The 178,832-nt window shown below is 73.7% G+C and carries 152 protein-coding genes, 4 tRNA genes, 2 rRNA genes, 1 other RNA gene and 4 pseudogenes (2 of these 163 cut by a window edge); 60 read left to right on the forward strand and 103 right to left on the reverse strand.

Annotated features, from left to right (window positions below):
- Window positions 1-77, reverse strand: partial view of a LacI family DNA-binding transcriptional regulator gene (locus tag RLT57_RS08895; RefSeq protein ID WP_311300639.1) — the 5' end (the start) only. 946 nt of this gene lie to the left of the window's left edge; 77 of the gene's 1,023 nt are visible here — the first part of the coding sequence; the start codon lies at window positions 75-77; its stop codon lies beyond the left edge, outside the window.
- 380 nt (window positions 78-457) lie between these two features.
- On the opposite strand from RLT57_RS08895, the gene RLT57_RS08900 reads away from it, so the two are divergent.
- The 4 genes from RLT57_RS08900 to RLT57_RS08915 all read left to right on the forward strand — a co-directional run bounded on the left by RLT57_RS08900 (window position 458) and on the right by RLT57_RS08915 (window position 5,457).
- Window positions 458-1,807, forward strand: coding sequence for an ABC transporter substrate-binding protein (locus RLT57_RS08900; protein WP_311296828.1), 1,350 nt, complete (start codon window positions 458-460; stop codon window positions 1,805-1,807).
- 207 nt (window positions 1,808-2,014) lie between these two features.
- Window positions 2,015-2,962, forward strand: a complete 948-nt coding sequence (locus RLT57_RS08905; RefSeq protein WP_311296829.1) for a carbohydrate ABC transporter permease — start codon at window positions 2,015-2,017, stop codon at window positions 2,960-2,962.
- Window positions 2,963-2,965: 3 nt separating this feature from the next.
- Window positions 2,966-3,889 (forward strand): carbohydrate ABC transporter permease, encoded by a 924-nt coding sequence (locus tag RLT57_RS08910; protein WP_311296830.1) that lies wholly within the window; start codon window positions 2,966-2,968, stop codon window positions 3,887-3,889.
- Between the two features lie 71 nt (window positions 3,890-3,960).
- Complete coding sequence (locus tag RLT57_RS08915; RefSeq protein WP_311296831.1) at window positions 3,961-5,457, forward strand: glycoside hydrolase family 1 protein; 1,497 nt, start codon at window positions 3,961-3,963, stop codon at window positions 5,455-5,457.
- Between the two features lie 461 nt (window positions 5,458-5,918).
- Here RLT57_RS08915 and RLT57_RS08920 read toward each other — a convergent pair whose 3' ends face one another.
- Window positions 5,919-6,662 carry a class F sortase gene (locus RLT57_RS08920; protein ID WP_311296832.1) on the reverse strand — a complete coding sequence of 248 codons (744 nt, stop codon included), beginning with the start codon at window positions 6,660-6,662 and terminating at the stop codon, window positions 5,919-5,921.
- A gap of 485 nt (window positions 6,663-7,147) precedes the next feature.
- A complete protein-coding gene (locus tag RLT57_RS08925) occupies window positions 7,148-7,579 on the reverse strand; it encodes a hypothetical protein (RefSeq protein WP_311296833.1) in 432 nt (143 codons plus the stop codon).
- A 326-nt stretch (window positions 7,580-7,905) separates the two neighbouring features.
- On the opposite strand from RLT57_RS08925, the gene RLT57_RS08930 reads away from it, so the two are divergent.
- The gene (locus tag RLT57_RS08930; RefSeq protein ID WP_311296834.1) at window positions 7,906-9,141 is read left to right on the forward strand and encodes a multicopper oxidase domain-containing protein; all 1,236 of its coding nucleotides are present in this window, start codon (window positions 7,906-7,908) and stop codon (window positions 9,139-9,141) included.
- Window positions 9,142-9,259: 118 nt separating this feature from the next.
- Here RLT57_RS08930 and RLT57_RS08935 read toward each other — a convergent pair whose 3' ends face one another.
- A complete protein-coding gene (locus RLT57_RS08935) occupies window positions 9,260-10,876 on the reverse strand; it encodes an FAD-dependent oxidoreductase (protein ID WP_311296835.1) in 1,617 nt (538 codons plus the stop codon).
- Window positions 10,877-11,061: 185 nt separating this feature from the next.
- Between RLT57_RS08935 and RLT57_RS08940 the strand changes: the two genes are divergently transcribed.
- The 7 genes from RLT57_RS08940 to RLT57_RS08970 all read left to right on the forward strand — a co-directional run bounded on the left by RLT57_RS08940 (window position 11,062) and on the right by RLT57_RS08970 (window position 16,540).
- A complete protein-coding gene (locus tag RLT57_RS08940; protein ID WP_311296836.1) occupies window positions 11,062-12,303 on the forward strand; it encodes a SchA/CurD-like domain-containing protein in 1,242 nt (413 codons plus the stop codon).
- Window positions 12,304-12,359: 56 nt separating this feature from the next.
- Complete coding sequence (locus RLT57_RS08945) at window positions 12,360-12,800, forward strand: cupin domain-containing protein (protein WP_311296837.1); 441 nt, start codon at window positions 12,360-12,362, stop codon at window positions 12,798-12,800.
- Entirely contained in the window at window positions 12,797-14,065 is a 1,269-nt protein-coding gene (locus RLT57_RS08950; protein ID WP_311296838.1) for a beta-ketoacyl-[acyl-carrier-protein] synthase family protein, read from the forward strand. The genes RLT57_RS08945 and RLT57_RS08950 overlap by 4 nt, the downstream gene beginning before the upstream one ends.
- Window positions 14,066-14,199: 134 nt before the next feature.
- On the forward strand, window positions 14,200-15,417 hold the full coding sequence (locus RLT57_RS08955) for a beta-ketoacyl synthase N-terminal-like domain-containing protein (RefSeq protein ID WP_311296839.1): 1,218 nt from the start codon (window positions 14,200-14,202) through the stop codon (window positions 15,415-15,417).
- 66 nt (window positions 15,418-15,483) lie between these two features.
- Window positions 15,484-15,741, forward strand: coding sequence for an acyl carrier protein (locus tag RLT57_RS08960; protein WP_311296840.1), 258 nt, complete (start codon window positions 15,484-15,486; stop codon window positions 15,739-15,741).
- Between the two features lie 3 nt (window positions 15,742-15,744).
- Complete coding sequence (locus RLT57_RS08965; protein WP_311296841.1) at window positions 15,745-16,215, forward strand: SRPBCC family protein; 471 nt, start codon at window positions 15,745-15,747, stop codon at window positions 16,213-16,215.
- A gap of 4 nt (window positions 16,216-16,219) precedes the next feature.
- The gene (locus RLT57_RS08970; RefSeq protein ID WP_311296842.1) at window positions 16,220-16,540 is read left to right on the forward strand and encodes a TcmI family type II polyketide cyclase; all 321 of its coding nucleotides are present in this window, start codon (window positions 16,220-16,222) and stop codon (window positions 16,538-16,540) included.
- Between the two features lie 84 nt (window positions 16,541-16,624).
- Here the strand turns inward: RLT57_RS08970 and RLT57_RS08975 are convergent, their stop codons facing one another.
- From RLT57_RS08975 to RLT57_RS08990, 4 genes are all read right to left on the reverse strand, one after another.
- Window positions 16,625-17,707: a methyltransferase gene (locus RLT57_RS08975; RefSeq protein WP_311296843.1), complete on the reverse strand. Its 1,083-nt coding sequence runs from the start codon at window positions 17,705-17,707 to the stop codon at window positions 16,625-16,627.
- 73 nt (window positions 17,708-17,780) lie between these two features.
- On the reverse strand, window positions 17,781-18,857 hold the full coding sequence (locus RLT57_RS08980) for a right-handed parallel beta-helix repeat-containing protein (protein WP_311296844.1): 1,077 nt from the start codon (window positions 18,855-18,857) through the stop codon (window positions 17,781-17,783).
- A 224-nt stretch (window positions 18,858-19,081) separates the two neighbouring features.
- A complete protein-coding gene (locus RLT57_RS08985) occupies window positions 19,082-20,485 on the reverse strand; it encodes a sensor histidine kinase (RefSeq protein ID WP_311296845.1) in 1,404 nt (467 codons plus the stop codon).
- Window positions 20,482-21,174, reverse strand: a complete 693-nt coding sequence (locus RLT57_RS08990; protein WP_311296846.1) for a response regulator transcription factor — start codon at window positions 21,172-21,174, stop codon at window positions 20,482-20,484. The genes RLT57_RS08985 and RLT57_RS08990 overlap by 4 nt, the downstream gene beginning before the upstream one ends.
- A gap of 153 nt (window positions 21,175-21,327) precedes the next feature.
- Between RLT57_RS08990 and RLT57_RS08995 the strand changes: the two genes are divergently transcribed.
- The gene (locus RLT57_RS08995; protein ID WP_311296847.1) at window positions 21,328-21,834 is read left to right on the forward strand and encodes a hypothetical protein; all 507 of its coding nucleotides are present in this window, start codon (window positions 21,328-21,330) and stop codon (window positions 21,832-21,834) included.
- 323 nt (window positions 21,835-22,157) lie between these two features.
- Here RLT57_RS08995 and RLT57_RS09000 read toward each other — a convergent pair whose 3' ends face one another.
- The 6 genes from RLT57_RS09000 to RLT57_RS09025 all read right to left on the reverse strand — a co-directional run bounded on the left by RLT57_RS09000 (window position 22,158) and on the right by RLT57_RS09025 (window position 26,121).
- Window positions 22,158-23,009: a spermidine synthase gene (locus RLT57_RS09000; RefSeq protein WP_311296848.1), complete on the reverse strand. Its 852-nt coding sequence runs from the start codon at window positions 23,007-23,009 to the stop codon at window positions 22,158-22,160.
- Window positions 23,010-23,065: 56 nt separating this feature from the next.
- On the reverse strand, window positions 23,066-23,608 hold the full coding sequence (locus RLT57_RS33295; RefSeq protein ID WP_399128315.1) for a hypothetical protein: 543 nt from the start codon (window positions 23,606-23,608) through the stop codon (window positions 23,066-23,068).
- Window positions 23,609-23,853: 245 nt separating this feature from the next.
- Window positions 23,854-24,390, reverse strand: a complete 537-nt coding sequence (locus RLT57_RS09010; protein ID WP_311296849.1) for an alpha/beta hydrolase — start codon at window positions 24,388-24,390, stop codon at window positions 23,854-23,856.
- Between the two features lie 12 nt (window positions 24,391-24,402).
- Window positions 24,403-24,591, reverse strand: a complete 189-nt coding sequence (locus RLT57_RS09015; RefSeq protein WP_311296850.1) for a hypothetical protein — start codon at window positions 24,589-24,591, stop codon at window positions 24,403-24,405.
- Window positions 24,592-24,722: 131 nt separating this feature from the next.
- The gene (locus RLT57_RS09020; protein WP_311296852.1) at window positions 24,723-25,316 is read right to left on the reverse strand and encodes a histidine phosphatase family protein; all 594 of its coding nucleotides are present in this window, start codon (window positions 25,314-25,316) and stop codon (window positions 24,723-24,725) included.
- Between the two features lie 130 nt (window positions 25,317-25,446).
- Window positions 25,447-26,121: a TetR/AcrR family transcriptional regulator gene (locus RLT57_RS09025; protein WP_311296853.1), complete on the reverse strand. Its 675-nt coding sequence runs from the start codon at window positions 26,119-26,121 to the stop codon at window positions 25,447-25,449.
- Window positions 26,122-26,426: 305 nt separating this feature from the next.
- Here RLT57_RS09025 and RLT57_RS09030 point away from each other — a divergent pair, with 305 nt between their 5' ends.
- From RLT57_RS09030 to RLT57_RS09045, 4 genes are read left to right on the forward strand one after another with little or no spacing between them, the layout of a single operon-like run.
- Window positions 26,427-27,725 carry a phosphatase PAP2 family protein gene (locus RLT57_RS09030; RefSeq protein WP_311296854.1) on the forward strand — a complete coding sequence of 433 codons (1,299 nt, stop codon included), beginning with the start codon at window positions 26,427-26,429 and terminating at the stop codon, window positions 27,723-27,725.
- A 21-nt stretch (window positions 27,726-27,746) separates the two neighbouring features.
- On the forward strand, window positions 27,747-28,871 hold the full coding sequence (locus tag RLT57_RS09035) for a hypothetical protein (protein WP_311296855.1): 1,125 nt from the start codon (window positions 27,747-27,749) through the stop codon (window positions 28,869-28,871).
- Window positions 28,871-30,541 (forward strand): hypothetical protein, encoded by a 1,671-nt coding sequence (locus tag RLT57_RS09040; RefSeq protein ID WP_311296856.1) that lies wholly within the window; start codon window positions 28,871-28,873, stop codon window positions 30,539-30,541. The genes RLT57_RS09035 and RLT57_RS09040 overlap by 1 nt, the downstream gene beginning before the upstream one ends.
- A 5-nt stretch (window positions 30,542-30,546) precedes the next feature.
- A complete protein-coding gene (locus RLT57_RS09045) occupies window positions 30,547-31,923 on the forward strand; it encodes an AAA family ATPase (RefSeq protein WP_311300640.1) in 1,377 nt (458 codons plus the stop codon).
- A gap of 175 nt (window positions 31,924-32,098) precedes the next feature.
- Here RLT57_RS09045 and RLT57_RS09050 read toward each other — a convergent pair whose 3' ends face one another.
- Complete coding sequence (locus RLT57_RS09050) at window positions 32,099-33,937, reverse strand: eCIS core domain-containing protein (RefSeq protein WP_311296857.1); 1,839 nt, start codon at window positions 33,935-33,937, stop codon at window positions 32,099-32,101.
- A gap of 309 nt (window positions 33,938-34,246) precedes the next feature.
- On the opposite strand from RLT57_RS09050, the gene RLT57_RS09055 reads away from it, so the two are divergent.
- The 4 genes from RLT57_RS09055 (at window position 34,247) to RLT57_RS09070 (ending at window position 37,250) form a co-directional block, all read left to right on the forward strand.
- The gene (locus tag RLT57_RS09055; RefSeq protein ID WP_311296858.1) at window positions 34,247-34,624 is read left to right on the forward strand and encodes a hypothetical protein; all 378 of its coding nucleotides are present in this window, start codon (window positions 34,247-34,249) and stop codon (window positions 34,622-34,624) included.
- Between the two features lie 383 nt (window positions 34,625-35,007).
- Window positions 35,008-35,733, forward strand: coding sequence for a hypothetical protein (locus RLT57_RS09060; RefSeq protein ID WP_311296859.1), 726 nt, complete (start codon window positions 35,008-35,010; stop codon window positions 35,731-35,733).
- A gap of 129 nt (window positions 35,734-35,862) precedes the next feature.
- Window positions 35,863-35,936 (forward strand) — tRNA-Lys (locus tag RLT57_RS09065).
- A gap of 57 nt (window positions 35,937-35,993) precedes the next feature.
- Window positions 35,994-37,250 (forward strand): phosphatidylglycerol lysyltransferase domain-containing protein, encoded by a 1,257-nt coding sequence (locus tag RLT57_RS09070; protein ID WP_311296860.1) that lies wholly within the window; start codon window positions 35,994-35,996, stop codon window positions 37,248-37,250.
- Between the two features lie 46 nt (window positions 37,251-37,296).
- On the opposite strand, the gene RLT57_RS09075 is transcribed toward RLT57_RS09070, so the two are convergent.
- Window positions 37,297-38,775, reverse strand: a complete 1,479-nt coding sequence (locus tag RLT57_RS09075) for an alpha/beta hydrolase (protein WP_311296861.1) — start codon at window positions 38,773-38,775, stop codon at window positions 37,297-37,299.
- 329 nt (window positions 38,776-39,104) lie between these two features.
- Between RLT57_RS09075 and RLT57_RS09080 the strand changes: the two genes are divergently transcribed.
- Complete coding sequence (locus RLT57_RS09080) at window positions 39,105-39,533, forward strand: OsmC family peroxiredoxin (protein ID WP_311296862.1); 429 nt, start codon at window positions 39,105-39,107, stop codon at window positions 39,531-39,533.
- 20 nt (window positions 39,534-39,553) lie between these two features.
- Here the strand turns inward: RLT57_RS09080 and RLT57_RS09085 are convergent, their stop codons facing one another.
- Window positions 39,554-40,798: a M6 family metalloprotease domain-containing protein gene (locus RLT57_RS09085; RefSeq protein ID WP_311296863.1), complete on the reverse strand. Its 1,245-nt coding sequence runs from the start codon at window positions 40,796-40,798 to the stop codon at window positions 39,554-39,556.
- Between the two features lie 4 nt (window positions 40,799-40,802).
- Entirely contained in the window at window positions 40,803-41,993 is a 1,191-nt protein-coding gene (locus RLT57_RS09090) for a M6 family metalloprotease domain-containing protein (protein WP_399128321.1), read from the reverse strand.
- Window positions 41,994-43,001: 1,008 nt separating this feature from the next.
- Between RLT57_RS09090 and RLT57_RS09095 the strand changes: the two genes are divergently transcribed.
- Window positions 43,002-44,642, forward strand: a complete 1,641-nt coding sequence (locus RLT57_RS09095) for a putative bifunctional diguanylate cyclase/phosphodiesterase (protein ID WP_399129802.1) — start codon at window positions 43,002-43,004, stop codon at window positions 44,640-44,642.
- Between the two features lie 113 nt (window positions 44,643-44,755).
- On the opposite strand, the gene RLT57_RS09100 is transcribed toward RLT57_RS09095, so the two are convergent.
- Together RLT57_RS09100 and RLT57_RS09105 are read right to left on the reverse strand one after the other, a co-directional pair.
- Complete coding sequence (locus RLT57_RS09100) at window positions 44,756-46,528, reverse strand: glycosyl hydrolase family 18 protein (protein ID WP_311296865.1); 1,773 nt, start codon at window positions 46,526-46,528, stop codon at window positions 44,756-44,758.
- A 248-nt stretch (window positions 46,529-46,776) separates the two neighbouring features.
- Window positions 46,777-47,934: an LLM class flavin-dependent oxidoreductase gene (locus RLT57_RS09105; protein WP_311296866.1), complete on the reverse strand. Its 1,158-nt coding sequence runs from the start codon at window positions 47,932-47,934 to the stop codon at window positions 46,777-46,779.
- 289 nt (window positions 47,935-48,223) lie between these two features.
- Here RLT57_RS09105 and RLT57_RS09110 point away from each other — a divergent pair, with 289 nt between their 5' ends.
- Together RLT57_RS09110 and RLT57_RS09115 are read left to right on the forward strand one after the other, a co-directional pair.
- Entirely contained in the window at window positions 48,224-48,979 is a 756-nt protein-coding gene (locus RLT57_RS09110) for an IclR family transcriptional regulator (protein WP_311296867.1), read from the forward strand.
- A gap of 57 nt (window positions 48,980-49,036) precedes the next feature.
- Window positions 49,037-49,110 (forward strand) — tRNA-Lys (locus RLT57_RS09115).
- 89 nt (window positions 49,111-49,199) lie between these two features.
- Here the strand turns inward: RLT57_RS09115 and RLT57_RS09120 are convergent.
- Complete coding sequence (locus RLT57_RS09120; protein ID WP_399128324.1) at window positions 49,200-50,051, reverse strand: pentapeptide repeat-containing protein; 852 nt, start codon at window positions 50,049-50,051, stop codon at window positions 49,200-49,202.
- Between the two features lie 115 nt (window positions 50,052-50,166).
- Between RLT57_RS09120 and RLT57_RS09125 the strand changes: the two genes are divergently transcribed.
- The gene (locus RLT57_RS09125) at window positions 50,167-51,300 is read left to right on the forward strand and encodes a PP2C family protein-serine/threonine phosphatase (RefSeq protein WP_311296869.1); all 1,134 of its coding nucleotides are present in this window, start codon (window positions 50,167-50,169) and stop codon (window positions 51,298-51,300) included.
- A gap of 64 nt (window positions 51,301-51,364) precedes the next feature.
- Window positions 51,365-51,559 (forward strand): hypothetical protein, encoded by a 195-nt coding sequence (locus RLT57_RS09130; RefSeq protein WP_311296870.1) that lies wholly within the window; start codon window positions 51,365-51,367, stop codon window positions 51,557-51,559.
- A 15-nt stretch (window positions 51,560-51,574) separates the two neighbouring features.
- Here the strand turns inward: RLT57_RS09130 and RLT57_RS09135 are convergent.
- The 3 genes and pseudogenes from RLT57_RS09135 to RLT57_RS09145 form a co-directional block, all read right to left on the reverse strand.
- Window positions 51,575-52,715 (reverse strand): annotated as a pseudogene (locus RLT57_RS09135) (FAD-binding oxidoreductase); the annotation flags it as partial.
- Window positions 52,716-52,786: 71 nt separating this feature from the next.
- Window positions 52,787-53,458, reverse strand: a complete 672-nt coding sequence (locus RLT57_RS09140) for a class F sortase (protein ID WP_311296871.1) — start codon at window positions 53,456-53,458, stop codon at window positions 52,787-52,789.
- A 5-nt stretch (window positions 53,459-53,463) separates the two neighbouring features.
- On the reverse strand, window positions 53,464-54,090 hold the full coding sequence (locus RLT57_RS09145; RefSeq protein WP_311296872.1) for a hypothetical protein: 627 nt from the start codon (window positions 54,088-54,090) through the stop codon (window positions 53,464-53,466).
- Window positions 54,091-54,368: 278 nt separating this feature from the next.
- Between RLT57_RS09145 and RLT57_RS09150 the strand changes: the two genes are divergently transcribed.
- The 3 genes from RLT57_RS09150 to RLT57_RS09160 all read left to right on the forward strand — a co-directional run bounded on the left by RLT57_RS09150 (window position 54,369) and on the right by RLT57_RS09160 (window position 57,008).
- Window positions 54,369-55,148, forward strand: a complete 780-nt coding sequence (locus RLT57_RS09150; RefSeq protein ID WP_311296873.1) for an HAD-IIA family hydrolase — start codon at window positions 54,369-54,371, stop codon at window positions 55,146-55,148.
- Between the two features lie 262 nt (window positions 55,149-55,410).
- Window positions 55,411-56,517, forward strand: a complete 1,107-nt coding sequence (locus RLT57_RS09155) for a Gfo/Idh/MocA family oxidoreductase (protein ID WP_311296874.1) — start codon at window positions 55,411-55,413, stop codon at window positions 56,515-56,517.
- A complete protein-coding gene (locus RLT57_RS09160; RefSeq protein WP_311296875.1) occupies window positions 56,514-57,008 on the forward strand; it encodes a heme-degrading domain-containing protein in 495 nt (164 codons plus the stop codon). The genes RLT57_RS09155 and RLT57_RS09160 overlap by 4 nt, the downstream gene beginning before the upstream one ends.
- Before the next feature lie 55 nt (window positions 57,009-57,063).
- Here RLT57_RS09160 and RLT57_RS09165 read toward each other — a convergent pair whose 3' ends face one another.
- Together RLT57_RS09165 and RLT57_RS09170 are read right to left on the reverse strand one after the other, a co-directional pair.
- A complete protein-coding gene (locus tag RLT57_RS09165; protein ID WP_311296876.1) occupies window positions 57,064-57,918 on the reverse strand; it encodes a fumarylacetoacetate hydrolase family protein in 855 nt (284 codons plus the stop codon).
- A 190-nt stretch (window positions 57,919-58,108) separates the two neighbouring features.
- Window positions 58,109-59,413 (reverse strand): DUF445 domain-containing protein, encoded by a 1,305-nt coding sequence (locus RLT57_RS09170; RefSeq protein ID WP_399128328.1) that lies wholly within the window; start codon window positions 59,411-59,413, stop codon window positions 58,109-58,111.
- Window positions 59,414-59,912: 499 nt separating this feature from the next.
- On the opposite strand from RLT57_RS09170, the gene RLT57_RS09175 reads away from it, so the two are divergent.
- From RLT57_RS09175 to RLT57_RS09185, 3 genes are all read left to right on the forward strand, one after another.
- Complete coding sequence (locus RLT57_RS09175; protein WP_311300643.1) at window positions 59,913-61,058, forward strand: UDP-N-acetylglucosamine--N-acetylmuramyl-(pentapeptide) pyrophosphoryl-undecaprenol N-acetylglucosamine transferase; 1,146 nt, start codon at window positions 59,913-59,915, stop codon at window positions 61,056-61,058.
- Window positions 61,059-61,191: 133 nt separating this feature from the next.
- Window positions 61,192-61,686 carry a hypothetical protein gene (locus RLT57_RS09180; RefSeq protein ID WP_311296877.1) on the forward strand — a complete coding sequence of 165 codons (495 nt, stop codon included), beginning with the start codon at window positions 61,192-61,194 and terminating at the stop codon, window positions 61,684-61,686.
- 244 nt (window positions 61,687-61,930) lie between these two features.
- The gene (locus RLT57_RS09185; RefSeq protein ID WP_311295896.1) at window positions 61,931-62,722 is read left to right on the forward strand and encodes an IS5 family transposase; all 792 of its coding nucleotides are present in this window, start codon (window positions 61,931-61,933) and stop codon (window positions 62,720-62,722) included.
- On the opposite strand, the gene RLT57_RS09190 is transcribed toward RLT57_RS09185, so the two are convergent.
- The 4 genes and pseudogenes from RLT57_RS09190 to RLT57_RS09205 form a co-directional block, all read right to left on the reverse strand.
- Window positions 62,679-63,215 (reverse strand): hypothetical protein, encoded by a 537-nt coding sequence (locus RLT57_RS09190; RefSeq protein ID WP_311295897.1) that lies wholly within the window; start codon window positions 63,213-63,215, stop codon window positions 62,679-62,681. The genes RLT57_RS09185 and RLT57_RS09190 overlap by 44 nt on opposite strands.
- A gap of 340 nt (window positions 63,216-63,555) precedes the next feature.
- On the reverse strand, window positions 63,556-64,017 hold the full coding sequence (locus RLT57_RS09195) for a dTMP kinase (protein ID WP_311296878.1): 462 nt from the start codon (window positions 64,015-64,017) through the stop codon (window positions 63,556-63,558).
- 156 nt (window positions 64,018-64,173) lie between these two features.
- A complete protein-coding gene (locus RLT57_RS09200; protein WP_311300644.1) occupies window positions 64,174-64,545 on the reverse strand; it encodes an exonuclease domain-containing protein in 372 nt (123 codons plus the stop codon).
- Window positions 64,522-64,889: pseudogene (locus RLT57_RS09205) on the reverse strand (ABC-2 family transporter protein); the annotation flags it as partial. The pseudogene RLT57_RS09205 and the gene RLT57_RS09200, both read right to left, overlap by 24 nt.
- A gap of 295 nt (window positions 64,890-65,184) precedes the next feature.
- Between RLT57_RS09205 and RLT57_RS09210 the strand changes: the two are divergent.
- The gene (locus RLT57_RS09210) at window positions 65,185-67,545 is read left to right on the forward strand and encodes a transglycosylase domain-containing protein (protein ID WP_311296880.1); all 2,361 of its coding nucleotides are present in this window, start codon (window positions 65,185-65,187) and stop codon (window positions 67,543-67,545) included.
- Between the two features lie 228 nt (window positions 67,546-67,773).
- Here RLT57_RS09210 and RLT57_RS09215 read toward each other — a convergent pair whose 3' ends face one another.
- Both RLT57_RS09215 and RLT57_RS09220 read right to left on the reverse strand, forming a co-directional pair.
- A complete protein-coding gene (locus RLT57_RS09215) occupies window positions 67,774-68,076 on the reverse strand; it encodes a GroES family chaperonin (RefSeq protein ID WP_399129805.1) in 303 nt (100 codons plus the stop codon).
- Between the two features lie 49 nt (window positions 68,077-68,125).
- A complete protein-coding gene (locus tag RLT57_RS09220; protein WP_311296882.1) occupies window positions 68,126-68,452 on the reverse strand; it encodes a DUF3618 domain-containing protein in 327 nt (108 codons plus the stop codon).
- Between the two features lie 100 nt (window positions 68,453-68,552).
- Here RLT57_RS09220 and bcp point away from each other — a divergent pair, with 100 nt between their 5' ends.
- Both bcp and RLT57_RS09230 read left to right on the forward strand, forming a co-directional pair.
- Window positions 68,553-69,020 (forward strand): thioredoxin-dependent thiol peroxidase, encoded by a 468-nt coding sequence (bcp, locus tag RLT57_RS09225; RefSeq protein ID WP_311296883.1) that lies wholly within the window; start codon window positions 68,553-68,555, stop codon window positions 69,018-69,020.
- 78 nt (window positions 69,021-69,098) lie between these two features.
- Window positions 69,099-69,182: transfer RNA gene (locus RLT57_RS09230), tRNA-Leu, on the forward strand.
- Window positions 69,183-69,250: 68 nt separating this feature from the next.
- On the opposite strand, the gene rdgB is transcribed toward RLT57_RS09230, so the two are convergent.
- The 10 genes from rdgB to clpS form a co-directional block, all read right to left on the reverse strand.
- Complete coding sequence (gene rdgB / locus RLT57_RS09235) at window positions 69,251-69,865, reverse strand: RdgB/HAM1 family non-canonical purine NTP pyrophosphatase (protein WP_311296884.1); 615 nt, start codon at window positions 69,863-69,865, stop codon at window positions 69,251-69,253.
- Window positions 69,862-70,605, reverse strand: coding sequence for a ribonuclease PH (gene rph / locus RLT57_RS09240; RefSeq protein ID WP_311296885.1), 744 nt, complete (start codon window positions 70,603-70,605; stop codon window positions 69,862-69,864). Before rph ends, rdgB begins: the two co-directional genes overlap by 4 nt.
- A gap of 54 nt (window positions 70,606-70,659) precedes the next feature.
- Entirely contained in the window at window positions 70,660-70,893 is a 234-nt protein-coding gene (locus RLT57_RS09245) for a PTS glucose/sucrose transporter subunit IIB (RefSeq protein ID WP_311296886.1), read from the reverse strand.
- A gap of 237 nt (window positions 70,894-71,130) precedes the next feature.
- Entirely contained in the window at window positions 71,131-71,883 is a 753-nt protein-coding gene (locus RLT57_RS09250; RefSeq protein WP_311296887.1) for an MBL fold metallo-hydrolase, read from the reverse strand.
- A gap of 307 nt (window positions 71,884-72,190) precedes the next feature.
- A complete protein-coding gene (locus RLT57_RS09255; RefSeq protein WP_311296889.1) occupies window positions 72,191-73,141 on the reverse strand; it encodes a PLP-dependent cysteine synthase family protein in 951 nt (316 codons plus the stop codon).
- Window positions 73,141-73,419, reverse strand: coding sequence for a MoaD/ThiS family protein (locus RLT57_RS09260; protein ID WP_311296890.1), 279 nt, complete (start codon window positions 73,417-73,419; stop codon window positions 73,141-73,143). The genes RLT57_RS09255 and RLT57_RS09260 overlap by 1 nt, the downstream gene beginning before the upstream one ends.
- Window positions 73,420-73,604: 185 nt before the next feature.
- Window positions 73,605-74,015 carry a M67 family metallopeptidase gene (locus tag RLT57_RS09265; protein ID WP_311296891.1) on the reverse strand — a complete coding sequence of 137 codons (411 nt, stop codon included), beginning with the start codon at window positions 74,013-74,015 and terminating at the stop codon, window positions 73,605-73,607.
- A 27-nt stretch (window positions 74,016-74,042) separates the two neighbouring features.
- Window positions 74,043-75,527 (reverse strand): amino acid permease, encoded by a 1,485-nt coding sequence (locus RLT57_RS09270; protein ID WP_399128333.1) that lies wholly within the window; start codon window positions 75,525-75,527, stop codon window positions 74,043-74,045.
- A gap of 129 nt (window positions 75,528-75,656) precedes the next feature.
- A complete protein-coding gene (locus RLT57_RS09275) occupies window positions 75,657-76,229 on the reverse strand; it encodes a DUF2017 domain-containing protein (RefSeq protein ID WP_311296892.1) in 573 nt (190 codons plus the stop codon).
- The gene (gene clpS, locus RLT57_RS09280; protein ID WP_311296893.1) at window positions 76,229-76,540 is read right to left on the reverse strand and encodes an ATP-dependent Clp protease adapter ClpS; all 312 of its coding nucleotides are present in this window, start codon (window positions 76,538-76,540) and stop codon (window positions 76,229-76,231) included. The genes RLT57_RS09275 and clpS overlap by 1 nt, the downstream gene beginning before the upstream one ends.
- 127 nt (window positions 76,541-76,667) lie before the next feature.
- On the opposite strand from clpS, the gene RLT57_RS09285 reads away from it, so the two are divergent.
- The gene (locus tag RLT57_RS09285; RefSeq protein WP_311296894.1) at window positions 76,668-77,996 is read left to right on the forward strand and encodes a nicotinate phosphoribosyltransferase; all 1,329 of its coding nucleotides are present in this window, start codon (window positions 76,668-76,670) and stop codon (window positions 77,994-77,996) included.
- A gap of 80 nt (window positions 77,997-78,076) precedes the next feature.
- Entirely contained in the window at window positions 78,077-78,664 is a 588-nt protein-coding gene (locus tag RLT57_RS09290) for a nicotinamidase (protein ID WP_311296895.1), read from the forward strand.
- Between the two features lie 110 nt (window positions 78,665-78,774).
- Here RLT57_RS09290 and RLT57_RS09295 read toward each other — a convergent pair whose 3' ends face one another.
- Both RLT57_RS09295 and RLT57_RS09300 read right to left on the reverse strand, forming a co-directional pair.
- Window positions 78,775-79,089 (reverse strand): hypothetical protein, encoded by a 315-nt coding sequence (locus RLT57_RS09295; RefSeq protein WP_311296896.1) that lies wholly within the window; start codon window positions 79,087-79,089, stop codon window positions 78,775-78,777.
- Window positions 79,090-79,200: 111 nt separating this feature from the next.
- Window positions 79,201-81,615: an immune inhibitor A domain-containing protein gene (locus tag RLT57_RS09300; protein ID WP_311296897.1), complete on the reverse strand. Its 2,415-nt coding sequence runs from the start codon at window positions 81,613-81,615 to the stop codon at window positions 79,201-79,203.
- A 383-nt stretch (window positions 81,616-81,998) separates the two neighbouring features.
- Here RLT57_RS09300 and RLT57_RS09305 point away from each other — a divergent pair, with 383 nt between their 5' ends.
- Window positions 81,999-82,283, forward strand: coding sequence for a hypothetical protein (locus RLT57_RS09305; RefSeq protein ID WP_311296898.1), 285 nt, complete (start codon window positions 81,999-82,001; stop codon window positions 82,281-82,283).
- Window positions 82,284-82,556: 273 nt separating this feature from the next.
- On the opposite strand, the gene RLT57_RS09310 is transcribed toward RLT57_RS09305, so the two are convergent.
- The 3 genes from RLT57_RS09310 to RLT57_RS09320 all read right to left on the reverse strand — a co-directional run bounded on the left by RLT57_RS09310 (window position 82,557) and on the right by RLT57_RS09320 (window position 85,739).
- Window positions 82,557-83,027 carry an RDD family protein gene (locus RLT57_RS09310; protein ID WP_311296899.1) on the reverse strand — a complete coding sequence of 157 codons (471 nt, stop codon included), beginning with the start codon at window positions 83,025-83,027 and terminating at the stop codon, window positions 82,557-82,559.
- A gap of 414 nt (window positions 83,028-83,441) precedes the next feature.
- Entirely contained in the window at window positions 83,442-84,203 is a 762-nt protein-coding gene (locus RLT57_RS09315) for an RDD family protein (RefSeq protein WP_311296900.1), read from the reverse strand.
- Between the two features lie 174 nt (window positions 84,204-84,377).
- Window positions 84,378-85,739, reverse strand: a complete 1,362-nt coding sequence (locus tag RLT57_RS09320) for an RDD family protein (protein ID WP_311296901.1) — start codon at window positions 85,737-85,739, stop codon at window positions 84,378-84,380.
- Window positions 85,740-85,984: 245 nt separating this feature from the next.
- Here RLT57_RS09320 and RLT57_RS09325 point away from each other — a divergent pair, with 245 nt between their 5' ends.
- Window positions 85,985-86,464, forward strand: a complete 480-nt coding sequence (locus RLT57_RS09325) for an SsgA family sporulation/cell division regulator (protein ID WP_311296902.1) — start codon at window positions 85,985-85,987, stop codon at window positions 86,462-86,464.
- 57 nt (window positions 86,465-86,521) lie between these two features.
- On the opposite strand, the gene RLT57_RS09330 is transcribed toward RLT57_RS09325, so the two are convergent.
- Window positions 86,522-87,889 carry an FAD-binding oxidoreductase gene (locus tag RLT57_RS09330; protein WP_311296903.1) on the reverse strand — a complete coding sequence of 456 codons (1,368 nt, stop codon included), beginning with the start codon at window positions 87,887-87,889 and terminating at the stop codon, window positions 86,522-86,524.
- Window positions 87,890-87,984: 95 nt separating this feature from the next.
- Window positions 87,985-89,100: a 4-hydroxyphenylpyruvate dioxygenase gene (hppD, locus tag RLT57_RS09335; protein ID WP_311296904.1), complete on the reverse strand. Its 1,116-nt coding sequence runs from the start codon at window positions 89,098-89,100 to the stop codon at window positions 87,985-87,987.
- 124 nt (window positions 89,101-89,224) lie between these two features.
- On the opposite strand from hppD, the gene RLT57_RS09340 reads away from it, so the two are divergent.
- Window positions 89,225-89,695 carry an Lrp/AsnC family transcriptional regulator gene (locus RLT57_RS09340; RefSeq protein WP_311296905.1) on the forward strand — a complete coding sequence of 157 codons (471 nt, stop codon included), beginning with the start codon at window positions 89,225-89,227 and terminating at the stop codon, window positions 89,693-89,695.
- 205 nt (window positions 89,696-89,900) lie between these two features.
- Here the strand turns inward: RLT57_RS09340 and RLT57_RS09345 are convergent, their stop codons facing one another.
- The 4 genes from RLT57_RS09345 to RLT57_RS09365 all read right to left on the reverse strand — a co-directional run bounded on the left by RLT57_RS09345 (window position 89,901) and on the right by RLT57_RS09365 (window position 95,405).
- The gene (locus tag RLT57_RS09345) at window positions 89,901-90,689 is read right to left on the reverse strand and encodes a hypothetical protein (protein WP_311296906.1); all 789 of its coding nucleotides are present in this window, start codon (window positions 90,687-90,689) and stop codon (window positions 89,901-89,903) included.
- A gap of 145 nt (window positions 90,690-90,834) precedes the next feature.
- Window positions 90,835-91,623, reverse strand: coding sequence for an IclR family transcriptional regulator (locus tag RLT57_RS33300; RefSeq protein WP_399128340.1), 789 nt, complete (start codon window positions 91,621-91,623; stop codon window positions 90,835-90,837).
- 255 nt (window positions 91,624-91,878) lie between these two features.
- The gene (locus RLT57_RS09360; RefSeq protein ID WP_311296907.1) at window positions 91,879-93,669 is read right to left on the reverse strand and encodes a DEAD/DEAH box helicase; all 1,791 of its coding nucleotides are present in this window, start codon (window positions 93,667-93,669) and stop codon (window positions 91,879-91,881) included.
- A 143-nt stretch (window positions 93,670-93,812) separates the two neighbouring features.
- A complete protein-coding gene (locus tag RLT57_RS09365; protein ID WP_399128343.1) occupies window positions 93,813-95,405 on the reverse strand; it encodes an MFS transporter in 1,593 nt (530 codons plus the stop codon).
- Between the two features lie 195 nt (window positions 95,406-95,600).
- Between RLT57_RS09365 and RLT57_RS09370 the strand changes: the two genes are divergently transcribed.
- Window positions 95,601-95,675, forward strand: a tRNA-Cys gene (locus RLT57_RS09370).
- 83 nt (window positions 95,676-95,758) lie between these two features.
- Here the strand turns inward: RLT57_RS09370 and RLT57_RS09375 are convergent.
- The 17 genes and pseudogenes from RLT57_RS09375 to RLT57_RS09455 all read right to left on the reverse strand — a co-directional run bounded on the left by RLT57_RS09375 (window position 95,759) and on the right by RLT57_RS09455 (window position 107,329).
- Window positions 95,759-97,033: a tyrosine-type recombinase/integrase gene (locus RLT57_RS09375; protein WP_311296908.1), complete on the reverse strand. Its 1,275-nt coding sequence runs from the start codon at window positions 97,031-97,033 to the stop codon at window positions 95,759-95,761.
- An 85-nt stretch (window positions 97,034-97,118) separates the two neighbouring features.
- A complete protein-coding gene (locus RLT57_RS09380) occupies window positions 97,119-97,355 on the reverse strand; it encodes an excisionase family DNA-binding protein (protein WP_311296909.1) in 237 nt (78 codons plus the stop codon).
- A 146-nt stretch (window positions 97,356-97,501) separates the two neighbouring features.
- On the reverse strand, window positions 97,502-98,734 hold the full coding sequence (locus RLT57_RS09385; RefSeq protein WP_311296910.1) for a DUF3631 domain-containing protein: 1,233 nt from the start codon (window positions 98,732-98,734) through the stop codon (window positions 97,502-97,504).
- A gap of 364 nt (window positions 98,735-99,098) precedes the next feature.
- Window positions 99,099-99,989: a bifunctional DNA primase/polymerase gene (locus tag RLT57_RS09390; protein ID WP_311296911.1), complete on the reverse strand. Its 891-nt coding sequence runs from the start codon at window positions 99,987-99,989 to the stop codon at window positions 99,099-99,101.
- The gene (locus tag RLT57_RS09395) at window positions 99,986-100,711 is read right to left on the reverse strand and encodes a DNA methylase (protein WP_311300647.1); all 726 of its coding nucleotides are present in this window, start codon (window positions 100,709-100,711) and stop codon (window positions 99,986-99,988) included. Before RLT57_RS09395 ends, RLT57_RS09390 begins: the two co-directional genes overlap by 4 nt.
- Before the next feature lie 78 nt (window positions 100,712-100,789).
- A pseudogene (locus RLT57_RS09400) lies at window positions 100,790-101,062 on the reverse strand (RRQRL motif-containing zinc-binding protein); the annotation flags it as partial.
- A gap of 41 nt (window positions 101,063-101,103) precedes the next feature.
- Complete coding sequence (locus RLT57_RS09405) at window positions 101,104-101,274, reverse strand: hypothetical protein (RefSeq protein ID WP_311296912.1); 171 nt, start codon at window positions 101,272-101,274, stop codon at window positions 101,104-101,106.
- A 235-nt stretch (window positions 101,275-101,509) separates the two neighbouring features.
- Entirely contained in the window at window positions 101,510-103,708 is a 2,199-nt protein-coding gene (locus tag RLT57_RS09410) for an FtsK/SpoIIIE domain-containing protein (RefSeq protein WP_311296913.1), read from the reverse strand.
- Between the two features lie 103 nt (window positions 103,709-103,811).
- Window positions 103,812-104,000 (reverse strand): hypothetical protein, encoded by a 189-nt coding sequence (locus RLT57_RS09415; RefSeq protein ID WP_311296914.1) that lies wholly within the window; start codon window positions 103,998-104,000, stop codon window positions 103,812-103,814.
- A 91-nt stretch (window positions 104,001-104,091) separates the two neighbouring features.
- Window positions 104,092-104,991, reverse strand: a complete 900-nt coding sequence (locus tag RLT57_RS09420; RefSeq protein ID WP_311296915.1) for a protein spdB — start codon at window positions 104,989-104,991, stop codon at window positions 104,092-104,094.
- On the reverse strand, window positions 104,988-105,221 hold the full coding sequence (locus RLT57_RS09425; RefSeq protein WP_311296916.1) for a hypothetical protein: 234 nt from the start codon (window positions 105,219-105,221) through the stop codon (window positions 104,988-104,990). The genes RLT57_RS09420 and RLT57_RS09425 overlap by 4 nt, the downstream gene beginning before the upstream one ends.
- On the reverse strand, window positions 105,218-105,538 hold the full coding sequence (locus RLT57_RS09430) for a hypothetical protein (protein WP_311296917.1): 321 nt from the start codon (window positions 105,536-105,538) through the stop codon (window positions 105,218-105,220). The genes RLT57_RS09425 and RLT57_RS09430 overlap by 4 nt, the downstream gene beginning before the upstream one ends.
- Window positions 105,535-105,837: a hypothetical protein gene (locus RLT57_RS09435; protein ID WP_311296918.1), complete on the reverse strand. Its 303-nt coding sequence runs from the start codon at window positions 105,835-105,837 to the stop codon at window positions 105,535-105,537. The genes RLT57_RS09430 and RLT57_RS09435 overlap by 4 nt, the downstream gene beginning before the upstream one ends.
- Window positions 105,838-105,952: 115 nt before the next feature.
- Window positions 105,953-106,231, reverse strand: coding sequence for a hypothetical protein (locus tag RLT57_RS09440; RefSeq protein WP_311296919.1), 279 nt, complete (start codon window positions 106,229-106,231; stop codon window positions 105,953-105,955).
- A 131-nt stretch (window positions 106,232-106,362) separates the two neighbouring features.
- The gene (locus tag RLT57_RS09445; RefSeq protein ID WP_311296920.1) at window positions 106,363-106,815 is read right to left on the reverse strand and encodes a transcriptional regulator; all 453 of its coding nucleotides are present in this window, start codon (window positions 106,813-106,815) and stop codon (window positions 106,363-106,365) included.
- A complete protein-coding gene (locus tag RLT57_RS09450) occupies window positions 106,812-107,156 on the reverse strand; it encodes a hypothetical protein (protein ID WP_311296921.1) in 345 nt (114 codons plus the stop codon). The genes RLT57_RS09445 and RLT57_RS09450 overlap by 4 nt, the downstream gene beginning before the upstream one ends.
- Window positions 107,153-107,329: a hypothetical protein gene (locus RLT57_RS09455; RefSeq protein ID WP_311296922.1), complete on the reverse strand. Its 177-nt coding sequence runs from the start codon at window positions 107,327-107,329 to the stop codon at window positions 107,153-107,155. Before RLT57_RS09455 ends, RLT57_RS09450 begins: the two co-directional genes overlap by 4 nt.
- A gap of 514 nt (window positions 107,330-107,843) precedes the next feature.
- Here RLT57_RS09455 and RLT57_RS09460 point away from each other — a divergent pair.
- From RLT57_RS09460 to RLT57_RS09475, 4 genes are all read left to right on the forward strand, one after another.
- Window positions 107,844-108,710: a GntR family transcriptional regulator gene (locus RLT57_RS09460; protein ID WP_311296923.1), complete on the forward strand. Its 867-nt coding sequence runs from the start codon at window positions 107,844-107,846 to the stop codon at window positions 108,708-108,710.
- Complete coding sequence (locus tag RLT57_RS09465; protein WP_311296924.1) at window positions 108,700-109,392, forward strand: HAD family hydrolase; 693 nt, start codon at window positions 108,700-108,702, stop codon at window positions 109,390-109,392. Before RLT57_RS09460 ends, RLT57_RS09465 begins: the two co-directional genes overlap by 11 nt.
- 857 nt (window positions 109,393-110,249) lie before the next feature.
- Window positions 110,250-110,798, forward strand: coding sequence for an AAA family ATPase (locus RLT57_RS09470; RefSeq protein WP_311296925.1), 549 nt, complete (start codon window positions 110,250-110,252; stop codon window positions 110,796-110,798).
- 245 nt (window positions 110,799-111,043) lie between these two features.
- Window positions 111,044-111,772 carry an isocitrate lyase/PEP mutase family protein gene (locus RLT57_RS09475; protein ID WP_311296926.1) on the forward strand — a complete coding sequence of 243 codons (729 nt, stop codon included), beginning with the start codon at window positions 111,044-111,046 and terminating at the stop codon, window positions 111,770-111,772.
- Window positions 111,773-111,974: 202 nt separating this feature from the next.
- Here the strand turns inward: RLT57_RS09475 and RLT57_RS09480 are convergent, their stop codons facing one another.
- The 7 genes from RLT57_RS09480 to RLT57_RS09510 form a co-directional block, all read right to left on the reverse strand.
- On the reverse strand, window positions 111,975-114,317 hold the full coding sequence (locus RLT57_RS09480; protein ID WP_399128350.1) for a xanthine dehydrogenase family protein molybdopterin-binding subunit: 2,343 nt from the start codon (window positions 114,315-114,317) through the stop codon (window positions 111,975-111,977).
- Window positions 114,314-115,864: a (2Fe-2S)-binding protein gene (locus tag RLT57_RS09485; RefSeq protein WP_311296927.1), complete on the reverse strand. Its 1,551-nt coding sequence runs from the start codon at window positions 115,862-115,864 to the stop codon at window positions 114,314-114,316. The genes RLT57_RS09480 and RLT57_RS09485 overlap by 4 nt, the downstream gene beginning before the upstream one ends.
- Window positions 115,861-116,733 (reverse strand): FAD binding domain-containing protein, encoded by an 873-nt coding sequence (locus RLT57_RS09490; protein ID WP_311296928.1) that lies wholly within the window; start codon window positions 116,731-116,733, stop codon window positions 115,861-115,863. The genes RLT57_RS09485 and RLT57_RS09490 overlap by 4 nt, the downstream gene beginning before the upstream one ends.
- Window positions 116,734-116,998: 265 nt before the next feature.
- Window positions 116,999-118,639: a beta-N-acetylhexosaminidase gene (locus RLT57_RS09495; RefSeq protein WP_311296929.1), complete on the reverse strand. Its 1,641-nt coding sequence runs from the start codon at window positions 118,637-118,639 to the stop codon at window positions 116,999-117,001.
- A gap of 223 nt (window positions 118,640-118,862) precedes the next feature.
- Window positions 118,863-120,176 carry a hypothetical protein gene (locus RLT57_RS09500; protein ID WP_311296930.1) on the reverse strand — a complete coding sequence of 438 codons (1,314 nt, stop codon included), beginning with the start codon at window positions 120,174-120,176 and terminating at the stop codon, window positions 118,863-118,865.
- Window positions 120,139-120,438 (reverse strand): DUF3039 domain-containing protein, encoded by a 300-nt coding sequence (locus RLT57_RS09505; RefSeq protein ID WP_311296931.1) that lies wholly within the window; start codon window positions 120,436-120,438, stop codon window positions 120,139-120,141. Before RLT57_RS09505 ends, RLT57_RS09500 begins: the two co-directional genes overlap by 38 nt.
- An 11-nt stretch (window positions 120,439-120,449) precedes the next feature.
- Complete coding sequence (locus tag RLT57_RS09510) at window positions 120,450-121,028, reverse strand: YqgE/AlgH family protein (RefSeq protein ID WP_311296932.1); 579 nt, start codon at window positions 121,026-121,028, stop codon at window positions 120,450-120,452.
- Between the two features lie 251 nt (window positions 121,029-121,279).
- Between RLT57_RS09510 and murA the strand changes: the two genes are divergently transcribed.
- Window positions 121,280-122,629, forward strand: a complete 1,350-nt coding sequence (murA, locus tag RLT57_RS09515; RefSeq protein ID WP_311296934.1) for a UDP-N-acetylglucosamine 1-carboxyvinyltransferase — start codon at window positions 121,280-121,282, stop codon at window positions 122,627-122,629.
- A gap of 112 nt (window positions 122,630-122,741) precedes the next feature.
- On the opposite strand, the gene RLT57_RS09520 is transcribed toward murA, so the two are convergent.
- From RLT57_RS09520 to RLT57_RS09535, 4 genes are all read right to left on the reverse strand, one after another.
- Window positions 122,742-123,023 (reverse strand): HU family DNA-binding protein, encoded by a 282-nt coding sequence (locus tag RLT57_RS09520; RefSeq protein WP_311296935.1) that lies wholly within the window; start codon window positions 123,021-123,023, stop codon window positions 122,742-122,744.
- A 215-nt stretch (window positions 123,024-123,238) separates the two neighbouring features.
- The gene (locus RLT57_RS09525; protein WP_311296936.1) at window positions 123,239-124,687 is read right to left on the reverse strand and encodes an NAD-dependent malic enzyme; all 1,449 of its coding nucleotides are present in this window, start codon (window positions 124,685-124,687) and stop codon (window positions 123,239-123,241) included.
- A 420-nt stretch (window positions 124,688-125,107) separates the two neighbouring features.
- Window positions 125,108-127,363 carry a HelD family protein gene (locus RLT57_RS09530; protein WP_311296937.1) on the reverse strand — a complete coding sequence of 752 codons (2,256 nt, stop codon included), beginning with the start codon at window positions 127,361-127,363 and terminating at the stop codon, window positions 125,108-125,110.
- Window positions 127,364-127,884: 521 nt separating this feature from the next.
- Complete coding sequence (locus tag RLT57_RS09535; protein WP_311296939.1) at window positions 127,885-129,051, reverse strand: uroporphyrinogen-III synthase; 1,167 nt, start codon at window positions 129,049-129,051, stop codon at window positions 127,885-127,887.
- Window positions 129,052-129,373: 322 nt separating this feature from the next.
- Here RLT57_RS09535 and RLT57_RS09540 point away from each other — a divergent pair, with 322 nt between their 5' ends.
- Together RLT57_RS09540 and RLT57_RS09545 are read left to right on the forward strand one after the other, a co-directional pair.
- The gene (locus tag RLT57_RS09540) at window positions 129,374-130,105 is read left to right on the forward strand and encodes an HAD family hydrolase (protein WP_311296940.1); all 732 of its coding nucleotides are present in this window, start codon (window positions 129,374-129,376) and stop codon (window positions 130,103-130,105) included.
- Between the two features lie 171 nt (window positions 130,106-130,276).
- The gene (locus RLT57_RS09545; protein WP_311296941.1) at window positions 130,277-130,567 is read left to right on the forward strand and encodes a hypothetical protein; all 291 of its coding nucleotides are present in this window, start codon (window positions 130,277-130,279) and stop codon (window positions 130,565-130,567) included.
- A 544-nt stretch (window positions 130,568-131,111) separates the two neighbouring features.
- On the opposite strand, the gene ssrA is transcribed toward RLT57_RS09545, so the two are convergent.
- From ssrA to ftsE, 5 genes are all read right to left on the reverse strand, one after another.
- Window positions 131,112-131,481, reverse strand: a transfer-messenger RNA (tmRNA) gene (ssrA, locus tag RLT57_RS09550).
- A gap of 256 nt (window positions 131,482-131,737) precedes the next feature.
- A complete protein-coding gene (gene smpB, locus RLT57_RS09555) occupies window positions 131,738-132,217 on the reverse strand; it encodes an SsrA-binding protein SmpB (protein ID WP_311296942.1) in 480 nt (159 codons plus the stop codon).
- A gap of 18 nt (window positions 132,218-132,235) precedes the next feature.
- On the reverse strand, window positions 132,236-133,519 hold the full coding sequence (locus tag RLT57_RS09560; RefSeq protein WP_311296943.1) for a S41 family peptidase: 1,284 nt from the start codon (window positions 133,517-133,519) through the stop codon (window positions 132,236-132,238).
- A gap of 186 nt (window positions 133,520-133,705) precedes the next feature.
- Entirely contained in the window at window positions 133,706-134,623 is a 918-nt protein-coding gene (ftsX, locus tag RLT57_RS09565) for a permease-like cell division protein FtsX (protein WP_311296944.1), read from the reverse strand.
- A 43-nt stretch (window positions 134,624-134,666) separates the two neighbouring features.
- Window positions 134,667-135,356, reverse strand: a complete 690-nt coding sequence (ftsE, locus tag RLT57_RS09570; RefSeq protein ID WP_311296945.1) for a cell division ATP-binding protein FtsE — start codon at window positions 135,354-135,356, stop codon at window positions 134,667-134,669.
- Window positions 135,357-135,777: 421 nt separating this feature from the next.
- On the opposite strand from ftsE, the gene RLT57_RS09575 reads away from it, so the two are divergent.
- Window positions 135,778-135,969, forward strand: a complete 192-nt coding sequence (locus tag RLT57_RS09575; RefSeq protein WP_311296946.1) for a hypothetical protein — start codon at window positions 135,778-135,780, stop codon at window positions 135,967-135,969.
- Window positions 135,970-136,114: 145 nt separating this feature from the next.
- On the opposite strand, the gene RLT57_RS09580 is transcribed toward RLT57_RS09575, so the two are convergent.
- From RLT57_RS09580 to RLT57_RS09595, 4 genes and pseudogenes are all read right to left on the reverse strand, one after another.
- Window positions 136,115-136,960, reverse strand: coding sequence for a hypothetical protein (locus RLT57_RS09580; protein ID WP_311296947.1), 846 nt, complete (start codon window positions 136,958-136,960; stop codon window positions 136,115-136,117).
- A gap of 326 nt (window positions 136,961-137,286) precedes the next feature.
- Window positions 137,287-138,405 (reverse strand): peptide chain release factor 2, encoded by a 1,119-nt coding sequence (gene prfB / locus RLT57_RS09585; protein ID WP_311296949.1) that lies wholly within the window; start codon window positions 138,403-138,405, stop codon window positions 137,287-137,289.
- A 1,207-nt stretch (window positions 138,406-139,612) separates the two neighbouring features.
- Window positions 139,613-140,911, reverse strand: a pseudogene (locus RLT57_RS09590) (serine/threonine-protein kinase); the annotation flags it as partial.
- Window positions 140,912-141,312: 401 nt separating this feature from the next.
- A complete protein-coding gene (locus RLT57_RS09595; protein ID WP_311296950.1) occupies window positions 141,313-143,058 on the reverse strand; it encodes a serine/threonine-protein kinase in 1,746 nt (581 codons plus the stop codon).
- 616 nt (window positions 143,059-143,674) lie between these two features.
- Between RLT57_RS09595 and RLT57_RS09600 the strand changes: the two genes are divergently transcribed.
- From RLT57_RS09600 to RLT57_RS09625, 6 genes are all read left to right on the forward strand, one after another.
- Entirely contained in the window at window positions 143,675-147,193 is a 3,519-nt protein-coding gene (locus tag RLT57_RS09600) for an FtsK/SpoIIIE domain-containing protein (protein ID WP_311296951.1), read from the forward strand.
- A 157-nt stretch (window positions 147,194-147,350) separates the two neighbouring features.
- Window positions 147,351-148,766 (forward strand): ABC transporter substrate-binding protein, encoded by a 1,416-nt coding sequence (locus tag RLT57_RS09605; protein ID WP_311300649.1) that lies wholly within the window; start codon window positions 147,351-147,353, stop codon window positions 148,764-148,766.
- A gap of 6 nt (window positions 148,767-148,772) precedes the next feature.
- Window positions 148,773-150,182 carry a carbohydrate ABC transporter permease gene (locus RLT57_RS09610; RefSeq protein WP_311296952.1) on the forward strand — a complete coding sequence of 470 codons (1,410 nt, stop codon included), beginning with the start codon at window positions 148,773-148,775 and terminating at the stop codon, window positions 150,180-150,182.
- Window positions 150,179-151,051, forward strand: coding sequence for a carbohydrate ABC transporter permease (locus RLT57_RS09615; RefSeq protein WP_311296953.1), 873 nt, complete (start codon window positions 150,179-150,181; stop codon window positions 151,049-151,051). The genes RLT57_RS09610 and RLT57_RS09615 overlap by 4 nt, the downstream gene beginning before the upstream one ends.
- A gap of 435 nt (window positions 151,052-151,486) precedes the next feature.
- The gene (locus RLT57_RS09620) at window positions 151,487-153,556 is read left to right on the forward strand and encodes a hypothetical protein (protein WP_311296954.1); all 2,070 of its coding nucleotides are present in this window, start codon (window positions 151,487-151,489) and stop codon (window positions 153,554-153,556) included.
- A 13-nt stretch (window positions 153,557-153,569) separates the two neighbouring features.
- Window positions 153,570-155,144, forward strand: a complete 1,575-nt coding sequence (locus RLT57_RS09625; RefSeq protein WP_311296955.1) for a hypothetical protein — start codon at window positions 153,570-153,572, stop codon at window positions 155,142-155,144.
- On the opposite strand, the gene RLT57_RS09630 is transcribed toward RLT57_RS09625, so the two are convergent.
- The 3 genes from RLT57_RS09630 to RLT57_RS09640 form a co-directional block, all read right to left on the reverse strand.
- Window positions 155,141-160,132, reverse strand: coding sequence for an NAD-glutamate dehydrogenase (locus RLT57_RS09630; protein ID WP_311296956.1), 4,992 nt, complete (start codon window positions 160,130-160,132; stop codon window positions 155,141-155,143). The genes RLT57_RS09625 and RLT57_RS09630 overlap by 4 nt on opposite strands.
- A gap of 266 nt (window positions 160,133-160,398) precedes the next feature.
- On the reverse strand, window positions 160,399-161,052 hold the full coding sequence (locus RLT57_RS09635; protein ID WP_311296957.1) for an HAD family hydrolase: 654 nt from the start codon (window positions 161,050-161,052) through the stop codon (window positions 160,399-160,401).
- Window positions 161,053-161,265: 213 nt separating this feature from the next.
- Window positions 161,266-161,772 carry a DUF6912 family protein gene (locus RLT57_RS09640; RefSeq protein WP_311296958.1) on the reverse strand — a complete coding sequence of 169 codons (507 nt, stop codon included), beginning with the start codon at window positions 161,770-161,772 and terminating at the stop codon, window positions 161,266-161,268.
- Between the two features lie 140 nt (window positions 161,773-161,912).
- Between RLT57_RS09640 and RLT57_RS09645 the strand changes: the two genes are divergently transcribed.
- Entirely contained in the window at window positions 161,913-162,452 is a 540-nt protein-coding gene (locus RLT57_RS09645; protein ID WP_311296959.1) for an Rv3235 family protein, read from the forward strand.
- Between the two features lie 185 nt (window positions 162,453-162,637).
- Here RLT57_RS09645 and secA read toward each other — a convergent pair whose 3' ends face one another.
- On the reverse strand, window positions 162,638-165,442 hold the full coding sequence (gene secA, locus RLT57_RS09650; RefSeq protein ID WP_311296960.1) for a preprotein translocase subunit SecA: 2,805 nt from the start codon (window positions 165,440-165,442) through the stop codon (window positions 162,638-162,640).
- A 239-nt stretch (window positions 165,443-165,681) separates the two neighbouring features.
- Between secA and RLT57_RS09655 the strand changes: the two genes are divergently transcribed.
- Window positions 165,682-166,266 carry a GNAT family N-acetyltransferase gene (locus tag RLT57_RS09655; RefSeq protein WP_311296961.1) on the forward strand — a complete coding sequence of 195 codons (585 nt, stop codon included), beginning with the start codon at window positions 165,682-165,684 and terminating at the stop codon, window positions 166,264-166,266.
- Window positions 166,267-166,417: 151 nt separating this feature from the next.
- Entirely contained in the window at window positions 166,418-167,605 is a 1,188-nt protein-coding gene (locus RLT57_RS09660; RefSeq protein WP_311296962.1) for a winged helix-turn-helix domain-containing protein, read from the forward strand.
- A gap of 45 nt (window positions 167,606-167,650) precedes the next feature.
- Here the strand turns inward: RLT57_RS09660 and RLT57_RS09665 are convergent, their stop codons facing one another.
- From RLT57_RS09665 to mtnA, 7 genes are all read right to left on the reverse strand, one after another.
- Window positions 167,651-168,391, reverse strand: a complete 741-nt coding sequence (locus RLT57_RS09665; RefSeq protein ID WP_399128362.1) for a response regulator — start codon at window positions 168,389-168,391, stop codon at window positions 167,651-167,653.
- 110 nt (window positions 168,392-168,501) lie between these two features.
- Window positions 168,502-169,191 carry a ribosome hibernation-promoting factor, HPF/YfiA family gene (gene hpf, locus RLT57_RS09670; protein WP_311296964.1) on the reverse strand — a complete coding sequence of 230 codons (690 nt, stop codon included), beginning with the start codon at window positions 169,189-169,191 and terminating at the stop codon, window positions 168,502-168,504.
- Window positions 169,192-169,446: 255 nt separating this feature from the next.
- Window positions 169,447-170,211, reverse strand: coding sequence for a ComF family protein (locus RLT57_RS09675; protein ID WP_311296965.1), 765 nt, complete (start codon window positions 170,209-170,211; stop codon window positions 169,447-169,449).
- A 105-nt stretch (window positions 170,212-170,316) separates the two neighbouring features.
- Complete coding sequence (locus RLT57_RS09680; RefSeq protein WP_311296966.1) at window positions 170,317-172,155, reverse strand: LpqB family beta-propeller domain-containing protein; 1,839 nt, start codon at window positions 172,153-172,155, stop codon at window positions 170,317-170,319.
- The gene (mtrB, locus tag RLT57_RS09685; RefSeq protein WP_311300650.1) at window positions 172,155-174,074 is read right to left on the reverse strand and encodes an MtrAB system histidine kinase MtrB; all 1,920 of its coding nucleotides are present in this window, start codon (window positions 174,072-174,074) and stop codon (window positions 172,155-172,157) included. The genes RLT57_RS09680 and mtrB overlap by 1 nt, the downstream gene beginning before the upstream one ends.
- Before the next feature lie 52 nt (window positions 174,075-174,126).
- Window positions 174,127-174,816: an MtrAB system response regulator MtrA gene (gene mtrA, locus RLT57_RS09690; RefSeq protein ID WP_311300651.1), complete on the reverse strand. Its 690-nt coding sequence runs from the start codon at window positions 174,814-174,816 to the stop codon at window positions 174,127-174,129.
- Between the two features lie 198 nt (window positions 174,817-175,014).
- Window positions 175,015-176,064 (reverse strand): S-methyl-5-thioribose-1-phosphate isomerase, encoded by a 1,050-nt coding sequence (gene mtnA / locus RLT57_RS09695; protein ID WP_311296967.1) that lies wholly within the window; start codon window positions 176,062-176,064, stop codon window positions 175,015-175,017.
- Window positions 176,065-176,495: 431 nt separating this feature from the next.
- Between mtnA and RLT57_RS09700 the strand changes: the two genes are divergently transcribed.
- Complete coding sequence (locus RLT57_RS09700; RefSeq protein ID WP_311296968.1) at window positions 176,496-177,428, forward strand: glycerophosphoryl diester phosphodiesterase membrane domain-containing protein; 933 nt, start codon at window positions 176,496-176,498, stop codon at window positions 177,426-177,428.
- A 144-nt stretch (window positions 177,429-177,572) separates the two neighbouring features.
- On the opposite strand, the gene rrf is transcribed toward RLT57_RS09700, so the two are convergent.
- A 5S ribosomal RNA gene (gene rrf, locus RLT57_RS09705) occupies window positions 177,573-177,689 on the reverse strand.
- A 99-nt stretch (window positions 177,690-177,788) separates the two neighbouring features.
- A 23S ribosomal RNA gene (locus RLT57_RS09710) occupies window positions 177,789-178,832 on the reverse strand (it continues 2,083 nt past the right edge of the window).

Below are 178,832 nucleotides of genomic sequence, written 5' to 3' on the forward strand. Positions count from 1 at the left end.
GAGACCGTACCGCGCCCCACCCCGGCGCGTACGGCCACCTCTTCCAGAGTGGGCCGTCCACTGTGCCGCCCGTTCATGGCCACTTCCGCCTCCTGCTGGCTCTGTCGCGCCACCTTAGCGCCCGCCGCGTACGCTTCCGAGGGCGCTTGAGAGCGCTCCCACGATACAAGGCCCAGGCAACCGGGCCGGTCAGCGGTACGACGCGCCGCACATCTGAACCGGGCGCCCGGCGCGGTACCGGAGAGTACTTGTGTTCAAGAAGTGATCCCTGGTCAGCGCCGGACACGTTCCGGCAACGAAATCGACTTCATGTCTTGACACTGCCCCCCCTGAGGCGTGACTGTTCCGGAAAGCGCAATGGGAGCGCTCCCACAGCTCCCATGCCGGTGCACCACCCGATTCACCCGGCTCACCCAGCAGCACCCGCACGCCGACCCACCCTGACAAGGAGAGTGGAATGCGCACTTCCGGCAGAACCCGCAAGACCGCCGTCATCGCGGTCGCGGGTCTCGCAGCCTGCGCGACCCTGATCACCGGATGCAGCAGCGACAGCAAGGACTCCGGCAGCGGCGGTGGCAAGGCCGCCGCGAACGAGAAGATCACGCTGCACATCGGTGACTTCGGCTCGTTCGGCTATGACGACAAGACGGGCGCCAAGCTCTTCTCCGAGTACCACGCGCTGCACCCCAACATCACCGTGATCGAGGACAACGTCTCGGACAGCGGGGCGTACTGGAACTCCCTGAAGCTGCACCTGACCCAGAACAGCGGGCTCGACGACATCCAGGCGCTGGAGATCGGCTTCATCGCCAACGCGACCCAGCCGCAGTACGCGTCGAAGTTCGTGGACTTCAATACGGTCAAGGGGTTCGACGCGGGCGCCTGGCTGGACTACAAGGAGAAGGAGGCCACCACCTCCGACGGCAAGGTCATCGGTGTGGGCACGGACGTCGGCCCGACCGCGATCTGCTACCGCAAGGACCTGTTCCAGCAGGCCGGGCTGCCGACCGACCGGGACGCGGTGGCGGCGCTGTGGGCGGGCGACTGGGGCAAGTTCGTCACCGCCGGGAAGCAGTTCAAGGCGCACGCGCCGGCCGGGGTGGCCTTCACCGACTCCGCCAGCGGCCTGTTCAACGCGGTGCTGTCCAGCCAGCCCGACCAGTATTCGGACGGCTCGGGGAACCTGGTCTACGACACCAGCCCGGGGGTGAAGACGGCCTGGGACATCGCGTCCACCGCGGTGCAGGACGGACTGACCGCCAAGCTCCAGCAGTTCGACGCGAACAACACCTGGACCGCGGCCTTCAAGACCAACAAGTTCGCCACCGTGGCCTGCCCGAGCTGGATGATCGGCCTGGTCGCCACCAACTCCGGTCCGGCCAACCAGGGCAAGTGGGACATCGCGCAGCCGCCGCAAGCCGGCAACTGGGGCGGGTCCTTCCTGGCGGTGCCCAAGTCCGGCAAGCACGTGGCCGAGGCGACCGCGCTGGCGCAGTGGCTGACCGCCGCGGCGCAGGAGGTCAAGGTCTTCCAGAAGTTCGGCAACATCCCGTCGAACAAGGCCGCGCTGAGTGACCCGGCGGTGCTGAACACCACCAACGCGTACTTCCCCGGCACCCCGGTCGGCAAGATCTTCACCGCGACCGCGAACGACATCAAGCCGGCCCCGATCGGCCCGAACGACGGCGTGGTGAAGGACACCATCACGCAGAACGGCCTGCTCGACATGGAGCAGCGCGGCACCTCCAAGGACAAGGCCTGGTCCAACGTCCAGGCCCAGGTCAAGGACAAGGTCGGCGACCAGTAACCCCCCGGCCGCGGGCCGCCCGGCGGTGTTCCTCCGCTCCGCCGGGCGGCCCCGGGCCGCCGTCCGCCCCCGCACCGGCCGCCGCCGCGCGGCGCGCCGCGCGGACCGTTACCGCGCGGATCCCCGCCCCGCAGACCCCTCCCGAGACCGGAAGACCCCCGCCCCCTCGACACCCTCGCCCGCTCCCCTACCGGAAGGACGCCACTCGTGGCCACCTCCGTGAGGGCGACGTCGGACGGCGACTCCACCGGCTGGCGCAGCAAGCTGTACCGGCTGGACACCAAGGCGTCGCCGTACGCGTACATCGCCCCCTTCTTCCTCTGCTTCGCCGCCTTCGGACTCTTCCCACTGATCTACACCGGCTGGCTCTCCCTCAACCAGGTGGAACTCGGCACCGGTGCCCAGTGGGTCGGCTTCCACAACTACGCCGAGCTGTGGGACAACCAGTTCTTCTGGAACGCGCTGCGCAACACCTTCACGCTGGGCCTGATCTCCACCGTGCCGCAGCTGCTGATGGCGCTGGGCCTGGCGCACCTGCTCAACTACAAACTGCGCGCCCGCGGCTTCTTCCGGGTGGCGGTGCTGGCGCCGTACGCGACCTCGATCGCGGCGGCGTCGCTGGTGTTCGTCCAGCTGTTCAACCCCGACTACGGGATGATCAACCAGCTGCTCGGGCACCTCGGCGTCGACCCGGTGCAGTGGTCGTCGTCCAAGTGGCCGGCGCAGATCGCGATCTCCTCCATCGTGACCTGGCGCTGGACCGGCTACAACGCGCTCATCTACCTGGCCGCCATGCAGGCGGTCTCCGGCGACCTGTACGAGGCGGCGGCGCTGGACGGCGCCTCCCGGTGGCGGCAGTTCGTCAGTGTGACGATCCCGTCGATCCGGCCGACGATCTTCTTCACGATCATCGTCTCCACCATCGGCGCCACCCAGCTGTTCGGCGAGCCGCTGATCTACGGCGGCAACAGCGGCTCGGGCGGCTCGGCACACCAGTACCAGACACTGAGCCTGTACATGTACGACAAGGGCTGGCAGGTCGGCGAGCTGGGGCAGGCGTCCGCGGTGGCCTGGGTCATGCTGCTGATCCTGCTGCTCATCGGCGCCGTCCAGCTGTTCGTGTTGCGGAACAACCGCCGGAAGCTGGGAGGCTGACCGATGGCACAACTCACCCAGCCGGTGGCGCCCGCGGGGTCCCGGCCGTCCACCGCCGCCAGGCCGGCCCGCCGCCGGTTCCGGCCGCGCGCGGGCGGCGCGGGCAAGCAGCAGAGCGGCGGCCCGGTCGCGTACCTGTTCCTGATCGTCGCCACGCTGCTGTCGCTGTTCCCGCTGTACTGGACGGTGGTCGCGGCCTCGCACACCGACACCGACATCGTCACCCCGCCGACGCCGCTGCTGCCCGGCAGCCATCTGATCTCGAACCTCAGAATCGTCTGGGACCAGGTCGACATGACCACCGCCCTGGTCAACTCCACCATCGTGGCCGGGTGCGTGGCCTTCAGCACCGTGCTGTTCGCGACGCTGGCCGGATTCGCCTTCGCCAAGCTGGAGTTCAGGGGGCGCAACGCCCTGCTGACCGTCGTGGTGGCGACCATGACCATCCCGCCACAGCTCACCGTGATCCCGCTGTACCAGATCATCACCGACGTCGGCTGGGTCGGGCACATCCAGTCGGTGATCCTGCCGTCGCTGGTGGCCGCGTTCGGGGTGTTCTTCATGCGGCAGTTCCTCAGCGAGGCACTGCCGGTGGAGCTGGTCGAGGCGGCCCGGGTGGACGGGGCGCACAGCATGCGGATCATCTGGCACGTGGTGTTCCCGGTCGCCCGGCCGGCCATGGCGGTGCTCGGCATGCTGGTGTTCGTGCAGGCCTGGAACGACTTCTTCTGGCCGTTCATCGCGCTGAACCAGCAGAACCCGACGGTCCAGGTCGCCCTGGCCGGGCTGGGCTCCGGCGACCACACCATCGACCACGCGGTGGTGGTGACCGGCGCGCTGGTGGCGACGCTGCCACTGCTGCTGGTCTTCGCCGTGCTCGGCCGGCAGATCGTCGGCGGTATCACCGCCGGCGCGGTCAAGAACTGAGCCTCCCGGTGCCGCCCCGGCCCGCGGCCCCTTCCTCCGACGACCCCCTGATTCCCCTGGAGTCCCCCGCCATGACAGCTGTCCGTTCCGAGAGCGCCGAAAGCGCCGAGACCGCCACCGGTGCGGCCCCGGCCCCGCTCCGTTTTCCCCCCGGTTTCATCTGGGGGGCGGCCACCGCCGCCTACCAGATCGAGGGCGCCGCGGCCGAGGACGGTCGCACCCCTTCCATCTGGGACACCTTCAGCCACACCCCCGGCCGGGTGCTCAACGGCGACACCGGCGACATCGCGGCCGACCACTACCACCGGTTCCGCGACGACGTGGCGCTGATGTCCGGCCTGCACCTGGGCGCGTACCGCTTCTCGGTCTCCTGGTCGCGGGTGCAGCCGACCGGCCGCGGCCCGGCCGTGCAACGCGGCCTGGACTTCTACCGGCAGCTGGTCGACGAGCTGCTGGGCCGGGGCATCACCCCGGTCGCCACCCTCTACCACTGGGACCTGCCGCAGGAGCTGGAGAACGTCGGCGGCTGGACGGTACGGGACACCGCCGAGCGGTTCGCCGAGTACGCGGGCATCGTGGGCGGCGCGCTCGGCGACCGGGTGCCGTACTTCACCACGCTCAACGAGCCCTGGTGCTCTGCCTTCCTCGGCTACGGCTCCGGGGTGCACGCGCCGGGCCGCACCGACCCGGAGGCGGCGCTGAAGGCCGCGCACCACCTCAACCTCGCGCACGGCAGGGCGGTCGGGGCGCTGCGCGCCACGCTGCCCGCCGCCGCGCAGACCTCGATCACCCTCAACCTGCACCAGATCAGGCCGCTTTCCGCGACGCCGGCCGACCTGGACGCGGCCCGCCGGATCGACGCGGTCGGCAACCGGGTCTTCCTCGACCCGATCCTGTCCGGCAACTACCCGGCCGACCTGCTCGCGGACACCGCGCACCTGGTGGACTGGGAGGCGCTGGTCCGGGACGGCGACCTCGCCGAGATCTCCCGGCCCATCGACCTGCTGGGCGTCAACTACTACACGCCGACGCTGGTCTCGGACGGCCGTACGCACGCCGAGGGCACCGACCTGGCCCGCAACGACGGCCACGGCGCCAGCGCCTACTCGCCGTGGCCGGGCTCCGAGCACGTCGCCTTCCACCTGGCGCCCGGCGAGACCACCGCCATGCGCTGGTCGGTGGACGCGACCGGCCTGTACGACCTGCTGATGCGGATCAGCCGGGAACACCCCGAGCTGCCGACGATGGTCACCGAGAACGGCGCCGCCTACGACGACTACCTGTCGCCCGAGGGCGCGGTCAACGACCCGCAGCGCATTGCCTACGTGCACGGCCATCTCGCCGCCGTGCACCGGGCGCTGGCCGACGGCGCGGACGTCCGCGGCTACTTCCTGTGGTCGCTGATGGACAACTTCGAGTGGGCGTACGGCTACAGCAAGCGGTTCGGCGCGGTGTACGTGGACTTCTCCACCCAGCGGCGGATCCCGAAGCGGAGCGCGCACTGGTACGCCGCGGTGGCGCGCGACAACGTCCTGCCGGATGTGCCGGAGGAGGCCGGGACGTCCTGAAGGGACGGGTGCGGCGGGGCGGTTCGAGGGTGCCGTCCCCCGCACCGCACACGGCACGGGCGGCTCCTCTCCCATGGGGGAAGGAGAGGAACTGCCCGCGGGTCCCGGGGTGGACGCCCCGGGGCGGCGGTCAGCCGGTGCGTGCGGCCGCAGGACCGGGGAGGAAGGCGACGCGGTGTGTCGCCGACCGGCGGGAACGCGGCAGGTGTGCGGGCCGGGGCCCGCGACGCCGCGGGGATCCAAACGAAGACCCTGGCCACCGGGCGACGGACAGGAGCCGGGTTGACGGCGGTGGGGCGGATTCTTATGGCGGGTTCAAGGAAGCGGAAGGCGTGGCTCAACGGAGCCGGGCCCACCGGCCCCACCGGGCCCGGGCAGCCTCATCCCGCCGGGCCCCGGGCAGCCTCATCCCGCCGGGCAGGGCGGCGCGGCCCGGCGGTGGTCATTACGGCGGGCGGCGGTCAGTCCTGCCGACCGGAGTCCAGGTGGGCGAAGACCACCACGTTGTCCTTGTAGTCCTGTTTGGCGTGGTCGAAGGTGCCGCCGCAGGTGATGATCCGCAGCTCGGCGTCCGGGGTGTCGCCGTAGACCCGCTGGTCCGGGAAGTCGTTCTTGGCGAAGGTCGCCAGCGAGTCGACGGTGAAGTGCGCGACGCTGTTGTCGGCCCGGGTGACGTCGACGCCGCTGCCGGGCTTGAGCAGCGACAGCAGGAGGAACACCGCGGGTCCGGTCTTGGTGTCCACGTGGCCGGCGACGATCGCGGCCCCGCGCTCGCCGGGCGTCGGACCGTCGCCGTACCAGCCGACCAGGTTGGGGTCGTCCTCCGGCGGGGGCTGGAGCCGGCCGTCGGAGCCGAGGGACAGCTCGGTGAAGGGCGCGTTCACCCCGATGGCGGGGATCGACAGCAGCGTCGGCGCGGACCGCTCCATCGCCGGTCCCCCGGTGGGCGCGGGGGTGCCCGGCTGCGGCGCGGCGGAGGCGGTCGGGTCGTCCGGCGCGCCCGGGTCGTCCGGCACGCCCGGGGCGGTCGGGGCGGTCGGGGCCGCGAACACCCCGGTGCCGATGGCGGATTCGCCTTCGGCGTGGGTCAGCGAGTTGTACATCAGGATCCCGCCGAACAGAACCGCGGCGGTGGCCCAGCGCAGCAGCCGCGGCCGGCTCTCACGAGCCGGCGCGGCGCCCTGCTGGGGGGACTGCACGACCATGGGGCGATGCCTTTCGACGGCTGCGGGAATCCGGGGCGGTGAGGGCGGTGACGGCGGTGGGGGCGGTGACGGCGGCGCCCGTCCGCCAGGGGTCCGCGCCGACCCGCGGGCGCCCTCGGCCGCCGCGGGCGGCGCCGCCCGCGGCGGCGGTCGTCCCGGGCGGGACGGCGAGGAGGCCGGCCCCTGTCAGGGTGGGGGCGGCCTCCGGGCCGGGAGCCACGGACCGGACCGCCGAACGGACCGCGGGGCGGGCCATGAGACGGACCGGGCCGCGGGCCGCGGCCAGACCGTGGAACAGACCGGGCTGAGCCGCGGAACGGGACCGGACGGCGGACCGGACGGCCGACCGCGGGGCGGGACGGCGGGTGGCGGGACGGGCCGGGTGGCGGGGTCCGGGGAGGGTGCCGGAGGGCCCGCCACCGGGGTGGCGGCGAAACCGGGTCGCCCGGAAGGGTGGCGGACCCGGCTCGCCGCCGCCGGCGGCGTTACGCGGTGGTCGGGCCGCCCGCCGCGGCGTTGCGGCGGCGCAGCGCCCACGCGCCGGCGCCGAGGCCGCCGACCAGCAGGACGGAGCCGGCCGCCAGACCGCTGCCGCCGGTGCCGGCGAGGCCGCCGCCACCGGTGTGCATGCCGCCGTGCGGCTTGTGCCAGCCGCCGTCGTCGCCGGCCCGGTCTCCGTCGCCCTTCTCGAAGCCGCCCTCGCCGGAGTCACGGCCGGACTCCTGGCCGGACTCCTGGCCGTCGGCCCTGCCCTTCTCGAAGCCGCCCTGGCCCGACTCGCGGCCGGCACCGGAGGAGGCGGCGGGTCCGCTCGGGTCGTAGGCGTCGACGGCACCCGTGGCGTGGGCGGCCGGGGCGGCGATGGCGAGAGCTGCGGTGAGGGCGGCACCGGCCAGCAGGGAGCGCGCAGTACGCATGGGGACGTTCCTTCCGTCGCGACGTACGCCGGTCGGCTTCGTACCGGCCCTGGAAAGCGCAGTGGCGACGTGCTCACCGTCCGTGGCTTCCCACGGGCGCGCCACCGGGGAGGGCCGGCAGGGGGACGGGGTGCGCCCACCGGGTGAGGGGAGTCCCCTGAACGGCAGTCGACCAAGGCCTTTGGCCCGGCGGACCGGTGTCCGGCCGGTCCCGGCGTCACCCGCTCGGCCCGGACGGACGGCGCGGCGTCCCGGATGGCGCCCACAGTGGTGACCACGAGCAGTGCGGCCCCTCGCCTCCCCCTCCCTTTCCCCGAAAGGACGCCATGGCTCCGAACCCGGTACCGGCCTCCCCTTCCGGCAGCGGTCGCCGGACCCTGCTGCGCGCGCTGACCGGTGGCGGCGCCCTGGCCGCGCTGACGCTGCCGGGCGGCGTGCCCGCGGCGGCGGCGGGTCCGCGCGCCGCGGATCCCGACCCGTTCGCCGAGGACCGGTTCCGGCCCAGCGGGCGGATCCGCGAGTACTGGGTCCGGGCCGACTCGTTCGTCCACGACGTGGCGCCGAACGGCCGCGACGCCATGACCGGCATGACGTTCACCGCCGACCGGACCTCGTACCCCGCGATCGGCTACCGCGCCTGCACCCCCGGCTGGGAGCGGCCGTTGGACGGCGACCTCGGCCCGTACGGGGTCGGCGTCAACACCGGCATCCCGGGACCGGTCATCCGCGGCGAGGTCGGCGACGTCATCAAGGTGCACTTCAAGAACAACGACGCGCACTACGGGTGGCCGCACAGCATGCACCCGCACGGGGTCCGCTACGGCGGCGACAGCGACGGCAGTTGGATGGCCGACGACCCCAACCGGCCGGGTACGGCGGTGCCGTTCGGCGGTACGTACACCTACACCTGGCTCTGCACGCCCGGCTCGGTGGGGAGTTGGCCGTACCACGACCACGCGGCCCCGCAGAGCGCCGCACACGGCGCGGCCACGGGATCGGGCACCGGCACCGGCACCGGCACCGGCACCGGCACCGGATCGGGATCGGGCATGGACGGGGGCAACGGCACGACCACGGCGGCGGGTTCGGGGCCGGCCATGGACATGGCGGCCGTGCGCGGCGGCGGTCCGGTGATGGAGATCGGCGCGGAGCTCGGCCTGTTCGGCATGATCGCCGTGACCGACGAGCACACCCCGGCGGTGGACCGGGAGTTCGTGCTGTTCTTCCACGACCTGTCCGCCGCCGACGCGCCCCCGCTCGCGCAGGACGTGTCCCTGTGCAACGGCGGCGCCTTCGTGGACAACGCGCCCACCTTCACCGCGCGGCCGGGCGACCGGGTGCGCTGGCGGGTCGGCACGCTGGGCAACACCTTCCACGTCTTCCACGTCCACGGGCACCGCTGGCGCGCCGGCGGCGGCTGGACGGACGCCCAGGTGCTCGGTCCCGCCACCACGCTGACCGTGGAGTACCGGGAGGACAACCCGGGCGACTGGCTCTACCACTGCCATGTGCCCGGCCACATGATGCGCGGCATGTGCGGGCGCTACCGGGTGACCGGCTGACCCCGGGGACGGACGAGCCGCCGGGCCGTACGCGACGTCCGTAGGGCCCGGCGGCTCCCCTGGCCGGCGGACCCCCCGCCAGCCACTCCCCGCCCGGTCGGGTGAGCCGCCCCGCGGGTCAGACCCGCCGCAGCACCCGGTCCAGCACCTCCCCGAGGGTCCGTTCCGGGTCGGCGTCCGCGCCCTCGGAGCACCACGCGGTGAACCCGTCGGGACGGACCAGCACCGCGCCCTCGTCGCTGACGGCGTGCAGCCGCGCCCACGCCGATCCGTCCTCGGGGTGCAGGTCGTGCCCGATGCCGTAGCACACCAGCGGGATGCCGGTGCGCTCGGCGATCCGCCGGCCCGCGGCGCGCCAGGCGCCGCCCGCCGGGCCGCTGAGCAGCACCGGGGTGCGCTCGTAGAGGTCCAGCGTGGACAGCCGTTCGCCGCCGCGCCGCACCCACTGGTGCGGGGCCCGGCCGCCCGGCCGGCCCACCGGGCTGAACTCCTCCGGGAGGGCGGCGGCGTCCGCGGGGACGCCTTCGACGGCGCCGGCCGGGTAGCGGTAGGCGAGTACCACCGCGAGCATCCCGGCCTGCCGGCCGACGGCCGGGCCGACGTCGTACCCCGGATGGCGGTGTTCGGCGGATCGGGCCGAGGCCCGCGCCGCGGTGGCCTCCGCGACCGGGCGGCGCTCGGCGTCGTAGGTCTCCAGCAGACCGGGTCCGGCCCAGCCGGCCAGCACGGCGGCGAGTTTCCAGGCGAGGTTGTGGGCGTCCTGGATGCCGGTGTTGGAGCCGAACGCGCCGGTCGGCGACATCTCGTGGGCGGAGTCGCCGGCCAGCAGCACCCGGCCCCGTCCGTAGCGCTCGGCCACCCGCTCCGCGGCGTGCCAGGGGGCCTTCCCGGTGATCTCGACCTCCAGGCCGGGCACGCCCGTCGCGGTGCGGATCAGCTCGGCGCACCGCTCGTCGGTGAAGTCCTCCAGGGTCTCGCCGTCGTCGGGCCGCCACGGCGCGTGGAAGACCCAGTCCTGCTCGTTGTCCACCGGGAGCAGCGCGCCGGGGCCGGCCGGGTTGGTCAGGTAGCAGACGATGAACCGCCGGTCGCCGACCGCGTCGGCCAGCCGCTTGGCGCGGAAGGTGATGCTCACGTTGTGGAACAGGTCGCCGGGGCCGGTCATGGCGATGCCGAGCCGCTCGCGTACCGGGCTGCGCGGTCCGTCGGCGGCGATCAGGTAGTCGGCCCGGACGGTACGGTCCCGGCCGGTCTCGCGGGACCGGATGACGGCCGTCACCCCGTCGGCGTCCTGCTCGCAGGAGATCAGCTCGGTGCCGAAGCGGATGTCGCCGGTGAGCGAGCGGGCGTTGCGCAGCAGCACCGGCTCCAGGTCGTTCTGGCTGCACAGGCACCAGCCGGAGGGGCTGATCCGGTCCAGCGTGCCGCCCGGGTCGATCTGTCTGAAGAGCCACTCCTGGTCGGCGCCCGTCAGGGTGTCGGCCTGCAGGATGCCGTGGTTGCCGGCCAGCACCGAGGCGGCGGCCCGGATCTGCGGCTCCACCCCGGCGGCCCGGAACAGCTCCATCGTGCGGACGTTGTTGCCGCGCCCCCGGGGGTGGCGGGAGGTGCGCGAGTGCCGCTCCACCAGCAGGTGCTCGACGCCGAGGCGTCCCAGGAACAGCGACGCGGACAGCCCCACCAGGGAGCCGCCGGCGATCAGGACGGGCACACGCTCGTCGGTTGTGAGGGTCATGGGCTGTCTCTTCCCTGCCGGCCGCCTCCGGGGCGCGCAACGGCGGGGTCTTCACCCGCTCGCGTCACGCGCCGTGCGCACCGGGCGGCTTCACGTGAGCATGACGGTAGCCGGGCAGCTCGCCGCATATGCGCGAGGCATGCGTCCGGCGCTGTGCCGATCCCGTATCCGAGAGGACCCTTCCCGTGACGACCCTTGACGACCGGCACACCCCGCCGGCCACCGCGCCCCCCCTCACCCGGCTGCGGGTCATATTGCAGCTGGACGTCCTCGACGGTCAGGACCAGGCGTTCCTGGCCGCGTACGAGAAGATCCGCCACCAGGTCGCGGCCGTGCCGGGCCACGTCAGCGACCAGCTGTGCCAGTCGCTGGGCAACTCCTCCCAGTGGCTCATCACCAGCGAGTGGGAGGACAGCGCGTCCTTCCTGGAGTGGGTGGAGAGCGCCGCCCACCGCGCGATGGTCGAGCCGCTGCACGACTGCGTACGGGACACCACCTCGCTGCGGTACGTCGTGGTCGCCGAGACGCCGGAGGGCGGGGCGCGTCCGGCGGGCGCCACCGCCGCGGCGGCGCGGGGCACCTCGGCGGCGAAGACACCGGCGGTCGACCCGCTCCCCGCGCCGCCGCTGTGCTCCGGCGGGGTGGTCCGGCACGCGATCACCTTCACCGTCAGACCGGGCAGCGAGCCGGAGGTGGCCCGCATCCTGGCCGGCTACCGGTCGCCGCAGGCCCAGGTGGACGACGCCACACGGCTGTTGCGGACCTCGCTGTTCATGGACGGCAACCGGGTGGTGCGGGCCGTCGAGGTGACCGGCGACCTCGGCAACGCGCTCCGGCACGTGGCCGCCCAGCCCGAGGTCAAAGCGGTGGAGGAGGCGATCAACCCGTATCTGGAGGAACGGCGGGACCTGACCGACGGCGCGTCGGCGCGGGCCTTCTTCGCACGGGCGGCGCTGCCTGCCGTCGAACACGTGCCGGCCTTTGGCCCGGCCGCACATCCCGCCGCACATCCCGCCGCACATCCGGACGCGGGCCCGGACGCGGGCCCGGACGCGGGCCCGGACGCGGGCCCGGACGCGGGCCCGGACGCGCACCCGGCCCGGCGGTCGGCCGCCGGTACCGGCGCCGCCGGCGACCGGACCGCGGGCGGCCACCGGCCCTCCGACGTGGTCAGGCACGCCTTCGTCCACCCCGTCGACGGCTCCCAGGGACCGGCCGAGGCGCGCCGGCTGGCCGCCCTCGACGCGGAGGCCGCGGCCGACCCCGGTCAGCCGATCGTGGCGAGCACCGTCTTCCAGCGCGGTGACGTGCTGGTCCGGGTGGTGGACGTACGGGCCGGCGCCGGCGCCGGCGCGGTGGCGCGCGGTGGCCGGGCGATGTCGCCGATCACCGACCGCACCTCCGCCCCGGCCTCCGCCCTCGCCTGACCCCGTCCCCGGAACGACCGGCGCCCAGCGCCTCGCACCCCCCAGGAGCAGCAGCCATGACCGAACGGCAACCCCTCATCGTCCACCTGGACGACACCACTCCCAACCGCCGCCGCGGCGGTGATCTGCGGGCCATGCTCACTCCGGCGACGGTCGGAGCGACCAGCGGGTTCATGGGGATGGCGCTGATCCGGCCCGGGGAGCGGATCGGGGAGCACTACCACCCGTACTCCGAGGAGTTCGTGTACGTCGTCAGCGGGCACCTGGAGGTGGACCTCGACGGGGTGAGCCACCCGCTGCGCCCGGACCAGGGCCTGCTGATCCCGGTGGACCAGCGGCACCGGTTCCGCAACGTCGGCGACACCGAGGCACGGATGGTCTTCCACCTGGGGCCGCTGGCGCCCCGGCCGGAACTCGGGCACGTGGACACGGAGCTCACCGAAGCGGCCGAGGCGGGGGCGGGAGCGCCCCCCGACCCGGCCGGGGCCCGCGCGTGAACCGGCGGGTGGCGGTCACCGGGCTGGGGGTGGTCGCCCCCGGCGGCATCGGTGTGCCGGCCTTCTGGGACCTGCTCACCGCCGGCCGGACCGCGACCCGGGGCATCACCCTCTTCGACCCGGCGGGCTTCCGGTCCCGGATCGCCGCCGAGTGCGACTTCGACGCCCCGGCGGCGGGGCCCGGCCCGGAGCGGGCCGAACCGGCCGACCGCTACATCCGGTTCGCGCTGGCCGCGGCCCGCGAGGCGGTCGCCGACAGCGGCCTGGACCTGGCGGCGGCCGACCCGTGGCGGGTCGGCACCTCGCTCGGCTCGGCGGTGGGCGGCACCACCCGGCTGGAGCGCGACTATGTGGCGGTCAGCGGCGGCGGCAGCCGCTGGGACGTGGACCACACCCGGGCGGGACCGCATCTGCACCGGGCCTTCCAGCCCAGTGCGCTCGCCTCCGAGGTGGCCGAGGACCTGGGCGTGTTCGGACCGGTGCAGACCGTCTCCACCGGCTGCACCTCGGGTCTGGACGCGGTGGGCCACGCCTTCCACCTGATCCAGGAGGGCAAGGCCGACGTGATCGTGGCGGGCGCCGCCGACTCCCCGATCTCCCCGATCACGGTGGCCTGCTTCGACGCGATCAAGGCCACCTCGACCCGCAACGACGACCCGGCGCACGCCTCCCGTCCCTTCGACGCCGAACGGGACGGCTTCGTACTCGGCGAGGGCGGCGCGGTGCTGCTGCTGGAGGAGTGGGAGCACGCCCGCCGCCGGGGCGCCCGGATCCACTGCGAACTGCGCGGCTTCGCCACCTTCGGCAACGCCCACCACATGACGGGGCTGACCACCGAGGGACTGGAGATGTCCCGGGCGATCGACCACGCGCTGGCCGACGCCCGGCTCGACCCGACCGGTGTCGACTACGTCAACGCGCACGGCTCCGGCACCAAGCAGAACGACCGGCACGAGACCGCGGCCGTCAAACGGTCGCTGGGCGAGCACGCCCACGCGGTGCCGATGAGTTCGATCAAGTCGATGGTCGGGCACTCGCTCGGCGCCATCGGCGCGATCGAACTCGCCGCCTGCGCGCTGGCGCTGGCCAACGGCGTGATCCCGCCCACCGCGAACTACGAGACGCCGGACCCGGAGTGCGACCTGGACTACGTGCCGCGGACCGCGCGGCAGGCCCGGCTGCGGTCGGTGCTGTCGGTGGGCAGCGGGTTCGGCGGCTTCCAGTCCGCGGTGGTGCTCGCCCGGCCGGAGAGGAGCAGGGTATGAACGGGGCCGTCCCGCAGGGGAGTTCTGCCGGGTCACCGGGGGCACCGGACTCGGCCGGTTCGCCGGGGTCACCGGGGTCACGCGGCTCGCGCGGCTCGCGCGGCTCACGCGGCTCACGCGGTCCGCGCCGGGCGGTGGTCACCGGGCTCGGCGTGATCGCGCCCAACGGCATCGGTACCGACGCCTTCTGGAAGGCGGTCCAGATGGGCACCGCGGTGCTCGGACCCGTCACCCGGGAGGGCTGCGCCGACCTGCCGCTGCGGGTGGCCGGCGAGGTGGCCGGCTTCGACCCGGAGGCGGTGGTGGAAAGCCGCTTCCTCGTCCAGACCGACCGCTTCACCCACTTCGCCATGGCCGCCGCCGAACTGGCCCTGGCCGACGCCCGGCTGGCGGCCGACCCGGACCGCCCCTACGCGGTGGGCGTGGTCACCGCGGCGGGCTCCGGCGGCGGCGCCTTCGGGCAGGCCGAGTTGCAGCAGCTGTGGGGCCAGGGGCCGTCGTTCGTCGGCCCTTACCAGTCCATCGCCTGGTTCTACGCGGCCAGCACCGGCCAGATCTCCATCCGGGGCGGCTTCCGCGGCCCCTGCGGAGTGCTGGCCGACGACGAACCCGGCGGCCTGGACGCCTTCGCGCACGCCTGCCGCACCATCCGGCGCGGTACGGACGCGATGGTGGTGGGCGCCACCGAGGCGCCGCTGGCCCCGTACTCGGTGGTGTGCCAGCTCGGCTATCGCGAGCTCAGCCTGTCCGCGGACCCGCGCCGGGCCTATCTGCCGTTCACCGCCGACGCCTGCGGCTTCGCGCCTGCCGAGGGCGGCGCGATGTTCGTGGTGGAGGACGAGGAGGCGGCGGCGCGGCGCGGCGCCAAGGCCCGCGCGGTGGTCGCCGGGCACGCCTCGACCTTCACCGGCACCGGCGGCTGGGACCGGTCCCGGCAGGGCCTGGCGCGGGCGATCGACGGCGCGCTGGCGGAGGCGGGGTGCCGGCCCGAGGAGGTGGACGTGGTGTTCGCCGACGCGCTGGCGGTGCCCGACGCCGACCGGGCCGAGGCGCTGGCCATCGCCGACGCGCTCGGCCCGCGGGCCGCGACCGTGCCCGTCACCGCGCCCAAGTCCGGTTTCGGCCGGGCCTACTGCGCCGCCGGGGCGCTCGACGTGGCCGCCGCGGTGCTGGCCCTCGAACACGGGGTGGTGCCGCCGACGCCCAATGTCGCCGAGGTACGGCACGACCTCGACATCGTCACCGGCGAAGCCCGTACCGCGCCCCTGCGCACCGCGCTCGTCCTCAGCCGCGGGCTGATGGGCGGCAACTCGGCGCTGGTGCTGCGGCGCGGGCACGGCGACGAGCGCTGACCCCCGGGCCGCCGCGTCCCCGGCGGCCCGGGCCCCCGAGCCCCACCCCAGAAGGAGAGGCAACCGATGAACGCACCCGTCACGTACGAGGAACTCGCCGCCCTGATGAAGGGTCGCGCCGGAGTCTCGGTGGACCCGCAGGACATGGCGGGCCGGCCCGACGCGACCTTCGAGGAGTTCGAACTGGACTCGCTCGGCCTGCTCGGCATCGTCGCCGAGCTGGAGAAGCGCTACGAGCGCCCGATCGGCGAGGACGCGGAGACCTGCAAGACCCCGCGTGCCTTCCTGGAAAACGTCAACGCCCAGCTGACCGCAGGAGTCTGAACCATGACCGGACGCACTGACAACCGCATCCTGATCGCCGCCCCCCGCGAGCTGACCTGGGAGCTGACCAACGACCTGGAGAAGTGGCCGGAGCTGTTCAGCGAGTACGCCTCCGTGGAGATCCTCGAACGCCACGGCGACACGGTGACCTTCCGGCTCACCATGCATCCCGACGAGAACGGCACCGTGTGGAGCTGGGTCTCCGAGCGGGAGGCGGACCGCGAGTCGTGGACGGTGGAGGCCCGCCGGGTCGAGACCGGCCCCTTCGCGCACATGAACATCCGCTGGGAGTACGAGGAGGTGCCCGGCGGCACCTCCCTGCGCTGGCTGCAGGACTTCGCGATGAAGCCCGACGCCCCGGTGGACGACGCCGGCATGACCGCGCACATCAACCGCAACTCGGCCGTCCAGATGGAACGCATCCGCCGGCAGGTGGAGCAGCACGCGGCCACCGTGGCCGCCGGCGGGAGGTGACCGCATGCACCGCTCACTCATCGTCGCCCGCATGAAGCCGGGCTCCGCGACGGACATCGCGGCCACCTTCGCCGCTTCCGACGAGGGCGAACTGCCGGGCCTGATCGGGGTGACCGGCCGCAGCCTGTTCCAGTTCGGCGACCTGTACCTGCACCTGATCGAGGCGGAACGGCCGCCGGGGCCGGAGGTGGCCCGGCTGAAGGACCACCCGGAGTTCCGCGGCATCAGCGACAACCTGACCGCGTACATCGAGGCGTACGACCCGCGGACCTGGCGCGGGCCGCAGGACGCGATGGCCCAGGAGTTCTACCGCTGGCAGCGCTGACCGGCCGGCGGCGTCGAACGAGGTCCGCCCGTACCCCCCTTCGCGGGGGTACGGGCGGACCGCTGTGTGCCGGCCGCCGGCCGGTCAGCCGGCGACCACGGCCTCGAAGGCGTGCAGATAGCCGTTGACCGGGCGGACCTCCTCGACGGCGAGGCCGGCGTCGGTCAGCAGCGCGGTCAGGCTCGCCTCGGAGTGCTTGGCGCCGCCGACGTTGAGCAGCAGCAGCAGGTCCATGGCGGTGGTGAAGCGCATGGAGGGGCTGTCGTCCACCAGGTTCTCGATCACCAGGACCCGGGCGCCGGGGGCCGCGGCGGTCACCACGTTGCGCAGCGTCGCGCGGGTGCTGTCGTCGTCCCACTCCAGGATGTTCTTGATGACGTAGAGGTCGGCCTCGACCGGGATCGCCGCCCGGCAGTCGCCCGGCACCAGCCGGACCCGGTCGGCCAGCGAACCGCCCTCGCGCAGCCGGGGGTCGGCGTTCGCCACGACCGCGGGCAGGTCGAGCAGCGTGCCGTGCAGCCCCGGGTCGCGCTCCAGCAGCCCGGCCAGCACGAAGCCCTGGCCGCCGCCGATGTCGGCGACGCTGGTCACGCCGGTGAGGTCGACGTACGCGGCCAGGTCCTGGGCGGCCTGCCGGCTGGAGGAGGTCATCGCCCGGTCGAACACCCGGGCGGACTCGCCGCCTTCGCTGTGCAGGTAGTCGAAGAAGCTCTTGCCGAAGGCGTCCTCGAAGACGCCGGTACCGGTCCTGACCGCGTCGGCCAGTCGCGGCCAGACCTGCCAGGTCCACGGTTCGGTGCACCACAGGGCGATGTGGCGCAGGCTGCCGGGCGAGTCCTCGCGCAGCAGCAGCGACGTCTCGGTGTGGGCGAAGCGGCCGTCGCCGGTCTCGGCGAAGACCTGGTGGCTGGTCAGGGCGCCGAGCAGCCGGCGCAGCGGCGCGGCCTGGACGTCCAGTCGGCGGGCCAGTTCGGCCGCGGTCGCCGGGGTGCCGGGGTCCAGCGCGTCGGCGAGGCCGAGGGTGGCCGCGGCGCGCACCGCGGCGGCCGCAGCGGCGCCGAAGACGATCTCGCGCAGGCGCATGGCCGGCTGGGGCGAGGAGGGCGCGGCCGGTTCGCCTGCGGGCTGCGCGGTCGCGGTCGGGGACTTGGCGGGCGCGGTCGTCATCGGGCCGCCTTTCTCTTCGGGGTGTGGACGGGGTGGGGTGTCGCGTCGCCGGGTGCCGCCCGGGTGGGGCCGGTCAGCACCGGCCGGCGGGCAGCGAGACCCGGCAGACGTTGCCGGTGACGCTGTTGCCGGTCCCGGCGTCCCAGCCGGCGATGTCCGCCGGGCCGTTGGACGCCAGCACGTTGTCCCGGACGGTGTTGTCGGTGTTGGGCACGCCGACGAAGCTGCGGAAGAACACCACTCCGCCGGACATCGTGGAGTCCCCGGTGTTGCCGGCGACGGTGTTGCGCTCGACCGTCGTGTCCTCCACGCCGGTCAGCACGATGCCGGCGCCCTGGACGTACGGCAGGCGGCTGCCGGCGGGGCAGTAGCGGGTGTTGTCGGTCACCGAGTTGTCCCGTACGGACAGGTGGCCGGCGCGTGGCAGCCCTTCGTCGCCGACGACGAACATCCCGGCGCAGTTGCCGCTCGCCGCGTTGGCCTGGACGGTCAGGTTGCGGACCCGCCGGAGCACGACCCCGGTCTTGTTCCCGGTCAGCGCGTTGCCGCTCACCACGGCGCCCTGCGTGTCGAGGGCGCCGCCCTCCTCGTCGACGGTGTTGGCCAGGAAGATGCCGGCTTCGCCGTTGTCCCGGGCGGCGTTGCCCACCAGCCGGCCGCGTACGGACTTCTGCTGCCCGATCCCGTACTGGCCGTTGCCGTCGGCGCGCACCCCCTGCACGGTCATCGCGTCGGTCCCGGTGCCCGCGATGCCGTACCTCGCGAAGCCGGTGACGGTCAGCGCCTCGATCCGCACCCCGGTCAGGGGGCGGTCCTGCGTACCCGCCACGCAGATCCCGACGTCGGCGCAGGCGTCGGCCGCCTTGGCCGCCGGGCTCGGCGCGGCCGGCGGCTCCAGCACCACCTGGTCGGCGCCGGCGCCGCGGACCGTCAGGTCCGGCGTGGTGATCCTCAGGTTCTCCCGGTAGGTGCCGGCGGCGACCGTGATCGTGTCCCCCGGCCCGGCCGCGTCGATCGCCGCCTGGATCGACTCCCCCGCGGCGACCGTCCGCTCCGCCCCCGCGGCCGGGCTCGCCCCGGCCAGTGCGAACACCGCGGCCAGACCCGCCGCCGTCCCCACCGCCCGCCGCCATCGCCGTAGCTCGCGCATCAGCAGACCCGCTTCCCTTTTCTCATGGCGTCCTTCTCGTGACGTTTCGCGTGACGTCTGGTCATGCCGTTTCCGGTGGCGTGCCAGGGCGTACCGGACGGGCCCGCCGCTTCGAAGCTACGAGCGGACCGGACACCTCGCCACAATTGACCCTCCAACCGGGCCGTGCGGGCGCCGCCGGCGGATCCCGGCGGCGGACCGCCGTCCCGCGGCGCCCGGCGGGGTCAGCGGTGGCGGCGCCTGAGGGGGATACGGCGGTGGCCGGAGGAGGGCGGCAGGGGGGCGCCGGCGGCGCGGGGCTCGCGGAGGTCGCGGGGCTCGCGGAGGTCGCGGGCCAGCCGGACCCGGATCTCGGCGCCGCCGAGCACGCTGCGGCCGATCGCCACGTCGCCGCCGGTGGACTCGGCGACCCGGCGGACGATGTCGAGGCCGAGGCCGGTGGAGCCCCGGCCGCCGTCCCCGTGGCCGCGGCGGACGGCGGCGGCGGGGTCGGCGACACCGGGGCCGGCGTCGGAGACCAGGACGACGACGGTCTCGTCGGAGCTGTGGACGTCGACCGCGAAGGCGGTGCCGACGGGGGTGTGCCGGAAAACGTTGCCGAGCATGGCGTCGAGGGCGGCGGTGAGTTCGGCGCGGGCCACCGGGACGCGGACCGGCCGGTCGGCGCCGGCGGTCCTGGCCTCGCGGTCCTCGTCCTCCGCGAGCGCGGACCAGAAGGCCATCCGTTCCAGCACGACCTCGGCGGCGTCGCAGCCGGGCGACAGTGCGGCGGGGGTGCGGTGTTCGCGGGCCGTACGGATGATCTGGTCCACCTCGCCCTCCAGTTGGTCGACGGCGGCCCGGGTCTGGTCGGCGGCCGGGCCGTCCCCGAGGGAGGCGGCGTTGAGCCGGAGCACGGTCAGCGGGGTCCGCAGCCGGTGGCTCAGGTCCGCCGCCAACTCACGCTCGGCGGCGAGCAGTCGTACGACCTGGTCGGCCATCGCGTTGAAGGCCGCGGCGGCGGCCCGCAGTTCGGCCGGTCCCGCCTCCGGGACCCGGACCCCGAGGTCGCCCTCCCCCAGCCGGCGGGCGGCGCCCGCCAGCCGCACCGCGGGCCGGACCGTCCGGCTGCCCAGCCGGTCCGCGACGGCCACCGAGGCGACGACCAGGCCGAGCCCCACGCCGGCCAGGATCAGCCAGGCGGCGGCGACACCGTGGGTGAGGTCACCGTCGGGCACGTAGACCTCGACGACGGCGATCCGGCCCGAGCTGACGGCGGTCGGCCGCAGCAGGGCCAGCCCGCCGGGGACCCGGACGGTCGCCGCCTCGCCCCGCGCGGAGACGCTCTCCAGCACGGCCCGGCCGACCCGGTGCGGGCCGAGGTCCACCGCGGCGGCGGACGCGGCGGCCGGCACCAGCAGGGCGATCCGGCGCTCGGCGCCCGCCTGCGTGGTGGCCAGCGCCAGCTCCAACCGGCCGCGGTCGGTGGTGATCGCCAGCGCGGGCGCGACCGCGGCGGCCTGCCGTTCGGCGTTGGTGAGCGCCCGGTCCCTGGCCAGTTCCCTGACGACCAGGCCCAGCGGGACCGCGAAGGCGATGACCACCATCGCGGTGACGGCGAGGCAGACCCGCACCAGTGCCCATCTCATACCGGGGGCTCCAGCTTCACGCCCACCCCGCGCAGCGTGTGCAGATAGCGGGGCCGCGCCGCCGTCTCGCCCAACTTCCGCCGCAGCCACGACAGATGGACGTCGATCGTCTGGTCGTCGCCGTAGGTCTGCTGCCACACCTCGGCGAGCAGCTCCCGCCGGGCCACCACCTCGCCGGGCCGCGCGGCGAGGAACGCCAGCAGGTCGAACTCCTTGCGGGTCAGGTCGAGTCCGGCGCCGTCGAGGGTCGCCAGCCGGCGCCGCACGTCGATCTCCAGGCCGCCGACCCGGATCGGCGCGCCCACCGCTGCCGCGGAGCCGCCCCGCGCGTGCGCCCGCCGCAGCACCGCGGCCAGCCGCGCCGACAGGTGCTCGACGGAGAACGGCTTGACCAGGTAGTCGTCGGCGCCGGCGTTCAGCAGCCGCACCACCTCCGCCTCGTCGTCCCGGGCGGTGGCGACGATGACCGGTACGTCGCTGAGCCCGCGCAGCATCTTCAGCGCCTCCGACCCGTCCAGGTCCGGCAGCCCCAGGTCCAGGATCACCACGTCGAACCCCACCTGCGCGACGTCGCGCAGCGCCTCCAGCGCCGTCCCCACACCCCGCACGGCGTGCGCCGCCTCCGTCAGATGCCGGATCAGCGCCGACCGCACGAACGGGTCGTCCTCCACGACGAGCACACTTGCCATGCCCGGCAACCTAGCGCGTCCGCTCCGCGGCGTCCGCCGGCGTCCGGGACGCGGCCCCGGAGCCCCCGGGACGCCGCGGTGCGCGCCGCCAGGTCCCGCCCCCGGGGGACGGTGGCGTTCCGGGCGCGCGGGCCGGAGCTCGGCGGTGGCACTATGAGGCGGGTGTACCGAGGACTGCTTCACGGCGTCGCCTGGGTGGTGGCCACCGCCGGGGCGGCCACGTTGTCGTGGGTCGGCGTGCACTCCGTGCTGCGGAGCACCGCGTACGACCTGCCGCGGGCGCTGCCGGTCAGCACGACACCGCCGGCCGCCGCCACCGCGCCGCCGGCCGCCTCCTCCACCCACAGCCCGCGCCCCGCCATTCCCCCGCCGCCGGCCACGACGACCGCCGCCGCTCCGCGTCCCCCGAAGACCCACCCGGCCGCCGCCATCGGCGACGTGCGGGGCTACACCGTCCGGGGCGGCCGGGTCGTCCTCTCGCTCACCCGCGGCGCCGCCTCCCTCGTCACCGCCGTCCCGGCCGCCGGCTGGCGCATGCAGGTCTGGACCGAGTCCGGCTGGCTCCGCGTGACCTTCACCTCTGCGGACAACTCGGCGGCCGGCTCCCTCTTCTGCACCTGGAACGGCCACCCGCCGTCGGTTCAGACGTACGAGAACTAGGGCCTGCCGTTCGGGTCTCCGCGGATCGGGGAGCCGGGGTCCGGCGCGTTGCGGCCGCACGGCCGGGAGGAAGGCGACGCCGTGCGTCGGCGACCGGCGGGAGCGCGGCAGGCGCGCGGGCCGGGGCCCGCGACACCGCGCAGGCCCGAACGGCAGGCCCTGGCGCCGCCCGGCCGGGCCACGCGCCGCGAAGGGCGCCGCCCGGTCACGGCCGGCCGGACGGACCGCCGAGGCGCCGGCCGTACCCGGTCCGGCACCGGCCACCCGGCCACCCGGCCACCCGGCCACCCGGCAGCATGGGCGGCGTCCGTGCCGGCCGGGCCCTACCCGAAGGTGTCCCTCGGGGGCTTCGGGGACGCGGCGGCCGTCGCGTCGGTGACCGCGGGGGCGCCCGCGGTGAAGTCGGCCAGCGCGGGGCCGTGTTCGGTACGGGACTGGTGCGGGTCGGTCGCCAGCAGCCGGGTGAAGGCGGCCAGCGGCAGCGGAAGGGCCGCGGCCCACAGGATGAGGTTGCCGAAGCGCTTGCCGCGCAGCACGGCGGGCTCGACGGCGAGCACCACTTCGGGGAACACGGCCCGAGCGGTGGCGACCTGGCCGCGGGCGAAGGCGAGGGCGCCGCCGTCGGTGAGGTTGGCCGCGTAGTGGCCGCCGGGGCGCAGCACCCGGCGGACCTCGTGCAGGAACTCCAGAGTGGTCAGATGGGCCGGGGTGCGGGCGCCCGCGAACGCGTCGGCGATCACCAGGTCCGCCGAGGCGTCGGGCAGTTTCGCCAGCCCGGCCCGAGCGTCGCCGCCGCGCACCCTGATCCGCCAGCCGCGGTCCCAGGGCAGCTCGCGCCGCACCAGCTCGGTCAGCTCGGTGTCGACCTCGATCACGGTCTGGGCCGAGCGCGGGCGGGTGGCGGCGGTGTAGCGGGCCAGCGTCAGCGCCCCACCGCCCAGGTGCACGACCCGCACCGGCCGCCCCGGGGGCGCGACCAGGTCCACCACGTGCCCGAGCCTGCGCTGGTAGGAGAACCCGAGGTGGGAGGGGTCGGCCAGGTCGACGTACGACTGCGGCGCGCCGTCCACCAGCAGCATCCACCCCGCCGGACGGTCCGGATCCCCGCGCAGCTCGGCCTGGCCGCCGCCCACGGCGGCGGTGCGGCTCTCGGGGGCACGACGCGCTCTGGCCATACCCGATTATCAGCCCGCGGCGCCCCGCCGGATGACCCGCGCGGGCGGGCCCGGGCTCATGTCCCCGGGTCGGGGCGCGGCCCGGAACCGGACGCGCCCGGGGACGGGGGCGCGGCCCCGGGCGCGGAGGCGGACGTGGCGGGGGAAGGGGCAGGGGAAGGCTCCCCGGGCGTGGCAGGTGGCTCGGAGCCGGACCCGGAAGCGGCCTCCGCCGGCGGTTCCCGGTGGAACCCGTCGACCAGCCGCAGCATCCGGGCCGCCTCGCCGAGCGCCGCCCGCAGCACCGCCGGGTCGGTGACCGCGGTGTCGGTGTGCGGCGGTACGAGCCAGCCCGCGCCCGACGACGCCTCGCCCTCCGCCGTGCGACACGCACAGGAGCTGCCGGGCACGTCCCAGACGTCCGCGGTGCCGGGCGGCACCAGGAACGAGAGGCTGTCGCCCGTACGGTCGTGCAGTACCGGCCCCACCCCGCCGGGGCTGAGGCGGAGCAGGTCCACGGCCTCCAGGCCCTGCCGGGACGGCACCCTCACCAGATCGCAGTTCGGGGAGACCTCGGTGCCCGGTTCCGAACTGTGCGGGACCTCTGCTTCTGCGTCCACCACGGCGGACCCTCCTCACCATCACCTACGGCGCCCCGTCGTGTGGTCAGGCGCCTCACCCCATACAACGCCTTCCGGCGCCGACGGCTACGCCGCTTCGGCACCTCAAGGGGTGGCGTTTGCTGGCGAATCGCCCGGCGGGGCGGCGCCAGGGCCCGCGGGACCGCCGTCCGGGGGTTGTTCGGCCCCCGGCGGTCCCACTCCGGCCCCCGGCGGCCCGGCCCCGGGGGACGGTGGGCCCGGCCTCAGGCCACGCTCGCCAGCGCCCGCTGGATGACGTCGGTGACCGCGTCGGGCTGGGAGATCATGACCACGCGGGAGGCGTCGATCTCGGTGATGTCGGCGCCCGCGCGTTCGGCCATGGACCGTACGGCGTCCGCGCCGGCCGCGGTGTCGGCGGTGCCGACCGCCGCCGAGGCGGGGAGGTCCTTCCAGGCCGCCGGGCCGCTCTTGTCGCCGAACGCGGAGGCGGCGACGGGCCGCTGGGACAGCGCCAGCACATCGGACTGGAGCCGGGGCAGGTCGGCGGTGAACACGTCGTGGAACGTCGCCGGGTCGATGAGCAGCTCCGTCGCGGTCTCGGTGCCGTCCCCGGTCGGGTACCGGAGCTGCTGGAGCGCGGGGGTCAGCACGCTGTCCTTCGAGCCGGCCGCGATGTCGCCGAGCACCTCGCCCTCGTCGGGGGCGAAGGCCGCGACGTAGACGAGGCCGAGCACGTTGTTCGTCTGCGGAACCGCGTTGGTGATGACCGCGCCGCCGTAGGAGTGTCCGACGGCGAGCACCGGACCGGGCGTCTATTCGATCACGTCGGCCACGTAGGCGGAGCCGGCGGCGATCCCGCGGAGCGGATCGACGATCGCCCGTACCGGTGTCCCGGCGGCGACCAGCCGTTCCGTGACACCGGCCCAGCTGCCGGCGTCGGCGAAGGCGCCGTGGACGAGAACGACGGTGGACCCGCCGGTGGAAGGCTTGGCTTCGGTCATGGCGTTCTCCTTCACAGAAGCCGTGCGTCCGTTCGACCTCTTTTAGTACCATATGACACACGCCGCGCTGTGCGCCCGCCGCGGGGCTCCGGGCGGCGGGGCTCCGGGGTCCCCGCGGCCCGGAGCCCCGCTCAGCCCATGTGCCCCGTGTCGTTCCACCGCTCCAGCGCCGGCTCGCCGTAGGCCCACCCCAGGATGGACAGCGAGGCGGGGTCGAGCCGCAGGGCCGCCGCGAAGGAGGGGGGCAGGCCGAGCCAGCGGGCGCCGAGCACGCGCAGGAAGTGGCCGTGCGCGAAGACCAGCACGTCGTGGGCGCCGCCCCGGGCCCAGGCGACGACCTCGTCGGCGCGGGCGGCCACCGCGGCGAGCGGCTCGCCGCCCGGCACCCCGTCCCGCCAGATGAAGAACCCGGGCCGCAGCTCCTGGAGTTGGGCCGGGGTGAGGCCCTCGTAGTCGCCGTAGTCCCACTCCGTCAGCGCGTCCCACTCCTTGGCACGCGGGCCGAAGCCGGCCAGCTCCGCGGTCTCGGCGGCCCGCAGCAGCGGGCTGGTGCGTACCTCGACGCCGGGCAGCCCGTCCCAGGGGGCGGCGGCGAACCGCTGCCCCAGCAGCCGGGCGGTACGGCGCCCCTCCTCGGTCAGCGGGATGTCGGTGCGGCCGGTGTGCCGTCCGGACAGCGACCACTGCGTCTGCCCGTGGCGGACCATGAGGATGCGCGGAGCCATGCAGGGGCCCTTCGTACGAGAGGGGTGACGGAAGGCATCCATCATGACCCACCCCCGGCCCGCCGGGCCCGCTGCCCCTGCCGCACCCGCCCCGCGGGACCCGCTGCCCCCGCCCGGCCCGCCCCGCCGCCTACGGCAGCAGGCCCCGCAGCATCGCGTCGAGCCCCGTCTCGTACTGGGCGGCGCCCTCGCCCTGCGCGCACACCAGCTCCGGCGCCAGCGCGACCAGCGCGGGGTAGCGCTCGGCGGGCAGCGCGTCGAGCTTGGCGCGCAGCCGGCCCCTGGCGCCCTCCTCGCACAGCACCCGCTCGCGCCGGGTGCTCCACAGCGCGGAGCCGACGGTGTACTGCATCAGGGCGACATGGGCGCGGGCCGCCTCGTCGGGGCCCAGCCCGGAGCGGCGCAGCAGTCCCAGCATGCGGTCGATGACGGTGATCGCGTCGTCGCCGCGGACCGGCCGCAGCGTCAGCAGCTGCAGCGCGGAGGGGTGCTCGGTGAACAGCCGGTAGACCCCGCGGCACACCTCGCGCAGTTCGCCGCCGGGGTCGGGGGAGCCGCCGGGCGGCAGCTCGATCGTCTCCAGCAGGTGCTGCGCCACCGCGTCGCCGATCTCGTCCTTTCCCTTGAAGTAGGAGTAGACGGCCATGGTGCCGACACCGAGCTGCCCGGCAAGCGCGCGCATGGTGAACGCCTCGGGGCCGTCCCGGTCGAGCAGGGTGATGGCGGCGTCGAGGATACGATCCGGGTTGAGCGAGTTGCGGGGTGCGCGCCGCCGCGGCGGACGGACCGGTTGACTGACGGACATCGGATTCTCTTGTTTTCTCGTCCTGCGAACGGTCCGGTGGATCGAACCCGCGGGCGGACCGGGGAACGGAGCTCGGGGCAGGCAACCCGGCCGAGCGGGGCGCGCGTCCTCCTGCTTGCGTGCGGCGTGCTGCTGCGTGCATACCCTGCCACCGGGACGTTGAACACCGTACGAATCGTGGACGGCCCCGGAATTTCCAGGGCGGTGGCGGTACGGTCTACCGTACGTCGTACGGTAGAGGCTACGCCACAAGTCCGTGACCGCCGCCTGCGGCCTTCGTACGGAGAACCTGGAGAGACGTCCGCATGACGATCACCGCCACCGCGCCGCGGGCCGCCACGTACCGGGGCAAGCTGCGCTGGTGGACCGAGCTGCCGCTCATCGCGGTGATTTACGCCCTCTACTCCGCCGCCCGGCTCGTGGTCCGCGGCGACGTGGACGACGCGGTACGGCACGGCGCGGACATCCTGCACTTCGAGCAGCTGACACACCTGGACCCGGAGCGGTTCTTCAACCGGCTCTTCACCCACCACGCCTTCCTCGGGGTGCCGGCCGACTTCGCGTACGCCTCGCTCCACTACGTCATCACGCCGTCGATCCTGGTCTGGCTGTGGCTGCGGCGGCCCACCCACTACCGGCTGGCCCGCACCTGGCTGCTGATGTCCACGCTGATCGGGCTGGTCGGGTTCACCACGGTGCCGACCGCGCCGCCCCGGCTGCTGCCCGGGGCGCACGGCTTCATCGACACGATGGCGCAGTACGGGTCGTACGGCTGGTGGGGCACCGACGCGAGCGCGCCGCGGGGCCTGGGCCACCTCACCAACCAGTACGCGGCCATGCCGAGCCTGCACGTCGGGTGGTCGCTGTGGTGCGGGATCATCCTGTGGCGGTACGGCCGCCACCGCGTGGTGCGCGCGCTCGGGGTGCTCTACCCGATGGTCACCGCGCTGGTCGTGATGGGCACCGCCAACCACTACCTGATGGACGCCGCCGCCGGGGTGGCCACCATGGCGCTCGGCTTCCTGCTGGCCGGGCCCGCGCTGCGGCTGACGGACAAGGCGCAGGCCCGGGTGCTGCGCGCCCTCGGGCGCGCCCCGCGGCGGCTGCCGGAGGCGGAGCGGAGCACGGTGGTGGCGGCGTCCTCCGACGTGGCCGCCGCGGAACACGTGCCCGGCGGCGGACACGCCCTCGGCACCGAGCGCTCGGGCACCGTGGAACACCTGCCCGCGGCGGGACACGTACCCGCCGCGGAGGCGGTGCGGGCCGGACCGGGCCCGGCGGACCCGGCGGCCGGGGCCGGACCGTCCGCGGCGGCGGGAACCCCGGCGCAGGCCGCCGCGGACGGGGCCGCGGGGACCGGGGCAGGCACCACCGGCGCGGGGGCCTCGGGTGCGGGGGCCGCCGCCGGGACCACCGGCGGGAGCGCCGCGGAGAGCGCGCCGGAGGCCGCGGCCGCGGCGCCCGGACCCGCGGCGGAGCAGCCCGGGGCCGCCGTCGCGCAGCCCGTCCCGCACCCTGTCCCGGTGCCCGCCGGCCGTACCGACGTCCCCGGCGGCTCCCCGGTCGCCGGCGGGGAACACGCCGGTCGCAGCCGGATGTCGTAGGCAGGTGCCAGACTTTCGCGGGTGAGCACTCCGCACGACCCTTCCCTGCGCGAGCGGTTGGCCGCGCTGCGCGGTCCCGGCACCGAGGCCCGGCCGCTGGACGCGCGGGCCCTGGCCGCGCTCGCCGCCAACCCCGGCTGCCGGCGCCGCGCGCTGCTGGACGCCGCCGGGATCGACAAGGGCGCCGTCGCCGAGACGCTGGGGGCGCCCGCCCGGTTCGGCCAGTCCCGGTTCGCCTTTTCCCGCGGCCACGCCTTCGAGGCGCGGGTCAAACGGGACGGCTGCGCCGAACTGCTCCGGCTGCTCGGCGTCGCGGCCGAGGAGGACGGCGGCGCCGCGGTGCTGCCCGACCTCGGCGCCCCCGGGCCCGCGGGCCGGGTCGCCCGGACCCGGATGGCACTGGCCGAGGCGGCGCCCGGGGTCTGGACGCTGCTGGACCACCCCCTGCTCACCCTGGACGTGGCGGGCTCCACCGCCTACCTGGAGCCGGACGCGGTGGCGATAGCGCCGGACGGCCGCTGGACGGTGGTCGAGATCAAGTCCTTCCCGATCCTGGACGGCGGCGCCGACGCGATGAAGGTCGGCGCGGCGGCCCGGCAGGCGGCGGTCTACGTGCTCGCGCTCGACGCCGTCGAGCCCGCCCGCACCGGCACCGACGTGCTGCTGGTGTGCCCGAAGGACTTCTCCAACCTGCCCACCGCCGAGCGGGTCGACGTCCGCAGGCAGCTCGCCGTCACCCGGCGGCAGCTGGCCCGGCTGACCCGGATCGAGGAGATCGCCGCCGCGCTCCCCGAGGGCACCACCTTCGACCTCGGGTACGCCGCCGACGGCCGTACGGTGACGCGCCCGCGGGCCGAACTGTCCGCCGCCGTGGACACCGTGCCGGCCGCGTACGCCCCGGAGTGCCTGTCCGCCTGCGAGCTGGCCTTCCACTGCCGGGACCGCTCCCGGGACGACGGCCGGGTGGACGCGCTGGGCCGCGGGCTGCGCGCCGAGCTGGGCGAGCTGACGACGGTGGAGTCCGTGCTGGCGGCGGCGGCCGGCCTGGCCGGGGACCCGGACGACCCGGCGGTCGCGGCGCTGCGCCGGGCGGCGGAGCTGCGAGCCGAGGCGCTGGCCGAGGCGGCGAAGGAAGGGGCCGCCTGATGTCGGTGCTGGGAACGCTGGCCCGCGCCGAGGCGGTCGCCGGCGGACGGGCGGTCGCCGCCGCGACCGTACGGCACCGGCATGTCGCCGACCGGCCGCTGGTGTTTGTGCCGCTGACCACGGCCGGCGAGGCGGGGGCGCCGCTGGGCGCGATGATCGGCACCGACCGGGACGCGCCCGAGCTCCTGGTCGTACCCCAGCCGCTGGACCGGGAGCTGCGGTTCGCCTTCTTCGCCGGGCTGGCCGAGGTGCTGCTGCCGCTGCTGGACGCGTACGGCGACGACGTCGAGACCGAGCCCGCCACCCGCAACCGCGAGGAGGCCGAGGTGTGCGCGGACGCGCTGCAGATCGTCGTGCCCAACGGCGCGGCGGTGGAGTTCGTCCGGCTGGTCGGCCGCTCCACCCGCTTCCTGCGGACCGTCGAGGACCCGGAGGCGCCGCACCCGGTGCCGGTCCCGGTGCCGCTCTTCGGCCGCTGGCTCTCCCACTACGCGGAGCGGGCCCGCACCCCGGGCAGCGGGCTGCTGGTCGCGATGACCGACCTGCTGGCCCGGCACTGGGCCTCCGGGCAGAGCGCGATGGAGGACCGGCACCTGGGCGCGCTGCTCGGCTGGATCGCCCCGCCGCCCGGACTCGGCGGGCTCGCCGCCGCCACCCGCGCGCAGACCGGGCGCGGCTCCGACGGCCTGCTGGTCAGCCCGCCGGCCGGACCCGCGACCGACCCGGTGTTCGACAACCGCGTGCTGGCACCGGCCATGAGCCGCTACGACGAGGCCCGTACGGCGGGTGACGGACCGGCGGTGGCGAGGGCGGCCGCGTCGGTGGAGCGGCTCGTCGCGTCCCAGTTGCGGCCGACCTGGGACGACGTGTGGCGCGGCATCGACCTGCTGCGGGAGCTCCCCGAGGGGGCGCACGTCGCGGAGCGGTGGAAGCGGGACCGGTGGTCCTTCACCGGGCACCGGGACCGGGTCCGCGCCGGGGAGCCGCCGCAGCCCCGGCGGGACGACGCGATCACCGCCGCGCAGAAACTCGCCGGGCGGGAGACCGCGCAGGCCAGGCTGTTCGCGCAGGAGGCGCTGGACGACCCGCTGGTCATGGCGGACCGGCGGCTGGCCGGGGAGGCGTTCAGCGGCGAGGTGGCCGCCGTCGAGATGACGTACTCCGAGGGGCGCCGCCCGATGCCCCGGCCGCTGGTCACCGTCGCCACCGGGGACGTACCGCAGGCGGAACCGGGTGCGAAGGCGTACCGGGCGGTGCCGGGCGGGAAGGCGGCGCAGAGCGCGGAACTGGTCGCCGTCGAGGAGGTGGGCCGGGACCGGTACGTCACCGTCCGGCTCACCGGCGGCATGGGCAGCGGGCGCACCCCCAAGGAGGGGTCGGTCCCCGAGGCGGGGGACCGGGTCTGCTTCACGTTCTTCGAGCACGAGCCGCGCTCCGGTCCGGCCCTCCCCGCGCCGGAGGCGACCCCCTGGACCCACGGCGGCCCCCCGGGCGCGACCCCGCCCCCCGCCGCCCCGGCCGGGGGCGGGCCCGCCCCCGTGTCCGGACCCGCCGCCGGCGCCCCGGCCCCGCCCCCCACCGCCGCCGGCTCCCGGGTGCCCGCGGGCGGCCGCGCCCTTCCCGTGCCCGGGGAGACCCCCGACCCCGTGACCGCCGAGGACTACCTGTGACCCCCCTGACGGACGGCCCCCAGACGTCCCCCGCACCCGCGGCGCTCTCCGCCGCCCGCCCCTTCGACCCCGCCGCCGAAGCCGCCGCGGCGACCGCCGCCATCCTGCACAGCACCCTGCACACCCCCGCCCGCGGTGTCGTCGTCGACTCGCCCCCGGGCGCCGGCAAGTCCACTCTGGTGGTCCGCGCCGCCCGCGAACTCGCCGCCGCGGGCGAGTCGCTGATGATCGTCGCGCAGACCAACGCCCAGGTGGACGACCTCGCCGACCGCCTCGCCACCGCCGACCCCGAGCTGCCCGTGGGGCGGCTGCACGGCGTCGACTCGCCGCCCGACCCGGCGCTCGACCGGCACCCCGCACTGGCCAGGTCCACGTCCGTCGCCGACCTCCGGGACCGCGCCGTGGTCATCGCGACCGCCGCGAAGTGGGCGTACGTCAAGGACGTCGAGCCGTGGCGGCACGCCATCGTGGACGAGGCGTACCAGATGCGTTCCGACGCGCTCCTGCAGGTCGCGGGCCTGTTCGAGAAGGCGCTGTTCGTGGGCGACCCCGGGCAGCTCGACCCGTTCAGCGTGGTGGCCGCCGACCAGTGGGCCGGGCTGAGCTACGACCCCTCGGCCAGCGCCGTCGTCACCCTGCTCGCCCACAACCCGGGCCTGCCGCAGCACCGGCTGCCCGTCTCCTGGCGGCTGCCCGCCTCCGCGGCGCCGCTGGTCTCCCGTGCCTTCTACCCGTACACCCCGTTCCGCAGCGGCACCGGCCCCGGCGACCGGCGGCTCGCGTTCGGCGTGCCCGGCGACGGCTCGGGTCCCGACCGGGTGCTGGACGAGGCCGCCGCCACCGGCTGGGGCCTGCTGGAACTGCCCGCCCGCCACACCCCGCGCACCGACCCGGAGGCGGTACGGGCGCTCGCCCTGGTCGTACGGCGGCTGCTGGATCGCGGCGGCCTCACCTACGACGCCCCGGACCCCGGCCCCTCACCGCTGACCGCCGACCGGATCGCCGTCGGCACCGCCCACCGCGACCAGGCCGCCGCGGTGCGCGGCGCGCTGGCCGCCCTCGGCGTGGCCGGCGTGGCCGTCGACACCGCGAACCGGCTCCAGGGCCGGGAGTTCGACGTCACCGTCGTCCTGCACCCGCTCTCCGGCCGCCCCGACGCCACCGCCTTCCACCTCGAGACCGGCCGCCTGTGCGTGCTCGCCTCGCGCCACCGCCACGCCTGCATCGTCGTCTGCCGCGCCGGCGTCGCCGAACTCCTCGACGAACACCCCTCCTCCGAGCCCGTCCGCCTCGGCGTCACCGTGAAGTTCCCCGACGGCTGGGAGGCCAACCACGCGGTCCTCGCCCACCTGTCGGAGCACCGCACCACCTGGCGGCCGTGACCCGCGGTCCGCGGAGCGCCACCGGCCTGACGGTCCACGCGGCGACCGCTCCGAGGCGCACGGGGATCCGGCCCGACACCCCGGACGACGGCACACCCGCGATTCGGCTCGACGACGCGGCCGGAGACCTCGTCATCCGGTCGTGGAAGGCCGGTGGGGCAGCCGTTCGTGCGGGTCAGGTGAGGGGGAGGGCCTCGAACCGGGACAGGGTGTAGGCCACCGCGATGCGGTTGCGGGGGGCGGTCGGGCCTGTCGGGTCGTTGGCGGCTCGCAGGGAGGCCAGCCAGGGGTCGACCAGGTCGCGGCGGGTGGGCTTGCCGGTGTCGGCGCGGCGCATCGCGTAGGCCAGTCCGCGCAGCACCGCCTGGAGTTGGGCCAGGGGTGCGTCGGTCGCGGCGGCGGCCGGGTGGGCGCTCTGCAGCTGCGCGTCGGTCTGGTCCTTGAACCGGCCGCTGAGGAAGGCGTAGTAGCCCCGGCCCGCGATGGCCACCGGCAGGGTCAGCGGGTTGGTGAACGTCTTCGTCCCGTTGCGCACCGGCCGGTGGGTCGCACCGGGTGCGACCGCCGCGTCCGCGACCACGACGGCGCGTACCGGCGCCGCCGCCCAGGCACCGTGGAAGGTGTGGGCCGGCGGGGCCGCCGGGGCGGTGTCGTACATCTGGAAGTAGTAGCCGATCCGGGGCCGGAGAGCGCCGTCGGCGACCTCGTGGGTCCTGGCGTAGTTCTCCAGCGTGATCACGTCGGCGCCGTCCCGGGCCACCACCCCGGCGTAGTGGGCGTTCCAGATCCGGGACCTCTCCAGCACCGGGTCACCGGCCCGGGACACGTCGGTGCTCACCTCGGAGTTCATCGCGCTGACGCCGACCGGCACGTGCAGCAGCGAGCAGATGGTGAATCCCTCGCCGACCTCGGGGGACGCGTACTGGTTGACGCCGAAGTGCTGCGCCGCCGAGGCGCCTTTGACCGCCCGCAGCGTGCCGGCCCGCAGCGCCGCGCCGTAGGCCGCCGCGATGACCCGCATGGTGGCGGCCTGCGCGACGCTCTGCGGCTGCCCGCCCACCGCGGCCGGCGCCGGCGCGACCAGGAAACGGGCCACCTCGTACTCCGGCGCGGCGCTGGGCAGTTCGCCGAGGTCGGCGGCCAGGCGCGGCGTCAGCTCGCCGACGCCGAGCGCCGCGGCGATCACGTTGTCGCAGTTCTGCGGTCCCACCGCGTCGAACCAGCGGCCGCCGAAGGCGCGCAGCGTCACCCGGAACAGCACCTGCCCGCCCACGGTGACGGTCTGGGCGCCCGGCCCGGTGTCGGCGGCGAGCAGCACCTCGGAACCGACAGCCTGGCGCCAGGCGTTGCTCTCCGCGATGACGTCCGGGTGCGCGTAGAACACCTTCGGCTGGCGGAGCGCGAGGTCGCAGTCCTCGACGGCCATCCGGCCGCCCGCCGAGACCCGCAGGGTGACGCCGGTCGGGTCGGCCGAGACGAGGTTGAGGTTGTTGGCGGGTGTCAGGAAGGACACGCCGGGGTTGGCCGCGCCGAGGGGTGCGGCGGCGTTGGCGTTGTTCTGGCCGACGAAGGCGTCCTGCGAGGCGGTCGGGTTCGACCAGATGCCGGCGCCGACGGTGACCCCGGCGCCGGCCCGGCCGGGGGGCGCGACGACCGTGTAGTACTGGACGGTCGGGCGGGCCGCGCCGCTCCCGGCGGCTATCCGCACCGGCCGCCCGTGCGCGAACCGCTCCCCCGCCGCGTCCGCCTCCGCCTCCAGCGCCCAGCGGCCGGCGCCGCGGCCGGTCCGGCCGGTCCGCTGCTGCAGGACGTGGGCCACCTCGTGCCCCAGCACCTTTCGCCCGTACGGGTCCTCGGGCCGGAACGCGCCGGGCGCGAAGTGCATGTCCGCGCCCAGCGTCCAGGCCACCGCCGCCCCGGCGGCACCCCGGTGCACCCGCACCCTCCCCAACTCCGCGCCGAACAGGCTCTCCAGCTCGCGCCGTACGTCTGCGGGTAACGCTGACGATCCCATCGAGACCCCCTCCCGGCGGAGGCGCCGCCCCCCATCGGGCACGCCTTCCGCTGACTTGCCGTCAGTTTAGGCGCCTTGCGGTGATGTGGGGGCCAAACGTCGGTGATGCCCTGATCGGCACCCCGGGAAAGCGTCGGGAACCAGCCGGATCCCCGAGGGCGCGACCCGCGGCTCTTTGGCGCGGCCGCGCCGCCGCCCGGCGCGGCCGGCGGTGGCGACGCCGACCGCCCGTCGGCCGCTCCGCCCCGGGGGCGGGACTTGCGGCGGGCGGGAGAATGGGGGGGTGGACCGACGCACGGAGGTAGTCCTATGAACGAGCCGCAGCCGGCTCAGCGGCCTCAGGAGCCCCGCGGGGCGCGGGAGGGGAAGCCGAAGCGGCCTGTCTCGTTGCTGTTCGAGCCGGGGGCGCCGGTGGAGGAGGACGGCGACCGGTTCTTCGACCTGGAGTCGATGGAGGACCCCGGGCAGCTGCTCCTGCGGGCGACCGAGCTGGCGCTGGCGTTCCGGGCGGCGGCCGAGCGGGCCACGGACTTCCAGGCGATCGCCGCCGCGCAGCTGACGGATCCCCGGCGGTTCGACCGACTGACGTACCCGGTGCTGGCCGAGCGGGCGGGCTGGACCGAGGAGTACGCCCGGCGGATGGCCGAATACGGGGAGGGACTGCTCAAGGAGGGCGGGCCGGCCTAGGGTCTGTCGTGGGGATCTTTGTGGGTGGCGGAGCGGGGTCCGGTGCGTGCGGCCGCGAGGCCGGGGAGGGAGGCGACGTGGTGTGCCGCCGACCGACGAAAACGCGGCAGGTGTGCGGGCCGGGACCCGCGACACCGCGGAGATCCACCCGGCAGACCCCAGGGCCCGCCGTCTGGATCTCCACGGCCCGTACCGGCCGCGCGCCGACGCCCGGCAGGGGCGCGTTCGCGGGGCCGGGGGCGCGGGAGGGCGCTCACGGGGTGACTGCGGAGTGTGCCGACGCGGTCACCGTGCGCGCCACCGTACTCCGCACCGGAGGTCTCCGTCCCCGGTTCGGGGGATCCGGGCGGCGGCGGCGCGGCCGGCCGGTACCTGTTGTCGGCATGGACGAACAGCGTGTCGTGGACGTCGCCGGTGAAGCCCGGCGGCCGGAGCACTCCGGCGGTGCGACCGCCGAGGGAGCCGCCTGGCTCACGTCGGCCGCCGCCCGGCCGGGCGGCGCCGCGGCGGCGTGGCCGCCCCGGCCCACCGCGCCCGGTGTACTGCGGTGCGGGACGGTCTTCGACGTGGTGAACCTGCCCGCGCTGTTCGGGCGGCGGGTGCTGGCGCAGTTGTGGGCGGCCGGGTCCGGCTGCGGGCCGGTGGCCGTGCACCGCGGCCGGGTGCTGCTGCTCGTCGCCCCTGGCACGGCCCAGCGGCTGCCGTCGCTGCTGAGCTGGGAGGAGTGGGGGGACAGGGTGCCGCCGATGCTGTGCCACGGCGTGGGCGACGCGGTGACCCTGCCGCCGCTGCGCGCCCCCGCGCCGGACCGGCGCCGCCCGCCCGAACCGCACCGCGCGGACCCGCACCGCCCCGAACCGTCGCATGACGCCTCCGGGCCGGACCCGCACCACCCGCCGGAACCGCGACACCCCCCGGCGGACCCGCACCACCCGCCGGAACCGGAAAGGGCGGCGGAAAGGACAGGAGAAGCGCAGCCGTGTCCGGACGGCTCCGGCTCGCGCTGGGTGGTGGCGCCCGACCGCCGCCATCCCTGGCTGCCGGGCGCCGAGCACGTGCTGTGGGCCTGCGTGCGGGCCGCCCGCGGCCTCCGTGGACAGAACAGCTAGCGCCGCGCGGCCTCCCGCGGCAGAGCGCTCCCGCGCAGGTCACCGCGGCCGGCGGCGCCCGGCCACGGGTCGCCGGCCATGGATTTTCCTCCGCCCGCGACCGGGTGCTAAGGTCTACGACGTCAGCAGGCGCCGCTAGCTCAGTTGGTTAGAGCAGCTGACTCTTAATCAGCGGGTCCGGGGTTCGAGTCCCTGGCGGCGCACCTGGTCACGAAGGCCCTCCGCTTGCGAGCGGGGGGCTTTCGTCGTGCCCTTGACCCATGGGGCACTGGCTGGGTGACGCGTACCGTGTGCGCGTCGTGGACACCGGCCGTGAACCCCTCTTCCTGCTTCTGCCGGGCCTGCTCGGCTCGTTCCTCTTCATCCGGATCAGCGCGCGGATGATCCGGCGCGGCGCGAAGTGGTGGCCCGGCAACGTCCGGCCCGGCGGGACGCACATCCACCATGTCGTGTTCGGCCAGGTGATGATGCCGGCCGGCGGGGTCGGCGCGTTCGCGGTACGCGGCGGCGGACGGGTGGCGTACGACCTGCTGGCGGTGCTGTTCGGGCTCGGCTGCGGGCTGGTGCTGGACGAGTACGCGCTGGTGCTGCACCTGGAGGACGTGTACTGGAAGGAGGAGGGGCGGCAGTCCGTCGACGCGGTGATCCTCGCGGTGGCGGTGATCGGGCTGCTGCTGGTCGGGCAGGCGCCGCTGGGCGGGTACGTGGGCGGCCGGTCGTACCGCTCGTACCCGGTGGCCGCGGTGCTGGTGGCGTTCGTGGTGCTCTGCCTGATGACGGGCAAGGTGTGGACCGGCCTGCTCGGCGTCATGGTGCCGCTGCTCGCGGTGGTGGGGGCGCTGCGGCTGACCCGGCCGGCGAGTCCGTGGGCGCGCTGGCGGTACGCGGCCGGGCCCCGGCGGATGGCGCGGGCCGAGCGGCGCGAGGACGGCATCCACCGGCGGTTCACGGCGGCGATGACCGCCGCCGGGTACTCCGTGGTGGTGCGGCGGGAGAGGGGTGTCGGCGCGGCGGAGTGGGGGCGGCTCGCCGCGCTGGCGGACGCCTGGCGTCGGTGGCGCGGCGGGGTGGAGCCCGGGCGGGTGGGGGACGCCGGGGACGGGGAGTGCGTGGTCGCCCAGTGCCCGGACCCGCGCGGGCGGGCCCGCGCGGTGCTGGCGTTCGTGCCGTGGGGGCCGGACGGGCTGGCGCTGGACCTGGTCTGGCGGGACCGGGAGTCGGGGCGGGCGCCGGTGGACTTCCTGCTGACCGAGGTGCTGCTGCGGGCGAACGCCGGGACTCCGCCGCTCGACGGGGTGCGCCGGGTGTCCTTCAACCTGGTCCGGCGGCCGTCCGAGCCGTACGGCCCGCGCCGCCAGGAGCGCTACCTGCTGTTCGAGCGCCGGGCCGAACTCCCCCGGGTGCTGGCCGCGGGCGCCCTCGCCGAGGGCCTCCGCGCCAAACGCCGCCTCCTGCCGCCCCCGCCGACACCCCCGCCGACACCCCCCGCCGCGCGCCCGGCCGAACACGGCCGCTGAGCGGCGGCGGTGCGCGGCGCACCGGCCCGCGGCCGGGGATCCCGCGTCAGCAGGCCGCGCCGTCGGGTGGCAGCGCGCCCTCCAGCAGGTAGGCGTCCACCGCCTCGCGTACGCAGGCGCTGTGGGCGAAGTACGCGCCGTGGCCCTCGCCGCGGTAGGTGAGGACGTGGCTGCCGTTGCCGAGGGCCTTGGCCATGCCGCGGGCGCCGGGGTACGGCGTGGCGGGGTCGCCGGTCGTGCCGACCATCAGCATCTGGGGGGCGTGCGGCGCGGCCACGTGCCGGGTGGCGTCGCCGCCGCGGGGCCACCCCGTACAGGCCAGCAGCGTGGCCTCTATGCCGCGGCCGAAGACCGGGGAGGCGGCGGCGAAGCGGGCGTCGAGGGCGCGCAGCTGCGCCGCGGTGCGGCGTTCGGAGGTGTCGCGGCAGTCGATGGCGAGCTTGGCGGTCTCGGTGTTGTCCTGCGGCTCGCCCGCCCAGTCGCCGACGGCCTCCGCGCCGGACGCCTGCGGGTACGCCAGCCGCATCATCGAATCGCCGTCGCCGCCGCGGACCGCGCCGAGGGCCTGGCGGAGGTAGGGCCAGCTGTCCTTGGAGTACAGGGCGTTCTGCACGCCCCGGAGGTAGTCCGCGTGGTCCAGGTCGCCGATGTCGGTGGGGAGGGTGCCGCCGTCCAGCCGCCGGGCGTCCGCCGTGATGCCGGCCAGGACCTCGGCGGCGTCGCGGCCGGGCAGCGGGCAGTCGGCGGCGGCGCAGTCCGCGGCGAAGGCGGTGAGCGCCTTCTGGAAGGCGCGGGCCTGGCCGAGCGCGGTGGCGGCGGTGTCGAGCGCCGGGTCGGGGACGCCGTCGAGCACGATACGGCCCGCGCGGGCCGGGAACTGGTGCGCGTAGACCGCGCCGAGCCGGGCGCCGTAGGAGAAGCCGAGGTAGGCCAGGCGGTCGTCGCCGACCGCCTGGCGTATGACGTCCAGGTCGCGGGCCGCGTCGGGGGTGCCGAGCCAGGGCAGCAGCCAGCCGGAGAAGTGCGTGCACGCCTCGGCCAGCCGGGCGGGGGTGGTGACGCCGCTGAGGTCGCCGCAGTTCACCGGCGCCGAGCGGGCGACACCGCGCGGGTCGAAGCCGATCAGGTCGTAGCGCCGGTTGAGGCCGGCCAGGTCCTCGGCGCGGGCGTCGAGTTCGGTGACGCCGGAGACGCCGGGCCCGCCGAAGTTCACCGCGAGCGCCCCGAGCCGCAGCCCCGGCCCGGTGGCGGGCAGCCGGCTGACGGCGACGTCGAGGGTCATGCCCTTGGGGTGCCGGTAGTCCAGCGGCACCTCCACGGTGCCGCACTCGGCCCTGGCGGGCGCCTCCGCCTCGGGGCAGGCGCCCCAGTCGACGCTCTGCCGGTAGAACCCGCGCAGCCCGGCCGCCGCGCCGGCGGCCCCGGTCACGGGGGTGAGCGCGGCGGCCCCGGTGACCGGGGTGACGCCGATCAGCCCTCCCACCAGCGCGGCGGTCAGCCGCCGCAGCCCACGTGATACGGCCATGCGCCCAACGTAAGCGGCCCGGACCCGGCCCGCACCTCGCGGGCCCCGCGGCGTCCCCGGCGTATACCCGCTGCGTACAGTTCCCTGGCAGCCCGCTTCGCGCGGGTTGGGCCACCACGACAGGGGGATCTCCCGCGTCATGCCCGCGGCTACACCTTCGTGACGGTCTCCCAGCTGCCGGCGCCCGGCGGGCCGCGGCGGGCGCGGTCTACAAGTGACGCGAGGGGACGGCGGGTACGGCCAGGCGGGGCGCCCTGTCACCGCGCCGGGTCCCGCGGCGGGGTAGCGTTCAGCCGCAGGCACGGTACGTACCTCTTGGAGGCTTCATCATGGCAACCACCCGCACCGCGACCACCCAGTGGAAGGGCCCGCTGATCGGCGGCGCCGGCACCGTCTCGCTGGACACGTCCGGCGTCGGCACGTACGAGGTCTCCTGGCCCTCGCGCGCCGAGGCCGCGAACGGGAAGACCAGCCCCGAGGAGCTGATCGCCGCGGCCCACTCGTCCTGCTACTCGATGGCGCTGTCCAACGGCCTGGCCGGTGCCGGCAACCCGCCGGAGACCATCCAGACGGTGGCGAACGTGACGTTCCAGCCCGGCGAGGGCATCACCGGCATCACCCTCTCGGTGAAGGCCCGGGTGCCCGGACTGGACGCCGAGGGCTTCGAGGCCGCGGCGCAGGACGCCAAGGCCAACTGCCCGGTCAGCAAGGCGCTCGCGGGCGTGAACATCACCCTTGAGGCCGAGCTGCTCAGCTGACGGCTCCGGCCGGCCGGTCCTCAGCGGCGGGTGACGCGGACCTCCCACTCACCCGCCGCGCTGTGCGCGAGCACCCGGAAGGACGCCCCCGAGTCGGCGTCCTTCCAGCTCTCCCCCACCCCGAAGGGCGCGTCGTTCAGCGAGTTGAAGGCGCCGCTGCTGAAGTCGCAGGCGGAGGTGAGCGGATGGGCGTCGGTGACGGTCACCGGCCCCTGCCCGGAGTCCACGTCGGTGCGCACCCGGTACGCCAGCACCCCCTCCCGGCAGGCGTCCACGTCGTTGCCGGCCGCCGCCCGCACCTCCAGCACGTACGCGCGGGCGGGCCCGTAGGGGATGATCACCGCCTTGCGCCCGCCGGGTACCTCGATCGGGCGGAGCGTGTACGTGGCCTGGCCGCTGCCGGTGTCGCAGGCGATCTGGCCGTCGGTGAGCCAGCCGAGCCGCCACTTGTGCCAGGCGAACACGTCCCCCTGCAGGCCCCAGTCCAGCGACATGGTGTCCCACTGCCCGGCCAGCACGTCCGTGCGGGCGAAGTCGTCGGCCGCGTAGAGGTCGGGCAGCCCGAAGGTGTGGCCGTTCTCGTGGCTGAGGACGCGTGAACCCGACTGGTCGTGCCCGTAGATGAGCGACACCTTGTCCAGGTGGGCGCCCTCGTCGGTGGTGACGGCCGAGGCGCCGGTCCAGGTCACCGAGAGCACCGCCTCGTCGGCGGGCGGCCCGGCGTTGGGCGTGACCAGGACGTTGAGGATGTCGTAGCCGCGGAAGTCGATGCCGCGGTCCGCGGCCTTGAGCAGGTCGCGCATCATCGCGGTGTGCGCGTCCCAGCCGTAGCCACGGCCGATCCGGTACGCCGTGAACGGCCGCGGCATGCGTATCCAGCGCAGTACCGGGGTGGACTCGTAGTCCAGCCGGCCGAACGAGGCGCGGGCGTACCACTGCCTGACCGCGGGGAAGAACTCGCCGTAGCGCTCCCGGGCGCCGTAGGGGGCTCTGGCGTCGGGGAAGTCGATCATCACGGTGAGCGCCCGGACGGTCCCGGTGGAGGGCGCGAACTCCGCTCCCGGCCCGCGCGCCGCCTGGTCGGGGAAGCCCTCGGACATCGCGACCCCGGGAACGGCCCGCAGCGCGCAGGGGCGGCCCGCGGGCGGCGGCGAGGCGTGCACGGCGGGGCCGTGCGGACCCGCCGAGACGGCGGAGCCGACGGCGAGCAGACCGACCGCGGTCAGGGCCAGCAGCCGCAGCCCGGTGCGCAGCACCGCCGCCACGGGCCTAGACCCCGCTTCCGGAGCGGCTGCCCGGCAGGCCTTCGGTGACGCGGACCGTCCAGGTGCCGGCGGCGGCGCGGGCCGTGACCGTGACCCGGGTCGAGCCGTCGGGCAGTGCGTAGGACTCCCCCACCCCGAGCGGCGCGTCGGCCAGCGGCGGGTACACCGAGGTGGCGGGGCACGCCGAGCTGCCGGGGTGGCCGTCGACCACGTCGATCGGGCCGTCGCCCGACTCCCGGTCGGAGCGCACCCGGTAGAGCAGCACGCCCGCGCGGCAGGCGTAGCGGTCGTTGCCGGTGCGGTCGCGGGCCTCGACGGCGAGCGCGGTGTCGGCGCCGGTCCGGACGACCAGCAGCTTGGTGCCGCCGCCGGTCTCGTCGGGGCTCAGGTCGTAGTACGCGGTGCCGGTGCGCGACACGCAGCCGACCTGGTCGCGGCCGAGCCAGCCGAGCTTCCACTTGTGCCAGGCGAACGGGTCGGGCGCCAGCCCGAACTGGCTGCCCATCAGGTCCCAGTCGCCGACGTGGGTGTCCCAGTCGGCGTTGCTGCCGGCGGGCGGCCGGAAGTACAGGTCGGGCAGGTCGAAGACATGACCGGTCTCGTGGGCCAGCACGTTGTGGTCCGGCGGGTGGTGCTCGAAGACGGTGACGAGCCGGCGCAGCGGGGTGCCGTCCACGGTGAGGGGCGTGGCGAGGTTGACGACCTTGGTGGCGTCGGAGTCCACGCCGGGCGCGTCCGGGTCGGCGATTAGGTACACCACGTCGTAGCCGTGGAAGTCGGTGACCGGGTCGGCGGCGGCGATCGCGTCCCGCAGGTAGGCGGTGCGCTCGGTGGCGTCCCAGTCGCGGCTGATCAGGTAGTCCGTCGACGGGTGCGGCATCCGCAGCCAGCGGGTCTGCGGGTGGACGTGCAGCCGGAACCTCCCGAACGAGGCCCGGTCGAAGAACCGGGCGGTGCCCGGGAAGTGGTCGGCGGCGACCTCGGCCGGGGTCAGCCGCGGCTCGCCGTCGGGGAACGACAGGAAGACCATCAGCGCCCTGACGTCCCCGGCGGGGTGCGCGTAGTCGCTCTCCCAGCCGTCCACCCCTTCCGAGTGGTGCGCGGCGGTCCGCGGCAGCAGGCACAGGCTCCCGGCCGCGTGGGCGGCCGGGCCGGTCATCAGCGTCCAGGCGACCAGGCCGGCGAAGCCGGCCACCGCCGCGGCGGCCGACCGCAGCGCCCGCCGGTGCCGCGGCGCCGCCCGGCCGGCGGCGGCGCGGCGCGTGACGGGAGGGGCCGCGGGCGGGGCGGCGGGCCGGCCCGGGGCGCCGCGGTGCCGCTCTCCTGACGGATCGCCTGCTGCGCTGCCTGACCGCCGCACTGTGACCTCCGGAGGACGAGCGCCCCCTTTCGGAGCACCTCCATCACCTTGCTATGGAATAGGGAGGTTTGCGGTGTTCGGCTGGTCCGTGCGGGTGGCACCCGGCGGGTCCGGCCGGCGGGGCTCCCGGCGGCCCGGCGCACACTCCCGCACCACCCCGGCGCCGGAGTCACACCACCCCGCCCGGCTACCCTCCGTAACGGTGTACGGATGGCGATCAGGTGATCGAGCCGGAGACACCCGGACGGACAGTCCACCGGTACGCGTGCCGAGAATCATCATGCCGACGCTGGAACACCGACTCCGCCAGCCCATATGATCGCCAGGGAGACGAGCGCGAACAGGGAGCAGGCCATGGGCGGACCTTCGGGCGGCCCCGGCGTCGAACCCGAAAGCACCGAAAGCACGGCACACGTCATCACGCAGAGTAATGCCTTGCCCTCGACTGCCCGGGTCGACGAACCGCGGGAGAGCACTGTGCGCGCGGCGGCGTCCGGGAACGCCGAGCGGTGCGGCGCCGTGCCGCACGACGCGGACGCCGGGGGCGGCGGCACGCCGCGGGCCGGGACCGGCGGTGCGCCGGACGCCGGGCCCCGGGCGGCGGGCGGCCCGGAGACCGACCCGCGGGAAGCCGGCGCCCGCGAACCGGGCGCCGCCGATACCGGCGTCCTAGAAGCCGGCGCCTCCGCGACCGGCCCGCGCCCCGCAGGCCCCCGCCCCGCCGGACCGCGCGAGCCGGCCGACCGGCGGACCGCCCCGCGCGACGGCACCGACCGGGAGCCCGGTCCCGGCGAGGCCGAACCGCGCGACTACCGCGCCGCCTTCGCCGTCGCCCCGTCCGCCATGGCCCTGCTCGGCCCGGACGGCACCGTCCTCGCCGCCAACGCCGCGCTCGCCACGCTGCTGCGTACTTCACCCGAACGGATGACATCGGTCGGGGCCGGACCGCTGCTCGGCCTGACCGGCGACTCGCACACCGGGGCCGCCTTCCACGACGTGCTGACCGGCCGCCGCGACCGGCTGCGCTGCACCCGGCGGATCGCCCGCCCGGACGGCAGCAGCCTGCGCGCCGAGATCACGCTGGCGCACACCGGCTCCCGGCCGCTGCTGCTGACCGTCGAGGACGTCGGCGAACGCGACACGCTGCGCGAGCAGTTGCGGCACCTGCGGATGCACGACCCGGTGACCCGGCTGCCGAACCGGGCGCTGTTCTTCGAACGGCTGGCCGCCGCCTGCGAGGACGCCCCCCGCCGGCGGCACCGCGGCGCCGCCGGCGCCACCGGCCGGATCGGCCTGTGCTACCTGGACCTGGACGGCTTCAAGGCGGTCAACGACACGCTCGGGCACCACGTCGGCGACGAACTCCTCACCGCGGTGGCCGCCCGGCTGCTGGTCTGCGCCAGGCCCGGCGGGCATCTGGTCGCGCGGCTCGGCGGCGACGAGTTCGCCCTGCTGCTGCGGGACTCCACCGGGACCGGGCAGGCCACCGCACTCGCCGCGGCGGTGCTCGCCGCGCTCCAGCACCCGTTCGACATCGCGGGGCACCGGCTCGCGGTGTCGGCCAGTATCGGGGTGGTGGAGCGCGAGGCGGCCGGCGCCTCCGCGACCGGGCTGATGCAGGCCGCCGACACCACGCTGTACTGGGCCAAGACCGACGGCAAGGCGCGCTGGACGCTCTTCGACCCCGAGCGCAACGAGCACCGGATGACCCGGCAGGCGCTGTCGCGTACCCTCCGGCAGGCCGTCGTCCGCGGTGAGTTCGTCCTGGAGTACCAGCCGCTGGTGGCGCTCGACACCGGCGAGCTGCGGGGCGTGGAGGCCCTGGTGCGCTGGGAGCACCCGCACTTCGGCCGGCTGGCGCCCAACCGCTTCATCGGGCTGGCCGAGGAGGACGGCTCGATCGTGCAGCTGGGCCGCTGGGTGCTCGCCGAGTCGTGCCGGCAGGCCCGGAGCTGGCAGCAGGCGTACCCGGCGACGCCGCTGGTGGTCAGCGTGAACGTGGCCGTCCGGCAGATGTGGGACTCCGACCTGGTGGCCGACGTCGGCGCGATCCTGCGGGAGACCGGGCTGCCGGCCCGGCTGCTCCAGCTGGAGCTGACCGAGTCCGCGGTGATGGGCTCGGCCGGCCGGCCGCTCCAGGCGCTGCACGCGCTGCACGAGATGGGGGTGCGGATCGCCATCGACGACTTCGGCACCGGCTACTCCAACCTCGCCTACATGAGCCGGCTGCCGGTCTCCGCGCTCAAGCTGGACGGCTCCTTCGTACAGGGCTTCCGCTCCGCGGAGCACCCCAACCCCGCCGACGAGACGATCGTGGAGGCCCTGGTGGACCTGGCCCACCGGCTCGGCCTGACGGTCACCGCGGAGTGCGTGGAGAACGCCGAGCAGGCCGAGCGGCTGCGCCGGATCGGCTGCGACACCGGCCAGGGCTGGCACTACTCCCGGCCGGTGCCGGCCGCGGCGATCTCCGAGCTGCTGCGCTGAAGGGCCCGCGTCCTCGGGGGGAGTGAGGACGCGGGCCCGGTACAGGGCGCTCAGCGGCGCTCGGCTGGCGGGACGGACGGGTTACGTGTCCGGTGCGGCAGCGGCGTCAGCCCTCAGCAGGGGCCGTTGTCCTGCCAGACGCCCCACTGCCCGGTGGTGCCGGGGACCTCGTTGGTGGTCCACCACTTCGCCAGCCACTTGTGGCCGGCGTAGGAGACCTGGTCGCCGCCGACGTAGATCGCGGTGGCGCTCCAGGCGGGCAGGCTGCCGCAGGCGGCCGGCGGGGTGGTCGGCGGCGTGGTGGGCGGCGTGGTCGGCGGCGTCGTGGGCGGCGTGGTCGGCGGCGTGGTCGGCGGCGTCGTGGGCGGCGTGGTCGGCGGCGTCGTGGTGGTGGAGCAGCCGGTTGCCGAGCCGTTGGTGGCGGTGACGATCTTGTTGAAGAGCGTCGCCGACGCGTCCAGGTCGAGCAGCGAGTACATCATCGAGCCGCCGAGGCCGTGGCAGTGCGCGTAGTCCGCCTTGGCCTGGATGGACTGGGCGCCGAGCCCGGTCCAGAACTCGGTGCCGTTGTAGAAGTAGTTCGTCTGGCTCGCCGTGTCGTAGAAGGTGTCCGCGGCGTTGTCGACGAACCCGGTGAGCTCCTTGTAGTACGCGGTGCCCGCGGTGGCGCTGAGGCTGCGTGCCGCGGCCGGGCCGGTGGCCGAGGAGTACAGGCCGTGATTGCTGCCCGCCGGCACCCCGGTCCAGCCGCGGTAGTAGAGCGGGTAGCCCATGGTGATCTTGTCGGCCGGGAAGCCGCCGGCGATACCGTAGGCGGCGTCACCGGTGGTCCACGCCGTGATCGCCGCGTCGGTGCTGTACTTCTCGGTGCCGGGCGCGATCGGCGACGACGGGTCGCTCGGCGACTGGTACAGCGGGTCCTGGAAGTTGGTGGGCCCGGTGGTCTCGAAGGCGCCGTGCATGTCGTACGTCATGATGTTCGCGTAGTCGAGGTAGGCGCTGATCTTGTTGGTCTCGACGTTGGCGATCTTGTCCTGGCCGGCCGGCAGGGCCGCGGTGAGCAGCATGTGCTTGCCGCCGTTGGCCGCGCCGTAGGCGTCCAGCTCGGTGCGGAACTCGGCCAGCAGCGCGGTGAAGTTCGCCTTGTCCGCGGTGCTGTAGTGGTTGCCGGTGTGGCCGTTGGGCGAGCCGGGGTACTCCCAGTCGATGTCGAAGCCGTCGAAGATGCCGGCCGCGGTGCCCGCACCGCCGTAGCCGCCCTGCACCGGCAGGTTGCCCTTGATGAACATGTCGATGCAGGAGCTGACCAGCTTCTTCCGGCTGGCGTCGGTCTTGGCCGCGTCGGAGAAGTACTTGGAGTACGTCCAGCCGCCGATCGAGGCGACGATCTTCAGCTGCGGGTGCTTGGCCTTCAGCTTCTTCAGCTGGTTGAAGTTGCCGACGATGGGCTGGTCCCAGACGTCGCCCACACCGTCGACGCTGTCGGCGGCGCCGAACGACTTCTGGTAGTCGGCGAAGGCGTCGCCCGCGCCGTCACCGGCGTTGGGGTTGCTCTCGTTGCTGGCGTCGGACGCCTTGGTGGCCTCGAAACAGGTCAGGTTGGTCGGATCGATGTTCTCGAACGAGTAGTTGAGGATGTCCAGCTTGCCCGCGACGCCCGAGGTGTCGAGCTGCTTCGGGTAGTACGCGTTGCCGTACACGCTCCACTGGTCGTAGTACGCGATCTTGACGCCGCCGCTGCTCGCCGCGGCGGCGGCGGGCTTGGCCGCGGCCGGCGCGGGGGCTGCCTGGGCGGAGCCCACACCGGTGACGAGCGCGGTGAGCGCTCCGACGGCGAGGGCGGCGCTGGTGGCGGCGGCGACCAGCGCTCTCTTCCTGGACTGCACGAGTACCTCCGGGGGGAGAGGGAGGAACAACAGGGGGCTGTTGAATGGATAACCCCTCGTCAAGTGCGCGTCAATGGTCTGAACCAGACTTGGACTAGACCAATCCGGAGCCGCAGGACCGGCCGCGGATCGTTCACGACCTGAGCAAAGCCGCTCGTCAACCGGGTGACGAGCGGCTTTAACGCTGGGTTAAGGCAGGCCCCACACTCTGTTCCGGCATTGGACCACCGGAGCCCGGAAATCGGTCCTTAACCTGCCGCGGACTCCCCCGTCACGTGCCCGCCGGCCTTCACCGTGGCGTCCTTCGGGAAGCCGTAGACGTCGGCGATCAGCTCGTACGAGCGCAGCCGCGCCGCGGGGGTGTGCGTGTTGGCGGTGATCACCAGCTCGTCCGCGCCGGTCCTGGCGACCAGCTCGTCCAGGCCGGTACGGACCGTCTCCGGGTCGCCGTGGACGACGTCCCCCACCCAGGAGTCGACGAAGTCCAGCTCGGCCTGGCTGAAGGCGTACGCCTCCGCCTCCTGCGGCGTCGGCAGCAGACCGGGCCGGCCGGTCCGCAGCCGGAGCATGCCCAGCGCGCCGCTCAGCACCTGGCGGCGCGCCTCGGCCGGGTCCTCGGCGGCCAGCGCGCCCACCCCGATCGAGGCGTAGGGCCGGTCCAGCACCTCCGAGGGCCGGAACGACTCGCGGTAGAGGGCCAGCGCCGGAATGGTGTTGGCCGACGAGAAGTGGTGCGCGAAGGAGAACGGCAGCCCGAGCGCCCCGGCCAGCCGCGCGCTGAAGCCGGAGGAGCCCAGCAGCCACACGCTCGGCCGGCCCGCCGACTGCACGCCGCCCTCGGCGCTGCCCTGCACCGGGCCGGGGATGGCGTGGATACGGGTGTAGGGGTGGCCGTCGGGGAAGTCGTCGTCCAGGAAGCGGGTCAGCTCGGCCAGCTGCCGGGGGAACTCGTCGCCGGCCTCGCGCAGCGAGTCGGTCCGGCGCAGCGCCGCCGCGGTGGCCCCGTCGGTGCCGGGCGCCCGGCCCAGACCCAGGTCGATCCGGCCGGGGGCCAGCGCCTCCAGGGTGCCGAACTGCTCGGCGATGACCAGCGGCGCGTGGTTGGGCAGCATCACCCCGCCCGAGCCCAGCCGCAGGATCCGGGTGTAGGCGGCCAGGTGGGCCAGGATGACGGCTGGCGAGGAGCTGGCCACGCCGGGCATCGAGTGGTGCTCGGCGACCCACATCCGGTGGTAGCCGCGGGTCTCGGCCACCTTGGCGATCTCCACGCTGTTGCGCAGCGAGTCGCCGGCGGTCAGGCCCTCGCCGACGGTGGCCAGGTCCAGTACCGACAGCGGTACGGGCGCGGAGCCGCGGGCCGTGCCCCGGATGCCGTACCGGTCGCTGCCCTGTCGTTGCTCACCCACAGCGGGCGCCTCCTGATGGTCGTCGTGCCGTTGTCGTCTCGCTGCCGAACAGCGGGGTGCCGGGGTGCCGGGTCCGCCGTCGGCGACAACCGGAGCCGCCGTCCGGTTGTTCCCGGCGGCGGCGTGCGCCCGATCACCGAGGGCAGCGCCAGGGGTATATGCCAGAGTGACCAGGTGCTGCACACACGCCCGCCGGGCGCCGGAGCGCCGCCCCGACCGCCCTTACCGTAAAGGCTATTGGGGCTATCGTGGAGAACGCGAAGCGGCCAGACCTTTCAGGGGAGCCACCGTGGCGTCAGACCACCGAACGTCGAGTCCGGTGCACGCGGTCCGGTACGCGCTCCGCGTACTGGAGTCCGTCGGCACGCACCGGCACGGCGTGACCGCGGAACAGCTCGCCCGCGAGGTCGGGGTGCCGCCCGACTACCTCGGCCAGGTGCTGGCGACCCTGCACCGGGAGAGGTACCTGGGCCTGCTGCCCGGCGGCGGATACGTGATCGGGGAGTCCGCGGTGGCGCTGGGCGCCGCGGGCCGGGAGGGCGCGGCGGCCGAGCGGCTCCAGGCGGTCCTGGCGGAGCTGCGGGACGAGATCGGCGCGGCGGTCTACTTCGGCCGCTACGAGGACGGCGAGATCCGCGTCGTCGACGTGGCCGACGGCCCGGGCACGCCGCGGGTCAACGAGTGGGTGGACTTCCGCTCCTCCGGGCACGCCAGCGCGATCGGAAAATGCCTGCTGGCCCAGCTGGACCACAACGCCCGGGTGGACCACTTCGCCCGGCACCGCCCGGCCCGGCTGACCTCCCGCACCGAGGTCGACGAGCAGGTCCTGCTCGGCCGGCTGGAGCGGCAGCCGGCGACCGTGCCCACCCTCGACCTCCAGGAGTACGCGGTCGGCACGGTGTGCGCGGCCGTCCCGGTCACCCTCGGCCGGACCGCCGCCTGCCTGGCGCTGTCCATGCCCGCCACCAGCGCGCACCGGCTGCGGGCCGCCGCCGACGTGCTGCACGGGCGAGCCGCGCCGGTCCTGCTCTCGGTGAGCCTGTGAGCCGCCGCCGGTTTGGGTTACGCCCTGGCCATCGGGTACGATCTTCCTTGTCAGCAGGCGCCGCTAGCTCAGTTGGTTAGAGCAGCTGACTCTTAATCAGCGGGTCCGGGGTTCGAGTCCCTGGCGGCGCACCTGAGATGCCGAAGGCCCTCCGCTTGCGAGCGGGGGGCCTTCGGCGTAGCCGGGCGGCGGGTCGTACGACGGGGGTACGCGCCGGGCGCTACGCCCAGTGCGCAGGGCGGTCCAGGGCCGGTGGGAACACGGTACGGGTGTCGCCGCGGGCCGCGTTCAGCTGGGACTGGGTGAGGAAGAGCGCGCCGGTCAGGTCGGCGCCGCGCAGATCGGTGTCCCTCAGGTCCGCGCCCAGGAGGTCGGCCAGCCGCAGGTCTGCCGCGCGCAGATCGGCGCCGATCAGCAGGGCGCCGCGCAGGCCCGCGCCGCGCAGCGCGGCGCCGCGGAGCCGGGCGCCGACCAGGTCCGCGCCCCGGTGGTCGGCGCGGCGGCCCGGCACCCGGGCCCGTACCGTCTCGCTGACCCGCAGCAGCAGCTCCCCGACCGCGGCCCGCTCGGCCGCCGGGTCCACCGCGGCCAGCTCGGCGGGGGCCAGCCGGGTCAGCGTGTCGACCCGGTGCCAGGCCCGCTCGGTCTCCTCCCGGGCGACGCCGTGGTCGCGGGCCTCGCCGAGGTACCAGAGCAATTCGTGCAGCTGCCGCAGCAGCGGCAGCGCGGCGAACATCGCCCGCCCGCCGTCCGCGGCGGCCCGCCAGTCCTGTCCGCCGAAGGTCACCTGCGACAGGTGCTGCCCGGCCCCGAAGCAGTCGTAGACCGTGCACCCCTTGTACCCGCTGCCGCGCAGCCCGGCGTGGATCCCGCACCGGTGCGCCCGGTCCAGGTTCCGGCACGCCTCGCCGGCCTTCTTGTCCGCCGCGAAGTCCGCCGACCTGCTGAACGCCAGCGCGACGCAGCACAGCCCGAAGCACTCCCCGCAGTCCGCCCGCAACCGCTCCCGCACCGCACGTCCCGCTTTCCCCGCCACGGATCCCGGCGGCCCGGTGGGTCCGCCGCCGCCCATGGTGCCCTATCGGGCGGCGGCGGACCGCGCGGGCGCCGCGGCCCTGCGGTTGCGCGGCCGGGCGGAGGTGGAACGCTTGACCTGATGCCGTCCGATCGCCAGATGGGTAGCCCGTGTGAAGCGTGCCTGGTCGAGGTTCATCGGAGTCCTGCAGCGGATGGAGGGCCTCTACCTCTCGCGTATGGGGATCTCGCTGCCGCTCGCGGTGATCGGCCTGGTGGTGCTCTCGGACCTGCTGGCCGGCCGCGACCACTACCTGACGCCCGGCATCGTGGTCGCGCCCTCGCTCGCCGCGATCACCGTCAAGTGGCGCGGCACCCTGCTGGTCTGCCTGCTCGGCGCCGGCGTCCAGGGCGCGCTGGCCCCCTACGACGGCGCCGTCGACATCCCGGACCACGACGTGATCTTCGGCCAGCTCTTCGCCTACGGCATCGTCTCCGTCTTCAGTGTCTACATCTCCTGGCGCCGCGAGACCGGCGCCCGCGCGTTCACCGCGATCACCTCGGTCGCGGAGGCCGCCCAGCAGGCGCTGATGCAGACGCCCGCCCCCCGGGTCGGCTCGGTACGGCTCGCCGTCCGCTACGTGTCGGCCGCCGACGCCGCCCAGATCGGCGGCGACCTGTACTCCGTGCTGGAGACCCCGCACGGGGTGCGGGCGCTGATCGGCGACGTCCGCGGCAAGGGCCTGGCCGCGGTGCAGACCTCGGCGGTGGTGCTGGGCGCGTTCCGGGAGGCCGCGTACGACGAGGGCGGGCTGGACTGCGTCGCCGAGCGGATCGACCTCAGCGTGCGCCGGCACGTGACCACCGGCGACTTCATCACCGCGCTGTTCGCCCAGTTCGACCGGCCGGACAGCGTGGAGCTGCTGCACTACGGCCATGTGGCGCCGCTGCGGGTGTCCCCCGACGGCTCGGTGGAGACGCTGGACCCGGCCGACCCGTGGGTGCCGCTGGGCCTGGCCGACATGGTGGCCGGCGGGCCGACGTCCTGGCGGGCGCCGCTGCTGCCCGGCGACGTGCTGGTGCTGTGCACCGACGGCGTGATCGAGGCGCGCAGCCCCGTGGACCACAGCTTCTACCCGCTGGCCGAGCGGGTCGGGCCGCTGGTCGCCGGCTCCGCGCCCGAGCTGGACGCCGCGGTCGAGCGGGTCTACGCGGACCTGCTCCGGCACGCGGGCGGGTCGCTGTCCGACGACGTGGTCCTGCTGCTGCTCGCGCCGGTCCCGCACCGGCTGGTCGGCGCCGCGTAGCGCCGGGTGCGATCCCCGGCCGCCGCCCCGCCCCGGCCCCGCCCCGCCCCGCCCCGGTCAGCGGGTGGCCCGCTCCAGCGCGACCAGCACCGACGCGTACGGCTCCCCGGTGGCGTTCTCCATGCCCAGCTCGCACATCCGGTTCGCCGACTGGTACACCTCGTACCCGCGGGCGGCGACCTCCTCGGCCTCCCGGCGGGTCGCGGCGGCGGTCAGCTGCGCGTGCGCCGTGCCGCGGTTGGCGCACGCCGGGTGGTAGACGGCCGCCGCGCCCCGCCGCCGGCCCGATCAGACCGAGGTCGTCGCAGATCCGGCGGGCGGCCCGTTCGTACGCGGCCAGTCCGGCGTCGTCCGCGGCCCGGAACTCCACCAGCAGCGCGGCGCACCGCGCCGGTACGCCGGGCAGGCCGGTGGCCCGCAGCACCCGCTCGTCCGTCAGCTCGACGGCCTCGGCGCCGGCCCGGGTGAACAGCGGGACGGCCGCGGCGGCGGCCAGCGAGGGGAAGAAGAGCAGCCCGGCGGCGACCGCGGGGCGCAGCGGCAAGGGTCGTGTAGACCGCCTCGGCGACGGAGCCGAGCGTGCCCTGCGAACCGATCATCAGGCCGCGCAGGATCTGCGCCGGGGTCTCGCCGTCGAGGAAGGCGTCCAGCCGGTAGCCGCCGGTGTTCCTGATCGCGTGCCTGGCCCGGATCCATGCCGTCGGCTCCGGGTCCGCCTCGATCCCGTCCCGCAGGTCCAGCAGCCCCTGGCACAGCTTCGGCTCGGCCGCCGCCGGCGCGGTGTCGGCCTCCGGGTCGCCGGTGTCCACCACCGTGCCCGACGGCAGGACCACGGTGAGCGAGGCGACCGTGCGGCAGGAGTCGCGGCTGACGCCCGCCGCCGGCCCGGACGCGTTGCCGGCCAGCACCCCGCCCACGGTGGCCGCCGCCGCGCTGTCCGGGTCCGGGCCCAGCACCCGGCCGTGCCGGGCCAGCGCCGTGTCCACCCGGGCCAGCACCGTCCCGGGCAGGATCCGCGCCCGCACGCCCCCGTCGGCGCCCGCCTCCACCGCGACCCCGCCGAAGTGCCGGCGTACGTCCACCAGGATGTCCTCGCCCTGCGCCTGCCCGCGCAGGCTCGTCCCCGCCGCCCGGAACACCAGGTGCCGCCGCTGCCGGCGGGCGTACCCCATCAGCTCGACCACGTCCCGCACGCTCCCGGGGGGCCACCACCACCTGCGGCACGAACCGGTACGGGCTCGCGTCCGAGGCGTACCGGACCAGGTCGGCACCCGCCCCAGCACCTTCTTGGCCCCCAGCAGCTCCGCCAGCTCCCGTGCCAGCCCGGCCGGCGCCCCCGCCGCCCGCGCCTCCTGCACCCGGTCGCCCGCGCCCTCGGCGAACAACGGCCCCTCGTTGTCCTCCTGCACGGGCATCCGGACCTCCACGACGGGGATCGCACTGCGGACCCCGACATAAGCGGGCCCGCGGGCCGCCGCCCGTCGCGCTACGCCGGGCGGGAGCCGGTGAGCACGGCGTACACGACGACGTTGGCGGAGTAGGTCCGGGCGGTCCGGTCGAAGGTGCCGCCGCAGGTGATCAGGCGCAGTTCCGGGCGGCCGGTGGAGCCGTAGACACGGGTGGCGTCGAAGCGGGCCTTCTGCACCACCTCGACGGCTTCGACGGAGAACTCGGCGACCGTGCCGTCGGCGCGGGTGACGTCGACCTCGGCGCCGGCCCTGACGGTGCTCAGGCCGTAGAAGACGGCGGGGCCGGTCCTGGTGTCGACGTGGCCGACGACCAGCGCCGCGCCGGCGGCGCCGGGGGCGGGACCGTCGCGGTACCAGCCGGCCACGCCCGGTGTGTCGTACGGCGGCGGCTCGACGGCGCCGTCCCGCAGCCCGCGCCCGACCAGGTCCGCGTGCACGGCGATCGAGGCGATGTCGAGGTGTTCGGGGAGCGCGGCGGGCAGCGGCCCGTGCGGCGCGTACAGCCGCGGGGGGTGGTCGCCGGCCGCGGCGGCGAGGGCGCGCGGGGCGGTGCCGGTCGCGGCGCCGGCCGCGGCGCCGCCTTTGTGGTGGCCGGCCAGCCAGACCGCCGACAGGAGCAGTCCGGCCGCGAGGGCCGTCCACTTCCGGCCGGCCGGCCCGGTACCGGGCCCGTCCGCCCCTTCGGTCATCCCGGTCAGCCGCGGGCCGCGCTGCGGCGCCGGCGGACGAGCAGCCCGGCCAGGCCCGCCGCCGCGAAGCCGCCGGTGGCCAGCAGCGCGCCGGTGCTGGTGCCCGCCGCGGCCGGACCGGCCGCGAGCTGGGCGGTGCCACCGCCTCCAGCGGGCACCGGCCGGTCCGGCGTCGGCGGCCGGTCCGGTACACCGCCGCCGGCCGCGGTGACCGTGACGGACGCCGCCGCGGAGCTGGTCACGCCGTCGCAGTCCACCGCGATCGCGTACGAGCCGTCGGCCGCGTCGGACCTGATGAACGCGCTGCCCTCCAGCCCCCTGCCGTCGCCGGCCGGGCCGAGGGCCACGCTGTCCACGAAGACGTCGGCGCTGGCGCGGGCCTGCTGCCCGGCCGTGCAGGAGGTCGCCAGGCGCAGCGCCACCACCCCGCCGGGGGCGACGGTCCGCGGCGTCACGTCCATCGGCGCGGCCGAGCCCGACGACAAACCGCTCGGACTGCTGCTGGTGCCGGTGCCGCCCGACTCCGCACCGCCCTCGTCGGCGACGGCCTGTCTGGAGGTGGACATCCCGCCGACGGCGAGCGCGATCGCGACGCCCACGGCGGCGACGGCGGGGACTTTCGGACCGGACATGGGCGACCTCCGCTCAGCCGGGGGCAGGGCCGCACCCGGTGCTTCGAACATCCCGTCGGCCCCCCGCGCCCGCACCCCGGGCGGCGGATCGCTGGCCCATCAGGGTGAGCGGGGCGCTACGCGGTGTCACGGGCACGGCCGGGGCCGCGCCGCCGGGCGCGGCGGCGCGCGACGCGGTCGGTACGGGACCGCCGGCCGCCGCGGGCCGGGCCGCGGACGGGGTGTGGCATGCTCGCGGAGTCACCTCGTGAGCCCGCGCACGGCAGGAGTCCGCACCCATGACAGAGCGCAAGCCCGTCGCATCGTGGCTGACCGACATGGACGGTGTGCTCATCCATGAAGGCGTCCCGGTCCCCGGGGCCGACGCCTTCCTCAGGCGGCTGCGCGAGTCGGGACGGCCGTTCCTGGTCCTGACCAACAACTCCATCTACACCCCGCGCGACCTGCACGCCCGGCTGACCCGGATGGGCCTGGACGTCCCCGTGGACCGGATCTGGACCTCCGCGCTGGCCACCGCGAAGTTCCTGGACGACCAGCGGCCGGGCGGCACCGCCTACGTGATCGGCGAGGCGGGACTGACCACCGCGCTGCACGACGCCGGCTACGTCCTGACCGACTCCGACCCGGACTTCGTCGTCCTCGGCGAGACCAGGACGTACTCCTTCGAGGCGCTGACCAAGGCGATCCGGCTGATCAACGGCGGTGCCCGGTTCATCGCCACCAACCCGGACAACACCGGCCCGTCCCCCGAGGGCGCGCTGCCGGCCACCGGTTCCGTCGCCGCGCTGATCACCAAGGCCACCGGCAAGGACCCGTACTTCGTCGGCAAGCCGAACCCGCTGATGATGCGGACCGGGCTGAACGCCATAGGGGCGCACTCGGAGACCTCCGCGATGATCGGCGACCGGATGGACACCGACGTGCTGGCCGGGCTGGAGGCGGGCATGGAGACGTTCCTCGTCCTCACCGGGCTGACGGCCAGGGCGGACATCGACCGCTACCCGTTCCGGCCGACGAACGTGGTCGACTCCATCGCGGACATCGTCGAACTGGTCTGACCCCGGGACCCGCCCCGGCGTCGGCCCCGCCGTCCGCCTCGGGGGCCCCGCCACCCGGTGCGGCGCCCCCTCTCGCGGCCGCACGGGCCCGCGCCCCCGCCCCGGCACCGGCACCGGCACCGGCACCGGCCGCCCGGAGGCCGCCGGCCCCGCGCACGGCGCCCGCGGCGCCGCCGCCGGAACCGCCGCGACCGGCCCCACCACCGCCGGCGCCCCCGGATCCGGCGGCACGCGGCGCACCCCGGCGTGCGAAAGTAGGCCCATGAGCACTTCCGGCAGCACCGCCCCGGGCCCTGGAACCGGTCCCGGAGCCCGCCGCGCGCCCTTCCGCGTCGCCCTCGTCGGCTACGGCCCGGCCGGCTCCTTCTTCCACGCCCCGCTGATCGCCGCCACCCCCGGCCTGGTCCTGGACACGGTCGTCACCGGCAGCCCGGAGCGCCGCGAGCAGGCGCGGGCCGAGCACCCCGACGTCCGCTTCGCCGGCACCGCCGCCGAGCTGTGGGCGCGGGCCGGCGTGCTGGACCTGGTGGTGCTGGCGTCCCCCAACCGGACCCATGTCGAGCTGGCCACCGCCGCGTTGGAGGCGGGTCTGCCGGTCGTGGTGGACAAGCCGCTGGCCGGGACCGCCGCCGAGGCCCGGGAGCTGGCCGCACTCGCCGCCTCCCGGGGCCTGCTGCTCACCGTCTTCCACAACCGCCGCTGGGACAGCGACTTCCTGACCCTGCGCGGGCTCGTCGACAAGCGCGAACTGGGCGAGGTCCAGCGCTTCGAGTCCCGCTTCGAGCGCTGGCGCCCGCAGCCCAAGGGCGGCTGGCGCGAGTCCGGCGACCCGGCCGAGATCGGCGGCCTGCTCTACGACCTCGGCAGCCACCTGGTCGACCAGGCGCTGACCCTCTTCGGGCCGGCCGCGCTGGTCTACGCCGAGTCCGACGTCCAGCGGCCGGGCGCCGCGGCCGACGACGACGACTTCATCGCGATCACCCACGCGGGCGGCGTCCGCTCCCACCTGTGGATGAGCGCCACCACCGCCCGCCTCGGCCCCCGCTTCCGGGTGCTGGGCAGCACCGCCGGCTACGTCACCTACGGCCTCGACCCGCAGGAGGGCGCGCTGCGGGAGGGGCTGCGGCCCGGTCAGGGCACCGGCTGGGGCGCAGAGCCCGAGTCCTCCTGGGGCACCCTCGGCACCGACGGCAACGCCCGGCCGGTCCCCTCCGCCCCCGGCGACTACCCCGCCTTCTACCGGGGTGTGGAAGCGGCGCTGCGCGACGGCGGACCGCCCCCGGTGACCGCGCTGGAGGCCGCCGCCACCCTGGAGGTCATCGAGGCGGCCCGTCTCTCGGCCCGCACCGGACAGGCGGTCCGGCTGTGAGCGCCGGCGCCCCGGACCGCCTGGCCGAACTCGCCGACCAGGAACGGATTCTGGTGCTGCCCCGCTTCACCCACGACGACGCCTGGCGGCTCGGCTGCCTGCTGGTGGAACTGGCCCGGGAACGCCAGGCCGCCGTCACCGTCTCCGTCCGCCGCGGCGGCCAGCGGCTCTTCCACTGCGCCCTGGAGGGCACCACCGCCGACAACGACGCCTGGCTGGAGCGCAAGGCCCGGGTCGTGGAGCGCTACGCGGCCAGTTCGCTGCTGGTCGGCGAGCGCTTCCGGGCCAGGGGCACCACCTTCGAGGAGTCCTCCCGGCTGGACCCCGGGCTGTTCGCCGCGCACGGCGGCGCGTTCCCGCTGCGGGTGACCGGCGTCGGCGTGGTGGGCGTGGCCGGTGTCTCCGGCCTCCCGCAGGCCGAGGACCACGCGCTGGTGGTGACCGGTCTGACCCGTTTCCTGGAGGACCTCAGGACGTCCTGGGCGACCTGAGCGCAGCGGCCGCCGGCGCCCGCACGGCACCGACGGCCCGCACCCCGCCCCGCCGTCAGGCCGACGCGAACTCCTGCCGCTGCCGGCCCAGTCCCTCGATGGCCAGTTCCACGACGTCGCCCGCCCGCAGGAACGGCTTCGGGTCCGGCTGCCCGAGCGCGACCCCGGCGGGCGTACCGGTGTTGATCACGTCCCCCGGGTACAGCGTCATGAACTGGCTGAGGTAGCGCACCACTTCGGCGACCGGGAAGATCTGGTCGGCGGTGCTGCCGTCCTGCTTCAGCTCGCCGTTGACCCACAGCTTCAGCGACAGCGCCTGCGGATCGGCGATCTCGTCGGCGGTCACCAGCCACGGCCCGAGCGGGTTGAACGTCTCGCAGTTCTTGCCCTTGTCCCACTGCCCGCCGCGCTCGATCTGGAACTCCCGCTCGGACACGTCGTGCGCCACCGCGTACCCGGCGACCGCCGCCAGCGCCTCCTCGTGCGAGGCCGCGTACCGCAGCTCCCGCCCGATGACGACGGCCAGCTCCACCTCCCAGTCGGTCTTCTCGCTCCCCCGCGGCACCAGCACGGTGTCCTCCGGGCCGACCACCGTGTCCGGCGCCTTCATGAAGACCACCGGCTCGCCAGGCGGCTCGGCACCGGTCTCGGCGGCGTGGTCGTGGTAGTTGAGCCCGATACAGACGATCTTCCCGATCCGCGCCAGCGGCGCCCCGACCCGCAGCGCCGCCTCCAGCACGGGCAGCGTCCCCGCCGCCCCGGCCGCCGCGATCCGCTCCAGGGCCTGCCCGTCGGCGAGCAGCGCCCCGTCGATGTCGCCCACAAGGCCGCTCAGGTCCCGCAGCACGCCCTCGCGGTCCAGCAGTGCGGGGCGCTCCGCCCCGGCGGGTCCGACACGCAGCAGCTTCACAGTGTCACTCCGTAATGAGTCGGGCTCTTCGAACGCACGCGGCCGGCGGCGGTGGCACCGCCCGTCGCCGCACACCCGGCCGGCGGACCAGTCATCGGATGTCTGTCCGATCCTCCGATCCCACCCCGTCCCGACGCAAGCCCTTGCCCAGCCCGTGGACGAACCGCCCACCGGCTGGGCCCGGCAGGGCTCAGCCGCCCACCGCCCTGGACACCGTGTAGATCACCAGCCCGGCCAGCGCCCCCACCACGGTCCCGTTGATCCGGATGAACTGGAGATCCCGCCCGACGTGCGCCTCGATCTTCTCCGAGGTCTGGTCCGCGTCCCAGCCCGCCACCGTGTCGCTGATCAACGAGGTGATCTCGTCGCGGTAGGTGGTCACCACGTAGGTGGCCGCGTCCTCCAGCCAGCTGTCCATCTTCGCCCGCAGCCCCTCGTCCGTGGCCAGCCGGGCCCCCAGCGACAGCAGCGAGGCCCGGGTACGCCGCCGCAGCTCACTCTGCTCGTCCTCGGCGGCGGCCACCACCATCCCGCGGACCGCGCCCCACACCGAGGCGATCAGCTCCTGCACCTCGGGCCGCTCCAGCAGGTCCTTCTTCAGCCGCTCCACCCGCTCCCGGGTGTCCGGGTCGGTCTGCAGCTCCGTCGCGAAGTCGCCGAGGAAACGATCCACCGCCCCACGCGCCGGATGCTCGGGCGAGTCCCGCATCTCGGTCACGAACCGCAGCAGCTCCTTGTAGACCCGCTCGCCGACCTTCCGGTCCACGAAGCGCGGCGTCCACCCCGGCGCGCCGTCCTGGACCGCGCTCATCACCGAGTCGCCGTGCTCCACCAGCCAGTCGCGGGCCCGTACGCACACCAGGTCCACCATCCGGCGATGCCCGCCGTCCGCCACCACCCGCTCCAGCATCGTCCCCAGGCCGGGCCCGACCTCCTGCGCCTCCGCCCGCCGGGTGACCGCCTCGCCGACCACGGCCTGCACGTCCGCGTCCCGCAGCACCGTGAGCACCCCGCGCAGCGCGGCGGCGGCCTGCTCCGTCACCCGGCCCGCGTTCGCCGGCTCGGCCAGCCATCCCCCCAGCCGCGACCCGATCCCCACCGCCCGCAGCCGGGTCCGCACCACCGCCGCCGACAGGAAGTTCTCCCCGACGAAGTCCCCCAGGCTCTCCCCCAGCGCGTCCTTCTTCGTCTTGATGATCGCCGTGTGCGGAATCGGCACCCCGAGCGGATGCCGGAACAACGCGGTCACCGCGAACCAGTCGGCCAGCGCGCCCACCATCCCCGCTTCCGCCGCCGCGGCCACATACCCGGCCCACCCGCCCGACCCCAGCCACTTCGCCAGCACGTACACCACCGTCGCGACCGCCAGAAACCCGGTCGCGATCCCCTTCATCCGCCGCACCCCCCGCCGCCTCACCGCGTCCGCGTCCGCCACCTCCCCCGGCGGATCAGCCGGCCCCAGCCCATTCCCACGCCCCGCATCCATTCGCTCCACCCCCGCATTCTCACCGCCCACCCCCCTTCCCGCCCCCCTTTCCCCCGCCCCCACCCAGACCAGGAAGAACGCGTCCGCCCCCGCGGACCACCCACCGGCCCAGCCCGGGGGAGCCCGGAAGCAGCCCCGCGGGCCGCCCGTCGACGCAGGCCGGGACCCCCGACCACAGCACCCGCACCACAGCACCCGCACGCCACTCCCCGCACCCACCGCCCCGCACCGGACACCCCCCAAACGTCCCGCCCGCTTCTTGCCGCCCCCCGCTCCCGCCCGCCCGGCGCCCGGCCCGGCAGGCGTCCGAAAGACGCGGGGCCGTGCGCGGGTGCCTGCTATCGTCCGCGATGTTCGACTACCCCATGGCCCGGGTCGCGGCCCGGCGCCCCTGGCCTGGGTCACGGCCCGGCGCAGCGAGATTGGTGGCTTCCACGTGAGCAGTGGCACCGTGAACCCACTCCCGCCGGTTCCGCAGCGGCCTCCCGAGCCGCAGCCGGCCTTCCGGTTGATCGTCACAGGGGGCGGGAGCGGCGGGCACACCTACCCCGCGCTGACCGCCGTACGCACGCTGCGCTCCCGGCTCACGGCGGTCGGCCGGCCGCTGGACGTGCTGTGGGTCGGAGCGGCCGACAGCCTGGAGTCGCGGGTCGCGGAGGGCGAGGGCATCCGGTTCGCCTCGGTCGTCACCGGCAGGATCCGCCGGACCGGCAATCCGCTGAAGACGGTCTCGCCGGCCAACGTGAAGGACATGAGCCGGGTGCCGCTCGGCATCGCCCAGGCCCGCAGGATCGTCGCCGACTTCCACCCCGACGTCGTGCTGGCGACCGGCGGCCAGGTCGCGGTCCCGGTGGGCCTGGCGGCCCGGCTGTGCCGGCGCCCGCTGGTGGTGCACGAGCAGACGGTACGGCTGGATCTCGCCAACCGCTCGCTCGCCCACCGGGCGACCCGCGTGGCGGTGTCGTCCGAGGAGACCCTGCCGCTGCTGGCGGCGTCCGCGCGGGCGACGGCCGAGGTCACGGGCAACCCGGTACGGCCGGAGATCCTGTCCGGGCAGGCCGACAAGGCGGTGCTGTCCCTGGGGCTCCAGGACTTCGTCCGGCGGCTGCCGACCGTCTACGTCACCGGCGGCGCCCAGGGGTCACCGCAGCTCAACGAGCTGGTACGGGACGTCCTCCCGTGGCTGCTGTGCCACGCCAACGTCGTCCACCAGTGCGGTCCCGAGCACGTGGCCGAGCTGCGGCAGCACGCCGCCACCGCGCTCACCGGCGACCTCGCGGTCCGCTACCACGCGGTCGGCTACGTGGGGCCGGAACTGCCCGACGTGCTCGCCCTGGCCGACGTGGTGGTCTCCCGCAGCGGCGCCGGCACGGTCGCCGAGCTGACCGCCCTCGGCAAGGCGGCCGTGCTGGTCCCGCTCGCCTCCTCCGCGGGCGACGAGCAGTCCGAGAACGCCCGCCGCCTGCACAAGGCCGGCGCCGCGGTGGCGCTGCTGGGCGAGGTGTCGCCGGACCGGCTGCGGGACACCGTCGGCCCGCTGCTGGTCGACTCCGCCCGGCGCACCGCCATGGCCGCGCGGTCCCGCGCCCAGGGCCACCCGGATGCCGCCGACCGCCTGGTGGACGTCACCCTGTCCGCCGCCGACGGCTGGTAGGGCCCGCCCGGCTCCCGCCGCGGCCGGCCGGCGTCCCCCCGCACCGGCCCGGCACCCGCACCGGCCCCGTACTCCGCGCCCGCCCCCGCGCCCGCGAAGCCCCACCGCCTCGCGGGCGCCCCCGTCTCCACGGGTGTGTGAGACAGGGAGTAACCAAAGGGGCATCTTTCAGCAGCTCAAGCTCGGAAGCACGGCGCAGACCCGTAAAGAGAACGAGCGCCGTCTGCCCGTCCACCCCGCGCACTTCGACCGGATCGGCGAGGACCTGGGCGGGTCCATCTATCTGCAGAGCGGCTACGGAGCGGACTTCGGGGTCCCGGACAGCCGGCTGGCGCCCCCGGTCGGCGGGTTCCGCAGCCGGGCCGAGCTGGTCGCGCAGTGCGAGGTGATCCTGCTGGCCAAGCCGCTGCACGAGGACCCGGCGGAGCTGCGGGAGGGCCAGGTGCTGTGGGGCTGGCCGCACTGCGTGCAGGACGCGAAGGTGACGCAGAGCGCGATCGACCGGCGTCTGACCCTGATCGCGTTCGAGGCGATGAACCGCTGGACCAGGAGCGGCTCCTTCAACCACCGCCACCGGCCCGACCGGTTCTTTGGCGCGTCTCAGTCGCTGTTGTCGTTCCGGTCCTGAGAGATGCGTGTCGAACGGGAGTCCCGATTGGGTGGTCTCGGAGGCTTGGGCGCATAGAGGTGGGGCCTCCTGAACAGCTCGTTGGTGTCGAATCACCGAGCAACATCAGGAGGCCCCGGTGCCGCAGTGTTCCGTCTCGACGGCAGCACAGTCCAGTTGGGTCGCCCGGGAGTGTGACTGTCTGGCTCACCGGTTCGGAAACGCCGCCGACAACGGAACGCGTCAGCAGTGTTATCCGTCGGACATGACGGACGCCGAGTGGGCTGCTGTTCGGCCACTGCTGCCGGTACCGGGCTGGATGCGCGGGCGGGGCGGGCAGCCGGAGGCGTACTGCCACCGGGCAATACTGGACGCGGTCCGCTATCTGGTCGACAACGGAATCAAGTGGCGTGCGATGCCGGCTGATTTCCCGCCGTGGGACCGGGTCTACGCGTTCTTCCGCCGCTGGCGCGACCATGGCCTGGCCCGGGAGTTCCACGACCGGCTGCGCGGGCAGGTCCGTACCCGTGTCGGCCGGGACAGCGAGCCGACGGCCGGGGTGATCGACTCACAGTCGGTCAAGGCCGATGCCGTCGTCGGCACCGACAGCCGCGGCTTCGACGGCGGCAAGCTGATCAACGGCCGAAAGCGGCACATCGTCGTCGACACGCTCGGCCTGCTGCTTGGCGTGATGGTCACCGCCGCGGATATCGGCGATCGCACCGCCGCGACGGTCCTGCTCCAGCGGGTGGCCGACGCGCACCACCGCCTGGCCCTGGTCTGGGCCGACAGCGGCTACACCGGAAGCCTCGTCGAGCACTGCCTGGCCGTACTCGCCCTGGTCCTGCAGGTCGTCAAACGCAGCGACAACCAGAAGGGCTTCGTGGTGCTGCCCAAACGGTGGATTGTGGAGCGCACGAACGCCTGGCTGATGCGCACCCGCCGGCTGGCCCGCGACTACGAGCGCCGCACCACCACCGCCGAGGCGATGGTCTACTGGTCGATGACCCTGCTCATGACCCGCCGCCTGGCCCGGACACACCCGCAGCAGGCGTGAACCGGCCCGGGCCGGGCTCGGCCAGCCAGCCACGGGCGACCAGGCGTTTCGCCTTCGCCCGCAAGCCCTCCACCCGCGCCGGCACCGCGTCCATACCGAACGATGCGGCCATCTCCTGGCAGGTCAGCGGCCCTTGATGAAGCCGGACACGGTCCGCGAGGAGCTGCACGATGCGCTGGTAGTCCACCGACAGAACCGACCAGCCGAGGCCCTCACGCCACACCGGCACCTGCGATCCCGGCTTCACCGCATCCGCCGGCACCGCCGGCACGTGCTCGCCCGGCGGATCCGGGGTGGTCTTCGTGCTGATGGTCTCGGCGCTGCCGGGTGCCAGCACCGTATCGACGCGCCTGCGGGCGACCGTCCACTCCTGCCATTCCAGCTCGGCCGCGGCCAGCTCGGCCTGGATCCGGTCGGCCTCCTCCCGCAGCCGGCCAACGCGACGACGAGCAGCGAGCTCGTGCTGTTCCAGCAGTCCGACAACCGACGGCATCCCGGCCTCCCCGGCGAGTAACAACCCGACAGGCCACAACTCCCACGAAATCACCGAACCCATGCCTGACCAGTGAAAACGCCGCCCTCAAGTTCGGAACGACAACAGCGACTCAGCGCGCAGGGACGCGCTCAGCGAGGGCGACCCGCTGGCACGGGAAGGCACAGCCACACGGCACACACAGCACACACAGCACACACAGCACACACAGCACACACAGCACACACAGCACACAAGCCGTAGTCGTCGGTGTGCTCGTTCACGACCACCGTGGCAAGCGCGTTGAGTCCATCGCGCTCTACGGCCGGGCCCTCGGGAGCAGTCGTCGCAGCCATGCCGACTACGTCTCGCTCGGAGCGAAGAAGCTCAGGAGACGGTCACGGATGAACGCGGCCGACTTCTGGGGCGGCCCCTGGTCGCAGTCCACCCGCAGCACGTCGAAGCCCGCTTGCACCAACCGCTCCGTGGCCTGCCGGTAGAAGCGCGCTTCGGCGTGGCTGCTGCCCGGCGAGAGCTGGAAGCGGTTATGCGCACCCCGGTCGTGCAGCCGTTCTGAGATGACCTCGGGGTCGGCTTCGAGGATGACCGCGAGGTCGGGACGTTCCACCTCGGCGTTGAGGTTCCAGAGAAACGCCGGGTCTACCCCGTCGCACCGCTGCATGACCAACGCGGACGGAAGGTAGCGGTCACTGATGACCGTCGGCCCCGCCTCGGTGTGCTTGCGGACTTCCGTCTCCACGTGGTGGTAGCGGTCGGCCGCGTACAAGCATGCCAGCGCATGACCGGTGACGGTCTCGGTCAACTCCCGGCAGAGCTGCCCGGTAGGCCAGTGGACGGCTCCGCGGTTACGTGTACCTGCTCGCCCGCTGCCACGAGCATCCGGGCCAGGTGGTCGACAATGGTGCTCTTGCCCGCGCCGCTGGGGCCGTCCACGCTGATGAACATGCCTCGGTCGTGGTCAGAAAAGGGCCTGAGCTTCATCGGTACCCCCGTCCGGCGGTAGACCGCGCAGCTCTTCCAGCGAGCCGGCCGCCGTGGCGAGCCGGACGAAGAGACGGGCCGCAACCAAGGCGTCGTAGCCCGCCTGGTGAGGGCGCATGTCATGTGGCAGCCCCTCGGCAGGCTGGAACGCCTCGACCAACGAACCGAGCCGGAAACCCATCTGGTCCGGCACGAACCGTCGGGCGAGCTTGAGCGTGTCGAACACCTCGGGGCACGTCCAGCCGGGCATCTTGCGCCGAAGAACGTTGGCGTCCACGTGCGCGTTGTGCGCCACGAAGGCCGAGGCGTCCAGCGCCTTGAGCACGTCGTCCTTGATGTCCGCGAACACCGGGGCCTCGGCCAGCGTGCCGTCGCGTACCCGCCGGCCGAGCCGCTTATGGACCCCGTCAGCAGGTCGGCCAGCCCGAAGGAGGTGCTGGTGGTGCCGTGCAGGAAGGCGACCTCGGGGAGGGTGAAGCCTCCCAGGACGGTGATGTGCGAGAACATCAGCACGATGGTGACGAAGTCCAGGCAGGTGGCGGCGAGGTTGCCGAGCGCGGTGAGCAGGAAGGACGTGCGGTAGGCCAGGGTGGAGCGGACCCACATGGCGACGATCAGCCGGTAGGTGCGCAGCGACTCGGCGGTGTGCCGCCAGGGCCCCCCGGGCCCGGTGTCCACGGCCGGCTCAGCCACCCTGGACCACCACCCGGCGGGTCGCGACCCGCCGGAGCAGCCGCCCGGCGCAAGCGGCCGAGCGTAGTGCCCACCTGCCCGGCGCCACCAACGGTTTTCGCCCGTCCGGGTGGGGACCGTGCGCCGGACGCCTGTCACAGCCCTGTCACGGACGCACGCCGCCGGCCGCGGCCGGACAGATGATGCGACAGTGTTGGGTGGAGACTTATTGGGTGTACGGGAGCGTACGTAACGATTGGTCCATCATGTTCCGCCACGGACCAACCCCGGCGGCGGCGGAAGGGTCCCACCAGACATGAGTGATGTGCCGAGCACGCGCACGTATCAGGGCTGGGCCCCCCGGCCGGCGGCGGCGCCGCGGGGCGGCCGGCCGCCCCGCGGCGGGCTGCTGCGGGTCCTGCCGTCCTTCCGGAAGTCCCTGGCCCTGGTGCTGTCGGCCGCCGCGCTGCTGATCGGCGCGTTCTTCGCCGGGTACGCTCTGGTGTCGATCCCGGACGCGAACGCGGCGGCGGTGGCCCAGAACAACGTCTACCTGTACGCCGACGGCGAGACCGAGCTGTCCACGGACGGGGCGGTCAACCGGCAGAACGTACCGCTGGCCGAGGTCTCCGCGACCGCCCGGCGGGCCGTGCTGTCGGCGGAGGACCGGAGCTTCTACCACGAGTCGGCGGTCAGCCCCAAGGCCATGGTCCGCGCCGCCTGGAACACGCTGACCGGCAAGGGCCGCCAGTCCGGCTCCACGATCACCCAGCAGTACGTGAAGAACTACTACCTGAACCAGAACCAGACCGCGACGCGGAAGGTGAAGGAGTTCTTCATCGCGATCAAGCTGGACCGCAACCAGTCCAAGGACCGGATCCTGGAGGGCTACCTCAACACCAGCTACTACGGGCGCAACGCGTACGGCATCCAGGCGGCGGCGCAGGCGTACTTCGACAAGGACGCGGCCGACCTCAGCACCGCCGAGGGCGCCTACCTGGCGGCGCTGCTCAACGCGCCCAGCGAGTACGACCTGGCCGCGCACCCGGAGAACGCGCCGGCCGCCAAGGCCCGCTGGAACTACGTCCTGGACGGCATGGTCAAGGAGAACTGGCTGAGCCCGGCCCAGCGCGCCGCCACCGCCTTCCCGGCCATCGGCAAGCCCAAGCCGATCGCGAGCAAGGCCGGGCAGCGCGGCTACGTCATCGAGGCGGTCAACCGCTACCTCACCGACCACCACGTCCTGGACAGCGACGAGCTGGCGGCCGGCGGCTACCGGATCGTGACCACCGTCCAGAAGCCCAAGGAGGACGCGCTCGTCCGGGCCGCCGAGGACAACGTCTACGACCGGCGCGGCAACCGGAAGGCCGACCGGTACGTACGGGCCGGCGGGGTCTCGATCGACCCGGCGACCGGTGACGTCGTCGCGCTCTACGGCGGCATCGACTACACCAGGCAGTACGTGAGCAGCGCCACCAACGACACCTACCAGCCGGGGTCGACCTTCAAGCCGGTGGTCCTCGCCGCCGCCCTCCAGTACGGTTCGCACACCCAGGACGGCGTGCGGATCACCCCGCACACCGTCTACGACGGCAACAACAGGCGCGAGGTGATCGGCCCGAAGGGCCCCACCGGCTACCGGCCGCCCAACGAGGACGACACGGCGTACGGCGACATCAGCGTCACCCGGGCGATGGACAAGTCGGTGAACGCGGTTTTCGCGCAGATGGCGCAGGACGTCGGCACGTCCAAGGTGATCGACACCGCGCACGACCTGGGCATGCCGAAGTCGGTGGACATCCCCACCACACCCGCGATGGCGCTCGGCGCGTTCGGCGACCCCAGCGCGAGCCCGCTGGACATGGCGCAGGTCTACGCGACGCTGGCCAACCACGGCAAGGAGATCCCGTACTCCCTGGTGGCGAAGGTCAGCAAGGACGGCGACGACCTCAAGCTGCCGGACCGCCGCCCGGTCCAGTCGGTGCCGCGGCGGGCCGCCGACACCACCACGTCGGTACTGGAGAGCGTCGTCGACAGCCCCGGGGCGACGGCCGTGGCCGCACAGGCGTCGGGCTGGCCGTCGGCGGCCAAGACCGGTACCGCGGACGACGACAAGGCGGCCTGGTTCGCCGGGTACACGCCCAAGCTGGCCACGGTCGTCGCGGTGCTCGGCATGGACCCGGACACGGGCGCCCAGAAACCGCTGACCGGCGCGCTGGGCGGCGGCCGGATGAACGGCGGCGGCCCGCCCGGCCAGGTGTGGGCGCAGTACACGGCCGACGCGCTGCGCGGGGTGCCGGAGCAGGGCTTCGACCTCCGGTTGCAGAGCGGCGCGCACACCGACGAGCCCGGCGCGGAGCCGACGGACGCCGCGACCACCGAGCCGCCGGCCGACTCCGGGCCGCCGCGAACGACGCAGCCGCCGCGGACCAGTGAGCCGCCGAGCGCTCCGCCGACGGGCGGCGCGACCGGGCCGGAGCCGACGGACACCGCGACGGCGCCGCCGACACCGACGGACACCCACACGTTCGACCCGGTGGGCGGCCTGACCGGCGGCACGGACGGCGGCACCGGTACCGGCGGGGTCGGCGGCGGGGGTCCGGGCGGCGGACCCGGCGGCGGCGACGGAGGGGCCGGCCCGGCCGGCGTGGACGGGAGCGAGCCGGACGGCGGCTGAGCGTCCCGCGCGGCGCGGCCTTCCGGTCCCCGGCGGCGGCCCGGGGCAGGCCGCGCCGGGCAGGCCGCTCGCGACGCGCCGGGAGCGCGGGAGGCGGAAGCAGGCGATCGGCGCCGGGGCGGGGGGACACCGGGTGTCCCGCCCGCCCCGGCGGACACGGGCGGCGGGCGCGGACGGCCGCGGGAGGGCCGAGAGCCCGCGGAGGTTGCGGACTGCCACGGACGGCGGTTACAGGTAGAGCCCGGTGGAGTCGCCGCCGCCCTCCAGCCGCTCGGCGGCGACCGCGTGCAGGTCCCGTTCGCGCATCAGCACGTAGGCGACGCCCTGCACCTCGACCTCGGCCCGGTCCTCCGGGTCGTACAGCACCCGGTCGCCGGCCTCGACGGTCCGTACGTTCTGGCCGACCGCGACGACCTCGGCCCAGGCCAGCCGCTTGCCGACGGCCGCGGTCGCCGGGATCAGAATGCCGCCGCCGCTGCGGCGCTCGCCCTCCGCGCTGTCCTGCCGCACCAGGACCCGGTCGTGCAGCATGCGGATCGGCAGCTTGTCCTGCTCAGTGTTCGAACTCACAGCGACGACGTTACCGGCGTCGCCGGCGGTACGAGAGACCGGCCACCACCGCGACGACCGCCACGGCGGCCAGCGCGGCCGGCACGATCCGCTCCGGGCGCGGGGCGCCGTCCTCGGTCACGAACTCGGCCCTGGCCCGCGCCAGCGCGCGGTTGGCCGCGACGTACGCCTGGCCGACGGTACGGTCCAGCGCGGAGACCGCCTTGGCCTTGCTGTCCCGCGCGATCGTCACCGGGTGGACCCGTACCGCGAGCTCGTCGAGCGTCGCGGCGAGCTCCTGCCGGCGGCGGGTGATCTCCGCCTCGATCTGCGCGGGCGTCCTGGCAACCTCCGACACGCACTGCCTCCCTCACCGAATCCGTTAGCGTTCGGACAGTCTGTCAGTACGGCGGGGCCCGCGCCTCGTCGGCACCCCGCACGCCGAAGGAGCCGTCCCCATGTCCGAGCGTCTCGTCCCCGGTGACCCCGCGCCCGCCTTCACCCTGCCCGACGCCGACGGCAAGCCCGTCTCGCTGGCCGACCACCGCGGGCGCAAGGTCATCGTCTACTTCTACCCGGCGGCGCTCACCCCGGGCTGCACCAAGCAGGCGTGTGACTTCACCGACAACCTCGACCTGCTGGCCGGCGCGGGCTACGACGTGATCGGCGTCTCCCCCGACAAGCCGGAGAAGCTGGCGAGGTTCCGCGACCAGGAGTCGCTGCGGGTCACCCTGGCCGCCGACCCGGACAAGGCCGTCCTGACCGCGTACGGCGCCTTCGGCGAGAAGACCATGTACGGCAGGACGGTGACCGGGGTGATCCGCTCGACGGTCGTGGTGGACGAGAACGGCGACGTGGAGCAGGCGTTCTACAACGTGAAGGCCACCGGTCACGTGGCCAAGCTCATCCGCGACCTGAAGGTCTGAGCCCGCCCGGCCCGCGCCGGGGGGATCCGGAAGCGGCCGTACAGCCGGGGCCCGGGATCGCTAGCATGGAGGTGCCACGCGGCCGTGTCGTAACTGGCAGCCGAGCTGGGTTTAGGTCCCAGTGGGGGAGACCCCGTGTGGGTTCGAGTCCCACCGGCCGCACGCGTACCGGGCCCGCCCCGCCGTTCTCCGCGGCCGGGCGGGCCCCGCCCCCCTCCGGGGCGGTCCGGTCAGGGCAGCAGGCCGGGGAGTTCGGCGGCCAGCGCGCGGAAGGCCCTGCCACGGTGGCTGATCGCGTTCTTCTCGTCCGGGGTGAGCTGCGCGCAGGTGACGGTGTGTCCGTCGGGCTGGAGGACCGGGTCGTAGCCGAAGCCGTGGGTGCCGGCGGGCGTGTGCCGCAGCGTGCCGCGCAGCTGCCCCTCGGTGACGTGCTCGGTGCCGTCCGGCAGCGCGAGGGCCGCCGCGCAGGTGAAGTGCGCGCCCCGGTGCGGGGCGTCGATGTCGCCGAGTTGGGCGAGCAGCAGCGCCAGGTTCGCCGCGTCGTCGCCGTGCCGTCCGGCCCAGCGCGCCGAGAAGACGCCGGGGGCGCCGCCGAGCACGTCCACGCACAGCCCCGAGTCGTCGGCGACCGCAGGCAGCCCGGTGGCCTGCGCCAGCGTCCGCGCCTTGAGCAGCGCGTTCTCCGCGAAGGTGACGCCGGTCTCCTTGACGTCCGGGATCGCGGGATACGCGTCGGCGCCGACGAGTTCGACGTCGAGCCCGGTCCCGGCGAGGATCACCCGCAGCTCGGCGAGCTTGTGGGCGTTGCGGGTGGCCAGGACGAGGCGGCGGGTCACGGCGGTCACCTCCGGCCGGCGGGGGCCGCCGCCAGAGCGAGTTCCTGAGCCGCCGTCAGGCCGGTGCAGCCGGCGACCGCGAGGCCGAGGAGCGCGTCGAGTTCGGCGCGGTCGAAGGGCGCGCCCTCGGCGGTGCCCTGGACCTCGACGAAGCGGCCGTCGCCGGTGCAGACCACGTTCATGTCGGTCTCGGCCTTGACGTCCTCCTCGTAGGCGAGGTCCAGCAGCGGGACGCCGCCGACGATGCCGACGCTGACCGCGGCGACACTGCCGGTGATCGGCTGCGCCTTGGCCTTGAAGAAGTGGTTGGCCTGCATGTACGCGACCGCGTCGACCAGGGCGACGTAGGCGCCGGTGATCGCGGCGGTGCGGGTGCCGCCGTCGGCCTGCAGCACGTCGCAGTCCAGCACCACGGTGTTCTCGCCGAGCGCCTTGTAGTCGATGACGGCCCGCAGCGAGCGGCCGATCAGCCGGGAGATCTCGTGGGTGCGGCCGCCGATCCTGCCCCGCACGGACTCCCGGTCCCCGCGGGTGTTCGTGGCCCGCGGCAGCATCGAGTACTCCGCGGTCACCCACCCTTCCCCGCTGCCCTTGCGCCACCGCGGGACGCCCTGGGTGGCGCTCGCCGTGCACAGCACCCGGGTGTCCCCGAACGAGACCAGAACAGAGCCTTCCGCGTGCTTGCTCCACCCCCGCTCGATGGTGACGGGACGAAGCTCTTCCGGCATGCGGCCGTCGAATCGTGACATGCGCTGAGCCTATCCGGGTGACCGGCCCGCCCGTTGGCCGCCCGGTCAGGGGCCCTACAACATGCTTTCGATGTCCGCCGCGATCGGGTCGGCGTCGGTGCCGGTGACGACCTGGACGGCGGTGCCCATGGTGACGACGCCGTGGACGCCGGCGGCCTTCAAAGCGGCCTCGTCGACCAGCCCGGGGTCCTTGACCTCGGTACGGAGCCGGGTGATGCAGCCCTCGATCTCCTCGATGTTGCCGAGGCCGCCGAGCCCGGCGACGATCTTCTCAGCCTTGCTGGCCATCTGTGCCTCCTGGTTCGCGGGCCCACCGGCGGGTCCGTGATCTCACGGTAACGCACGGTTGGCCCACCTTCGCGGGCGCTCGGCCGCCGTGTGGATCAGCATGGCGGTCATGGGCGCCGACCGGGTACGGCCGGCTCCGGCGCCCCCTTCGCGGCGGGCGGGTACGGGGGCCGGGGCGGCGGGGGGGGCAGCGGGGGGAGCGGCGGCAGGGCGGTGGGAGTGGCGGGGCGGCGCCGCCTACAGCTCGTAGGTCGCGCCCGCCTTGGCCAGCTCCACCGGTCCCTCGAACGCGGCCTGCGCGTCACGGAGGTTGACCGCCGGGTTGGTCCACGGCGGGATGTGCGTCAGCACCAGCCGCTCCGCACCGGCCCGGTTCGCCACCTGCCCGGCCTCGCGGCCGTTGAGGTGCAGCTCGGGGATGTCCTCCTTGCCGTGCGTGAAGGACGCCTCGCACAGGAAGAGGTCCGCGCCCTCGGCCAGCCCCTCCAGGGCGTCGCACGGGCCGGTGTCACCGGAGTACGCCAGGGTGCTGCCGTCGTGCTCGATCCGGAAGCCGTACGCCTCCACGGGGTGGCTGACCAGGTCGGCGGTGACGGTGAACGGGCCGAGCCGGAAGGAGCCGGGTTCCAGGGTGCGGAAGTCGAAGACCTCGCTCATACACTTCTCGTCCGGCACGTCGCCGTAGGCGATGTTCAGCCGCCGCTCGGTGCCGGCGGGGCCGTAGACCGGGATGGCCGAGGCGGGGCCGCCGTCGTGCCGGTAGTAGCGGGCGACGAAGTAGCCGCACATGTCGATGCAGTGGTCGGCGTGCAGGTGGCTGAGGAGCACCGCGTCCAGGTCGTAGAGCCCGCAGTGGCGCTGCAGTTCGCCGAGGGCGCCGTTGCCCATGTCGATCAGCAGCCGGAAGCCGTCGGCCTCGACGAGGTAGCTGGAGCAGGCCGAATCCGCGGACGGGAACGACCCCGAGCAGCCGACGACGGTGAGCAACATTTCGGGAAACACCTCCGTGGGCGCGCCGCATCGCCCCAGACCGGCTCGGGTGGGGGGTGGCGGGACGGCCCGCCGTTCTTCGAAGGGTAAGCGCGGTGCGCTGCGCGTGCTCGGTTGCGGCGCCCCGTTGTGGGCGGAATCACCAGCACGGGTCCGCTGCCGCTGGGCTCGGCGGTGCCGGGGCGGCGGCGGGCGCCCTCCTCCCCTCTCAAGCGCCGGGCGGGCTCCCCCCGGTGACCGCCGATCGCCTCCCCGCCCCCGAACGCCGGGCGCAGGCGGCAGGCGGTGGGGGGGACGGGCGGGGCCGTCAGGCCCAGAGTTGGCCCTGGAGGAGGGTGACCGCCGCCTCGGTGGTGGGCGCGGTGTAGATGCCGGTGGACAGGTACTTCCAGCCGCCGTCGGCGACGATGAAGACGACGTCGGCCCGCTCACCCGCGCGGAGCGCCTTCGTGGCGACGCCCAGGGCCGCGTGCAGCGCCGCGCCGGTGGAGACGCCGGCGAAGATGCCCTCCTGCTGGAGGAGTTCGCGGGTGCGGCGGACCGCGTCGGCGGAGCCGACGGAGAAGCGGGTGGTGAGTACCGCCGGGTCGTACAGCTCCGGCACGAAGCCCTCGTCGAGGTTGCGCAGCCCGTAGACCAGGTCGTCGTAGCGCGGTTCGGCGGCCACGACGGCGACGCCGGGGGCCTTCTCACGCAGGTAGCGGCCGACGCCCATCAGCGTGCCGGTGGTGCCGAGGCCGGCCACGAAGTGGGTGATGGTGGGGAGGTCGGCGAGGATCTCCGGGCCGGTGCCGGCGTAGTGGGCGCCGGGGTTGGCCGCGTTGCCGTACTGGTAGAGCATCACCCACTCGGGGTGCTCGGCGGCCAGTCCCTTGGCGATGCGGACCGCGGTGTTGGAGCCGCCGGCCGCGGGTGAGGGAATGATCTCGGCGCCCCACATGGCCAGCAGTTCGCGGCGCTCCTGCGAGGTGTTCTCCGGCATCACGCAGACCATCCGGTAGCCCTTGAGCCGGGCGGCCATCGCCAGCGAGATGCCGGTGTTGCCGGAGGTGGGCTCCAGGACGGTGCAGCCGGGGGTGAGCCGCCCCTCGGCCTCGGCCTGCTCGATCATGTGCAGGGCCGGGCGGTCCTTGATCGAGCCGGTGGGGTTGCGGTCCTCCAGCTTCGCCCAGACGCTCACCTCGTCGGAGGGCGACAGCCGCGGCAGCCGGACCAGCGGGGTGTTGCCGACGGCCGCCAGCGGGGAGTCGTACCGCATCAGCGCATGCCGCCGGCCACGGCGGGCAGGATCGTCACGCTGTCGCCGTCGGTGAGCTTGGTGGCGATGCCGTCCAGGAAGCGGACGTCCTCGTCGTTGAGGTAGACGTTCACGAACCGGCGCAGCTCGCCGCCGTCCACGACGCGGTCCCGCAGGCCGGCGTGCCGGGTGTCCAGGTCGGTGAACAGCTCGTCGAGCGTGCTCCCGGCGCCCGCCACGGCCTTCTCGCCGTCGGTGTAGGTGCGGAGGATGGTCGGGATGCGGACCTCGATGGCCATGACTGCGCTCCTGTGAGTGCGTACTGTGTGCGCTGGTAGCGCGCTGGGTGCCTGCGGAGAGGGTCGGTGCTGCCGGTCGGTGCGGCGCGGTCCCGCGCGCGGACCCGCCGCGTGGGGGAGAACCCCCGCCCCATCGTATCGATTCCCTCTGACGTGCCGAGACGCCCGTCCCGCCATCCGGGACGTCAGGCGCCGGGGGGCACCACGGCCACGGGTTCCTCGGTCACCGCGCCGTCCACGATGCGGAACGAGCGGAACTGGAACTCCTCCGCGGTGGACACCAGCACGTAGTGGGCGCCGGGCTCGTTGGCGTACGAGACGTCGGTGCGCGAGGGGTACGCCTCGGTCGCGGTGTGCGAGTGGTAGACGATCACCGGCTCCTCGTCCCGGTCGTCCAGCTCGCGGTAGAGCGTGAGCAGGTCAGTGGAGTCGAACTCGTAGAACGTCGGCGAGCGGGCCGCGTTCAGCATCGGGACGAACCGCTCGGGGCGGTCGCTGCCGGCCGGGCCCGCCACGATCCCGCACGCCTCGTCCGGGTGGTCGGCGCGGGCGTGGGCGACGATCGCGTCGTACAGGTCCTGGGTGATGGTGAGCATGCCGGAAAAGTAACAGGGGCGGCCCGGTCACAGAGAGGCGGCGTCCGGGGCGCTCTGCGACAGCGGCCCGTCGGGCGGGCGGCGGCGGAAGGCGGCCGGGTTGCGCCGTTTCAGGACGGGGTAGCCGGCCGCCAGCGCGGCGAACCAGACCGGCGCCCCGTACAGCGAGATCCGGGCGTCGGAGTCGGCGCCGATGAGCACCACGACCAGGCCGAGGAAGCCGAGCGCGCACCAGCTGGCGGCGGCCCCGCCGGGCGCGGCGAACCAGCCGGGCGCCGCCCGGCCGGCCCGTACGGCGGCCCGGTAGCGGATGTGCGCGGCCAGGATGACCCCCCAGGTCCACACCCCGGCGACGGTGGCGAAGGCGGTGATGTAGGTGAACGCCCCGGCCGGGTCGACGTAGTTGAGCCAGACGCCGACGCTCGTCACGCACGCCGAGGCGAGGGTGCCCAGTGCCGGGGTGCGGCGGGCGGTGAGCCGGGTGAAGACCCGCGGGCCCTGTCCGTTGGCGGCCAGGTCGCGCAGCATCCGGCCGGTGGAGTACATGCCGGAGTTGCAGGAGGACAGGGCCGCCGAGAGCACCACGAAGTTGACGACGCCGGCCCCGAAGGGGATGCCGATCCGGGCGAAGGCGGCCACGAACGGGCTGACCCCGGGCCGGAACTCGGTCCACGACACCACGCAGAGGATGACGGTGAGCGCGCCGACGTAGAACAGCGCGATCCGCCACGGCAGGGTGTTGATCGCCTTCGGCAACGTCCGGCGCGGGTCGCGCGCCTCGCCGGCGGTGACGCCGACGAGTTCCACGGCGACGTAGGCGAACATCACGATCTGCAGGGTCAGCAGCGAGCTGCCGACGCCGTTGGGGAAGACCCCGCCGTCGTGCCACAGGTGGGTGACCGAGGCGGTGTCGCCGGCCGCGGACACCCCCAGGGTGAGTACGCCGGCGCCGATCAGGATCATGCCGAGGATGGCGGTCACCTTGATCATCGACAGCCAGAACTCGACCTCGCCGAAGAGCCGTACCGAGACCAGGTTGGTGAGCAGCAGCGCGGTCAGGAAGCCGAGCGCGGCCAGCCACTGCGGGACGGCCGGCCACCAGTAGGCGAGGTAGGTGGCCGCCGCCGTCACCTCGGCCATGCCGGTGACCACCCACATCAGCCAGTACGTCCAGCCGGTCGCGTAGCCGGCGAACGGGCCGAAAAACTCCCGGGCGTGGTCGGCGAAGGAGCCGGCCGCCGGGCGGTAGCTGAGCAGCTCGCCGAGGGCCCGCATGATGACGAAGACCGCCGCGCCGGCGACCGCGTACATCAGGATCAGGCTGGGTCCCGCCTGGTGGATGGCCCGGCCGGCGCCGAGGAAGAGGCCGGTGCCGATGGCGCCGCCGATCGCGATCATCTGGATCTGCCGGCCGCCCAGCCCGCGGGCGTAGCCCTCGCCCGCCCCGGTCCCGGTGCCGTTCCCGGGCGGGGCGCCCTCGGCCCCGGCCGCCGCGCCCGTCGGATCCGTCATGTCCGGATCCGTACCCCGGGGCCCGCTCCGGCGACCCGCCCGTACCCGGGCGGCCCAGTCCCGCTCGGCCACCCGGCCGACCCGTCCCCGCGCGGCCCCGCGCGGCCCCGCGGGGACGGCCCGGCCCGGTCAGCCCGTCAGCACCTCGACCAGCGACTCCTGGAGGCCGCCGAGCCACAGGTACGCCATCATCAGCGGTTTGCGCTCGTCGTCGTCCGGCAGCGCGTCGAGGCCGCCGCCCGGTCCCTCGCCGTCGTCGGTGACCTCCAGCCGGGAGCCGAGGGTCAGCCGCAGGTCGTTGAGGGCGCCGAGCCACTGCCGGGCCTGGTCGGCGCTGAGCTTGAGCACCGGGCCGCCGAGGTCGAGGCCGCCGATCACGGCGAGGGCGTCCTCGCGTTTGCGGGCGCGCAGGTCGTTCTCGGTGAACCGGCGGAACTCCGAGGCGTCCTCGGTCTCCGCGTAGGCGTCCGGGAACAGCCGGGCCAGCGCCGGGTCGTCGGGCGGTTTGCCGGGGCCCTCGGCGAAGAGCGCGGCCAGCGGGTCGTCGTCGGCGCCGGGCGGCGGGTCACCGGGACCGATCAGCTCCAGCAGCTGCACCAGCAGGCTGCGCAGGATGGAGATCTCCACCTCGTCCAGCGCGATGGCGGCGCCGCCGCCGCGGACCGGTTCGAACAGGCCGAGACGGGCCCGCCGGCGGGCCATCAGCGGTCCTGCGAGAGGGTCGCCCACAGGCCGTAGCCGTGCATGGCCTGCACATCGCGCTCCATCTCCTCGCGGCTGCCGCTGGAGACCACGGCGCGGCCCTTGTGGTGCACGTCCTTCATCAGTTTGGTGGCCTTGCTCTTGGAATAGCCGAAGTACGTCTGGAAGACGTACGTCACATAGCTCATCAGGTTGACGGGGTCGTTGTGCACGAGGGTCACCCACGGAACGTCCGCCGCGGGAACCTGGAAGGGCGCTTCGCTCGACTCGGGACGCTCGATCTCGACAGGTGCGACACTCACAACCCCCATGCTGCCGCGCCCCGGGGGCCTCGCACAAACGGGCGTGCGCCGGGCCCGGCCGGACGGCTCGCGTGTGAGCGCGCCCACACCCGGCACATCTCGTCAATCTGACGAGATGCGGGGTAGCATCCTCGGCATGAGCACAGCAGACCTGGGACTGCCGGTGGACGTGCCGTCCACGGCTTTGTTCACCGACCGGTACGAGCTGACGATGCTGCAGGCGGCCCTGCGCAGCGGCGCCGCGCACCGCCGTTCGGTCTTCGAGACCTTCACCCGCCGGCTGCCCGAGGGCCGACGCTACGGCGTGGTGGCCGGCACCGGACGGGTGCTGGACGCGGTGGAGAACTTCCGCTTCGACGGACCGGTGCTGGACTTCCTGGCCCGCGAGGCGGTGGTGGACGACACCACCCTGGAGTGGCTGGCGGGCTACCGCTTCTCCGGCGACATCTGGGGCTACCCCGAGGGCGAGGTGTACTTCCCCGGCTCGCCGATCCTGCGGGTCGAGGGCACCTTCGCCGAGGCGGTGGTGCTGGAGACGGTGGTGCTGTCGATCCTCAACCACGACTCGGCCATCGCCGCGGCGGCCTCCCGGATGGCCGTCGCGGCCGGCGGCCGGCCGCTGATGGAGATGGGTGCCCGCCGCACCCACGAACTGGCCGCGGTGGCCGCCTCCCGCGCCGCCTACGTCGGCGGTTTCCGCTCCTCCTCCAACCTGGCGGCCGGCTTCCGCTACGGGCTGCCCACCATCGGCACCAGCGCGCACGCCTTCACCCTGGTGCACGACACCGAGCGGGACGCCTTCACCGCCCAGGTGGAGTCGCTCGGCCGGGGCACCACCTTGCTGGTGGACACCTACGACGTGGCCGCCGCGGTCCGCACCGCCGTCGAGGTGGCCGGGCCCGAGCTGGGCTCGGTCCGGATCGACTCCGGCGACCTGCTGCTGCTCGCCCACCGGGTGCGGCAGCAGCTGGACGATCTCGGCGCGGCGAAGACCAGGATCGTGGTCACCTCGGACCTCGACGAGTACGCCATCGCGTCGCTGGCCGCTGCGCCGGTGGACTCCTACGGCGTCGGCACGTCACTGGTGACCGGCAGCGGCAACCCGACCTGCTCGATGGTCTACAAGCTCGTCGCCCGCGCCGCCTCCGACCTGCCCGGCGCGCCGCTGGTGCCGGTGGCCAAGAAGTCCATGGGCGGCAAGACCAGCGTCGGCGGCCGCAAGTGGGCCGCCCGCCGGCTGGACGGCGACGGCGTCGCCGAGGCCGAGGTCATCGGCAGCGGCGAGATCCCCGCCGGCCTCGTCGACCGCCAGCTCCTGGTCCCCCTCGTGCGGGCCGGCGAGATCGTCGGGCGCGAGCCCCTCGACGCCGCCCGCGACCGCCACATCCGGGCCCGCGCCGGCCTCCCGCTGTCGGCCACCCAGCTCTCCCGGGGCGAACCGGTGCTGCCGGTGGAGCTGCACTGAGCCGAGGCCCCACTACCCGGGGTTCCGGGCACCGCCTACCCTCAGGGTTACCCGACCCCCCGATCCCGCCGGAGCGGCACATGCATCGCGCACTCATCGTCGTCGACGTGCAGAACGACTTCTGCGAAGGCGGCAGCCTCGCGGTGACCGGTGGGGCGGACGTGGCCGCCGCCGTGACCGACCTCATCGGCGCCTCCGCGGGCTCGTACCGCCACGTGGTGGCCACCCGCGACCACCACATCGACCCGGGCGGCCACTTCTCCGCCCACCCGGACTTCGTCGCCTCCTGGCCGGTGCACTGCGTGGCCGGCACCGAGGGTGTCGGCTTCCACCCGAACTTCGCCCCCTCGGTCGCCTCCGGCGCCGTCGACGCGGTCTTCTCCAAGGGCGAGCACGCGCCCGCCTACAGCGGCTTCGAGGGGCGCGACGAGAACGGCACGGCGCTGGCCGAGTGGCTGCGGGACCGGGACGTCACCGAGGTGGACGTGGTGGGCATCGCCACCGACCACTGCGTACGGGCCACCGCCCTGGACGCGGCCCGCGAGGGCTTCACCACCCGGGTCCTGCTGGACCTGACCGCGGGCGTCGCCCCCGACAGCACCGTGCGGGCGCTGGACGAGCTGCGCGAGGCGGGGGTGGCGCTCAGCGGGCAGCCGGTCAACAGCTGACCGGGCGGCCGGGGCGCACCCCGGCCGGCCGCTGACGGGCGGTGTGCTCATCGGCCGCTGACCCGGCGGCCTCCTGACGGGCGGCCGGTCGCCGGCTGCCGGCCGGCGGGTCAGGCGCCGCGCGCCACCCGGCCGAGCGCCGAGATCGGGTGCCAGGGTTCACCCGGACGGGCGTGGTACTCGCGCCAGATCAGGCCGTCCGGGTGGTGCAGCACCGCGTTGGCCTCGTCCGGGCTGGGCGGTTCCGCGTTGCCGCTGAGCCGGGTGCCGCGAAAGCCGAGGTTGCTGAGCCGGGTGAGGGCCCGCTGCCGGTTCTGGGCGTGGACGAGCACCCGCACGGTGTAGCCGGCGCAGGTCGGGTGCGACAGGGCCAGCGCGACGACGACCGTGCCGCCCGGGAGCCTGATGAATCCGCCGACGGCCATGGTCACATCATCGGCGGTCCGGCCGCCGCCCACCAGAGGGCGACGGCCGGACGCAGCGTCATCGCAGGTCAGACGCCATGTGCTGATAATCACCGGCCGATCGGCCGGCCCTCAGCGGTGGGCCGGGCTCACCAGCAGGGTCAGCGTGCTGCCGTCCAGCGGCTCGCTCACGATGCTGATCCTGGTGTTGGTGTCCGGCACCTTGACGCCGCCGTACGGGTTGCTGTCGTACCAGTACGTGCCGTAGTGGTCGTCGAAGATCGGCGAGCCGAGCTTCGGGGCGACCCTGGCGGCCACGCCGCCCTTGTGCAGCGTGAAGCCGCTGCTGGGGTACCAGCTGAACGGCGCGTCGTACGCCTGGATCCGGTTGCGCATAAGGGTGCCGTCGGACCACTTCTCCGGCTTGGCGTGCGCGTCCACCGGCAGGATCTGGCCGGCGCCGGGGTGCAGGCCCACGTTGTTGTCGGCCTGGGAGGTGTCCCACAGCCAGACCAGCAGACCGGTCTGGTAGGGGAAGTGCTCCACCCAGTCCGGCTTGGTGCCGGTCCAGCCGAAGTTGTACGGGCCCGTCTTCAGCGTGCTGTCGTACGAGACGTACTGCCGGTTCTCCGCCACGTAGTACTCGGGGTAGTCGTTGGTGAACGACGCGCCGATCCGGGAGAAGCCCTTGGCGGTCCAGCCGTTGTCGTCGGTCTCGGCGCCGTCGCTGAGCACGCCCTGCCCGTCGGCGGTGACGGTGATCGCGTCGGCCGCGAAGCCCTGCTGCGCGACGCCGCCGTCGGTCAGGTAGCGGAACCGCAGCTGGATCTGCCGGCCCGCGTAGGCGTCGAGCGGGAAGGCGAGGTCCTCGTAGGCGCCGGAGGTGCCGGTCAGCGCCGGGGCGTCACTGCCGTCACGCGGGATGGACCGGCCGTTCGCGGTGCCCTCCAGGGCGGTCCAGCTCGCGCCGCCGTCCGTGGAGACCTCGGTGTAGAGGTAGTCGTAGTTCTCCTCGATGTCCCACCAGCCCTTGAGGTTCAGCGAGGCGGAGGCGGCACCGGTGAGGTCGACCGAGCGGGTCAGGGTGTTCGACAGGTTGTCGCCCATGCCGCTCCACCACTGCTTGGCGCCCTCGGCGGGCGCGGTGATGGTGGTGGTGACGGTCTTGTCGGGCAGCTGGACGACCAGCGCCTGCTTGTCCTTGGTGTTGTACTCGGCGACGCCCAGCTTGGCGGTCGAGGTCTTGCCCGCCTTGGCGGTGGCGTAGTTCAGCCAGCCGAGCTGGAGCTTGTCCCAGGCGTTCATGTCGTCGGGGAGGTCGCCGATGGCGTTCTTGCCGGTGCCCATCCAGGAGCCGGACGACATCAGGGTCCAGAAGGCGGTGCTGTTCTCGCCGATGTACGTGGTGTCGTACTCGTCGGGCAGGCCCAGGTCGTGGCCGTACTCGTGGGCGAAGACGCCGAGGCCGCCGTTCTCCGGCTGGAGGGTGTAGTCGCCGATCCAGATGCCGGTGCTGCCGATCTGGGTGCCGCCCGCCTTGTTGCCGGTCGGTCCGGTCCGGCCGACGTCGCTGCCGTAGGCGTACCAGCGGTGCGCCCACAGGGCGTCCTCGGCCTGCGCGCCGCCGCCCGCGGACTCGTCCTCGCCGGCGTGCACGATCTGGAAGTGGTCGATGTACCCGTCGGGCTCGTTGAAGTTGCCGTCGCCGTCGAAGTCGTAGCGGTCCCACTGGTCGTACTGGGCCAGGTCCGCCGTGATCTGGGCGTCGGTACGGCCCTGCGCCTTCTGGTCGTTGACGTACGCGGTGGTGGCGTCGCGGATCAGGTCCCAGGCGCTGGAGCAGGTGCTGGCCCCGCAGTAGTTGGAGCCGTAACGGGCTTCGTTCCAGGGCACCTTGACCCAGGCGGAGACCTCGCCCTGCACCGAGTAGCGGCCCGAGGACTGCTTCTCGTAGTACTTCGCCAGCGACTCCGTGCCGGAGGCGTGCGAGAAGTACAGGTCCTGGAAGTGCTGCTGGTTGTAGTCGGCCTGCCAGGCGGTGCTGTTGTCGGTCTTCGGGTCCGGCTCGGCGATGGTGTTGTGCGCCGGGCCGGGGGTGCCGCCGTACTTCACGACCGGCGCCTCGGGTCCGTCCGGACCGTCCGGGTCGTAGGTGGTGGTGCCGTCCACCTGGTTGCCGAACTCGGCCAGGATGGTGAAGATCTTGTCGGTCTTCTCCCGCCCCAGTTCGACGTACTTGCTCTTCTTGCCCTTGCCGCCGCCCAGTTGGACGACCTTCGACGCGCCGCGCTGCTGCACGGCGGCCTCGCCGGACACCACCTGCTGGAGGGCGGCGGAACGTTCCGCCGTCTCCTGCTCGGTGAACGGGCCCGGCAGGTTGTGCGGCTGCGCGGTGGCCGGGTCGTGTGCCGCCGCCGGCGCGGGGTGCGCCGAGTCCGCCGCCGGCGTAACCGCGTAGGCCCCCGCGGTGGTGACCGCGGGTATGCCCAGTACGGCTATCGCGAGGGCGAGGGCGGCGGTTCTGGGTATCCTCCGCTGAGTTTTCAAGATCCTTGACCTCCCCTTGGGAAAGGCCATTGCACCGGAGTGGCCGGAGAAAAACCAGATCTTGACTTGCGCATGGCACACCAGTACGTTTGCCGGTTTCGGCGCACCGCTCAGCGGACACACCGCCACCATCCGGCGGGCGCAAGGCCGTTGGCGGGTCACGCGTGCGACCCCGTGCGCCCCCCGCGTGCACCGCACCGGGGGTGAGTCAGTGCTTACCCCGTGTCAGGCCCGGGCATGCCGAATCGTAGAACCACCCGGCGGCACGCCCCGGCGACACCTGCCGGCCCCCGCGCCGCCGTGCCCGGCCGCCGGTCCCAGCCGGCCCCCTGACCGACCCGTCGGCGTGCCCCCGCTTCGACGTACCGAGGACGGATTCCCCGATGCCACGTCCTACGAACGCGCAGGTCGCCTACGGGCTGACCACCGTGGTGCTGTTCACCTTCGCGGTGCTGCTGCTGACCGGGGCCCGCTCGGGTGCCGCGGTCACGGCCGTCGCTGCCGGCGGGCTGCTGCTCGGCCTCCTTGTCGCGGCGGGCACCGCGGCCCGCGACCGCCGCCCCGCCGCCCCGGCCCCGGACCCGGCCTCCGCGACCGCGGTGCCCCGCCCCCGGGTCCGCCCCGGCACCGCCGACCGCCGGCTGAGCGAGGAGTCCCTGCGCCGCTGACCCCGGCGCCGCGCCCCCGTCGGCCTCGTCCGCGCGCGGGGCCCGCTGTCCTGCCGCCCGGCGCCCGCCGGGGCACGCGGGGCACGCGCGAGCAGCCGCGGCGAACCCGCACGGCCCGCCGCCCGGGGGCCCGCCCCCGGGCGCGGGGGACCGCGCGCACCATGTCACCGACCCAAGGGGCCACCCACCAAGGGGGCGGGGAACCGCGCGACCAGCCACAACGAACCCGCACAGCGTCACCGACGCCAAGGGCCGCCCCGCCCGGCCCAGGGGTCACCCCGCGGCCACCACCACGGTCCCGGCCGCCTTGTCGTGCAGGCACTGCCGGTTGGGCCGGTCCCAGGCGCACCACAGGGAGTCCAGCAGCCAGTACAGCGGGCCGATCAGGACGACGAGCAGCACACCGGGCAGCGCGTAGACCGCGGCCCGCGTCCAGGCCGGCCGGCCTGCGGGCACCGCGCCGCCGTCCAGCAGCACCACCCGGATCCCCAGCACCATCTTGCCGAGCGTCTGGCCGCGGGCCGACGTCATGGCGCCCTCGTAGGCGAAGTACAGCACGAACACCAAGGCGCTGAGCAGCACCTGGTCGGCGTAGGAGAAGTCGTCGGGGGAGGTCGGCCCGGCCAGCGCCGCGGCCAGCAGCCAGTCGATCGCGACCAGGACCACCGTGTCGATCACGCGGGCCAGAAAGCGGCTGCCGAGCCGGGCCGGCGCGGGGGTGCCCGAGGGCAGGTCAGCGGTCATGGCTGATCAGTAAATCAGCCATCCGGATGACCGTACAGCGAGGTCCGGAGGATTCCGGGACCCGCCGACGCGGTCGGGCCGGACCACGCCGGGCAGGTCCTCGGCGGCGGCCGGCGACAGGGTACGGGGCCCGCGCGCGGACCGGGTGCCGGGGCGGCGCGCGGGCCGGGGCAACGCCGACCGCCCTGCCGCGAAAGCCGGACCGGCGCGCGGGCCGCCGAGGCCGGTGCGGTGCCTTCCCTCGGCGAGAACCGAGGCTGCGCACGGGCCGCCGGGCCGGAGCAACACCACCCGCCCCACCGCGAAAGCCGAAGCGGCGCAGGCCGCCGGACCGGCACCGGGCGGAACCGGTCGGCACGCGGCACACGCCCGTACCGGGTGCCGGGTCCCCGCCCCGGCCCCCGCCCCGCAGCCTCAGGTCACCTCGACCACCACGGTCCTGGCGGCCTTGTCGTGCACTCCCTGCCGGTAGGGCCGGTCGAGGGCGACCGTGACGCCGATGAGCAGGAACCAGACGCAGTAGCAGCAGAAGACAGGGAGCCACAGCACGGCCGCCCGCACCGCGGCGGCCGTCGGTGTCGGTACGCTGCCGTCCGCCAGCATCGCGATCCGCAGGCCCATGGCCCGTTTGCCGAGGGTCTGGCCGGTGGCCTTGGTCAGATACCACTCGTAGAGGAACCCGACGACGGCCGCGAACACCCCGCCGACCGCCGAGCGGCCGACGTTCACGTCGCCGCGCTGCGCGCCGATCACCGCCCACTCCAGCAGGTACGCCGGGACCAGTACGACGACGACGTCCACGATCCGGGCCAGCACCCGCCTGCCCCGGCCGGCCAGCGGCGGCATACCGGCCAGCGGGTCGGGACCGGGCCGCTGCCCGGGGCCCGGGGGGCCGTCCGCGGAGGGGTTCCGCCCGTACGGGCCCCGGTCGTACGGGCCCTGATCGCGCGGCCCCTCGCCGTACGGGCCCGGACCGTACGGATCCCGGTCGTGCGGGCTTTGGCCGAAGGGACCGCCGCCCTGGCCGCCCTCCCCGTCCGCGTGCGGACCACCGGGGGGCGGGGCACCGTGCGGGCCGCCGTACGCACCGTCGCCGGACGGCGGACCGCCGCCGTCCCCGGGCCGCTTGGCGAACGGGTCGTCAGGGGATCCGGGGCCCGGCTGATCGGTACTCATGTCCCGAGTCAACCCCGGGGGTACGGCGGGCGCCCCCCGCGCGATCCGTTCGGGGTATCCGGGACGGACCGCTGCGGGCCCGGCCGGACGACGCCAGCCGCGCGGCCGGTTCGGTCACCCGGTCCGCCGCCCGCCGGGCCCGTCGAGCGGTCACCCGGTCACCCGGTCGACGGGTCAGCCGCCCGCCACGAAGGTACGGGCCGCCTTGTCGTGCCAGCACTGCTTCCACGGCCGGTCGAACAGGCACCACAGCAGCCCGAGCGCACCGACCACCAGCACGTCCAGCACCGCGCGCGTCAGCCAGCGGCGCAGACTCGCTCCGAAGCGCGGCGGCGTTTGCGCCTCGATGTCCAGCACCCGCAGACCGACCAGCTTCTTGCCCAGCGTCCGGCCCCACTTGACGGTGGGCAGCACCTCCAGCAGCAGCCCGGCGGCGACCGCGACCACCAGCACCGCGCCGAGCTGCACCCCGGTGGTGCCGTCGATCAGGTACACCCTGACCGTCTCACCGGTCAGTCTCGCCGCGTCCACCTTGTCCTTGGCGTGGTGGTACGCGGCCGACCCCAGCGGCAGCGCCGCGGCGCCCACCACGGCGGAGGCGACGACGGTGTCGACCACCCGCGCGGCGAACCGCCGGACCAGCCCGCCCGGCCGCTCCGAGCGCAGCGCGCCGGCGAACGGGTCGGCGGCCACGGGACGCCACGGGGCCGCCGGCCCGGCGGCGCCCTGCGGCTCCCCCTGCCGGGCCAGGTCGTGCACCCGGGCGGCCCAGGGCGCGCCGGACTGCGGCGCGGCCGGCGGCGGTTCGTACTGCGACAGCGGTTGGGGCCGGGCCTGGGGCAGCGGCTGGGCCGGGGACTGGGGCTGCGGCTGGGCCGGGGACTGGGGCTGCGGCTGCGGCTGCGGTGCGGACGGCTGCGCGGGCTCCGCGGGCGCGGGCCGCAGCGGCTGCGGGACGGGTTGGACCGGCGGGATTGGCTGGGCGTACGGCGGCGGCGCCTGCCGGGCCTGCGGCACGGCCCGGGGCCGCGCCGACTGCGAGTCCGGCCGCGGGTCCGGCTCGGGCGAGCCCCAGGAGATCCGCGGCGGCTCGCCGGTGCGCGGCACCGGCCAGGCGGGCCCGGACGTCCCGGCCAGCGGCGCCCGGGGGTCCTCGTCCAGGTACACCGGCCCCAACTCGTCCACCGGGGACGCCGGAGCCGGTGCGGGCGGCAGGGCGGCACGGTGCCCGGCAGCCGCCGCGGACGCGGGCCCCTCGGCCCGGGGCGCCCGGGGGTCCTCGTCCAGGTACACCGGCCCCGACTCGTCCACGGCGGGCGCGGGCGGGGCGGGCGCGGGCGGGGCGGGCGCCGGGATCACGGCCGGGCCCGGCACCGGCGCCGGGCCGTCGTCGACCGGCCGGCTCGTACCCGGAACCCACGCCGAGCCGTTCCAGTAGCGGATGTAGTGGGGAATCGACGGGTCAGGGTAGTAGCCCGGGACCGGCGAGGCGGAGTGCGGCGAAGAACCGGAGGAGCCAGAAGTGGGTGCGCTCATGGTTCACGGATTCCGTATCTGCTCGGCCGGCTTGTGCGTCCACATCTACCAGAACGACGGACCGGACGAACCCACTCCCGCCCGTCCTTAACCCCTGCGTGCCGCCGTGCGCCCAGGGTTCGGTAAAGGTGAACCGAATTTTCGGAACCCGCGTAATGGTTGGAGAGGCACACGCTCTCTCCAGGTGCAGGCCCCCGAGTCAACCTCCCCGCAGGGGCCCCCGCGCCGAGGAAAGGACGTCGACCATGCAGACCGTGGTGGAACGCGAACTCGAAATGCAGCTCGTCCTGTCACCGGAACGCAGCATTCCGGTACCCGCCAGGCTGGCCTACCGCTCAGCGGACCCCTACGCCGTGCACATCACCTTCCATGTGGGCTCCGACACGCCGGTGCAGTGGACGTTCGCCCGCGAGCTGCTGGTGGAGGGGGTGTTCCGGCCGTGCGGCCACGGCGACGTGCGGATCTGGCCGACGAAGGTCAGCGGCCGCAGCGTCATCTGCCTGGCGCTCAGCTCGCCGGACGGCGACGCGCTGCTGGAGGCGCCCTCGGCCGTGGTCTCCGCCTGGCTGGACCGCACTTTGCGGGTGGTCGCCCCCGGCGCCGAACACGAGCAGTTCAGCCTGGACGACGGGCTCAGCCGGCTGCTGGCACCGGCGGCCGGCGACGAGGGGTGGCCGCGCGACCCGGGCGCGGGCCGGGACGACGGCCCGGACGCCACCGCGTGATCGGGGCCGGCCGGGCCGCCGCGCGGTCGCAGCGGCCGGACCGGACGCCCCGGGCCGTCAGAACAGCTTGCCCGGGTTCAGCAGCCCCAGCGGGTCGAACACGGCCTTCACCTGGCGCTGGAGCTCAAGGCCGGTCGGGCCCAGCTCCCTTGCCAGCCACTCCTTCTTCAGCAGCCCCACCCCGTGCTCCCCGGTGATGGTGCCGCCCAGCGCCAGGCCGAGTTCCATGATCGCGTCGAAGGACTCCCGGGCCCGCCGGGACTCGTCGGGATCGCGCGCGTCGAAGCAGACCACGGGGTGGGTGTTGCCGTCCCCCGCGTGCGCGCACACGCCGATCGTCAGGTCGTGCTCGGCCGCGATCGCGGCCACCCCGTCGAGCATCGCGCCGAGCTGCGAGCGGGGTACGCAGACGTCGTCGATCATGGTGGCGGTGGAGACCCGCTCCAGCGCGGTCAGCGCCAGGCGCCGGGCCTGGAGCAGCAGTTCGGACTCGGCCACGTCCTGCGCCGGGACCACGTCGGTGGCGCCGGCCGCCAGGCACAGCTCGCCGAGCGCGGCCAGGTCGGCCGCCGGGTCCGGGGTGTCGAAGGCGGCCAGCAGCAGCGCCTCGGTGGTCTCCGGAAGCCCCATCTTCGCCATCGCGTTGACCGCGCGGACCGTGGTGCCGTCCATCAGCTCCAGCAGCGACGGTACGTGGCCGCCCGCCATGATCGAGCTGACCGCCTCGCCCGCCGCCGCGGCGGACGGGAACTCCGCGACCATCGCGAGCTGCCGCGGCGGCGCGGGCCGCAGCGCGAGCACCGCCTTGACCACCACCCCGAGGGTGCCCTCGGAGCCGACGAACAGCCGGGTCAGGTCGTAGCCTGCGACGCCCTTGGCGGTCCGCCGCCCGGTGGCCAGCAGCCGCCCGTCGGCGAGCACCACCTCCAGGCCGAGCACGTACTCCGCGGTGACGCCGTACTTCACACAGCACAGGCCGCCGGCGCCGGTGCCGATGTTGCCGCCGATCGTGCAGGTCTCCCAGCTCGACGGGTCCGGCGGGTAGCACAGGCCCTGCTCGGCGACGGCCCGGGACAGCGTGGCGTTCACCACCCCGGGTTCCACCACCGCCGTCCGGTCGACGGGGTTGATCTCCAGGATCCGGTCCATCCTCGCCAGCGACAGCACGACGCAGCCGTCCACCGCGTTGGCGCCGCCGGACAGCCCGGTCCGCGCGCCCTGCGGCACCACCGGTGTCCGCAGCGCGGTCGCGGTCCGCATCACGTGCTGCACCTCTTCGGTGGTGCGCGGCAGGACGACGGCCGCCGGGGCGCCGGCCGGTGAGAAGCCCGCCATGTCGCGGGCGTAGGAGGCGGTGACGTCGGGGTCGGTGAGGACGGCGCCTTCCGGCAGCCCGGAGCGCAGCCGTGTGATCAGGTCGGACATGTCTCCAGCCTGTCACCACGGGGCCCGCCGGGGAAGTCCGCCTGTCCCGCGGCCCCCGGCGGCAGGCCCCGGCGGCGGCCCCCGGCGGCGGGCCGTCAGAGGTTGCCCCGGCGCTCCTGCTCGCGCTCGATGGCCTCGAAGAGCGCCTTGAAGTTGCCCTTGCCGAAGCCCATCGAGCCGTGCCGCTCGATCATCTCGAAGAAGACGGTCGGCCGGTCCTGGACCGGCTTGGTGAAGATCTGCAGCAGGTAGCCGTCCTCGTCGCGGTCGGCGAGGATCCTCAGCTCGCGCAGGGTGCCGAGGGGCACCCGGGTGTCGCCCACCCACTCGCCGAGGGTGTCGTAGTACGAGTCGGGGGTGTCCAGGAACTCCACGCCGGCCGCCCGCATGGCCCGTACGCTCGCCACGATGTCGTTGGTGGCCAGCGCGATGTGCTGGACGCCGGGGCCGCCGTAGAACTCCAGGTACTCGTCGATCTGGGACCTCTTCTTGCCCGCGGCGGGCTCGTTGAGCGGGAACTTCACCGTGCGCGAGCCGTCGGCGACGACCTTGGACATCAGCGCGGAGTACTCGGTGGCGATGTCGTCGCCGACGAACTCCTTCATGTTGGTGAAGCCCATGACCCGGTTGTAGAAAGCCACCCACTCGTCCATCCGGCCGAGTTCGACGTTGCCGACGCAGTGGTCGACGGCCTGGAAGAAGCGCTTGCCCGCGGGCGCCACGACCGGTTCGGCGGCGACGTAGCCGGGCAGGTAGGGGCCGTCGTAGCCGGACCGGTCGACGAGGGTGTGGCGGGTCTGCCCGTAGGTGGCGACGGCGGCGAGCACCACCGAGCCGTGGTCGTCCTTGAGCTCGTACGGCTCCGCGAGGCCGGTGGCGCCGTGCGCGACGGCGTAGGCGTAGGCGGCGCGGGCGTCCGGGACCTCGATGGCGAGGTCGACCACGCCGTCGCCGTGCTCGGCCACGTGGTCCGCCAGGAAGCGGCCGTACTCGCTCTCGGCCGCGACGACGGAGGTGAACACGAAGCGGGCGCCGCCCGACTCCAGGACGTAGGAGGCGGTCTCACGACTGCCGTTCTCCGGGCCGCGGTACGCCACCCGGCGCATCCCGAAGGCGGTGGAGTAGTAGTGCGCGGCCTGCTTGGCGTTGCCGACGGCGAAGACGACGGCGTCCATGCCCTTCACGGGGAAGGCGTCCCTGGTCTCAGTCATGGCAGAAGCGTCCCGCCGCCTCTCAAGGTGCGCAATAGTTCCGGATTTCACTGGACAGCCTGTACAGCGAAGGTGAGGATCGACTCGGCAATCCGTACAGGATGACCACGACGGGAGGGACGCGATGGGTATCGACGCGCTGGACGGCCGGCTGATCACCCTGCTGGACCAGGAGCCGCGGATCGGGGTGCTGGAGGCGTCCCGGCGGCTCGGGGTGGCGCGCGGGACCGTACAGGCGCGGCTGGACCGGCTGCTGGCCGACGGGGTGGTCCGCGGCTTCGGTCCGCAGGTGGACCCGGCGGCGCTGGGCTATCCGGTCACCGCGTTCGCCACCCTGGAGATCAAGCAGGGCCAGGGCACCGACGTGCGGGCGCATCTGGCCTCCGTGCCCGAGGTGCTGGAACTGCACACCACCACCGGCGAGGGCGACATGCTGTGCCGGCTGGTGGCCCGCTCCAACGCCGACCTCCAGCGGGTGATCGACCTGGTGGTGGGCTTCGAGGGCATCACCCGGGCGTCGACCGCGATCGTCATGGAGAACCCGGTGCCGCTGCGGATCATCCCGCTGGTGACGCAGGCGGCACGGGACGCCTAGGGGCTGTCGGGTGGATCTCCGCGGCGTCGCGGCCCCAGGGACCCTGCCGCCTCCGGGCCGCCTGGCGGCGTGCCGCCGGTCGGGCGGCCCGGTCCCCGTACGCCGGGCCGGCCGAGGCAGCGGTGGCGGCCGGCGCTCTACCCGCCGTCCGCGCCGAGCCCGCCGGCGCCGCACGCCGGCCGGCGGGGGGAGTCGGCCGCGGACTTCAGCACCCGGGTACCGGCTGTCCCGAGCGCAGCGCCGACAGGGCCGACAGCGTCCCCTTCAGGGTCGTCACCGCGATCAGGGTGAGGCCGCGGGGCAGCTGCGCCTGGGCGTCGGCGCACTCGCCGCGCGGCACGATGAAGACGGTGGCGCCGTCCCGCCGCGCGGCCTGCTCCTTCAGCGGCACCCCACCGACCGCGCCCACCGTGCCGGAGGCGTCGATGGTGCCGGTGCCGGCGATGGCCCGGCCGCCGGTGAGGTCGCCGCCGTGGCCGTCACCGGCCACCTTGTCGATGATGCCGAGGCTGAAGAGCAGGCCGGCGCTGGGGCCGCCCACGTCGGCCAGCCGCAGGTCCACCTTCACCTCGGCGGGCGACAGCCCGAGCTGCTTGAGCGCGGCGGCGGTGGCCGCGTCCTGCGAGTCGGTCATCTCCTTCTCGTTGACCTTCGCGATCTCCTGCACCGAGCCGCCGCCGGGGTAGACCGAGTCCCGCGGCATCGCGGCCCGGTCCCCGGCGAACCACGCCCTGGCCACGTCGATGAAGTGCACCGACGCGTCCGGCTCGGTCGCCGCGATCGTCACCATCCGCAGCTGCCCGCTGGTCGTCCGCACCGGGGTACCGGTGACGCTGATCACCGGCGTGCCCCGGTCGGTGCCGAGGACGTCGGTGGTCGGGCCGGGCACCACGATCGACACCGGCAGCGGCGCGAAGGCGGCCACCGCCAGCAGGACGGCCACCACCACCACGCACGCGGCGAGGGTCCGGGGCCGGCGGGAAAGCGTAGGCATGCGCCCGACCCTATTTCACCGCCGCGGCGGCCCGGCCGCCGCCCGCGTCACGGTCCGCTCACGGTCCCGCGCCCGTCGTCCGCCCGTCCATCGTGCCGTGTCCGGTCCGCGCCGCGTCCTGTCCGCGTCCCGCCCCGGCTCCCGCTCAGCGCAGCGCGTCCGCGACCTCGGTGGCCGCCTCCACCACCCGCAGGCCGACCCGCTCGGGTACGGCGTTGGCCAGCATCACCACGCCGACGCTGCCCTCGATGCCGGGTACGCCCAGCAGCGGCGCCGCGGCGCCGCTCGCGCCCGCCTCCAGCTCACCGTGGGTGAGCACGTACCGGACCTGGTTGACCGCCCCGCCGGCGCCGATCGTACGGTCGCTGCCGTCAGTGCGGCCGGCCGCACCCGCCCGCTGGTGGCCGGCGACCTCGGCGTACACGTCGGCCGGGTCGGTGCCGCCCGCCGCGAACATCTCCCAGCTGCCGCCGTCCGCGGTGGGCTGCATCCCGCGGCCGGCCAGGATCGCCCGGCCGGCCGCGCCGCGGCTCAGCGGGTGCCGGAAGCCGGTGCGGTAGGCGACGTGGTAGTCGGTCCAGGTGGGCTCCACCACGGCGACGGCCAGCGCCTCGGTGCCGTCCACCAGCGTGAGATGGGCGGTGGCCCCGATGTCCTCGGCCAGCGAGCGCAGCGCCGGCAGCGCCGCCTCCCGCAGCAGCGGGTGCACCTGGTGCGCCAGGCCCAGTACTCCGAGCCCGACCCGAGCCCGGCCGCCCAGGTCGCGGCGGACCAGCGAGTGCTGCTCCAGCGTGGCAAGCAGCCGGTACACCACGGTGCGGTTGACCCCCAGCTTTGCGGCCAGCTCGGTCACCGTCAGCCCGTGATCGGTGTCGGCGAGCAGTTTGAGGACCCTCAGGCCCCGGTCGAGCGTTTGAGACGTCTCCGCGGTCACGACGCCCCCTCCTCGTGAAATCGACGGCGTCTCACGGATGGCACGCACTGCCGGTCCCGCGGCAGTGCGCGGAGAGGCCGCCGGACTGGTCGGCATACCGGCTGCGCTCCGCGGCTGCACTGCCACGTCGCGTGCGTGACCGGCACCGTAGCGAGCCAGTACCGCTCAGCGGAAGGGGTCGTCCACAATCCGGGCGCCGCCTTGACCCGTCCTTGAAGTTCTCCGGCACGACTTTCTCCGCCAATCCGGTGGACATCATCGCATCCGGGTCGCCCACTCCTGAACCTTCTTGATGCGTTCGGTGAGCTGCCCGGCGGTCGCCTCGGCGCTCGGCGGACCCCCGCAGATGCGGCGCAGCTCGGTGTGGATCACGCCGTGCGGTGTGCCGCTCTGGTGGTTGTACGCGGCCACCAGAGTGTTCAACTTCTTGCGCAGTTCCAGGAGTTGGCGATGACTGACCACCGGCCGGCGGTCGGCGGGCAGCTCCAGCAGGTCGGCCTCTTCGTCCGGCTTCTTCTGGCTGTGGGCGATCTGCCGGGCCTGTCGGCGTTGGAGCAGTATCTGCACCTGGTCCGGCTCCAGCAGCCCGGGGATGCCGAGGTAGTCCTGCTCCTCCTCGCTGCCCGGGTGCGCCTGCATACCGAACTCGGCGCCGTCGTAGACCACCCGGTCGAACACGGCGTCGGACTCCAGCGCCTCGAAGGGCAGCGCGTCGTCCTCGGTGGCCTCGTCCTCGCCCCTCTCCGCCTCCGCGAGGAGCTTGTCCTCCTCGGCGAACGGGTCCTCCTCACCCCGCTTCCCCGGCTTGTCGAGCACGTGGTCGCGCTCGGCCTCCATCTCGCCGGCGAACTCCAGCAGCATCGGGATGGTCGGTACGAACACCGACGCCGTCTCGCCGCGCCGCCGCGACCGTACGAAGCGGCCCACCGCCTGCGCGAAGAACAGCGGCGTGGAGATGGTGGTGGCGTACACCCCGACCGCCAGCCGCGGCACGTCCACGCCCTCGGAGACCATGCGGACCGCGACCATCCAGCGGTCGTCGTTCGCGCTGAACTCCTCGATCCGCTTGGAGGAGCCGGTGTCGTCGGAGAGCACCACGGTGGCCTTGTGGCCGGTGATCTCCTTGAGCAGCTTGGCGTAGGCGCGGGCCGCGTCCTGGTCGGTGGCGATGACCAGGCCGCCGGCGTCCGGGATGCCCTTGCGGACCTCCGTGAGCCGCTGGTCGGCCGCGCGCAGCACGTTGGGGATCCACTCGCCGGTGGGCGCCAGCGCGGTCCGCCAGGCCTGTCCGACGGCGTCCCTGGTCATCGGCTCGCCGAGCCGCGCGGACAGCTCGTCGCCGGCCTTGGTGCGCCAGCGCATGGTGCCGCTGTAGCTGAGGAAGATCACCGGCCGGACCACGCCGTCGGCCAGCGCGCTGCCGTATCCGTACGTGTAGTCGGCGGAGCTGCGGCGGATGCCGTCGTCGCCCTCCTCGTACGTCACGAAGGGGATCGGGTTGGTGTCCGACCGGAACGGCGTGCCGGTCAGTGCGAGCCTTCTCGCGGCCGGTTCGAAAGCCTCCAGGCACGCCTCGCCCCACGACTTGCTGTCGCCCGCGTGGTGGATCTCGTCCAGGATGACCAGCGTCTTGCGCTGCTCGCACCGGTTGCGGTGCAGCATCGGGCGTACGCCGACACCCGCGTACGTCACCGCGACCCCGTGGTACTCGCGGCTCACCGGACCCGCGCTGTACTCCGGGTCCAGCTTGATGCCGATCCGGGCGGCGGCGTCCGCCCACTGCGTCTTCAGGTGCTCGGTGGGCGCCACCACGGTGATCTGCTGCACCAGGTGGTTGTGCAGCAGGTACGAGGCCAGCGTCAGCGCGAACGTGGTCTTCCCGGCCCCCGGGGTGGCCACCGCCAGGAAGTCCCGCGGCTGCGCGGCCACGTACGCGTCGATCGCCCTTTGCTGCCAGGCCCGCAACTTGCCCGCCGTCCCCCAGGGGGCGCGCCCGGGGAAGGCGGGAGACAGGTGGTGATGCGTGTTCGAAGCGGTGGTAGTCACGTTCTCCGTCGTGGGTCGGCGTCACGGCATGGGGTGTCCCCCGGTCGTACGGAAACCGCCTCAGCCTACCGGCCGCCCCGCCCGCCGCCGGGCGTCCGCCCCGCCGCACCGCGCGGGTGCGACCCAGCTCACAGCGGTCGTGCTCACAGCGGTCGTGGCGTGCTCGCCGTGCCGCCCGGTTCGGGGCGGAGGCGGGCGGCGACCGCCGCGCCGGCCAGGGCGATCAGGGCGGCCGGCAGGAAGACGGCGGCGAAGGCGGCCGGGTGCGCGGGTGCGGCACCGGCGGTCAGGTCCGCGGCCGTGGGTGCGATGGAGGCGCCGCCGAGAGCGGTGAAGACGGTGCCGGCCGCGGCGACCAGGAGGACGTTCGACAGGGAGTCGGAGACCTGGAGGGCGGCGGAGTTGGCGCCGGCGTCCGCGGGCGGCGAGAGCATCAGCAGCAGGACGCCCAGCACGGAGATGACCAGGCCCATGCCGAGACCGCCCACGCACCAGGCGACGGCCACCACCCACGGGGGCACGGCGTGGTCGAGGGCCAGCGGGACCGCGGCGATGGCCGCCGCCGTACAGACCATGCCGAGCCGGACCATGCCGACCCGCGCGTTCTCGAAGCGCGGCCGGGCCTGGATGTACGAGCCGAGCGCCCAGGTGAGGCCGCCGCCGGCCAGCGAGAGCCCGGCCAGTGTCGGGGACAGCCCCCGCTGGGTGACCAGCATCAGCGGGATGAAGCTCTCGGCGGCGAGGAAGGTGCCCGCGGCGATCCCGCGCATCAGCACGACGGTGGGCATCCCCCGCGCCGCCCGGAACGTCCCGCGGGGCAGCAGCCGCAGCGCCGCCGGTACCAGCAGGGCCGCGCCCGCCACGGCGGGCACCGCGGACAGCGCCCGCAGGTCCTGCCCGGCGTACTGCAACAGGACGGCGCCGACCGCCAGCGCGACCGCGAGCCAGATCCGCCGGCCGTTCATGGGCGGCGGGGCCGGCCGCGCCGCCCCGGCGGCCCGGCAACTTCTTCCCGCCGCGCCGTGCGCCGTCCCCGCTCCCCCGCCCCGGCCGTCCTTGCCGTCGCCTTCCTTGGCCCGGCCTTCCCGGACCTGACCGTCCGCGCCGTCCCCCGCGAGCCGGCGCAGCGGCGGCAGCATCACCGCCATCGGCAGCGCCACCAGGACCGGGATCGCCAGGAACACCCAGCGCCAGCCGAGTTGCTCGGTGACCGTGCCGGACACCAGGGGCCCGACGATCGACGGTACGACCCAGGACGCGGAGATCGCCGCCATCACCGCGGGCCGCCGCCGCTCCGGATAGGCGCGGCCCACCACCACGTACAGCGCGACGATCACCAGGCCGCCGCCGAGGCCCTGGACGGCCCGCCCGAGGACGAACACCTCCATCGACCCGGCGGTGCCGCTGACCACCAGCCCGGCGGCGAACCCGCCGATACCCGCCGTGATCGGCGCGAGCGGCCCGCCGCGGTCGCACCACTGGCCGCTGACCACCATCGCCAGCAGCGAGGTGGTGAAGTACCCGGAGAACGCGAAGGCGTACAGCCCCAGCCCGTGCAGCTCCCGTGCGGCCACCGGCATCGCGGTGCCGACCGCGGTCGCCTCGAACGCGATCATCAGCACCACCGACACGATCCCCAGCGTCAGCGCCCGGTACCGCCGCCCGAGCAGCCCGTCCGCCGCCGCCCCCACCACCGGGGATATCCGCCGGTCATCCCCAGCCCGTACAAAGGTCACCCGCTCAGCGTAAGGGGCAAACCCGCGCCACGCCCCTGCCGCGCGACCGATCTCCCCTCCGCCCGTGGTCCTGGTCCCACCCCACCGCGCCCCCGCCCGTTTGTGAACGCCGTATGGCAGTCCGCCGCCACCCCGGTGTCCCCCATTGACCCCCACCCTCCGAACCGGCAAGGTCGTACGCACCGAGTACGACACGGCCGTGTGCCCGAGTGGTTTAGGGACTCGCCTGCAAAGCGAGTTACGTGGGTTCGATTCCCGCCACGGCCTCCAAGTCAATAGGCGTTGAGCAGCAGGAACGGCGGGTGGCAGCACCCCCACGGGCTGCCACCCGCCGTTCCGTCTCAGTTCCCGTCTCACTTGGCCGGTACGAGCACCCCCGCGGCCCCGTCGTCGCCGCCATCCTCATCAGGCGTCCAGATAAGCCCGTCGACCTGCTTCGCGATGCTGCTTCGGACGGCGTCCACCATGTGCTGATACCGAGCGGCCATGGCCGTAGTGGACCAGCCCATCAGCCCCATCACCGCCCGCTCGGAGACCCCGAGGATGAGCAGCACCGTGGCAGCGGTGTGGCGGGCGTCATGCAACCGCCCGTCGCGTACCGTCGCGTCCCGAAGCAACTCCTTCCACTCCGCCCAGTCCGTGCGGTGCGAAGGCACGCGCCCGGTTTGGTCCGGGAAAACCCAACCCTCCCCATGCCAGTTGTACCCCGCCACGGCCCTTTCGGCTTCCTGTTGCGTCTGGTGTACCCGCAACAAGTCCACCAATTGGGAAGGAAGACCAACGGCCCGCCGTCCGGCTCGCGACTTGGTATCGGCGGTTTCGGGATTCGTCCGCTGCTTCTGCCGGCAGTATCCGGCCTTACGTCCGCACGGATCGCTCACGTCGCAACCGTGGGCGTAGCGCGGACGGCGGCGGCTTCGACGCACGACCAGCACCCCCGCGTCCAAATCCACGTCCGTCCACTTCAGCCCGAGGACTTCCCCTTGGCGTAGCCCGAGCGCCAAGGCAACAGCCCATCGAGCCGAATTGCGGCGCTCTCCGGCCTTCGCCAGCAATCGCTTAACCTCATCGACCGTGTAGGGTTCCACTTCTTCCTCTCGGACTCGGGGAGCTTTTGCCAACTGCACCGGATTGCGGCCGAGGTAGCCGCGACGTACTGCCTCATTAAGCGCGGTACGGAAGGTGCGGTGGACCTGATGTGCGGTGGCCGCCTTACTTCCGCCAGCCTGCATCGCGGCGTAAAGCCGCTCGATGTGCTCGGGCTTGAGGCGATCCAGCTTGTGCGCACCGAGCCCGGGAATCAAGTGCTTCCGTACCGCCACCTCGTAGCCAACCATCGTGTTCTCGTTGACCCCGAGAGGTGCGATGTTCTCAATCCAGTGTGTGAGCCACATGGCAACGGTCCACGGTCGGCCAGGCGCCCGGAGCGTCTTCGCCTCGCGTTGCTGCTCCAAGTCCTTGACAGCTTTGGTGACTTCGGCACGGGTCTTGCGTTCGACGTGGCGGCGGTCCGGCTTGCCGTCATCGCGAATTCCAACGGTGACACGGCCGTGCCATTTTCCGTCCTTTCCTAGGTAGATTGAAGAACGTCCGTTGGGCTGGCGGGTTCGCTTCGGATTCTCTTCCACAGGTTCACTTCCGCTGATCTGGGCTGGCAGAAAGTGAGGTGGTGGCGTCCCGGGTATGGGACGCCACCACCTCAGGGTGCGGGGATTAGGCGGCGCGGTGTGCTCCGCGAGGCAGATGGGCGACGCATTCGGGGACGGCTTCGGCCGGCACGCGGCGGAGACTGCCGACTGTCACGGATGCGAGGGCCCCGGTGCGGATGAGCTTGTAGCAGGTGGTGCGGCCGATCCGGAGACGGTATGCGGCTTCTTCGACGGTGAGCAGGACGAGTTCGGATGCGTCCGCGGCGGTCTCGCTGGCGGACTCGGTGACGGTGGCGGTCACTGGACTCCTTCGCGCGATGGTCCGGGCAGGGGGGAGGGGGTACCCCCTCCCCCCTGGAAGTCCGCTACAGGCGCTACGGCTGCTACGTCGCAGGTAGGGGCCTGGTTTCGGCGTAGCGGGCCGGTGGGGTGTAGCGGATGGGTGTGCTACAGCGGGAGGGTGGGTGTAGCGGGTGCGCTGGTTGTAGCGGCTTGGTAGCGGCTACCGGCCGCCACGTCCGCTACGTCATTCCCGCTGGTCAGAGAGCCGGAATCGGGGTTTGTGGCGGCTGTAGCGGACTTTGGCACCACAGGGCAGTAGCGGGCCCACGCGTCGTAGAGGTCGGCGGCGTAGTAGCCCTTGGCGACGCCTTCACCGACCCGCATGTTGCGCGCCTTGATCGGCTGGTTGCCGACGGTGACATACTCCCCCAGACGCTTGGCCAGTTGGCGGGAGTCGAGGGGCTTGCCTTCCATGTCGGCCCACGGGGCTTCGTCCATGCTGTGGAGCGCGGCGAGGATCTGCGCAGTGGGCATCCGGTCCGCCCCGCGAAACGCGGTGTCGCGCAGGTCGGTCAGCAGCCGGATTCCCAGGGACGCCTTGTCTCCGGCCGCCGCGGCGGCGACCAGTTCCGAGCAGGCTTCCCGGGCCCGGGTGGGCCAGTCCCCGCCGGCGGCGTCGGCGACGGCGAGCAGAGGTTCCCATACGTCGGCGGGGCGGTCGTTGACCCCTTCGGGCATCTCCGGGTAGGCGTTGGCCACGCGATCCCGGACGGATTCGGCCCATGAGGCGAGGCGGTCACGTAGGGCGTGGCCTTCGGGTTCGTGGATGCGGGAGCGGAACGCTTCCACGTGCTCGTTGGGGGCCCGGCGCCGCATCCGGATGACGACCGAGCGGTGCAGGATCGTGTCGGGCAGCCACCCGAGCCCGGCGACGGCCACCGCGGCGTAGACGGGGAACGGCTGAACCGTTTGGGTGTCCCCGACCGCCACGCACCGGTAGGACACTCCGATGCGGCGGTGACCGGCGTTGATCAGCCCGCGCAGTTCCTCGTTGTCTCCGGCTTTGGGGCCGAAAACCGTGTCGATCTCGTCAAACAGGATGGTCGGGCGGCCGGTTTCCATGGACACAGCACGGAACAGTGCGGCGGGTGAGGCGTTGACGGCGGCCATGGGGTTGGGCACCAGGGTTCCGCACATCTCCAGCCCGCGCGTCTTGCCCGAGCCCGGTTCGGGGCTGAGGAAGGCCAGGCGGGGTGTGGAGTCGAAGCAGTCCAGCAGGTGGGCGTGTGCGTCCCACAGGGCCACAGCCACGTAGGCGGCTTCGGTCGGGAAGACGTTGAAACGGCGGTGGAAGGCTTCCACCTCGTTGAGCAGGGTGGCGCCGTTCTCGGTGGTCATGCTGCCTGCCTCCTTGCGCTTTCAGGTGCGGGGTTTTGCAGTGGGCATGTCTTGCAGTGGTCCGTGTGGGCTTTGACCAGGGCGATTACGTCGTGGCGGGTGGTGGCGGTGACGTGGCGTCCGCAGTCGCAATGGGAAGTCGCCCGGACCGGCGCGGACCATGACGACGGGCAGACGACGTGAAGCCAGCCGACCACCCGGCGGCCGGCGCCCGTGTGCGGGTCGGGGAGAGGGGATGAAGGGACGCCTTCGGCGGCGACCTTCGGCGCGCTACGGCCGATGGGAGTTCCGGTCGGTTCGGCGGGGCGGGGTCGGTCGGGGGCGTGGGACGGGCTTTTACCTTGCGGGCGGGGCTGGGTGGCGTTCACGCCGTCGCCCGGGGCCAGGCCGTGCGAATGGAGTAGTCCAGGGCTTTTCGGATCGTGGCGCGGCACTCGTACGGAGACAGTCCGGTCGACTCACCCGCGCAGGTAAAAGCCTGTTCGACGGTGATGCGGTCGAGGTCTCCCCATGCCACGAACCGGCCCACGGCCCGTACGGATTCCAGCAGTTGAGCTTGACGCCTTCCCTCGCGGGTCTGAGCAACAGCGGCGGTCTCCCGGTCAAGGGCGATGATGGCGACCCGGGGCGCGTCCCGGACTGGCGTCGGGCGGAATGGGGCCACCAAGCGGCCCTGAGGGGTCGTCAGAGCATTTTGGAGCCATTCGGGTAGCTTTGCAACGGTCTGGTCGTCCAGGACCGTGTAGGGGCCCTGAGGGGTTCGGCTTCCGGGGGCGACGACCTGTCCGCCCCAGGCGCGGGTGTCCACCTTGGGGGCGAGGGTTCCGGCGGTGTTGTGGAGCCGGATGCCGGTGGGTGCGGTGAAGTACAGGTGGGTTCCGCCGCTCGCGGTCCGGATGCGGCGGGTGGTGGGCACGGGGGCGCCGGCGCCCCCGCAGAGCGCGAGGAAGTTGGTCGCGCCGTCAGGCGTGTCCGGTGAGTCTGTGGGCTTGAGCGTGTCGAGGTCGACCACGACCAGCCGGGCGGGGCCGGTGGCGATGCCGACGTTGTAGGGGCCCGCTGTCCAGCACCGCCGGATGCGGTCGGGGTCGGTGGTGGCGCGCTGCTCGAACGTGCGGTGCCCGCCGGCGCAGTCCCCGGTACCCGGGCAACGGCGTTCGCCGTGCAGCGCGGGGACCTTGCCGCCGGGGCGGAGGGGGATGACGGGCCAGCCGTGTTCGGCGGAGGCGAGTGCGGCGGTGAGCAGAGCGTTCATGCTGCCACCGCCGTTGCGGCGTGGGTGAGGTAGGCGCGGCCGAGCCATTCGCCGTAGGCGGGCGGGATGGCCTCGGTGAGTTCTTCGCGCACGTCGGTCCACGTGATGCCCATGGCGGCTTGGAGTTGGGGCACGGTGGGTTTGCCGCCCCCGCTGCCGTAGGCGGCCACGTACGGGCCGGTGTGCTTCCGGCCGTGCCGCCAGCCGCTCACCCTGCCGCGATGCGGCACATGGGCCGGTCGGTCGGTGCTCCAGCCGCCAAGCTCGAAGTTGCGGTGGCGGATCACCCCGAGGCGGAACATCTCCCCGCGCAGCGTGATGTCCTTGCGGATCTGCGCGCGGCCGTTGGGCTGCTCGATCACGTACGGGAGACCGGTGGCGTCGAGCAGTTCCCGGGTGGGTGCCACCAGGTCTTCGTGGGTGCCGCCCCATCCGCGCGAGCGGTTGGTGCCCACGGTGAGGTTGCACTGGTCCTGACACGGCGGGGAGGCGTGCACGAACGCGTACCGGGCGATGTCACCTGTGCTGATCAGGTGAGCGAGGTGTTCGAGCGCATCGGCCACGGTGAGGTGGAAGGGGTAGTTGGTGCGGTTCACGATGTCGACGCCGTGCACGTCGAATCCGGCGCGGTGGTAGCCGGTTCCGGCGCCGCCGGCGCAGGAGTACAGGTCGAGCAGTAAGGGCCGGACGGTCTGTCGCCGGAGGAGGGTGCGTTGGGTCATGCTGGTGGTCTCCAGTTCCTTGACGGTGCTGGGGTTGCCGGGGCGACCGCGTGTCTTTGGCGAGATCGGGCGGTCGCGCCGGCAGGTGGGGCAGGTGCGGCGGGCCCGCATCATCGCGGCATGGGAGCGCCATCGGCCCGGGGTCATGGGCTGGACGGGCCGGGTGTGGTCGCGGTCGTAGAGCAAGGCGGTGCGCCAGCCGCCGGCCGCGCGGGCTTTGCGGGAACGCCAGCGCAGTTCGGCGACGGGATCGGCGACAGGTCGGAGCCCTTGGGCGGCGAGTTGGGTGAAGGTTGCTAAGCCGTTGGGGGCGTGGCGGTAGCGGTAGACGGGGATGGCGGCCACGGGCATTTCCCCTTCCTGCGCGGTGTGGCCGTGCGGTGGGCGGGTGTTCAGGACGCGGTGACGCGGGCGCGGCGGGTGGGTGCGGGGCGGGCGGTGAGGGGTGGGCGGGTGCCGGCGTGGTAGGCGCCGTCGGGGCCGTGCGGCTGGACCGGGTAGTTCATCAGCGGGCCGTTCTGTTCCCACCCGCGTTCGGTGGGTTCGCGCCAGCGGCGGCTCATGGCTTGCCTTTCAGGGCAGAGGGATTGATAACTGTGCGTGCAGGGAGGGAGGCATGAGTCACCCCGGTGGGCGGCGGTTTCCGGGGGTGCCACGGGGGGTTGGGAGGGGTGCCTCCCCAGCCTCCCCAAGCTCCCTATCTGGAGTGTTGTCGCAGTTCAGGGGTGATGGGGCGGGTTGGGGAGGCGGTTGGGGAGAACTCCCCAGGATGTCCGGGCCTCCCCAACCTCCTCCCCGTCACTCTGCGTTGATCTCGACGGGGTCTTCGGTCTCTTCGGCGCGCTGCTCGATGGCTGCGAGGACCCGTGCGCGGCTGATCATCTGGTTGCCGTTGTACTTCCGCGGCTCGGCCCCGAACGGCTTGAGTGCCTGTACGAGGTCGGACGCCGACCACGACCGGTAGACCGCCGGCCACCGCTCGGCCAGGCGCTGGCGGATCTCGTCGGACTTCATCCGCTCCGCGGCGCCCAGGACGGCGAGGACATCGGCGAGGTGGTCGGCTTCTTCGGCCGGCTCCTCGGCCCCGTCGTTCGTCTCGGTGCCGGAGCGGAGGGCTTTGGCGCGCTCGGCGACCGTCTTGGCGTCGTCCGGTCCGATGTAGTGCGTGCGGACTGTCACGGATGGCTGGCCGGGGGCGAGTTTGATGCCGTCGCCGGCCACCACCAGCGTGCCCTTGTCGATGCCCTGCCGGAGCTTGTGCGGCGCGGCGCCGGCGTCGATGGCGCTGTCGCCGAGCGCCATCCGGGCCTGTGATTCGGTGCCGAGCACGAGGGAGGCGCGGATGTGGTTGCCCTCGCGGGACCGCTTGGGCAGGTTCTCGTTGGTGGGGTCCTGCGTTCCCTCCCAGGTGGTGACGGTGACCGCGCGGCCCTGGTCGTGGATCTTCTTCACGGCCTGGAAATAGCGGCTGTCCGCCTTCGAACCCCCGTAGGGCGCGCCGTACTTGACCGTCCCGCTCTCGGTGACGTGCGTCTCCCGGGCGCCGGAGCCGTAGGCCACCTGAGCTTCGTCGATGACCAGCACCAGGGGGCTGAACCGGGGATCGGCCATGATCTTGTCCTGGCTCCAGCCCCGGGCGGTGAGGTCCCGCATCAGGTCGATGCGGGCGGCCATCTCCTCAACACCCGCTTCCAGCATGTGCGTTGCCTGGATCACGTGGTCATCGGTCGGGCCCTGGATGAGCACGGTGGCGATGCCGTCGAACATCTGCCAGTCGCCGACGCCCTTGAGGTCGGCGATCCGGAACTCGACCCGCGGGTCGAGCGCCAGCCACAGCGCCAGGGAACGCAGCGAGGCGGTTTTGCCCTGGTTGGACAACCCGGTCATCAGCAGGTGCTTCTGCCACAGGGAGACGAGCACCGCGTCCCCGCGTAGGTCGATACCCCACGGGGCCCGGCTCTTGTGCATGTCGGCGCGGGTGTCCGGGTCGGTGACCAGCGTAGAGGGGCCGATCGGCTCATCCAGCGCCCCCGAATCGGCGATCCACGCGCGCACGGTGCGGGCGGCCGGCGCGACCGACAGGTGCACCTCATGCTCATGGCGCCCCAGGTTCTCCGCCAGCTTCCGGCGCCGGGCGAGGACTTCCTCGGTGCTCGAACCGGACGGCAGCGCGATGTCGACTTCGACGCCGCACCCGGCGAGCACGATCGGCGAGAGCATGCCGGCCCCGTTGTCCTCCATGGCCTTGATGGCCCCGCGCAGAGGGGCGATGCCCAGGTCACGCAGGGCGGTGACGACAATCGACGGGGTGATGGGTGCTCCGGTGTCGCGTTCGCGGGCGGGCAGGGCCCACTGCGGGGCGGCGCCCCGGCGGCGGCCGGTGTTCCACAGGCCGAGGAATGCGATCCACGGGGCCAGCCACAGGGCCGGGCCCCACACGATGGTGACGATGACGACCGCCCAGCGGATGGCGTCGATGGTGCCCATGACCGGCGCGAGCACCATCCCCGGGTCGTGCTCGGCGATGGCCAGCAGCGTGCCCAGGCCGAGCAGCGATCCGGCCGCAGTGGCGGTACCCACCAGCAGACCCTTAGCGAGGCGCTGGGGTGCGGTCAGCAGATCCATGCGCCGCTGGTGGCGGGCGGCCCGGAAGGCGCGTCCGCGCTCTTCCCACTCCTTGGCTTCCTCCCCGTTGCCGGCGGCTTCGGCGATCCGCATGAACCGCTCGTACCGCGCGGCCGAGCGGCCGTCCCATGCCCGCTTGGCCAGCACCCCGGCGCCGCCGGCCACGTAGGCGCCGTGCCGGGCCACCAGCCGGGCCCCGGTTCTGGTCCGCTCATGGGTGACGACGTGCTGCGTCACACGTACGGCACGCCGCACCCGACCCGAACCCGCCGGCCGCGACGGCGCCGTGCCGGGAGCGTGCGCGGGGTGGTGATCCGGTGCGCCGGGCCGGGATCGGGCCCGGTGTTCGCCGAGGTCGATGATGTCGGTCATGCTGGGTGCTCCAGTTCCGTTGATGGTGCTGGTGCCGGGACGGCCGCGTGTCTTTGGTGAGAGGTGCGGCCGTCCCGGCGGTGGTTATGCATGGTTGTGAGGGTCAGCGGGGGGTGGACTGGTTGCCGTGGTCGGTGACGAGCTTGGACAGGGCCGGGGCCATGCCGGGGGCGAAGTCGTCGGTGCCGCATCCGGAACAGGTCACGTGCTGGTGGCCGCCGGCGTCCTGCTCGACGCGGGCGGTGCCGCCGTTGTGCTGGAACTGCTTGCTGACGATCTCGCGGCGGGACATCTGGGGTTTCCTCTCCCGGGCCGGGCTGTCCGGCCCCACCGCCCCCCGCAGCCTCCCCCGCCGGGGAGGCTGCGCAGGACGGAAGGGCCGGTCAGCCGGTGATGCCGGTGTCGGCGGTGGTGCGGCGCCAGGCGGCGCGCAGCCGGGTTTCGGATGCGCTGTGGCCGGCGGCGCGGAAGCGGACGGACATCTCCCGGTAGGACGGCGGGGGCACGCTGCTGGCCAGGATCGCGCCGACGATCCGGTCCAGGTCGGCATCGGTCAGCGCGGGGGCGGCGTCCAGGGCCGGAACGGGGTCGCTCGGTCCCCATACGGGCAGCTCCCACCGGGGGTGTGCCGTGTCCGTGACGGGGGGCGTCACGCTGGTCAGAGCCCTGTCGGTGCCTTCACCCTGACGAGCGGTTTCCAGCTCCATCCACGCCCCGGAGAGGGTCCGGGCGGTCTCCGCCTGCACCCGGGCGACACGCGCCCCGGCCTCTGTCACGGCCGTCAGGCGCGTCTCCTCCGTGGTCGCCTGCGCCCGGAGCATCGCCCGGGAGACCGCCGCGTCGTCGCGGGCGGTCTGCTGGATACTGCGGATCGCGCCGAGCGCGGCCGGGGTGAGCGCGGTGCGCTCCCACATGCCGTGCACCAGCCACAGCGCCTTGGCGGCCAGGGGCAGCCACGCGACCGCCAGCCACGCGCCGGCGGAGGACCCGGCAGTGAGTGCGTGCACCACCAGCACACCGGCCGCCAGCACACCGAAGCACCACCCGACACCGGTCACCACACCCGAGTGGTCGCCCTGCGCGGCCAGGCGCCGCTCGTAGGAGAGGGTGGCCAGCCAACCGCCGTCCAGTCCGATGCCGACCACCAGCGCGACCGGCCACGGCATCACATGACCGAGCCACATCACGACGACGGCCAGCGTCAGCACCATACTCACGGCCGTCATGGCGACGGCCGGGGCCACGACGGCCAGCTTCTTCATTGTCTTCGTGGTCCGGGTCATTGCCGGACACCTCCTTTACGGATCAGACGGGGCAGCCGGGACGGGGCCCCGGCGCGGGGGATGCGGGTGCGGGGGCGGGTGTCGGCGAGGGCGTCGAGCACCAGCGCGAGGGCCAGCAGCCGCACCGGCACCCCGGGGTGCACACCCATGAGCCAGGCCAGACCGGCCAGAACCGCCAGCAGCCGCAAACGCCGCGCGGCCAGCAGTAACGGGCTCGCGGGGGCGTTCACCGCATGCCCCCGTCCGGCTGGGGAACGTCGGCGAAGCCGGTCAGCTCGATCCGGGCACCGGCAAAGATGGCGCCGGCCTTGAGCACCCAGGTGCGGCCGTCGTTCTGGGTGTGGCAGGTGACCAGGTCCGGGGAGATGCCCAGCGCGGCACGCCAGGTCTCGAAGCCGCCCAGGTCGTCGTGCAGCCCGATGTCGAGCTGGCCGGGGAAAATGCTGCTGACCCGGATCATTCCGGCGGGCAGCGCGGGATGCTCCGAGAGCAGCACACGCAGGGCCAGCAGCGGCGTGCTCACGTCGGCGAGCGTCGCAGGGCTCATGCCGCCCACCCCTCCCGGGCGGTGCGGCGGCGAACCGGGGCGGCCGGACGCGCAGCGGCCGGGGCCAGTGCCAGCAGTTCCGGCAGGGTGCGGCCGATCACCTCGGCGGCCAGCGCGGTGACGCGGTCGAACAGGGCGGGGTCGTCGGCGAGGATGTCCCGCGCGGCGGCGAGCCGGGCGGCGCGTTCCTCGCCGCTCTCGCCATCGTTGCCCAGCCACAGCTCCAGCGGCGTGCCCAGGGCCAGTTCCAGGAAGTCGTCGGTGTTCAGGGCCGTGTGCGGCCCGATGTAGTCACGCATGGGGCGGGTCTCCGAACGGAGTGAAGGCGGTCCGGCCGGCCGCCATCGCTAAGGACAACGGCGGCCGGCCGGGCACGGGGAAAGATTCAGAGGTGAGTGCGGTTGCGCGAGACGGTCAGCTGCTCCAGTTGCGGCGGATGTACTCCTCGCGCTGCTGCGCTTCGCGCAACCGCCCCTGGGCGTCGGCGCGACCCTGCACCGCGATGTCCTTGGCGACCGACTGACCGCTGGTGTGGATACGGTGCGTCCACGTGTCGAGGTCGCTCTGAGCACTCGCGGCGTCCGCCGTGGCCCGCCGAAGGTCGCGCTGCTCCGTCGCGCGCACATCGGCCCTGAACTGCTGCTGCTGGCGGTCGAACTCGTCCTGAGCGGCGCGCTTCTTACTGCCGAACACGTGAGCTCCCTTCGGGCCCCGGCTGATCGCCGGGGCTGGTGGGCCGGACTGTCCGGCTCCCCCTCACCGCCCCGTCCCCACCGGCTCCGGCCGGTGGGGACGGGGCGGATCAGGCAGCCGTCAGGCCGGCCTCACACCACCGCGATGAGCAGCGCGGCGACCAGAAGCCACAGGTGATGCCAGCTCTGGTCCAGTGCATAAGCGCCGGTACCCAGGCTGGGGTTGTCGTCACGGCCGGGCCGCGGCGCACCGAGCCGGTAGAAGCCGTCCAGACCCACCCGCCCGGCCAGCCACGCCAGCGTGGTGCGGCGGTCCGCCCACCAGTGCGTCACCGCATCCACCCCCAGCCCCACCAGCAGGCCAGGCACCGACAGGTGCAGACCCAGCAGCCAGGCGACCGGAAGCAGCACGACCACCTTGGTGGCGGTCAGGGTGGCCACGTGCCGGGCACCGGCCAACCGGCCGGACCAGCCGGGACGGCCCTTGGCCGCCGACTGCGCGGAGGTCTGCACCCAGTGATCACCCACCGAATGCGCCACGAACAGGGCGAAGCCGACCGCGGCGAACGTGCCGGCGGCGTTCATCGGCCCTCACCCCCGGTCGTGCAGTGGGGGCAGGGCAGGGAGATCACGTGGCCCCTGCCCGTGACCTGCTGGATACGGCCGTCCCGGCACGACTGGCAGGGCACGTTGATGGCGTCGCGCCCAGCCGCAGTGATGCGATAGCCGACGACGCCCCACATTATTTCCGTGGCGAAGTAGCGGCCGACCCTGCGGGCGATCGACTTCTCGACCCAGCCCATGACCGGCTCCAGTAGCCCCTTTCCGACCAGGGCGGCCTTGGTGCGGACGTGCGCTGCCGCGTAGCCGTCCGCGGCGTAGCTCTCCAGGGCCTTGGCCTGCTGAGGCGTCAGGCGAGTGTTCATCGGCCCCACCGGCTTCCGCCGTTCGCGTTGCCGGTCGTGCGGGTCTGCCCGGACGCCTCACGCGCCGCAGCCCGCGTGTCCGGGCTGTTGTGCCGGGCGTAGTCGTCGCGGGCCTCAGCCAGCAACTCCTCAGTGGTGGTCTGTTCGGTACCGCGAGAGCCGAATAAGCTCATGTGCGATCCCCTCCAAGGGGTCAGGAGGGCACACCTCAAAGCTGCCAGGCTGGGAGGGGTGTGCCCGCTCTTGTTCGAGCTGGTCTTGCGTGCTCCGGGCCGGATCTGATCCGGCAGCATCGCGCGGGTCCGGAGCCGTTGCGCCATCTCTCTGTCTGGCGCATAACAGGGCAGCTCACAGCGGGTGACACCCCGAAAGGGCGTTCTCCAGAGCCGATGTGCGGTACGTACCGCGCCGACGCGCGGCACCACTGCCGACGAACATCACCCGGTCGTCACGGAGACAGGGACTCTCACCCCATCGCAAACTCACTGTTCAGTTCTCAACCAACGAGCGCTTCTATCGGGCTCACTCCCGTTGCCGGGGCCCTCAAGGCGGCGTGCGCCACGAACCAGCTTGACCAACTTGGCTAGCCCGATCGGCACAACACCAACGTAGCCAGCGTGACTAGTCATGTCAACACTTGGCTAGCTTGGCTGCTCCGATCACCCTCGGGGGCCGTACCATCGGGGCATGACCTTCACGCCCGAACCCCTGGACCCGGACGACGCGCGACCCCCTTACACGCAAGTCGCGCGCAGCCTCAGCGCCGCCATTCGGACAAAGAAACTCGCTCCTGGCGAAAAGCTGCCGTCGCACAAGGAATTGACCGAGCGGTACGGCTTCGCACGTGCCACGATTCAACGTGCTCTGCGTGATTTGGAAGATGAGGGGTTGGTCGTATCCCGCAAGGGGAGCGGCGTCTATGTACGCAACCGCACCGAACGGCCAGCCGGTCTACGCCCGTACGTCGAGCAGGCATTCTCCAGGCCGAACGTCTCGATCGACTTCGCGGGATTCTCTAGCGAAACTCTTCACGGGGCCCTGCAAGAGCCCATAGACCGTATTCGAGTGGGCCGCCTCACTCCGTCAAGCATCAAAATCAGAATCCTCGTGCCTGACATGTCCGTTCCGCAGGCGGCGCCAGTACGCAAAGAAGACCGGGCGGATGACCCTAGGCTTCGAAAGCGCATGCACGAAATGATGGTCGGATTCACTCGCAGCATCGCGAACTCAGTTCAAGAACTTAGCGTTCTCGGCCTGGTTCCCGAAGTGAGCGTGAGCGTTCGCGTTCACAGCGGAACGCAGTTCTTCAAGATGTACGTCATCAACCAAGATGACTTGTTCTTCGGGTTTTACCCAATCCGACCCAACAAGGTAGTAGCGCAAGGCGAGGTTATCGAGATCTACGACCTAGTCGGGGCCGACGCGGCACTTTTCCATCACTCCACGAATGAAGGTGAGGCATCCGGCGGTGCCCAAAACGTCGAGCAAGCCCGCATGTGGTTTGAGAGTGTCTGGAACACCATCGGAAGGGAATTCGACCCTCATGGGGAATGAAGCCCTTGAAGCGACAATCTCGACCACACGGGGTGTGTTGTTTGACTTCGATGGCCCGATCTGCGATGTTTTTGCCGGTCTGCCGGCGTCAGAGGTCGCTAGAGACCTAGTGGCAATCCTGCGCGGATTCGAACCGACCCTAGCAGCTTCGGCAAGCGAAATTGACGACCCTATGGAGATTCTTCGCCTTGCCTCTAAGGGCAGCGAAGCAACGCTAAGGGCAGTCGAAGACGCACTGACTTCCGCTGAGGGATCCGCCGTCAAGGTAGCGGGCAACCCCATTCCCGGAGCTGTCGCCGCACTACGAGCGGCGCAGTCATCCGGGCACAGCATCGCGGTGGTGAGCAATAACTCAGCAGGTCCGATCTGGGCATTCCTACACCGGCATGGCCTAACGCCCATGGTCCGGGAAGTTGTTGGTCGCGCACCATACCGGCCGGATCTCATGAAGCCCGATCCGTACTCTCTGGCTCTGGCAGCCTCCCGACTCGACCTAGCGCCAACTCAATGCACGCTTATCGGCGATTCCGTGACGGACATCGAGGCAGCGAGAGCGACCGGCGCAAAATCAATCGGATACGCCAACAAGTCAGGAAAAGCGCGCTCTCTGACGGAAGCTGGGGCCGATGCAATCGTCTCAGACATGTCCGCAGTGGCTGACGCCTTCTGCGCTGCTCCGTGAGGACTGACGGCCAACGACCGGTCACCACGCCGGCGTGGGCCCGTCTCAGTTTCCGTCTCGTTCATACCCGTACGCCGATGTTCACGGCCGTACCTCAGGGGCCCGCTAGGAAGGTCCGGACGCCCCCAATGAACGGCCCTGAACAACGGCGAACAGCCACCCGGGCAGTGGGAACAGACCTGCAAAGCGAGTTACGTGGGTTCGATTCCCGCCACGGCCTCTCCGCCCGTCCCACCTCCCGGGGCCCCGGCCGCGCGCCCCTGGCCCGGCCCCGGGCGCCTCAAGCCGCCCTCCGCGGTCCACCCCCGGCGCCGGTACCGGGCACCTTCCCCCCGCCCGCGGGCTCCGGCTCGCGCCCGGCGTCATCCGGGCGTGAAGGCAGGAGTACCCCTGGCCGCAGGGCGGGTCCCAGGGCGGCTTCACCGGGCCGGCCTGTCCACCTACCGGTACGGCTGTAGCCCGCACGGGTGGAGGCGCATGCCGCGTGCCGCGGGTGCGCGAACACGACGGCGCTGGCCCTGGACGCCCCGGCGCCGGGACGCGCCGGCACCCTGCCCGGCCGCGCGGAGGCGGCGCAACCGGGGGCCCGGGAGGGCGGGGGCGGCGGACGCGCCGTGCGGGAGCGGAGGGGCGCCGGCGCCGCGGAGCGGTGGCCGGCAGACCGGCCACCAGCGGCTTCGGGTGCCCGGCGCACCGGCGCTCGGAGGCCGGCGGGCGGCCGCGTACGAGCTCGGCGGAATCAGCCATACCGAGGTCATATGCCAACCAGCCGCAAGCGGTTGAGGGTACGGCCACGGCCTGCGATGCTCTCTGTCCGTTCGGGTCCGTTCGAACAACCCCCGGAGGAGGACGCAGGCATGGGTGATATCCCGCTCGACGGCGGCGTCTTGGTGATCACCGGAGTGATGGCCTCGGGCAAGTCCACCGTGGCCCAACTCCTCGCGGAACGCCTGCCGCGGGCCGTCCACGTACGCGGTGACGTGTTCCGCCGGATGCTGGTGTCCGGGCGGCGCGAGCTCGTCCCGCAGGGCGACGAGGAGGCGGTCGAGCAACTGCGCCTGCGCTACCGGGTGTCGGCCTCCACCGCCGACCTCTACGCGGCGGCCGGCTGGACCGCGATCGTCCAGGACGTGGTCCTGGGCGAGAATTTGGAGCCCTACCTGGAGGCGATCCGCTCCCGCCCGCTGTACCTCGTCGTCCTGGCGCCCTCCCGCGAGGCCGTGGCGGCCCGCGAGGCGGCCCGCGCCAAGACCGGCTACGGCTCCTGGACCGTCGGCGGCCTCGACCAGGTTCTGCGCGACCGGACGCCCCGCCTGGGCCTGTGGATCGACACCTCCGACCAGACCCCGGAGCAGACGGTCGACGCCGTCCTGGCCGCTCTCAAGGACGCCCTCGTCGCGCACTAGCCGGGAAGCCGGGGCACGGAGCGGCCGGGCTGCCGGGCTGCCGGGCCGCCGGGCCGCCGCACCCGGGCACGGAACCGCGGAGCGGCAGGGGCACCAGGGCACGGGGCCGCGGGGCCGCGGCCCAGTACAGTCGGCGGCGACACGGTCACGGCGGCGGAGCCGCACGGTCGCACGGTCGCGCGCCCACCCGGCCGCCCGGCCGAACCGGTACGCGTCGGTGCGGCGGCACAGCGAGGGAGACGGACGTGAGCGACAAGGCGACGGCGCTGCGGGAACTGCACCGTGGGCGGGCGGCGGACGACCCGCTGGTGCTGCCGGGCCCCTGGGACGCGGCGAGCGCCCGGGTGTTCGCCGACGCGGGGTTCCCCGCGCTGGCCACGCCGAGTGAGGGGGTCTCGGCGTCGCTGGGCTACCCGGACGGCCAGGGGACGCCGGCGGACGAGATGTTCGCGGCGATCGGCCGGATCGCGCGGGCCGTGGACGTACCGGTGACCGCGGACGTGGAGGCCGGATACGGGCTGTCCGCCGGGGAGTTGGTGGACCGGTTGCTGACGGCGGGCGCCGCCGGCTGCAACCTGGAGGACTCCGACCCGGTGACCAGGCGGCTGGCCGACCCGCGGCGGCAGGCGGACCGGCTTGCCGAGGTACGGGCGGCGGCCGGCGACGCGCTGGTCGTCAACGCGCGGATCGACTCCTACCTGCGCGGCGACCGGACGACCGCCGCCGCCGTCGAACGGGGCCGGCTGTACGCGGCGGCGGGCGCGGACTGCGTCTATCCGATCTTCGCCCCGCCCACCCAGCTCGCCGACCTGGCCGAGCGGATCGGCCTCCCGCTCAACGCCCTCTGCAGGCCCGGCGGCCCCTCCCCCCGCGAACTCGGCGTCATGGGCGCCACCCGGATCACCTTCGGCGGCGGTCTCCAGCAGCAGGCGCTCGAAGCCGTCAAGGAACTGGCCCGCGGGATGCGGCTGTAGCGGGACGCGACGGCAGGACGGCCGCCGGGGCCGCCCGGCCGCCTCCTCGCAGCCCGTACGCCCCCGGGCCGCGTCCAACCGGCGGCCGGGCCGCCGCGCCGCACCGGCCGGGCCGCCCACCGCACGATGCCGCACCGCGCCGGCCGCGACGCACCACCCCGCACGGCCCCGGTCACCGCCCCGGCCGCCGCGCCCCGCGGGGCTACGCCGGCTTGACCACCGCCGCCTGCGGGCGGATCGGCAGGCGGCTGACCGGTCGGCCGGTGGCGGCGCGGACCGCCGCCGCCACCGCGGCGGGAGCGGTCACGACCGGCACCGCGCTGACCGCCTTCGCCCCGAAGGGCGCCACCACGTCGCGCTCCTCGACCAGCTTGACGATGCGGACCTCGGGCGCGTCCAGCGCCGTGGGCAGGGAGTAGCCGGTCAGGCTGGGGCGCTTGACGATGCCGCGCGGGGCGCGCAGGTCCTCCATCAGGGCGAGGCCGACGCCCTGGGTGACGCCCGCCTCGATGCGGGCGTTCAGCTGGCGGGGGTTGAGGATGCGGCCGACGTCCTGGGCGACGGCCACCTCCACCACCCGGACCGCGCCGAGTTCGATGTCGACGTCCACCACCGCGCGGACCGCGCAGAAGGTGAGGCCCACGAAGGCGTCGCCCTGGCCGTTGTCGTCGAGCCGGTCGGTGGGGTGCGGGCGGCACTGCGCGGTGGCCCACAGCTCCTTGCCGTCCAGCGTCTCGGCGACCGTCGTGGACAGCACGCCGTCGTAGGAGGTGATCTTGCCGTCGGCGATGGACAGCAGCTCCACCGACATGCCGAACTGCGCGGCCAGCGGCTGGAGCAGCTGGGTGCGGACCATCTTCGCGGCGCGCTCCACCGCCCCGCCGGAGACCCAGGTGTGCCGGCCGCGGGCGGAGGGCCCGGCCGGCGGCTGGTCGGTGTCGGACGGCAGGACACGCACGTCCTCCACGCCCAGCACCTCCTGCACGATCTGCCGGGCCAGCGTGCCGAAGCCCTGGCCGGTCTCGACGGCGGCGCAGATCACGGTGGCCCGTCCGTCGTGGACCCGGACGGTCGCGGTCGACACCTCGTCGGCGCCCTCGGCGCCGAGCACGTGGACCATGCCGAGCGCGTAACCGACGCCGCGGCGGACCGCGCCCGGCTCGCCCGCGCCCGCGGTGCCGCCGGGCAGCAGCCACTGGGACTCGTCCTCGCCGTCGGGCAGCGGCGGCAGGTCGGCGTCCCGGACCGCTGTGAGCAGTTCGCCGACCGGCGCCGGGCAGGTGACGGTCTGGCCGGTGGGCAGCAGGTCGCCGGTGGCCAGGACGTTCCGCAGCCGGATCTCGGCGGGCTCCAGGCCGAGCTTGGCGGCGAGCTTGTCCATCTGGCCCTCGTAGGCGGCGCAGACCTGGAGGGCGCCCTCGCCGCGGACGTGGCCGGACGGCGGGTTGTTGGTGCGGACCGCCCAGCCCTCGACGAAGACGTGCGGGACGACGTACGGGCCGGCCGCGAAGGCCACCGCGGCGGCCAGCGCGTCGGAGGAGGCGTCGGCGTAGGCGCCCGCGTCCAGCAGGATCTGCGCCTCGACCTTGACCAGGCGGCCTCCGGCGTCGGCGTGGTGGCGGTAGCGCAGCAGGGTGGGGTGGCGGTGGGCGTGGCCGAGGAAGGACTCCTCGCGGGTGGCCACGAACTTCACCGGGCAGCCGGTCTTCAGCGCCAGCAGCCCGAGCGGCAGTTGGATGCCGGAGTCCTCCCGGTCGCCCATCGCGCCGGGCACGCCGGTGACCACGATCTTCACCCGGTCGGTCTCCAGGCCGAAGCAGGCGGCGGCCATGTCCCGGTCGGCGTGCGGGTCGGTGGAGGCCACGTACAGCTCGACGCCGCCGTCGGGGCGCGGTACGGCCAGGCCCGCCTCGGCGCCGATCGGGGCCGGGTCCTGGCGGCCGACCCGGTACAGGCCCTCGACCACGACCTCGCCGGCCGCCTCCGGGTCGCCGAAGCGCAGCGGGATGTGCCGGATCAGGTTGCCGTCGGGGTGCAGCGGCTCGGCGGCGAACGCCTTCTCCGGGTCGGTGACCGGTTCCAGTACCTCGTACTCGACCAGGATGGCGGCGGCGGCCAGCCGCGCGGTGTCCGGGTGGTCGGCGGCGACCGCGGCGATGGGCTCGCCGTGGTGCCGTACCAGTTCGGAGGCGAAGACCGGGCGGTCGGCGACCTTGCGGCCGTGCATGGCGTCCCCGGGGACGTCCTCGTGGGTGACGACGGCCCGGACGCCGGGCATCGCGGCGGCCTCGGTGGTGTCGATCCGGGTGATCCGGGCGTGCGGGTACGGGGAGCGCAGCACGGCGGCCCACAGCAGGCCCTCGGCCCACAGGTCGGCCGCGTACGGGTAGGTGCCCTGGGTCTTGGCGAGCGCGTCCAGCGAGGGCAGGGAGACGCCGATGCCGAACCGGGGGCCGGCGGGCGGCGCGGAAGCCGGGACCGCGCCCGCGGTCCCGCCGGTGCCGGCCGCGGCAGGAGCGCCGGCCGCGCCGTCGGTGATGCTCACGCGGCGCCTCCCGCCGTGCCGTGGCCGCCCTGGTGGGGAACGCGGATCTCGTCGGAGAAGGCGGGGTCGTCGTCGGTGTCGCGCTCGGCGACCACCGCACGCACCGCCTCGATCACGCCGCGGTAGCCGGAGCAGCGGCAGAGGTTGCCGCTGAGGGCCTGGCGGATGTCGAGGTCGGTGGGCTTGTGGTTGCCCTCCAGCAGGTCGTGGACGGTCATCGCCATACCGGGGATGCAGAAGCCGCACTGCACGGCCCCGCCGGCGGCGAGCGCGGCCTGTACGTCGGAGGGCCGGCCGTCGGCCGACAGGCCCTCGACAGTGCGCACTTCGCTGCCGGCCGCGGTGGCGGCGGGCACCAGGCAGGAGGCGACCAGCCGGCCGTCCACCTGGACCGAGCAGGCGCCGCACTCGCCCTGCTCGCAGCCGTCCTTGGCGCCGGCCAGGCCGAGCCGCTCGCGCAGGACGTACAGCAGGGACTCGCCGAGCCAGGCGTCGGTGACCGGGCGGTCGGTGCCGTTGACCCGGAGCATGTAGGAGGCCAGGGGGTGCTCGCTGCGGGTCTCCGGGAGCGGCTCGGGCCCGGCCGCGCCGGGCACGTCGGCGGAGGCCGGCCCGTCGCCCTCGTCGGGCCCGCCGGTCGCGAAGCCGCCCTCGGGGTCGGCCGCCGGACCGCCCGCGCCGGTGTCCGCCGCGTCGAAGCCGAAGGCGTCCGCCGCGGCCGGCTCGGGATCCGGCAGGGCGCCGGGGCCGGCCGCGCCGGGCGGCGCCTCGGGCGCGTCGTCGAGGGAGGCGCGGGCGTCCAGGCCCGCCGGGGTGCCGGGCGCGGCCTGCGGGCCCTGCCCCGGGCCGGGTTCGGCGTGCTGGGCGGCGGCCAGTCCGTTGCCGTCGGCCGGGTGCGGGGCGGGTCGGGGGTCCTGGGCGGGCGCGGGCAGCGCGCCGGGGTGTCCGTAGGGCACCGGGTCGGCGCCCTCGGGGTCGTCCACCACCGCGGACCAGGCGGCGTCGGCGGCCGGCGGGTGCGCGGGCAGCCACGGTACGGCGTCGCCCCCGTCGGGGCCGGTGAAGGGCGTCGCCCACTGGCCGGCCAGGTGGTCCCCGGCGGCCGGCGGCAGCGGTTCGGCGGCGCGGGCGTGCCCGGCCCGCGCCTCGGCGGCCCTGGCCTGCGCCGCCGCCTCGGCCTGGGCGGCCTGCGCGGCGGCGGCCCCCTGCCCGAACATCCCGGCCGGGAAGGACGGCGCGGCGGCGGGCGGCGACACCTGCTCCCAGGGCGCGGTGTAGGCGCCGACGGAGAACTCCCCCGAGTCGGCCTCCGCGCCCTCCCTGATGACGGGGATCGACCACTGGGTGGCGGGGTCGGCCTCGCCCGGCTCCAGGCCGGCCGGTCCGTGGGTGCTCAGCGGGTCCTCGCCGGGCAGCGGTTCCGGCGGCAGCTGCGCGGCGAAGGACACGTGCATGGTCTGGTCGGGGTCGTAGTCCCCGCCTCCGGGCACGGGCTGCCAGGCCCCGGAGTTGCCGGGCGCGCCCGGACCGTGCGGCTGGTCGGTCATGCCAGGGCCCTCCCGAGCGCTCGGCGGGACAGTGCGGCCACGGTACGCCGCAGCTGGACGGCCGCAGGCGGCAGTTCGACCCCCTGCTGGTCCGGGATGCAGGCCGCGGCCACGTACTCCCCGAAGGCGGTGCACGCTTCGGGGGCGAGGGTGCGCTGGCCGTCCCAGTCGATCAGGCCGGCCGCCCACTGCTCGGCCACCAGCGGGCGCAGCGGCACCGGGGCGACCGCGCCGACCGCGCACCGGACCTGGCGGCGGGCCGGGTCGACCACCAGGGCGACGGAGGCGACCGCGCGGCCGGGCCCGGTACGGCCGGTGGCCTTGAGGAAGGTCTGCGGGGCGTGCAGCAGCGGGATGCGGACGAAGGCCAGCAGTTCACCGGGGCGCAGCGGGTCGCGGCCGGTGAGCAGGTGGCTGACCGGCAGTTCGCGGTCGCCGTCCGGTCCGGCGAGGATCACGCTCGCCTCCAGCGCGGCCAGCACCGGCAGGGAGTCGCCGGTGGCCGCGGCGGAGACGATGTTGCCGCCCAGCGTGCCGGCGTTGCGGATCTGCGGGGGTCCGGCGGAGCGGGCGGCGGCGGCCAGCGCGGGGATCAGCGCGGCGAAGTCGGGGCGGCCCATGCGCGCGTGCGTCAGACCGGCGCCGAGCAGCGCGGCTCCGTCGGCGTACTGCCAGCCGCGGATCTCGCTGATCCGGCCGAGACCCACCAGCGCGGCGGGGCGCAGCGTCCCGGAGTTGACCGAGGCCATCAGGTCGGTGCCCCCCGCGACGGGCACGGCGCTGGGCATGGCGGCGAGCGCCTCCACCGCCTCGTCGAGCGAGGACGGCAGGGTGACGTTCTCCGCCGCCCGCCGTGCATACGTGCTCACGCAGCTGCCCCTTCCCGGCCTTCCTCCGTCACGCGGTAGCCGTACCGTACGTGCTGACAGCCCGGACGTGGCAACTCTGGCACAACTTCCCGGGTAGCCGACGCGGGGGTCCGCGAAGTACCGGTCCGCCCGGCACGGGGGGCGATCGCCGAATTCCTCCGCCGATAGCCGTTGTGCGGCAATTGCCGCCGTCTGAGGCTGTTGCCAGATTAGGCGTTCCCGCCGCCGGTACGCCGAGTTGCCTGTGGACAACTTCTCGCCGGGGTCACACGATCGGGGGCGGACCGTCCTGCGGGCGGCCCTGGACGCCGGGCCGGCGCTGCCAGGGAAGCGGCCCGCCGGCCGGCCGGTACTCGACGCCGAGGGCGTCGAGCCGCGCGTAGTGGGCGGCCATCCGCCGCTCGAAGTCCGGCCAGTCGCGTTCGGCCGGCGCCGGCAGCGCGGACCAGGCGACTTCGGCGAAGGCGGCCAGCCGCGGGAAGGCCATGTAGTCCAGCACCCGGACCGAGTCCACCACCTCGGTCCAGATGTTGGCCTGCGCGCCGATGACGTGCGCGGCCTGCTGCTCGGTCAGCTCCGGCGGGACCGGCTCGAAGCGGTAGACGTCCTCCAGGGTGCGGGCGTGGGCGATCGGAACCGGCTCGTCAGGGGACTCCGACTGCCGCCAGTCCAGGTACACATGGGTCTGCGGGCACATCACCACGTCGTGGCCGGACCGGGCGGCGGCGATGCCGCCCGCGTAGCCGCGCCAGGAGGACACCGCGGCCCCCGGCGCCAGTCCGCCCTCCAGGATCTCGTCCCAGCCGATCAGCCGCCGGCCGCGCTCGGCGAGCCAGCCGTCGAAGTGCCGGATCAGCCAGCTCTGGAGTTCGTCCTCGCCGGCCAGGCCGAGTTCCTCGATCCGGGCCTGGGCGGCGGGCGACTGCCGCCACTGCTCCTTGGGGCACTCGTCGCCGCCGATGTGGAAGAAGGTGCCGGGGAACAGGTCGAGGAGTTCGGTGAAGACGTTCTCGTAGAAGCGCAGGGTGTGGTCGGTGGGCGCCAGGACGTTGGGGTTGACGCCCCAGCTGGTCAGCACCGGCAGCGCGGCGGTGTCGACGACGTCGGTGTTGCCGAGTTCCGGGTACGCGGCGATGGCGGCCTGCGAGTGGCCGGGGATGTCGATCTCGGGCACGACGGTGATGTGCCGCTCGGCCGCGTAGGCGACGATCTCCCGGATGTCGTCCTGGCTGTAGTAGCCGCCGTGCGGGCGCTCGTCCCACAGCGGCGACTCCCGCAGGCCGACCTTGGTGCGCTCCCGCCAGGCGCCGACCTCGGTGAGTCTCGGGTACCGCTCGATCCGCACCCGCCAGCCCTGGTCGTCGGTCAGGTGCAGGTGCAGGACGTTCAGCTTGTGGGCGGCCATCAGGTCCAGGTACCGCAGGACCACGTCCTTGGGCATGAAGTGCCGTGCGACGTCCAGCATGAAGCCCCGCCAGCCGAACCGGGGGGCGTCCTGGAGGTGGCAGGCCGGCACCCGCCACTGCCGGTCCGGGCCGCCGACCGGGGCGCGCCGGAAGGCGTCGGGGCCGAGCAGCTGGCGGAAGGTCTGCGCGCCCCAGAAGACGCCGGCCGGTCCGGCGCCGGTGATCCGTACGCCCGAGGCCGGGTCCACGGTGATGCGGTATCCCTCGGGGCCGCCCGCCGCCCGCTCGTCCACCGCGAGCCGCACCACGCCGCCGGCCGCCCGCCCGCCGGGCACCCCGGGGGCGAAGGGCAGCCCGGTGGCCGCGCCCAGTGCCGCCCGCAGCCAGCGCGCCGTCGACTCCGTGCCGGGTTCCGCCACCAGTACGGTCCCGGCGGACAGGGGGAAGCTCGCGTCGGCGGAATACGTGGACTCGTGGCTGGGGGTGGGAATGAGATCCATGGGGACAATCCTGCCCGCAGAACGCCGATTGGCATAGACCAATTGAGGAAGAAGGATCGGCCCGCCGCGCACACCGGCCGGTCAGCCCCGGGGTGGCGGCCTCCGGCGGCCCGCCGGTCGCGGAACCACCGGGCCCGCCGACCGCCCGCGAGCCGCCCCGCGCCCGCCGTCCCCGCCGCCCCGGCCCGCCCGCACGTACCCGCCCACCCGCCCGGCGGGACCCTCAGAGCATCTCGCGGCGCCGCGCCTGGAGCCGCGCCGCCAGCATCAGCGCCGTGGCCCAGCCGACGACCGCCCAGCCCAGGTGCGCAACGGCCAGCACCGCCCATTCCCAGCGGGGCGTGTGCCCGCGGGCGGTCAGCGCGAGGGTGGTGCCCGCCAGCAGCCCGACCGCCCCCAGCTGGACCGGGACCAGCCGGCCGTACCGCAGCATCCGTCCCGCCAGCCAGGCGCCGTACCACCAGCGCACCCCGAGCAGCGTCAGCAGCAGCCCGCCGAGCCCGGCGACCGCGGCCGTCACGGCGGCCCACAGCGGCCAGTCGTGGCCCCGCCAGGCCCGGTCCGCGACCAGTCCGGTGCCGAACAGCACCGGCAGCGGCAGCAGCGCGCCGACATGGACCGCGCCGATCCGCCACAGCCAGTCGTCGCCGGTCAGCTCGGTGCGGCTGGTGGCCCTGATGCCGCGCAGCCGGGTCCTGGCGCCGACGCCCGAGCGGCGGGTGCCGGCCCGTACCAGCACGGCGAGCAGCACCGCGGTCGCGGCCAGCACCGCCCCGCCGGCGATCAGCTGCCAGGTGTCGCCGGTCTCGATCCGGTAGAGCTGCACCGCCCAGAACAGCGCCAGGCCCAGTCCGCCGACCAGCGCGCCGCCGCGCGGCGCGGTCAGCTGCCCCGGGTCCACCCCCAGCGTCATCGCCCGCTCGACGGCCGACTCGTGCTCGGTGCGGTGCCGCCGGGGCAGCCGCCCGAGCAGTCCGCGGGTCGCCGACAGCGAGCGGGCCAGCGCCACCTGCGCCTCGGCCTCGTACGGCGCGACCGCCACCGCCCGGCGGGCGGCGACCACCGCGTCCGGGATCCTGCCGAGCCGCCGGTAGACGTCCGAGAGCAGCACCGACGGCTCCCAGCCGTCGGGGTCGGCGCCACCGGCCCGCAGTGCCACCGTCAGGGCGGCGTGCGCCTCGTCCAGGGACAGCAGGACCACCCCGGCCAGCACGAAGACGTCGGCCGCCTCGGCGGGCCCGGCGATCGCCAGCGCCCAGTCGACCGACTCGCGGGCGGCCGCTGACCGCCGCTCCTGGGTCAGCACCCAGGCGCGCAGCAGGTAGCCCGCGCTGCCGTTGCGTTCCACGAAGGCATCGCTGACCAGGGTGTGCGCCTCGGCGAAGCGGCCCTGGCCGACGAGGGCGTGCACCCGTTCACCGCTGCTGGCGTCGTCCTCGGGCTGCCCGCCGGGCAGGTCCTCGTCGTCGGGCGGGTCGGCCGCGCCGAACGCGCCGCCGTCAGCCGTTGCCGCCCCTGCCGGACTTGTCCTTGGCACCGTCGCCGTCACCGAACGACATGCCCTCGTAGATCTCCTTGCACATCGGGCAGACCGGGTACTTCTTGGGGTCCCGCCCGGGGACCCAGACCTTGCCGCACAGGGCGACGACGGGCGTGCCTTCCAGCGCGCTCGCCATGATCTTGTCCTTCTGGACGTAGTGCGCGTAGCGCTCGTGGTCGCCGTCACCGTGGGAGAGCTGCGGAGTCGGCTCGACCAGGGTGCCGGTGCCCGTCCCGCGCTCGGGCTCAAGAGTGCTCATAAGCGTCAAGCCTAATTGAGAGTCGGATCGTCGGGATACGTGGCCACCATCGCCAGTTCGCCGCGCTGCCTGCGCAGCACCGAGCGCCACAGCCGCTCGGGGGCCGGCGCGGACACGTCGCCCGGCTCGGACTCCACCACGTACCAGGCGCCGTCGGCCAGTTCCCGCTCCAGCTGGCCCGGTCCCCAGCCGGAGTAGCCGGCGAAGATCCGCAGCGAGCCCAGTTCGGCGGCGAGCAGTTCCGGCGGCGCCTCCAGGTCCACCAGGCCGATCGCGCCGTGCACCCGGCGCCAGCCCAGCAGCGCGGCGTCGCCGTCCGCGCCCGGCTCGCCCGGGACGACGGCCAGGCCCAGCGCGGAGTCCAGCGCGACCGGGCCGCCCTGGAAGACCACCCGGGGGACGCCGGCCAGCTCGGCCCACGGCTCCAGAACGTCGCCGACCCCCACCAGGGTGGGCCGGTTCAGCACGACGCCGAGCGACCCCTCCCGGTCGTGGTCGAGCAGGAGCACCACGGCCCGGTCGAAGTTGGGGTCGGCCAGCCGCGGGGTGGCGACCAGCAGCCGCCCGGTGAGCGAGGACACCTCGGTCATGGTCAACATGATTCCGTATGGCGGGCGCACGCGTACGCTCAATGGCGGGCCGGTGTCCTCCCGGGGCCCGTCGGACACGGAAAGCCGCCGAAGGCCGCCGCGCCCGGCGGTTTCCGGCGGCGGCGGGCCGCCAAGGCACCGGATGCCGTCGAGCGCATTACCATTTCTTCTGGTTCTTCTGGCTTCCCCCGCGGCGCCGCGGAACCCGCGGGTCGCGCTGCCCATCTGCCCTTCCGACGATCGCGAGATCCATGACCGACATCGCCGACGTACTGCTTGTCCACGGCGGAACCCCCCTTGAAGGCGAGATCCGGGTCAGAGGCGCGAAGAACCTCGTGCCCAAGGCCATGGTCGCCGCGCTGCTCGGCAGCGGACCCAGCAGACTCCGCAACGTCCCCGAGATCCGCGACGTACGGGTGGTCCGCGGGTTGCTCCAGCTGTACGGGGTGACGGTGGAGAACGGCGAAGAGCCCGGTGAGCTGGTGCTCGACCCGACCAAGGTCGAGAGCGCCAACGTCGCCGACATCGACGCGCACGCCGGCTCCTCCCGCATCCCGATCCTCTTCTGCGGCCCGCTGCTGCACCGGCTAGGCCACGCCTTCATCCCCGGTCTCGGCGGCTGCGACATCGGCGGCCGGCCGATCGACTTCCACTTCGACGTGCTGCGGAAGTTCGGCGCGACCATCGACAAACGCGCGGACGGCCAGTACCTGGAGGCCCCGCAGCGGCTGCGCGGCTGCAAGATCCGGCTGCCGTACCCGTCGGTGGGCTCCACCGAGCAGGTGCTGCTGACCGCGGTGCTCGCCGAGGGCGTCACCGAGCTCACCAACGCGGCGGTCGAGCCGGAGATCGAGGACCTCATCTGCGTCCTGCAGAAGATGGGCGCGATCATCTCCATGGACACCGACCGGACCATCCGGATCACCGGGGTGGACCGGCTGGAGGGCTATACGCACCGGGCCGTCCCGGACCGGCTGGAGGCCGCCTCCTGGGCGAGCGCGGCGCTGGCCACCGGGGGCGACATCTACGTCCGCGGCGCGCAGCAGCGGTCGATGATGACCTTCCTGAACACCTACCGCAGGGTCGGCGGCGCCTTCGAGGTCGACGACGCGGGCATCCGCTTCTGGCACCCGGGCGGCCCGCTGAACGCCATCGCGCTGGAGACCGACGTCCACCCGGGCTTCCAGACCGACTGGCAGCAGCCGCTGGTGGTGGCGCTGACCCAGGCGTCGGGCCTGTCGATCGTGCACGAGACGGTCTACGAGTCCCGGCTCGGCTTCACCTCCGCGCTGAACCAGATGGGCGCGCACATCCAGCTCTACCGGGAGTGCCTGGGCGGCAGCGCCTGCCGCTTCGGACAGCGCAACTTCCTCCATTCGGCGGTGGTCTCCGGGCCGACCAAGCTGCAGGGCGCCGACCTGGTCATCCCCGACCTGCGCGGCGGATTCTCGTATCTGATCGCGGCGTTGGCCGCCCAGGGCACCTCGCGGGTGCACGGGATCAGCCTGATCAACCGCGGCTACGAGAACTTCCCGGCCAAGCTGGGAGGGCTCGGGGCGCGGATCGAACTGCCGGAGCGGGCGGCGGCGACGGCGGCCTGACCCCGGGCCGCGGGACCCCGCGTCCCCGCACGCCCGCGCATACGCCTACGCCGAAGGGCGGCTGTCCCCGACCGGGACCGCCGCCCTTCGTGTGTCACGCGCGCTCGGCGGCCTACTTGCCCTTGGCGGATTCCTTCAGCTTGGAGCCCGCGGAGACCTTGACGCTGTAGCCGGCCGGGATGCTGATCGGCTCGCCGGTCTGCGGGTTGCGGGCGGTGCGGGCGGCACGGTGAGTGCGCTCGAAGGTCAGGAAGCCGGGGATGGTGACCTTCTCGTCGCCCTTGGCGACGATCTCACCGACGGTCTCGGCGAACGCGGCCAGGACGGCGTCCGCGTCCTTGCGGGTCACCTCGGCGCGGTCGGCCAGCGCGGCCACCAGCTCACTGCGGTTCATATCTGTACTCCCGTGTTCTTTCTAGCCATGGGGGCGCGAGCTCGAAGCTGATGCTGTGTGCCTCACTGCCCAGGTGTGCATCCTGCCCCCACATATGGGGGGAAAGCCAATCGCCTGCCCGCGCGAGTCGTGGAAAATGCATGGCCGGGGGCCTGCGGGGGGGTGTGGGGGCGACGCCGCGCCGCCCGGCGGCCGGCCCCGGATTCCGGCCGGTGTCAGGACGCGGCGGTGGCGCTGTCGGCCGCGCCGGCCACCGCCGGGCCCTGCGCCTTGGCCGCGGTCCGCACCGCGTCGGCGACCGCGCCGGCCACCTTGTCGTTGAAGACGCTCGGCACGATGTAGTTCGGGTTCAGTTCGTCGTCCCCGACCACGCACGCCAGCGCCCGCGCCGCGGCGAGCATCATCTCGGTGTTGACCGTGCGGGACTGGGCGTCCAGCAGGCCGCGGAAGACCCCCGGGAAGACCAGGACGTTGTTGATCTGGTTGGGGAAGTCGCTGCGGCCGGTGGCGACCACCGCGGCGGTCTCCCGGGCCGCTCCCGGGTCCACCTCCGGGTCGGGGTTGGCCAGGGCGAAGACGATCGCCTGGTCGGCCATCCTGGCCACGTCGGAGCCGTCCAGCACGTCGGGCGCGGACACGCCGATGAAGACGTCGGCGCCGACCACGGCCTCCTTGAGGGTGCCGGTGACGCCCTCGGGGTTGGTGTTCTCCGCGACCCAGCGCAGCGGCGAGTTGGGGTCGGCGTCGACCAGGTCGTGCCGGTCGGCGTGCACCACGCCGTGGATGTCGGCCACCACCGCGTGCTTGACGCCGGCCGCCAGCAGCAGCTTCAAGATGGCCGTACCGGCCGCGCCCGCACCGGACATGACGACCCTCAGGGTGCCGATCTGCTTGCCGACGCAGCGCAGCGCGTTGGTCAGCGCGGCCAGCACCACGATGGCGGTGCCGTGCTGGTCGTCGTGGAAGACCGGGATGTCCAGGGCCTCGCGCAGCCGCGCCTCGATCTCGAAGCAGCGCGGCGCGGAGATGTCCTCCAGGTTGATGCCCGCGAAGCCGGGGGCGATGGCCTTCACGATCGCCACGATCTCGTCGGTGTCCTGGGTGTCCAGGCACAGCGGCCAGGCGTCGATGCCCGCGAACCGCTTGAAGAGGGCCGCCTTGCCCTCCATCACCGGCAGCGCGGCCTTGGGGCCGATGTTGCCCAGGCCCAGCACCGCCGAGCCGTCGGTGACCACGGCGACCGAGTTGCGCTTGATGGTCAGGCGGCGGGCGTCCTCGGGGTTGGCCGCGATGGCCATGCAGACCCGGGCGACGCCTGGGGTGTAGATCATGGACAGGTCGTCGCGGTTGCGGATCGGGTGCTTGGACTGCATCTCGATCTTGCCGCCGAGGTGCATCAGGAAGGTACGGTCGGAGACCTTGCCGATGACGACACCCTCGATGCCGCGCAGTTTGCCGACGATCTGGTCGGCGTGCGCGGTGGAACTGGCCGCGACCGTGACGTCGATCCGCAGCTTCTCGTGGCCGGAGGCGGTGACGTCGAGGCCGGTGACGGACCCGCCGGACGCCTCCACCGCGGTGGTGAGCTGGCTGACCGCGGTCCCGCTGGCGGGGACCTCCAGCCGTACCGTGATCGAGTACGAGACACTCGGCGCCGTTGCCATGACGACCTTCTTCCGGTTCCTGCTGGACAGCAATTGGTGGTTCGTGATGCGGAATGGTGCGGAACGATCGTTGCACCTACCAGCGAGTATGCGTAAACCGGGGACCGATGACGAAAATCGTGTTCCACCATGCGGAAACTGATGGAGCGGGCGGGAGTCCGCGGGGGAAGAACGGGTGTCCCCCGAAGTGATCGGCGGGATTTCCGCCGGGCGGGAAGAGGTTCGGGGGCAGGGTTTGTTAGCCTGGTTGGTGACACCGGCCCGATCCAAGCCCCCGGGCCCAACCTTAGGCGCTTCGAGCGCCCACTTGCCGCGAGGCGAGCATGGCGGGCCGGTGTCGCCAGCGTCCTTCGGGCGCCCCTCCCACGGGAGGGGCGCCCGAAGCGTCTGTACGGGGGTGCGCCGCCACGGGCGGCCGGTTCAGTCCTTGCGCAGCAGGTCCGGGACGCCGTCGGTGTCCGGCAGGTCCCGCTCCCCCGCCAGGACGGTCAGCCGCTGGGTGGCCCGGGTCAGCGCCACGTACAGCACCCGCAGGCCCGCCGGCGACTCCTCGGCGATCTCCGCCGGCGAGACCACGACTGTGGCGTCGTACTCCAGGCCCTTGGCCTCCAGACTGCCCAGCGCGACCACCCGCTCGCCGAGCCCGGCCAGCCAGGTGCGCGCCTGCGCCCGCCGGTTCATCGCCACGACCACGCCGACCGTGCCGTCCACCTCCGCCAGCAGCCGTTCCGCCGCCGCTCGCACGTCCGCGGCCAGGTCGTCGCCGGCCACCTCGTAACGCGGCAGGACGCCGGTGGAGCGCACCGCGCGCGGGGACTGGCTGCCCGGCATGGCCAGCGCCAGAACGGTCGAGGCGACCTCGGCGATCTCGGCCGGGTTGCGGTAGTTGACGGTGAGGGTGAAGCGGCGGCGCGGGCGGGCGCCGAGCGCCTCGTCGCGGGCGCGGGCCGCCTCGTCCACGTCCGACCACGAACTCTGCGCCGGGTCGCCGACGATCGTCCAGGTGGCGGTGCGGCCGCGGCGCCCCACCATCCGCCACTGCATCGGGGTGAGGTCCTGCGCCTCGTCCACGATGACGTGCGCGTACTCGGTACGCTCCCGCGCCAGCCGCTCGGCGCGCTCCCGGCCGCTCTCGCCGCGCTGCGGCATCAGCTCGTCCAGACCGGTGAGCTGGTCCAGCGGGTCGATCTCGCGTCTCCTGTCCCGCGGCGGCAGCCCGAGCAGCGTCTCCAGCTCGTCCAGCAGCGCCACGTCGTGGGCGGAGGCGCCGGCCCGGCGCAGCGAGCGGGCCACCCGGCGGACCTCCGGCGGCGACAGCACCCGCCGCGCCCAGCGGGCCAGCCGCTTCTCGTCGGCGAGCGTGGCCAGCACCCCGCGCGGCTCCAGCACCGGCCACCAGTTGTCGAGGAAGTCCAGGAAGTCCTGCTCGGTGCTGACGTCCTCGTCGAAGCCCTGCCGCTCCTCGACGGCCAGCTCCCGGTCGTCGGGTCGCCGGCCGGTCTTGCGCCACAGCGCGTCCAGCAGCAGCCGGCGGGCCCGCGGCCGCAGCAGGTTGACCGGCGCGGTGCCGCCCAGCACCTGCTGCCGTACGGCGTCCAGGTCCTGGGCGTCCAGCTCGACCCGGCGGCCGAAGGCCACCACCCGTAGCGCGGTCGGCCGCCCGTCGTCGCCGTCCAGACAGCCGCGGGCCGCGTTGCGCAGCACCTTCAGCATCCGCAGCGAGCCCTTGATCCGGGCCACCGCCGGGTCGTCGTACAGGTCCGCGGTCACCCCGTCCACCAGCGAGCCGACCGCGCGGATCGCGACCTGCCCCTCCTCGCCGAGCGACGGCAGTACGCCCTCGGTGTACGCCACCAGCAGCGGCGTGGGGCTGACGCACAGGATGCCGCCGGAGTAGCGCCGCCGGTCCTGGTACAGCAGGTACGCCGCCCGGTGCAGCGCGACCGCGGTCTTGCCGGTGCCGGGCCCGCCGGTCACCTCGGTGACGGAGGCCGCGGGCGCGCGGATCACCAGGTCCTGCTCGGCCTGGATGCTGGAGACGATGTCCCGCATGGTGTGGGTACGGGCCTGGCCGAGCGCGGCCATCAGCGCGCCGTCGCCCACCACCGGCAGCCCCGTGGTCAGCTCCGGGCGCAGCAGGTCGTCCTCGACGCCCAGCACCCGGCGGCCCTTGGAGCGGATCACCCGGCGCCGTACCACCCGGCCCGGCGCGACCGGCGTCGAGCGGTAGAAGGGCGCGGCGGCCGGGGCCCGCCAGTCGATCACCAGCGGGGCGTAGTCGGTGTCGAGCACGCCGATCCGGCCGATGTGCAGGGTCTCGGCGATGTCGGCGGTGGCGTCCTCGCGGATCGCGTCGTCGGCGGGGTCGACGGAGGTGAACGCGCCGTCCGCGCCCTTCTTGCCGTCCTTGCCGCGCAGCAGGTCGATCCGGCCGAAGAGGAAGTCCTCGAACTCGCTGTTCAGCCGGTTGAGATGGACGCCGGCGCGGAACACCTGGGCGTCCCGTTCGGCCAGCGCGCCGGGCGTACCGACCTGGCCGCGCTGGGCGGCGTCGCTCATCAGGAACTCCGCCTCGTGGATCTTCTCCTCGAGACGGCGGTACACCCGGTCCAGGTGCGCCTGCTCGGCGGCGATCTCCTGGTTTCTGACCCCCGGTGCTGCGGTCTGCGCGGCCACGCAGGACCCCCTTCTTCGTGCGGTGCCCCGCGACCGTGCGAGGGGCAGCCTGCAACCGTACGCGACCTGCGGCCTTCTGCCCACCCGGTGGCGCGCACGGGTCAGCCGTGCGGGGGCCTTCCGGGGGACCTCCCGGGGGCGGCGACCGCGGCGAGCGGTCCTTCCCGGGCCGGCTCCAGCGCCGGGCTCCCGCGCGGGGTCCCGCCGGCCCCGGGCCCGGCTGCGGGCGGGAGCCGGGCCCTGGACCTGTCGTTCGGACCAGCGCGGCGTCGGGGGACCCGGCACGCGCATCCGCCGCGTTCCCGCCGCTCGACGACACACCACGCCGCCTCCGTCCTCCGCCGCGCGGCTGCGCAGCCGCGGAAACCGCCGCAGGACGCGGCCCCGACGCGCCGGCCCGCAACCCGACGGAGACGGGCCCGCCCCCCAGCGGCGTACCCCGCCCCACCCCGCGCACGGGCCCGCACACCGCGGGGGCGCGGCCGCCCGGCGCCCCCGGCAGCCCCCGCCGCAGCGGGTTTTCAGCCGCCGGTGGAGTACTTGTGGTCGGCGTGCGGGTCGAGGGAGAGACGGTAGCCGCGCTTGACGACGGTCTGGATGAGTCTGGGGGCGCCCAGGGCCACGCGGAGGCGGGCCATCGCCGTTTCGACCGCGTGCTCGTCGCGGCCGGCGCCGGGCAGGACGCGGAGCAGGTCGCTCCGGGCGACGACCCAGCCGGGGCGGCGGGCGAGGGCCCGCAGGAGGGCCATGCCGGCCGGCGGGACCGCCCGCAGGCCGCCGTCCACCACCGCGGCCTGGCCGCGGATCTCCAGCCGGTGCCCGGCGACCGGCAGCGACCTCACGGCGCCCGGCAGTTCGCTCGCTATGAGCTGGACCAGCGGCCCCAGCCGGAACCGTTCGGGCTGCCGGGTGGGCACGTCGTGCGCCTGCAGCGGCGACGCGGTCATCGGCCCGACGCAGGCCGCCAGCACCCCGCCGCGCCGGAACGCGTCGACCACCTCCTCCAGCTGGCCCCGCCGTTCGGCCCGCTTCAGCAGCGAGGCGGCGGCCGGCGCGCTGGTGAAGCTCACCGCGTCCAGCGCCCGCCCGCACACCGCGTCCAGCAGCCGGTCCACCGGGGCGATGTCCTCCGGCGGCATCCACCGGTACACCGGCACGCCTACCACCAGCGCGCCGGCCGCCCGCAGCGCCTCGCCGAACCCGGGCAGCGGCTCCCCGTGCAGCTGGACGGCGATCCGGCGCCCTTCGACGCCTTCCTCCAGCAGCCGCTCCAGCACCTCGGCCATGGACTCCGACGCGGGCGACCACTCCTCGGCCAGCCCGACCGCCCGCAGCGCGCCGCGCACCTTCGGCCCGCGGGCCAGCACGCGGACCCCGCCGAGCCTGCGCAGCAGCGCCTCGCCGAGCCCCCACCCCTCGGCCGCCTCGATCCAGCCGCGGAAGCCGATCGCCGTGGTGGCGATCACCACGTCGGGCGCCTCCTCCAGCAACCGCCCGGTGACGGCGTGGAGTTGAGCGTCGTCCGACAGCGGCACGATACGCAGCGCCGGGGCCCGCAGGGTGGTCGCGCCACGCCGCTCCAGCAGCGCCGCCAACTCGTCCGCGCGGCGGGCCGCCGTCACCCCCACGGTGAATCCGGCCAGCGGCGGTACCGCTCCCGGTCCGCCGACCGTCTCGTTCCCCTGCATGGCTGTGCCCCACTTCGCCGGAGGTGCGTACCCCACCGGTGGCCGCCGCCGCCCGTCGGCGCCGCTGGCCCTGTCAGGTTCTGCATGGTCGCAAGGCACCGTGACGGGTCGGGTTCGCCCGGATTTCCCGGGTGTTACACCCAGGACCGCCGCTCGGGCCCCGCGCGGACACTCTGCGAGGCGGACGGGGCCGTGCGGTGGTGCCGCACTCCGGGACCGGGCACCACGGGTATACGGCCCAGGGCGCCGCGAGGCAGCGCGCGTGACATTCCGGTGACCGCGCGGTGTCCGTCCCGCGGGCGCAGGCCCTACCCTGGCGGACGTGCCCGACGACAGTGCCCCGCCCGGTCACGGCGGCCCCGGACCGGCCCTCGTCCTGTGGGACGTCGACCACACCCTGATACGCATCGGCGGCGGGGTGAGCCGCGCCCTGTACGAGCACGCCTTCCGCGAGGTGACCGGCCGGCCGCTCGTGGCGCTGGCCGACATGGCCGGCCGCACCGACCGGGCCATCACGCTCGAGACGCTGCGGCTCAACGCCGTCGACCGGCCCGAGCGGCTGCTCGGCGGCTTCTACGCGGCGCTCGCGGAGGCGGCCGAGGCACTGGCGGGCCGTATGCGGGAGGTGGGCGAGGTGCTGCCCGGCGCGCGGGAGGCGGTCGCGGCGTTCGCGGGCCGCCGGGCCGTGCAGACGGCCGTGACCGGCAATCTCCGTCCGGTGGCGCTGGCCAAACTGACCGCTCTCGGCATGACCGGCACCGTCGACCTCACGGTCGGCGGCTACGGCGACGACGGCAGCGACCGCGCGGACCTCGTCCGCCGGGCCCGCGCCCGGGCCGCCGGCAAGTACGGCTTCGGCTTTCCCGGCCGGCGCACGATAGTGATCGGCGACACCCCCCACGACATCCGCGGCGCCCACGACGCCGGCGCCTTCGCCGTGGGTGTCGCCACCGGCAACACCCCTGCCGGCGCCCTGCAGGCGGCCGGCGCCGACATCGTGCTCCCTTCCCTCACCGAGCACGCCCTCCTCGCGCACGCCGTCGACGGCGACTGACCGGCGGCCCGCGACCGGCACGCCGTGGCGCCGCCGCTCCGGCGCCGGTGCCCGGCTCCGGGCTCCGGGCTTCGGGCTTCGGGCTTCGGGCTTCGGGCTTCGGGCTTCGGGGCGCGGAAAGCCCCTGACCCGCGTCGTGTGCTCACGCGGGTCAGGGGCTCTCATCACGGGGTGGACCCTCTCCGTTACTACTCCAACGCGACCGGGGTGGCCGCCGACGTGGCCCAGAGCTTGGCAGCGCTGGGCGCGGAGCTGGAGCGAGGATCGACCGGACGCCGCAGTGTCAGCTCCGCGAGGCGGACAGAGCAGGCGACGAGGTCAGAGGACAAGGTGCACGCCGGCGTGGTCGCCAGGATCAAGCGCGAGTACGTGCGGCGTGTGGTGACATACAAGATGCTTGCTCAGAAGTACGGGCTGAGCGAGAAGACGGTACAGCGGATTCTGCGCGAACGACGCTACTGAACTCGAATGTGTGATGTCAGCCTGATCGTGTCAGCTGGTCAAGGTCAGGCCGGTGCCTATGAGGCAGCCGTCGATGAGGAGCCGCACGTTTCCCGGACAGGGCTCTGCCGGTCAATCATGCGGCAAGTCGCAATTTTTCGGAATCAGGCGCGTACTTGCTGGGCGGCGCCACGTCGTACCTCTCGTTCCCTTACAGAGGGATCATATTGGATCCCTGTCCGGAAACCTCGGGGCACCTCACTGGATGACGCTATGCGCACGCAGTACACCACTCAGCTCGACAAGCTGGAGCAAAAAGAAAGCTACCTCGGTGCCAAGGTGGTCAGCGACGACCGCCGTGAACCGTTCGACGCACTCCGTGACGCCCACGTGGTCTGGTCGCAGACCAAGCACGGTCGGAGCTACAGCCGCATCGCAGGCAGTCCGCGGACAAGCGAAAGCGCCGCACACCTTGCGGTGTACGGCGCTGACGACCGTTCTACCTTGATCGACTCGCTCCGTTCGCTCCGTTCCCTGGCGGACCAGGGTTGGAGTGAGACGGTCATGGTGGAGATGGCGGGAATCGAACCCGCGTCCTGTGGTGCCAAATCAGGGCTTCTCCGAGCGCAGTCCGCTGTGCTTTTCTCGGCCCCGGCAGTCACGCGGACAAGCCGCCGACGGGCCCAGCCACTGTTTGATTTCCTTCCAGGACCCGTGACCGGTCCTAGAAGTTTAGTTCCCTAGCTGATGCCAGGATCCGGGTCGGGAACAGCCCCGGGCTGACACTTCGCAAGTCGCTACTTAGGCAGCGAGGGCGAAGGAATCGCGCTTGGTGTTGGCGATTATTGTTTTCGGCATATGGTTTACGAGATCATTGCCGCTTTCTCGGCTCGCTTCCCCTGCTTCGACATCCCCAGTCGAAACCGATCATCCCCATGTGGTGTTTTCAAGGTGCCCGCGGGACTCACCATGGTCCCGGCGTGCTCACTTCGTGCTTCACCCACTGTACGGGAAGAGCGTCCGGCGGTGCCAGCACATTCCCCCGGTCAACCCGGACGTCACCCGCCCGTGGGACGCCGGTCGGGCGCGCGGCGGCCGGGCCCCGGGACCGGCGCCGGGGGACCCGGGTCCCGGCGGGGGCGGTCTCCGGGCCCGGCGGGAGGTCCCGGGGTCAGGCGGGAGGTCCCGGGGTCAGGCGCGTTCGCGGCGGCGGACGGCGGAGATCGCCCGCTCCGACTCCCGGCGGTCCTGCTTCTCCCGCAGCGTCTGCCGCTTGTCGTACTCCTTCTTGCCCTTGGCCAGCGCGATCTCGACCTTCGCCCGGCCGTCCTTGAAGTACAGGGCCAGCGGCACGATGGTGTGACCGCTCTCCTGCGACTTCTGGACGAGCTTGTCGATCTCGGTCCGGTGCAGCAGCATCTTGCGCTTCCGCCGGGCCGTGTGGTTGGTCCAGGTGCCCTGGGTGTACTCGGGAATGTGCACGTTGTGCAGCCACGCCTCGCCGCCGTCGAGCTGCGCGAAGCCGTCGACCAGCGACGCGCGCCCCAGTCGCAGGGACTTCACCTCGGTGCCGGTCAGCACCAGGCCGGCCTCGAAGGTGTCGAGGATGTGGTAGTCGTGCCGCGCCTTCTTGTTCTGCGCGATCATCTTGCGACCCGTCTCTTTTGCCATAGCCGGGCCATTGTCCCACTACGAGGGCGCCCCGAGGCCAGCGAACACCTCGCGGCTGTCGGCGACCGGGTCCTGCCCGGCCGGGACCTGGACGTCCGGGGTGATGCCCCGGCCGTCGACACCCCGGCCGCCGGGCAGGTCGTAGTGCCCCACCGTCAGCTCGGCCACCGAGCCGTCCGGCAGCGTGCTGGGCATCTGCACCGAGCCCTTGCCGAAGGTCCGCGAGCCGATGACGACCGCCCGGCCGCGGTCCTGGAGCGCCCCGGCCAGCATTTCGGCGGCGCTCATCGTGCCGCCGTCGACCAGCACCACCAGCGGCACGGACGTGTCGCCGCCCGGGGCCGCGAACAGCGCCTGCTGCCGCCCGTGTACGTCGTAGGTGGCGACGAGGCCGCCGTCGAGGAAGACCGAGGCGACATCGACGGCCTCGGCGACCAGCCCGCCGGAGTTGCCGCGCAGGTCCAGCAGGACGCCGTGCCGCGCACCCCTGGCCGCCGCCTGGACCTGCGCGCCGACGCCGGTCGAGAACGCGTCGACCTTGACGACGGTCGGCCCCGGCCGCTCATCGCTCACGGTGACCGCCTCGGTGGCCAGGGTGGCCCGCCGCACGGTGACCTTCCAGTGGTGCCGCCCGCGCTCGACACCGAGGGTGACCCTGCTGCCGGGTACGTCCTCGCCGTCGTTGTCGCCGCGCAGGTCCGCGACGACCTCGGTGACGGCGAGGCCGGTACACCCGACGCCGTCGACGGCGGCGAGCACGTCGCCGACCCGCAGGCCGGCGCGGGCGGCCGGGCTGCCGTCCTGTACGCGGGCGACCTGGATCCGCCCGCCGTCCCCCCGCCGCACCCACAGGCCGACGCCCACGTAGCGGCCGTCGAGCGCCTGCCGCAGGCCCGCGTACTCCTGGGCGGTGTAGAACGAGGACCAGCGGTCTCCACTGCGGCTGACGAGCTTCTGCACGGTCTCCGGGGCGAGCTCGCCGTCCTGGATCTCCTGGGCGATGCGGCCGGTGTCGAGGACCGCGGGGGGTGCGGCGGCCCTGCCCGCGCTCCCTTTGCCGTCCCCGGCGCCGGGTGCCCCGGCGGTGTCCCGGCCGCGGGACGGCGCGGGTCGGCCCGCGCTCCGGTCGGCACCGGCCCCCGTACCGGCCGCGGCGGCGATCCGGGTGGCGGGGCCGCGCTGCGCCGGCACGGTCAGGCTGCCCGCCGCCGCGCCCGTCGCCAGCATGGTGCCGAACACCAACGTCAAGGTCGCCCCGCGGCGGATGCGGCGGGGCGTCCCGAACAGCAACGGGCCGGACATGGCGGGAAGTCTAGGCCAGAAACGGGCGCGGTACGGAAAGTCGCGACGACACCGGACAAGGGCCGTCCGCGGCCGTGGGGTGCCCCGCCGCGGCGCCCGCGGCGGGACCCGCCGAAGCACCTCCGCAGGCCGCGCCCGGCCGGATCCGGCGGGCCGCGCCGGACCGGATCCCCCTGCGGTGCCGGGTCAGACCCGCAGATAGCGCCGCAGCGCGACGAACGCGGCGACGGCCGGCATGATCACGCCGATCAGCAGCACCAGCGGCAGCACCCCGAACACCGGGCCCCAGCCGAGGAAGGACACCGAGGTGATCTTGTCCTGGAGTCTGAGGCCGGAGTCGATCAGGAAGTACCTGCCGCTGAGCAGCATCACGCAGGCCAGCCCCGCGCCGACGAGTCCCGCGAACGCGGCCTCCATGATGAACGGCATCTGGATGTAGAAGCTGGACGCGCCGACCAGCCGCATGATGCCGGTCTCCCGGCGGCGGCTGAACGCCGAGACGCGGACGGTGTTCACGATCAGCAGCATGGCCACGGTGAGCATGAAGGCGAGCACCACGTACGCGACCCTGGTCATGCCGTTCAGCAGTCCGAACAGGCTCTCCAGCACCGCCCGCTGGTCCTCGACGGACTGCACCCCCGGGTGCCCGGTGAAGGCGCTGGCGATGACGCCGAACTTGGTCGGATCCTTGAGTTTGATCCGGTAGTTCTCCTGCATCTGGTCCGGCGTGATCGAGCTGTACAGCGGCGAGTTCTTGAACTGCTCCTGGGCGTGCTTGTACGCCTCCTCGGAGGACTCGTAGTAGACCTTCTCCACCACCGGCAGCTTCTTTATGTCGGCGAGGATGCCGGCCTTCTGGTCATCGGTCACCGCACCCCTGCCGCAGTTGGGCGTCGTCACCGCGTCGCCCTTGTTGCACATGTAGATGGTGACCTGGACCTTGTCGTACCAGTAGCCCTTCATCGCGTCGACCTGCTTGTTGGCGAGCAGGGCGCCACCGGTGAGGGCGAGCGAGAGCGCCACGGAGATGATGACGGCGAAGGTCATCGTGAGATTGCGGCGGAGACCGACGCCGATCTCCGACAGGACGAACTGGACGCGCATGGTGCCAAGTTCCTTTCAGGGGGCTGGTGCGTACGGCAGGCAGTCAGTGCTGGTAGCCGTAGACACCGCGCGACTGGTCGCGCACCAGTCGCCCCTTATCAAGTTCGATGACGCGCTTGCGCATCTGGTCGACGATGTTCTGGTCGTGGGTGGCCATCACCACGGTGGTGCCGGTCCGGTTGATCCGGTCCAGCAGCCGCATGATGCCGACCGAGGTCTGCGGGTCGAGGTTGCCGGTCGGCTCGTCGGCGATCAGCAGCATCGGGCGGTTGACGAAGGCGCGGGCAATGGCCACGCGCTGCTGCTCACCGCCGGACAGCTCGCCGGGCATCCGCTCCTCCTTGCCGGCCAGGCCGACCAGGTCGAGCACCTCGGGCACCGTCTTGCGGATGGTGCCGCGCGGCTTGCCGATCACTTCCAGGGCGAACGCCACGTTCTCACCGACGGTCTTGTTGGGCAGCAGCCGGAAGTCCTGGAAGACCGTGCCCAGCTGGCGCCGCATGTGCGGGACCTTCCAGTTGGAGAGCTTGGCCAGGTCCTTGCCGAGCACGTGCACCATGCCGGTGTCCGTACGCTCCTCGCGCAGCACCAGCCGCAGGAAGGTCGACTTCCCGGAGCCCGACGAGCCCACCAGGAAGACGAACTCACCCTTCTCGATCTCCAGCGAGACGTCCCGCAGGGCAGGACGGTTCTGCTTGGGGTAGGTCTTGGTGACGCTGTCGAATCGAATCACGTTCGCACCAGGTTTGCGGGGTCGGCGGACAGGGGATGTGGGGGCGACACTACGCGACCGCGAGGAGGCCGCGCAGTCGCCGCCCCAGGTTGGTGGCCTTGCCCACAGGGCATCCACGGACAAACCCGTCATTGTTCCCGCGGGGTTTCCCCGCCGTTTCCCCGCGGCGCCCGGTGCCGCCCCACCGCGGCCGGTGCCACGGCGGCACGGCGCCCGCCGGGGCACCCGTCCGGCACCCGTCACGCACGTTCCGGGGGCGCCGAATCCGGTGGAACCTGGCACAGTGGGAGATGCGTGTACATGCAGAGCAGGACACGCAGTGATCGGGCGGCGATCGGCGGCGGGCCCGCGGAGTAGGTCCGTGCCGCCGAGGGAACGATGTCCGCACCGGGGGCGTTCACCGGACGGAGGAGGAGATCGCATGACGTGCGACCGACTGGTGTGTGCGAATTGCGCCGGCCCGGTGAGCGAGGGCCGCTGCCCCGTCTGCCGCGCCAGCCGCGCCCGCATGGAACGCGAGAATCCCTGGTCCTCGATCTCCCCCGCGGCCCTCATAGCCTTCCTGGTCGCCCTGCTGGCCGTCGTCCTGGTCGTGGAGCACGCGACGGCCTAGGGCCCGCCGGGCGGATCGCCGCGGCGCAGAGCGCCCGGCGGGCACATCACCCGCCTGTTTTCCCGCAGGATCGGCAAGAAGCCGGGGTCCGGGGCGCGTTGGGCGTCCCGGGCCCCGGCTCACGCGTCGGCGGCCGGACCTGTGGTCAGGCGGCGTCGCCGCGGCCGGCCAGGCGCGGGGTCAGGCGGAAGCCGATACCACCCGCGATCAGTGTGGCGGCGCCGAGGACGAGGTACGTGGTGCCGCGGGAGCCGGTCTCGGCGAGCTGGCTGGTGGTCGCGCCCTGCGGGACCTGCTGGGTGTTGTCGGTGCCGGGGGCGTTGTTCCCGCAGTCGACGCTGTCGCCCGTCAGGGTGCAGGTGTTGCCGTTGCCGCCACTGGTCGAGGAGCCCCCGGTGGTGGACGTGCCGCCGGTGGTCGACGTGCCGCCCGTGGTCGACGAACCCCCGGTCGTGCCGGACCCGCCGGTGGTGGACGTCCCGCCCGTGGTCGACGTGCCGCCGTCGGTCGTGGTCGCACCGCCGTCGGTCGTCGTCGCACCGCCGTCCGTCGTGGTCGCACCGCCGTCCGTGGTCGACGTGCCGCCGTCGGTCGTGGTCGCACCGCCGTCCGTCGTGGTCGCACCGCCGTCGGTCGTCGTCGCACCGCCGTCCGTGGTCGTCGCACCGCCGTCGGTCGTGGTCGCACCGCCGTCCGTGGTCGTCGCACCGCCGTCGGTCGTCGTCGCACCGCCGTCCGTGGTCGTCGCACCGCCGTCCGTGGTCGTCGCACCGCCGTCGGTCGTCGTCGCACCGCCGTCCGTGGTGTCGCCGCCACTGGTGACCCCGCTGATCGCACCCGTCGGCTCGTCGTCCAGCGCCTGGATCTGGAGATGGGCACTGCTGGTGCTGACCGCCTGCGCCGCACCCACGGCCGTAAGGGAGACGCCCGCCACGATCACGGCGGTCGAGGCTATGCGGATCACGCGCAGCCGTGTCTTGCGGTTGCTCATGAGTCAAGTACCCCCAGTAGATGTCTGCTTCAGGCTGCGCGGCCATAAAGGAGTGCGGTGCCGCTGGGAGGTCCGGTGCGCGCCCGCCCCCGTGCGCTGACGCCTCGATCGTGCGCATGCCGCGCAACACCCTTGCGGCTTTCCCTGGCACCGTCAAGGTCATTGAGCACACAATGGTGTCAATTGGCCGCGTGTGCCCGGGAGTTCGCTACCTCACTGTGACATCGGCCGGACGGGGCGCAGCGGGGTGCGGCAGGACCGGGCGTGCGGGAGTGTGAGGGGGTGTCAGAGTGCGCGGGGACGCGCGCGGGGAGTGCCGACCGCGATCAGACGGCGGCCTTATCGTGGGACTTGCGCCAGCGGATGCCCGCTTCGATGAAACCGTCGATGTCGCCGTCGAGGACGCCGTGCGGGTTACCGACCTCGTGGTCGGTGCGCAGGTCCTTGACCATCTGGTACGGGTGCAGGACGTACGAACGCATCTGGTTGCCCCAGGAGTTGCCGCCGTCGCTCTTGCCGAGGGAGTCCATCAGGGCCTGCTCCTCCTGGCGGCGGCGTTCGAGCAGCTTGGCCTGCAGGACGTTCATCGCGCTCGCCTTGTTCTGGATCTGCGAGCGCTCGTTCTGACAGGAGACGACGATGCCGGTGGGCAGGTGGGTGATGCGGACCGCGGAGTCGGTGGTGTTGACGCCCTGGCCGCCGGGGCCGGAGGCGCGGTACACGTCGATACGGAGTTCGGACTCGTCGATCTCGACGTGGTCGGACTGCTCCACCACCGGCAGGACCTCGACACCGGCGAAGGACGTCTGGCGGCGGCCCTGGTTGTCGAAGGGGGAGATGCGCACCAGGCGGTGGGTGCCCTGTTCGACGGAGAGGGTGCCGTAGGCGTAGGGGGCCTTGACCACGAAGGTGGTGGACTTGATGCCGGCCTCTTCCGCGTACGAGGTCTCGTAGACCTCTGTCGCGTAGCCGTGGCGCTCGGCCCAGCGCAGGTACATCCGCTGGAGCTGCTCGGCGAAGTCGGCGGCGTCGACGCCGCCGGCCTCGGCGCGGATGTTGACCAGCGCCTCGCGGGCGTCGTACTCGCCGGACAGCAGGGTGCGGACCTCCATCTCGTCCAGCGCCTTGCGCACCGACTCCAGCTCGGCCTCGGCCTCGGCCTGGGCGTCGGCGTCGGCTTCGCTCTCGGCGAGCTCGAAGAGGACGGACAGGTCGTCGATCCGGCCGCGCAGGGCCTCGACCTTGCGCAGCTCGGCCTGGAGGTGCGAGAGCCGGCTGGTGATCTTCTGCGCGCTCTCCGGGTCGTCCCACAGCGACGGGACGGCGGCCTGCTCCTCCAGCGCGGCGATGTCGGCCCGCATCCGGTCGAGGTCGAGGACGGCCTCGATCGACCCCATGGTCGAGGACAGGGACTTCAGCTCTTCGGACACATCGACGATCGCCACGCGTCCAGCCTACCGGCTGGGCCGACCGACCCGGGTCCCGTCGTCCACAGGTAATCCGCCGGCTGTGCGACCGGCCGGCGCCGGCCGCGGCGCCGGCCGGGGAGCGGGCGGCGGACGGGACCCGGGGCGGCCGGCCGGAAGGAGCCGTCCGGGACCGCGCGGCGGTCGGTCGCGAGGGCCGCAGCCAGGGCATGGGCGGCGCGGCGGCAGGGCGAGCGGGCGGGGCCGCGGACACCCGCGGGGTGGGGCGCCGCCGCTCCGCCGCCGGACTCGGCCGGACGGCGGGCGGGGTCCGGATCCCGGGTCAGCCCGTCGCCACCGCCCGCACCAGCGTCCCCCCCGCCGTCCGCGTGAACAGCTGGAGCGACCGGTCCGCGGCCGCCGCGGCCACCGGTCCGGTGTCCGCGCCGCCCGCAGCCGGCGTCGGCAGCGCCCCCGACGGGCCGGCCCCCGCGGACTGCGCGCCGCCGGCGAAGACGTAGAGCCGGCCGGCGGCGGCGACGGCCTCGGGTCGCCGGCCGGCCGCCGCCAGGCCGTCCACCACCGAGGACGGCCGCCACGCCCCGGCGGAGTACGGCAGCCGCAGCACCGCCCCGTCGGACCGGCGTACGACGAAGGCGTCCAGGCTGCCGGCCGCCCGGGAGACCAGCGCGGGGGCGGCGGTGATCCGGCCGGCTGTGGGCACGAGCGCCCAGGCGTTCCAGCGGCCGTCGACCAGGGAGGCGGTGACGAGGTCGCCGCCGACCCGGCCCACCAGGTCGATCCGGCCGGGCTCGGAGGAGGCCGCGGCGGGGGCCGCGTCGAAGCGGGTCCGCTCGTCCACCTGCGACCAGGCGTTCCAGTAGCCGCCGGACAGGGTGCGGCGGTAGAGCAGGCCGTCGGTGCCGAGCGAGAACAGGTCGATCCGGCCGGCCCTGGCCGAGGCGACGGCCGGGTCGTCGTCGGTGCTTATCCCGGTGAGCCGGTGCCACGGGCCGTAGCCGGTGGCGTCGTGCACGACGTACCAGACGTTCTTGTCGGCGCCCCTGGCGAAGATGTACGTCGCGCCGTCCATGACCAGCGCCCGCGGGCCGCCGGTCAGCCGGACCGCGGCGGCCGGCACGTCCTGGAAGGCGGACCACTGCGGGAGGGCGACGGGCACGCCGGTGACGCCCTGCGGGGACGGAGCCCCCGCGGTGGGGGCGTTCGGGGTGGTGGCATCGCCGGCCGGCGCGCTCGGCGACGGCTCGGGCTGCTGGTCGTCGCGGGAGGTGCCGGAGTCGCCGTTGCCGGCGCCCGCTGCGGCGATGCCCCAGCCGCCGATGCCGACCACCGCGAGGGCGGCGGCGGCAGCCGCGGCGACCTTGATACGGCGCTGGCGCAGTGCCTCGGACACCGCTCGGTGGCGCGGCCCCGCCGGGCGCCCGGGGGTGGCGCCGCGGGACCGGCCCGCCGCGCGGCCGGCCACCGCCAGCTCCTCGGCGGTGGGCAGCTTGATGCTGGTGTGGGTGTCGCGGCTGGAGTCGGGGGCGGCGCCGCGGACCAGCGGTACGGCGCCGCGCCTGCGGTCCGGTCCGGAGCCCGCGCCGGTGCCCGGCCCGCGGCCGGGCCGGAAGGGCGGGTCGGCGGGGCCGTCGGCGCCGTAAGGAGTCTGCGCGGCGCTGCCCTCGCCGCCGGGCGCCGCCACGTCCAGGGCGGGCGCCCCGGCCAGCCCCGGCAGCAGGTCGCGCAGCCGGGTGCCCAGCTCCCCGGCGGTCAGCCGTGACGCGGGCGCCTTGGCGAGGCACTGGGCGAGCACCTTCCACAGCTTCCCGGACAGGCCCGGCAGCGGCTGCACGGTCTCGGTCACGTGCCGGCGCAGCACCGCGCCCGGGTGGCCGCCGCCGAACGGGGTGAAGCCGGCCAGCAGTTCGTACAGCACGGTGGCCAGGGCGTAGATGTCGACCGAGGCGCGCGGCGGCAGGCCCTCGATGATCTCCGGGGCGAGGTAGTCGGGGGTGCCGATGATCCGGGTGGCGCGGGTACGGCGCGGGGAGTCGACCAGGCGGGCGATGCCGAAGTCGGTGAGCAGGGCGGGCGGGGCGCCGCCGGGGCCGGCCGGGGCCGCTGAGTCCAGCAGGACGTTCTCCGGTTTGACGTCCCGGTGCACGACGCCCGCCGCGTGCGCGGCGGCCAGCCCGTCGGCGACGTCGGCGGCGATGGCCACGGCCGCCTCCGGGGTCAGCCGGCGTTCGCGCTCCAGCCGGGAGCGCAGGTCGGTGCCGCGCACCAGGTCCATCACCAGAGCCAGGTCGGCGCCGTCCACCACCAGGTCGCGGATGCCGACGATGTGCGGGTCGTCAAGGGAGAGCAGCGCGGTGCGCTCCTGGACGAAGCGCCCGACGAGGTCCTGGTCGGAGGCCAGGTCCTCGCGCAGCAGCTTGATCGCGACCGGCCCCTCGGGGCCCTCGCCCAGCCACACCGTGCCCGCGGACCCCCTCCCGAGCACCTGGTGTGCGGTGTACCGGCTGCCGATCTTCCTGGCCAAGGCTGCTCCGACTCCTCCGAAAGTCCGTCGCGTTGGCGACAAAACTACGCGGCTCGGCGGCTGTTCGGGGTACGTGCGGGCGGTGCGGAGGCGTATCTGCGGAGAAATCACCCTCTGGAAGTCGACATGTCGCCAGCATCGGCTGTCCTTGGCGTGATCACACCGCTTCCGGCGGAGCCGCGGCGGGCGGCCGCCGACTGCTCGGCCGCCCTTGCCGCACGCGACGGCGGACCGCCGGACGGCATGCCGCGCCGCCGGACCTGAGCCGCCGGCCGACCGGGCGGCCGTGGACGGCAGCAGGACACCGGCGCGACACCCGGCCGCGCCGACCGCCGCGGGCCGCCGGGCGCCCGACCGCGCGGACCGACCACCCCAGGCCGCGAGCCGCCCCCGGACGGCGGTCAGTCGTTGCCGCCCGCGTCGCCGGTGATCCGGGACGCCTGGTCCCACAGGGTGTTGACCCAGCCCGACGCCGCGTCCCACAGGTTGCGGGTACTGTCCACCCACTGCGGGAGCGGCGTGGTGTACCAGACGAGGACGAAGATCGCGACGAGGACCAGGATCACCACCAGGCAGCCCTTGAGGCAGCCCAGGCCCGGGATCTTCATTGGGTTGGCGCTGCCCCGGCTGCGCCCGCGGGGTTCACGCGGCTCGCGGCCCCTGGGCGGCTCGGGAGCCGGGGCGGGCGGGCGCGGGCGCTCGTACGGGCGGGGCTCGTACCGCTGCTGGCGGCCGGGCGGCTGGGGCGCGGGGCGGCGCTGCTGGGGCTGGGGCTGGGGCGGCCTGGGCTGCCGCTGGGGGTAGCCGTAGCCCTGGGCGCCCTGCCCCTGCTGCCCCTGCTGCGGGTACCCGTACGGCGGCGGCTGCTGCCCGTACCCCGGCGGCCGCTGCTGCTGGGGCGGCTGGGGCGGCTCGGGGGCCGGCTGGCGGCGCGGGCGGCGGCGCAGCGGGTCCAGCTCGGGCGGCAGCTGCTGCTGGACCTCGGTCTGCTCGTTGCGGTGGCGCGCCGCGCTCAGCTGCGACTCCCACGGGTGCGGGCCCTGCGGCGGCTGCGGCGCGTCCCCGGGGGCGGCGGGCAGCACCCGGGTGCCGTCGGCGGCGGGCGCTTCGGACGGCAGGACGCTGGTGGCCGCGTTCGGGTCGTGGCCGCCGTAGGAGGGACCGGCGGGGCCGGACGGCAGCACCTGGGTGGGGGCGGAGTCGGCGTCGGCGCCCGTACCGGGCACGAGGGTCGGCGCCGGGTCCGGGCCGAGCAGCGCGCCGACGCCGTACGCGGCCTCGGCCTGGGCCGGGGCGGCGTGCACACCGACCCCCGCCGCGACCACCCGCAGCGCCCTGGCCAGGTTCTCCGCGCTGGGCCGCTCGCCGGGCTCCTTGCGCAGGCAGCGCTCGATGACCGTCCAGAGCGGCTCGGGGACGTTGCCGGGACGCTCGGGCACGTCGTTGAGGTGGTGGTGCAGCACCTCGATCGCGCTGTCGCCGCGGAACGGCGGCCGGCCCGTCACCAGCTCGTACAGCAGGATGCCGGCGCCGTAGACGTCCACCGCCGAGGTCTGCGGGCGGCCCTGCGCCGACTCGGGCGCGACGTAGGCGGGGGTGCCGACGAACTCGTGGGTGCGGGTGACGCCCGGGGAGTCAGCGAGGCGCGCGATGCCGAAGTCGGTGAGCATCGGGTGCATCCGCTCGGTGCCGTCGTCGCCGACGACGGTGGCGATCAGCACGTTGGCGGGCTTCAGGTCCCGGTGCACCACGCCGTCGGCGTGGCTGGCGGCGAGCGCGTCGGCGACGGCCGCGGTGAGCAGCGCCGCGCCGATCGGCGAGAAAGGGCCGTTGTCGCGCAGGTAGCGGTGCAGGTCGGGGCCGTCGATCAGGTCCATCACCAGGGCCAGCAGATCGCCCTCGACGACCAGGTCGCGGACCCGGACGATGTGCGGGTGGCGCAGCCTGACCAGCACCGAGCGCTCGCGCAGGAAGCGCATGACCACGTCCGGGTCGCCGGCCAGCTCCTCCTTGAGCACCTTGACCGCGACGGCCTCGCCGGGCACGACGGTGCCGTCCTCGGCGCGGATCCGCCCACGCCAGACGGTGCCCGTGGCGCCGCGTCCCAGCGGCTCCTCCAGGAGGTACTTGCTGCCTACCGGCCGCACGTCATGCGCTCCCTAGCTGCGTAAAGCTGCGTACTGGCCCACAAGGGCCCGTCTGCCCCCGCCACCGGCGCCCACCGGCGCCCACCGCCGGTCGCCGCCGGGCCTGTGCCGTACCACCCGTCACCGAGACCGGCTGGTTCCGGCAAGCGTAGTGCCGTCGGCCGCTCCCGCGGCGGCCCGACGGCACGACGGCCCGGAACGCGGGCGGCCCACGGCGACCGGTCCGCGGCCGGCGGCCGGCTGCCGGCCGGATCCGGACCGGTTGCCGACGGGATCCGGACCGGTTGCCGGCCGGATCCGGCCAGCGGATCGGCCGCCGGCCCCCGGTAGGACGCGGCCTGCGGCCACGTGGTTGCCCCGCTGGTCGGCCGCCGGGGCCGGCCCCCGGTCCGCGCGGTGTTCGCCCGGTGTGCTCCGTTCGCTTCCCGACCGGGAAAGGGCATGGGATGATCACCCACCGACCGATCAAGATCACCGGGGTCGGGACCGGCGACGGACTGTCAGTTGCGGGTGGGAGGATGCATCCGATGTACGTCGACGCGCCCGTGCGCGGCCGGCGAGCGGCCTCCGCTCCCGGCCGCCCGCCCGGGCCCGGGGAGAAGGGACCGCGGACGAGATGCAGATCCGGCTGACCGTCCTCGGGCCGCGCAGCGGCCGGACCGCACGCGGCTGCGACGTGCTCATCACCGCGCCCGCGGGCGCGGAACTGGGCACGGTGGCCGGGGCACTCGCCTCCGCCGCCGGGTCGGGCCAGCCCGGCGGCCGGTCCGCCGGCACCTCCGTGGTGCTCTACGCGGACACCCGGCGGCTCGCCCCCACCACGGTCCTCGGCGTGCCGCCGCTGGTGGACGGGGCGCTGGTGTCGCTGCACGGCCCCGCCGAGCCGTACGGCGAGGGCGGCGGACACGCCGACCACGGCCAGTACGGCCGGTTCGGGCAGTACGGCCGCCCGCCGGCCGAACTCCCCCGGCTGCACGTGGTGGGCGGCCCCGACGCGGGCGGCGTCCACCTGCTGCCCGGCGGCCGGGCCCGGATCGGCCGCTCGGCGGACGCGGACGTGCCGCTGGACGACCCGGACGTCTCCCGGCTGCACTGCGAGGTCGTGGTCGGCCCGGACGGCGAGGTCACGGTGGCCGACCTCGACTCCACCAACGGCACCACGCTGTCGGGCCGCGCGGTCGGGGCGCGGCCGGTGGCGTTCCCGCCGGGGGCGCTGCTGGGCATCGGCGAGTCCACGCTGCGGCTCACCGCCCCGCACACCCCCGAGCCCGCCCCGCTGCCCTCGGTGCCCGACGCCGAAGGCCACCTGCGGGTGTCGCTGCGGGAGGAGTCCTGGCCGCCCGCGTCCGGAAACCCCGTCTCCGCCGCGGAGCCGGCGGCCTTCGAGCGGGGCCCGGCCGGCCCGGCGCAGGCGGCGGACGCCGAGGACCGGCGCCGGGCCACCGGGGAGCGGCCCATCGGCGGCGGTCCCGGCCCGGAGGCGGACCGGCCGCGGGTGGTGGGCGCCATAGGCGCCTGGGCGAAGCGGCGGCTCGGCGCGGGCCGCGAGGACTCCACGGGGCCGTCGGCGGCCGACGACGGCGAGGCGGAGTCGCTGCGGGGGCGCTGGCCGGATCCCGCAGCCGTACTGCTGACCGCGCTCGGCCCCGGGCGGCGGCTGTGGGAGCGCGGGCCGGGCCACCCGGACGCGCTGACGGTACGGCTCGGGACCGCGGACCTCCTCACCGAGGACGGCGCCCGGCGGTTGCCGGACGTGCCCTTCGCGGTCGACCTGCGGGCACCGGAGACCTCCGCGCTGACCCTGGCCGGGCCGCGCCCCCGGCTCGCCGGACTCGCGCGGGCGGTACTGGCCCAGCTCTGCGCGCTGCACTCCCCCGCGACCCTGGAGATCGTGCTGATCAGCGCGGACCGGACGCGCGGCGCGGACCAGCGGGCCGAGGAGTGGTCCTGGCTCAACTGGCTGCCGCACCTGCGGCCGGGGCACGGCCAGGACTGCCGGCTGCTGCTGGCCTTCGACCGCGACCAGGCCGAGGCCCGCACCACCGAACTCACCCGCCGGCTCGAGTCCGGGCCGCTCGGCCCCCGCTGGGCCACCGCCCCGGCCGCCGCGGTCGCCGCCGCCGCGGCGGCCCACGAGGGCCCGTACACCCTGCTGGTCATCGACGGCGACCCCGGTTCGGTCCCGCTGCGCGACACCGCCGTCCGCCTGGCCGCCGCCGGCCCCGCCGCCGGCGTCCACGTGCTGTGCCTCACCGAGACCGGCGAGCGCCCGGTCATCACCACCGGCCTGCTCGCCCGGCTTTCCGGCGACGTGTCGACCACCCTGCGCATAGGCCCGGCGCAGGCCCCGCCCGCCACGGGCCACGACGGGACCGGCAGCCGCACGGACCCCGCGGGCGCCGCGGGGCCGGACGCCGGCGCGGGAGCGGACGCCGGCGCGGGAGCGGACGCCGGCGCGGCGGCGGACCGGTCCGGGCGACCCGGCGGCGGCCGGGCGGGGACGTCGGCGGACCCGGCCGGGCCCGACGGCCGTACGGGTCCTGGCGGCCGCGGCGAAGCCGGGGCCGCGGCGGACGCGGACCGGGCGGGCGGACGCGACGGACACGGGCCCGCGGGGCCGGCCGCCGGGGCGGGAGTGCCCGGCCGGCCGCGGGACCCCGAGGGCCGGCCGGCCGACACGGACCGTACCGGCACTCCGCGGCAGCCCGCCGACGGGCCCGCGCCGGTCCCGGTCAGCCCGCCGCAGGGCGTCGTGGTGGACGCCGTGTCCGCCGCCTGGGCGGAGCACTTCGCCCGCGCGCTGGCACCGCTGCGGGAGGCCGACCCGCAGGCGGGCGGTACCCGGTCGCGGCACGCGCTGCCCGCGACCGTACGGCTGCTGGACGAGCTGGATCTCGCGCTCGCGACGCCTGCGAAGATCGCCGCGCGCTGGGCGGAGGCGCCGGCCGCCGGAGCGGGAGCCGGAGCGGTGCTGGGAGTAGGCGCCGCCGGCCGGGTCGCGGTGGATTTGGTCGCCGAGGGGCCGCACGTGGTGGTGGGCGGGGCGCCCGGCGCCGGGAAGACCGAGCTGCTGCGCTCCCTCGCCGCCTCGCTCGCCGCGGCCGACCGGCCGGACCGGCTCGCCCTGGTGCTGGTGGACGGCGCCGGGCAGGAGCGCGGCGAGGGCCTGCTGGCCTGCGCCGACCTGCCGCACGTCTCGACGCATCTGGTGGCCTCCGACCCGGTGCGGATGCGGGAATTCGCCCAGGCGCTGACCGCGGAGCTGAAGCGGCGCGCCGAGGTGCTCGGCGGCCGGGGGTTCGCCGCCTGGCACGCCGACCGGCTGGTCGCGGCGGCCATCCCGCACCAGGGCGGCGCGGACGACCGCAAGCCCGGCGCGCCGGACGCCGCCCGCTGGGTGGACATCCCCAGCGAGGGCACCGGCCCGCGGGTCCCCGCCGCCCCCTGGCCCGCGCCGGCCGTCCCCGCCGCCGCCCTCCCCCGGCTGGTGGTGATCGTGGACGACTTCGACGCCCTGGTGGCGCCCGCCCTCGGCAGCCCGGGGCGGCCCGCGGCGGGCAGCGTCGTACGGGCACTGGAAACCGTCGCGCGGGAGGGCGAACGGCTCGGTGTGCACCTGGTGTCCGCCACCGGGCGCCCGGAGCGGACGGCCGGTACGGACGTCGACGACCGGGCCCGGCTGCGGATCGCGCTGCGGACGCCGGACCCGGAGTCGGCCGCGCTGCTGGTGCACGTGGAGGATCCCGCGACACTGGACGACAGCGTGCCGGGCCGGGCCTATCTGCGGCGTCCCGGAGGTGCCGTAACGGTCTTTCAGGCCGCCCGGGTCAGCGCCCGCATCCCGCGTACGGCGACGCTGCGGCCGACCGTGGTGGCGCTGGAGTGGGAGCGGATGGGCGATCCGCCGGCCCGCCGCCAGGTGCGGGAACTCGGCAACGGGCCGACCGACCTGGCGCTGCTGGCCAGCGCGCTGGAGCGGGCGGCGGAGTCCACCGCGGCCGAGTCCGCGGCCGGGCAGGCCGCCACCGGGTCCGCATCCCGGTCCGCCGCCCGGTCCGGCCCGGCGGCGGATTCCGCCGACGCCCGGGAAAAAGGCACCCTCTCCGCCATTTCCCGGGCAACCCCGCTCATCTGAGGGGTAATCGGGTAAGTAAACAACCAATCAACGGCGGCCGTGTTTACCCCGAGATCACGGCATGGTCACGATGGCTCGCGCACTCCCGCGCACTCTCTTGCGGGCGAGTTCACCCGGGCGTAGGAACGGACGCCACGGGACTGAGGGGATGACACAAATGGCCGCGTCATTAAGGAAAAGCACTCGCACGAATCCAGCACACCGCACCGGCGCCACCCGGACCGCACGCATTGCGCTCGCCGTACTCGCCGGCTGCGCGCTGGCGTTCACCACGGCCGCCTGCGGCGGCGGGGGCCCGGCGTCCGGGGGCCCGGCACCGTCGGCGTCCACGGCCCCCGCCGGGGGCGGGCTGCAACTCCCGGACCTGCACGGCCAGAAGGTCGAGGTGGCCGCCGTGTGGACCGGCCCCGAGCAGCAGAACTTCCAGAAGGTGCTGGACGAGTTCGACCGGCGCACCGGCGCGAAGACCACCTTCGTACCGACCGGCGACAGCCAGTCCACCTTCCTGGGGACGAAGATCGAGGGCGGCGCTCCGCCCGACGTGGCCTTCCTCGCCCAGAACGGCGTCCTGCACCAATTCGCCGACAAGGGCTGGCTGAAACCGCTCGGCCCGCAGGCGCGGGCGCAACTGGACAAGAACTTCTCACCGGGCTGGCAGAAACTCGGCGCCTGGAAGGGCACCCCGTACGGCGTGTACGCGAAGGTCTCGAACAAGTCGATGATCTGGTACAATACCGCGGCCTTCGAGAATGCCGGCGCAACCGTGCCCACGACATGGGCGGAGTTCCTGAAGACCGCGGAAACCGTGTTCGAATCGGGCACCCCGCCGGTGTCGATCGGCGGCGGTGACGGCTGGACGCTCACCGACTGGTTCGAGAACATCTACCTCTCGCAGGCCGGCCCGGAGAAATACGACCGGTTGGCCGCGCACCGGATCAAGTGGACCGATCCTTCGGTGAGAACCGCGCTCGCCACCCTGGCCCAGCTCTTCGGCAGCAGGGACCTGATCGCGGGCGGTACCGGCGGCGCGCTCGCCGCCGACTTCCCGAAGTCCGTCACGACGGTCTTCACCGGCAATCCGCCCGGCGCGGCGATGGTCTACGAGGCCGACTTCGTCTCGGCGTTCATCTCCGCCAACACCAAGGCGAAGGTCGGCACCGACGCCAAGGAGTTCCCGTTCCCCGCGGTCGGCACCGGCAAGCCGCCGGTGGTCAGCGGCGGCGACGTCGGCGTCGCGCTGAAGGACACCCCCGGCGCGCAGGCGCTGCTGACCTTCGTCGCCTCCACCGACGCGGCCAGGATCTGGGCGCAGGGCGGCGGTTACCTCTCGCCGAACAAGTCGCTGGACCCGGCGGCGTACCCGGACGACGTCCAGCGCGACATCGCCACGTCGCTGATCGCCTCCGGCGACGACTTCCGGTTCGACATGTCCGACCAGGCGCCGGCCGCGTTCGGCGGCACCAAGGGCGAGGGCGAGTGGAAGGACCTGCAGGACTTCCTGGCCAAGCCGTCCGACGTGGCGGGCGCGCAGGCCGAACTGGAAGCGGACGCGGCCAAGGCGTACGGGAGCTGAGGCCGGATGGCTGACGCCTCCGTCCCGGGCGCGGGGGGCGGCATCACCGGTGCCGCCCCGGCCGTCCCCGCCGCGCCGGACCCGATCGACGGGCCCGGCGCCGGCCGCCGCCCGGTCCGCACCCGCCGCGGCGTCCTGGGCACCAGGCCCTGGGTCGCCGCCCTCTTCCTGCTGCCCGCGCTGGTCCTGCTGGGCGCGCTGGTGGCCTACCCGATCGGCTTCACCGTCTACCGCAGCCTGTTCGACGCCGACGGCAGCGGCTTCGTCGGGCTGCGGAACTTCGGCACCGTCTTCACCGACCACGGCATCCTCACCGCGGTCCGCAACAACGCGATCTGGGTGGCGGTGGCACCGACCGTGACGACCGCGCTCGGCCTGGTCTTCGCGGTGCTGACCGAACGGGTCCGCTGGGGAACGGCGTTCAAGCTGGTCGTCTTCATGCCGATGGCGATCTCGATGCTGGCCGCCGGCATCATCTTCCGACTGGTCTACGAGCAGGACCCGTCGCGCGGCGTCGCCAACGCGGTGGTGGTCGCGGTGCACGACACCTTCACCGACGCCTCCGCCTACCCCGGGGCCCGGCCGCGCCCGGACAGCGATCTCAGGCCGACGGCGGGCGGCTCGTACACCTCCGCCTCGGCGGCGGACACCGGCACCTCCGCGGATCTGCCGCTGGTCGGCATCCCGCAGAACAAGCTGCCGGCCGGTGCCCGGCAGGCCCGGCCCGCCACGCCGCGGCCGGACGCGGTGACCGGCACCGTATGGCTGGACTTCCGGCCCGGCGGCACCGGGAGGGCCGGGGTGATCGACCCCGGTGAGAGGGCGCTGTCCGGGGTGAGGGTGCAGGCGGTGAGGGACGGCAAGGTGATCGCCTCGGCCACGTCCGGCCGGGACGGCACCTACACGCTGCCGGCAAGGGCCGCCGGGGCCCGGCTGCGGCTGCCCGCCTCCAACTTCTCCGGTGCGTACGGCGGCGTCGACTGGCTCGGCCCGGACCTGGTCACCCCGTCGATCATCGCCTCCTACGTGTGGATGTGGGCGGGCTTCGCGATGGTGCTGATCGCGGCGGGCCTGGCCGGGGTGCCCCGCGAACTCCTGGAGCAGGCACGGGTGGACGGCGCCGGCGAGTGGCAGGTCTTCCGCCGGATCACGGTGCCGCTGCTCGCGCCGGTGCTGGTCGTGGTGACGGTCACCCTGATGATCAACGTGCTGAAGGTCTTCGACCTCGTGTACATCATCGCGCCGGGCAACACCCAGTCCGACGCGAACGTGCTGGCCCTCCAGCTCTACCTGTCGTCCTTCGGCGGCGGCGACGACCAGGGCGTCGGCAGCGCGATCGGTGTGATCCTGCTGCTGCTCGTCCTGCCCGTCATGGTCTTCAACATCCGGCGGCTGCGCAGGGAGGGGCGGCGATGAGTTCACCGGCGAACGGCCGACGCGGGATCGGCGCGCGGCTGACGGCGTACGCGTCCGGCGGGGTGCTGCGGATCGTGCTGCTGGTGGTGGCGCTGTTCTGGCTGCTGCCGACCGTGGGCCTGCTGCTGTCCAGCCTGCGCACCCCCACCGACATCTCGGCCAGCGGCTGGTGGAAGGTGTTCAGCTCGCCGTCCCAGCTCACCGTCACCAACTACCGCACCCTGCTGGACAACCACGCGATCACCGACTCGCTGCTGAACACCGCGCTGATCACCGTCCCGGCGACGGCGCTGGTGGTGGCGATCGGCGCGCTGGCCGGCTACGCCTTCGCGTGGACGGACTTCCCCGGCCGGGACTGGTGGTTCGTCGCGGTGGTGGCGATGCTGGTCGTCCCGGTCCAGGTGGCGCTGGTGCCGGTGGCCCGGCTCTTCGGCGACATCGGCATCTTCGGCGACATCATCGGCGTGGTGCTCTTCCACACGGCGTTCGGCCTGCCCTTCGCCATCTTCCTGCTGCGCAACTTCTTCGCCGAGATCCCCCGCGAGCTGCTGGAGGCCGCCCGGCTGGACGGCGCGGGCGAGCTGCGCCTGTTCACCCGGGTAGTCCTCCCGCTGGGCGGCCCCGCCATCGCCTCGCTGGGCATCTTCCAGTTCCTGTGGGTGTGGAACGACATGCTGGTCGCGCTGATCTTCGCCGACAGCGGCTCCCAGCCGGTCACCGTCGCCCTCCAGCAGCAGGTCCGGCAGTTCGGCAACAACATCGACATCCTGGCACCGGGGGCCTTCGTCTCCATGGTGGTCCCGCTGGCGGTCTTCTTCGCCTTCCAGCGGCAGTTCGTGTCGGGGGTGATGGCGGGGGCCGTGAAGTAGCCTCCGGCGGCGCGGCCGGGGGGGTACGCGGCGGCCCGGCCCCTCCCGGCCCCTCCCGGCCCCTCCCGGCCCCTCCCGGCCTCCCCCGACCTCCCCGGGACTCCTCACCTCCCGACCGGCCGCTGCCGGCCCGGCCTTCCCGGCGCGGTCCGGCCGCCCCTCGGGGCCACTGCCCGGCTTGAGCTTCCACCGGGGCCGGTCCGGGGCTCCGGCGGCCTCCCGGCCTGCCCGGCTCCGCCGAGCTTCCCCGAGGGCTGCGGCCGCTCGCGCCCGGGGCATCGGGCGGCGGCGGGGTCCGGCGTCCCGCCGGCTCGCGGTAGGCCGGGGCCGTCCGCCACCTGGTCGTAGGGCGCTGGCGGTGCCCGCGTGGCGGGCCGGGCGGCGGTGTACTCCTTGGCAGGCTCTGGGGGCGAGCCGCCGGAACCTGGAGCTGTCATGACATCGCATGAGCTGATCCCCGACGCGCGGCGACCCGGGCAGGCGGAGGCGGCCGGCGGAGGGCCGCCGGGGCCCCAGCCCCCGCCCCGGCCGTGGTTCCGGCCCCTGCTCCGGTTCCGGCCCCTGCTCCGGGAAGCGGCGATCGCGGGCGGTCCCGCGCTGCTGGCGGTGTACCTGGGCTACCGGAACCGCTGGGTCGGCGACGACGGCATGATCTACACCCGCACGGTCCGCCAGCTGCTGGCCGGCCACGGCCCCGTGTTCAACGTCGGCGAGCGCGCCGAGGCGTCCACCGGCACCCTCTGGCAGTGGCTGGTCGCGGGCGCCGCCCGCCTCTCCTCCCGCGACCCCTCCGTGGTCGCCGTCGCCCTCGGCATCCTGCTCACCGGCGCGGGCTACTTCCTGGCCGTCGCCGCGGCCCGCACGGCGGTACGCCCGTGGTCCGCGGCCCCCCTGCTGCCCCTGGGCATGCTCGTCCTGCTCGCGGTCAAAGCGGACTGGGACTACGCCACCTCCGGCCTGGAGAACGGCCTCACCACCGCCTGGATCGGCCTGTCCTGGTGGCTGCTGGTGCGGGCGGGCGCCGCCGGACGCACCCGTACCGGAACGGGTGACGGCCCGTCCGCCCGTACGGCCCCGGGCGCCGTACCCACCCGCGCAGGCGGGTCCGGCGGCGCAGGCGGGTCCGACAGCGCGTCGTCGCACGCGGGTACCGGCGGCAGCGCGTCCTCCGGTACGGAGTTCGGCGACGGCCCGGCCGCCCGTACGGTCGCCGGCCGCGGTCCTCGTACGCCCGCGTTCGGCCGGTCCGGCCGTACGGCCCCGGGCGCCGCGCCCCTCGCCGCGGCCGGCGGGTCCCCCGGGCCCCGGGCACACGCCGCCGCCTTCGTGCTCGGCCTCGGGCCCCTGGTGCGGCCCGACCTCGCGCTGGTCGGCGCGGTGTTCCTGGCCGCCCTGTGGCTTCTGCTGCGCCCCCGTCCGGGGCACGCCCTGTGGCTGGTGGGCGCCGCGGTCGCGCTGCCCGCCGGGTACGAGGTGTTCCGGGCCGGGTACTACGGGGTCCTCGTCCCGCTCCCCGCGCTGGCCAAGGAAGCCTCGGACCCGGTGTGGACGCGCGGCTTCGCGTACTTCGGCGACTTCGCCGACCCGTACCGGCTGTGGCTGCCCCTGACGCTGCTCGCAGCGCTGGCCGTCCACCTGCCGGGGCGCGCGGCCCTGCGCCCGGAACTGCTCGCGCCGCCGGTCGCGGGGCTGCTGTCCTGGCTGTACGTGTGCCGGGTCGGCGGCGACTTCATGCACGGCCGGCTGCTGGTGCCCGGCCTGCTGCTGCTGATGCTGCCGGTGTGCGCGGTGCCGCTGTCGCGGCGGACGGGCGCGGTCGCGGGCGCGCTGGCGGTGTGGGCGGTGTGCTGCGCACTGCTGTGGCGGCCGGCCGCGTCCAGCGGAGATCCCTACCTGATCCTCGACGAGCAGCGCGACTACACCGTCTACACCGGCTCCCCGCACCCGGTCGGCGAGGCGGTCCACGCCCGACGGCCCAAACCGCTGCGCCCGGCGGTCCGCGCGGCCGAGGCGGCGGGCCGGCCCGTACTGCTGCTGCCGGTCCCGCCCGCGGCGGACCGTTTCGTCCCGCTGCCGCTGGCCCGCCGCCTCGGCCACCGGATCGCCAGCTCGTACGACCTGCTCGGCTACAACGGCATCGTGACCCCGCTGGGCGACACCTCCGTGGATCCGCTCGGCCTGGCCTACCCGCTGGCCGCCCACCAGGCCCGCGACGCGTTTCGTACGGCGGGCCGCTCCGGCCACGAGAAGCCGCTCGACCCGGCCTGGATCGTCGCCGACTACACCGATCCCGGCGCCGCCCTGCCGGCCGGCCTCGACCCGGCCCGGGTGCGGGCCGCCCGCCACGCCCTGACCTGCGGCCCGCTCGCCGAGCTCCAGGCGTCCGTGCGCGCCCCGCTGACCCCCGGCCGCTTCGTCCGCAACCTGCTGGGCGCCTGGTCCCGTACGTCCTTCCGCTACCCCGACGACCCGGTCGAGGCGGAGCGCGCCCTGTGCCGGGGCTGAGAGAGAGGCCGCCATGGCGGTAGCGGCTCCCCGCCGGCCGCCGCTCCCGCCGGCCCGTCCGCCCCGGCGGCCGGGCCGACGGCGCCCGACGCCGTATCCGCTGTTCGGCGGCGCCTGCTGGCTGCTGCTGGCGGTGGTGACCTGGCACACCCCGATCGCCTCGGACTTCGGGCAGCACGCGGCGGCCGTGGAACAGGTCCGGGCGGACTGGCGGCACCCCGGCAACCCGCTGCTGAAGGCACCGGGCACCGGCAGCCCGTACTACTCGCCGTACATCGTGCTGCTCGGCCTGGTGGCGAAGGCGACCGGCGCGGCGGGGTGGACGGTCGTGCGCTGCTGCGGGCCGGTGAACCTCGCGCTGCTGGTCGCGGGGGTCGGCGCCTACGCGCGGACGCTCAGCGGGCGGCCCTGGGCGCCGGTGTACGCGCTGGCGGCGTTCACCCTGCTGTGGGGGGTGCGCGGGACGGAGTGGAGCGGGTTCTGCGGGGTGTGGTCACTGACCCGGGGGGCCTGCTACCCGAGCACCTTCGCGGTGGGGCTCTCCTTTCTGCTGTGGGCCGGGGCGGACCGGCTGGCCCGGCGGGGCGGACCGGCCCGGTGCTACGCCGGGCTCGGGCTGCTGGGCGCGGTGCTGCTGCTGATCCACCCGGTGACCGCGCTGGCCGCCGTGGTCGGTGCGGTGGCGACGGTGGCCGGCCGGCAACGCCGCTGGTCGGCGCGCGCCGCCGCCCGCTGGGGACTGGCCGCCGCAGTGGCGGTCGCGGCGGCCGGGGTGTGGCCGTACTTCGACGTGTTCGCGCTGGCCGGCGACACCTCGCTGGACTACCTGCACCGCAGGCTCTACCAGCACCCCTTCCGCTGGTACGGCCTGGCGGCGGCCGGCCTGCCGGCCCTGCTGCGGCGGGCCGTCCGGCGGCCGCGGGACCCGCTGGCGGTGATGTTCGCGCTGTTCGCCGTGCTCGCCGGCTACGGCTGGCTGAGCGGGCACTACGTCTACGGCCGGGTGTTCGCGCTGGCTCTGGTCCCGCTCCAGTTCTCCCTGGCGGTCGCCCTCGCGGCGCCGCGGCCGTGGGCCGGGCCGCGGCGGGCGCTGCTGCCGGTGGCGGCGGTCGCGCTGTGCTGCGGCCTGGTGGCGCAGGCGGGGGCGGTGGTGCCCCGCCGCTTTCTGCCGGTCGCCCTGGACCACCCTCGGCGCTGGCACGACTACCGCTGGGTGACCCGCCTGGTGCCGCCCGGCGAGGTGGTCCTCACCGACGGGTACGCGGCCACGCACGCCCTGCCCGCGTACGGGATCTTCCTCATCGCGCCCACCTGGCCCGACCCGGCGGCCCCGGCCGCCGACACCGCCCGCCGCTCCGCCGACCTGCGCGCCTACTTCGCCCCCGGGAGTGACGCTTCCGTGCGGCGCCTGATCGTGCGGCGCTACGACGCGCGCTGGCTGCTGCTGACCCGGGGTGAGGACGTCCCCTACGAAGGCCGCTCGGTGGCCTGGAGTGAGGTCTCGCAGGAGCGACTGGTGCGGCTGTCGCCCGAAGCGGCGGGCCGTACCGACGACGGCGTACGGCCCGCCCTCCCGCATCCCGGCTAGCGGTGCGTGCGCAGCAGCGTCCGGAAGGTCCGCATCGCCACCGACAGGCTGGCCAGGTCAAACTCCTCCGCCCCCTGGATCTCCTCCAGCGTGATGCGGGCCCGGCTGATCAGCCCGGCGTTCTTGTCCTCCCAGCCCCGGTAGCGCTGCTCCGGTGTGGCTCCCCCGGCGCCGGCCGCCAGCACGTCCGCGGTGAGCGCGGCATGCGCCGCGAACAGGTCCTCGCGGATCGCCGCCCGCGCCATCGACTGCCAGCGGTCGGCCCTCGGCAGCAGGATGATCCGGTCCAGCAGCTTGGTGATTCCGAGCCGGTCGGCCAGGTCGAAGTAGACCTCGGCGACCTCCAGTGGTTCCTTGCCGCTGCGGTCGGCGACATCCACGATGTCCAGTGTCGGGAAGGCCGAGGAGAACCCGGCGACCCGGTTCGCCAGCTGCTCCGGCACCCCGGCCCCGGTCAGCTCGTCGTGCAGCGACCGGTACCATTCCAGGTCGGCGCCCCGCAGCAGCTTCGGCAGCTGCGCCCAGACCGTGTGCACCCCTTCAATGAAGAAGTCGATGGTCTCGGCGATCCGCAGCGGTTGCAGCCGGTTGTTGAGCAGCCAGCGGGTGCCGCGCTCGACCAGCCGCCGCGAGTGCAGCCTGATCCGGGTCTGCACGTCGGCGGCCACGACGCTGTCCAGCGCCTCCACCTGGTCCCAGATCCGTCCCAGGTCGAAGATCGCGCGGGCGGCCGTGTGCGCCCTGACGATCTCGTCGGTCGTCGCGCCGATCTCCTCCTTGAAGCGGTGCAGGAAGGTGGTGCCGGCGGAGTTCACGGTGTCGTTGACCAGCACCGTGGTGATGATCTCGCGGTGCAGCGCGTGGTTGTCGATCTGCTGCTCGAACCGCTCCCGCAGCGGGACCGGGAAGTAGGCGTGCAGCAGGGAGCGCAGATAGGGGTCGTCGGGCAGGTCGGTGCGGATCAGCTCGTCGGCGGCGGTGATCTTGGCGTAGGCGAGGATCACCGCGAGCTCCGGCTGGGTCAGCCCCTGGCCGGCGGCCAGCCGCTCGCGGATCTGCCGGTCGGTGGGCAGGAACTCCAGCGCCCGGTCCAGGTGCCCCTCCCGTGCCAGCCGCCGGATGAGCCGCTGGTGGGCGTGGAGCAGGCTGCTGCTCTGCGCCATGCTGTTGGCCAGCGCGACGTTCTGCGCGTAGTTGTTGCGCAGCACCAGGGCGCCGACCTCGTCGGTCATCTCGGCCAGCAGACCGTTGCGCTGCTTGACCGTCAGATCCCCCGCGGTGACCACGCTGTTGAGCAGGATCTTGATGTTGACCTCGTGGTCGGAGGCGTCCACCCCGGCGCTGTTGTCGATGGCGTCGGTGTTGATCCGGCCGCCCGAGCCGTCGGGGCCGCCGGACCGGGCGAACTCGATCCGGCCGAGCTGGGTGAAGCCCAGGTTGCCGCCCTCACCGACCACCTTGACCCGCAGCTGCGACCCGTCGATCCGGATCGCGTCGTTGGCCTTGTCGCCGACGTCCGCCTGTGTCTCGGTGGACGCCTTGACGTAGGTGCCGATTCCGCCGTTCCACAGCAGGTCCACCGGGGCCTGCAGGATCGCCTTCATCAGCTCCGCGGGGGTGGTCTTCGCGGCGCGGGACTCGATGCCGAGCGCGGCGCGGACGTTCGCGCTCAGCGGGATCGCCTTGGCGGTCCGCGGGTAGACACCGCCGCCGCCGGAGATCAGCGCGGTGTCGTAGTCGGCCCAGGAGGAGCGCGGCAGCTCGAACAGCCGGCGCCGCTCGGCGTAGGAGGCGGCCGGGTCCGGGTTGGGGTCGAGGAAGATGTGCCGGTGGTCGAAGGCGGCGACCAGCCGGATGTGCTCCGACAGCAGCATGCCGTTGCCGAACACGTCACCGGACATGTCGCCGATGCCGACGACCGTGAAGTCCTCTTCCTGGGTGTTGTGGCCGGTTTCCCGGAAGTGTCGTTTCACCGACTCCCAGGCACCACTGGAGGTGATGGCCATCTTCTTGTGGTCGTAGCCGACCGAGCCGCCCGAGGCGAAGGCGTCACCGAGCCAGAAGCCGTAGCTGACGGCGACCTCGTTGGCGATGTCGGAGAAGGCCGCGGTGCCCTTGTCCGCGGCGACCACCAGGTACGTGTCGTCCTCGTCGTGCCGGACCACGCTCTGCGGCGGGACCACCTCGCCGGCCACCAGGTTGTCGGTGATGTCCAGCAGGCCGGAGATGAACGTCTTGTACGAGGAGATGCCCTCGGCGAGCCAGGCGTCCCGGTCGACGGCCGGGTCGGGCAGCCGCTTGCCGACGAAGCCGCCCTTGGCGCCGACCGGCACGATCACGGTGTTCTTGACCATCTGCGCCTTGACCAGGCCCAGCACCTCGGTGCGGAAGTCCTCCCGGCGGTCGGACCAGCGCAGACCGCCGCGGGCGACCTTGCCGAACCGCAGGTGCACGCCCTCCACCCGCGGCGAGTACACCCAGATCTCGAACGCCGGCCGGGGCGCCGGCAGTTCGGGGATCGCCTGCGGGTCGAACTTCATCGACAGGTAGGCGTGCGGCCGGCCCTTGCTGTCGCGCTGGAAGAAGTTGGTGCGCAGTGTCGCCTTGATCAAAGTGAGGAACGCCCGCAGGATGCGGTCCTCGTCCAGGCTGGCCACCTGGTCGAGCGCGCCGTCCAGCTCCTCCAGGATGCCGTCGGTCAGTTCGCTGCCGGCCCGCTGATGGTCGGGGGACAGCCGGGCCTGGAAGAGGTTGGTCAGCAGCCGGGTGGTGTGGACGTTGTTACGGAGGGTGTCCTCCATGTAGTCCTGGCTGAAGGTCGAACCGGCCTGCCGCAGGTACTTCGCGTAGGCCCGCAGCACCAGCGCCTGCCGCCAGTCGAGCCCGGCCCGCAGCACCAGCGAGTTGAAGCCGTCGTTCTCCGCACGGTCGGTCCAGGTCGCGGCGAACGCCTCCTGGAACCGCTCCTTCGCGTCGTCCCCCAGCTCCCCGAGCGCCGGGTCCAGCCGCAGACCGAAGTCGTAGATCCAGGCCCGGGAGTCGTCGGTGCGGCGCAGCTCGTAGGGGCGCTCGTCCACGACCTCCACACCGAGCCGCTGCAGCACCGGCAGCACCGCGGACAGCGAGACAGGCGCGCCGGTGCGGTACATCTTGAAACGCGGCTCCTCGGCGACCGCGCCCACCGGCTCGTACAGGTTGAGCGTGAAGTCGTCCTCGCCCAGGCTTTCCAGGTGCTGGAGGTCGGCGACCGCGGAGCGCGGCCCGAAGTCGGCCCGGTAGCCGTCGGGGAACGCCTGTGCGTACCGCCGGACCAGCTCGGCCGCCTTCTCCTCCCCGCACTCCTCGGCGAGCGCCTCGCCGAAGGCGTCCGACCAGGAGCGGGTGGCCTCCGACAGCCGGTTCTCGATCCGCTCCACGTCCGCGTCGTTGAGCTGCGGCAGCGGGGTGCCGGGGTCCACCCGGATCACGAAGTGCAGCCGGGACAGCACCGACTCGGTGTTCCAGGCGGTGAAGTCGGCGCTGTGGCCGCCCAGCTCCTCCTGGAGGATGTTGGTCAGCCGGGTGCGTACCGCCGTCGTGTAGCGGTCGCGCGGCAGGTACACCAGTGCCGAGTAATAGCGGCCGTACTCGTCCTGCCGCAGGAACAGCCGCAGTTTCCGGCGCTCCTGGAGGTACAGCACGCTGGTGGCGATGGACCGCAGTTCGTCGGCGGGTGTCTGGAACAGCTCGTCGCGCGGGTAGGTCTCCAGGATCTGCAGCAGGTCCCGGCCGTCGTGGCTGTCCGGGCTGAACCCGGCACCGTCCAGTACCTCGTCGACCTTGCGGCGGATCACCGGGACCCGCCGGATCGACTCCGTGTAGGCGGCCGACGAGAACAGGCCGAGGAACCTGCACTCCCCGACCACGTTGCCCTCGGCGTCGAACCGCTTGACGCCCACGTAGTCCAGGTACGAGGGGCGGTGCACCGTGGAGCGGCTGTTGGCCTTGGTAAGGACCAGCAGCCGGTGCTCCCGGGCCTTGGCCCGGGCGTCGGCGGGCAGCCTGCTGAACGACGCCGAGCCGGCGTGGCCCAGGTGTCCCGTCCGGGCGGTGTCGGCGCCCGGGTGTCCGGGGTGGGTGCTGTCGGCGCGCGGGTGCACCGGGTCGGAGCGCAGGATGCCGAGGCCCGTGCCGGGGACCGCGACCAGCACGTCCTCCTCGGTGCCGGCGGCACCGGTCTCGGTGCCGAGCCGGTATTCGCGGTAGCCGAGAAAGGTGAAGTGGTCCTCGCAGAGCCAGCGCATCAGCTCCACCGCCTCGCCGGTCTCCTGCTCGGGCAGCGGCGGCGGGGTCGCGGCCAGGTCGTCGGCGATGGACTGCGCCGCCTGCCGCATCTTCGTCCAGTCCTCGACGGACTCGCGGACGTCGGAGAGCACCCGGCGCAGGTCGTCGGCGATCTCCCTGAGGTCGGCCCGGTCGGTCTCCCGGTCGATCTCCACATGGATCCAGGACTCGAGCAGCACGTCGTGCGGCAGCGGCTCGCCCTCGGGTACGCAGCCCGAGCCGATGACCTCCAGGAGCTTGCCGGTGACGTCCCGGCGGACCTGGAACTGCGGGTGGAACACCACGTGGATGGCGCGGTCGGCCTGGTTGAGTGCGCTGGTCACCGAGTCGACCAGGAACGGCATGTCGTCGGTGACGACCTCGACGACGGTGTGCTTGCTCTGCCAGCCGTTCTCTTCGACGGTCGGCGTGTGCACCCGGACGTTGGCGGTGCCCTGCGGGCGGTTCTCCGCGAGCCGGTGGTGGGACAGCGCGGCGCCGAAGACGTCGACCGGATCGCGGTCCACCAGGTCCTCGGGTGCGCTGTGCAGGTAGTAACGCTGGAGAAACGCGGTCAGCGCCTCTGCGTCGAGGCCCTGGCCGGGTACTCCCGCCGGGCTGTTCTCACCGACCCGGGCCGCCCGTTCCAGCAGCTCGGCCTTGGCTTCGTCCAGCTTGGTCTGCATGTCCTCTGACTCCTGTCGCGCGCCGTTGCGTGACGTCGGGTGATGGCACGATCTCCCACGGCACGGGGTTGCCGCTGAGCGGCGGCACTGTGCCGGAATGGGGGTTGGTCGTGCCGGCGAGCACGGATCGGCCCCGGGTGCACGGATCAACGGTGATCACGACGGCAAGGCTATCGCTCCGACCAGGGTCTCCGTGTGCGCCGCCTTCGTACAAATGCATCGCACATCTTTTGCCCAATTGGCCAGAAACCGCGTTCCGCCCCAGGTCAGCCTGCTATTCGTTCGGCCACTCGAACAGCTTCGGTGAGGGTGTCCACCACCGGTACCCCGGCCGCCTCCAGACTCCGCCGGCTGCCGGAGCCGCCGGTGTAGAGGACCGCGGAAGCGCCCACGTGGGCCGCCGCCGCGGCGTCGTCCACCGCGTCGCCGATCACCACCACCCGGTCGGTGCCCACACCTTCGAGGGAGGCCAGGTGACGGGCCATCTGCTCCGCCTTGCCCGCGGTGGACGGTCCGGTGCGGCCGTCCACCCGGACGAAGTGCCGGTCGATCCCGTGCGAGGTGACCATCGGCAGCAGCAGCTCGTGCGGGGCGAGCGAGCACAGCGACTGAGTGAGGCCGGCCGACTGCCGGGCGGTGAGCAGTTCCAGGGCGCCCTCGGCCAGACCGCAGGCCTCGGCCAGGGTCCGGTAGTGCCGGTGGAAGGTCGCGTCCATGACGGCCCACTCGGCGTCGGTGGGCAGCCGGCCGATGAGCCGCTCGTAGAAGCGGGGCACCGGTACGCAGTACAGATCGCGGTAGCGGTCAAGGGTGATCGGTGGCAGGCCGAGTTCGGCGAAGGAGGCGTTGGTGGCCCCGATCACCGCGTCGATGTCGTGGAACAGGGTGCCGTTCCAGTCCCACACAAGGTGCGCGTTCACAGGGAAAAAGGTACCCGCGCGGTGCGACAGCCCGTTTCCGGCCTGTGGACAACTCACGTCGGCCGTGCGAACTCGGGCCGCCCGCGGCCGCAAAGCCCGGCCGGACCACGGCATCCGCGCCCCGCCGGAACCCGGAATCAGGCCCGTCCCGAAGCCCCGGCGCGGACTCCGGGCGGACGCCGCCCCGGCCGGAGTCCGCGCCGAACCCCCCGTTCATCCGATCAGGTTGGGAATCTCCTGCGTCGCGTACCACAGCAGTTCGTGGTCCTCGGCCCCGTCCACCGTGAACTGAGCGTCGTCGTCCCCGGCGTCGGCCGCCCCCAACGCGGCGGCGGCCTCGCGGACATCGTGCTCGGCCCCGTCCGCGTCCAGATGGACGGCCGCGGCCCTGGCCAGCGGGACGCTCCTGCTCAGCCGCACCTCGCCCAACGCCGCCGGGTCCAGGCCGAGGTCCGGGTCGTACCGCACCTCGCCGTCGCCGACGTCCACCGCGAGCACCACCCGGCGGCGCGGCACGTCCGGATGCGTGGCCAGCAGCCGCAGCGACGACTGGGCCGCACGCGTCAACGCCGCGTACTCCAGTTCCTCTATGTCGTCGGAGACGTACCACTCGCGCAGGCTGGGCGTCACGGCATAGGCGTCCAGCGGTCCAGGCCCTATCTCGCCTGCCTTGTACGCCTCGGCGAGCCCGCTCAGCGTGGTGGGAATGTAGACGCGCATGGCGTGAAGCATACGTGCGCGACCATCCAGATAGGTGAATCTCGCGCGGGCCCCCGACAGCCGCCCGCCCGTTTGCCCCGAACTCCCGCGGCCCCCTACAACCGGCCCTACCACCCGGTAACGATCTTGGGAGCCCACCCATGCGCGGCCCAGCCCTGCCTCCGCCCACCCCGTCGCCCTCCGCTCCTGCGGCCCGCCGCCCGGCCGGCGCCGCACCGCCCGGCCGCCGCGACACCCGCCGCCCGCCGAACCGGCCGAGCCCCGCCCCGCGCCCCGCCCCGCTTCCCGCCACGGCTCCCGCGGCCGCGCCCGCCGGGCCCCGCGCCCCACGCCCGCTCCCGCCCCACGTCTGGTTCGCCGGCCGGCTGCTCGACGTCCTGACCGGTCGGCGGCCCCTGACCTGCCTGGCCGGACGGGTCCGCGACGAGGCGTACCAGCGGCTGTGGGAGCTGCACGCGGCCCGCACCGACTGGCGCCACCGGGTCCGGGGCCGTACCCCTTACGTGTACCGCTGCCGCGTTTTCCGTACCACCGGCGGGGCCCTCGAAGTGGCCGCCGTCGTCGCGCTCGACCAGGACGTCTTCCGGGCCCTGGCCTTCCGCATCGAACCCGGCGACGACGAGTCGGGCCCCGGCTACGGCGCCGCCCGCTGGCGCTGCACCGCAGTGGCCGCCCGATGACGCCGGCGACCGGCTGCCGTACGGGGACCGGGCCGGCAGGGTCCGCCGCGGAGGACCGCGCGCCCCGCGGCCACCGGCCGCACCCGCCGGGCCGCCGGCCGCGTGCCCCCGGGCACACGGCCGGCTCGGGGCCGGACCTTGACGGTCCGGCCCCGAGCCGGTGGAACTGCCGCGTACCGCGCGCGCTACTTCTTGCGCCGCCGGCCGCCCCTGGCCGCCCGGCGGCGCTCGGCGCGGGTCGTCTGGCTCTCGTCCTCGGCGGCGCCGCCCGCGTCCACCGCGGCACCGGCGAAGTCGCCCTCGACGACCCCGCCCTCGCCGTCCACCGAGGGGGCGGAGAAGTGCAGCCGGTCGGCCCGCTTGGGGGCGTCCAGGCCCTTGGCGCGGATCTCCGGCCGGGCGTCCTTGACCAGCGACGGCGGCGTGTCCTGGACCGCGGCCGCGACCGGGACCTCCTCGACCTGCTGCTCGACCTGGACTTCCAGGTTGAACAGGTAGCCGACGGACTCCTCCTTGATGCCGTCCATCATGGCCGTGAACATGTCGAAGCCCTCACGCTGGTACTCCACCAGCGGGTCGCGCTGCGCCATCGCGCGCAGCCCGATGCCCTCCTGGAGGTAGTCCATCTCGTAGAGGTGCTCACGCCACTTGCGGTCCAGCACGGAAAGCACCACACGCCGCTCCAGCTCGCGCATGATCTCCTCACCGAGCTGCTTCTCCCGCTCGGCGTACTGTTCGTGGATGTCGTCCTTGACCGACTCGGCGATGAACTCGGCGGTGATACCGGCCCGGTCGCCGGCCGCCTCCTCCAGCTCCTCGACGGTGGTCTTGGCCGGGTAGAGCTGCTTGAAGGCGCCCCACAGCCGCTCCAGGTCCCAGTCCTCGGCGAAGCCCTCGCGGGTCTCGGCGTCGATGTACGCGTCGATGGTGTCGTCCATGAAGTGCTGCACCTGCTCGTGCAGGTCCTCGCCCTCCAGGACGCGGCGGCGCTCGCCGTAGATGACCTCGCGCTGCCGGTTGAGCACCTCGTCGTACTTGAGGACGTTCTTGCGGATCTCGAAGTTCTGCTGCTCCACCTGCGACTGGGCGGAGGCGATGGCCCGGGTGACCATCTTGTTCTCGATCGGCACGTCGTCCGGCACGTTCGCCATGGACATCACGCGCTCGACCATCTGCGCTTTGAACAGCCGCATCAGGTCGTCGCCCAGCGAGAGGTAGAAACGGGACTCGCCGGGGTCGCCCTGCCGGCCGCTGCGGCCGCGGAGCTGGTTGTCGATCCGGCGCGACTCGTGGCGCTCGGTGCCCAGCACGTACAGGCCGCCGAGCTCCTTGACCTCCTCGAACTCGGCCTTGACGGCCGCCGCGGCGCGCTCGAGCGCCTCGGGGAGGGCAGCGGCCCACTCCTCGACGTGCTCGCCCGGGTCGAGGCCGCGCTGCCGCAGCTCCGCCTCGGCGAGGTCGTCGGGGTTGCCGCCGAGCTTGATGTCGGTACCGCGGCCGGCCATGTTGGTCGCGACGGTGACCGCGCCCTTGCGGCCCGCCTGGGCCACGATGGACGCCTCACGGTCGTGCTGCTTGGCGTTGAGCACCTCGTGCGGCACCCCGCGCTTGGACAGCTGCGCCGACAGGTACTCCGACTTCTCAACGGAGACGGTGCCGACCAGGACCGGTTGGCCCTTCTCGTGCTTCTCCACGATGTCCTCGACCACGGCCGCGAACTTCGCCTCTTCCGTGCGGTAGATCAGGTCCGGCTTGTCGAGGCGCTGCATCGGGCGGTTGGTCGGGATCGGGACCACGCCGAGCTTGTAGATCTGGTGGAACTCCGCGGCCTCGGTCATCGCCGTACCGGTCATACCGCAGAGCTTGTCGTACAGGCGGAAGAAGTTCTGCAGGGTGATCGTGGCGAGCGTCTGGTTCTCGTCCTTGATGTCCACCCCCTCCTTCGCCTCAATCGCCTGGTGCATGCCCTCGTTGTAGCGGCGGCCGGCGAGGATACGGCCGGTGTGCTCGTCGACGATCATGACTTCGCCGTCCAGGACGACGTAGTCCTTGTCGTTCTTGTAGAGCTCCTTGGCCTTGATGGCGTTGTTCAGATAACCGACGAGCGGGGTGTTGACCGACTCGTAGAGGTTGTCGATGCCGAGCCAGTCCTCGACCTTGGTGACGCCGGACTCGTGGATGGCGACGGTGCGCTTCTTCTCGTCCACGTCGTAGTCGCCGGTCTCCTCCTTGCCGAGGCCGCCGGCCTCGCCGCGGTTGAGCCGCTTCACCAGGCGGGCGAAGTCGCTGTACCACTTGGTGGCCTGGTCGGCAGGACCGGAGATGATCAGCGGGGTGCGGGCCTCGTCGACGAGGATCGAGTCGACCTCGTCGACGATCGCGAAGTTGTGGCCGCGCTGGACCAGTTCGTCCTTCGACCACGCCATGTTGTCGCGCAGGTAGTCGAAGCCGAATTCGTTGTTGGTGCCATAGGTGATGTCACAGGCGTACTGCTCGCGGCGCTCGGCCGGCGACATGTTCGCCAGGATGCAGCCGACCTCCAGGCCGAGGAACTTGTGCACCCGGCCCATCCACTCCGAGTCGCGCTCGGCGAGGTAGTCGTTGACGGTGATGAGGTGCACGCCCTTGCCGGAGATGGCGTTCAGATAAGCGGGCAGGGTGCCGACCAGGGTCTTGCCCTCGCCGGTGCGCATCTCGGCGACATAACCGAGGTGCAGGGCCGCACCGCCCATGATCTGTACGTCGTAGTGGCGCTGTCCCAGAACGCGTTTGGCCGCCTCCCGAACGGTGGCGAACGCCTCAGGCAGCAGGTCGTCGAGCGACTCGCCCTCTTGATAGCGCTGCTTGTACTCGTCGGTGAGGGCCCTCAGCTCGGCATCGGAAAGGTTGAGGAAATCCTCTTCGATGGAATTGACCTGGTCCGCGATGCGGTGCAGCTTGCGCAGGATCTTGCCTTCACCTGCACGCATGATCTTGCTGATGACGGACACGTAGGCTGGCTCCTTGCCGGTCGGGCCTGGCGCGGCTCCCGCGCTGGCACAGCGGGGGGTTCTCGACTGTCTCGGACGGTGTACGGACGGTCTCGGCCCGGCTGCAACGGCCATGGTAAGCGAGGAGACCAGGAGGCCGGGAGGCCCGGTGGAGCCAAAACGGTTTTCCGGCGGCCCCGGGGCTCGGTGATACTCGGCCGCAGGTCCGTTGGCGTCTCACCCGGAAGGCACGGTCCCGTATGGAGCCGATCACCCTGACCACCGACCGCCTGCTGCTGCGCCCGTTCGAACCCGACGACGCGGACGCGGTGTACAAGGCGTGCCAGGACCCGGACATCCCGCGCTGGACGAACGTACCCGCGCCCTACACCCCGCAGCACGCGGCCGACTTCATCGGCAGGACCTGCCCCGACGGCTGGCGGGACGACACCCGCTACAACTTCGGCGTCTTCACCCGGGACACCGGCGCCCTGGTCGGCTCCATGGGTTTGGTGAGGCTGCGGCGCCTGCCCGCCCCCGACCACGAGGCCGAGCTCGGCTACTGGACGGCCAAGGAGCGGCGCGGCAACGGCTTCACCGTCGAGGCCACCCGCGCGATCTGCGACTGGGCGTTCGGGACGCTCGGCGTGGAGCGGATCGAGTGGTACGCCGAGGCCGGCAACGAGGGCTCCCGCGCGGTGGCCCGCAAGCTGGGCTTCGTCATGGAGGGCGTGATCCGCTCGAAGATCATCCACGAGGGCACGCGCCGGGACGCCTGGTCCGGTTCCCTGCTGCCGTCGGACTGGGACCGGGCGCAAGCCACCGCGTACCTGCCCCACCCGTAGGAGAGGTAGAGGTAGAAGGAGAAGGAGCCGGGCGGCTCCCCCCACGCCATTGGGCCGCGCACGGCCGGGGGACGCGGCGCGGGCCGGACGCCCGCGCAGGCCGCCCGCGCAGGCCGGGACGACTGTCAGCGGGTGGATCTACCCTTTCGCCATGACGCTCCTCCCGCCGCCGCAGCTCACCTTGTCCGCCGACGAGGCCCGCAGGATCGCGCTCAGGGCCCAGGGGTTCCTCGGCGCCCCCGATCGGCGGGCCGGCGTCCGCGGGGTGCTGAGGTCACTGGGCGCTGTGCAGCTCGACACCATCTCCGTGCTGGCCAGGTCGCACGAGCTGATCCCGTACGCCCGCCTGGGCGCGGTGGGCCGGGACGCGGTGGAGCGCGCGTACTGGACCGACAACCACGCCTTCGAGTACTGGTCGCACGCCGCCTGCATCCTCCCCGTCGAAGAGTGGCCGCATTTCGCCTTCCGCCGCCGGGCGCTGCGGGCCCGCGGCCACCGCTGGCACGTGCTCGCCGACGCCGACCGCTCCACCGCCGCCGTCCTCGACCAGCTCAAGGCCGAGGGCCCGCTGAACTCCACGCAGCTCGGCGGCGCCAAGAACGGCGGCCCCTGGTGGGACTGGTCCGAGACGAAGATCGCGGTGGAATGGCTGCTGGACACCGGCGAGGTGGTCTGCACCGAGCGACGCGGCTGGAAGCGCGTCTACGACCTGGCCGAGCGCGCCGTCCCCACCGGCCTGCTGCACGACGACCTGGACGACGCCGAGTGCATGCGCCGGCTGGTCGCTCAGGCGGGGGCGGCACTCGGTGTGGCCACCCGGTCCGACCTCGCGGACTACCACCGGCTCAAGGGTGAGCAGGTCACCGCGGTGATCGGGGACACCGGTCTGGTCCCGGTGGAGGTCGAGGGCTGGGGCAGGCCCGCCTGGGCCGACCCGGCGGCGCTGGCGAGCGAGCCGCGCGGCCGGCACCGCACGACGCTGCTGTCCCCCTTCGACTCACTGGTATGGGACCGGCCGCGCACCGAGCGGATCTTCGGCTTCACCCACCGGCTGGAGGCGTACACCCCCAAGCCGAAGCGGGTGCACGGCTACTTCGCGATGCCGCTGCTGGCGGGCGGCAGGCTGGTAGGGCGGGTGGACCCGGCCCGCGAGGGCCGGACCCTGGTGGCCCGGCAGGTGACCCTGGACGGGCCGAAGGCGGTACAACCCGCCGCCGACGCCATCACCGAGGCGGCCGGCTGGGTCGGCTGCACGGCGACACGGGTGGAGAGGGTACTGCCCGAGACGCTGCGCGCACCCCTGGCGGACGCGCTCCAGCACGCCCACGGCTCCGCCTGACCCCGCCCCCGTGCTCCACGCCGGGCCGGCCGGCCCCGCGCCCGGCTAGCGGATCTCCAGGATCTTCTCGCGCATCGCGTACACCACCGCCTCCATCCGGGAGTGCAGCTGCAGCTTCTCCAGGATGTTGCGTACGTGGTTCTTCACGGTGTTCTCGCTGATGAACAGCTGCTTGGCGATGTCCCGGTTGTTCAACCCGGTCGCCACCAGCTTGAGCACTTCCAGCTCCCGGTCGGTGAGCTTGGGCGCGGGCAGCAGCCGCCGCTCGTCGGTGCGCTGGATCATCGACTTGAACTCGGTCAGCAGCTTCGACGCCATCGACGGACTGATCTGCGACTGCCCGTCCGCGACCGCCCGGATCGCGGTCGCCACCTCGTCGGTGGAGATCTCCTTGAGCAGATAGCCGGTCGCCCCGGCCTTGATCGCCTCGTAGAGGTCGGCTTCCTCGTCGCTTATCGTCAGCATGATGATCTTGGCGCTCGGCACGACCTCCTTGATCGAGGTGCACGCCTCGATCCCACCGCGCCGCGGCATCCGCACATCCATCAGCACGATGTCCGGCAGCAGGTCGGCTGCCTTCTCCAGCGCCTCGGCGCCGTCTCCCGCCTCCCCGACGACCTGGATGTCCTCCTCCTGCGCGAGGACGATCTCCAGTCCCCGCCGGAACAGCGCGTGATCGTCCACCACCAGTACCCGGATGGGTTCGGCACGGGCCGGGCTCACGGGCGGCGCGTCATAGGGGACCGGGCCGCGCGCGCCGGGAGCCCCGTGGTCGAAATCCGGCATCAGATCCTCCCCTACAGACCAGAGTTGGGCACTGGTCCAGCATTTCACGTCCCCGCACGGTGGTGCCCCCAGGACAACCCCGGGGGCACCGACTGCCGCCTGTCTGCCGGTCAGGCTCCGTGGCGCAGCGCGTCGCCCGCGCCGGCCGGCTCCGGCGTTCCCGCCCCGTCCGCGTTCAGATGGATGACGCCGTAGTCGTAACCGTGCCGGCGGTAGACCACGCTCGGCAGCCCGGTCTCCCGGTCGACGAACAGGTAGAAGTCGTGCCCGACCAGCTCCATCTCGTAGAGCGCCTGGTCGAGTGCCATCGGCGTGGCGGCATGCGTCTTCTCCCGGACCACCATCGGCCCGTCACCGCGCACCTCCACCGGACCGACCTTCCTGATCGGCACTCCGTCAGCGGTGTGGTCGGCGGCGAACTCCCCGTCCCCATCCATCAAAGCCGTCCCCGGCACCCGCGCCGGGACCTCCGCGGCCGGCGTCCGGCCGCTCCCCCGGCGGGTGTGTCGCTTACTCGCGGCCTTGCGCAGCCGCGCCTCCAGCTTGGTGACCGCCGCGTCCAGCGCCGCGTACGGGTCCCCCGCCGCGGCTTCGGCCCGCACCACAGGACCGCGGGTGTTCAGCGTGATCTCCACGCGGTCGGCGTGATCCGCCTGTCGCGGGTTGAGCTCCTTGGACACCTCGACGTCGAGGCTGATCACCTTGCCGTCGAGCTTCTGGATCTTGTCCAGTTTCTCGGCCACATGCTTGCGGAACCTTTCAGGCACCTCTGTCTTGCGGCCTTTGACGACGATGTCCACGCAGAACTCCGTTCCGGATCACCCCGTTGACCGGGGGCGATCCCTTTCTGAGGCCGAACCGGATCCCAGACCCCGTCCGGCGCTGCGTCGGCTGCTGCCTCGCCGCCCGGGACATCCGGGATGCGAAGCCGCGGCTTTCACCTCCTTCTGCCCCACGGGGAAGTTCAACACCTCACGTGCCCGCTTCCCCTGTTCCCTCTCTCCCGAACATAGACCCGGAGAGTAGGGGTCGGCATCCCCAACGACACGCATCGTTCATTTGAATGAACCGCCTCCTCCACTGCCGGTCCTCTGCGCCGCCACCTGTCCCTGACCACTGCCGTCACCCGCGGAGGCGACCGCCTCCGGATCGCGCGGACCGGCCACCACCGCCGCTCCGGCGACCCGTCCGCCTGCCACCGCCACCGCACGCGCCGCCACGGTCAGTGAGGCTCCGGTGGTCATCAGGTCGTCGACCAGCACCACCGGAACGGCACTCAGCAAGGACGCCCCGCTCCCGTCGACCGCCACCGCGCCGGCGAGGTTGACCAGCCGCTCGGCCGCCGTCAGCTCGGACTGGTCGGCGACCGGCCGCCACTGCCGCAGCAGACTCGCCGCCCTGGCCGGCACACCCTGCCGGCGCAGTTCCCTGGCCGCCGCCCGGGCCATCCGGGCGGTCGCGTCGTGCCCGCGCCGGGCCACCGCCCGCCGCGCCGAGGGCACCGGCACCACCAGCAGCGGACCCGCGGCGCCCACCTGCCGTACCGCCGTGGCCAGTGCGACGCCCAATGGCCCGGCCAGCCCCAGCGCACCCCGCTCCTTGTGCGCCAGGACCACCGCCCGCACCTCGTCGCCGTACCGGCCGGCGGCGTAGACCGGTGGCAACCCGGGCGGCTCCGGGGACGGCCGCACGCGCCGTACCGAGGCCGCCCCGCCCAGCAGCCCCGTGCACCGCCCGCACAACTCCGTCCGCGGCAGCCCGCACCCCGCGCAGTCCACCGGCAGTACCAGCCCGGTGATCTCCTGCCACCAGCCCCGCATACGTCCACTGTGCGGCTCGGGCGACCGGCGCCGCCAGTCACTCGTTCGAGGGCTGTGGACAACTCCCGGCCCGCGAACACGCCGGCCGAACCGCCCGCCCCCGCCTCAGCCGGGATAGACCGGACTGGCACCCGGCGGCGAGACCTGCTTCCAGTTGGAGTCCGCGGGGAGCACGTAGACACCACCGTTGTAGGACATCAGCAGCGGCTTGCTCTGGTCCTCCGAGGCCGCCACGGAAGTCGCCTCGTTTATCCCCTGCAGCGCGGGCGCCGTCGAACCGTCGGTGTTCAGGTACTGGATCTGCCGCACCTCACCGGTCTCGGTACCGAGCACCACCAGTTGGCTGGCCCCCGCCCACGCCACCGAGGCGACGTTCTCGCCGGGAGGACTGAGAACCCGCAGCGCCGACACCACGAAGTCGTCCGGATGCTGCTCGGTGCCCCGCCGGATCCGGCCGAGCTGCAACGTCACCGACGCGCCCTGTCGCACGATCAGCGCGATGCGCACCCCGTCGGAGGAGACCCGCAGCGACTCCACCCGCCCGTCCAGGTCCGGCACCAGCACCCGGTGGGGCATTCCCTTCCCGTCCCGCAGCACGAGCAGTCGCGGATCGTTCGGATCGCGGTCGGCCACCCACAGATCGCCGAGCCCGTCCCAGCTCGGGGCGGTGAGCCCGTCCTTCCTCGGATCCGCCGCGGTGCTCTTCAGCGCCACCGGCCCGAACGGCCCGTCCCCGATCAGCGGACCGACGACCAGGTCACGGCCGTTGGTGCGGACGCCCGCCGCCGCGCCCTGATCCCGCCGTACCGCGACTGAGCCCAGGTCGGCCTTGTCCGTACCGAACGGCCCCGGCACCGCCGTCGCCGTCGTGCCGGTGCCGGTGCCGCTCAACGTCAGCAGTCGATGGCCGTCCGCCGCGATGTAGTACGGCCGGGGCGCCGCTCCGGCCAGGCTCTCCGGGCTGTAGGACAGCGCCTGGAGCCGGGTGAGACCGCAGAGCGTGCCGCCACCGGCCCGCTGCACCCCGACCGAGGCCAGTTGCGCCGACGCCTGCGCCTGCGCGGTGGTGAACAGCTGCGCCGCCAGCAGCACGCAGCTCTGCCCCGTCAGCCGAGCCGCACCGGCACCGTCCAGCCGCACCCGCAGCCGCTGGGAGTCGTCGAGCGTCACACCGCCGTCCGACGCCTTGCCGTCCAAGCGCGCACCGGTTGGCGCCGCGCTGGTCACCACCGGCGCCAACCAGCCCGTCGGACCGCCCAGCAGCGCCGAGACCGCGGACACCAGCGGGTCGGCCTCCTGGTTGCGCAGGTACACCGGGTCGGCCACGAGCCGCTGCTTGCCGCCGTTTCGCAGGGCGTCGGCTCCGAGCTTGGCGAAGTAGTACATGTTCGCCGAGTGGTAGAGCCGCTGGAAGTCCGTCTCGGAGAGGATCAAGCCGTCCTGCAGGCCGTCGATCCGCCATCCGTTCTTCTGCTTGACCACATGGAAGGACGCCCGGAAGTCGCCCTGCTCCGGCTGGTAGGCGTGCTTGACGTCCACCACCGCCCGCCGGGCGGCGGACAGGCTGACCATCGTGGCGTCCTTGTCGTCGGCTCCGCCGTCGTCGGTCACCTGCAAGTCGTTGGACGAGTACACGGTGATCCCCTCCAGCGGGTTCCACTTCGCGGCCGCGTCCTTCGACAGGTACTTCTTCGCCGTCGCGAAGTCCGTCTCGCTGCCCGTCGTCGCCTCGAGGAACCCGCTGACGATCTCCGCCGGGCCCTCGTCGGCCGTCGGTGCGAAGGGGAACACCCGCACCTGTGGATCGGAGTCGGCCCGCTGCCCGTCGCCGACCTTGCGCACCTCGCCACTGCTGGGCATGGAGGCGCACCCCGCCAGCAGCAACGCCGCACACGCCGGCAGCACACCGAACAGCAGTCGGCCCCGGCTCCTCACCGCACGCATCAGACGTCGTCCTCCCGAAGCGCTTCCCTGCGCTCCACCACGCGTGCGCCGTTGCCGGGCAGCGCGGCCGGGTCCGCGGCCGGCGCGTGCGCCGGGACGCCCGGCACCGGCGGTATCCCCGGTATCTGCGGCGGGTACCCGGGCTCCCGCCCCCACCCGCCTTCGGCCTTCGTGTCGTCGGCCGCACCCGTACGCGGCGGCGGCAGGGCGACGGGCGCCGCGACCCGCGCCGGCAGACCGGAGGAGAGCAGGCCGCGGTTGCGCCGCGAGTCGTCCGGCTCCAGCGGTACCGGCGATCCCCGCAGGCTGTCACCCGCGGTCCGCGGCAGTGTCATCCGGAACTGCGAGCCACCGCCCGGCTCGCCCCACGCCTGCAGCCAGCCGCCGTGCAACCTTGCGTCCTCCACCGCGATCGACAGGCCGAGGCCGGTCCCCCCGGTGGTACGCGCCCGCGCCGGATCGGCCCGCCAGAACCGGTTGAAGACCCGTGTCGCCTCGCCCGGCTTCAGCCCGACACCGTAGTCCCGCACCGCGACCGCCACCGCGCCGTCGGCGGTCGCCAGTCTTACCACCACGTCCCGGCCCTCGCCGTGCTCGATGGCGTTGACCACCAGGTTGCGCAGTATGCGCTCCACCCGGCGGGGGTCCGCCTCCGCTATCACCGGCTGCGCGTCGCCGCGGGTCACCACCCGACTGCCCTTGCGCTCGGCGAGCGGCTCGGCGGCGTCCACCACCCGGCGGACCACCTCACGCAGGTCTATCGGCTCCGCCGACAGCTCCGCCGCACCCGCGTCGAACCGGCTGATCTCCAGCAGGTCGGACAGCAGCGACTCGAACCGGTCGAGCTGGTTCTGCAGCAGCTCGGCGGACCTAGCCGTCACCGGATCGAAGTCCCCCCGCACGTCATGGATGACGTCCGCCGCCATCCGCACCGTCGTCAGCGGCGTCCGCAGCTCGTGCGACACGTCGGAGACGAAGCGGCGCTGCATCCGCGAGAGGTCCTCCAGCTGCTGGATCTTGCTCTGCAGGTTCTGCGCCATCTTGTTGAAGGACTCGCCGAGCCGGGCGATGTCGTCCTCGCCGGTGACCTGCATCCGTTCCTGCAAGCGGCCGGCCGCCAGCCGCTCGGCGATACCGGCCGCCATCCGTACCGGCGTGACGACCTGCCGCGTCACCAGCCAGGCGATCGCGCCGAGCAGCACCACCACGAAGATCCCCGCGGTCGCCAAGGTGCCCTTGACCAGACCGAGGGTCTTCTCCTCCTGGTCGAACGGGAACAGGTAGTACAGCTCGTACGGACTCCCGTCGATGTCCGTCAGCCGCTTGCCGATGGCCAGCGCCCGCTGCGGCGGATCGCCGTCGCTGGTCCTGGCCAGCGTGTACTGCTCGACCGCCCCGGAATGCTTCTCCACCGCGTCGCGCAGCGAGGCCGGGATACTCGCGTCGGGCAGGATGCTGCCCGAGCCACGCGGCCCGCGTGCGTTGACGACCCCCTCGCCGAAAGTCTGCTCACTGCCCGCGCCGGGGCTCAGCGTGACAATCCAGTAGACGCCTTTGCCGCCGCTGGCGAACTGCTCGACCAGGCTGGTCAGCCAGTCCCCGGAGTGGACCGCGCCCTGCGGGCTGCCGACACCCGGGGCGCCCGACGACGACTGGCTGCCCGTGGAGGCCATTTCCTGCGCGATGTGGAACCCGCCGGTCGCCTGGTTCTCCGCGGCCTTCTCCTTGGCGTCGAGCAGCCCGTTCTTGACCTGCCCGATCACCACGAAGCCCAGCAGCAGCACCACACCGACCGACATCAGCAGGGTGAAGGCGACCACCCGCAGCTGGATGTTCCGCCGCCACAGCCGCACCGCCGGCTGGAGCGGACGCCGAACCCACCGTACACATGAGCGGATCACCGGCTGCAGACCCCGCATCGGATCGGCCAGCCGGTTCTCCAAGCGCTCACGCTCGTACGAAGCGCACATGTCAGCCCGGTCCGGCCTTGTATCCGACGCCGCGGACCGTCACGACGATCTCCGGACGCTCAGGGTCCTGCTCCACCTTGGAGCGCAGCCGCTGTACATGCACATTCACCAGGCGGGTGTCGGCGGCGTGCCGATAGCCCCAGACCTGCTCCAGCAGCACCTCCCGGGTGAACACCTGCCACGGCTTGCGGGCAAGGGCCACCAGCAGATCGAACTCAAGCGGCGTCAGCGCGATCGGCTGCCCGTCGCGCTTCACCGAGTGACCGGCGACGTCGATCACGAGATCACCGATCGCCAACTGCTCCGGCGTCGGCTCCTCGGCCCGCCGCAACCGCGCCCTGACCCGCGCCACCAGCTCCTTCGGCTTGAACGGCTTGATGACGTAGTCGTCCGCCCCCGACTCGAGGCCCACCACCACATCCACCGTGTCGCTCTTCGCCGTGAGCATCACGATCGGCACACCGGACTCCGCCCGGATCTGCCGGCACACGTCAATACCGTCCCGCCCCGGCAGCATCAGATCCAGCAGCACCAGATCAGGCTTGGCCTCCCGGAATGCCGCCAGTGCCTTGTCACCGTCCGCGCAGAACGACGGCTCGAAACCCTCTCCACGCAGCACGATGCCAAGCATCTCTGACAGCGCAGTGTCGTCGTCGACGACCAGGACACGTCCCTTCATACCGACCATCATCCCATTTGCATATCGATACTGGTGACCTTTGATGATCGAGGTCACGCTACGCGACCATTGTCCATGGTTGTCCGCAGATGCGCCGCCCCCCGTTGTCAGCCTGTGGATAACCTGCCGGTGAGAAAACCTGAGAACCGGTCCGCGACCGCGCGGCAACCGGACCGACGGCGGTCCGGCGTCAGCCGTACACCGCCGCCGTCAGCCGCAGACCGCCGCCAGCCGTTCCGCCGTCACCGGCGACACGACTCCGTTCTCCGTCACGATCGCCGTGATCAGCTCCGGCGGTGTCACGTCGAAGGCCGGGTTGTACGCCTGCGTGCCCAGTGGTGACGGTGCGAGGTCGGTCACCTCGCTGCCAGTCCGCTGCTCCACCTCGATCGAAGCACCGTCCGGCGTTCTCAGGTCCACCGTAGTGGTCGGCGCCACAACGATGAACGGCACATGGTGATAGCGGGCGAGCACCGCCAGCGGATACGAGCCCACCTTGTTCGCCGTCGCACCGTCCGCCGCGATCCGGTCCGCCCCCACCAGCACCGCGTCCACCTCACCCGCGGTGAACAGCGAGCCCGCCGCGTTGTCCGCGAGCAGGGTGTACGGCATCCCCGCCCGCGCCGCCTCGTACGCCGTCAGCCGCGCACCCTGCAACAGCGGACGCGTCTCGTCCACCCACAGCCGCCGCAGCTCCCCCGCCCGGTGCGCCGCCAGGACCACGCCCAGCGCGGTTCCCTCCCCGCCCGACACCAGAGCGCCGGTGTTGCAGTGGGTCAGGATCCGGTACCCACCGCCCGGCGCGACCTCCGCGAGCAGCCGCCCGCCGTGCTCGGCCATCGCCGTGCTGGCCGCCGCGTCCTCCGCGTGCACCGCCCGCGCCTCGGCGAGCGTTGCCGCCGCCGCCTGCTCCGGGGCGGCGCTCCGGAACGCCTCCAGTGCCCGCCGGACCCCGTACTCCAGGTTGACGGCCGTCGGCCGGGCGTGCGCCAGCAGCTCCGCGGCGTCCTCCACGTCGTAGCCGCGGGCTGCCGCCAACGCGATCCCGTACGCACCCGCCAGTCCCAGCAGGGGCGCGCCGCGTACCGCGAGCGAACGGATCGCCGCCACCAGTCCCTGCACGTCCGTACACACCAGCTCGACCTCCTCCTGCGGAAGCCGTGTCTGGTCGAGGAGCACCAGCACCGGGCCCTCAGGCGGGGACTCCCATCGCAGAGGGGGAATGGTGTCGTTCTCAGGTTGCGTGAAGTGATCACCCATCCCTCCAGTCTGCCCTGCCAAGCCGCGATGACAGCAGCCCATGACACGATGGGCGGCCAGTAGAGCAAGCGCGCAACACGAAGGGGCAGCCTCCGATGACCAACGCTCCGGGCTCCGAATCGCCCGGATCCTCCTCCGACTCCCCAGAGCCGGACGACGGCCAGAGCCCCGCCTCAGCTCCTCCCGAACCAGCCGTTCCCCCGGCCACCGCCGGCCACCCGCCCCGCTGGTCACCGCGGCAGCCACCGCCCGTGGGCGGCTGGGCGCACTGGACCCCGCCGCCCGGAGCCCGGCCACCCCAGGGAGCCGGACCGCGTTGGGGCGGCAACTGGGGAGCGCCGGCACCGGGGGCGGGCGGGAGTTGGCAACCCACCGGCTGGCAGCGGCCTCAAGCACCGAAGCCCGGGGTCATCCCGCTTCGGCCGCTCACCGTGGGGGATCTGCTGGACGGCGCCTTCTCCACGCTGCGTCTGCACTGGCGGGCGATTCTCCTGGCCACCTTCGCGATCGCCCTGGTTACAGAAGGTGTCGCCGTCGTCGTCCAAGGGCTGTTCCTCGACGACACCCGGATCAACGACCTCAAGGACAATCCCGACCCGAGCGTCCGCGACATCCTGCACGCGGTCAGCGGCTCCTTCGCCGCCCTGGGTCTGACGTCCATGGTCACCATGATCGGTACGGGTCTCGCCACCGGCCTGCTCGCGCTGGTCGCCGGCCGCTCCGTCCTCGGCCGCACGGTGAGTCCCCGGGACCTGTGGCGCGACGCCAGACCGCGGGTACCCCAGTTGCTGGGTCTGACCCTGCTGGTCGTGGTCGTCCTCGGCGCGGTCCTCACTCTCTCTGCCCTACCGGGCATCCTCGTCGCCCTGGCCGGCGCGGAGGACGGCGGCGCGGCGCTGGGATCGCTCGGACTCATCGGCGGCACCGTCACGTGCGTCTGGCTGTGGGTCCAGTGGAGCCTCGCCGCACCCGCGCTGACGTTGGAAAAGCAGGGTGTCGTGGCGGCGATGAAGCGTTCCGCGAAGTTGGTACGGAATTCGTGGTGGCGAGTCATCGGTATCCAGATCGTCGCCGTTCTGATCGCCACACTCATGGGCACCATCGTCGAGATTCCGTTCAGTCTCATCGGCTCCGCCGTCAGCGGCGACGATGTCTCCTCGCTCTTCGGCTCCGAGGGCAATCCGGGCTGGACGTACCTCGTCATCACCGGTGTCGGCCAGGTTCTGTCCTCGACCATCACCCTGCCGATCAGCGCCGGCGTCACCGCGCTGCTGTACATGGACCAGCGCATTCGCCGCGAGTCCCTGGACCTCGATCTTGTACGCGCTGCCGCCGCGCAGACCGACGCGAACACCGTGTCCTGAAAGAAGGCCGGGCCAGGGCGGGGGGCTCTCGGGAGTGGTAGCCCAAAGCCCCCGCCGCTTCTGTCCCGGCGGCACAGCCGGAGCATAAAAAAGAGGCCCGGCGTCGGATCCTGTTCGGATCCGAGGCCGGGCCTCTCACTATTTGTTCGGCGGTGTCCTACTCTCCCACAGGGTCCCCCCTGCAGTACCATCGGCGCTGAAAGGCTTAGCTTCCGGGTTCGGAATGTAACCGGGCGTTTCCCTAACGCTATGACCACCGAAACACCACGAAACACACACCACCCCACACACCCCACAAAAACAGGAGCAGGGAATACGGCGGCTGATTGTTTCAGAACCACACAGTGGACGCGAGCACACATGGACAAGCCCTCGGCCTATTAGTACCGGTCAGCTCCACCCCTCACAAGGCTTCCACATCCGGCCTATCAACCCAGTCGTCTACTGGGAGCCTTACCCCATCACGTGGGTGGGAGCCCTCATCTCGAAGCAGGCTTCCCGCTTAGATGCTTTCAGCGGTTATCCCTCCCGAACGTAGCCAACCAGCCATGCCCTTGGCAGAACAACTGGCACACCAGAGGTCCGTCCGTCCCGGTCCTCTCGTACTAGGGACAGCCCTTCTCAAGACTCCAACGCGCGCAGCGGATAGGGACCGAACTGTCTCACGACGTTCTAAACCCAGCTCGCGTACCGCTTTAATGGGCGAACAGCCCAACCCTTGGGACCGACTCCAGCCCCAGGATGCGACGAGCCGACATCGAGGTGCCAAACCATCCCGTCGATATGGACTCTTGGGGAAGATCAGCCTGTTATCCCCGGGGTACCTTTTATCCGTTGAGCGACGGCGCTTCCACAAGCCACCGCCGGATCACTAGTCCCTACTTTCGTACCTGCTCGACCCGTCAGTCTCACAGTCAAGCTCCCTTGTGCACTTACACTCAACACCTGATTACCAACCAGGCTGAGGGAACCTTTGGGCGCCTCCGTTACCCTTTAGGAGGCAACCGCCCCAGTTAAACTACCCACCAGACACTGTCCCTGATCCGGATCACGGACCGAGGTTAGACATCCAGCACGACCAGAGTGGTATTTCAACGACGACTCCACCACGGCTGGCGCCGCGACTTCACAGTCTCCCACCTATCCTACACAAGCCGAACCGAACACCAATATCAAGCTATAGTAAAGGTCCCGGGGTCTTTCCGTCCTGCTGCGCGAAACGAGCATCTTTACTCGTAGTGCAATTTCACCGGGCCTATGGTTGAGACAGTCGAGAAGTCGTTACGCCATTCGTGCAGGTCGGAACTTACCCGACAAGGAATTTCGCTACCTTAGGATGGTTATAGTTACCACCGCCGTTTACTGGCGCTTAAGTTCTCAGCCTCGCCACACCCGAAGGCACGA

This window comes from Streptomyces sp. ITFR-21, assembly GCF_031844685.1.
Lineage (GTDB): Bacteria > Actinomycetota > Actinomycetes > Streptomycetales > Streptomycetaceae > Actinacidiphila.

Bases quoted from the DNA above. Each gene is read 5' to 3' on its own strand.
- RLT57_RS09415 (WP_311296914.1), bottom strand. From the start codon at position 104,000: ATGTCCCGCCGCGAGATCGTCAGCAAGCAGTTCCAGCACAACGGCGGC.
- mtrA (WP_311300651.1), bottom strand. From the start codon at position 174,816: ATGATGGTCGGTATGAAGGGACGTGTCCTGGTCGTCGACGACGACACT.
- clpS (WP_311296893.1), bottom strand. From the start codon at position 76,540: ATGGGGGTTGTGAGTGTCGCACCTGTCGAGATCGAGCGTCCCGAGTCG.
- RLT57_RS09560 (WP_311296943.1), bottom strand. From the start codon at position 133,519: ATGTCCGGCCCGTTGCTGTTCGGGACGCCCCGCCGCATCCGCCGCGGG.
- RLT57_RS09600 (WP_311296951.1), top strand. From the start codon at position 143,675: ATGCAGATCCGGCTGACCGTCCTCGGGCCGCGCAGCGGCCGGACCGCA.
- RLT57_RS09630 (WP_311296956.1), bottom strand. From the start codon at position 160,132: ATGCAGACCAAGCTGGACGAAGCCAAGGCCGAGCTGCTGGAACGGGCG.
- RLT57_RS09275 (WP_311296892.1), bottom strand. From the start codon at position 76,229: ATGGCCCGCCGGCGGGCCCGTCTCGGCCTGTTCGAACCGGTCCGCGGC.
- RLT57_RS08960 (WP_311296840.1), top strand. From the start codon at position 15,484: ATGAACGCACCCGTCACGTACGAGGAACTCGCCGCCCTGATGAAGGGT.
- mtrB (WP_311300650.1), bottom strand. From the start codon at position 174,074: ATGCGGGGTCTGCAGCCGGTGATCCGCTCATGTGTACGGTGGGTTCGG.
- bcp (WP_311296883.1), top strand. From the start codon at position 68,553: ATGTCCGAGCGTCTCGTCCCCGGTGACCCCGCGCCCGCCTTCACCCTG.
- RLT57_RS09455 (WP_311296922.1), bottom strand. From the start codon at position 107,329: ATGAGCTTATTCGGCTCTCGCGGTACCGAACAGACCACCACTGAGGAG.
- RLT57_RS09095 (WP_399129802.1), top strand. From the start codon at position 43,002: ATGGCCCTGCTCGGCCCGGACGGCACCGTCCTCGCCGCCAACGCCGCG.
- rph (WP_311296885.1), bottom strand. From the start codon at position 70,605: ATGTCACGATTCGACGGCCGCATGCCGGAAGAGCTTCGTCCCGTCACC.
- RLT57_RS09215 (WP_399129805.1), bottom strand. From the start codon at position 68,076: ATGCTGCACGACCGGGTCCTGGTGCGGCAGGACAGCGCGGAGGGCGAG.
- RLT57_RS09460 (WP_311296923.1), top strand. From the start codon at position 107,844: ATGACCTTCACGCCCGAACCCCTGGACCCGGACGACGCGCGACCCCCT.
- RLT57_RS09000 (WP_311296848.1), bottom strand. From the start codon at position 23,009: ATGGCCAGAGCGCGTCGTGCCCCCGAGAGCCGCACCGCCGCCGTGGGC.
- RLT57_RS09025 (WP_311296853.1), bottom strand. From the start codon at position 26,121: ATGTCCGTCAGTCAACCGGTCCGTCCGCCGCGGCGGCGCGCACCCCGC.
- RLT57_RS08980 (WP_311296844.1), bottom strand. From the start codon at position 18,857: ATGCGCGAGCTACGGCGATGGCGGCGGGCGGTGGGGACGGCGGCGGGT.
- RLT57_RS08910 (WP_311296830.1), top strand. From the start codon at position 2,966: ATGGCACAACTCACCCAGCCGGTGGCGCCCGCGGGGTCCCGGCCGTCC.
- RLT57_RS09265 (WP_311296891.1), bottom strand. From the start codon at position 74,015: ATGCTCACCATCACCCAGGACCTGTACGACGCGATCGTCGCCCACGCC.
- RLT57_RS09030 (WP_311296854.1), top strand. From the start codon at position 26,427: ATGACGATCACCGCCACCGCGCCGCGGGCCGCCACGTACCGGGGCAAG.
- RLT57_RS09525 (WP_311296936.1), bottom strand. From the start codon at position 124,687: ATGGCAACGGCGCCGAGTGTCTCGTACTCGATCACGGTACGGCTGGAG.
- RLT57_RS09395 (WP_311300647.1), bottom strand. From the start codon at position 100,711: ATGACCCAACGCACCCTCCTCCGGCGACAGACCGTCCGGCCCTTACTG.
- RLT57_RS08995 (WP_311296847.1), top strand. From the start codon at position 21,328: ATGAGGCGGGTGTACCGAGGACTGCTTCACGGCGTCGCCTGGGTGGTG.
- RLT57_RS09410 (WP_311296913.1), bottom strand. From the start codon at position 103,708: ATGACCGACATCATCGACCTCGGCGAACACCGGGCCCGATCCCGGCCC.
- RLT57_RS09140 (WP_311296871.1), bottom strand. From the start codon at position 53,458: ATGACCGAAGGGGCGGACGGGCCCGGTACCGGGCCGGCCGGCCGGAAG.
- RLT57_RS09150 (WP_311296873.1), top strand. From the start codon at position 54,369: ATGACAGAGCGCAAGCCCGTCGCATCGTGGCTGACCGACATGGACGGT.
- RLT57_RS09070 (WP_311296860.1), top strand. From the start codon at position 35,994: ATGGGGCACTGGCTGGGTGACGCGTACCGTGTGCGCGTCGTGGACACC.
- RLT57_RS09080 (WP_311296862.1), top strand. From the start codon at position 39,105: ATGGCAACCACCCGCACCGCGACCACCCAGTGGAAGGGCCCGCTGATC.
- RLT57_RS09520 (WP_311296935.1), bottom strand. From the start codon at position 123,023: ATGAACCGCAGTGAGCTGGTGGCCGCGCTGGCCGACCGCGCCGAGGTG.
- RLT57_RS09450 (WP_311296921.1), bottom strand. From the start codon at position 107,156: ATGAACACTCGCCTGACGCCTCAGCAGGCCAAGGCCCTGGAGAGCTAC.
- RLT57_RS09120 (WP_399128324.1), bottom strand. From the start codon at position 50,051: ATGGGCGGCGGCGGACCCACCGGGCCGCCGGGATCCGTGGCGGGGAAA.
- RLT57_RS09155 (WP_311296874.1), top strand. From the start codon at position 55,411: ATGAGCACTTCCGGCAGCACCGCCCCGGGCCCTGGAACCGGTCCCGGA.
- RLT57_RS09505 (WP_311296931.1), bottom strand. From the start codon at position 120,438: ATGAGCACTCTTGAGCCCGAGCGCGGGACGGGCACCGGCACCCTGGTC.
- RLT57_RS08900 (WP_311296828.1), top strand. From the start codon at position 458: ATGCGCACTTCCGGCAGAACCCGCAAGACCGCCGTCATCGCGGTCGCG.
- RLT57_RS09340 (WP_311296905.1), top strand. From the start codon at position 89,225: ATGGGTATCGACGCGCTGGACGGCCGGCTGATCACCCTGCTGGACCAG.
- RLT57_RS09445 (WP_311296920.1), bottom strand. From the start codon at position 106,815: ATGAACGCCGCCGGCACGTTCGCCGCGGTCGGCTTCGCCCTGTTCGTG.
- RLT57_RS09310 (WP_311296899.1), bottom strand. From the start codon at position 83,027: ATGACCGCTGACCTGCCCTCGGGCACCCCCGCGCCGGCCCGGCTCGGC.
- RLT57_RS09040 (WP_311296856.1), top strand. From the start codon at position 28,871: ATGTCGGTGCTGGGAACGCTGGCCCGCGCCGAGGCGGTCGCCGGCGGA.
- smpB (WP_311296942.1), bottom strand. From the start codon at position 132,217: ATGGCAAAAGAGACGGGTCGCAAGATGATCGCGCAGAACAAGAAGGCG.
- RLT57_RS09290 (WP_311296895.1), top strand. From the start codon at position 78,077: ATGCATCGCGCACTCATCGTCGTCGACGTGCAGAACGACTTCTGCGAA.
- RLT57_RS09305 (WP_311296898.1), top strand. From the start codon at position 81,999: ATGCCACGTCCTACGAACGCGCAGGTCGCCTACGGGCTGACCACCGTG.
- RLT57_RS09665 (WP_399128362.1), bottom strand. From the start codon at position 168,391: ATGCCGGATTTCGACCACGGGGCTCCCGGCGCGCGCGGCCCGGTCCCC.
- mtnA (WP_311296967.1), bottom strand. From the start codon at position 176,064: ATGGGTGATCACTTCACGCAACCTGAGAACGACACCATTCCCCCTCTG.
- RLT57_RS09420 (WP_311296915.1), bottom strand. From the start codon at position 104,991: ATGACCCGGACCACGAAGACAATGAAGAAGCTGGCCGTCGTGGCCCCG.
- RLT57_RS09320 (WP_311296901.1), bottom strand. From the start codon at position 85,739: ATGAGCGCACCCACTTCTGGCTCCTCCGGTTCTTCGCCGCACTCCGCC.
- RLT57_RS09465 (WP_311296924.1), top strand. From the start codon at position 108,700: ATGGGGAATGAAGCCCTTGAAGCGACAATCTCGACCACACGGGGTGTG.
- RLT57_RS09680 (WP_311296966.1), bottom strand. From the start codon at position 172,155: ATGCGTGCGGTGAGGAGCCGGGGCCGACTGCTGTTCGGTGTGCTGCCG.
- RLT57_RS09470 (WP_311296925.1), top strand. From the start codon at position 110,250: ATGGGTGATATCCCGCTCGACGGCGGCGTCTTGGTGATCACCGGAGTG.
- RLT57_RS09060 (WP_311296859.1), top strand. From the start codon at position 35,008: ATGGACGAACAGCGTGTCGTGGACGTCGCCGGTGAAGCCCGGCGGCCG.
- RLT57_RS09345 (WP_311296906.1), bottom strand. From the start codon at position 90,689: ATGCCTACGCTTTCCCGCCGGCCCCGGACCCTCGCCGCGTGCGTGGTG.
- RLT57_RS09640 (WP_311296958.1), bottom strand. From the start codon at position 161,772: ATGCGCGTCTACATTCCCACCACGCTGAGCGGGCTCGCCGAGGCGTAC.
- RLT57_RS09210 (WP_311296880.1), top strand. From the start codon at position 65,185: ATGAGTGATGTGCCGAGCACGCGCACGTATCAGGGCTGGGCCCCCCGG.
- RLT57_RS09495 (WP_311296929.1), bottom strand. From the start codon at position 118,639: ATGGATCTCATTCCCACCCCCAGCCACGAGTCCACGTATTCCGCCGAC.
- RLT57_RS08970 (WP_311296842.1), top strand. From the start codon at position 16,220: ATGCACCGCTCACTCATCGTCGCCCGCATGAAGCCGGGCTCCGCGACG.
- RLT57_RS09050 (WP_311296857.1), bottom strand. From the start codon at position 33,937: ATGGGATCGTCAGCGTTACCCGCAGACGTACGGCGCGAGCTGGAGAGC.
- RLT57_RS09610 (WP_311296952.1), top strand. From the start codon at position 148,773: ATGGCTGACGCCTCCGTCCCGGGCGCGGGGGGCGGCATCACCGGTGCC.
- RLT57_RS08920 (WP_311296832.1), bottom strand. From the start codon at position 6,662: ATGGTCGTGCAGTCCCCCCAGCAGGGCGCCGCGCCGGCTCGTGAGAGC.
- RLT57_RS09250 (WP_311296887.1), bottom strand. From the start codon at position 71,883: ATGTTGCTCACCGTCGTCGGCTGCTCGGGGTCGTTCCCGTCCGCGGAT.
- RLT57_RS09435 (WP_311296918.1), bottom strand. From the start codon at position 105,837: ATGCGTGACTACATCGGGCCGCACACGGCCCTGAACACCGACGACTTC.
- RLT57_RS09245 (WP_311296886.1), bottom strand. From the start codon at position 70,893: ATGGCCAGCAAGGCTGAGAAGATCGTCGCCGGGCTCGGCGGCCTCGGC.
- RLT57_RS09020 (WP_311296852.1), bottom strand. From the start codon at position 25,316: ATGGCTCCGCGCATCCTCATGGTCCGCCACGGGCAGACGCAGTGGTCG.
- RLT57_RS09615 (WP_311296953.1), top strand. From the start codon at position 150,179: ATGAGTTCACCGGCGAACGGCCGACGCGGGATCGGCGCGCGGCTGACG.
- RLT57_RS09295 (WP_311296896.1), bottom strand. From the start codon at position 79,089: ATGGCCGTCGGCGGATTCATCAGGCTCCCGGGCGGCACGGTCGTCGTC.
- RLT57_RS09575 (WP_311296946.1), top strand. From the start codon at position 135,778: ATGACGTGCGACCGACTGGTGTGTGCGAATTGCGCCGGCCCGGTGAGC.
- RLT57_RS09015 (WP_311296850.1), bottom strand. From the start codon at position 24,591: ATGACCGAAGCCAAGCCTTCCACCGGCGGGTCCACCGTCGTTCTCGTC.
- RLT57_RS09270 (WP_399128333.1), bottom strand. From the start codon at position 75,527: ATGACGGATCCGACGGGCGCGGCGGCCGGGGCCGAGGGCGCCCCGCCC.
- RLT57_RS09385 (WP_311296910.1), bottom strand. From the start codon at position 98,734: ATGACCACCGAGAACGGCGCCACCCTGCTCAACGAGGTGGAAGCCTTC.
- RLT57_RS09325 (WP_311296902.1), top strand. From the start codon at position 85,985: ATGCAGACCGTGGTGGAACGCGAACTCGAAATGCAGCTCGTCCTGTCA.
- RLT57_RS09645 (WP_311296959.1), top strand. From the start codon at position 161,913: ATGCGCGGCCCAGCCCTGCCTCCGCCCACCCCGTCGCCCTCCGCTCCT.
- RLT57_RS09535 (WP_311296939.1), bottom strand. From the start codon at position 129,051: ATGCAGGGGAACGAGACGGTCGGCGGACCGGGAGCGGTACCGCCGCTG.
- RLT57_RS09330 (WP_311296903.1), bottom strand. From the start codon at position 87,889: ATGTCCGACCTGATCACACGGCTGCGCTCCGGGCTGCCGGAAGGCGCC.
- RLT57_RS09580 (WP_311296947.1), bottom strand. From the start codon at position 136,960: ATGAGCAACCGCAAGACACGGCTGCGCGTGATCCGCATAGCCTCGACC.
- RLT57_RS09660 (WP_311296962.1), top strand. From the start codon at position 166,418: ATGACGCTCCTCCCGCCGCCGCAGCTCACCTTGTCCGCCGACGAGGCC.
- RLT57_RS09145 (WP_311296872.1), bottom strand. From the start codon at position 54,090: ATGTCCGGTCCGAAAGTCCCCGCCGTCGCCGCCGTGGGCGTCGCGATC.
- RLT57_RS08925 (WP_311296833.1), bottom strand. From the start codon at position 7,579: ATGCGTACTGCGCGCTCCCTGCTGGCCGGTGCCGCCCTCACCGCAGCT.
- RLT57_RS08985 (WP_311296845.1), bottom strand. From the start codon at position 20,485: ATGAGATGGGCACTGGTGCGGGTCTGCCTCGCCGTCACCGCGATGGTG.
- RLT57_RS09655 (WP_311296961.1), top strand. From the start codon at position 165,682: ATGGAGCCGATCACCCTGACCACCGACCGCCTGCTGCTGCGCCCGTTC.
- RLT57_RS09405 (WP_311296912.1), bottom strand. From the start codon at position 101,274: ATGAGCCGCCGCTGGCGCGAACCCACCGAACGCGGGTGGGAACAGAAC.
- RLT57_RS08945 (WP_311296837.1), top strand. From the start codon at position 12,360: ATGACCGAACGGCAACCCCTCATCGTCCACCTGGACGACACCACTCCC.
- RLT57_RS09510 (WP_311296932.1), bottom strand. From the start codon at position 121,028: ATGACCGAGGTGTCCTCGCTCACCGGGCGGCTGCTGGTCGCCACCCCG.
- RLT57_RS09255 (WP_311296889.1), bottom strand. From the start codon at position 73,141: ATGCGGTACGACTCCCCGCTGGCGGCCGTCGGCAACACCCCGCTGGTC.
- ftsX (WP_311296944.1), bottom strand. From the start codon at position 134,623: ATGCGCGTCCAGTTCGTCCTGTCGGAGATCGGCGTCGGTCTCCGCCGC.
- RLT57_RS09190 (WP_311295897.1), bottom strand. From the start codon at position 63,215: ATGCCGTCGGTTGTCGGACTGCTGGAACAGCACGAGCTCGCTGCTCGT.
- RLT57_RS09620 (WP_311296954.1), top strand. From the start codon at position 151,487: ATGACATCGCATGAGCTGATCCCCGACGCGCGGCGACCCGGGCAGGCG.
- RLT57_RS08990 (WP_311296846.1), bottom strand. From the start codon at position 21,174: ATGGCAAGTGTGCTCGTCGTGGAGGACGACCCGTTCGTGCGGTCGGCG.
- RLT57_RS09625 (WP_311296955.1), top strand. From the start codon at position 153,570: ATGGCGGTAGCGGCTCCCCGCCGGCCGCCGCTCCCGCCGGCCCGTCCG.
- RLT57_RS09675 (WP_311296965.1), bottom strand. From the start codon at position 170,211: ATGCGGGGCTGGTGGCAGGAGATCACCGGGCTGGTACTGCCGGTGGAC.
- RLT57_RS09055 (WP_311296858.1), top strand. From the start codon at position 34,247: ATGAACGAGCCGCAGCCGGCTCAGCGGCCTCAGGAGCCCCGCGGGGCG.
- RLT57_RS09285 (WP_311296894.1), top strand. From the start codon at position 76,668: ATGAGCACAGCAGACCTGGGACTGCCGGTGGACGTGCCGTCCACGGCT.
- RLT57_RS08965 (WP_311296841.1), top strand. From the start codon at position 15,745: ATGACCGGACGCACTGACAACCGCATCCTGATCGCCGCCCCCCGCGAG.
- RLT57_RS09315 (WP_311296900.1), bottom strand. From the start codon at position 84,203: ATGAGTACCGATCAGCCGGGCCCCGGATCCCCTGACGACCCGTTCGCC.
- RLT57_RS09075 (WP_311296861.1), bottom strand. From the start codon at position 38,775: ATGGCCGTATCACGTGGGCTGCGGCGGCTGACCGCCGCGCTGGTGGGA.
- RLT57_RS09260 (WP_311296890.1), bottom strand. From the start codon at position 73,419: ATGGCCATCGAGGTCCGCATCCCGACCATCCTCCGCACCTACACCGAC.
- RLT57_RS09185 (WP_311295896.1), top strand. From the start codon at position 61,931: ATGACGGACGCCGAGTGGGCTGCTGTTCGGCCACTGCTGCCGGTACCG.
- RLT57_RS09485 (WP_311296927.1), bottom strand. From the start codon at position 115,864: ATGACCGACCAGCCGCACGGTCCGGGCGCGCCCGGCAACTCCGGGGCC.
- murA (WP_311296934.1), top strand. From the start codon at position 121,280: ATGACCGACATCGCCGACGTACTGCTTGTCCACGGCGGAACCCCCCTT.
- RLT57_RS08915 (WP_311296831.1), top strand. From the start codon at position 3,961: ATGACAGCTGTCCGTTCCGAGAGCGCCGAAAGCGCCGAGACCGCCACC.
- RLT57_RS08930 (WP_311296834.1), top strand. From the start codon at position 7,906: ATGGCTCCGAACCCGGTACCGGCCTCCCCTTCCGGCAGCGGTCGCCGG.
- RLT57_RS08975 (WP_311296843.1), bottom strand. From the start codon at position 17,707: ATGACGACCGCGCCCGCCAAGTCCCCGACCGCGACCGCGCAGCCCGCA.
- RLT57_RS08935 (WP_311296835.1), bottom strand. From the start codon at position 10,876: ATGACCCTCACAACCGACGAGCGTGTGCCCGTCCTGATCGCCGGCGGC.
- RLT57_RS09430 (WP_311296917.1), bottom strand. From the start codon at position 105,538: ATGAGCCCTGCGACGCTCGCCGACGTGAGCACGCCGCTGCTGGCCCTG.
- hppD (WP_311296904.1), bottom strand. From the start codon at position 89,100: ATGACTGAGACCAGGGACGCCTTCCCCGTGAAGGGCATGGACGCCGTC.
- RLT57_RS09605 (WP_311300649.1), top strand. From the start codon at position 147,351: ATGGCCGCGTCATTAAGGAAAAGCACTCGCACGAATCCAGCACACCGC.
- RLT57_RS09390 (WP_311296911.1), bottom strand. From the start codon at position 99,989: ATGAACGCTCTGCTCACCGCCGCACTCGCCTCCGCCGAACACGGCTGG.